This window comes from Nonomuraea sp. NPDC050540 (assembly GCF_044457485.1).
Classification (GTDB): domain Bacteria; phylum Actinomycetota; class Actinomycetes; order Streptosporangiales; family Streptosporangiaceae; genus Nonomuraea.
Window position 1 is genome coordinate 508,047 of record NZ_JBITHA010000002.1, and the last position, 225,763, is coordinate 733,809.

Here is a 225,763-nt window from a genome sequence, read left to right on the forward strand (position 1 = left end):
GCGCCGTCTCGGCCCGGCGGGCCAGCCGCCCGGTCTCGCCGTCGGCGCGGCTCAGCTCCTTGCCGGTGCGCTGGGCGTGCTCGGCCAGGCGGCCCGCCTCCTCGCGCGTCTGGTCCAGCCGTTCCGCGTCGCGCATCTCCGGGCTCTGCTGCAGCGCCGTACGGCGGGCGTCGAGCAGGTTCTTCTCCGTGGCCAGCTCGCTGAGCAGGTCGTCGACCGACTCCAGTTCGGCCTCCGCCTTCGACTGGCGCAGCTCCGCCTCGGCCAGGTCGCGGCCGAGCTTGTCGTAGCGGCTCTGCGTGAGCCTGGGCCCGGCGGCCTTCCGCTTGGTGGCCGTGGCCGCGTAGGCGCGGTAGTGGTCCAGGAAGCCGGCCGCGGCCTTGCGCGCCTCGTCCAGGCCGCGCAGCGCGTCGCGTTCCTCGTCCAGGCCGCGGAAGGCGTCGGCGACCGTGGCCAGCAACGTGGAGCTGAGCGGGGGCAGCGCCTCGGTGAGGGCCCTGGACAGCAGCTTCTCGTCCGGGCGCTTCGACAGCTGCGGCTGGCGGAGCTGGATCAGCAGGTTGACCAGCGCCTCGTAGCGGTGCTCGCCCAGCCAGAACAGCGCCTCGTCCACCGCGCGCCGGTAGTCGGCCGCCCGGTCGTAGACCATGCCGTGGCCGTCCACGGCCTCACGCAGGTTCTCCCTGGTCAGCGCCACGCCGGTGGGTGAGATCAGGCTCAGTCCCGCCCCGACGCGCTGCGGGGTGACGAAGAACCAGTGCCTGACCACGCCCCGGTCCCTGACCGCCTTCAGCCCGCAGCCGATCGTGCGGAACTCCTGGCTGCCGTCGGCGGCGCGGCGGCCGAACTCCAGCCACGTGTAGCCGAGCCGCTCCGGATGCGGATGCTTGCCGCCGAGCAGCAGGTTCCACTCCATGCGCTTCTGCCGGTCGCCGTCCGGCTCGACGCGGTGCGAGGTCAGTTCGCCGTCCAGCAGGAAGGGCAGGGTGAGCGCGAGCACCTTCGACTTGCCGGTGCCGTTGTTGCCGCGCAGCAGCAGGCGGCCGTCGTGGAAATGGAACTCCTCGACGTCGTAGTAGAACATGTCGACCAGGCCCGCGCGCAGCGGCTTCCAGCGCTCCGCGCCGGGGGTGGGCAGCATCAGGTTCCTTTGACCGTAGGCGGATCGAGCGCGTAGCGGGAGATGGCCGGCAGGCCGGTGACCCGGCTGCCCTCGACGTGCGCCAGGCGCAGGGCGGTGAGCTTGCCGAGCGCCACCGCCAGCAGGCCGTCCTCCGCGCCCGGATCGGTGACGCCCTTGCGCCAGAAGGAGGTGTGCTCGGCGGCCGCCCGCCGGACGAACGCCCTGAGCTCCTCGGTCGAGGCGCTGCCCAGCGCGGCCAGTCGCTCGGCGACCAGCAAGGTGACGTGGCCGTCCGTGCGCTGCTCGGGCAGGCGTACGTCGGTGAGCTCGTCGTCGGGGTCGACCATGGCGATGCCCTCCGCCCTGACCTCGGCGACCAGGCCCGTGGCCTGCTCGATCCTGCGGATGACGGCGTGCCGCTGCGAGGTCAGGTACGCCAGCTCGTCCGCCCCCAGATCCCTGAAGTAAAGGACGGGATCGTCCAGCAGCCACCTGGTCAGGCGGCGGCGTATCGCCTGGTTGCGCAGGTCGTCGGTGTCGGCGTACGGCTCGGCGGTCAGTTCGGCCAGCCGTTCCTCGAAGGACTCGGCGGTGATCGTGGACGGCCCGCGCAGACCGGTGAGCAGACCGGCGAGTACCTTGCGCCGCACGTCGTAGAGCACGTCGCCGGTCTCGGCCAGGTACGCCTCCTCATCACCCGAGACCCGGTCGAGAACTCCCCAGCCGAGCAGCGTACGGACCACCGCCACCAGGTCCCCGCGCTCGGCCCTGCTGCCGAGCGTGAAGGCGTGCTCGGCGCCCGCGTCCAGCACCTCCTCGGCCAGCCGGCCCAGCGTGGTCTGCGCGTCGGCCCGTTCGAGCACCGACAGGGCCAGGCAGAGCACCACGTACCGTCGCCGCCCGAACGGCTCCCCCGCCCGGCCGAGCGCGGGACGGGTGGCGTCCAGGGTGTCGGGCACCGCCTTGAACAACCGGGCGGACTCCGCGTCCACGACGAGCCGCCAGCCGGTCTCCCTGGTCAGCCAGTCGCGCAGCTCGGCGGCGTGCCGCCGGACCAGCACCAGTTTCTCGGGGTCGCGCAGCAGCGGGCTCATCAGCAGGGCGCGCAGCGCCGCCTGGCACTGGGCCAGCTCCTCCTCGGGGGTCACGCGACCACCGTAATCTCGATCACGTGCTCGGGGCCGGTCAGGACCCCGTCCTCGGTCTCGATCGCGACCATCCCGCCGTCCGGCACCAGCGTGAGCCGCACCTCCATCGAGCCGTCGCCGGTCGTGGTCTTCACCTCCGTGTCGTGCGGCCCGCGGGCCGACAGCGCGTCCCCGAGCAGCCCCAGGAACAGCCGGAAGGCCATCGGGTCCAGCACGCCCAGCCGCGAGAGCAGTACCGGCCCGTCCGTGCGCAGCCGCTCGCGCGCCCGCGACGTCTGCGCCGCCTCCCGCTCGGCCCGCTCCAGCAGAACCCGGCGGGCCTGCGAGCGGTCGGCCACCTTGTTGGGCCTGCCGCGCCGTTCGTAGGATCCGGTACGGCGAAGCTGCGGAGAGATCCGGATCGGCGGCGCCTGCGCCCACGGGGTGGAGGCGGGAACGTCGGCGATGTCCTGCGGCGGGATCGTCAGATGCCGGGCCGGGGCCAGCCCGAACGCGGCGCGCCAGAGCCGGTGCATCGCGGCCTCGTCCGGCGCGTCGGCGAACCACCTGGCCAGCGTCCTGAAGTCGGCCGAGCGGTCCGATCGGCCTGAGCGCCGCTCGTTGAGCAGGCCGACGGTGTCGATGAGCTGCTTGATCGCGGTGACCGCCGACTGCCGCAGCAGCCGGGCCTGTGACGGGTGGCCGGTGTCGCGCGAGACGAACCAGTCGCGCAGGCCACGCCATCTGTTCTCCCAGCCGGCCAGCACCTTGGCGTACTCGGCCGAGGCGTCGGCGCCGTCCGGCACCGCGTCGGCGGCCTCGCGCCGCGCGGCCGTCTCCAGCAGCCCGTGCTGGCCCAGTTCCTCCAGTTCGAGCAGCAGGCGGGCGATGCGGGCCCCGGAGTTGGCCAGCTCGGCGATGAAGCGGTTGATGTAGTCGATCAACCGCTCCTTGTAGGCGATGAAGCCGTCCACGTCGCCGTCGGCGAAGTCGATCGCGCGCCGCAGCGACGCCATGAACGCCCGCGCGTTGTCGGCCAGCGACGCGAACCGCTCGGCCAGCGAGATCAGGATCAGGTGGACGCCGGCCGGATCGGGGTCGTCCTGCCCGCTCAGCGTGACCAGGGCCTGGAGCTGGTCGGCGATGTCGCCGAGCGCCACCGCCTGGAGTTGTCCCCGCCGGCCGATCGCCTCCTCGTAGAAGGCGATGGCCTGCTCGGCGGCCTGGCCGGCGGCGGTCAGCTGGAACAGCAGCCGCTTGCGGTGGAAGTCCTCGACCGACGAGACCCTGCCGGTGTCGGCGTCGGAGCGCAGGTTGCCCCAGTCGACCAGCCGCTTGAGCGCCTGGGCGAGCTGGTCGTCGCTGTCGCGCCGTAGCTCCGCCGCGACCTCCTCCGGCCGCAGGTGGACCACGAACCGCTCCTTCGCCCGCGCGAACGCCACCAGGATCTCCCGGTAGAACGCGGCGTTGGGCGCGCTCAGGTGAGCGAACGCCTGCGGTTGCTGAGGAGCGGGAGCCATATGTCTAGTGTGAACAATTCCGATCGGGTGTCACCCTGATTGACCCGCACCGTATCCATCATGCGATCAACCGCGCTCCGTGCTATGGACCGGCAGAACGAAGCGCCGCCGGCGGACGGCGCTCACGTGCTCACATGCGGTGGAGTTCCCGGGCGGCGATGCGGGCCAGGAGTTCCACCTGCGTGGTGCTCAGCGCCGCGGAAGAGGTCGCCCGGATCATGCGGGGCGCCAGGTGCGGCTTGAGGAGGGTGAGACCCTCGGCCGTGAGCAGGCCGCCTCTCGGCATCATCCCGCAGTGCACCGCGACCATCGGGGTGATCGTGACCGGGATGCCGGTTTCCTTGGTGAGGAGCTCGGCGAACGCGTTGCCTGTCTCCACCAGGCCCTTGGCGACCTTGGTGCCGAACTTCTCGCCGAAGAACAGCCGGCCACCGTAGGAGGCGATCTCGGTGTCCGGGCTCCACGACTCGTTGTCGATGATCCAGACACCGCCGGGGCCGATGACCAGATGATCGATGGAAGCCTGGCCGCGGATCGCGCGGCCGTCCAGCACGCGGTAACCCTGCTTGGCCAGCGCGCGGCGCAGTGTCCTACCGGTGATCGCCTCACCGCGCCTGCGTCCTCGCCAGACCGCGGTGGCGCGGAACTGCGCCCAGTACCAGTACCAATCGGCCCCCGCCACGATGCCGGCCAGGCCCAGCGCGTAGAGCGCGGGGAAAGGCAGGTCGAAGCGGATCGCCAGAGCCAGGCCGGCCGCGAAGCCCACGGCGGCCTTGATCGCACGGTTGCGACGGCGGTTTCTGGTGTCCTCCCTCCAGAACTTCTCGTAGTACCACTGGGGCGACGACCCCGTGAACTTCGGGTCCTGCTGCACATAGATCGAGCCACCAGGCACGGCAAACTCCCCGAGTTGCTAGGAAATACTTGGATCTGCCACGCCGGAGATCCCTCGCCACGTCACGTGATACCCAATATCAAACAAAGGCCACCCTAAGGTGAGGGAAATAGCACCGCGAATCACGCACAAGACGCTCAACCGACCAGTCGGTATGCTGGGGTTCGTGACGGGGAAGGATGAGCCGGTGCGCCGGCGGCTGCTCAGCGAGGCGACGAGGCTGTTCGCCGAGCGCGGGTTCGAGGGCACCTCGGTGCAGGAGATCGTGGCCGCCGCCGGAGTGACCAAGGGCGCCATGTACCACTACTTCGACTCCAAGGATGACCTGCTGCATGAGATCTACGCGCGGGTCCTGCGGATGCAGATGGAACGGCTGACGCAGATCGCCGACGAGCACCGCCCGGTCAGGGAACGGCTGCGCGACGCCGCCGCGGACGTGGTCGAGACCACCACGGCCAACCTCGACGATTCCAAGATCTTCTTCCGGTCGATGCACCTGCTGGCCCCGGAGACGCAGAAGAGCGTGCGGGCCGAGCGCCGACGCTACCACGAGCGTTTCCGCGATCTCGTCACCGAGGGGCAGCGCGAAGGGGTCTTCCGCGAGGATATCCAGGCCGAGATCGTCGTCGACTTCTTCTTCGGCTCGGTGCACCACCTGGGCAGCTGGTACCACACCGACGGGCCGCTGTCGGGGGCCGAAGTGGGCCGCCAGTTCGCCGAACTCCTCCTGACCTCGCTCAAGCCGTGACCCCCTACCCATGGACAACCGCCGGATTTTGCGCATCATCTAAGTCTTTGTGAAGACGGATCCCGAACACCTCGGCGGCTACTGGATAGCCGGGCGCCTGGGCAGCGGCGGCCAGGGTGTGGTCTACGAGGCCTACGACGACGACGGCGAGCGGTACGCGCTCAAGGCACTGCGCACCGCGCCGGACCAGCGTGAGGTCGAGGCGGCCCGGCGGGTCCGGCCCTTCTGCGTGTCCCGTGTGCTGGAGGCCGGGGTGGACGGGGGCACGCCGTACGTGGTGAGCGAGTTCGTGGCCGGGCCGAGCCTGCGGGTGAAGGTCGGCGAGTCCGGCCCGTACCAGGGCGCGGACCTGCACCGCCTGGCCACCGGGGCGGCCACCGCGCTCACCGCGATCCACGAGGCCGGGGTGGTGCACCGGGATCTCACCCCGGACAACGTCCTGCTCGGCTCCGACGGACCCAAGGTGATCGACTTCGGCCTGCCCCCTTCCACCGGCACGGCCCATGAGACCGCGGACCAGACGCCCGAGTCCGACGTGCACGCGTGGGGACGCCTCACGCTGTTCGCCGCCACCGGTGAGGAGACCGGCCCCGTGGCGGCGCTGGAACCGCCGCTGCGCGACCTGGTGGCCCAGGCGCTCGACGAGGACCCCGACCGGCGGCCGTCCGCCCGCGACCTGCTGCTGAAGCTGCTGGACAGCTCGGGGGACCCGCTGGCCGAGGGCGCCGGGACCGCCCGCGGCCTGCGCACCGACGCGCCCGAGCCGTCGCTGGGAGAACTGGCGGAGCAGGTGTACGCCGGACTGAGCCGGGCGGAACAGGACGCCGCGCCCGCCGTCTTCCTCCAGCTGACCGGCCGGACCCCCGACGGCCACGACATCAGCCGCCCCGCCCGCCTCACCGGTCCGCTCGACCGGCCCGCCGCCGCCCTGGTCATCCAGAGGTACACCGACGCCGCCCTCCTCCACACCGGACCGTCACCCGATGGCCAAGGTGGGAAGCCAGGTGACGGCACCGTGGCGTTGGCGCACGTGGCGTTGTCGCGGGCGTGGCCGCGGCTGCGCGAGTGGCTGGAGGATGAGCGGGGTGGGCTGGACGTCCAGCGGTCCCTGTCCGAGGCGGCCGAGGCCTGGCAGCGGAAGGGGCGGCGGGCGGCGGACCTGCCGCGGGGCGAGCGGCTGAACACCGTCCTGGGCTGGGCCGCCGGTGGGCGGCGGATGGTGGCGCTGAGCCGTACGGAACAGGAGTTCGTCACGGCCGGGACGCGGCTGGCCGGGGTCAGGGCGCGGCGGCGGGGGGTCGTGGCGGGCGTGCTCGCGGTCCTGCTCGCGGCGGCGCTGGCCGCGGCGGGTGTGGCCTTCTGGCAGGCCGGTACGGCGACGCGGGCGCTCGCCGAGACGACGGCCAAGGCGCTGGCCGGGACGGCGGGAGCGCTGCGGACCACCGACCCGATCACGGCGCGGCAGCTGAGCGCGGCGGCGTGGCGGCTGGCGCCCGTGGCGGAGGCGCGCTCGGCGCTGATGGCGGCGGCGACGGACCCCGTGCGTGACGTGTTCGCCGACCCGGACGCCGGTGCCGACTCCGTGTACGCCTTCGACCAGCCGGGGCGCTGGCTCGTGGCGGTGCGCGGGGGCACGGCGCGGGTGTGGGATCCGATGGCCAAGACGTTGCTGATGGAGATCAGGGGCGCGGGGCGTTCGGCGCGGCTGGCGGCGCTGAACCCGGCGGGCACCACCCTGGCCGTCGCCACGACGGGTGATGTGCGGGTGTTCGACACACGTTCCGGCATCCTGCTGCGCTCGTTGCCGGTGAAGGCGGCGCTGGCGCTGTCGTATCAGGGAGAGATGCTTTCCACGACCGACAAGTCGGGCTTGGGGGTGTTGTGGCGGGCGGACGGCGGCCAGGTGACGGCGCGGCCGATGAGCAAGCTGAGCACGGACGGCCGGCGGGTGCTGGCCACCTCGGTCGCCAGCGACGTGGTCGCGCCCAGGCCCCCGGAGATCTGGGAGGGCGGCGGCAGACTCGACCTGCCATGGCTGGCCGCGCTCCCGGACGCGGTCACGGCCGGGGCGCTCGGCCCCGACGGCACCACGGTCGTCCTGTCGGGACCCTCGGGCACCCGCGTCCACGACCTGGCCAGCGGCCGGACGCTGGCGAGCACCGGCCCCGCCGCCTCGTCCCTGTCCTACTCCCCCGACGGCCGGCTGCTCGCCCAGGGCGGCCAGGAGGGCGTCACCGTCTGGCAGACCGGAACCTGGCAGCGCATGCTGCACGTCCGCGACACCCGCGACGCGCCGCAGGGACGTGAGGCCACGAACCGGGCGCTGGTGATCGGGCGGTCCGGGGTGCGGTACGCCGGTCCGGGCGGCCGGGTGCGGACCTACACGGTCCCGGCCACCGCGCAGCCGCCCTTCGGCCCGGGCACGCGGTCTCTGAGCAGGGACGGCCGGATCCTGGCCGTGGCCGACGGAACCGCGATCACGCTCTGGGACTCGGGCAGGCTCACCGCCACCCTGCCGAGCACCGCCACCCTGATGACCTTCAGCTGGGACGGCAGGCGCCTGGCCGTGGCCACCCCCGGCCGGCCGGCCGTGGACATCTGGGACCTGGCCGAGAGCAGCAGGATCAGCACGCTGACCTCCTCCCCGGTCTCCGGCCTGGCCTTCTCCCCCGACGGCAGGACGCTGGCGGTGGCCTCGAAGGACTGGATCGAACTGCACGCCGCCGGGCAGGTGCGCCGCGTGGCGGGGGTCACCGGGCCAGGACTCGCCTGGCGGCCCGACGGGCTGCTGCTGGTCGCCTACGACGACGAGCGCGTCTACACCGTGGACCCGCTGACCGCCGCGCCGTCGGTCCCCAACGCCAACGGCAAGGCCGCCGGGGTGGTCGCCTTCAGCGCCGACGGCAGGATGGCGGCGACCGGCAACACGCTCGGCCACGTCACGCTCTGGGACACCGGCCTGCGCGCCCCGCTCGGCCCGCCGCTGGCGACCGGGAAGCGGGTGCGCGCGCTGATGTTCTCGCGGGACGGCGCCGTGCTGGCCGCCGCCGGGCAGGACGGGCTGACGCTCTGGGACGTACGGACCGGCGCCAGGCTCGGCCAGCCGGTGGAGGTCGCCGAGCCCGTCCTGGCCCAGGGCGCCGACGTCCTGGCGGTCGGCGCCGACGGCCAGAGCCGGACGATCGCCGTGGACCCGGAACGGGCGCTGCGCGGCATCTGCGCCCAGGACGGCGAGCTGTCGCCGGCCGCCTGGGCGCGGTATCTGCCGGGCCTGTCACCCAGGAAGATCTGCTAGCTCCGCCAGCGCCGCGCGATGGTCGCCGGGCGTGCCGAGCGCGATCTCGGCGGCCTTCGCGCGCTTCAGGTAGAGGTGGAGGGGATGCTCCCAGGTCATGCCGATCCCGCCGTGCAGTTGCACCGCCTCCTCAGCCACGTGGACGGCCACGCCCGCGTTCCACGCCTGGGCCACGGCGACCGCCAGGCCGGAGCCGTCGGCGGCGGCGTTGCGCGCGGCGGCCCTGGCACGGACCACGTCCAGCCAGAGGTCGGCCAGCCGGTGCTTGATCGCCTGGAACGAGCCGACCGGCCGGGCGAACTGGTGGCGTTCGCGGACGTAGGCCAGCGTGGTCTCCAGGCACCACTCGGCCACCCCGAGCTGTTCCGAGGCCAGCAGACCGGCCCCGAACCGCAGCACCTCCGCCACGTCACACGCCCCGAGGCGCACGGCGGCGGCCCCGGAGAAGGTGACGGTGGCGACGGGCCTGGTCAGGTCGAGGGAGGGGCGCGTGGCGACCTCCGCGTGCCCGGCCTCGACCAGGTAGAGCGCGTCACCGGCCGGGACCAGCAACACGTCGGCCGCCTCGGCGCCCGCCACGTCGGCGACCGTGCCGGTGAGCGTCTCGCCGGACACCTCCACGGTGCCGGCGGCCCGGCGGTGGGGGGACGCGGTGAAGGGGACGGCGAGCGCGGCCGTCAGGTCGCCGGAGGCCAGCTCACCGAGCAGGCCGGTGGCCCCCGCGTCCAGCGCGGCCTTGGTGGCCAGGACCGAGCTGGTGAAGAACGGCACCGGCGCCACCGCCCTGCCCAACTCCTCAAGGACGACTGCCACCTCGACGGCCGAGGCGCCGGCGCCGCCGTAGGACTCGGGGACGAGCAGGCCCGCGACACCGATCTCGCGCGAGAGCGTCTTCCACAGGTCGAGGTCGTAGGGCGCGGGGGACTCCACGCGCTTGAGCACCGCCGAGGGCGGGCAGCGGTCGGTCAGCAGCGCGCGGACGGCGGCCCGCAGTTCCTCCTCGACCTCCGTGTACAGCAGAGTGGTCACCGCGGCAGGTCCTTCCAGGGCACGTCCTTGTCGATGCGGGGCTCCGAGGGCAGGCCGAGCACGCGCTCGGAGACGATGTTGCGCAGGATCTCCGAGGTGCCGCCCTCGATGGAGTTGCCCTTGGCGCGCAGGTAGCGGTAGCCGGGGCCGCGGCCGAGCATGTCGACGTCCTCGGAGCGGCGGAACGACCAGTCGTCGTAGCCGAGGTCGCGGCGCAGCTCCAGGTCCAGGCCGGTGAGCTCCTGGTTGAGCTTGGCGAAGGAGAGCTTCATGCCGGAGCCTTCCGGGCCCGGCTGGCCGGCGGCCAGTTGTTCGCGCAGCCGTACCGCGGAGAGGCGGGTCACCTCGGACTCGACCCAGAGTTCGAGCAGGCGCTGGTGGAGTTCGGGGGTGCGCAGGTCGGGGCGGGAGCGCCAGGTGTCGGAGACGACGCCGATCATGCCGCCGCCCCGGCGGCCCGGGGTGCCGCCGATGGCGACGCGTTCGTTCATGAGCGTGGTCTGGGCGACCCGCCAGCCGTCGCCGACCTCGCCGAGCCGCAGGTCGTCGGACAGGCGCACGCCGGTGAGGAAGACCTCATTGAACTCGGCCTCGCCGGTGATCTGGCGCAGCGGGCGCACCTCGACGCCGGGCGCGCTCATGTCGCAGACGAAGTAGGTCATGCCGCGGTGCTTGGGCACGTCCGGGTCGGTGCGGGTGACGAGGATGGCCCAGCGGGCGTGGTGGGCTCCTGAGGTCCATACCTTCTGGCCGTCGACGACCCATTCGTCGCCGTCGCGCACCGCTCGGGTGGCGAGGGTGGCCAGGTCGGATCCGGCGCCGGGCTCGGAGAAGAGCTGGCACCAGATCTCCTCGCCGGTGTAGAGGGGGCGCAGGAAACGTTCCCTCTGCTCCTGGGTGCCGAAGGCGAGGATCGTCGGCGCGGCCATGCCGAGGCCGATGGCCTGAAGGCCGATGTTGGGCTGCGGGGTGTGGGCGAGCTCCTTCTCCACGACCTGCTGCAGGTCGCGGGGCGCGCCGAGGCCGCCGAGCCCCTCGGGGAAGTGCACCCACGCCAGCCCCGCGTCGAAGCGGGCCCGCAGGAAGCCCACCTGGTCGGCGGGGTCGGCCGAGGCGAGCAGGCCGGCGATCCTGTCCCTTACATCCACTTCTTCAGCTCCCGGTAGGCAAGAGAACGTTTGTGCACCTCGTCGGGCCCGTCGGCGAACCTGAGCGAGCGGGCGCCCGCCCACAGGCCGGCCAGCGGGAAGTCCTGGGAGACGCCGCCCGCGCCGTGGACCTGGATGGCCTTGTCGAGGATCCACTCGACGGTGATCGGCGTGGAGATCTTGATGGCCTGGATCTCGGTGTGGGCGCCGCGGTTGCCGACGGTGTCCATGAGCCAGGCGGTCTTCAGCACCAGCAGCCGCAACTGCTCGATCTTGATGCGGGACTCGGCGATCCAGTCCTGGACCACGCCCTGCTGGGCGACGGGCTTGCCGAAGGTGGTGCGGGCCAGCGCCCGCTTGCACATCATCGCGACCGCCCGCTCGGCCATGCCGATCAGGCGCATGCAGTGGTGGATGCGGCCGGGGCCGAGCCGGGCCTGGGCGACCGCGAAACCGCCGCCCTCCTCGCCGATGAGGTTCTCGGCGGGCACCCGGACGTCCTCGAAGACCATCTCGGCGTGGCCGCCGTGGTCGGCGTCGGTGTAGCCGAAGACGTGCATGCCGCGCTTGATGCGCAGGCCGGGGGCGTCGCGCGGGACCAGGATCATGCTCTGCTGGCGGTGTGAGGGCGCCTCGGGGTCCGTCTTGCCCATGACGATGAAGATCTTGCAGTTGGGGTTCATGGCGCCGGAGATGAACCACTTGCGGCCGTTGATGACGTACTCGCCGCCGTCGCGGGTGATCGAGGTCGCGATGTTGGTGGCGTCGGAGGAGGCCACGTCGGGCTCGGTCATCGCGAACGCGGAGCGGATCTCGCCGTCCAGCAGGGGCCGCAGCCACTCCTTGCGCTGCCACTCGCTGCCGAACATGGAGAGGACCTCCATGTTGCCGGTGTCGGGCGCGGCGCAGTTGGTGGCCACCGGCGCGATGGCCGGTGACCTGCCCATGATCTCCGCCAGCGGGGCGTACTGGAGGTTCGTCAGCCCCGCGCCGTGGTCCCCGGGCAGGAACAGGTTCCACAACCCGCGTTTCCTGGCCTCGTCCTTGAGGTCGGCCAGGAGCGGGGGCGCGCTCCAGCCGCTCTCGGCGGCCTGTTCCTCGAAGGCGGCCTCGGCCGGATAGACACATTCGTCCATGAAGCGGAGCAGGCGCTCGCGCAGGTCCTCGGTGACGCTGTCGAAGGCGAAGTCCATAGCGCGACCTTACCGACCGGTCGGTATGACCGTCCACAGTGGTCTCCCACATTTCCCCGCAGGTGGCCATAAACCCAGGTCAACCCGGCCTCTAAGCTGAACCGCATGACCGCCCGCATGCCCGCTCCCGCCGTGCTCGAGAACGACGTCGTCCGGCTCGAACCGCTCACCCTCGACCACGTCCCCGACCTGTTCGCCGCCGGAGGCGACGACGACGAGGTCTGGCGCTGGATGCCCGCGCCCACCCCGCGCACCAAGGAGGAGCTGGCCCGGATCGTCAAGGGCGTCACCGCCAACCACGTCGCCTTCGCCGTGATCCACCGGGGCCGCGCCATCGGCCAGACGACCTACGCGGACGTGCCCGGGTTCGACGAGAGCATCGAGATCGGCTGGACCTGGTACGGCCGCGCCGCCTGGCGTACCGGGGTCAACACCAACTGCAAGATCCTCCTGATCGACCACGCCTTCTCCCTCGGCTACAACCGGGTGATGTTCAAGACCGACGACCTCAACGAACGCTCCAAGGCGGCGGTCGCCCGCATCGGCGGGGTCCACGAGGGAACCCTGCGCCGGCACCGCAGACGTCCCGACGGCACCTGGCGCGATTCCGCCTATTTCGGCATCCTCGAAGAGGAGTGGCCCGAGCACCGGGCTCGCCTGAACCGTTAGCCGAAGGGCGGCGTCTAACCCCTCATGGATGATCGGCTGGGGGGCTACTGGCTGGGCATCCGGCTCGGTGGGCGCACCGTTGAGGCCTACGACGAGTCGGGGCTGCGCCGTGCCCTGACCCAGTGCGTCCCGCCGGAGGACACCGAGCCGCTGCGGCGCGTGAGGAGCCTGCACGTCGCCGCCGTCGTCGAGGTCGCCGCCACCTACCTGACCAGCGAGTACGTCGAGGGACACAGCCTGCGCCAGGCCGTCGAGACCCGGGGGCCCTACTCCGCCGACGACCTCTACCGCCTGGCCGCCGCCACCGCCACCGCGCTGGCCGCCATCCACGAGGCCGGCGCCGTCCACGGCGCGCTCGACCCCGGCGCGGTCCTGCTCACCGACGCGGGCCCCCGCCTGGTCGGCCTCGGCACCGGAGACGCGTGCGGGCCCGCCGACGACGTGCGCGCCTGGGGCCGGCTGCTCGCCTTCGCCGCGGGCGGCCTGGCCGAGCTGGACCTCGCGCTGGCCGACCTGGTCACCGCCGCCCTCCACGCCGACCCCGAGCGCCGCCCCGGCGCCCGCCAGCTGCTCATGTCGCTGCTGGACCAGCCGCAGTCGCAGCAGGGCCGATTACTCCCGCCCGAGCCGGTGCACGACCCACCGCTCGGAACCCGCGCCGAGCAGCTCTACGCCGCGCTCAGCCGGGCCGAGCAGGAGCTCGTCCCCGAGGTACTGCTCCGCCTGGTGGGCATGGACGAGCGCGGCGACGACACCCGCGTGACCGTCCCGCGGGCCGAGCTCGTGGCCGGGCGCACACCGGAGCAGGCCGCCGCGATCGAGCGCGTGCTCGAGGTGTACGGCGAGGCCGGGCTGCTGACCCGCGACGAGGAGAGCGTGACCATGGGCTGCGGGGCGCTCCTGCGGGCGTGGCCGAGGCTGCACGAATGGCTCGACGCCGAGCGCGACGGGCTGGCCGTACACCGGGAGCTGGCTCGGGCGGCGCGGCGGTGGGAGAGCGGCGGGCGGCGCGAGGCCGACCTGTTCCACGACGGCACGCTCGACCGGGCGCTGGCCTGGGCGGCGACCGGGCGGCGGCACGTCACGCTGGGCGGCGACGAACAGGCCTTCCTCGACGCGGGGCTGACGTCGGGACGGCGCAGGGGCCGCCGCCGCTGGATCGTGGCGGCGGCGGTGGCGGTCGCGGTGCTCGCGGTCGCGATCTGGCAGTACGGCACCGCCCAGGGCCAGGTCGACGAGGCGATGGCCAGGGTCGCGGCCACCCGCGCGGAGACGATCAGGCCGAGCGACCCGGTGCTGGCCCGCAAGCTGAGCTTCACCTCCTGGGCCCTGGCGCCGGTGCCGGAGGCCGAGCGGCAGCTCGCCAAGTCCGACACCGACCCGGTGAGCGGTTCCTTCACCGACCCGACGGCGACCGAGCGGTCGCTGCACACGCTGAGCGCCGACGGCAGGAAGCTGGCCGCCCTGACCGACGGCGTGCTGCGGATCTTCGACACCCTCACCGGTGAGCAGATCGCCACCACGCCCGGCCCGCCGGAGAAGATCCGGGCCATCGCCTGGTCGTCGCTGGAACGCGACCTGGCGCTCGTCGGCATCGAGCGCACCTACTTCTGGGACACGACCTTCAGGGAGGGGACCTTCAGGGAGGGGACGTCGGGCGGTGGTGTCAAGGTGAAGTTCGCCCGGGGGCTCAGCCAGCCGGGCCGGCACGCGGCGTGGTTCAGCCCCGGAGGCGCCTTCCTGTTCGCCGAGGGCAGCGAGTACGGCGAGCGGTGGGCCTGGAACCTCGGCCTGGACGAGGAGGCGTTCGCCGGCCGGTTCGTGGTGGTGGGGCCGGACGACCGGCGGGTGCTGGAGTTCGACGGCCGCCGCTCGGTGATCGACGACCTGCACACGGGCCGGGTCACCCCCGCGCCGTGGCTGGAGCGGATGCCGCCCGACTACACCGCCTTCGGCCCCGACGGCTCGCGGGTGGCCATCGCCGGCGAGGACGGGGTGCAGCTCTACGACCTGACCGGGGTGCCGACGCTGTCCACGCCGCTGCAGCCCGCCTCGGGCACGCTGCGTTTCAGCCCCGACGGCAAGTACCTGGCCGGGACCGACAGCGACCGGGTGCGGGTCTGGCGGGTGGCGAGCGGCACGCTCACGGTGGACCGGCAGGTGCCGCTGGCCGGTGGGGACCGGCCGGTGCAGGCGGTCTTCGATCAGTCGAGCGCCGGCATCTGGGTGCTGGCCGGGCGCGGGACGGTGCTGTCGATCGCCGCCGACGGCGGGCGCCGGGCCGCCCCGGTGGCCGCGGCCAGGTCGGCCGAGGCGATCTGCGCCGACTCGGGCGGGCTCAGCCGGGAGGAGTGGGCCAGGCACCTGCCGGAACTGCCCTTCCGCGACCTGTGCCCGCCGCCGCGCACCGCCCCTCGCTGACGGTCACCGTCCCGTCATGCCGCGCACCACCTCTTCGATGCCTTTGCGCAGGTCCTCGTAACAGGGGATCTCGCCGGCCCCGGCCAGCGCGTCGAACACCAGGCCCTCGGCGTAGGCGATGAGCTGGCGGCCGTGCCGTACCGGATCGGGCGAGCCCAGGGCGGCGGCGATGGCGGTGGCGGGCGCGCGGAACTGGTTGCCGGCCGCGTCGTAGATCGTGCGCAGTTCCGGGCGGCGGGTGGCCTCCAGGGCGAGTTCGTAGCGGGCCAGCGTGCGGCGGCTGTCCTGGAGTTGCTTGTGGAGGGCGGCGGCGAGCAGGTCGATCGGGTCGCCGCCGGGCTCGATCACCGACTCGAACGTTCTGCGCTCCAGGACGGTGAGGCGGTTGAGGGTTAGCTCCAGGAGGGCGGCTCGGGTGCGGGCCAGGTTGGAGGTGGAGCCCGGCGGCAGGCCCGCGGCCTCGTCCACGGCGCGGTGGGTCAGGCCGCGCATGCCCCGCTCGGACAGCAATGCGATCGCGGTGTCCGCGATGAGCTCGGAACGGTTCACGACATCGGATACTACACTTGTAGTTGAAACTACGCCTGTAGTACCGTCACGGACTACAGGCGTAGTGAGGAGTGGGCGATGGCGACGGCAGTGGTGATCGGCGGCGGCGTGGGCGGGCTTACCGCGGGCCTGGCGCTCCGGCTCAAGGGCTGGGACGTGACGGTCCTGGAACGGGCCCCCGCGCTGGAGAACGTGGGATCGGGGCTGGCCGTCTCCCCCAACGGGCTGCGCGCCCTGGACACCGTCGGGCTCGGGGACCCGGTACGCGAGCTGGCCCGCGTCCAGGGCGCCGCCGGGATTCGCAAGACGGACGGGCGCTGGCTGTCGCGGACCTCGCAGGAACACGCGCGGATCCGCTACGGCGACGGCGTCGTGCTCATGCTGCGGCGGGTCCTGGTGGACCTGCTGGCCGACGGACTCGGCCCGGCGAACATCCGCCTGAACACCGAGGTCACCGGCCTGGACCCCGAGGGCGGCACGGTGGAGACCGGGCGGGAGACGTTGCGGGCCGACCTGGTCGTCGCGGCCGACGGCATCCGCTCCGGGACCAGGCGGCAGCTCTTCCCCGGGCACCCGGAGCCCGTCTACTCGGGGGTCACCGCCTGGCGCGGGCTGCTGCCGCGGCCCGAGGGCGTGACGGTCCACAGCGCGGAGAGCTGGGGCCGCGGCCTGGTGTTCGGGACCCATCAGCTGGCCGGCGACCTCGTGTACTTCTACGCCACCGACCTCGCCGCGCCGGGCGGGCGGGCCGACGACGAGCGCGCCGAGCTGCTGCGGCGCTTCGGGAGCTGGCACCAGCCGATCCCCGCGATGCTGGAGGCGGTGAAGCCGGGCGCGATCCTGCGCAACGACGTGTACTACCAGCGGACCCCGCTGCCCCGCCTGCACCAGGGCCGGGTGGCGCTGCTCGGCGACGCGGCCCACCCGATGACGCCCAACCTCGGGCAGGGCGCCTGCCAGGCGCTCGAGGACGCGGTCGTGCTCGCGCACCACGCGGGCGGGGACCTGGCCGGCTACACCGAGGCGCGGCTGGGCCGTACAGCGGAGATCGTCCGCAGGTCCATGACGATCTGCAGGGCGACGAAGATCCGCAACCCGGTGGCGATCGGGCTGCGGGACCTCGGCATGAGGGCGGCCGGCCGGTTCAGCTCAGATCTGATGTTGCGGGCAATGGACTCGGTTCTGGACTGGCGGCCACCGGCGCCGGCCGGTCCTTCGAGTGGTCGGGCGTCAACCGGCCGAGCGTGATCGTGCCGCCGACGGTCAGCGCCGCGGCGATGATCGCGGGCACGGCGGTCGACGGGCTGGTCGGCAGCGGCTCACCGAGCAGGATCGCGCCGGCCAGCACCGAGGTGATCGGGTCGATCACCTGCACACCGGCGTAGGCGATGCCGAAATATCCCACCGCGTAAGACTTCTGCAGCAGCACCACCGCGCAGATCAGCAGCACCGGCACCGCCAGCGTGAACCAGTGCAGCAGCCTGCTCAGGTCGCCCTCAAGCCCGCCGCCGACCACGCGTACGAACGTGGACACACTGGCCGTGACCGCGCCCGCCCCCACCGAGAGCAGCAGCGCCTTGTTCGCCCCCTCGACCCGCCGCGCCGCCACCTGCGTGATGAGCACGATGACGCCGATCACCGCCAGGAACGCGAGCGCCGCCGGCGTCCCCAGCCGCGGCGTCACGTGCTGCTGCGGGACGAGCAGCATCAGCCACAGCAACCCCACCGCGACCGCGACAGACCCAAAGATCTCCGCCTTGTACGGCTTGCGCCCATACATGAACGCCGCCAGCGGCACCGCGAACACCAGCGTGGCCACGCTGATCGGCTGCACCACGACGAGCGGCGCGAAGCTCAGCGCCACCGCGTGCAGGCTGGCGCCGGTGAACCCGATGACGCCCCCGATCCACCAGCGCGGGCGTTTGACGAGCTTGAGCGTCGCCCCCTGAGCCACCGCCTCGTACTGCTGCAGCGCCGCGCCGAGCGCGTATCCCAATGCCCCTGCCAGAGCAATCGCCAGACCGACCCACGTCATGGGCGCCCGCAGAGGGGCAAGGAACCTTTCAAGAGCATTCACCCAGCTTATGGCTCGGTGTCCGCTCTCGGATCAGTCTTTAGGAGGAAGGGCATACACAGAAGAGATGCCCTTCCGGGTCCTGGAGCACCACCCATCGGATGCCTTCCTCGGTCACACCCGGCTGAAACCCGGGCTTCGTGGCTCCGAGCTCCACGTACTCGGCGACCGCCTTCTCCACGTCCGGAACCCGGAAGTCGAAGTGGAACTGCTTGTCGGGACTCGGCCAAGTGACCGGCTTGCGATCCGGCACCCGGCCGAAGTAGATGGACACCGTACCGTTGCCGACGGCGGCGTACTCGTCTTCGGAGTACTGGATCTCGTAGCCGGTGATCCGGTGGTAGAACTCGGCGAGCCGCTTGGGCTCGGCGCAGTCGAGGGTGAACGCGAGAAGTTCGGCCTTGGTTGTCATGGGGCTACTCTGCCGGCCGTACCTGCCATCTTCTGTCAGGTACGCGGAAGTGCCTTGAGCAGGAAAAAGTGCGGTCTTCCGCGAAATTTCGGGCGGGTCCACGATCGGAGGCGTGACGATCATCGACAGGCCCGACTACCGGCCCTTCCCCGACCCCGCCAAGCCGCGTTCCCTCACCTGGCCCGTCATGGACCCGGTCCGCGCCGACGGCCACTACGTCAAGGACATCGTGCTCAACTTCGAGCACCTGGCCGACGGCGAGGGCATCCCCCTGCACCGGCACACCGGGGAGGAGGTGCTCATCATCGACGAGGGCGAGGCCGAGGCCTTCCTCGGCGACGAGACCCGCCTCGTGGGGCCCGGCGCCGTCATCTTCGTCCCGCCGGGGACGCCGCACGGCTTCCGCAACGCCTCCGGCGCGGTGGTACGGCTGCACGCCCTCTTCCGCGAGCACGTGGTCGGCACCCAGATCGACGGCCGCCCCGCATCCCTGGACGACTTCCGCCTGATCACGGACGCGTGGGCGAATTCCAGATGAAGCGCCGGGGCGCCGCCCGCTAGGGTGGGCCGTGTGTACCAACGACTGATCTGCTCCCCGCCGCCCGCCCTCTAGCGGGCGGCTGACCTCCTTCCCCGGATACCCCAAGGCTGGGCCCCGGTGGTGAGCGCTGCCCGCGCGCGGGCCTCATCCACCTCATCCGGAAAGATCAGTCATGACCCCGATTTCCGCGCGCCGCGGCGCGGTGTACGCCGCCATCGCCGCAGCCGCCTGGGGCACCGGCGGCGCCGCCGGCTCGCTCCTGTTCACCACCCTGGACCCGGTGTCCGTCTCGTTCTGGCGCTACCTCCTGGGCGCCGCCTTCCTCCTCCTCCCTCTCCTCCTCCGCCCCACCCGAACCCACTCCGTGCCCGCCGGCCACACCAGCACAGCGGACCACACCGCGCGAACCCGAGGCCGCACGCTCCCCACGCTCTTCGGCGCCACAGCGGCGAGCAGCGACAACGCCGGAGACCGGCACACCGCCACGGCGGCCAACGGGCGCACCGACGCCGCAGGGCACACCGGACAGCCCCGAAGCCGCACGCTCTTCGGCGCCGCAGCGGCGAGCAGGGACGACGGCGGAATCCGGCGCCCCATTACGGCGGGCAACGGGCGGGTCGCCGGGCCCGTGAGTAGCGCGGGTTCCGTGGGTCCTGTGGGTCCTGTGGGTCCTGTGAGTTCCGGGGGTTCCGTGGGCGACAGGGGGACGGCCAAGGCGTTGGTGAGGGTGTGGCGGGTCGGGGTGGGGATGGCGGTGTACCAGGCGGCCTACTTCGCGGCCATCGCCGAGTCCGGCATCGCCCTGGCCACCGTCGTGACGATGGGCGCCACCCCGGTCCTCACCGCCCTGGGCGGAAGGTTCCTGCTGAACGAGCGCCTCAGCCGCGTGGGCCTCGTCGCGCTGGCCGCCGCGCTCGCGGGCCTGGCCCTCCTCACGGGCGGCGGCCCGGCGGACGGGGCCACGGCGGGCGTGGCGTGGTCGCTGCTGTCCGCGCTCGGCTACGCCGCCGTCACCCTCTACTCCCGCCGTCACAACGGCGACCCGGAGACCACCGCCGTGGGCGGGTTCGTGGTGGGCGCCGCGTGCCTGGCGCCGTTCGCGCTGGCGGGGGGCATCCTGCCGGAGTTCACCCTGGCTTCGGCCGCCACCCTGCTGTTCCTGGGCGCGGTCCCGACGGCCCTGGCCTACGCGTTGTTCTTCCGCTCCCTCACGGCGCTCCCGGCCGCGACCGTCTCGATCATCTCGCTCGGCGAGGCCGTCGGAGCGGCGATGATAGGAGTGGTGCTGTTCAGCGAAAGGCTGACGCTTCTGGCCTGGTCAGGATGCGTTCTGCTGCTGGCCGCTGTCGTGGTTCTGACCGTGCACGGGCAAAGGTGAGTTAGGGTCCGGTACGGCGGTGCCTGCCGTACCGGACCCCTTATCGGGGGAATCAGGGGGAACGGTGCCGAGGGAGCGCGCGTTGGAGGAACCGTGGCCTCGATTACCGGAATGATCAGGAATCTCCTGGACCGTCCAGGAGGGGTGAACCTGAGTCCGTACCTGAAGATCGTCAAGACGGCGAACACCCGCGCCGACCGGATCGGCAAGCTCGACGATCTGCCTGAACCGTCCATGGACGATCTGGCCGAGTTCTGCGCCGTCGCCCGCGAGGCCGCCGACCGCACGCTCGGCCTGCGGCCGTACGATGTGCAATTGCTCGGCACGCTCGCGCTCCTCCACGGTCACGTCGCCGAGATGGCGACCGGCGAGGGCAAGACTCTGTCCGGCGCGATGGCGGCGGCCGGGTACGCCCTGCAGGGCAAGCGCGTGCACGTGATGTCGGTCAACGACTACCTGGCCAGGCGCGACGCCGAGTGGATGGCGCCCTTCTACGAGGCCATGGGCGTCAGCGTCGGCTGGATCGGGCAGAACTCCACGCCCGAGGAGCGCCGCGCCGCCTATTCCCGCGACGTCACCTACGGCCCGGTCAGCGAGATCGGCTTCGACGTGCTGCGCGACCGGCTGCGTACCGACGCGGCGGCGATCGTGGTGCCGGAGCCCGAGGTGGCGCTGATCGACGAGGCCGACTCGGTGCTCGTGGACGAGGCCCGGGTGCCGCTCGTGATGGCGGGGGCGGCCGACGAGGGCAACGCCGTACCGGAGATGGCGGCGCTCGTGCGCACGCTGGTGCGCGGCTACCACTACGAGATCGACGAGGGCGCGCGTAACGTCTACCTGACGCCGAAGGGCGCCGACAGCGTGGAGAACATCCTCGACGTCGAGCTCTACGACGAGAACGAGCCGGGCACGCTCATCGAGCTGAACCTGGCCCTGCACGCCCACGCGCTGCTGGCCAAGGACGTCGACTACATCGTGCGCGACGGCAAGGTCCAGCTGATCAACCCCTCGCGCGGCCGGGTGGCGCTGCTGCAGCGCTGGCCGGACGGCCTTCAGGCGGCCGTGGAGGCCAAGGAGGCGCTGCCGCCCAGCGAGAAGGGGGAGATCCTCGACTCGCTCACCATCCAGGGCCTGATCAAGCGTTATCCCAAGATTTCCGGTATGACCGGCACGGCGGTCGCGGTCAGCGAGCAGCTCGGCGAGTTCTACGGCCTAAAGGTCGCCGTCATCCCGCCCAACACCCCCGCCATCCGCGAGGACGAGCCCGACCGGATCTACCCGACCGTGCCCGACAAGGACGCGGCGCTGGTCGAGGAGATCCAGGAGGCGCACGCCACCGGCCGCCCGATCCTCATCGGCACCCTGGACGTGGCCGAGTCGGAGAACCTCGCCAAGCTCCTGCAGCGCCGTAACCTGGAGCCCGTCGTCCTCAACGCCAAGAACGACGCGGAAGAGGCGGCGATCATCGCCAGGGCCGGCGAGCGCGGCGCCATCACGGTCTCCACCCAGATGGCCGGCCGCGGCACCGACATCCGCCTGGGCGACGGCGTGGCCGAGCTCGGCGGCCTGTACCTGATCGGCTCCGGCCGACACGCCAGCAGCCGCCTGGACGACCAGTTGCGCGGCCGGGCCGGCCGCCAGGGCGACCCGGGCGGCTCGGTCTTCTTCGTCAGCATGCAGGACGACCTGATCACCCAGTTCGTCCCGGACGAGCGCCCGCCCGCCGCCGACCCCGACGGCCTGGTCCGCCACCGCCGCGGCGCCTACCTGGTCGGCCACGCCCAGCGGGTGGCCGAGGGCGTCAACCTGGAGATCCACCGCAACACCTGGCGCTACACCCGCCTGCTGGAGCACCAGCGCGAGCTGATCCTGGAGTGGCGCGACAAGGTCCTCCACACCGACTCCGCCGCGAAGGCGCTGGCCGAGGCCGACGCCGAGCGCTGGGACTCGCTGCCGGAGGACACCCGCGAGGAGACCGCGCGCCAGATCGTCCTGCACGCGATCGACACCTGCTGGACCGAGCACCTGGCCTTCCTCACCGACCTGCGCGAGGGCATCCACCTGCGGGCGCTCGGCCGGATGAGCCCGATCGACGAGTTCCACAGGGAGGCGGTCGCCGAGTACAAGTCGCTGCAGGCCGAGATCGAGCGGCGCTCGCTGGAGTCGTTCGAGTCGCCGGAGCCCGACCTGAAGCGCCCCTCCGCCACCTGGACCTACCTGGTGCAGGACAACCCGTTCGGCACCGAGTGGGACCGCATTCTCAAGCGCGTCACCTCCGCCGCCCGCCGCGGCTAGGCACGGCGGAAACCTACAAGACCAGTCCGGCGGCGGGCGGGAAGGATGAGGTCATGACCGTTGACCTGACCTCCGCCGCCGACTTCATGGCCACGCACGCGCGTGTCCTTGACCGGCTGCGCTTCGACGCCCTTCTCGGCTCCGGTGACCACGCCGGGCTGCTGCCCGCGGTGAACGCCTATCGCAACCCGGACGGCGGCTACGGCTGGGGCCTGGAGCCCGACCTGCGTTCCCCGGAGAGCCAGCCGGGCGCCGCCCTGCACGCCTTCGAGGTGTTCGCCGAGCTCGCCCCGGCCGTCGCCGTCCAGGCGGAACAGCTGTGCGACTGGCTGGAGACGGTGACGCTGCCCGACGGCGGCCTGCCGTTCTCGCTGCCCCTGACCGTGCGGGCGGGCACCGCCCCGTGGTGGGGCGGCGGCGACGCAACGACCTCCTCGCTGCAGATCACCGCCGTGAGCGCGGCGGCGGCCCTGCGCGTCCCGTCGGTGGCGGGGCATCCGTGGCTGGCCCGCGCCATCCGCTACTGCCTGGACGCCGTCCGCGCGCTGGACACCCGCCCCCACGCCTACGTGCTGTCCTTCGCCATCCACTTCCTGGACGCCGTCCACCACCGCGAGCCCGAGGCCGCCGCCCTCCTGGACGGCCTGGCCAAGCTCATCCCGGACAGCGGCGAGATCCCCGTGGAGGGCGGCACGGCCGACGAGAAGCTCACCCCGCTCGACCTGGCCCCGCACCCCGATCGCCCGGCGCGTGCCCTGTTCACGCCGGCCCAGATCGAGGCCGACCTCGACCGGCTGGCCGCCGCGCAGAAGGCGGACGGCGGCTGGACCGTCGAGTACGCGAAGATCTCGCCCGCCGGCGCCCTGGAGTGGCGCGGCGTCGCCACCTTCAACGCCGTCGACGTTTTGCGGCGCAACGGCCGCCTCTGAGACCCTGGCCCGATGACCGAACGCCCTGTCGTCGTGCCCCACGATCCCGCCTGGCAGGGAACGGCGGCGCGACTGTGCGCCGACCTCCGGCGCGTGCTCGGGCCGGTGGCGACGCACGTGGAGCACATCGGCAGCACCTCGATCCCCGGCATGGCGGCCAAGCCGCTGTTCGATCTCCAGGTCAGCGTTCTCGATCTGGACGAGGCCGAGCGGGTCTTCGGCGGGCCCCTGGAGGCGCTGGGGTTCACGATGTCGCCGTACCGGCGCGACCACGTGCCGGCGGGGCTGGAGGACGACCCCGCCAGGTGGGCCAAGCGGCTCTGGACCCGGCGGGGGCGCCCCGGGGACGAGGTCAACCTGCACGTGCGGGTGCTCGGCGCGCCCAACGACCGCCTGGCGCTGCTGTTCCGCGACTGGTTCCGGGCGCATCCGCGGGCCGTACCCGCTTACGCGGACTTCAAGCGGCGGCTGGCCGGGGCGGTGCGTGAGACGGGTGAGTACGCCGACGTCAAGGACCCGGTCGTGGACCTGGTCATCGTGGTCGCCGAGGGATGGGCGGACGAGACCGGCTGGACGGCCCACCCTTAGGGCTTGCGGGCCACGCCGCCCAGCAGGAGTTCCTCCCAGGTCTCCAGCGGCCCGGGACTGCCCTCCGGACGCCAGTGGGGAAGGTGGACGAGGCCGGGGCCGACCATGTCCAGCCCGTCGTAGAAGCGGTTGATCGACTCGGCGGTGCGGAAGCGGCCGGTCCCCATCGTGGCGTGCAGCATCGCCTCCAGCGCCTTCGCCTTGGGGTTATGGGAGGTCATCATGTTGGACGCGGCCAGGTAGCTGCCGCGCGGCAGCGCTTCCATGTACTGCCTGACCAGCCCGTGCGGGTCGTCCTCGTCGGGGAACAGGTGCAGCACGCTCATCATGAGCAGGCCCACCGGCCGGGAGAAGTCGATCAGGTCGAGCAGGTCGGGGTCGCCGAGGACGGCGTCCACGTCCATGGCGTCCGCGGTGATGGCCGTGGCGCGCAGGTTGGTGCGCAGGATCGAGCGCGCGTGCGGCTCCACCATCGGGTCGAGGTCCACGTAGACGACGCGGGCCTCGGGGTTGGCGAACTGGGCGACCTCGTGGGTGTTCTCGATCGTCGGCAGGCCCGCGCCCAGGTCGATGAGCTGGGTGACGCCGGCCTCACGCACCAGATGGTCGGTGACCCGGCCGACGAAGGCGCGGTTGCACCAGACGAGGCTGACCACCTCGGGGACCGCGGCGGTCAGGCGTTCTGCCACGGCCCGGTCCACGGTGAAGTTCTCGGTGCCGCCCAGCAGCGCGTCGTATACACGAGCCACGCTCGGCCGGGTGGCATCGACCCCGGGGGGAATCCATTCGTTGATCATGGGCGGCTCCGCCGAAGTTCCGTTGCCGCGGATCGTATCCAGACTCCGGCCGGTATGTCAGCGCCTCTGCGGGGTAGCGCCCGAGCATGACGGACACTTCTCGGGGCGAGCCGCACAACGAACGCGAGTCCCACAAAGAACGGGTAGATCGCGAGCTGACCGAGTTGCTGCAGGGCCTGCGCGTCGCGGTCACCGGGGTCCAGGTGCTCTTCGCCTTCCTGCTGACCGTTCCCTTCCAGCAGGGCTTCGGCAAGGTCGACACCGTGGGCCTATGGCTGTTCTTCATCGCGCTCATGGGCGCCGCGCTGGCGTCGGTGTGCTTCATCACGCCCGCCGCGCAGCACCGGGTGTTCTTCCGCACCGGGCTCAAGGAGCGCATGATCAAACGGGCCAACTCGCTGGGCATCGCGGGAGCGGCGTTTCTGCTGGTCGCCATGACCGCGGCCGTGGCCATGGTGGCCGAAGTGGTGCTGAACGCCTGGCCGGCCACCTTGTTCGGCGGCGCGGTGGCGCTCACGGCCGGGTGGTTCTGGCTCCTCCAGCCCATCACGGACATCTATCGCACCAAGGGCACGTTAGAGGAGAAGTCCTGAGGGCAGCAGCAGGTCCATGGCTACATTGCTCTGGATTATCGCCGTCATCCTCGTCGTCGCCGGGATCTACGTCATCCTGGCCCGGCGGGACATCCTGTGGGGCATCGTCCTCATCGTGCTGGGATTCCTCGTGGGTCCCGGCGGAGTCAGCATCTTCAATGTGTGAGGAAGGCGGGCCGGACAGAACCGGCCCGCCTTCTCTCACCTCACAACCGTTTCAGCCGCTTCCCAGGTCCTCAGGTAGGCCTCGGCCCCCTGAGCCATGTCCTGGACGAACGCGTCGCCGGCCAGCGACCTGATGTCCTCGATCCAGTCGGGCACCAGGCCGTAGTTGGCGACGCCGTCCACGTTGTAGTCCCAGGTCCGCTGTCCTGTGCTCTGCCGGTCGAAGCTGGCCGAGCCGTCGTGGGAGTGGAAGGGGTACGCCACCGCGCTGCCGGCCCGGGGAGCCGGCAGTTTGCCCAGCCCGTTGGCGTCGAGGCCGTACCCGAACCCGGGGCGGCCCGCCGCGTCGCGCAGAGGCTTGGTCTCGCGCCAGGCGTCGGCGAACCCCTCGGCCCCGTGGCCGTATGAGGTGACCATGCCGCCGAGCCGGTAGATCCGCTGGTAGTTGAGCGCGTCGGTCCAGCTGTGCGAGGAGATCACGCCGTCGTAGCCGGCCTGCTCCAGGAGGGTGAGCGTCCGGTCGGCGGCCTTGACGCTCATGTGGTCGACCTCGATGAGCATGCCGCGGCTCATCATGCCCTTGACCATGTGCTCGCCGAGCGAGGTGAGCCCGCGTCTGTTGCAGTGCGGCCCCGGCGGGTAGACGGGCAGGCTGACGCCGGGCGGCAGCCAGCGGGCCAGTTCGGGCGGGAGCACCGCGGGCGAGATCGTGTTGTCGCGCTGCGGTCCCGTGCACGCCTCGGTCTGCCAGAAGCGGCCCGACGACAGGAAGTTGCCCAGGTTGACGATGGCGCCCTGGGTGCCGGAGTCGAAGCGGACGCCGCACAGGGCGTTGTCGTACTTGTGGCAGACGAACATGGAGCGGACGCCGAGCTGATACATCTCATCCAGGCCCCGGTCGATCTGGGCCTTGGTGCAGTGGGGGATGCCGAGCGTCTGCCGGCAGCCGAACGGCTCGGAGGTCTCGATGCCGAGCACCACGGCCAGCTTCCCGGCGGCGATGACCGAGCGGGCCTCGGCGGGGCTCCTGACCACGCGGAACCAGCCCTGGCCGGGGCCGCCGCTCTGCTGGTCGATGTAGTCCTGCATCTCGAACGTACGGCGGGCCTCCAGGCGGATGGAGCCCATCTCGTCACAGGGGTTGGTCTTCAGCGGGTAGATCTCGCAGAGCTGGCGGTTGGCCACGAGGTCGTTGACCATGATCCGCAGCCCGCCGCGCCAGGCGCGCTCGATCCAGGTGTAGTAGGCCTGCTGGTGGGTCAGGGAGTCGTGGGCCGGCCAGCTCCTGAACGTGGGCCAGCCGACCGGGTCGTGGGTGCCGGTCGGCTGACCGGTGCGGGTGAAGTTCTCGAACCAGGCGGCTTCGCCGTTCGGGAAGTGGTCGAGGCAGTCGACCAGAGCCCTGGCGATGCCGCCCGGGTCGAACGGCTTGCCGCAGAGCAGCTTGCCGCCGAACGCTTCGTAGGACATCAGGTGACTGTGCGCGTCGATGAAGCCGCTCACGGGCTGCTCGCTGCGGGATAACGCGGGGGCGGGTAACGCGAGCAGGGCGATGGCGACCAGGACGGCGAGTATGCGGCTGATCACGCCCTCAGCGTGGGCTCCTTACAGACGCCAGTCAAGACCCAATATGAGTCCTACTCGCTATTTTGGGTCCGCCGGATCCAGATAGACCTCACCGCCCCTTTCGGTGAACTCCACCGCCTTCTCCGCCATGCCCACCTGGATGGCCGCGGAGTCCGTCAACCCATGCTCCTCCGCATATTTCCGGACATCATGGGTGATCTTCATCGAACAGAACTTCGGCCCGCACATACTGCAGAAATGCGCGGTCTTGGCGGGCTCGGCCGGAAGCGTCGCGTCGTGGAACGCCCGCGCCGTCACCGGGTCCAGCGACAGGTTGAACTGGTCCTCCCAGCGGAACTCGAAGCGGGCGTCCGACAGCGCGTCGTCCCACTCCTGCGCCCGGGGGTGCCCCTTGGCGAGGTCGGCGGCATGGGCCGCGATCTTGTAGGTAATGACGCCGGTCTTGACATCGTCCTTGTCCGGCAGGCCCAGATGCTCCTTGGGGGTGACGTAGCAGAGCATGGCGGTGCCGTACCAGCCGATCATCGCGGCGCCGATGCCCGAGGTGATGTGGTCGTAGCCCGGCGCGACGTCGGTCACCAGCGGGCCCAGCGTGTAGAACGGGGCGTCGTCGCAGATCTCGCGCTGCAGGTCCACGTTCTCCTTGATCTTGTGCATGGGCACGTGGCCCGGCCCCTCGATCATGACCTGCACGGAGCGCGCACGGGCGATCTTCGTCAGCTCGCCCAGCGTGCGCAGCTCCGCGAACTGCGCCTCGTCGTTGGCGTCGGCGATCGAGCCGGGCCGCAGGCCGTCCCCGAGCGAGAAGGCCACGTCGTAGCCCGCCAGCAGCTCGCACATCTCCTCGAAGTTCTCATACAGGAAGCTCTCCCGGTGGTGGGCCAGGCACCACGCCGCCATGATCGAGCCGCCGCGCGAGACGATGCCGGTCTTGCGCCGCGCGGTCAGCGGCACGTACGCCAGCCGTACCCCGGCGTGCACGGTCATGTAGTCGACACCCTGCTCGCACTGCTCGACCAGCGTGTCCCGGTAGACCTCCCACGACAGGTCGGCCGCCACGCCGCCGACCTTCTCCAGCGCCTGGTAGATCGGGACGGTCCCGATCGGCACCGGCGCGTTCCTGATGATCCACTCGCGGGTGGTGTGGATGTTGCGGCCGGTGGACAGATCCATCACGGTGTCGGCGCCCCACCGGGTGGCCCAGGTCATCTTCTCCACCTCCTCGGAGATCGAGGAGGCGACCGCGGAGTTGCCGATGTTGGCGTTGATCTTCACGTGGAAGTTGCGGCCGATGACCATCGGCTCGCTCTCCGGATGGTTGACGTTGGCCGGGATGATCGCCCGGCCGGCCGCCACCTCCTTGCGCACGAACTCGCCGCTCACCCCCTCCCTGACCGCGACGAACTCCATCTCCTTGGTGACCACGCCCCGCCGCGCGTAGGCGAGCTGGGTCACGGGCGCCCCGGTGGCCCGCAGCGGCTTGTGCCCGTCGCCGGGGAAGACCTCGGTGTTCGCGCGAGCCCAGGCCTCCTGCTCCTTGAAGCCGTCGTCGATGGGCCGCACCTGGCGTCCGCCGTAGCGGGCGACGTCGCCGCGTTCGAGCACCCACACCTCCCGCAGCCGCGGCAGGCCCCGCGTGATGTCGGGGTTGTCCGGCCCGGAGGTGTCGTACAGCTCCACCGACGTCCCGTTCGACAGATGCACCCGCCGCATGGGCACCCGCAGATCACCGAGATGGATCTTGGAAAAGCGCGCGTCACTCATCGCGCAAACTCCCTTCGCCGGCATTACCCGGATCAGGTTCTGGCGGTCGGCGGCTGCTCCAGCCGTCCTCTCAGCCCGTTGCACCGGGCTCCCGCGTTCGGACCGCGCCACCGTACCCCGGCGACCCGGGGTACGCACAAGACCCTTACAGCGGCGGCTCGTCGATACGGCGACGCTCCTCGTAGACCGTCGTCGTACGGCGAGCGTGCGGGTCCTCGTGAATCGGCTCCTCGATCACCCTGCGGGTAACGTGCATCCGGTACAGGCCGAACAGCAACCCGGCCAGACCACCGATCATGAGGACGACGCCGATCACATTGATGTCAAGACCGGCGAGGTCGAACTCGACCGCCCAGGTCAGGATCGCGCCGAGCATGATGAGGATGATGCCTCCGGCGATTGTCATAACGCACCTCCAGAGGAAACACCTATCCCCATGTCGAAGAACAAACCTGTCGTCGTGATCGGGCTCATGGGCTCGGGCAAGACGACCGTCGGGAAACTGCTGGCCCGCGAGCTGGGCGTGCCGCTCAGCGACAGCGACCCGTACCTGCGCGGGCGCTACGGCGCCAGCGCCGCCGAGATCGCGAAGGCGGAGGGCGCGGACGTGCTGCACCGGAGGGAGGCCGAGCACGTGCTCCACGCGCTGACCGAGCCGCCCCAGGTGATCGCGGCGGCGGCCAGCACCGTGGAGGATCCGCGGGTGCGCGAGGCGCTGCGCGCGGCCTTCGTGGTCTGGCTGGACGCCCCCGACGAGATCCTGGCCCAGCGGATGCGCTCGTCCGACCACCGCCCGGAATTCTCGCCCTCCGCCATGCGGGCGCGGCGCGAGCCGTACTTCCTGCAGCTCGCCGACCTGCGGCTCGACGTCTCCACGGCCACCCCGGAAAACACGGCGACAACCATTTACGAGGCTCTATAAATTAGGGAAATGTTCGCGAACAAACCCACCCTCGCCGGTGACCGGGTCACCCTCGTACCCGTCGGGCCCGAACACGTCGAGGGCCTGATCGAGCTCTGCGACGACCCCGAGGTCGCCCGGCTCACGGGCTCCCATGCCCGCGACGGGATCTCCCCCAAGGCGGCCCTGGAGTGGTACACCACCCGGCGCGACCACGAGGACCGGCTCGACCTGGCCATCATGGCCGCGGACGGGTACGTCGGCGAGATCGTGCTCAACGAGCTCGACAAGGACAACCTGTCGTGCAACCTGCGCATCGCCCTGGTCGGCGCGCGGGCGTTCGGCAAGGGCTACGGCACAGAAGCCATCCGCCTGGTGCTCGGCCACGCGTTCGCCACAACCCCTCTGCACCGCATCGAGCTGGGCGTATACGATTTCAACGACCGCGCCAAGCACGTCTACGAGAAGTCCGGCTTCGTGCGGGAGGGCGTGCTGCGTGACGCGCTGCTGTGGGAGGGACAGTGGTACGACTCGGTGACGATGTCCGTGCTGCGTACGGAGTGGAAACCCCTGTCATAATGATCATGACGCACGGGTCCCTCGAGGCGCGCGAGGGACCTGTGGCGTTGCGGCCGGCAACCAATTCCGCGTTGTGCGCATCTAAGGGGCAGTGACGATGCGCTTGGTGCCCGGTGACCCCGAACGGCTTGGCGGCTACTGGCTGGCCGGCCGGCTCGGCGCGGGCGGCCAGGGCGTCGTCTACGACGCCTACGACGCCGAGGGCCGTCGCTTCGCGGTGAAGGTCCTGCACGGCGGGCTGAGCGGGCAACTGGCCAAGGAGGCCGCGGCGGCCGGCAGGGTGGCCTCCTTCTGCACCGCCCGCGTGGTCGAGGCCAGGCTGGACGCCGAGCGGCCGTACATCGTCAGCGAGTTCGTCGAGGGCCCCAACCTGCGCCAGGCGCTCGAACGCCACGGCCCCTACTCCGGCGACTCCCTGCTCAGGCTGGCCGTCGCGCTGGCCACCGCGCTGGCGGCCGTCCACAGCTCGGGCGTCGTGCACCGCGACCTCAAGCCGGAGAACGTGCTGCTCGGGCCGGACGGGCCCCGGGTGATCGACTTCGGCGTCGCGCGCACCACCGACGGGGCCAGCACGAGCTTCATCGGCGGCACCCCCACCTACATGGCCCCCGAGGTCTTCACCGGCCGCCGCGCCGGGCCGCCCGCCGACGTGTTCGCCTGGGGCGGCGTGGTGCTGTTCGCCGCCACGGGCGAGGACCCGTTCCAGGCCGAGAGCCTCGGGGGCGTCATGCACCGGGTGCTCACGGTCGACCCCGACCCCGGCGACCTGGCCGAGCCGCTGCGCTCGCTGGTCGCCCGCGCGCTGGCCAAGGACCCCGCCGGGCGCCCCACCGCCCCCGAACTGCTCCTCGGGCTGCTGGGCAGCGCGGAGCCGAGCGCGGGCGCGGAGCTGGCGGCCGAGGTCAGGCCGCCGGACGGCCTCAGCGGTGAGCGGCCGCTCGGCGAGGTCGCCGAGGAGGTCTACGCCGCGCTCACCCCCGAACAGCAGCGCGCCGTGCCCGGTCTCCTGCTGCGGATGCTCGACGGCGAGACGCTCCGCCGCATCCCGCGCGACGAGGCCGAGGACCTCGGCGTGCTGACCCACTTCGCGGAAGCCGGCCTCCTGGTACGGCGCAGCCTCAAGGTCGCCCCCGAGGACACCGAGACCGGCAAGCTCGTGGCCGTCTCCGACGACCTGGTGGCCCCGGCCAGCGCCGCGCTCTACCACGCCTGGCCCAGGCTGCGCTCCTGGGTGGCCGACGACCGCGACGGCCTGGCCGTGCACGGCAGGCTGCGCGGCGCCGCGCTCCACTGGCAGGCCCACCGCCGCCGCGCCGCCGACCTCTACCACGGCAGCGCCCTGGACACCGCGCTCGGCTGGGCCGCCACCACGCGCCGCCACCTGGACCTCAACGCCCTCGAACGCGACTTCCTCGACCGCAGCGCCGCCCAGGCCAGGCGGCGCGGGCGCCGGCGCGGGCTGGCCCTGGCCGCGATGGCGGCGCTGCTGGCGGTCGCCGTCTCGGCGTCGGTGCTGGCCGTACGGCAGAGCCAGGACCTGAGCAAGCAGCTCGCGCAGGCCAACGCGCGGGCGGTGGCGGCGCGGGCAGAGGCGATGCGCGCGACGGACCCGCAGGCGGCGATGCGGCTGAGTGTGGCGGCCTGGAGCCTGTCGCCGGTCTTCGAGGCCAGGACCGCGCTGCAGCATTCGCTGGCCCAGCCGGAGGTGAGCGTGTTCACCGACCCGGAGATCGTGCCGTCGGCCGCCTACCACCTGGCCTTCGACGGGAAGAGCCTGCTCAAGCGGGCCGGCGACCAGGTCGTCACCTGGGACATCGCCACCGGCAGGGCCACCGGCCGGGCCAGGGTGCCGGGCGGGCAGGTCGAGGCGATCAGCGACGACGGCGCCAGGGCGGCCGTGTCCGACGGCTCTACGGTGCGCACGGTCGAGCTGGCCACGGGCAAGCAGGTCGGCGCCGCCCGCCCGCAGGGCGACGCGGTGGAACTGCTGGCCGAAGGGCGGTTGCTGGCCCTGTCCGCCGGAGGCAGGACCGAGCTCTACCCCGCCGACGGCGCGCCGCTGCCGCTCGACCTGACGGGCCGGACCTACGCCGTCTCCCGCGACGGCCGTTGGGCCGCGCTGGGCTCCGCCGACGACGGCGGCCGGGCCGAGCTGTGGGACCTGCGCTCCCGCAAGCGCACCACCACCGTGCAGGTGGACGTGCCGGTCGCCAAGAGCGGGGCCGAGCTGCCCCTGGCCTTCAGCCCGGACGGCTCCCGCCTGGCCGTCACCGGCGCCACGGGGATCACGCTCGTGGACACCGCCACCGGCGGGCGCCGCCTGCTGCCGAGCAGGGGCGGCTCGCTGCTGCCCGCCGTCTTCAGCCCGGACGGCAGGTTCCTGGCCGAGCGGCTGGAGGACCAGGCCCAGCTGTGGCGGGTGGCGGACGCCGGCATTCTCGGCCAGTACCCCGTCAGGCAGGCGGAGGCCGCCCTCGCCTTCTCCGGTGACGGCCGCGCGCTGCGCTACGTGAAGGGCTCGGGCTCGGTGGTCTCCATCGACGTCTCCAGCGCCGTCGAGCTGACGCCCGACGAGGAGGCGGTCAGCATGGGGATGGCCCGGCTCTCGCCCGGCGGCCGGGTGACCGCGCTGCAGGTCTCCGGCGCGATCAAGCTCACCGACGCGCTCAAGAAGCAGCCGATCGGCCGCATCGAGGGCACCGGCGACCTCGCCTTCGACGACGGCGGCACCCTGCTGGCCGTCGCCGCCGACCCGGTCGTGATCTGGGACGTGGCCGCCGGCCGCCGCGTCAACGCCATCGACACCGGCCACGAGCCCTCCGCCGTACGGCTGTCGCCCGACGGCGGCACGCTCGCGGTCGTGCGCGGGCCGGACATCGACCTGTGGAGCGTGCGCGACGGCCGCAAGACCCGCACACTGCCCGGCGTGGGCAGCACCGCGCTGGCCTTCAGCCCCGACGGCAAGACCCTGGCCTCGGGCGCCGACCTGGTCGAGCTGAGCAGCGGCCGGGTCACCCGCGACCCCGCCGGAGTGCGCAGCCTGGCGCCCGACGCCGTCGCCTTCAGCCCCGACGGCCGCACGCTCGGCTACGTGCTCGGCGAGGACGGCCGCATGCTCCTGTGGGACTTCTCGACCCGCAAGGGCAGAACGGCGCCCGTCTCCTCCGGCGCCCTGCACCTGCGCTTCTCCCCCGACGGCCGGCTGCTGGCCGTCGGGGGCGAGCGGGTGGAGATCTGGGAGGCGGACTCGCTGCGCGAGGTCGGCCAGGCGCCGGTGGACGCCTACCCCGCCGACATGGCCTTCAGCGACGACGGGCGGCGGCTGTTCGTCGTGCAGCCGGGCGGCGAGGTGCAGCAGTCGCCGATCGACCCGCTGCTCGCGGCCGAACAGGTGTGCGCGCGGGCGGGAGGCGCGCTCAGCGAGACCGAGTGGGCGAAGCTCATCCCCGAGGCCTCCTACCGCAGCAGCTGCTGACCCGGCGACAAGTACGCCACCAGAGGACGGAAAGAGCGGAGGCTCATGCTGACCGCATGAGCACCGTACAGATCCCCACGTTCACGCCCCGCCGCGGTGGCGGGCAGGAGCCTGAGCCCAATCTGACCTCGATGTACGTCATCCACCGGGCCATGCTCGCCGACCTGCGGCGGCTCACCGAGCTGCTCGCCCGGCCCGGGTCGCCGGGCGTCGCGCGGGTCGCGGTCCTGCGCGAGTACGTCTCCAGCCTGCTCGTCGAGATCGACCACCACCACGCCAACGAGGACGACCTGCTGTGGCCGATCATCGAGAGCACCGCCGGGCGGGCCGTGGACCTGAACCCGTTCACCGACGACCACCAGATGCTGGAGCCGCTGCTGAACCGCTGCCGCAGGGCCGTGCACGGCGATCCGGCCACGCTGGGGATCGAGCTGGCGGAACTGCTCGCGCTGCTCGACGAGCACATCGCCGAGGAGGAGTCCGACCTGTTCCCGATCATCTCCCGGTTCGTGCCGCACCGGGCGTACGCGTGGGTGGAGAAGCAGGTGGCCAAGCGGGCCACGTTCAAGGAGCTGACCTTCACCGTGCCGTGGCTGGCCCGCTACGCCACCAAACCGGAGATGGACGGGCTGCTGGCCGACGCGGGCGCGCCGTTCCGCGTGTTGCTGGCGCTCACCCGGGGCCGCTACGCGCGGCGCGAGCGGCTGCTGTTCGGCTGACCGCCGAGGCGGGCGCGGGCGGCGGCGACCCAGGGGGCCACGCCCGCCCGCTCCGCCGCCTCCAGAGCGTGCCGGTAGTGCCGGTCCGCGGGACGGCCCAGGTGGGCGGCCACGTCACCGAGGACCTGAGCCGTGGGCCAGACGGCCAGGTAGCCGGTGCCGCCCACGGGCTGGGCCGCCACGGGCAACAGGTCGGCGTAGGCCGACTCCATGCGCGGCCGGTCGTCGAGCGCGATGCCGAGCAGCGCGCGGACGGCGGTGAGGAAGTGCCAGAAGTAGTCGCGCCTGATCGGCTTCAGCGGACCGGACAGCCTGGCCCGCGCCTCGTCCGCGCGGCCCGCGTGGCACAGGGCCAGGGCGTGGAGTTCGGTGATCTGGTCCCGCCAGGGTTCGTAGCCGACCCACGGCTCGATCTCGGGCAGCAGCGGGGAGACGTCGCCGCGCATCAGGTGCATGCCGTACAGGGCCAGCAGGAGCACGCCTGCCTCGTGCTGCCACATGCCGAGGCGGCCGGCCTGCTTGGCGGCGGCGCGGTAGCGGCGTTCCGCCTCGGTGTAGTCCTCGGCCAGGACCGCGCGCAGGCCGCGGTAGAAGCCGGCCACGGCCTCGGGCAGCGCGAGGCCGTGGCGGGTGGCCTTCGCGGCGTGGTGGTCGGCGGCGGCGAAGTCGGCGCGGCCGGTGGCGCTCTGCATGAGCATCAGGTGCGCCAGCACCTCCAGGGTGCCGTCGGCCTCGGCCATGGTGAGCAGTTCCCGCCCGATCTCCTCGCGCTCCGCCAGGCCGTCGTAGCGGAAGCTCTCGTGGTGGCGGCCGTTCAGCGCCAGGGTCAGCAGGCCGGGGTCGTCCAGGCGGCGGGCCATGGCGACGGCCTCCCGGGAGGCCAGGTAGCCGCGTTCTGTGGGTTCGCCCTCCAGCTCGAAGGCGAGCGTGGTCAGCAACTGGCAGCGGGCCCTGCCGTCGCCGGGAGGCAGCGACTCCAGCGCCGACTCGACCGCGGCGAGCAGGTCGGTGTCGAGCCCGCCGTACTCCCTGCTGCTCCAGAACATCGGCACGTCGAAGGAGACGATCACCCGCGCCAGCAGTTCGGCGTCGCCGAGCGGCAGCGCCTCGCGCACCGCCCTGGTGCGGTGGGTACGCGCCTCGACCAGCCGCCCGTCGTTGGCCAGGGCGGAGACCTTCGCCAGCATGAGCTCCAGGCGCTCGTGGGCGGTGCCGTCGAAGCCGTCGAGCGCGTGCTGCCACAGCTCGGCCGCCTGCGCGAAGGCGAAGCGCCGCTCGGCCTGCCGCGCCGCGAGCCTGGCATAGTGAACGGCTTTCGCCCGCTCCGCGGCGGCGAGGTAGTGGTGGGCCAGGGCGGCCACGTCGTCCGGCTCGTGTTGCTCGATCGCGCGGGCGACGTGGCCGTGCAGCCGCGCCCGGCGGATGCGTGACAGGTCGTCGTAGAGCGTGTCGCGGATGAGCACGTGGGCGAAGCGCACCCGGCCCGCCTCCGGCTCGGTCAGCAGCCCGGTGACCAGGCCGGACTCGATGGCCTCCAGCACCGCCTCCTCGTCGCCGCCGCTGACGGCGGTGAGGACGGCGACGCCGCTCTCCCTGCCGATGACCGCGCCGTGCCGCAGGATGGTCCGCGCCTGCGCGGGCAGGCGGGCCAGGCGGCGGCGCAGCACGTCCCGCACGCCCGCGGGGACGGTGACCGCGCCTTCGGAGTCGAGCAGCCGCGCGGTCTCCCTGACGAAGAACGGGTTGCCGCCGGTGCGTTCGGCGATCTCGTCGACCGCCTCGGGCGGGGCCGGGCGGGCGCAGGTGATCCGGACCAGTTCGGCCACCTCGGCCCGCGACAACCCGCCCAGCTCGACGCGCAGCGGTCCGTGGGCGGCGATCGCGGCCAGGGCGTCGGCCAGGCGTTCGCTGGGCTCGGTGTGGCGGTAGGAGCCGATCACCAGGAGGCGGGCGGCGGTGTTCTCGGCGATGACGTGGGTGAGGAGGGCGAGCGTCTCGGCGTCGGCGCGGTGCAGGTCGTCCAGGACGATCAGGAGCGGCCGCCTGGCCGCCGCCGCGCCCGCGAAGGCGGCGACCGCGCGGTGCAGCCGGAAACGCGCGGTGGCCGCGTCGCCCCGGACCGCGGCGTCGCGCAGCAAGGGAGCCAGCGCCTCGGGGTCGTCGGGCGGAACCCTGGCGGCCAGTTCCCGCAGCAGCTCGGCCCAGGCCCAGCCGGGCGGCGCGCCCTCGTGCTCGGGGCAGCGTCCCCAGCCGGCCGCCCATCCCCGCGCCACGAGCCGGGTCCTGACCTGCTCGATGAAGGCGGTCTTGCCCGCGCCGGGCTCCCCGCTGACCAGCACGACCCCCGCGGGCAGCGCGAGCACCCCGGCCAGTTCCCCGCGCCTGCCCACGTACGGCCGCACCGACACGACCGGCCGCTCGGGCGGCGCGGCGGGGGCGGGCCGGTCGCTGAGATGGGCGGCCTGGGCGAGGATGTCCTCCTCCAGCCGCCTCAGCTCGGGCCCGGGATCGACGCCGAGCTCCTCCACCAGGTGGGCGCGGGCCCGCCGCAGCGCCGCCAGCGCCTCTCCCTGCCGCCCGCATCGGTACAGGGCCCGCGCCAGCAGCGCCCACGCCCCTTCGCGCAGGGGGTACGCGCCGACGAGCCCCTCCAGATCTGGTACGGCCCGCGCCGCCCCGCCCTGCCCGATCAGCTCCCCCGCGTGCCGTTCGACGGCCGAGGCCCGCAGCTCGTCCAGCCTGGCCGCCTCGGCGTCGGCCCACGCCAGACCGGCGAACTCCTGGTAGGCGGGCCCGCGCCACAGCGCGAGCGCCTCGGCCAGCGCCGTTGCGTCGGCCGACGGGTCGCGCACGAGGCTCTCGAACCGCCAGGCGTCCACGGCGTCGGCGGGCAGCCGTACCGCGTAGCCGGGCGGAACGGTCACCAGCACCCCGCCGGTGGAGCGCGGCGAGCGGCCGGGTTCGAGCGCCCGGCGCAGGTTGGAGATGTAGCTCTGGACGGCGGCCAGCGCCTTGGGCGGCGCCTCGTCGGCGTAGAGGTCGTCGATGAGCCGGTCCACGGGCACCACCTGGCCGCCGGCGGCCAGCAGCCGGGCCAGGACCGAGCGCTGCCGCGGCCGTCCCAGCACCAAGGGCTCATCGTCGACGTGGACGGTGAGCGGGCCGAGCACCTGGAAGGTCAGCACAACACCGCCACCGTACCCAGAATCGCGGAAGCGGACATGCCGCGATTGCCCCTACGGTAGGGGCCATGGATCCCGTCCTCAGCCTCCGGGCGCTCAACCGGGCCGCGATGGAGCGGCAACTGCTGCTGCGCCGTACGGACCTGTCGGTGGTCGAGGTGGTCGAGCACCTGTTCGGCCTCCAGGCGCAGACCCCGCACACCTGGTACGCCGGGCTGTGGAACCGGATCGAGGGGTTCGACCCGCTGGCCGCATCCGCGCTGCTGGACAACCGTGAGCTGGTCAGGATCGCGTTGCAGCGCTCGACCATCCACCTCGTCTCGGCCCGCGACTGCCTGGCGCTGCGGCCCCTGCTGGACCCGGTGGCCGAGCGGGGCACGCGCTCGACCTTCGTGAGGCGGCTGTCGGGCGTCGACCTCGACGAGCTGGCGGTGGCCGGCCGCGCGCTGGTGGAGGAGCGGGCGCAGACCTTCGCCGAGCTGGGCAAGGCGCTGGCGGAGCGCTGGCCGGGCAACGACCCGCACGCGCTGAGCCAGGTCGTGCGGTGGCTGGTGCCGTTGGTGCAGGTGCCGCCGCGCGGCCTGTGGGGGCGTAGCGGGCCGATCGCGCACACCTCCGCCGAGTCGTGGCTGGGGAGCTCCGAGCCGCCGATGTCCGCCGAGGAGATGGTGCGGCGGTATCTGCGGGCGTTCGGGCCGGCGTCGGTGAAGGACGTGCAGACCTGGTCGGGGCTGACCCGGCTGGCCGAGGTGGTCAAGGGTATGGACCTGGTGCGCTACAGGGCCGAAGACGATCGCCTCCTGTACGACCTGCCGGACATGACCCTGCCATCGCCCGAAATTTCGGTGCCTGTGCGGTTGATGTATGACTTCGACAATGCCTTCATCGGATACGCCGACCGGACGAGGTTCATCACCCCGCGGGCCCTTGAGGTGGGCGGCGCGTTCGTCAAGGCCAACGTCCAGTGGCGGCTCATCCTCGTGAACGGGTTCACCGCCGGAGACTGGACGGTGAGCACCGAGAAGGGCACCTCCACGCTCACGATCCACCAGTGGAAGCCGTTCGCCCCCGCCGACCTGCGGGAGGCCGAGGAGGAAGGGGCGAGGATGCTGGAGTTCCTCGCCCCCGGCGACCGGCACGAGGTAGCCGCCGTGCTGGGCGCCTCACGCTCCTGACTCTTCACGCCATCAGCTCTTCACCGCGCCGCCCAGTCCCGAGACGAGCCTGCGCTGGACCACCACGAAGAAGATCAGCACCGGGATCGTCATCAGCGTCGAGGCGGCCATGATCCCGCCCCAGTCGTTCTCGTCGGGCTTGAAGAAGACGAGCAGCGCCGAGGGCAGGGTCTGGTTCTCCTTGGCGGAGATGATGAAGGTCCTGGCGAAGATGAAGTCGTTCCACGCGGTGATGAAGGAGAACACGCTGGTCGCCACGAGTCCCGGCGCGACCAGCGGGAACAGGATGCGCCAGAGCACCGTGGCCCGGCCCGCCCCGTCGATCATGGCCGCCTCCTCCAGCGCCTCCGGCACCGCCGCCACGAACCCGCGCATCATCCAGATCGCGAACGGCAGCGAGAACGCCAGCTGCACCAGCACCAGCGCGCCCAGCGTGTTGAGCAGCTGAAGGTCGCGCACCACGAAGAACAGCGGAATCGTCAGCGCCTCCACCGGCACCATCTGCGCTATCAGGAACATGATCAGCACGGTGGTCCTGAAGCGGAAGTTGAAGCGCGTCACCGCCACCGCCGCGAGGAAGGCGATCAGGGCCGACAGCACCACCACCGCCAGCGCCACCAGCGCGCTGTTGAGGAGATAGCGGGCGAAGCCCTCGCCGGTCAGGACCCGGGCGAAGTTCTCCAGGGTCGGGTGGGCCGTCCACGGGCGTACGTCCAGCGACTGGATCTCACCGGCCGGCTTCAGCGCCGACAGCGCCATCCAGTAGAGCGGGAAGGCCGTGAGCAGCGCGACCACCAGCGCCACCGCGTTGGCGATCCAGCGGCCCCTCACAGCTTCTCCCCCGTCCGGTAGAGCGCGCGGATGTAGACCAGCGTCACCGCCAGCAGGATCAGCGCCATCACCACCCCGATCGCGGCCCCGAGGCCGTACTCCGACGAGCCGAAGGCCGTCTGGTAGGCGTAGACGTTGAGCACGGTGTTCTGGCCCGCGATCCCGCCTCCGTTGGTCATGACGTAGATCTGCGTGAAGATCTTGAAGTCCCAGATGATCGACTGGATCACCACGATCGTCACCAGCGGCCTGAGCATCGGCATCGTCACGCGCCAGAACGTGCCCACCGCTGAGGCGCCGTCCAGGGCCGCGGCCTCCAGGACCTCGCCGGGGATCGCCTTCATCCCGGCGTACAGGGTCACCATCACGAACGGGAACGAGTGCCACACGACCGTGGCCCCGACCACTCCGAACGTCACCCACTTGTCGTAGAACCAGTTGTAGCCGTCGAGCCCGAGCACCTGGTTGACCAGCCCCAGGTCCGCGTCGAACAGGAACATCCACACGGTCGAGCCGGTGATCGCCGGGGCCGCCCACGCGCCGAGCGCCGCCAGCGACAGCGTGGTGCGCGCCCACGGCGCGGCCTTGTCCATGACGATCGCGAGCGCGGCGCCGACGACGAGCGTCGCCAGCACCAGCGCCGCCGCGAAGACCACCGTCTGGACGAGCACACTCCAGAAGCGCTCGTCCGACAGAAGCCTCGCGTAGTTCCCGAACCCCAGGAACCGGGTCGGCTCCCCGCCGCTGACCTGGGCCTGCCGGTAGTCGAAGACCGACAGCAGGCCCAGCATGTAGAGCGGGTAGCCGAACATCGGCCCGAGCACGGCCGCCGTGGGCAGCAGGTACACCCACGGCCTGGCTCGTGAGACGCGCGTCACCCGAAGGCGGCCTTCACCGCGGCGGCGGCCTCGGTGGTCGCCTCCTCGACGGTCGCCTGCTTGGTGGCGACCTTCTGCAGCATCGTCGGGATGACCTTGCCGTTGTCGATCTTCACCCAGGCCGGGTCGATCGGCACGAACTTGGTGCCCTTGGCCACCGTGTCGAGGAACGGCTTCAGGAACGGGTCCTTGGCCGCCAGCTCCTCCCGTACGCCGGTCAGCGTGGGCAGGTTGCCCATGGCCTCGTACATCTTGGCCTGGTACGCCTTGCCGCCGAGCAGCTTGACGAAGTCGTTGGCCAGCGTGCGGTGCTTGGCGTTCTTCATCACGCCCAGGTTGTTGCCGCCGGCGAAGGCCGGGGCGATCGAGCCGGGGGCCGCGCCGGGCAGCGGGATGACCTTGTACTTGCCCGCCGCGGCGCCCGCGTCCACGGCGGAGCGGCTGAAGTTGCCCAGGATGCCCATGGCGGCCTTGCCGCTGGCGAACAGCTCGACGGTCTTGCCGCCGGTCAGCGAGGCGCAGGCCTGGGCGGGGCAGATGTCGTCGGACAGCAGGTCGGTGTAGGCCTTGACGCCCTTGCGGGACTCGGGGCTGTCGAGCGTGGTGATGTCACCGCCGGCGTCCCAGACGAAGGGCAGGGCGCCGAAGGTGTACTCGCCGCCCACGGCTATGCCGTACAGGTCGGGCTTCTTGGCCCGGATCGTGCGCGCGGTCTCGGTGAGCTCCGCGATGGTCGTCGGCGGCTTGAGCTTCAGCTCGTCGAAGACGTCGGTGCGGTAGTAGAGGGCGCGGATGCCGATGAACCACGGCAGGCCGTACGCCTTGCCGTCGACCGTCGCGGACTTCACCAGGTCGGCGCCCAGGTCCTCGCCGGTCAGGTCGAGTTCGGCGAAGCCGCCGGCGGCGGCGTACTCGGCCAGGTCGGTGTTGCCGTACTCGGCCACGTCGGGGGCGCTGGCCGGGTCGTTGAAGGCGCCCTTGAACTTCTCGTGGCGCGCGGGGGTGGTCGGGACCCAGCTGACCTGGACCTTGACGTCGGCGTGCGACGCGGTGAACTCCTTGATCGCCTCCTGGATGACCTTGTCCTTCGGAGCGCGGTTGGGCTCGTCGTAGAGCCACACGTTCAGCGTTCCGGTCTTCTCGTCGCCGCCGCCCGTGGTCGGGGCGGTGGAGGGCGCGCAGGCCGCGAGCGCCAAGAGGGCCGCGGCACAGTAAAGAAACTTCACTATTGCCTCCTTGGCGCCGACACTAGGAAGCTCTCCCTGAGTCGAAAAGACTTGTCACGACTTGTTGTGCAATGCACAACGAGGTGCTGCAGAATGTGACATCAACGCATGCTTCGCCGTAATTTGGCGATCGTGCCCGACCGCAACCAGTCCGCCTCCCTGCGCCGCGCGCTCCTGGTCCTCGACCACGTGCGCGCCCACAGCGGACTGACGCTCACCCAGCTCGCCGAGGCGGTCGGCCTGTCCAAGAGCACCGTGCTACGGCTGGCCACGCCGCTCATCGAGGCCCGGCTCCTGGAACGCGACAGGAAGACCGGGGCCTACCGGCTCGGCCACGGCACGCTCCAGCTAGGCCAGGCCTACCTGGCCACCCTCGACCTGCGCGCGGTCGCCGCCGAGGAGTCGCACCGCCTGGTCGCCGAGGTGCGCGAGACCGTCCACCTGGTCGTCTACGACCCGCCCCACGTCGTCTACATCGACAAGGTCGAGAACCAGGCCACCGTCCGCATGGCCTCGCGCATCGGCAGCCGCGGACCGCTGCACTCCACGGCCGTCGGCAAGGCCATCCTCGCCTGGCAGCCAGACTCGGCCATCCCCGACGACCTGCCCGCGATGACCAAGCACACGATCACCGACCACGAACGGCTGCGCCGCGAGCTCACCCGCGTCAGGCAGCGCGGCTACGCCGTCGACGACCGCGAGAACGAACCCGAGGTGCGCTGCGTCGGCGCGCCCATCTTCAACCACACCGACACGGTCAGCGCCGCCATCTCGGTCTCCGGCCTCACCTCGCGCATCACCGCCGCGCGGGTACGGGAACTGGGCCCGATGGTGGCGGAGGCCGCCGCCCGCATCTCGAGAAAGCTGGGGTCCACACGATGACCGACCTGGTGACGTTCGGCGAGACCATGGCCCTGTTCGCCGCCAGGCGGACCGGCCCGCTGCGTTTCGCCCGCGACTTCGACCTCGGCCTGGGCGGCGCCGAGTCGAACGTGGCCATCGGCGTCAGCCGGCTCGGCCACGACGTCACCTGGGTCGGCCGGGTCGGCGACGACGAGTTCGGCGAGCTGATCGCCTCGACCCTGCGCGCCGAGCGCGTGGACGCCCGCGCGATCCCCGACCCGGACGCGCCCACCGGCCTGATGATCAAGGGCAGGCGCACCGCCGACCACATCGACGTGCGCTACTACCGCAAGGACAGCGCCGGCTCCCGCCTGTCCCCCGCCGACCTCGACCCCGCGCTCATCGCGGGCGCCCGCGTCCTGCACGTCTCCGCCATCACCCCCGCCCTCTCCCCCTCGGCCAGGGCGGCGGTGCGGCACGCCATCGACGCGGCCCGCTCGGCCGGCGTCCTCGTCTCGCTCGACGTCAACTACCGCAGGGCGTTGTGGACGCGCGAGGAGGCCGGCGCGTGGCTGCGCTCGGTGATCGCCGACGTGGACGTGGTGTTCGCGACCGAGGACGAGGCGCGGCTGATCGCCGACACCCACGATCCCGCCGATCCCGTCGCGCTGGCCAAGGCTCTGGGGCCGCGCCACGTGCTGCTCAAGTTCGGGGCGCGGGGGGCGATGGAACTGTCCGACGACCAGGTACGGCACGCGGAGCCGTACAAGGTGACCGAGGTCGACCCCGTGGGGGCGGGCGACGCCTTCGCGGCCGGCTGGCTGGCGGACTGGCTGGCCGGGGCCGACCCGGACCGGCGTCTGCGCACCGCCTGCGCCGCGGGCGCCTTCGCGGTGACCTCGCAGGGCGACTGGGAGTCGCTGCCCCGCCGCGCCGACCTCGACCTCCTCCGGCCGACGTCGGAGGGCGTCAGCCGCTGAGCGGGAAAGAAACCGGTCACTACTACTCATCATCGGATTTCCTGGCTAGAGTGCTCCCCACGACCTCGCATACCCCCCGGAGGTTCCGTGAAATACTCTGCCGTTCTCGTGTTCGCCCTGGTAGCGACGCTGGCCGCGTGCAGCGGCGCACCGGCCCAACGACCCGCCGCCCAGGCGGCCAAAACCGTGACCATCGCGATCTCCTCCGACGAGGGCACCCTCACCCCCTTCACCAACGAGAGCGGCTACCCGGGCGACAACCTGGTCAAGCTCATCTTCGACACCTTGCTGGTCCAGAAGGGCGAGGGCCTGGCGCCCTCGCTGGCCACCGCGGTCGAGACCACCGACAACAAGGTGTTCAGGCTGCCGTTGCGCACCGGCGTCACCTGGCAGGACGGCCGGCCGTTCACCGCCGCCGACGTGGTGTTCAGCGTGGAGTTCTACCGCAAGAACCTCTCCGGCGACTCCGCGATCGACGTGCGCCCGATCCGCGAGGTCAAAGCGGACGGCGACGCGGTCACGATGACGCTCGACGCCGCCGACCCCGAGTTCCCCCTGCGCATCCTGTCCGACATGGCCGTGCTCCCCGAGCACCTGTGGGAGTCGGTGACCAAGGTCAACGAGGCGGGCACCGACAAGGCGATCGGCACCGGCCCCTTCCGCCTGACCTCCTACGACAAGGAACGCGGCTACACGCTCACCGCCAACCCCGGCTACTTCGGCGGCAAGCCCAAGGTCGACACCGTCAAGGTCAACGTGATCCCGCAGGAGACCACCCAGTTCGCCGCCCTGCGCACCGGCGAGGTCGCCCTGTCGGTCAGGAACGTGCCACCGCAGCAGCGCGCCGCTCTGCAGAGCCAGCCGAACATCGGCATCGCCGAGGGCACCGAGTTCGCCTCCACGATGCTGCAGTTCAACACCACCCGCCCGCCCTTCGACCGGGCCGAGGTACGGCGGGCCCTCGCCAAGGCCGTCGACGTGCGCGACCTCGTCAAGACCGCGCTCCTCGGCCAGGGCACACCGGGCAATCCCGGCTTCGTCCACCCCGAGTCCCCGGTCGGCGGCCCGGCCCTGCCCCCGCTGTTCGACGTCGAGGCCGCCAAGCGCGAGCTCGACGCCCTGGGCGCGAAGCCGGGCCCCGGCGGCGTCAGAACCCTGGACGGCAAGCCCATGAGCTACGAGCTGCTCGTCCAGAGCACCTCCACCGACCGGCTGCGCAGCGCCGAGCTGATCCGCGACATGCTCAAGAACGTCGGCGTCGAGATCAAGGTGACCTCGCTCGACCCGGACTCGCTCGACACCAAGGTCTGGCCCGACTACGACGTCAAGAAGGGCCGCAACTACGACCTGACCATGTGGGGCTGGTCGGCGCCGGTCATGCAGACCAGCAGCCAGATCGTCTCGCTCTTCGACAGCGACCCGGAGGACGGCAACCTCAACATCGGCGGCTTCTCCGACGCCGGGGTCGACCAGGCCATCGACGAGCTGAAGGCCACGACCACGCCGGAGAAGCGGGCCGCCGCAGCGGCCGGGCTCCAGGGGAAGATCGCCGAGCAGCTCCCCTTCCTCACCCTCTACTACCGCAACGGCGCCTACGCCTACCGCAAGGACGCCTACGGCGGCTGGACCTGGCAGAACGGCCTCGGTGTCCTGCACAGCGGCTCGTTCGTCGGATGAGGCGGCTCCTGGAGTACGGCGCGGTCGTGGTGATCGCGCTGCTGCTCAACTTCCTGCTGCCGAGGGCGCTGCCGGGCGGGCCGATGAAGCTCTTCGGCAGCCCCGAGGCGCTGTCCAGGCTGACCGAGGCGGAACGCGCCCAGATCGCCCAGGAGTACGGCTTCGGCCGCCCGCTGCCCGAGCAGTTCGCCGACTACCTGACCGGCGTCTTCACCCTGGACCTCGGCACGTCCCTCTCGGACGGCCGGCCGGTGACCGAGGCCATCGGCGAGGCCCTGCCCTGGACGCTGCTGCTGGTCGGCACCAGCATCGTCATCACCTGCGTCCTGGGCGTCGCGCTCGGCGTGCTCGGCGCGCTGCGCAGGCGCAGAGGCGGCGGCGCCGGGCTGCTCGGCACCGCCATCGTGCTCGACTCGCTGCCGGCGTTCTGGCTCGGCATGCTGCTCATCGTCGTGTTCGGAGTGCGGCTGAACGTGCTGCCCACCTACGGCGCCGGCACCCTGGCGCACCTGGTGCTGCCGGTGACCACGCTGGTGGTGACCGGCCTCGGCTACTTCTTCCTCTACACCCGCTCCTCGATGCTGACCGTGCTGACCAGCGAACCGGTCCAGCACGCCCACGCGCGCGGTGTGCCGTACGGCAGGCTGGTCCGCAGGCACGCGCTGCGGCCGGCGCTGCTGCCCGTGCACACCATCGTGCTCATGGAGATCGGCTTCCTGGCCGGCGGCTCGATCGTCATCGAGACCGTCTTCGCCTACCCCGGGCTCGGGCGGCTCACGTTCGGCGCGATCTCTGCCCGCGACTACCCGCTGATGCAGGGCGCCTTCCTCGTGCTGACGCTCATGGTGGTGGCGATGAACGCGATCGCCGACGCCACCTACCCGCTGCTCGACCCGCGGGCCCGGTCATGAGGGCGCTCGGCGGGCAGGGGCGCGCCGGCCTCGCGCTGCTGGCCGCCATCACCGCCGCCGCCGTCTACGGCCTGCTCCTGCCCGATTCCGCGGGCACCGCCCGTATCGGCGAGCCGTACGCCCCGCCCGGCCCCGGGCTGCCGCTGGGCGCCGACGACCTCGGCCGCAGCCTCCTCGACCAGTTGCTCGTCGGCGCGGCCACCTCGCTCGGCCTCGGCTTCCTGGTGGCGCTCGTGGTCACCGCGCTGGCCGCGGTCATCGGCGGCGCCGCCGCCATCGGGCCCAGATGGCTGTCCTCGCTGATCATGCGCTCGATCGACGTGATGCTCATCCTGCCGGAGCTGATCCTGTTCATCCTGGCCGCCGCCTTCCTCGGGCAGTCGTTCGGGATCAGGGTGGCCATCCTGGTCGTGCTCATGTGGCCGGTTCCGGCCCGGGTGCTGCGTGCCGGGATGCTGACCGCATGGTCGCGCGGCCACCTGGAGGTCGCGCGGGCGATGGGCGCGCCACGCTGGTGGCTGCTGCTGCGGCACGGCTCCTACCTGATCGGGCCGCTGCTCATCCCGGTGTTCGTCCGCGCCGCCATGCGGGCGATCCTCTACGACGCCACGCTGTCCTTCCTCGGCCTCGGCGACCCCACCGCGCCGAGCTGGGGCACCACCCTGTACTGGGTGCAGGTCAACGGCGTCTTCCTGTCCGAGGCGTGGGTGTGGTGGGCGCTGCCGCCAGGCCTGGCCATCACGCTGAGCGTGCTGGCGCTGGCGCTGATCGGCACCGCGGTCGAAGAACGGCTCAACCCGGCGTTGAAGGAGGTGCCCGCCTGATGCTCTCCATCACCGGGATGTCGGTCCACTACGACGGGCTGCCCGCGGTCGACCGGGTCAGCCTGGACGTCGGCGACGGCGAGATCGTGGCGCTCGTGGGTGAGAGCGGCTGCGGCAAGACCTCGCTGGCCAGGGCGCTGCTCGGGCTGCTGCCCGGCTCGGCGGAGGTGACCGGCTCCGCGATGCTCGGGGAGGACGACCTCGCCCGCCGTACCGACTGGGCGGGGGTGCGCGGGCGGAGGATCGCGATCGTGCCCCAGGGCGCGATGACCGGGCTCAGCCCGGTCCACAAGGTCGGCGCGCAGATCGAGGAGATGCTCGCCCTGCACGGGGGCCGCGCGCGGCCGGGCGAGCTGCTCGACCGCGTCGGGCTCGGCGCCGAACATCTCACCTGCCACCCGCACGAGCTGTCCGGCGGGCAGCGGCAGCGGGTGGCGATCGCGCTGGCGCTGGCCGGCGAGCCGTCGCTGCTGGTCGCCGACGAGCCCACCACCGGGCTCGACGCGATCGTGCAACGCCAGGTGCTCGCGCTGCTGTCCTCGCTCGGCATCGGCATGCTGATCGTCTCGCACGACTTGGCCGCGCTGGCCCCGCACGCCGACCGGGTGGCGGTCATGTACGCGGGCCGCCTGGCCGAGGTCCGTCCCAAGGGCGCGCCGCCACGCCACCCCTACACGCTCGGCCTGCTGACGGCCACCCCCGCCACCGACCGCTCGATCCCCTGGGGCAGCGTGCCCGGTTCCGCGCCCCCGCTCGGCCAGGCTCAGGCGGGCTGCCGGTTCGCGCCGCGCTGCCCGCTCGCGCTCGACGCCTGCCACGACGTGGACCCGCCGCTCGTGGACGGCCTCGCCTGCCACCACCCCGGCGCGCCCGTCTATCCCGTCGTGCCGCGTTCCACCCCCTCAGCCGGTACGGCCGCCGCCACCCTCACCGGCATCCGCCACGTCTACCGGCGCCGCGGCGTCCAGGCGCTCAAGGGCGTGGACCTGGAGGTGCGGGCCGGCGAGATCGTCGGCCTGGTCGGAGAGAGCGGCTCGGGCAAGTCCACGCTGGCCAGGATCGCCCTCGGCCTGATCAAGCCCACGGCGGGCCGGGTGTGGGTGGACGGCGAGGAGCTGACCGGCCGGCGCGGCAAGGCGCTGCGGCTCCTGCAGCGGCGCATCGGCTTCGTGCACCAGGACCCCTACGACTCCCTGCACCCGGGCATGCGGGTGGGCGCCCTGGTCGCCGAGCCCCTCGTGGTCTCGGGCACGCCGGGCGACCGGGAGGAGAAGGTGCTGGCCGCGCTGGAGGCGTCCGGGCTGCCGTGCGATCGGGAGTTCCTGCGCCGCTTCCCCGGCCAGCTCTCCGGCGGCCAGCGCCAGCGCGTCTCCATCGCCCGCGCGCTGGCCGGCGAGCCCGTGCTGCTCATCGCCGACGAGGCCACCTCGATGCTCGACGTCTCGACCAGGGCCGGGATCGCGACGACGCTGCGCTCCCTGGCCTCGGGACGCGGCCTCGCCGTCGTCTTCGTCACGCACGACCTGGGCGAGGCCGTCCAGGCGTGCGACAGGATCGTCGTGCTGCGCTCCGGCGAGATCGTCGAGCACGGCCCGGCGGCGGACCTGGCCGCCGCACCCACCCACCCCTACACGCAGGAGCTGCTGAATTGACGTCCTCCCCGGCCTGGATGGCACCTTCCCACCCATGTGACCACCGCCGACGAACCCGGGAGACCACCGTGTCCGACCGTTCCGGCTCGCCTCCCCGACCCGGGGGACGGGATCTCCAGACGGTGGGTGTGCGGTGAGAGACGTGTTCGCCCGCCTGGCCTCCTTCGGGGACAGGTACCGGCTGGAGACCGGGCTGACCGGAGCCGGCTGGCTGGCCTGCGACCGCCTCCTCGATCCCGGCTCCGACGAACTCGGGCAGGTCCTGGAGGCCGAGCGGACGGCCAGCGGGCAGGTGTCGGAGCACGCGACAGCGCTGACCGTCATGGCCGTCTACTCCGGCACCGTCACCGCCTCCGCGCTACTGGCCTGGGCCCTGGAGGACGTGCTGGTGGACATGCGCCCGCCGAACGTGGCGATCCGCCTGTCGCCGCACCACGGCTTCGAGGCGGTGGCGCTGCGCGAGCCGGAGGTGCGCCCGGGATCGCTGGACACACTCGTCTCATGGGTGCTGAACGAGCACCTGCTGCCCTTGGCCCAGGCCATGCGGACACGGACCAGGGCCGGGCTGCGCCAGCTCAACGGCGGCGTGGCGCACGGCTGCGCCGCCGCCTTCTGCATCGCCAGCCGCCTCGGGGCCGACGTGGACGTCCTGCACGCCGCCTACCGGCGTTTCCTCGCCGCGGCGCCGGTGCTGGACCCCCTCGGCGAGGTGGTACGGCTGCGCGAGGGCGAACGCGAAGGCCTGTTCTACCTCCGCCGCACCTGCTGTCTCTACTACACCTCGGCCGAGGCGGTGAAATGCTCAAGCTGCTGTCTGGACAGCGTCGAGGACCGGCTGGCCGCCTACCGCAGGGTCCTGGCGGCCGGGGTCGTGCCCCACTGAACTCGGTAGCATGAGCGCATGAAGCGCGGCCTGGGAGAACTCGAGTCCACGATCATGGACAGGATGTGGGCCTACCACAAGCCCGCATCGGTGCGTGACGTGCTCGAAGACCTCCGCAAGGACAGGGAGATCGCCTACACCACGGTGATGACGGTGATGGACAAGCTTCACACCAAGGGCCTGCTCAAGCGCAAGCCGGTCGGCCGCGCCTACGTGTACGAGCCGGTCGCCTCCAAGGAGGCCTACACCGCCGAGCTGATGCGCGACTCCCTGGCCGCGAGCGGCAACCAGGCGGCGACGCTGGTGCACTTCCTGGAGCGGCTGACCCCCGAGGAGGCCACCGCGCTGGAGGCGGCGCTGCAGGTCTTCCCGCCCGGAGGCCGCAAGCAGTGATCGTCCCGCTCTTCCTCGCTCTCTACGCGGTCGTGGCCGCCGTGCTGCTGCCGCGCCTGCTCGGCCGGGCGTCGTGGACGTCCAGGGCGCCCCGGCTGGCGATCGGCATGTGGCAGGCGGCCGGCTTCTCCGCCGTCGCCGCCGCGCTGCTGGCCGCGATCTCCCTCGCGGTGCCCACCGACCTGATCGGCCACGGCCTGGCCCGCTTCTTCGAGGCCTGCACGGAACTGCCCGACCTCTCGCTGACCGGGGTGCGCGCCGGGCTGGCCGGCGCCGCCCTCATCGTGGCCAGGCTCGCCTACTCGGTGGCCGACGTGGTGCTGCGCACCCGCCGCGAACGCCGCCGCCATGCCGAGATGCTCACCCTGCTCGGCCGGCCCGACGGCGACCTCGGCGCGGTCGTGGTCGAGCACGCCGAGCGCGTCGCCTACTGCCTGCCCGGCCGCCGCGCCCAGACCGTCATCACCACCGGCGCCCTGGAGTCGCTGACCTCCGACCAGGTGGCCGCCGTCCTCGCCCACGAGCACGCCCACCTGCGCGGGCGCCACCATCTCGTGCTGGCCGGGGCCGAGATCCTCACCCGGGCCTTCCCTCGGGTGCCGCTGTTCGAGCGAGCGCGGGCGGAGCTGGCCAGGCTGGTCGAGCTGCTGGCCGACGACATGGCGGCCAGGCGGCACCACCGCATCCACATCGCCGCCGCGCTGGTGGGCCTGGCGACCGGCCGCGTGCCCGCCTTCGCGCTGGCCGCCGGCGGCGAGACGGCCCTGACCAGAGTGCGCCGCATGCTCCACCCGCACGAGCCGCTCGAACGCCGTGAGCGCCTGTCCGGGCTGCTGACGGTCGCCGGGCTGCTGGCGGGCCCCGCCGCGCTGGTGGCCGTGCCCGGCCTGACCTCCTTCCTGGCCCACCACTGCCACGGGCTGTTCAGCTGAGTCCCACGTAGTTCTCGGCCAGCGTGGTCGCGGCGGCCATCGATGAGGTCACGTAGTCCAGGTAGGACAGCTGCAGGCGGCGGGCGTAGGCGTCCTCGTCGTCGAAGGTGTGCAGCAGCGTCGTCATCCACCAGGAGAAGTGCTGCGCCCGCCACACGCGCCGCAGGCACGCCGCCGAGTAGCCGTCGAGCAGCCCGGCGGAGCCGGTGGCGAAGTAGGCGGCCAGCGCCTCGGTGAGGGCGTTGACGTCGGCCACGGCCAGGTTGAGTCCCTTGGCGCCGGTGGGCGGGACGATGTGGGCGGAGTCGCCGGCCAGGTACAGCCGGCCGTACTGCATGGGCTCGGCGACGAAGCCGCGCATGGGCGTGACGCCCTTCTCGATGATCTCGCCCGTCTCCAGCGTGAAGCCGGGGACCGTCTCCAGGCGGGCCTTCAGCTCGGCCCAGACGCGCTCGTCCGGCCAGTCTGCGAGATCCGCGTCGGGCGGCACCTGGAGGTAGAAGCGGCTGACCTCGGGCGAGCGCATGCTGTGCAGGGCGAAGCCGCGCTCGTTCCTGGCGTAGATCAGCTCTTCGGCCGACGGGCGTACCCGGGCCAGCACGCCGAGCCAGGCGAAGGGGTACTCGCGCTCGAACACCGTCAGCACGCCCTCCGGGATCGACGGCCTGGACACCCCGTGGAAGCCGTCGCAGCCGGCGATCACCTCGCAGTCGAGCCGGTCGCCGCCGAACGTCACGTACGGCGCGCCCGTCAGGTCGTGGAGTTCCACGTCGTCCACCTCGAAGCGCAGGTCGCCGCCCGCTTCGAGCCTGGCCGCGATCAGGTCCTTGACCACCTCCTGCTGGCCGTAGACGGTGATGCGCCGGCCGGGGACCAGCTTCTCGAAGGGGATGCGGTGGGCGGCGCCGCCGTACCTCAGCTCGATGCCCTCGTGCGGCAGGCCCTCGCGCAGCAGGCGCTCGCCCACCCCGGCCGCGACCAGCGTGTCGACCGTGCCCTGCTCCAGGACCCCGGCACGGACGCGGCGCTCGACGTACTCGCGCGAGCGGCGCTCCAGCACCACCGAGGAGATGCCGCGCAGGTGGAGCAGATGGGACAACAACAGCCCGGCGGGGCCCGCGCCGATGATCCCTACTTGAGTACGCATGAGGCACATCATCTCCGGCGGGGCGCGTATTTTGACAAGGACAGGGCGGCTGGGCGGTGCTTTCGTGAGGTCCGGCCGACCTCCTGGAGTCCCGACATGTACACACCCGTCCACGAGCTCGTCGCCGCTCACGCCCTGGCGGGGCCGGACCGGGTCGCGGTCGCCTGTGACGGCGCCGCGCTCACCTACGGCGAGCTGAACAGCCGGGCGCAGCGCCTGGCCAGGCGGCTGATCGCGCGGGGCGTGCGGCCGGAGACGCCGGTCGGGGTGCTGCTGGACCGGTCGGCGGAGTTCGTGCTGGCCGCGCTGGCGGTGCTCAAGGCGGCGGGCGCGTACGTGCCCTGCGGGCTGATGTCCACGGATCTGGCGATCACCGCGCGGACGCTGGACGGGGACGGGGACGGGACGCCGGGACCGCTGCCGACCGTCCGGCCCGGCAACCTGGCCTGCGTGCTGGCGCCGCGGGTGTCGGTCCCGCACGCGGGGATCACGCGGCTCGTGCACGATCCGGCGTACGTCAGCCTGAACGCCGGGGAGAGCGTCCTGCACGCCTCGCCGGTCACCCGCGACACGGCCGCCTTCGAGATCTGGGGCGCGCTGGCCAACGGCGCCCGGCTGGTCGTCGCGCCGCCGGGGCGTACGTCGCCGGACGAGCTGGGCGCGCTGCTGCGCGAGGAGCGGGTGACCACGGCGTTCCTGTCCACGTGGTCGTTCCACCGGATGGTCGAGGAGCGCCTGCCCGACCTGGCAGGGCTGCGCCAAGTGCTGACCCGCGGCGGCGTGCTCTCGCCCGCGCACGCGCGAGCGTTCGTGCGCGCCCACCCGCGATCGGCCCTGATCAACCTGTACGGCGCCGCCGAGATGACCGCCTTCGTCACCAGCCACCTGGTCTCGCAGGGCGCCGCCGCGACCATCCTGATCGGCCGGCCGATCGACGGCACCCGCGTCCGCGTACTCGACGAGGACCTGAACCCGGCCACGACCGGCCACCTGTACGCCGGCGGCCCCGGCCTGGCCCGCGGCTACCACGGCGACCCGGCCCTGACCGCCACCCGCTTCGTCCCCGACCCCCGCGGCGGCGGCGAGCGCCTCTTCGCCACCGGCGCCCTGGTCAGAGTGCTGTCCGGCGGCGCGATCGAACTTCTCGGCCACGCCGGAAGGTCTCCGCACGGCACCGGTGATCCCGGTGGGCGAAGTCACCGCGCGCGACGACCGCCACGGGCTCTAAGCTTTGGCGCGTGACCCCCGGACAAAAGGTGATCGACGGTCGTTTCGAGCTGCTTGACCGGCTCGGCAGCGGCGGCATGGGCACGGTCTGGCGTGCCCGCGACCTGGCGCTCCATCGAGAAGTCGCGCTCAAGGAGGTCCGTCCGCACGGCCCGCTGGACGACGACCCCGGCCGCGCCCGGATGATGCGCGACAGGATCCTGCTGGAAGCACGCGCGCTGGCCAGGCTCCACCACCCGAACGTGGTCACCATCCACCACATCGTGGACACCCCGGAGACGCCGCACCCGTGGATCGTCATGGAGCTGGTGCCCGGCCGCTCGCTCCAGGACCGCATCGCCAAGGAGCTCATGCCGCCGGCCGAGGCCGCCATGCTGGGCCGCGGGATCCTGGCCGCGCTGCGCGCCGCGCACTCCGCCGGCATCCTGCACCGCGACGTCAAGCCCGCCAACGTGCTGCTGCGCACCGACGGCAGCCCGGTCCTGACCGACTTCGGCATCGCCGCCCTGTACGACTCGCCCGGCCTGACGGCCACGGGTGAGCTGGTGGGCTCGCCCGAATACATCGCGCCGGAGCGGCTGCGCGGGCAGGAGGGCAACCCGGCCTCCGACCTGTGGTCGCTCGGCATGCTGCTGTACGTGGCCGTCGAGGGCACCCACCCGATGCGCCGCGACACCCCGCTGGCGACACTCGCCGCCGTCCTGGACGGCCGGGTCCCGCCGCCGCGCCGGTCCGGCCCGCTGACCCCGGTGCTCACCGCCCTGCTCAACCCGGATCCGGCCACGCGCCCCGACCCGGCCCGCCTCGACGCGATGCTCGCCGACGCCGCCATGGCCCCGCCCATGTACACGACGCCGCCGCCCGCCTACGCCCCGCCCCAGCACGCCCCGCCCCAGCAGCACGTCCCGCCCCAGCCCGGCTACCCGCCGCCGCAGCAGCCCGTCTACGGCCTGCCCACCGGCCCGAACGTGCACGGGTGGGCCACCCAGTCCACCCGGCGCCGGCGCGGCTCGGGACCGCTCGTGGCCGGAGCGGTCGTCCTGGCGGCGCTCGCGGTGGCGGGCGTCATCCTGGTCCCCCAGTGGCTGGCCCCCGGCCCGTCGGACGATCCCACCCGGCCGAACACCGCGGCGAGCGGCAGACCGTCCGCCTCCGCCAAGGTCGGCGACGACGACGATCCCCCGGTCACCGAGGCGCCCGTCCCCGACACCAGCCCCCTGCTCACCCCCGGCCGCATCCGGCAGGTGATCGCCGCCATGGAGAAGGCCTCGGGCAGCAAGGTGTTCAGCGACTTCTCGGTGCACGAGCAGTTCGCCTCGGCCAAGGCGCCGGTCCGCGGGAAGAAGTCCCTCTACGACACCTGGGACTACCGCGACGGCGAGGTCAACAAGGGCTCGGGCGGCACCATGTCCAGCCTCGACAAGACCGTCCAGCTCAGCTCGCTCAACTGGGAGGCGCTGCCGTCCCTGTTCAAGACGGCGGAGAAGCGGCTCGGCATCGACAAGCCGACCTCCCGTTACGTGATCGTCCAGCCGGGCTGGCCGTTCAACGGCCCGCCCAAGCCGGCGATCCTCGTCTACCTCAGCGACGACTACGGGGGCGCGTACCTGGCCGCCGACGCCAAGGGCAAGATCATTCGGATGTACAAGCGGGATTGATCCGCCGGGTCGTCAGCCTTCGAAGCGGACCGTCGCGCCCCGGTCGGTGATCGACAGGACGCGGACGTTCAGGCTGTTGATGCCCCCGCTGGCGCCTTCGCCGAGGGTCGTGGCGACGCCGGGTCCTTCCACCCGCACCATGTCCTGGTTGAACGCGTACACCTTGGAGACCCACACCCGGGACAGGCGGTAGCGGGCTGCCACGCGGAAGCTCACCGGCTTCGTGATCGTGATCTTGCACTTTCCGTCGTAGCAGGCGCGCAGGTTCGGCTTCGCCGCGGCGCTCGCCGGGGTGGCGAACGACGCCGCGGCCATCACGGCGGCGAGGGTCAGAGCGGTGATGGTCGTCCGGTGCATGGAAGCCCCTTTCATCGGTTCGGCGAGCCCAGGATGCACCCTGCGCGCCGGGACGGGTCCCCGGTGTGACGAAACCGCCCGGGGACCGGTCCCGAACGCGCGATGCTAAGACCACACCACGCCGGCGCGGGCCGCGGGCGGCACGATTCCGGCGTTCGGAGGGACAGGCGTGGACTCCACGGTCGACTGGTTCTCATCACCGCACGAGGTGATGCGGCAGCTACCCGGCTACCGGATCGTCCGGATCATCTCGCAGACCGCGATGAGCTCGGTCTACCTGGCCGAGGACCTCACGCTCCCGCGCCGCGTGGTGCTGAAGGTGATGAACCCGCACCTGGCCAGGAAGGACCCGAGCTTCCGCGTGCGGTTCACGCGCGAGGTGGCCACCGCGGCCCGCCTGGACCATCCGCACATCGTCCCCGTGTACGCGAGCGGCGACATCAACGGCGCGGTCTACGTCGTGCTCAGGCACGTCAACGGCGGCGATCTCGGCGAGCTGATCCGCACCGGCGGCCGGCTCGACCTCGCGCGCGCGAGGCACATCGTCGGCCAGGTCGCCTCGGCGCTGGACGCCGCCCACCAGGTCGGCCTGATCCACCGCGACATCAAACCGGGCAACATCCTCATCGACACCGCCGACCACGTGTACCTGTGCGACTTCGGCATCGCGAAGATGGAGTCGGCCACCACCCTCACGACCGAGGGGCAGTTCCTCGGCACGATGGACTACGCGGCGCCGGAGCAGTTCAGGTCCGGCCCGATCGACCGGCGCACCGACGTCTACGCCCTGGGCGCGGTGCTGTACCAATGCCTGACCGGCGAGAAGCCGTTCCCGCACCGCGAGCCGTCGGCGGTGCTGTGGGCGCACCTGCACGAGACACCGCCGAAGGTCACCGACCACCGTCCCGACCTCGGCCCCGGCATCGACGGCGTGGTCCAGAAGGCCATGGCCAAGGAGCCGCGCGCCCGCTACGACACCTGCGGCGCCCTGGCCACGGCTCTGGCCGGCCCCGACGCTCCCCGTCCCGTCCGCGCACGCCCGCGCGGGATGGTCTGGGCGGCGCTCGCTCTCGCCGTCGTGGTCGTCACGGTGATCACGCTGATCGCCCGCCCGTGGTCCGACGATCCCGCGGCGCTCGCCCGCGTGCCCGCCGCGCTGCGCGGGACGTGCGAGCGGGCCGGCGACGGCGCGGGCCTGCCGCTGTCGGCCGCGTCGCTGTCGTGCCGGGCGTCGGGGCGGACCGTGCAGATCGGGTTGTACGCCTCCGACTCCGCCCTGGGCCAGGCCTACGACCAGACCCTGCGGCAGGCGGGCGTACCCCGTGCGCAGGGCGACTGCTCGAAGGCGTCGGGCGCCGAGCACCGCTACCCCGGCATCGGCGCTCCCCGTGGCCGGCTGCTGTGTTTCGAGCGGAACGCGGTGACCTGGCTGGTGTGGACCGACGACAAGCACAGGACCATGGCCAGGATGGAGAGCCGCGCCGCCGACGAGCTCAAACTCCAGCAGACCTGGAGCACCTGGACGGAAGCACCGGCCTTCCCCGCTCCGCCGGAGAAGGAGGTCATGCGCCTGATCGGGCAGACGGACTGCGAGCGGGCGATGGCCGGGACGCTCGACCAGTTCCGCGACGTCGTCACCGGCGTGGACTGCGCCTCGGACGAGAAGGGCGCCGACGACGTCTCCTACTACCGCTTCGCCAGCCTGGACGGCCTGCGCCGCAGCCACACCGGCCAGGTCGGCAGGACCAAGGCGCCGGACGCCTTCTGCCCGGACGAGAAGCCCGCGAAGTTCCTGAGCAACTCCACCTACGACAACAAGAGCGCCCACCTCGGCGAGATCCTCTGCTACAAGGACGAGACGCCCACGGTCGAGTGGACCGTCGAGCCGCTGCTCCTGATGGGCAGGGCCACCGGCAAGGACGCGCAGGCCCTCATCACCTGGTGGGAGGAGTCGCGCTCCCCCACCATCGACACGGTGATCGCGGCGGTCAACACGCAGGCCGAGCCGCCCTTCCCGACCGAGCGGGAGAAGAGCCTGCTCGACCGCGTTCCTGCCGCCTCCCGCGTCAACTGCCTGCGGCCGGCGGCTGAGCAGATCAAGAGCAACGTGCCCGGCGCCCAGGTGACGGCGGTGGCGTGCGGCCCCACCTCGGGCGCGGGCGTCGTCTTCTACTACCAGTTCCCCGACGCCGCCTCGATGCGGCGGAACTACCAGGCGATCGCCCCGGCCAAAGGCTCGTGCGACATCGAGTCGCGCACCTTCGTCGGCGAGAACGCGTACTCGGTCGGCGGCAAGACAGCGGGGCGGCTGCTGTGCGGCGAGAGCAGGGCGGGACGGCCCTACCTCTCGTGGACCAACGAGAAGCTGAAGATCCAGGGGTTCGCCTTCAACACCCTCGAACGCGCCGTGCTGCTGAACTGGTGGAAAGAGGACGCCGGACCGATCTCCTGAGCGAAGGCGCTGACTCCAGGCCCATCGCTCGGTAAAGTGCGCAGTGTTCCGTCCCCTCTGAAGGGAACCACGGTGCGCCTGGGCAGGTCGGTCGGCCGTCGGTATCGGCTCACCAACGGTCCCATCCGCAGCAGGACCAGCGAGGTCTGGCTGGCCCGCGACGAGCAGCTCGGGCGGGACGTCGTACTCAAGCGGATGCTGAGCGGGCACGACAGCGTGCGCGGGTTCAGCAGGCTGCGGGCCGAGGCGCGGGCGCTGGCGCGCTTCAACCACCCGCGCATCGTCACGCTCTTCGACGCGGTCCAGGTCGGGCGGGGGCGGCGGGCCACGTCCTGGCTGGTCATGGAGCACGTGTCGGGCGGAAGCCTGAACGGGCGGCAGGCCGTGGCGCCGGAGGTCGCCGCGAGCGTCGGCGCGCAGGTCGCCGACGCGCTGGTGTGCCTGCACGCCGAGGGCATCGTCCACGGCGACATCAAGCCGGGCAACGTCGTGGTGACCGGCGACGGCACGGTCAAGCTCGCCGACTTCGGCGCCGCCTACCGCGTCGGCGGGAACGAGACGATCACCCCGAACAGCGCCATCAGCTACACGCCCGACTACGCCGCCCCCGAGGTCGTTCTCGGGCGGCTGGAGCGGGGCTCGGACGTGTTCTCCCTCGGCGCGATGCTCCACGCGCTCGTCACCGGCTCGCCGCCGGAGCGCGGCCCGAGCGGGCGCGTCCTGCTGACGGCCGATCTCGGGGTGCTGGACGAGGTGCTGCGCGCGATGCTCGCCAAGGAGCCCGGCCTGCGTCCTGACGCCGCGGAGGTGCTGCGCCGGCTCACGGAGATCGCGGGCGGGGCCGTCCTCGATCCCGGCGTGAACGGCGCCGCCGGCTTCCCTTCCGACCAGCGCGCCGACAGCGTCATCCTGGGCACGGTCAGAAAGCACCCGTACCTGACCGGCGCGGCCGCCGCCCTGGTCGCGGCCCTGGCGGGGATCGCGTCCTTCCTGCTGCCGCCGTCGGAGAGAGACGGCAGCGCGCAGGCGATCGGGCCCGCGTCCCTGATCGGCGACCCACGCACGGTCGATCCGTGCGCGCTGACCGAACCCGTCGCGCTGGGCCGCTTCGGCGCCACCGAACTCGACCGGGCCTACGGCAACTTCGACCGATGCGACGTGCTGGTGCGCCCGGACGACGACAGCGTCGTGGACGTCAGGGTCGACTTCAACCACGACCCGGACGCCGAGCCGCCGCCTCCGGCCAGAACCGTGGGACGGATCGGCATCGTGGAACAACCCCCCGAGCGCGACTCGTGCCTGCGGACCCTGCTGCTGGCCGGGGAGAACGACACCAACATCACCGTCACCGCCAAACGCGACGATCCGGGTAAGGCGCCGCTGTGCGCCATCGCCGACGTCGCCACCGGCAACGCCGTCACCGTGCTGAACAACGGGCCGCTGCCCCGCCGTACCCTTCCGGCGCGATCGCTGGCGCACCAGGACGCCTGCGCGCTGCTGCCCGCCGCCGCGCTGGAGGTCATCCCCGGCATCGACGCCAACGAGCCGGACGTCGGGTTCGGCAGCTGGCAGTGCGGATGGGCGAGCACGACCAGCAAGCTCTGGCTCGACGTCCGCTTCGACCAGGGACCACCCCCGAACAGCGCCAACGGCTCCGCCACCATCGTGAACGGCTACCGCACGATCCTGCGCCCCGAGGCGGAGGGCGACGAATCGTGCCTGGCCCAGCTGATCTACCGCACGTACCACGACGACGACGGCCGGGCGGCGGAAACCGTCAACCTGCTCGTCACCGGATCACGTCCGGCCGACCAGCTCTGCCAGTTCGCCCGGCGGCTCACCGCGTCCGCCGCCGCCCGGCTGCCGCACCCGGCCTGAACGCGGCCCGGGACCGGTCCCGAAGCGGGCGGTGGATCCTGACATCCAGTGCCCGTGATGCCCGAAGGAGACGAGCGATGCATTTCCCCGACAGCCTTGCCCGTGGCGTCGCGCCCGTTCGTCCCGGCACGCTGCACGCCCGTACCGTCACCGGCGGCGTCAAGGCCGCACCGCAGAGCGGCGCGGTCGTCAGGTTCGGCAGAGCCGGCAAGCCGGAGGTCGACCTGGGCGTCGGCGAGGACGACCTGCACGTGAGCCGCCGGCACGGCGAGCTCACCTACCGCAGGCGGCAGTGGTGGCTGCGCAACACCGGCCAGCAGCTCGTCCGGCTGCCGCGCGGGCGGTTCCTGCACGCCACGACCGATCCCATCCCGCTGGCCACCGGCTACACGCCGCTGTTCGTGAAGGGGTGCGGCCATCGCGAGCACCTGGTCGAGCTCTACGTGAGCGGCCACGACGACGAGGGCCTGATCCCCCGCGGCCGGGCCGACACGCTGCCGCCCAAGATCTGGCCGCTCGACGACGTCGAACGCCTCCTGCTCGTCATCCTCGGCCGCCGGTACCTGCTCTACGAGGAGAACCCGCGTCCCCTGACGTACCGGCAGGCGGCCGACTACCTGGCCGACATACGCCGGGAGGAGGCCTGGGGCGAGCGCAAGATCGAGGCTAGGGTCGAGACCGTACGGCGTCGCCTGGACGCGAGCGGATTCCCCTTCCCGCTGATCCACGACATGGCGACGGGACGCCCCTGTGACAACAACCTCCTGCACAACCTGCTGAGAGGCCTGGTCGACTCCACGACCCTGGTCCCGACCGACCTCGAACTGGTGGAGGACGCCCCCCACGCCTGACCCGGTGCGCCTTCGCCACCTGTTCAAGCGGCGCGCGTCTCGAGGCCAACGTCCAGGTCATCACTCTGGTCTTCGCCGACCTCGAGATCACCGCGTCACGGTCGCCAGGAAGTCGCGGGCCAGGCGGCTGAACTCCTCCGGCCGGTCATAGGTGACGATGTGCCCGGCTCCGGGCATCGTGACCAGGCGGCTGCCCGGGGCCGCCGCGGCGGCCGCCGCCATCTCGGCGTGGCCGACGAGCGGGTCCCGGTCGCCGCGTACCCAGAGGGTGGGCGTGGTCAGTCCCGGCAGGTCGGGCAGGTAGTTCACGCGCATGGCGAGGGGGCCGTAGGCGCGTACCATCCAGTCGTCCAGCGCGGGCTCGCCGTACTCGGCCTTGGCCGCCGCCTCCTCGGTGGCCAGGGCGAGGATGGTGTCGAAGTCGCGGGTGCCGGCCCCGGCCGTGAGGTTGGCGATCATCGACTCGCGTACCGTCCGGGGGCGGCGGGCCAGGTAGCGGCTGCTCAGTCGCATCACGCCGGGTGTGCGGGTGACCAGCCAGGTGAGGAACTGGGCCTTCCGCCTGGCCCCGAGCCCGCCGGGTGCGATGGCGATCAGGGCGTCGACCCGGTCCGGGTGCTTCAGCGCGTACCCGATCGCGATTCCGGCGCCCAGCGAGATCCCGATGACGGAGACCCTCGGCAGGTTGAGCACGTCGAGCAGGTCGTCGAGGAAGCGGGTGTAGAACGCCTCGTCCAGGACGCCCCGCCACGGACGGCTGCCGCCGTGGCGGGGCAGGTCGATGAGGTACACCCGGTGGTCGGGCGCCAGGTCCGGGACGACGTGCCGCCACACTCCCTGCGCGGTGTCCAGCATCCCGCCGTGCAGCAGCAGCAAGGGCGGGCCCGACCCGCCGGCCCGGTACAGGCGCACGGGGCCGCCGAGGACGGTCAGGTCGGTGTAGGTGTCGAAAACGCCGGTCATGCGGGCTCCTCCAGCCGGCCGAGTTGGTCGTCGAGCCGGGCCAGCAGGGACAGCTGCGCCGCCCGCGCGGCCGCCGGATCGGCGGGCAGGCCGCTCGCCAGCCCGCGCCCGGCCATGTCGGAGAACAGGCCGACGGCCTCCGACAGCTCCCCGGCGGTCATGGCGCCGAAGACGCCGGGCGCGTGGAGCAGGCCCAGCGTGAAGATGGCGAGGACGCGGACGATGCTCTCCGTGGAGAGCGCCGGATCGATGACCCCGGCCCGCTGCAGCTGACCGACGTACTCGCCCAGCCATTGGAACCGGTCGAGATAGCGTTCGTCGCCCACACCGCGCACATGCTCGCCCAGCACCGCCTCGTCCCCCAGGTAGAGCGCGGCCATCAGGGGGTTCGCGAGCGTCGCCTCCACCGCGAACCGGTAGACGGCCGGGAGGTCGACCAGGCCGGGCGCGCTCAGCACCCGCTGATGCACCTGGGCGGTCAGCTCGCGCATGTCGCGGTTCAGTACGGCGGCGAGGATCGCGGCCTTGTCGGCGAACTCCAGGTAGACGGCCCCCTTGCCGATCCCGGCGCGGGCGGCGAGACCGGCGACGGTGGTGTCGGGCCAGCCCTGGTCGAGGATGAGCTGGCGGGCGGCGGCGAGGATGCGCCCCCGCCGGTCCGGAACGAGTGGGCGCGGCATAGTGACCAGAATTGCATGATTGGTCACTACCTCGCAAGGCCGGCCCGGTCCACGGTCCCCGCCGCCAGCCACACGTCGGCGAAGACCGCACCCTTCTCGACGACCACCTTCCCGTTTCTCAGGGAAGCAGGCTCCAGCGCGGGCCGTCGGCGGTGTCCTCCACGCGTACCCCGCCCTCGGCGAGCGCACCGCGCACCGCGTCAGCGGCCTCGAAGGCGCCCTCACACCGGAACTTCTCCCGAACGGCCAGCAGCGGCGGCACGATCCTCGCCACCGCCTGCCGGCCGGTGTGCGCGGCGAGCGAGGCGATCAGCCGCCGCAGCACGTCCCTGGCCTGCAGCGGCCCGCCGTCGTCCTGTTCGGTGTCGGCCGACCAGCCGGCGATGTCCTCCTCCAGCCGCAGCACCGTCCGGGTCGCCGCCGAGACGTCGTCCGCGCTCAACGCCGAGGCGAACGACTCCTCACAAGCCTCGACAATCTCCCCCAGAGTCCGCTGAGCGGCGGCCACCTCCGGAGCCGCCGGCCCGGCGAACCGTCCCTCCCCGCGCAGCAGTTCCCGCAGCTCGGCCAGCGTGGCCGTCGCGCCGGCCGGCAGCACGCTCTGCCCGCCCCGGGTCCGCACCGTGACTCCGCCCCTGCCGGCCACGCGTACCCGCTCATCCACGAGATCGACGACCAGCGCCGTATGCTCGTCGATCCCCAGAATCCCCGTACCGGCGGGAAGCTCACGCTCCATCCGCGACAACCGCCGCTCCCCCAGATAGCAGAAGCGCGTGTCGTGCGTGCCGCCCTCGGCGTTGTCGTAGTGCGGGATGACGACGGCGTTCAGCCCGGCGGGCCCCAGAAGATCAAGCCCTTCCCGCCAGTACGGCTCCGCCCCCACCTTGTAGATCTCATACACCGGCACGGTCACCACCCCGGCCGTGCACGCGGCGGCGGAGGCGAACACCGTGACCCCCTGCCTGGCCCGCACCCGCGCGACCAGATCCGCCGTCGCAGAGCCACCCGCCCACCGGTCCAGCGCGTACGTCGGGCTACCGGGACCGCAGAACACCCAGTCCGCACCCGCGACGACACCGTTGACCTCGACATCCAGGCCGACGCTCCGGGCGAAGTACTGGCAGGCCCGCGCGGAGATCTCCGCGGCGTTCTCCTGAAAGGCATAGGGCGTGTCGAGCAGCACGGCCCGGGGCTTCGGCCCCAGTCCGCCGATCGCGGCGCGATGGACCTCGACCATGGTCGGGCTGGTCTCACCCGAGCCCATCAGCAGCAATACTCCGTGCATCGCGTCCCTCCTCATGTGCCGCGCTTCCAGCGACGCACGGGCGAGCCCCTGCAGCAAGTCCACACCTGCTGATTGGACGCTCCTGCATACTTGTCGCAGATGGTCGGACGACGGGGAGCAACGTGACTGTCTCGGTTGAGGTGCTGATGCTGCTGGCCGACCGCCAGGGCGCGTGGTCATACCGGCGAGCCGCCGCCACCCCCATGCCCGGCGAGGCCCCCGACGAGACCGCCCGGCGGCTCAGCGGCATCCGGGCCGACGACCCCGCCCACGTCGTGCACTCGACCAGCTGGCGCCACCTGCCGGAGCTGGACCAGATCGTGCTCACCTACGCGGTATGCCCCGACCCCGAACCGGACAGCGCCCGCACCCCCCTGAACGACCTGACCATAGCCCGAGGCTCCGCCCCCGCCACCCCGAGCCCGGACCAGATCGAGAACGCGCACGTGGCCGCCCACGCCATCCAGCACCTCGCCTTCCTGCGCACCACCGACCCCGTGGTCGAACGCACGCTGGCGCAGTGGCCGACGATCGCCATGGCCCTGGCCTTCCCCGCCGGAGAACTCGACGACGTCCGCGCGTAGCCCGTCAGGCCCGGACGCTTACCGATCGGGAGCTCCGCCCGGCGCGGGCCGGTTACAGGCTGATCGCCTCCGGCCCGAACAAGGTCTTGATGTCGGCGGCGAACGACGCCTCCGGGTTGACGGAGAACTCCGGCAGCGACAGCAGCACTGTCTTGCCCGACAGGCGTTCCAGATGGATTCTGACCGGCACCTTGCCTTGATGCGCCTTCAGCACGTGCCGCAGTTCCTCGACATGGTGCTGGTTCAGCCGCTCCTCACGCAGTTGCAGCGTGACGGGGTGCCCGCTGTCGCTGGCGATCCCGGAGATGTCGAGCGGGGTCAGGTCGTTGGCGAAGATGCTGATCGCGCCGTCGCGGTTGTTGATCTGACCGCCCACCGACACGACGACGTCGCCGCGCAGCTCCGGCGCGTACAGCTCGTAGTTCTTGGGGAAGAACAGGCACTCGACGGCGGCGTCCATGTCCTCGACCGTGACGATCGCCCACAGGTTCCCGGCCTTGTTGACCCGCTTCTCCACCTTGGTGATCAGACCGCACACGCGCACGTCACCGCGGTCTTCCCGGCCGCTTTCCAGCAGTTCGGCGATGGTGGTGTCGCGGTTGCGCGACAGCAGCCGTTCCGTGCCGGCCAGGGGGTGATCGGAGACGTACAGGCCGAGCATCTCGCGTTCGAAGTCGAGCTTGGTCTTCTTGTCCCATTCCATGTCGGGCACCGCGATGGAGAACGAACTCTCCTCGTCGCCGCTTTCCGCGAAGGAGCCGAACAGCGAGTCCTGGCCGTGGGCCTCGTTCTTCTTGATGTCGATGACGGAGTCGACGGCCTGTTCGTGCACCAGCAGCAGGCCCTTGCGGGGATGGTCGAGGGAGTCGAAGGCCCCGGCCTTGATCAGGGATTCGACGACGCGCTTGTTGCACACGACCAGCGGCACCTTGTCGAGGAAGTCGTTGAAGTCGCCGTAGGTGGCCTTCTTGCGGCCCTTGACGATGCCCTCGACGACGTTCTCCCCCACGTTACGGACGGCGCCCAGACCGAAGCGGACCTTGTCCTCGCCGACGGCGACGAAGTCCTGCATGGAGTCGTTGACGTCGGGGGCCAGCACCTGGATGCCCATCTTGCGGCACTCGGCCAGATAGACCGCCGCCTTGTCCTTGTCGTCACCGACCGAGGTGAGCAGCGCGGCCATGTACTCGGCCGGGTAGTTCGCCTTGAGATAGGCGGTCCAGTACGCGACCAGGCCGTACCCGGCGGTGTGGGACTTGTTGAAGGCGTAGCCGGAGAACGGGAGCATGACGTCCCACAGCGCTTGGATCGCGTCGTCGGAGAAGTTGTTGTCGCGCATGCCGGACTGGAAGTTGACGAACTCCGCGTCCAGGATCTCCTTCTTCTTCTTGCCCATGGCGCGGCGCAGCAGGTCGGCGCCGCCGAGGGTGTAGCCGGCCAGTTCCCGGGCGATGGCCATGATCTGCTCTTGGTAGACCAGCAGATGGAAGGTCGTACCGAGGATCGGCTCCAGCGCTTCCTTGAGCTCGGGGTGGATCGGCTCGATGTCCTGGCGGCCGTTCTTGCGGTGGGCGTAGTTGGTGTGGGCGTTGGCCGCCATCGGGCCCGGCCGGTAGAGCGCGAGCACCGCGGCGATGTCCTCGAACCGGGTCGGCTCCATCAACTTCAGAAGCTGGCGCATGGGGCCGCCGTCGAGCTGGAAGACGCCGAGGGTGTCGCCTCGCGCCATCAGCTTGTAGGTGGTCGCGTCGTCCAGCGGCATGCTCAGCGTGTCGAGCTTCACACCCCGGTTCTGTTCGATGATCTTGATGGCGTGATCGATGATGCCCAGGTTCCGGAGACCCAGGAAGTCCATCTTGATCAGGCCCATTTCCTCGCACGAGGGATAGTCGAACCCGGTGATGACCACCTTGTCCTTGTCCCGCATGTGCATCGGAATGAGCTCCAGCAGCGGCGCCGACGACAGGATGACCGCCGCGGCGTGCACGCCCGTGCCCCGGATCAGGCCCTCGATGCCCAAGCCGGTGTCGACGACCTTCTTCACGTCCGGATCGGTCTCGTACAGCGCGCGAATCTCCGTGCCCTCGGCGTAACGAGGGTGCTCCTCGTCGAACAGCTTGGCCAGCGGAACACCCTTGCCCATGACGTCCGGCGGCATCGCCTTGGTGATCTTGTCGCCGACCGCGAACGGATAGCCCAGGATGCGTGAGGCGTCCTTGACCGCGGCCTTCGCCTTGATGGTGCCGAAGGTGTTGACCTGCGCGGTCATCTCCGTGCCGTACTTGTCGGTGACGTAGCGCACCATCCGGTCGCGCTGGCGGTCGTCGAAGTCCAGGTCGATGTCGGGCGGGCTGATGCGCTCGGGGTTGAGGAAGCGCTCGAACAGCAGGCCGTGCTCCAGCGGGCACAGTTCGGTGATGCGGGTGGCGTAGGCCACGATCGAGCCGGTGGCGCTACCACGCCCCGGGCCCACGGCGATGCCGTTGTCGCGGGCGTACTTGCAGATGTCGGCGACGACGAGGAAGTAGCTGGAGAACCCCAGCGGGCCGATGATCTTCATCTCGGTCTCGTAGCGCTCCATCACCTCCGCGGGGATCGGGGAGCCGTAGCGCATCTCCAGGCCGCGCTCGACGTCCTTGCGCAGCCACGACTCCTGGGTCTCGCCCTCGGGCACGTCCGGGAACTGCGGCATCCGGTCGACGTAGGTGAACACGTCGCCGTAGTCGCCGACCATCTCGGCGACCAGCAGCGTGTTGTCGCAGCCTTCCGGCAGCTCGGAGAACAGGCTGCGCATCTCGGACGCGGACTTCAGGTAGTAGCCGGAGCCGTTGAACCGGAAGCGGTTAGGGTCGTCCTTGTTCTTGCCCACGCCCACGCACAGGAGGCTGTCGTGGGCGTCGGCCTGGTCCTCGGTGACGTAGTGGCTGTCGTTGGTCACCAGCAGCGGGATGCTGAGCTGTTTGGCCAGCCGCAGCAGGTCCTCGCGGACGTCCCGTTCGATGTCGATGCCGTGGTCCATCAGCTCCAGGAAGTAGTTCTCCTTGCCGAACATGTCCTGGTAGTCCGCGGCGACCTTGACCGCTTCCTCGTACTGGCCGAGCCTGATCCGGGTCTGCACGGCGCCGGAGGGACAGCCGGTGGTGGCGATGATGCCCTCGGCGTGGTTCGAGATCAGCTCACGGTCCATGCGAGGCTTGGAGTAGTAGCCCTCGAAGGACGCCAGCGACGACAGCCGGAACAGGTTCCGCAGGCCCTGGGCGTCCTTGGCCCACATGGTCATGTGGGTGAACCGGCCACCGCCGGAGACGTCCTTGCCACCCTCGGCGTCGGCGACACCGGTCTCGGCCCTCGCCCCCCAGAACACCGGCTTCTTCACGAACCGGTTCTCCGGCGCCACGTACGCCTCGATGCCGATGATCGGCTTGACCGGGCCGCCCTTGGCTGACTGATAGAACTCGTACGCGCCGAACATGTTGCCGTGATCCGACATCGCGATCGCCGGCATCTCCAGCCGAGCAGCCTCGGCGACCAGCGGCTTGACCTTCGCCGCGCCATCCAGCATCGAATACTCAGTGTGTACGTGAAGATGCACGAACGAGTCGCTCACCTGGTCCCCTTGCCTTGCGCTCCGCCCACTACCCGCACGAGCCTATTCCGTCTTCTGAGGCTGCTGGGGCATTGCACGCAACCGGTAAATACCTGTTGCGTAACCACGGCACCGATGCGCCGGCACAGCCTCGCGGCCTGGCACCAGGGTTTCACAGAAACCAAGAAGCCCCAGTTCAGCACAGTGAACTGGGGCTTCGGTCGGTGCGCCGCCAGGGACTCGAACCCCGGACCCGCTGATTAAGAGTCAGCTGCTCTAACCAACTGAGCTAGCGGCGCTTGCGACACAGGTAACTGTAGCAGCCACCAAGACCACCACGCACATCACCCAAGCCGCCCCGCCAACCTTCCATAAGAGGTGATCATCAGGTCCCAGAACCGGTCGACATCCAGGTGGGTGGCCACCCGCGTGTTGGGAGTGGGCGAGTCGAAGTCGGTGACGGTCATGCCGGTGGTGTAGTGGCCGGCGGTCTCCACGCGTACCTCGGCGGGGGTCAGCGTGAGGAGGGTGGGGTCGATGACGTGGGCCACGGCGACCGCGTCGTGGAGGGCGGGCCCGGTCTCGGCGGTGACCGGGGCGTAGGACCGGACGCTGGGGAGGATGAGCGAGGACAGGCGGCCCAGGTCGCGCATCCGGTCGAGTACCCGGGTGGTGACGCGGGCGGTCAGGGTGACGTCCAAGCCCACCTGGGTGACGGTCCAGCCGGCGTTGAAGGCGATGGTGGCGGCCTCGGGGTCGGTGAGGATGTTGAACTCGGCGGCGGGGTTGTGGTTGCCGCGGGTGTACGAACCGCCCATGACCACGAAGTCCCGGACCCAGTCCACGATTCCGGGTTCTCTGCGGACGGCCAGGGCGATGTTGGTCAGCGGGCCGGTGGCCACGAGGGTGATCTCGCCGGGGTTGTCGCGGAGGGCGGAGATGATGAAGTCGACGGCGTGGCCGCCGGCGACGGCGCGAACCGCCGGAGGGAGTACGGCGTCGCCCAGCCCACCGGCGCCGTGCACGTGAGCGGCGTCCATGGGACCCCGGACCAGGGCGCCGGAGCAGCCGGGGACCACGGGGACGTCGCCGAGGTCCAGGAACTCGCGCAGGGCGAGGGCGTTGGCGGTGGTCAGGTCCAGGCCGACGTTGCCGCCCACGGTGGTGATGCCGCGGAGGTCGAGGGCGGATCCGGCCGCCAGGGCGAGCGCGAGGGCGTCGTCGATGCCGGGGTCGCAGTCAATCAGCATGGAAACTGTCACAAAAACCCAGCGTATGGGTGTTTGTCAGCAAAAATCGCCACACAGGGCTCAAGACGTGAATCGGGGCCGGAGCAGCTTCCCCCAAAGCTACCCCGGCCCCGATATATGGCGGTCCAGGCCGGTACCTTCCCCCGAAGCACCGGCGGTCCCGCACTGCAGACGACGGTCCCCCTCCGCGTCCGCATCGGTAAAGGTCTGCAAGTCAGTCGCAGGACTCTTGACCTGCTTCGACACTACAGAGGCGAATGCAACGGACGCGTCATATAGGGGTCGAATGTCTCCCCAAAAGGGCTAGGGAAGCTCCAAACGGACCTCAGTACCTTCAGACAACGACCGGCTCACCGTGCAGTACTTCTCGTGCACCCGATGGGCCACCGCGCGGTACACCTCGTCGGCCTTCTCCGACGGCACCTCCACGTCGTAGGTGACGGTCACCGGCCCGAGCAGATTGGGCTGCACCTTCTCCGACTCGACGGTCATCGCCAGCCGGATGAGCTGCTGCCCCCGCTGAGCCGTGAGCGGTTCGACGGTGACGATGTTGCATCCGCCCACCGCCGCCAGCAGGAGCTCCACGGGGCTGAAGACGCCGTCCTCGTCGCCGCCGCCGATCCGCACCTCGGCCCCGCGGGCGTTGGTCGCCCGGAACCCGCCGTCATCTGTCCGCTCAACACGCACGTTTGCCATGCCTCAGACCCTACTCACGCGTACCTGAAGCCAGGGCACCGGCAAAGCGCTTAGGTCCGCCATACGCCCGTTATGAAAATGTGTCCTCCCGAGGAAGGAGCCCCACATGACGTTCCCTGGATCCGCACGCACGGAGACGGTACTGAACACCTCCGTCAATGTGGACATCCGCACGGCATTGCCCCAGCGTGAGCTGGTTCCCATGTTGGACAACGCTTTCGCCTGGCTGCGCTGGGTGGACCGGACGTTCGACCCCTTCGACGAGGAGAGCCAGATCGCCCGGCTCAACGCGGGCAGGACGATCGAGCAGGTGCCGGAGTTGATCGAGGTTCTGCACCGGTGTGACGAGATGGCCGAGGCGACGGACGGGTGGTTCGACTCGCGGATCGGCGGGGTCCTGGACGTCTCGGGCTACATCAAGGGCTGGGCGGTCGAACGGCTCTCGCGGGCGCTGGCCGGCGCCGGTGCGGTGGACCACCGGATCACCGCGGGCAGGGACATCCGGGTACGCGGATCCTCACTGCCGGGGCGGCCGTGGCGTGTGGGCATCCGCGACCCGCGCACCAACGCGGTGCGCCGCATGGTCTTCGCCAACGACCTGGCCATCTCCACCTCGGGTCAGACCCGCGTGGTCGATCCCCGCACGGGTGAGGCCCAGCACGCGCTCGGCTCGGTGACGGTGATCGGCCCGGATCTGAGTACGGCCGACGCGTTCGCCACCGCCATGTACGCGATGGGCCCGGTCCGCGCCCGCCGCTTCGCCGTCGATCTCGCGGCGGCCGAGCCGTACGAGGTGATGATCGTCACGCGCGGCGGGCGCTCGGTGAGCACGCCCGGCTTCGCCCTGTACGGCACGCCGACGGAACTCGCCGGCTAAGCCTCCGGATGCTGGGTGAGGTAATCGATATAGACAGGTTTGAGCGCCTCTCCCAGGTCCCCTTCACCCGCGGCGAGGGCGTCGCTGAGCAAGGCCGAGACGCGGCTGAGGTCGTTGGCGGTCTCCCCGTCGTGACCGCTGGCCGCCTCGGCCGCCGGGATCACCTTGAGCAGGTTCCAGAGAAACCCCAGGTCTCCATGGCGTACCGCGTAGCGCACCGCACGCTCGTGCAGTTCGCTGGCCGGCAACGACTCCAGTTCCTTCGCGTCCATCTCGCTCCCTTCCCCCCCTTGCACCGCTCTTCCCCATCCTGGGCCTGCATAACGCCAACAGTCCGGCGAGTGACTACATGGAGTGACGGGTGGGCACATAGCGTGCATGATCACTGTTCTGATCATCGTCCTGGCCGCCGCGATCTCGCCGATCGTCGCCCACGCGCTCGGCCGGTTCGTCCGGGTGCCGAACGTGGTGCTGGAGATCCTTCTCGGCGTCCTGTGCGGCCCGGTGGTGCTCGGCTGGATCACGACCGACGGCGTCATCGAGACGATCTCGCAGTTCGGGCTCTCCATGCTGATGTTCATGGCCGGCTACGAGATCGAGTTCGCCCGGATCAAGGGCCGGCCGATCAGGCTGGCGATCTACGGCTGGTTCACCTCGCTGGCGCTCGGGCTGCTCGTGGCGGTGGCGACCAACGGCTTCACGCTGGCCGCCCAGGTGATCGGGCTCGCCCTGTGCACGACCGCGCTCGGCACGATCCTGCCGATGGTGCGGGACGCGGGCGCGCTGCCCACGCCCTTCGGCAGCCGGGTGCTGGGGATCGGGGCGCTCGGGGAGTTCGGCCCGATCGTGGCCATGGCCTTCGTCTTCTCCGAGGACGAGCGCTGGCACACGATCGCGCTCATCGCGCTGTTCACCGTCATCGCGATCATCGCGGCGGCGATGGCCGCCCGGCCGCGGCACCCGCTGCTGGCGCGGCTGGTCGCCGGCACGATGGGCAGCAGCGGCCAGCTCGCGGTGCGCATCGTCATGTTCGTGCTGATCGCGATGATCGCCGCCGCGTCGGCGTTCGGCCTGGACGTGCTGCTCGGCGCGTTCGCGGCGGGCATCGTGGTACGGCTGGCGGTCGCCTCGGGCCCGGAGGCAGAGGAACACATGATCTCCTCCAAACTCGACGCGATCGGCTTCGGCTTCCTCATCCCGTTCTTCTTCGTGGTCAGCGGCGCCAACCTGGACCTGAAGGCGTTGTTCACCGACCCGCGCAGCCTGCTGCTGATCCCGATCTTCCTTCTCGCGTTCCTGCTGGTACGCGGGCTGCCCACGTACCTGCTGCATCGGCGCGACCCCGACCTGCGGCCCGGCGAGCACAAGGCGCTGGCGCTGTTCGCCGCGGCCGGTCTGCCCCTGATCGTGGTGATCACCAACACCGGCGTGCAGCAGGGCGCGATCAGCTCGGCGCACGCCGCCGCGATGGTCACCGCCGGCGTGTTCAGCGTCATGATCTATCCCCTGGTGGCGCTGCGCCTCTACCGAACGGCCCTCAAGGAGTGCGAGGATCTATCAGCGTGATATTCATCTTGAGAACCCTGGCGGCCGCGGTCGCCCTGTGGGTCGCCACACAACTGCTCCCCGGCATCACGGTCAGCACCGACACCACGGCGAAGTACTGGGGCACGCTCGTCGTGGTCGCCCTCATCTTCGGCCTGATCAACGCGATCGTGAAGCCCATCGTCAAGATGCTGGGCTGCGCGGTGATCGTGCTGACGCTGGGGCTCTTCCTCCTGGTGATCAACGCGGCGATGCTGCTGCTCACCAGCTGGATCGCCGGGCAGCTCGACGTTCCGTTCCATGTGGACGGCTTCGTCACCGCGCTCATCGGCTCGGTCATCATCAGCGTCGTGAGCTGGCTGCTCAGCCTGGTCATCCCCGACGGCGACTGATCACACCCATGGAACTCCTCGGCGCCGGCCTGACCTGCTCGCGGGTCGCGGCCGTGGCCACCGGCCAGGCCCGGGTGACGATCGGCTCCACCGATCGCGCTCGGGCCGCGTGGGCCACCGCCCAGGCGCTGACCGGCCCGGTCTACGGCCAGAGCACGGGCGTCGGCGCGAACAAGGACGTCGAGGTGGCCGCGTCCGGGCTCGACCTGCTGCGCAGTCACGCCGGTGGCGCCGGCCCCCTGATCGAGGCGGAACGGGCCAGGGGGATGCTGGCCGTACGCCTGAACCAGCTGCTCGCGGGCGGCTCCGGGATCGACCCGGCGGTGCTGCCTGTCCTCGCCGAGGCGATCAACGCGGGCGTCACTCCCCCGGTACGCGCCTACGGTTCCATCGGCACCGGCGACCTGACGGCGCTGGCGAGCACCGCCCTGTGCCTGCTGGGCGAGCAGGCGTGGCACGGCGGCGACGGTCCCCGCTTCGCGCTGGCGAGCTCGGACGGGCTGCCGTTCATCAGTTCGGGCGCGCTGACGCTGGCCGACGCGGCGCTGGCCTGTCATCGGCTGCGCGGGCTGCTGGACGCCGCGGTCGACGTGGCCGCCTTCTCCTTCACCGCGGTCGGAGCCTCGGCGGAGCCGCTGGCGGCAGCCGTACAGGAAGCACGACCGCATCAGGGGCAGGCGGTGGTGGCCGCGCGGCTGCGCGGCCTGCTCAACGGCGAACTCGCCACCCGCGTGCAGGACCCGTACGGCTACCGCGCCTTCGCCCAGGTGCACGGCGGCGCGCTCGACGCGCTGGAACGGGCCGCCACGACCGTCGAGGTGGACCTCAACGCCGCCGCCGAGAACCCGCTCATCGACCGCTCGCTGGCCTGGCACAACGGCAACTTCCACTCGGCGCCCGTGGCGCTGGCCCTGGACACGCTGCGCGCCGCGCTGGTGCAGACGGCGCAGCTGAGCACCGCCCGGCTGGCCACGCTGATGGAACCGGGCTACACCGGCGCCCTGCCCTTTCTCGCCGGCCGTCCTGGCGCCTCCGGCCTGATGATCCTGGAGTACGTGGCCCAGGACGCGCTGGCCGAGCTGCGCCACCTGGCGACGCCGGTCACCACCGGCACCGCGGTGATCTCCCGCGGCACCGAGGACCACGCCGGTTTCGCCACCCAGGCGGCCCGCTACGCGCTGCGCTGCGTGGAGCCGCTGGAGATCGTGCTGGCCTGCGAGCGGGTGGCCGCCGTACGGGCCCGCCGCGGCGCCGAGCCGGACCGCCCGCTGGACGGCGACCTCGACGCGGCCCGCCTACTCCTCCGGCCGGGCGGAACGACGCCGTAGCCACCGGCGCGGCACGAACAACACCAGCAGCGCCGCGACGACGTGCGCGGCGATGAAGGCGTACGCCTCGTACTTGGTGGCCGGGTGGCCGATCCGCACGGTGATGTGGTCGGCCCAGCCCCACACCTCGGGGATGGCGTCGAGACGGCGGTTCATGGAGACCGCCACGAGGTCCTCAAGACCCGACACGTGCAGGATCGACATCGCCAGGCCGGTGCGCAGCACACCCTCCCGCGAGCCACCGCCGAGCCGGTAGGCCAGCAGCAGCGCCACGATCAGGAACGGCACGAAGACCACGACGTGCAGGTAGAGGTCCTCGAAGGTGCCGGACTTGTCCTCGATGTCCATGGCGGCCATGAAGGTCTTCGGCACGAAGTACAGCAGGAAGGCCAGGAACACGGCCGGGATGGCCAGCAGGTGCAGCCTGAGCCGCCGCGCCCACTCGACGTCCAGCCAGGCGATCGCCACGATGGCGGCCAGCTGCGGCGTGAGCTTGACGAGGAAACCCCACAGCGAGGTGATCTCCTGCTCGTACGGCAGGACGAAGCGGACGACTCCCGCCAGCGCCACCGCAAGGGCGCCCGCGAGCAGCGTCACCCGGTTGGCTCTGATCACGATGCGACTCCAAGGATCGGGGTGCCGTGGCCGGGGCAGCGGCCGAGCTCGCCACCGCCGTCCGGGACCACGGCGACGAGCACCGGACGGCGCCTGCCCAGCGCGGAGACGGCCAGGCCGCCGCCCTCCGGCCGGGCGTGGAAGCGCCGCCACAGCAGATGGACCCGGCCGCAGCGGGCGCGGGCCGCGTAGTAGCCGAGGTGCGGGTCGTGCACCAGCGCGCCCTCGGCGGCGCCGGCGAGCGTCACCCGCTCCAGCACGTTCACCTCGACGCCCGCCAGCTCGGGCAGGAACGACGCCACCGCCGCCCGCTCGCCGACCACGACCGCGCGGCCGGCGTCGGCGGCGAGCTTGAGCGCGGGCGCGTTGAGCTCACGCCGCCTGCGCTCGTGCACGACCGTGGCATCCGGCTCCAGCAGCACACCGTACGGCGGGCCGCCCAGCCCCAGCGTGCGCCGATCCAGCAGGGCACGGCGCACCTCCAGCACCGGAACCCGCCCGCGCGCCCCGCCGAGAGCCACCGCCAGCGCCGCCCGCAGGCCGCCCGCCGGGCCGATCCACAGGCTCGGCTCGGCCCCGGGATCGTACGGCTCGGCGAACGGGCACAGCCGGTGCAGCTGATCGGCCAGCTCCCCGGTGGGCGTGGGCAGGGGCTCGTCGAGCGCCCGGCCCGCGCGTACCCACTGGTCGCGGTAGAAGGGCACGCGGGAGAAGGCCAGCCGGACCGTGCGCCGGTAGGACCTCTCCCACGCTGTGGCGGAGAACCTAACGGACATCGACCTTGACCAGCGCGTCCAGGTCCGGGGGCGTGTGGTCGACGACGTAGCCGAGCTTGGCCCGGCACTCGGTGTAGGGGAAGACGTGGTCGCCGGGGAAGGCGACCACCACGATCTCGGCGCTGTCCGGCAGCGCCTCCAGGCCGTCGATCCCGAGCAGGACGCCTTCCGACGGCGCCCGCAGCACCCGTACCGAGGCGGGCCCCCGGCGGGTGGGCGTGAGGTCGGGCCGCTCGCCGACGGCCAGGCGGACCGTGGCCTCGACCGTGTCCACGCCGTACATCAGGCCGAGGGCCTCGCCCAGCCCGTTGCCGCCGATGCGCGCGCCCATCTCGATCAGCGTGACCACGCCGTCCTCCACGAACAGGTCCACGTTGAGCGGGCCGTCGCGGTAGCCGACCTCGGCGCAGACGAGCTCCAGTTGCCGGGTGACCTCCTTGTCGAGGACGCCGTCGCCCGGCTCCATGTCGTGCCCGACCGCCACCACCTCGGGAGGTTCCGTGACGCGCCGGCTCAGGCCGAGCAGGGAGATCCTGCCGTCCTGGAGCATGGCCTCGCCGCAGAGGTCCTGGCCGGTCAGGAGCTGTTCGATGATGATGCGGCCGGTCGGGGAGACGGCCCGCGCGTGCTCGACCGCCTGGGCGAGGTCCTCCTGCTCGCGCACGATCGTGATGCCGCGCGAGCTGCCGGAGTCGACCGGTTTGACGATGACCGGCAGCGCCGGCCGTACCTCGGGATCGGTGGAGTAGCGCGGGCCCGGCAGGCCGAGGCGCAGGCACGTCTCGCGGAAGGCGGCCTTGTCCGTCGAGACCCGCAGGGTCTCCTCGGTGAGCGCGCAGGGCAGGCCGAGCAGGCGGGCCAGCTCGACCAGAGACGGGAGATTGATGTCGCTGCCGGGGGCGAGCAGACCGGCCAGGCCGCCGCGCTCGCGCAGCGCGGCCGCGACCGCCGGGACGTCGCGGGTGCTGAGGTGCAGGAACTCGTCGGCCTCCGCCGCACCGGGTGCGTCGGCCCGCATGTCCACGCAGATCGTGGACAGGCCCAGCCGCCGGGCGGCCCGGAAGGCACTGACCGTGCCGTCCGAGCCGCCGAGGATCACCAGGTGCTTCACCTCGGGGTGTTCCAGTGGGTGCCGCGGTTCTCGATGAACCAGTCGACCGTCTTGGCCATGCCCTCCTGCAGCGTGACCAGCGAGGCGGGGTCGATGCCGACCGGGCGCAGCGTCTCCGGGTCCGCGGTGACGGCGGTCTCCGGGGTCTCACCGGGACGCATCGGCAGGTCCACGATCGGCGCGCGCTCGTAGCCGCGCTCCTCACAGATGTCGATGATCATCTCGGCGACGGAGCGGATGCTCGTCGACTCGGTCGGGCCGACCTCGACCACGTGGCCGAGCGGCGGCTCGACCGCGGCGGTCTCCAGCGCGGCGACCAGTCCCCTGGCCACGTCGCCGACCCACACCATGTCGGAGATCTGGGTGCCGCCGCCGTACAACTCGACCGGCATGCCGGACAGGGCGCGGCAGATCACGGCGGGGGTGATCTTGCGTACCTTTCCGGCGGCGAACGGCGGTGCCGCCATCTGCCGGGGTCCGTAGGCGTTGACCACTCTGACCAGGTTGACCCTGGTGCCGCGGTGGGCGTTGAACATGCGCGCGAAGCGCTCGACGGCGGTCTTGGAGATCGAGTAGCTGTTGTCCATCCAGTGGTTGCCCACGCAGATGTAGACACCGGGGAGGTCGTACTGGGCGACCGCTTCGAGGAAGTTGAGACCGCCCATGAGGTTGGTCTCCGCTGCGGGCCGCGGATTGGTGATCGTCTCCTGGGTGCCGAGGACGGCGGCCAGGTGGATGATCGCATCGGCGTGGGCGGCCAGTTCGGTCATGGCCGTGGCGTCCCTGATGTCGCCGAGCATGACCTCGAACGGACTGGAGCCGCGATCCTGATGGTCGAAGACGATCGGAGTATGACCTCTGGCGGCTAACTCCTCACAGACGTAACGGCCGATGAAGCCATTACCACCCGTCACCCCAACTTTCATGGCATTCCCCTGATCAAACGCCGCGCTGGTTTGTGCGCGGGCACTAGGTACACGCGGCCAGGTGTGGCGCGCGGCCATGATCAAATCAGACATATACTCCTAACTATGACTCTCAGTCATTTCGTTGCAATTTCGTAATTTTTCGGGTGAATCAGGGACCTAAGTGAAGATTGAACTGTCTTACCCGGATATTGACCCAGAGCCTGCGGGCTGGGAAGATCTCCGGATTCGTCAGGGGTTAACGGCTATATGGTCCTATGACGTGATCCGTAGCTCCTTCGCCGCCTCGTGGGCCCGGCCGCTGCTGGGCGTCTTCCGCGACGGCGACCGCGTCGCCGGCGCCATCGGAGCGGTCCGCCGCGGCCTGTGGCCGAGCCGGGCTTCCCGCCCGCCGTTCTTTCTCGACGTGCGATTACCGGCCCACTCCAACGCTCCCACCTGGTGCCTGCCCGAGGGCGCCGACGGCCGCGAGCTCATCAGGAGCTTCGAGCGGGCCGCCGCCGCCGAGCTCGGCTGGGGCCTGGCCGGAGTGGTCTACCGCATGGTCACCGAGCCCGCGCTGCCGCTGGTCGCCCGGCGCGGCGCCATCGTCAGGCAGTCCCCCGGCACCACGGAGATGCACCTGGGCTGGTCCTCCGCGGACGGGTGGATCGGCACACTCAGCCGTAACCGCCGCTCCACGCTGCGGCGACAGATCAAGCGCATCGCCCAGGACGGCGAGCTGCGCGTGCGCGAGGGCAGCGCCCGCCGCGACCTCGACCCGGCCGAACTGGCCGCGCTCGACGAACGCCACGCCGCCCGGCTGAGCTCCTCCCTCGATCCGCGCCTGCCGCTGTCGCCCGCGTACTTCGCCGCGCTGCTGGGCCGCGAGGACGTGTGGACACTCAGCTACCACCACGGCGAGAAGCTGCTGGCCTTCGCCATGGTCTACGACCACCCGGTCGCCCCCATGTACGGCCCGTGGGCCGCGCTGCCGCCGGAGCAGGGCGGCCGCAAGGACCTCTACTTCGACAGCTACGCCCGGATCGTCGCCCACGCGACGGCCGCGGGCGCCAAACGCCTGTTCGCCGGCAGGGGCTTCGTTGACGTGAAGCGCTCGCTGGGGTTCGAATACCTCCCCATGAAGGTCGTGGCGGTACCCCGGTGGGCGATCGGATGAGCCTGGAGTTCCTGGATCCCCGGCACGACCCGGAGCCCGCCGACTGGGAGGAATTACGCCTCGCCGCCGGCCAGTGGGTGACCTGGCGCTACGACCTGCTGCGCGCCTACGCCTGGGGCGCCCAGGCGCCCGTGGTGCTGGCGGTCCTGCGACAGGACGGCAAGGCGGTCGGCGCCGCCTCGGCCTCGCTGCGCACCCCCCGGCTGCGGCGCGGCGTCTACGCCGGCGTACGCGGCCCGGCGGGCGTCCTGGACGTTCACGCGCCGGGCAACCGCTCCCAGAAGGGCTGGTGGTTCCGCGACGAACCGGACCCCGGCCTGCTGCGCGCCTACGCGCGCGGGCTGCGACGGGAGCTGGGACCCGGCTGGCGGAGCATGGTCTGGCGCGAGGTCTCGGCCGACGAGCGCGCCCTGCTCCCCGGGCCGCTCAAGGTGAACCTGCCCACCGCTCCCCTGGCCAAGCTCGCCCTCCCCTGGTCCGGCCTGGACGACTGGTACGCCCAGCTCGACCCCCGCCGCCGCGACTCCCTGCGCAGGCGGGCCAGGACGTTCTCCGCGGAACTGACCGTCAGGATCGGTCCCGCCGCCGAGCTGGTCGGCGCGGAGGAGGCGGCCCGGCTGCGCGCCGAGAACGACCTCAAGCACCGCAGCGGGTTCCTGCCCGCCGCACCGCTGCCCCTGCCCTACCTGGAGGCGCTGATCGCCGGCGGGGAGAGCGTCGCCCTCACCTACCGGCACGAACGGCGTCTGCTCGGCCTGTCCCTGATCCTCGACCACCCGGCCTGGCCCATCTGCCTGAGCTGGGGCGCGCTCCCACCGGAGAGCGGCGGGCGCAAGCACCTGTACTTCGACGGCTACGTCCGCATGGTCGAGTGGGCGATCGGTTCCGGTAAGCGCGGCCTGGTGCTCGGCAAGGGGCAGGCCGAGGTCAAGAGCGGGCTCGGCGCGGAGCTGGTGCCCTCGTCGGCGGTGGCGGTGCCGTTGTGAGATGCCTGCAGTGCGGTGATCCGCATCCCTCCGATCTGGGCCGGCAGCGGTACTCGTGCCGGGCGTGCGGCGCCGTCTACCGGGCCGTTCCTTCGGCGCCCCGGCCGGTGGCGGGCGATCCGCTCGTGCCGTACCTGCCCGCGCGCATGATCCGCTGGATCCGCGACCACGACGACCGCTCGCCGCTCGACCGGGAGACGCTGGCGCGCTGGTACAAGGAGTTCGACGCGCTGATCGCCAAGGCCAGGACCGACGAGGCGGTCCGCGCTCACGTCGAGGAGATCAGCGAGATCCCGCTGGACGATCTGCCCGCCAAGCCGCCCGCCTTCTCCAAGGTGTGCGCGGCCCTGCACGCCACCTGCTACGACCTGGCCCTCGCCCAAGGCCGCCTCGGCCCCTCGGCCGCCGAGCGCCTGGCCCACGTCCGCGCCTGGCTGGCGGGCCCCGGCCGCCCGGCGACCTGGACCGCGGCGCGCCCCTCCGAACCCCCCGCCCGCGAACACGTCGAAGCCCTCCTGCCGCTGCCGGACACGTTCGAGGCCGCGCAGGTCAGGACCTTCTTCACCGCGCTGTTCGGCATGGAGAGGGGGCCGTCGCTAACCGGCGTGCTCGACCGCTTCGGCCCAGAACAGGTGGAATCGGCCCTGCGCGCCTACCTGCGCGACGGCAGCCGCCCGCTGCGTGAGCGCGTCCTCGCCGACCTGGACGCCGGATGACCGCCACCGCCACCCACCGCATCGGGCTGGCGCGGCTGACGACGCTGATCGCCGGCCGCGCGACCTTCCGCGTGATGCTGTACGGCTCCGCCGCCCTGCTCGCCCTGGCCTGGAGCCGCGCGGACTTCGGCGCCTACGCCGCGGTCATGGGCGCCGTCGGCTGGCTGTGCATGGTCGTCCAGTCGGGCACCGAGAAGGCCGCGCTCAAGCTGATCCCGCGCGCCCGCCGTACCCGCGACCAGCTCGCCGGCATGCTCCGCGCCCTGGTGGCGTACGTGCCGCTGCCGGCCACCGCCGCCGCGGTCGTCGCGCTCGCCCTGGCCCCACGCCACCCGGTCACGCTCTATCTGCTCGGCATCGCGTACTACGTGGCGCTCGGCTGCGGCATGCTCGGCGTCGCCCTGCACCGCGCGCTCGGCCGCTACGCCCGCGACACCGTCCACTTCGCCGTGCTCGGCCTGGGCATGGGCGCGATGGCGGCGCTGGCCTTCTTCGCCGGGGTCGGCCCGACCGGCTACCTGACCGGGCTGCTGGCCCTGGTCACCGCGCTCAACCTCTCGCTGCTGCCCGGCCTGCCCCGCGCCGGACGCCCGCGCCCCGGGCTGCGCCGCGTGCTGGCGGGCACGATCGTGCTGATGGGCGCGGCCGACGTCATGAACAACGCCATGATCGGCACGCTGTTCATCGAGCTCTCGCTCAGCGCCCACGCCGACCAGAGCGGCGAGCTCTACTTCGTCACCCTCGCCTGGGGCTTCGCCCTCTCGGTGCTCTACACGCTGCAGCGGATCTACCAGCCGCAGCTGTCGCTCAGGGTGGCGGGCGGCGGCGCGGCGGGGGCGCGGGTGCTGGGACGGCGCATGGCCGGGCTGGCCGCCGTGGCCGGGGTGCTCTGGCTGGCGCTGGCCGGGGTCGCCCTGGTCCAGCACATCCACGGCCCGATCGCGCTCGGCGTGCTCGCGCTCACCCTGCTTCCCGTGCAGGCGCTGGCCAGCGGCGCCACGTTCGTCGTCGAGCACACCGACCCCCGGGCCAACGCCAAGGCCGTGGTGGCCGCGCTGGCCGCGGTCGCCGCGCTGGGCGCGGTGGCCATTCCCCTGGCCGGGGCGGCCGGGGCCGTGTACGCGCTGGGGGCGAACCCGCTCGTCCTCGGCCTGGCGCTGAGGAGATCGCAGTGACGACGGGCCTGACGGTGCTGGTGCCGTGCTTCAACGAGGGCGCCCAGGTGGACGTGGCCTACCGCGAGCTCGTCGCCGAACTGTCCCCGATCGAGGACCTGGAGATCCTCTTCGTGGACGACGGCAGCTCCGACGACTCACTGGCCCGGATGCGGGCCCTGGCCGAGGCCGATCCCCGGGTACGCTACCTGTCCTTCACCCGCAACTTCGGCATCGACGCGGTCATGGCGGCCGGGTTCTCCTACGCCGCCCAGCCGTGGACGGTGCAGTGCGACGCCGACTTGCAGGTGCCGCCCTCGCAGATCTGGACGCTGCTCGCCAAGGCCGCCGAGGGGTACGACGTGGTCTTCGGCCACCGGGTCAACCGGCACGACCCGCTCGTGCGCAAGCTCGGCTCGCTCGGGCTGCACTGGTCGGCCCGCGCCGTGTTCAAGATCGGCATGCCGCGGGGCGCCTCCACCTTCCGGCTCGTCCGCACGCCGGTGGCCAGGACGATCAGCGACCTGCGCCTGCCGTGGTTCATGCCGGCCGTACCCCTGGTGGGGGCGCGGTACGCGGCGGTGAGCGTCACGCACCGCGAGCGCAGCGCGGGACGGTCGAAGCTGCGTCTCGGCCGGCTGGCCGGGCACGCGTTCGAGCTGTTCTTCGGGTTCTCGTGGCGGCCGCTCAATCTGCTCTACCTGCTGGCGGCGCTCGGGCTCGTGGTCGCGGCGCTGGGCCTCACCGGGGCGCACCTCGCGCTGTCGGCGGTGACGCTGGCCGGGCTGGCGGTGGTCGGCCGCTACGTGCACCGGATCGCGCCGCGGCGTCCGCTCTTCTATGTGCGTGAGGCGAACGTGCCGTTGCGTGACGGGGACACTCTCACGGGCGGGGCGCCCTGCCCGCCGCCGCCGCTCGTCCCGCGCGACGCGGTGTAGACGGGTCGGGCTCAGGCGACGTCTCTGATCGAGCCGCGCTCGCGCAGCGTGGGCTGCTGGACGACCCGGCGGCGCTTCGGCCCGCCGTCGACCGCCGCGACCGCCAGGCGGACGGCGGCTCTGACGATGCCGGCGATGGTCCAGTCGACGGTGGTGAGGCCGGGTGTGAGCAGGCCGGACATCGGATGGTCGTCGTAGCCCATCACCGACACGTCGTCCGGGATCGACAGGCCCAGCTCGGCGGCCGCGGCGTAGACGCCGTAGGCGATGGAGTCGGAGAAGCAGAAGACGGCGCTCGGCCGGTCCTCCTCCAGGATGCGGCGGGCCGCGGCGGTGGCGCCGGCCAGCTCGTAGGGGGCGGTGGTGACTTCCAGGTCGAGCCCCAGCCGCTCGGCCTCGGCGCTGACGTGGACGTCGGCCGGCCGGTCGGGGGTGCTGGGGCGGGTCGGGGTGAGGACGGACACCCGTCGGTGGCCCAGTCCCTGGAGATGCTCCAGCGCCAGCGTCACGCCGCGCCGGTTGTCGAAGACGACCTCGCCCGCCGTGCCCGCCAGCGAGTCGCCGATCGAGACCACGGGCAGCGACTCGCACAGCTCGGGCCAGAAGGCCGCGGCGGGGTCGACCGGCTGCACGATGAGCCCGTCGACGCGCTGGTCGCGCAGTTGCTGGGCGAGCGCGCGCTCGCGGTCCGGGTCGCCGACCGCGTCGAGGATCAGCGCGTAGCGGTCCTTCTCCCGCAGGCCCCTGCTGATGCCGACGGCCAGCGACTGCTGCCACAGGTCTTCGAGGGAGCCGCAGAGCACACCGATCATGCCGGTACGGCCGCTGGCGAGGGCACGGGCGATGGGGTCGGCCTCGTAGCCGAGTTCGGCGGCGGCGGCCCGCACGCGCTCCATGGTCTCCTCGGAGACCTGCATGCCGCGCAGCGCATAGGAGACGGCGGCCGGTGACAGGCCTGTGGCCTGCGCCACTTCCTTGATGGTCGCTCTCTTGCGGGGCATCAAGCCAGCCTATTGCGTGTGACCGACAGAAGGGCGCAGCGTTGACAGGACGGTAGGTGAAGCGGTTCACTGAACCGTATCAGTGAACCGCTTCACGCTTGCGTCTTCCGAGGCGGCGACGTTTACCTATATTATCAGTAGGAAATACAGGGAGGTGTGGCCGTGAGCATCGATGTGCATCAGCACCTGTGGACGCGTTCTTTCGTGGAGGCGCTGCGTGCGCGTACGGCCGCGCCGTACCTCGACGGGTGGACGCTCTTCCTGGACGGCGAGCCGCCGTACGAGGTGAACCCGGCCGACCACGACCCCGCCACCCGCGAGACCTGCGAGCTCGCGCTCGTGTCGCTGTCCAGCCCGCTCGGCATCGAGTCGCTGCCGCCCGAGGAGTCCTGGCCGCTCATCGAGGCCTATCACGACGGCGCGCTGGCGCTGCCCGAGCGCTTCGGCGCCTGGGCCGCCACCTGCCACAGCGAGCCCGATCCCGCCCGTCTGGCCAAGGACCTCGACCGCGGCTTCGCCGGGCTGCAGATCCCGGCCACCGCCGAGCCCCTCGACGAGCTGCTCGACGTGCTCGTGGAGCGGGACCTGCCCCTGCTGGTCCATCCCGGCCCCGCCGCGGGCGGTCCGGGCCGCCCTTCCTGGTGGCCGGCCGTCGTGCCGTACGTCCAGCAGATGCACGCGGCCTGGTACCACTTCCACGCCGTGGTGCGCCCGCGCCACCCGAAGCTGCGCGTCTGCTTCACCCTGCTCGCGGGCCTGGCGCCGCTGCACTCCGAACGCCTCATCGCCAGAGGCGGCCAGAACCGCGGCCTGGTCGACCCCGGCTTCTACGTGGAGACCTCGAGTTACGGCCCGCGCGCGATCGACGCGATCGTGCGCGAGCTCGGCGTCGACGTCGTCGTCAACGGCTCCGACGCCCCCTACGCCAAGGCCCCCGACCCGGGCCTCGGCAACGCGGCGGCGCACGCCATCCGCGTGACCAACCCCCGTCGTCTACTCGGCAGAAAGGAGAACCGCACATGAGCAGGCGAACAGCTGAGCTCCTCAGCGAGGCACCCCAGACACAGGACGGGGACATCTGCGCCGGCCTTCCCGAGCGCGCCCTCGACCGGCGCGAACTGCGCGAACTGGTCAACGGCCTCGCCGCCAACCCCGACGGATGGCAGGAACTCGTCGACTTCCCGCAGGACGGCGGCCGCCACTACGCCTCGCTCTACCGCGACGCCTACGTGGACGTGTGGCTCCTGTGCTGGCGGCCCGAGGACGACACCGGCTGGCACGACCACGACATCAGCTCCGGCGCCGTGCACGTGGTGCGGGGCGCGCTGCTGGAGTGCAACCCGCGCATCGGCGGCGAACACCTGGAGACGGTGGTGGGCGAGGGCCAGTCGTTCTCGTTCGGCCCCGACCACATCCACCGTCTCAACGGCGCCACCTCGCACAGCGTCTCGATCCACGCCTACTCGCCGCCGCTGTGGCGGCTCGGCCAGTACTCGATCGACGACGGCGGCGTGATGCGCCGCACGTCGGTGAGCTACGCCGACGAACTGCGCCCGCTCGACTCCGCCGCCGAGGTGGCCTGACCCCGGCTCAGCCGCGCCCGCTGATGACGGCCCGGCCCATGGCCGGGTCGTCGCAGAACGCGCCGTCGATGCCCAGCGACACCAGCCGGGACAGGAAGCCCATCACGTCGCCGGTCGCCCGCGCGTAGACGGGGCTGGCCGGGTTGCCGAGACGGTGGTCCAGGGGGAGCTGGGAGTTCTCGTTGCGGATCGTCCAGATGTGCACGTCCAGGCGGGCCCGGTGCGCGTCCTTCACCAGCGTGGTCGGCGGCTGCAGACGGCCGTCGGCGCCCACCGGGAGAATGCGGCGCGTGTCCACGCCGACGCCGTTGGCGTAGGCGGCCACCTCGCGCAGGCCCTCCGGCTTCACCATGTCGTCGTAGGTGCGCGGGTCGCCTGAGGCCGTCCAGTCGTACGGCTTGCCGCCGAAGGTGATGAGCTGGATCAGCGGCAGCCGGGTCTTGGAGCGCATCTCGCGCAGGTTGGCGGTCTCGAAGGACTGGATGAACGCCTTGCGCACCCGGTAGCGGCCGAGGATCTCCAGGAGGGGCTCCTCCAGGGACAGGCCGACGGAGTCGAAGTAGGTCGGGTGCTTGGTCTCGGGGTAGACGCCCACGCGGTGGCGCTGGGCGAGCTGGACGACCTCTTCGAACGTGGGGATCTCGGCCAGGCCGTCGAAGGCGGTGTTGTCGGGCCGCAGGTCCGGGATGCGTTCCTTGGCGCGCAGGGTCTTGAGCTCGGCCAGCGTGAAGTCCTCGGTGAACCAGCCGGTCACCGGGCGGCCGTCGATGGTCTTGGTGGTGCGGCGGCCGGCGAACTCGGGGTGGCCGGCGACGTCGGTGGTGCCGGAGATCTCGTTCTCGTGCCTGGCGACGAGCACGTGGTCCTTGGTGGACACGAGGTCGGGCTCGATGTAGTCGGCGCCCATCGCGATCGCGGCCTCGTAGGACAGGAGGGTGTGTTCGGGGCGGTGGGCGCTGGCGCCCCGGTGCCCGATGACGACCGGCTCCTTGGGCGAGTGAGCCGCGACGGGCTCCGATGAGATCAGCACGACGGCGACCGTAACACCGGCCAGCACCTTGCCCCATAATCTTCGCTGCGTCATGCCGCGCAGAGTAGACCCGCTCAGTGACGCGCGAGAACACAGCAGGTGGAACACGGCTCAACATCCGGCAGCGTGATCCACAGGCAGCAGGTCTTGCGGAAGTAGCCGTCGCCCGAGGGGGTGAGCAGGCCGTCCACGGGCTTGCCGATCTCGCGCAGCAACGTCATGTAGTCGCCCTTGACGACCTGGGTGAGCGGGTGCGCGACGGCCTCCGCGGTGGAGCCCCACAGCGTGCGCTCGCCGACTCTGGCCATGCGGCTGAGCACCTTGACCAGCGGCGCCTGGGATTCGGCCAGCGCGCCCGCGATCGCCTCCGCGCCGCTCTCCCACGTGATCCGCGAGGCCCCGATGGTCACGCCGGCCTCGGACACCTTGAAATACGTGTCCCGAAATTTCATGACCGGCACGCGCCCGTCCAGCGCCCACCCCAGCGCCATCGGAAACATGTGCCAATACCCGTAGGTCTTCCACAACAGCGCCGCGCCGACGTGGCGCGGCGCGTTCCAGCGCCCCGCCGTCTGCTCCACAAGCTCCCCCATCAGCGTGTACGGCTCCCGCACCAGCTCGGAGACGGCGGTCCAGCTCCCGTCGGGTTCGATCTCCAGCCCGGGATCCACCCCGAGCACGCCGTCACGACTCGCGGCGACCCGCTGGAGCACCTCCGTCAGCACCGAACCCTCCACGCCTTATAGGTTAGCCTTACCTAAAGTAGCAGGCCGTCCCGCGAGCCATCCCACGATGAGCTGGACCACCAGGATCGCCATGCCCACGCTCAGCGGAGCCGTCCAGCCGCCCGAACTCTGCCGCAGCGCCCCGAACAGCACCGGACCCACCGCGGCCAGCACGTACCCGGCCGACTGCGCGACCGCCGACAACGCCGTCACGGCCGTCGGATCGGGCGCCCGCAGCGTGATCAGCAGCAAGGCCAGCCCGAACGCCGCCCCCTGCCCCACGCCCAGCACGATCATCCACAACCAGGGCACGGTGACCGGCGCCACCAGTAGCCCCAGGTACCCGGCCATGGTGAGCAGCACGGCGGCGGCCACGTACCCCGACTGCGAGCGCCGCCGACCCGCCAGCACCGGCACCGCGAACGTCGCGCCCACCTGCACGAGCGTCGTCATGCTGAGCAGGTATCCGGACTGGTCGGCCGGGAGCCCGGCCTCCAGGAAGACGGTCGGCAGCCAGGCCAGGATCACGTAGAAGGTGAGCGACTGCAGGCCCATGAGGCCGGTGACGTACCAGGTGATCCGGCTGCGGACGACCGCGCGGAAGGGGCGGGGGCCGTTCTGGGCGGGGGCCTGCTTGCCCAGCGCCTGCGGCAGCCAGAGCAGCGCACCGGCCAGCGCGGGCAACGCGATCATGGCGGAGACGCCGCGCCAGCCGTACCCTGTGGATCTCTCCAGAGGGATCATGAGCGCGGAGGCGGTCGCCGCGCCCGCGCTCGCGGCGGAGCTGTAGATGCCGGTGAAGAGGTTGACGCGACCGGGGAAGTGCTGTTTGACGATGCCGGGCATGACGACGTTCATGACCGCGATGGCGGTGGCGGCGATCGCGGCGCCCGCGTACAGGGCGGGCGCGCCGTCGAGGGTGCGCAGGGCCACGCCGAGCGCGAGCACGAGCAGCCCGGCCAGCAGCGTGCGGTCGAGGCCGATCCGGCGGGCCAGCACCGGCGCGAGCGGCCCGAAGACGCCCAGGCAGACGATCATGACGGTGGTGATCGCGCCGCCGCCCGCGGGGGTGAGGCCGACGTCGGTCATGATCTCGTCCAGCAGCGGCGAGACACCCGCGATGGCCGGGCGCAGGTTCAGCGCGGCGAGCACGAATCCGGCGACGAGCAGTGCGAACCTGAACGACATAGGGGATCTACTCTCGCATAACCTCCTGACAACGTTGTCTAGGGGTGCCGCTTGAGCAATGATCGCATCGTGAGACCGACGATGAAGGACGTCGCCTCGGCCGCCGGAGTCGCGCTGAAGACTGTATCGCGGGTGGTCAACGGCGAACCCGGAGTGAACCCGGCCACCGCCGAGCGGGTGCGGGCGGCCATCGACGCGCTCGGCTACAGCCGCAACGAGAGCGCCAGAGTCCTGCGCCAGGGCCGCACCTCCACGGTCGGCCTGGTCATCGAGGACATCTCCGACCCCTTCTACTCGGGTCTCGGCCGCGCCGTCGAGCAGGTCGCGATCGCCCACGGCTGCCTGCTGCTCAGCGGGTCCTCAGGCGAGAACCCGGAACGCGAGCGGGAACTGGTCCGCACGTTCTGCGCGCGCCGCGTGGACGGGCTGATCGTGGTCCCGGCCGGTGACGACCATTCGTACCTGCGGCCCGAGCTCGACGCCGGTACGCCCGCGGTCTTCGTGGACCGGCCGCCCGGCCCCGAGATCGACGTGGACACCGTGCTGTGCGACAACGCGGGCGGCGCCCGGCTGGCCGTCGCGCACCTGCGGAAGGCGGGGCACCGGCGGATCGCCTTCCTCGGCGACAGCCCGTCCATCTTCACCGCGGCCGAGCGGCTGAAGGGCTACCGCGCGGCGCTGGGCGAGCTGTCCGATCCGGCGCTGGTCTCGATGCGCGCCCCCGACCTGGCCGGCACCGGCGCCGACCTGGAGCGCATGCTCAGCCTGCCCGACCCGCCGACCGCGCTGTTCACCGGCAACGGCCGGCTGACCGTGACCACGCTCAGGGCGCTGCGCGGGCGGCCGCTCGCGCTGGTCGGCTTCGACGACTTCGAACTGGCCGACCTGCTCACGCCGGGCGTCACCGTGGTCGCCCAGGATCCGGCCGGGCTCGGCCGGGTGGCCTCCGAGCTGCTGTTCCGCCGCCTGGCCGGTGATCGCGGCCCCGCGCAGCACCTCCAGCTACCGGTACGCCTCATCGCCCGTGGATCGGGCGAGCAGTCCCCCTCAGCTGCCTGAACAGGGCCAGCGCCACCACGACCCCGGCCGCGCCGCCGATGACCATGGCCGTCGGCGGGCCGGTCAGCTCGCCCACGCCGCCCACGATCGCCGCCCCCGCCGCCTGCCCGGTCATCAGCCCCGCCGACTGCAGGCCGAACGCCTGCCCGCGCACGTGCTCGGGCACCGCCTCCAGGAAGCGCCGCTGCAGCCCGAGCTGGTAGGCCAGCCCGGCCGCCGCGCACGCCGTCAGCACCGCCGCCCACACCACTCCCGGTTCCAGGGCGAAGAACAACCAGGGCACGCCGAGCAGCACCGCGAGCGGCAGCGACAGCCGTTCACGCAGGGACGGCGCGGCGAAGCGGCCCACGGTGAACTCCCCCACCGCCATGCCCACCGCCGCCGCGGCGAGCACCACGCCCGCCTGCCCCTGCCCGCCCATGTACGGCACGATCATCGCCTCCGGCCCGGCCAGGCACACCACCGGCAGCCATCCGGCCAGCAGCAGCCCGCGTACCCGCCGGTCGGCGAGCAGTTCCCTGTTCACCCGCAGCGTGGCGCGCACCGCGCCCCGCTCCCCGTCCTGCCGGGCCTCCCGGTACGGCAGGCCGACCCGCAGCACCAGCGCGGCCGCCAGCGAAAGGACGGCGGTCACCGCCAGCGCCCCGTGCGCCCCGGTCCACGCCAGGAACGCCCCGCCCAGCGCCAGCCCGCCGACCTGGGCCCCGGCGGAGGTCACCCCCATCAGCGACCTGGCCAGCACGAACGCGTCACCCGGCAGCACGTCGGGCAGCATCGCGTTGCGCGCCGCACCGAACACCGGCGAGAACAGCCCGGTCACCAGCACCAGCGCGAGCATCGCCCACACCGGCAGCCCGGCGAAGGCCAGCAGGAGGCAGACCACCATCCTGACCAGCTCGCCGGCGATCATCAGCGCCCGCGGCGGCAGCCGGTCGGCCAGCGACAGCAGGAACATGCCGCCGAAGATGTAGGGCAGCCAGCCCGCCATGTAGGCCGCCGCCGACAGGCCCGGCGACCCGCTCTGGGCGTAGACGAGCACTGACAGCGCCAGCATCTTGATCGAGTCACCGGCGATCAGCAACGCGAAGCTGCCGAACAGCACCCGGAACTCGCGCACGGCGAAGACCTCGCCGAAGGTGGCGCCGCGCTCACTCGTCTGGGACAACACAACTCCTTGCTAATCATTGCGAAAAGGCGGAAGGCGGCTCCGGAGGGAGGTTCGGAGCCGCCGGTCGTCACGATGCTGGGCCGTGGTGTCCCGCAGCGGCCAAACTTTCGGATATAACCGAAAGGTGTTCAGGGTCGAAGTCACCCCGCAGGACGTGGTGGCCAGCAGGTTCGCGATCTCGCCACTGGTCGAGACCATGCACGCGCAGTGGATGCTCGACGGCCGCACCGAGGCGGGGGTCCACGTCAACTGGACGCGGCGCTGGCGCGAGCACTACCGGGAGCTGGAAAGGCGGCACCCGGCGCTGCGCGCGGCGGCGGTGATCTCCGGCAACAGGGGCTCGGACAACGTGGACTTCCTGGCCCCGCCGCCGACCGGCGTGAACGTGCCGTTCGAGCGGGAACTGGCGGCCATGCGGGCCACCCCGGTCGCCCAGGCGCACGCGGAGATCGACCGGGCGCTGGCCGGACGGCGCTCGGCGCACCGGCCCGCGGTTCCCCGGCCCGTCCGCGAGATGCTCCTCGGCCCGGACGTGGTCACGCTGCTGGCCGACGCCTACGAGGCGCTGTGGGCGGAGATCGTCTCCAAGAGCTGGCCGTTCTTCCACGCGGTGCTGGAGCGGGACGTCGTGCAGCGGGCGGGGCGGCTGGCCACCTACGGCTGGGCGGCGGCGCTGGACGACCTCAGCTCGCGGGTGCGCTGGGACCCCGCCGGGCACATCGAGGTACGGCTGCGCGACACCGTCGGCGGGGATCACCGGCTGGGCGGCAAGGGGCTGCTCTTCCTGCCGTCGGTGTTCACGACGGGGCTGGGGTTGTATCTGGAGGAGGCGTGGCCGTACGCGCTGACCTATCCCGCGCGGGGGATCATGGCGGGCACGGCCGTCTCGCCGGGCGGGCTGGCCGGGCTCGTCGGGCGCACCCGCGCCCGCATCCTGACCGAGCTGGCCGCGCCGGCGACGACGACGCACCTGGCGGCGTTGTTCGGGCACAGCGCGGGCACGACGGGCGGGCACCTGGCGGCGCTGCGCCGGGCCGGGCTGGTGTCAGGCACGCGAACCGGACGCAAGGTCCTTTACACTCGCACCGCGCTCGGCGACGCCCTGGTGCAGGGACAGGTATAGTCGAGATCATCCGTTCAGCACAAGTGTTCAAGGGAGCACGCGCATGAATCCCGAAACCGAAGCGCGTTTCCCGCACCAGCTGATGTACACCGCGGCCAAGCAGTACTACCTGGAGGATGCCACCCAGGCCGAGATCGCCGCCAGCCTGGGCGTGAGCAGGGCCACCGTCAGCCGTTTACTGACCGAGGCCCGCAAGCAGGGCATCGTCGAGATCCGCGTGCACCGGCCGGAGACGCTGGAGGACGGGCGCCTGGCCGCCGAGCTGGCCGGCTTCCTGGGCATCCGGCGTGTCTACCTGGTGCCCAAGGTGAGCGGGCCGAAGCTCGGGCCATGGCTGGCGCCGGGCCTGGCCCGCGCGCTGGCCGACACGGAGCTGGAGCCGGGCGACGTGGTGCTCGTCTCATCGGGCAGCACCGTCTACGAGTGCGCCCGCGAGGGGCTGGGCAGGTTCCCCGGCGTCACGGTCGCGCCGGCCGTCGGCGGGCAGGAGGAGCCGCAGCCGTGGTTCCAGACCAACGAGACCACCCGCATCCTGGCCGAGGGCCTCGGTGGAGTGCCCAGCTACCTGTACGCGCCCGCGCTGCCGGGACCGGAGCTGTTCTACTCGCTGCAGCACGAGCCGTCCGTGCGCCGGGTCATGGACCTGTGGGCGCGGGCCAAGTGCGCCATCATGGGCGTCGGCTCGGCGCCGCTGATGCGCCAGGTCGTGCCCGCGTTCGTCCCGCGTGAGGCGCCCGGCCTGAACCAGGCCGTCGGCGACGTGTGCTCGCGCTTCTACGACCGCGACGGCGAGCCCGTCGGCTACTCCGGCAGCGAGCGGCTGGTGGCCACGAGCGCCGAGGAACTGCGGCGCATCCCCCACTCGATCGCGGTGGCCGTCGGCGCCGAGAAGGCGGCCGCGATCGTGGCCGCGGCCAAGGGCGGCTACTTCAACCGGCTGGTCACCGACGCGACGACCGCGGAGAGCATCCTTACCATCTCGTAGAAATTTTGCTCTGGACATCTGTTCTGTGGTCGGGCTAGCGTGATGCGCACCACAGGACGGAGGTCGCCGTGAAGACAACCCTGACCGCCGCATTGGCGGTGGCGTTGCTCGCCGGGTGCGGGAGTGCCACAACCACCGGGGGCACGGGCTCCACGGAAGGCGCGAAGGTCGCCTTCCTCATGCCCGACCTGGCCTCGACCAGGTACGAGCAGGCCGACGCCCCGCTGTTCAAGGCCAAGATGAAGCAGCTCTGCCCGAGCTGCGAGGTGATCTACCAGAACGCCGACTCCGACGCCTCCAAGCAGCAGCAACAGGCCAACTCGGCCATGGCCCAAGGGGTCAAGGCCATCGTGCTGGACCCGGTCGACTCGGCCGCCGCGGCCTCCATCGTGAAGACCGCGCAGTCGCAGCAGATCGCGGTCATCGCCTACGACCGGCCCATCCCGGCCACCCCCGCCGACTACTACATCTCCTTCGACAACGAGAAGATCGGCTCGATGATCGCGCAGTCGCTCGTCGACCACCTCAAGAAGGAGAACGCGAAGGGCGGGCTGCTCCAGGTCAACGGCTCCCCCACGGACGCCGCCGCGGGCCTGATCAAGAAGGGCATCCACAGCGCGGTCGACCCGAGCGGCTTCAAGCTACTGGCCGAGTACGACACCCCCGACTGGCAGCCGGAGAAGGCCCAGCAGTGGGTCGCCGGCCAGATCAGCCAGTTCCGCGACGACATCGCCGGCGTGGTGGCCGCCAACGACGGCACCGGCGGCGGCGCGATCGCCGCGTTCAAGGCGGCCGGAGTGAAGGTGCCGCCGATCACCGGCAACGACGCCGAGCTCGCCGCCGCCCAGCGCATCATCGCCGGCGACCAGTACAACACGATCTCCAAGCCGATCAAGATCGTCGCCGAGGCGTCGGCCGTGGTGGCGTGGGAGTTCATGCAGGGCAAGAAGCCCGCGGGCAAGGCCACGCTCTACAACACGCCGTCGGAGCTGTTCGTCCCGACCGTGGTCACCAAGGAGAACATCAAGGAAGTGCTCTTCGACAGCGGGCTGATGAAGGCGGCCGACGCCTGCAAGGGCGAGTACGCGGCGGGCTGCGCCGAGCTGGGCATCAAGTAACCATGCCCCCGATCCTCTCCCTGCGCGGGATCACCAAGACCTTCGGCGCGGTCGCCGCGCTCACCGACGTCGACCTGGACGTGCGCGCCGGCCAGGTCGTCGCGGTGGTCGGCGACAACGGCGCGGGCAAGTCCACCCTGGTCAAGGTCCTGTCGGGCGTCCACCCGCAGGACGGCGGGACGATCACCTTCGACGGCGGGCAGACCGCGATCCCCACCCCCGCCGCGGCCCAGCGGCTCGGCATCGCCACCGTCTTCCAGGACCTGGCGCTCTGCGAGAACCTCAACGTGATCGAGAACCTCTTCCTCGGCCAGGAGATCCGCCCGTTCCGGCTGGACGACGTGGCCATGGAGACCCGCTCGCACGACCTGCTCAAGCAGTTGTCGGCGAAGATCCCCAACCTGCGCGCCCCGGTCGCCGGGCTCTCCGGCGGCCAGCGCCAGACCGTGGCCATCGCCCGCTCGCTGCTCGGCGAGCCGAAGGTCATCATCCTGGACGAGCCGACCGCCGCGCTGGGCGTGGCCCAGACCGCCGAGGTGCTCAACCTCGTCGAGCGGCTCAGGGAGAACGACCTGGGCGTCATCATGATCAGCCACAACATGGCCGACGTGAAGGCGGTGGCCGACAAGGTCGCGGTGCTGAGGCTCGGGCGCAACAACGGCGTGTTCGACGCCGCCGAGGTGTCGGCCGAGGAGATCGTCGCCGCCATCACCGGAGCGAGCGACAACGTGGTGAGCAGAAGGGCGGCGCGCTCATGACCACAACCCTGCAGAGGCAGCGGCTCAAGGGCACCGTGGAGAGCGTACGCGGCGGCGACCTGGGCGTGATCCCGGTCGTCGTCGGGCTGGTGGTGATCTGGACGGTCTTCCAGATCCTCAACCCGGTCTTCCTGTCCAGCCGCAACCTGGTCGACCTGGCCATGGACTCGGCCCCGGTCGGGATCATGGCGCTGGGCATCGTGTGCGTCCTGCTGGTCGGGCAGATCGACCTGTCCGTCGGCTCGGTCAGCGGCCTGTCCGGCGCGGTGCTGGCGGTGCTCTTCGTCGACCGCGGCCTGCCGGTCGTGGTCGCGGTCCTGGCCGCGATGGCGCTGGGCGCGCTCATCGGCTACCTGTACGCCCAGCTGTTCAACCGCTTCGGCGTCCCGAGCTTCGTCATCACGCTCGCCGGGCTGCTGGCCTTCCTCGGGCTGCAGCTGTGGGTGCTGCGCGGCAAGGGCGCGATCAACCTGCCCTTCGAGTCGGGACTGGTGAACTTCGCCCAGCTCAGCTTCGTGCCGCCGTGGCTGGCCTACGTGCTCGTGGCCGTGGCCGCCGGATGGCTGTTCGTCTCGGGCTTCCTGCACGCCCGCGCCAGGCGCGACGCCGGGCTGCCCGCCCGCGGCCTGACCGGGCTGCTGGTGCGCAGCGGGGCGCTGCTGATCGGCCTCGGCGGCGTGGTCTGGTACCTCAACCAGGCCCGCGGCGTCGGCTGGATGTTCGTCCTGTTCGTGGCGATGGTGCTGGTCATGCACTACCTGCTCGCCCGGACGAAGTGGGGCAAGTCCGTCTACGCCGTCGGCGGCAACGTCGAGGCGGCCCGGCGCGCGGCGATCAACGTGAAGGCCACCTACACCTCGGTGTTCGTGCTGTGCAGCACGTTCGCCGCGATCGGCGGCATCCTCATGGCGTCCAGGCTCGCCGCCGCCAACCAGAGCAGCGGCACCGGTGACGTCAACCTCAACGCGATCGCCGCCGCGGTGATCGGCGGCACCAGCCTGTTCGGCGGGCGCGGCACCGCCTTCGGCGCGCTGCTCGGCATCGTCGTCATCCAGTCCATCTCCAGCGGCCTGACCCTGCTGAACCTCGACTCCTCGATCCGCTTCATGGTCACCGGGGCCGTCCTCCTGCTCGCCGTGATCGTGGACTCGGTGGCGCGCAGGTCGCGTACCTCCCACGGCAGGGCGTGATGGCGGCCATCTGCGTCGACGCCGGGACCACGGTGATCAAGGCGGTCGGCTACACCGCCGACGGGACCGAGTCCGCCGTGGCCCGCCGTTCCGTGGCCGTCTCCCGGCCCGCCCCCGGCCACGCCGAGCAGGACATGGACGCGGTCTGGACGGCGGTCGCCGCCGTGGTCGCCGAGGTGGCGGCCGAGGTCGGCCCGGTGGACTTCCTGGCGCTCACCGCCCAGGGCGACGGACTCTGGCCGGTCGGCCGGGACGGCGCGCCCACGGGCCCGGCCATCCTGTGGAACGACGCCAGGGCCGCCGGGATCGTCCGCGAATGGAACCGCACCGGAGTCTCCGAGCGGGCCTTCCGCGTCAACGGCTCCGCCCCCGCCTCCGGGCTGCCGAGCGCGATCCTCGCCTGGCTCTCCGCCCACGACCCGGACCGCCTGGCCCGCTCCTCGTCGGTCCTCAACTGCGGCGGCTGGCTGTTCGCCAAGCTCACCGGACACCTCGCCACCGACTACTCCGCCTTCACCGACCTGCTCGCCGGCCGCTACTCCGTCGAACTCCTCACGCTGTTCGGCGTCGAGCACGCCGAACGGCTGCTGCCCGAGCTGCGCCTGACCGACCGGGCCGAGCCGCTCACCCGCGCCGCCGCCGAGCGGGTCGGCCTGCCCGAGGGCACTCCGGTCGTCCTCGCGCCGTACGACATCGCCGCCACCGCGCTCGGCGCGGGCGCGGTGGCCGACGGGCAGGCCTGCGCGATCCTGGGCACCACCCTGTGCACCGAGATCGTCGTGGACCGTCCCGCGCTGGACGGCGAGCCGTCCGGCATCACCGTCGCGCTCGGCTCCTCCTACCTGCGGGCGATGCCCACGTTCGCCGGCACCGAGGTGATCCACTGGGCCTGCCGCCTGCTGGGCCTCAGCGGTCCTGCCGAACTGGCCGACCTCGCCGCCCGCGGCACGCCCGGCGCGGACGGGCTGGCGTTCCTGCCCTACCTCTCCCCCGCCGGCGAGCGCTCACCCTTCGTCGACCCGCAGGCCCGGGGCTCCTTCCTCGGGCTGTCGCTGGAACACGGCCGCGAACACGTCGCCAGAGCCGTGCTCGAAGGACTGGCCCTGGTCATCGCCGACTGCTTGGCCGCCGCCGGCGGTTCACCGCACGAGCTGCGGGTCTGCGGGGGCGGGGCTGCCAGCGCGCTGTGGGTGCGGCTGATCGCGGACATGACCGGGCTGCCCGTGCACCGCTCCGCCGACGCGGAGGCGGGCGCGCGGGGCGCCTTCCTGGTGGGGCTGGTCGCCACGGGTGCCGCGCCGTCGACGGCGGAGGCCGCCACCCAGCATGTACGGCCCGGCCGCCCCGTTCACCCATCCGGGTCAATCATGAAATTTCAGGACTTCATGGCCTTGCGGGAGACCGCCTCGGCCACCTGGCCGTTGCTGGCGGAGTTGCGGAGCCGTACATGAGTGTCTGGGTCGGGATCGATCTCGGGACGCAGAGCGTGCGCGCCATGGCGGTCACCGGTGACGGCGAGGTGCTCGGCACGGCCGCGCGCCCGCTCACCAGCCGCCGCGACGGTGACCGGCACGAACAGGACCCCGAGCAGTGGTGGGGACAGCTGGCCGCCGCCTGCGCCGAGGCGCTCGCGGGAGTGGAGCCCGCGGAGGTGGCCGGGGTGGCCGTGGACGCCACCTCTGGAACGATCCTGCTCACCACCGCGGACGGCCGACCGGTCACACCGGCGCTCATGTACGACGACCGGCGCGCGGACGCTGAGCTCGACCGGGTCAACGACGTGGGCGGGCAGGTGTGGGCGCGGCTGGGGTACCAGCGGATGCAGGCCAACTGGGCGCTGCCCAAGCTGCTGTGGCTGCTGCGCTCGGCCGGGCCCGGCGTCCGGCTGGCCCATCAGAGCGACTTCGTCACCCGCCGCCTGGCGGGAGAGCCGGTGGCCACCGACCTGAGCAACGCGCTGAAGACCGGCGTCGACCTCATCGCCGAAGACTGGCCGACGGCGGTCATGGACGCGCTCGGGGTGCCGCCGGACGCGCTGCCCCCGGTGGTGCGGCCCGGGGCGCGGATCGGGAGCGTGTGCGCGCGGGCCGCCCGGGAGACCGGCCTGCCCGAAGGCACCCCGATCCTGGCCGGTACCACCGACGGCTGCGCGGCCCAGCTCGGCGCGGGAGCCATCCGGGTTGGCTCCTGGAACTCGGTGCTCGGCACCACGCTCGTGCTCAAGGGCGTCACCCGCGACCTGATCCACGACCCGCTCGGCGTCGTCTACTCCCACCGGGCCCCGGACGGCTCCTGGCTGCCCGGCGGCGCCTCCAGCACCGGCACCGGCGTCCTGTCCACGGCGCTGCCCGGCCGCGACCTCACCGCCCTGAGCCACGAGGCCGCCACTCGCGACCAAGCGGCCCGCGAACAGGCCGCTCGTGAACGAGCCGCCCGCGGGAGCGCGGACCGGGAGCGCGCGGGCAGCAGGAGCGGGAACCAGGGGCGTGCGGGGCGGTCGGTTCCGCCCGTGATCTACCCGCTGGTCTCGCCCGGCGAGCGCTTCCCCTTCGCCGCCGCGGACGCCCGCTCCTTCACCCTCGGCGCCCCCGCCGACGACGTCGAGACCTACATGGCGATCCTGCGCGGCGCGGCCTACGTCGAACGGCTCTGCTTCGACTACCTCGACCTGCTCGGCGCCCCCGTGGACGGCGAGATCATCCTGACCGGCGGCGCCACCAGGAGCGCCTACGGCAACCAGTTGCGCGCCGACGTGCTCGGCCGCCCGGTGACCCTGCGCGAGAACGCCGAGCCCGCCCTCGGCATGGCCGCCCTGGCCGCCTCCGCCGATCTGGCCAGGACCAGGGAGGTCGTCGAGCCGCGGACCCGCGACGCGGAGCCGTACCTGCGATTCGTGGAGGAGCTGCGCGCCCGGGGCTGGCTCGACGAGCGGGTGGCCCGCCACGCGACGGAGAGGACACGAGCATGACCCTGCTGCTGGCCAGGCACGGCGAGACCATCTGGCACGACGGCAACCGCTATGCGGGGCTCAGCGACGTCGCGCTGACCCCGCGCGGCGAGGAGCAGGCGCGTGAGCTGGCCGCCTGGGCGAAGGGCGCGGACCTGAGCGCCGTGTGGACGTCCACGCTCAGCCGCGCGAGGATCACCGCGGCGGCGAGCGCGACGGCCGCAGGGGTGCCGCTCCACGTGGACGAACGGCTGCGCGAACTCGACTTCGGTCAGGGCGACGGCCTGACCGCGGCCGAGATGCGCGAGCGCTTCCCCGAGGCCCGCGCGGCCTTCGAGGCCGACCCCGCCGCCCACCCGCTGCCCGGCGGGGAGGATCCGGCCGCGGCGGCCGGGCGTTTTCTCGCCTGTCTGCGGGAGATTCCGCCCGGCCGGGTGCTGGTCGTCGCCCACACCACCGCGATCCGGCTGGCGCTGTGCGCGCTGGTCGGCCTGCCGCTGGGCGCCTACAGAAGGGCCTTTCCCAAGCTGGACAACTGCGCGATCACGGAGATCGACCTCAAGGGCGCGATCCTCCGCTACAACGCCCCTACTTCCTGGAGCCGCACGTGACTGTCCGTGTGCTCGCCGCCGGCGACCACTTCGTACTCAACCGCCTGCTCGTGGCGGCCATGCGCCGCGAGGTGCCCTCGGGACTGGCGGTCGGGGAGCTGACGCTGCCCTGGCCGGTGGTGCCGTTCGGCCCCGTGGGCGAGGTGCGGGAGGCCTCCGACGTCGAGGACTCGCTGATCGAGGCGCTGCGCGGGGTCGAGGTCTGCGTCACGCAGATGGCGCCGCTCACCGAACGGGTGCTGGCCGAGGCCAAGGAGCTCAGGCTGTTCTGCGTCACCCGCGGCGGGCCGGTCAACGCCAACCTGGCCGCGGCCACGAAGGCGGGGGTCGCGGTGACGTTCGCGCCCGGCCGCAACGCGGTGGCCACCGCCGAGCACACGGTGGCGCTGCTGCTCGCGGCCACCCGCCGCATCCCGCAGACGCACTCCGACCTGGCCGCGGGCGTCTGGCGCGGCGACTACTACGTCTACGACAACGTCGGCCCCGAGCTGGAGGGCAGCACGGTCGGCCTGGTCGGCTACGGCGCGATCGGCAGCCGCGTGGCCCGCATGCTGCGCGGGTTCGGGGCCGAGGTGCTGGTGCACGACCCGTACGTGGAGCTGGAGGAGTCGGTGGAGCTGCCCGAGCTGCTGGCCCGCTCGCGGTTCCTGTCGCTGCACGCCCGCGCCACCCCGGAGACCGACGCGATGATCGGCGCCGCCGAGCTGGCCGCCCTGCCGCGCGGCTCGGTCGTGGTCAACTCCGCCCGCGGCTCCCTGCTGGACTACGACGCGCTGTGCGACGCGCTGGAGTCCGGCCACCTGTTCGGCGCGGCGCTGGACGTCTTCCCCGAGGAGCCCATCCCGGCCGGCTCGCGCCTGCTCACCACGCCGAACCTGGTGATGACCCCGCACCTGGCCGGCGGCAGCAAGCAGACGGCGGCCAACGCCGCGCGCATCGCCGCCGAGGAGGTCGGCCGCTACACGCGCGGCGAGCCGCTGGCCCACCTGGCCAACCCGGAGCTGCTCAGCCCTTGAGCGCGCCCGCCATCAGCCCGCGCATGAAGAAGCGGCCGAGCAGGACATAGATGATCATCGTCGGGATCGAGGCCAGGATCGCCGCCGCCATCTGCTGGCTGTACGGCGTGGCCTGCGCCCCGGCGATGTTGTTGAGCATGACGGTCGTCGGCCAGCTCCTGGGCCCCGTGATGAACACGGCGAACAGGAAGTCGTTCCACAGCGAGGTGAACTGCCAGATGATCACCACGGCGATGGCCGGGCCCGAGACGGGCAGCACGACCGACCAGTAGGTGCGCAGCATGCCCGCGCCGTCCACCCGGGAGGCCTCGATGAGCTCGTCCGGGATGGTGACGTAGTAGTTGCGGAAGATCAGCGTGCAGATCGGGATGCCGTAGACCACGTGGGCCAGGATCAGCCCCGGCAGGCCGCCGTAGAAGACGCCCTGGACGCCGAAGAGGTCGTTGAGGCCCACCAGCAGCTCGACCAGCGGGATCATCACGCCCTGGTAGGGGATGAACATGCCGAACAGGAACAGCGTGAACAACAGGTCCGCGCCGGGGAAGCGCCACTTGGACAGCACGTAGCCGTTCATGGAGCCCAGCGCGCACGACAGCAGCGAGCCGGGCACCGCGAGGAGCACGCTGTTCCAGATGCCGGGGGCCAGCTTCTCCCACGCCACCCGCCAGGGCTCCAGCGTCCAGGTCTGGGGCAGGGCCCACGCCTGTGACGGGTCCGCCTCGGTGAGCGGCTTGAAGCTGGTCGCCAGCAGGACGTAGATCGGGATGAGGAAGACGACCACGAAGGCGAGCAGAAGGGTCAGGCGCACGGCCTTCATGAACGCCTGTCCTTCCGTACGGTCCAGATGAGGTAGGGGATCACGAAGATCGCGACGCTGAGCACGATGTACGTGGCGATGGTGGCGCCCTTGGCCGGGTCCTGGGAGTCGAAGACCGCCACCCACATGAAGACCGCGGGCACGTCGGTGATGATCTGCTTGCCGGACACCGCCACGATCAGGTCGAAGACCTTGAGCGAGATGTGCCCGAGGATGATCAGCGCCGACAGCGTGACCGGCCGCAGCAGCGGCAGCACGATGTGCCGGTAGACGCCCCACTCGGTGCAGCCGTCCACCCGGGCGGCCTCGCGCAGTTCCTCGGGCACGCCGCGGAAGCCCGCCAGGAAGAGTGCCATGACATATCCGGACATCTGCCAGATGGCGGGGATGGCCATCGCGGCCATCCCCCAGTCCGGATCACGGAACCACGCCCACTGCGGCAACCCGATCGTGTCGAACAACCGGTTCAGGCCGACCGCCCGCTCCCCGGTGCCCGAGTTCATGAGCCACCGCCACACGATGCCGGTCGCCACGAACGAGATCGCCATCGGGAACAGGTAGATCGCCCGGAACGTGCCCTCGCCCCTGATGCCCTTCTCCATGAGGAAGGCCAGGAACCAGCCGAGCAGCAGCGCGCCCAGCACGAACACGACCGTGAACAGGATCGCGTGGTTGACCGAGAGGTGCCACCTCTCCAGGTCCCAGATGTCGATGAAGTTCTTCAGCCCGACGAAGTTCCCCTCGGCCACCTCGCTGTGCTTGTCCGTCATGGCCAGCTGGACGTTCCAGCCGAGCATGCCGTACACGAAGACGCCGATCGCCACGATGGACGGCGCCACGAGGAGGAGCCCAGGCAGCCAGGTGCGTGCCCGTCTCACAACCAGTCCTTTCCAAAGGGGGTACGGCCCGGCCGTACCCCCTCTGATGTCACTGCGCGTTGGCCGTGGCCGCGTCGGCCAGACCCTTCTGCAGCGCTGCCACGTCCTGCTTGCCCAGGTAGAGACCGACCTGCTCGTTGATCGCCGTGAGCCACGGCTGGCTGACCGCCACGCCGTGCTGGACGGAGCCGGCCAGCTTGTTGCCCGACCAGTCCTTCAGCGCGTCACCGAGGTAGTCGGTGTAGAGGGCGGCGTCGGCGTCCTTGCGTGCCGGGATGGAGCCCTTCTTCGGATTGAAGGCGTCCTGGCCCTCCTTGCTGGCCGCCACCTTCAGCCACGCGAGCGCGCCCTCACGGTTCTTGGCGCCCTTGGGCAGGGTGAAGCTGTCCGACAACCACAGGTAGGTGCCCTCGGTGCCGGGCGCGGGCGCCCAGTCGAAGTCGGTCTTCGACGTCTTGCCGAGGCCGCCGTCCGGCGGGTTGTGGAAGTAGCCGTAGGCCCAGTCGCCCATGATGTTGAAGGCCGCCTGGCCGTCGGCCACCTGCTTGGCGGCGGGCTGCCAGTCGTCCTGCGGGTCACCGGCGAACGACATGATCGTCTTGAAGTTCTCCAGCGCCTTGGTCACCTCGGGGGCGGCCCAGTTGGCGCCCGGCTTGAAGAGCGCGTTGTAGCCGTCGGTGCCCAGCGAGCCGAGCATGACGTTCTCCAGCAGGTGGGTGACCGTCCACTCCGAACCGATCGAGAGCGGGATCTTGCCCTTGGCCTTGACCTTGCCCAGCGCGGCGATGAAGTCCTCGATCGTCTTCGGCGCGCCCGCGACCCCGGCCTCCTTCAGGACCGCCGGGTTGAACCACAGCACGTTGGAGCGGTGGATGTTCACCGGCACCGAGTAGATCTTGCCGTCCACGCTGATCTGCTCGACCAGCTGGGCCGGGTAGACGTCCTTGAGCTTCAGCTCGTCATACAGCGAGGTGAGGTCCTCCAACTGCCCGGCCTTGATGTAGCCCTGCAACTCGGCGCCCGCGTGACCCTGGAAGGAGTCCGGCGGCTCGCCGCCCTGCAGCTTGGTCTGGAGCAGCGCCTTCGCCTTGTCCCCCGAACCGCCCGCGACCGCGGCGTCCAGGAACTTCAGGTTCGGGTTCTGGGTTTCAAATATCTTCCGCATCGCGGCCAGACCGTCGGCCTCACCGGGCCCGGTCCACCAGGAGAAGACCTCGACGTCGCTCGACGCAGCCTTCGTAGCGCCATCGGTGGCCTGGCCTGCGGGTGTGTTCCCACCGCCACAGGCGGTCACTCCGAGCAGGCCAGCCATCGTGATCGCGACGGCTGCCAACCACCGTCGTCGCATCGCACACCGTCCCTTCGAGACCCCCGAACGAACTCAGGTTGACAACGTTGTCAGTAGGGCCATCAACCCACTTCGCCCGCGGCGACGTCAAGGCATGCGCGATAACAGCTCAGAGACGTTCGAACCCGCCGCCCGGTCCGGTCACGACCGTGACGCCGAAGTCGTGCTTGGTGCCGGGCAGATCCGCGGCGTCCGACATGGCCGCCACCACCAGCGCGCCGCTCAGCACCGCCAGCCCGACCAGCGCGATCAGATCGCAGCCGTCATCGGGCTTCCAGGTGGCCAGAACCACGTCGGACTCGGTCAGCTTCACCCGCTCGTCCAGCTCCGCCATCCGCGCCAGCAGCTCCGCCTGGCCCATCCGGCGTCCGCCGGACAGCACCAGCGCGTCCTGCAGCCGGGCGTCGATCGTCGGTAAGGGCGCCGGCTCCAGATTCAGCAGGTCCTCGAAGTCGATCGTGTCGACCACGGAGCCGAAGGCGATCACCTGCCGGACCCGCGATTCCTCCACCGCCCGCAGCGACAGCGGCGCCAGGTCCGGCGTGGTGATCAGCGTCCGCGCGTCGCACTCGGAAAGCCGCTCGGCCAGTTCCGCCCCCGACAGGCGCGGGTCGAGCGGCGCGGCGACGCCGCCGGCCGCGAGCACCGTGTGCACGGCCAGCGTCTGCGCGCAGGCCGTGCTCACATGGACGCCCACGACCTGCTCACGCCTGGCGCCCCGGCGTACCATCCCGGACGCCGCCCTGGTCACCTCGGTGACCAGCCTGCGGTAGCTGTACACGAGGCCGCCGTGGAGATCCACGAGCGCCGGCCGGTCCCCTCGTTCGTAGGCCCGGCCGAACACCTCGTTGGTCACGGTGCCCGCAGACGAGACGATCGGCTTCATGCTTAGGACGGTACGGCGGGCATGCGTACCGCAGCATCCACCGATGTATGTATACCGATGTGCATTCACCGGGTTCCTCGACAGTTCGTCAACCGAATCCGTTGCGGGGCGGGCTCGAGCCCTGCGCGGCTCGAGCCCGCTGTCGCGTGCCCCAGACCAAAACCCCCACCCCTCCGAGGAGGCCCTGATCCGTGATGGGCACGCGACGCTCCCGGCGGACCGGCCGGGCGCGCCTCCGGTGTGGGCACCCCGGAGCACCGGGGTTCGGAGGTTGGCGCCAGTCGGCCGATCACATGGCAAACGCTAGGCCGACCGCGAGCGCGGCACATGCACTGAGATGGCCATTCGAGGGTGTATCCGCCGGTGCCGAAAGATGTGTAGAGAGGTTGCGCTCAGCGCTGCTCGATGACCCAGGCGGCGATCTGTGTACGGGTGCAGAACCCCAGCTTGGCCAGGATGTTCGCCACGTGCCGCGCCGCCGTCGCCGGGCTGATGACCAGCTCGTCGGCGATCCCCTTGTTGCTCAGCCCCCGTGAGACCAGCTCGGCCACTTCCAGCTCCCTGGCCGTCAGCTTGCTGTCCTGGCCCATCGGCACCACCGGCACGTCGGAACGCTCGGGCAGGGTGCCGTCGAGCGCGCACCGCACCGCGTCGTCCGCGCTCATCGCCGCGCCCTCCGCCCACAGCTGCGCCACCATCGCCTCCCCCAGGCTGCGGCGCGCGGGCGCGAGGATCTCCTCCTCCCGCGCCTCGGGACGGCGCTCGCGCAGCGCCACCGACGCCGACATCAACAGCACCGCGCGCCGTTCGTCACCCTCGGCCACGAGCAGCCCTGCCCACGCCTCCAGCCTGCGGGCGATGCCCGTACGCAGGCCGGCGTCCCGGCTGAGCTCCAGCGCCTCGGTCAGCCGCGCCCGCGCCTCGCGCAGGTCGCCCTGCTCAAGCGCCACCCTGCCGAGCCCGGCCAGGCAGCTGATGGTCTGCTGGCGGGCGTCGACGTGGCGTACCAGGCGCAGGCCGCTCTCGTAGTGGCGCTTGGCGGTCGCGCTGTCGCCCACCCGGCGCGCCACCTGGGCCAGCCCGATGTGGCCGTTGGACAGGCCCCAGTGGTTGTCGAGCCGCTCGCACAGCGCCAGCACCTCCTCGAAGGCGCGCCGCGCCTCGTGCAGCCGGCCGTCGTGCAGGGCCAGACCCGCCCTGGCGCCCTGGGCGATCGAGGCCAGGATCGCGTCGCCGCTCTTGGCCGCCACTTCCAGCGCCTGCCGCAGCGGCTCCTGCTCGCCGGAGGTCTGCGCGCGCAGGATCATGCCGACGGCCTCGCCGTAGCTGTCGCCGGCGGACCTGCACATCCCGAGGCCGGTACGCGCGCACCGCGCGGCAGTGGCGAGGTCGCCGCTCTGTACGGCCAGCTCCCCGCGCAGCACGGTCGCCTGCCCGAGGAGCCCGAGGTCGCCGGTCTCGGTCGCCAGGAGGCGGTCCAGAGGCCCGGCCAGGCCGAGATTGCGGCCGCTCGCCACCAGCATGTAGCGCATGTCGGTGAGCATCCTGAGCGCGACCTCCTGGCGGCCGATCGCGATCGACCAGTCCAGCGCCGCGCCGATCTCGGTCTTGAGGCCGTCGAAGAGGTTGCCGAAGCGCTCCATCACCGCCCAGGACGTCCGCGCCCCCGGCGCCACCGCCTGCTTGAACTCCACCGCCAGCCGGGCCATCGCCGCCAGGTGCGCCCGGCGCAGGTCCATCTCCTCGTCGGTCTGGGACAACTGCTCGACCGCGTACTCCCTGACGGTCTCCAGCAGCCGGTACCGGGCCTCGCCGGCGATCTCGCCGTCCACCACGACCAGCGACTTGTCCACCAGGTCGCACAGCCGGGCGAGCACGTCCTCCTCCGGCAGCCCCTCGCCCTGGCAGACCCACTCGGCCACGTCGAGGGTCCAGCAGGAACGGAAGACCGCCAGGCGGCGCAGCAGCAGGCGCTCCTGCTCCGACAGCAGCCGGTAGCTCCAGTCGACCGCCGCCCGCAGCGTGCGCTGGCGCGCCGGGGCCGTGCGGGCGCCGGCCGACAGCAGGCGGAAGCGGTCGTCGAGCCGCTCGACCAGCTGCCGCAGCGACAGCGCCCTGACCATGGCCGCGGCCAGCTCGATCGCCAGCGGCAGCCCGTCCAGCGCGCGGCACAGCCGTACCACCTGCGGCAGCACCTCGTCGCTCAGCTCGAAGCCGGGACGGACCGCGGCCGCCCTGGCGTGGAAGAGCCGCACCGCCTCCGAGCGCCGCGGATCGCCGGTCAGCGACAGCGGCGGCACCCGCCAGACCGTCTCGCCGGGCACCCGCAGCGGCTCCCTGCTGGTGGCCAGCACGGTCACCCCCGGGCAGGCGCCGACCAGGTCGCGCGAGAGCTCGGCGCACTCGCCCACCAGTTGCTCGCAGTTGTCGAGCACCACCAGCACGCGGCGCTCGCCGATCCGCTCGGGCAGCGGCGTGCCCGAGTCGGCGGCCAGCCCCAGAGCGGCCGCCACGTGGTCGGCCACGCTCGCGTCGGCGCCCAGGTCGGACAGGTCGACCAGCCGGGCGCCGCCGGAGAAGCGCGGCGCGAGCCGGGCCGCCAGCCGGATCGCCAGACGCGTCTTGCCGATGCCCCCCGCTCCGCACAGCGTCACGACGCGCGCCACGTCGAGGAGCTGGGCCAGCTCGTCGACATCCGACTCGCGGCCGACGAACAGGTTGGGCTCGGCGGGGAGGTTCCACGCGGTAATCATCACTCTGAGTGTGACACCGACTACTCGTTCATACCATGCTCGATCGCCCAGGTGGCCACCTGGGTCCTGGAGGTGAAGCCGAGCTTCGCCAGGATGTTGCTGACGTGCCTGGCCACCGTGGCAGGGCTGATCACCAGTTCCTCGGCCAGTTTCCTGTTGGACAGGCCCCGGGCGATGAGGCCGGCGATCTCGCGTTCGCGCTCGGTCAGGGTGCCGTCGGGCGCCACCGGGACCGGGATGCCCAGGCGGGGGCGTACGGGGGGCTCGCCGCGCACGGCGTACTCGATGGCCTGGTGCCAGGGCAGCGTGCGGCCCTCCGCCCACAGCTGAGCCACCATCGTCTCCCCCAGCGCGCGCCTTGCGGGCGCGAGGAGCTCCTGGATCCGCGCGCCGCTCATGCTGAGCAGCAGCGCGCCGCCCATCCGCTCGCGCAGCGCCGAGGCCGCCGCCATCAGACGTACGGCCCGCACGTGCTCGCCCTCGCGCAGCGCCAGGTCGGCGAAGCCGTCGACCAGCTCGACCGCGACCGCCCGCTGGCCCAGGCCCGAGCTGAGCGCCAGGCTCTCGGCCAGCCGGCGCCGCGCGGTGTCGAAGTCGCCCAGCTCCGTGGCGATCCGGCCGAGCCCGGTCAGGCAGCGGATGCGCTCGCCCCGGTGGTCGATCGGGTCGAGCAGCTCCTGCGCGTACTGGTAGTGGTGGGCAGCCGCCTCCAGGTCGCCGCGGGAGTGGGCGATCTGGGCCAGGCCGATCACCGCCAGCGCCATCCCCCAGTCGTTGGCGTCGCGGTGGCTGTCGATCATCTGCTCGTACAGCCTGGCCGACTCCCTCAGTTGCCCGGCGACCTGCGCGTGCAGCGCCCTGATGTAGGTCACGAGCGAGCGCACGTACTCGTCGCCGGCCTTGCCCGCCAGCTCGGCGGCCCGTTCGAGGGTGATCTCCTCGTCGCCCGCGCCCACCGCGCACAGCATGATGATCGCGAGCGACTCGCTGATCAGATGTCCGCTCGCCCGGCCCAGGCGCACAGCCTCGCGGCCGTGGCGCACCACGCCGACCGCGTCGCCGCCGAAGAAGCAGACCACCGACCTGATCGCCAGCGCGTGCGCCACCTGGCCGGGCATGACCGTGGCGGAGTCCTGCAGCAGCTCGTCGATGTGCCTGGCCGCCTCGTCGAACCGGCCGCCCGCGATGATCACCCACTGCAGGTCCGTGCACATGCGCAGGCCCCGCTCCACCTGGCCGGTACGGCGGGCGTACCCCAGTCCCGCGTACAGGTTGGGCTGCATGGCGTCGATGATCAGCGCCCGGCGGGTGATCTCCGGCCAGTGGCGCCGGTCGCAGGTCGCGATCAGGTCGCCCAGCCGTTTCGAGACCAGGAACACGCACTCCAGGTGCCGCTGCCTCAGCTCCTCCTCGTCGCCCGACTCCTGCAGCCGCTGCCTGCCGTAGTCGCGTACCGTGTCGAGCATGCGGTAGCGGATCTCGCCGCCCGCCTCCCCGTCGGCCAGCACCAGCGACTTGTCGACCAGCTCGGCCATCGTCGCCAGCACCTCGTCGGCGGCCAGTCCCGGGCACGGGCAGGTCAGCTCGGCCAGCTCCAGCGTCCAGCCGCCGCGGAAGGCGGTCAGGCGCTGCAGGAGCAGCTGGGCCGGAGCGCTCAGCATCCGGTAGCTCCACTCGACCGTGGCGAGCAGCGTGCGCTGACGGGCGGGCGCCGAGCGCGAACCGCTGGTCAGCAGCTTGAACCGGTCGGACAGCCGCGACCTGATCTGCTCCACCGACAGCACCCTGGTCATCGCCGCCGCCAGCTCGATCGCCAGCGGGATGCCCTCCAGCTCCGCGCAGAGCGCGCTGACCGCGGCGTCGTCCTGGGCCGTCCAGGTCAGCCCGCCGCCGGCCACCGACCGGTCGACGAACAGCCGCACCGCGTCGCTGCCGCCGCCGGCCACCGGCAGCAGCGACAGCGGCGGCACCCGCCAGACGGTCTCGCCCAGCACCCGCAGGGGCTCGCGGCTCGTGGCCATCACCCGCAGGTCGGGGCAGGCGCCGAGCAGGTAGGTGCACAGCTCGGCGCAGTCCTCGATGAGGTGCTCGCAGTTGTCGAGCACGAGCAGCTGCTTGCCGCCGCCGACCGCCGTGGCCACCGCCTGCGCGGGGTCGCCGTCGGGCGACACCTGCACGCCCAGCACCGCGGCCACGCGCTGCGCCAGCAGGTCACCGCAGTCGAGGTCGGCCAGCTCCACCAGCCAGACGCCGTCGCTGAACACCTCGACCGCCTCGTGCGCCACACTCAGGCACAACCGCGTCTTGCCGATGCCGCCGGTGCCGCACAAGGTCACGACACGCACCGCCATCAGCAGGCGCAACAGCTCATCCAGGTCGGACTCCCTGCCGATGAACGCGTTGGGAACCGTCGGAAGGTTCGTGGGCACCGTCGTTACTCCTCGCGGGGGGCGGGCAACAGCACTACCGACAGTGTTACACCCGTCACACAGAATTTGGGGCCAGCCAGACCAGGCTTATCTGACCGCGGGCCAGATCGGATTGTCAGTGCCCTGCCGCACACTTCATACATGGCCGACGACGCGCTGGAAATCGGCGAGATCACCATCTCCGACTGGCACGCCCACACCGACAAGATGGCCGAGGCCGGATTCCTCACCATCGCCAGGCGGCTGCCCTCGCTCATCGGGCAGGCCATGCGGCTGGCGTGGCGGGCCAGCCCGCGCGACACCGTCGCCACCGTCTCGCTCAACCTGCTCGGCGGGGTGTTCACCGCCTTCGGGCTGCTGGCCACGACCGGGGTGCTGACGGCGCTGTTCAGCGACGGCCCGACGCCCGACCGGGTGGTGGCCGCGTTGCCGAGCCTGGCCCTGGTGGCGGGGGCGGCGGCGATGCGCACCGCCGTACAGGCGGGGGCCGGGTGGGCGCAGTCGCGGCTCGACCCGCAGGTGAGCCGGCTGACCGAGGAGCGCCTCTACGGCCTGACCAGCCGGGTCGAGCTCGCCGCCTACGACGACCCCGACTTCCACGACGCGCTGCAGCGGGCCAGGCTGCGCGGGGTGGCCATGGCCGACTCGGTGGTCACCTCGGCCATCGACGTGGTCACCGCCCTGGTGGGGCTGCTGGCGGTGGCCGGCGTGCTGGGTGTGCTGCATCCGGTGCTGCTGCCGTTGCTGCTGCTGGCCGTACTGCCCGACGCGTGGGCGGCGGTGCGCAGCGCCCGCATGCGCTACACCACCCTCTACACCCTCATCCCGGCCAACCGCCGCAAATGGATCATCGCCGAGCTGCTGGCGAACCGGCAGCCCGCCGCGGAGGTCCGCTCGTTCACGATGCGCGGCTTCCTTCTGCGCATGTACGACGCGGTCGCCCGCGCCGAGCAGGAGGTTCTGCTGCGCCTGGCCAGGCGCCAGACGCTCACCCGGGTCGTGGGCGAGTCGCTGGGCGGCCTCGGCAGCGGCCTGGTCTACGTGGCGCTCGGCGTCCTGCTGGCGCTCGGCTCCATCCCGCTGGCCGTGGCCGGCACCGCGGTCCTGGCCATCCGCCAGGGCCAGTCGTCGCTGGGCAACCTCATGTACGCCACCAACCGCCTCTACGAGGAGGGCCTCTACTTCACCGACTTCCTCGACTTCTGCGACGACGCCGAGCGCCGCCTGTCCAAGCCGCGCCCGGCGGAGGCTCCGTCGTCCTTCGCCCGCATCTCCGCCCAGGACGTCACCTTCGCCTACCCGGGCTCCGACAACCCGGCGCTGCGCGGCGTCTCCATCGAGGTCAACGAGGGCGAGGTCATCGCGTTCGTGGGTGAGAACGGCTCGGGCAAGACCACGCTCGCCAAGATCCTGTCCGGCCTCTACGAACCCGACTCGGGCAGCGTGACCTGGGACGACGTCGACCTGCGCGACGTCGAGCCCGAGGCGCTCCGGTTGCGCACCGCCGTCATCGCCCAGGACCACACCCGCTGGCCCCTGACCGCCCGCTACAACATCACCATGGGCACCGACAAGGGCGAGGAGGCGCTGGACGCCGCCGCCCGGGTGGCCGGGGCCGACGCGGTCATCGCCGACCTCCCGCACGGCTACCGCACCCTGCTCGACCGCCGCTTCAAGGACGGCCAGGAGCTGTCCGGCGGCCAGTGGCAGCGCATCGCCGTGGCCCGCGGCTTCCATCGCGACGCCCCGCTGCTGATCTGCGACGAGCCCACCGCCGCCCTCGACGCCCGCGCCGAGCACGCCCTGTTCGAACGCATCCGCGACCACGCCGACGGCCGCACGGTCCTGCTGATCACCCACCGGCTGGCCAGCGTCCGCTACGCCGACCGCATCTACGTCCTCGACCACGGCAAGGTCGTCGAGGCCGGCACCCACGCCGCCCTGATGTCACTGAACGGCCTGTACGCCGACCTCTACACCCTGCAGTCGTCGGCCTACCGCGACTAGACGGCGGCGTCGAGGCGGCCCTTCAGCTCCGGGTCGAGGCTCAGCGTGGTGGCGCCGATGGCCTCCTCCAGCTGGGCGAGCCGGGTCGCGCCCACGATCGGCACGTGCCCGCCGGCCAGCACCCAGGCCAGCACGACCTGGTTCGGGGTGGCGCCCAGCTCGGCGGCCACCTCGCGCAGGACCGCCAGGCGGCGGGTGGTGCCGGGGTGGTCGTAGGACTCCGGCAGCGGCCGGTCGGCCCGCCCGGTGTAGGAGCCGGACATGAGCGTGTTGTAGGCCCACAGCGAGATCCCGGTGTCGGCCACGTGCTCCAGTGTCTCCTCGGTCACCAGCACGTGCGCGCTCTCGGCCTGCCGGGTCAGCGGGCGCGGCCGCAGGTAGGTGTGGCGCAGCTGCAGGTGGGTGTACGGGATCCAGCCGCGCCCCGCCGACAGGTTCCTGGCCCGCTCCAGCCGCCAGGCGCGCATGTTGCTGGCCCCGAGAGCGCGGATCTTGCCCTCCGCGGCCAGCGCGTTGAACGCCCCCAAAGACTCCTCAAGCGGGACGGAAGCATCATCAATGTGCGACCAATACACATCGATGTAGTCGGTCCGCAATCTCGTGAGGCTGCCTTCGGCGGCCTTCGCGATCGCCGACGCCGACAGCCCTTCCATCGAGTCGAGCGTGCGGTCACCGGCGACCGTCGGCCGGGCGCCGGCCTTGGTGCTCAGCACCACCCGGTCCCGGTTGCCCCGGGCGGCCAGCCACGCCCCGATGGCCGTCTCGCTCTCGTCCCCGGTGCACCCATCGATCCAGAAGGGGTAGTTGTTGGCCGTGTCGATCATCGTGCCGCCGGCCTCGGCGAACCGGTCGAGCAGGGCGAAGGTGTCGTCCATGGTGACGGCGGTGCCGAAGCCGATCGTGCCCAGTGCGAATCTCATGGCGACGACTGTGGGCCCTGGAGCGCGCTCCAGGTCAAGTTTGACCTGGAGCGCGCTCCAGGTGGGACGATGGGTCGCGTGAGCGTCTACACACCCTCGGAGGTCGTCGAGGAGACCGGCTTCAGCCTCGACACCCTGCGTTACTACGAGAAGATCGGGCTGCTGTCCGGCATCGAACGCAACTCCGCAGGCCAGCGCCGCTTCACCCAGCAGGACCTCGGCTGGCTGAACCTGATCCGCTGCCTGCGCGACACCGGCATGCCCATCGCCGGGATGCTGCGCTTCGCCGACCTGGTCCGCCAGGGCGAGCACACCGTCGCCGAGCGCATCGAGCTCCTCGAAGAGCACGACCGGCGGGTCAAGGAGCAGATCGCCAACCTCGCCGAGCGGCAGAAGTACATCCACCACAAGATTTCCTACTACCGCAGCGTCCTCTAGCCCTGGCTTGGGTTTCCGGCTGTTAGACCGAGGAGCATGGCCGGACCCAGGGCGAGACGGATCAACATCCCCCTGCGCCGAGTGGCGCTGATCTGCTCGGCGATGCTGTTCGCGCTGCTGGCCAACGTCACCTATCTGCAGGCGTTCGAGGCGTACAGCCTGAACGCCGATCCGCGCAACCAGCGCACGATCATCGCCAGGTTCGACCACGCCCGGGGCGACATCTCCACCTATGACGGTTCGGTGATCGCCTACAGCGAGCGCGCGTACGGCGGGCCGTACCTCTATCGGCGGGTTTATCCAGAAGGGGAGCTCTACGCGCCCGCGACCGGCCATCTCTCCCTCTACCGCGAGACCGGCGTCGAGCACGCGGAGGACGGCGTCCTGTCGGGGTCCGACGCCAAGGTCAAGGTACGCGCGCTGGTGAAGGACGGGAGCGCGGCGGGGGCCGACGTCCGGCTGACGATCGTGGACCGGGTGCAGCGGGCCGCCTACGACGCGCTGAAGGCGACCGGGCGGCCCGGCGCCGCCGTGGCGATCAACCCGGTGACCGGGGCGATTCTGGCGATGGCCTCCTATCCGTCCTACGACCCGAACGCCTTCGCCGGGTTCGACGCCCGCGGGCTCGCCGAGACCGACCGGCGCCTGCGCGCCGACCCCGGCAGGCCGCTGCTGAACCGCGCGCTCGGCCAGAACTACCCGCCCGGCTCGACGTTCAAGGTCGTGACCGCGGCGGCGGCGCTGGCCTCCGGCGCGTACACGCCGTCCTCGCAGGTGGACGCGCCCGTCCAGCTGCAGCTTCCCGGCACGACCACCTCCCTGGGCAACTCCGGCGGGACGTCGTGCGGCGACGGACATCCGCCGCTGGGCTACGCCTTCCAGGTGTCCTGCAACACCGCGTTCGCCAACATCGGCCTCGACCTGGGGTCGGACACGCTGCGGGAAGGCGCGCAGGCGTTCGGGTTCGACACCGACGAGCTGACCGTGCCGCTCCCGGTGGCGGAGAGCGGCTACCCGAAGGGCATGGACCAGGCGCAGACCGCCCTGTCGGCGATCGGCCAGTACGAGGACCGGGCGACGCCGCTGATGATCGCCATGATGTCGGCGGCGGTCGCCAACCGGGGCACGCTCATGCGCCCATACCTGGTGGAGGAGGCCCGCCTGCCCGACGGCTCGGTCATCAACCGCGCCTGGCCCACCGAGTACCGCACCACGATGCCCGAGACGGTGGCGGCCGACCTCACCGCGATGATGGTCGCCGTCACCCAGCCCGGCGGTACGGGCGCCGCCGCGGCGATCCCCGGCGTGGCGGTGGCGGCCAAGACCGGGACCGCCGAGCACGCCCAGGGGGCGGCGGCGCACGCCGTCATCACCGCCTTCGCCCCGGCCGACGCGCCGGAGGTGGCGGTGGGCGTGGTCGTGGAGAACGGCGGTTCCGGTGGCGAGACGGCCGCGCCGATCGCCCAGGCCGTCCTCCGCTCGGCCCTCCCCTAGGACACCCGCGACACCCGGATCAGGGAAGGTGGTCGGCCAGGTAGCGGCGGACCAGTTGCTTGCATTCGGCGATCAGCTCGGGGTCGCCGTCCGGGTGCATGCGGAACGCCAGCTTGAGCACCGCGTCCGTGGCCTCCACCGCCACCAGCAGCGCCCGGTCCAGCCCCGACCCCGCGGGCGCGTGGAGCAGGTCGACGGTCAGCGCCCGCAGCCGGTCGGCCACGATGACGTTGTTCTCCAGCGCCGCGTCCAGCGTCCGGTTGGTGCCTTCGACCGCGGGCCCGCCGGGCGTCGGCAGCACCTCCCCGAAGTCCACCACGGCGAACCCGGGCGTCGTGCGCTTCATCGCGACGAACTCGTCGATGGCCAGGTCGACGAGGTCGGTCCAGTGCTCAAGGTCGGCCCCGGCGATCCGCTCGGTCACGCGCTGGAGGAACGCCTCCAGGTTGCGCATGGCCAGGGCGCGGACCAGCCCTTGCTTGTCGGGAAAGAATTGATAGAACGTGCCGATCGGGACCTCAGCTCGGCGCGCGACCTCCTTGGTGGTCAGCGCGTCGTACCCCACTTGGTCGAGCAGCAGCGCGCACTCGTCGAGCATCCGCTCAACCCTCTCCACGCTGCGGCGCTGGGCGGGGCGGCGGCGCAAGGTACTCGTCATGCTCTCCATCCTGGCGCATTACCAGCAAGTACAGTCTTGCTCTTTCGGCCCGGCAATTACATGAGTGATACTCACCTCTTATGAGCACCTTCTTGTGGGGTACGGCTACCGCCGCCTACCAGATCGAGGGCGCCGTCGCGGAGGACGGCCGGGGCCCCTCGATCTGGGACACCTTCACCCACGAGCCCGGCCGCGTGCGCGACGGCCACACCGGCGACGTGGCCTGCGACCATTACCACCGCACCGCCGAGGACATCGCGCTCATGTCCGGTCTCGGCGTCAACGCCTACCGCTTCTCCATCTCCTGGCCCAGGGTTCAGCCCGGCGGCCTTACCAACGAGAAGGGCCTGGGCTTCTACGACCGCCTCGTGGACGACCTGCTGGCCGAGGGCATCACGCCGGTGCCCACCCTGTTCCACTGGGACCTGCCGCAGGAGCTCCAGGACGAGGGCGGCTGGATGAATCGCGATATTTCCGGAAAATTCGCCGATTACGCGGCCATTGTGGCCCACCGCCTGGCCGACCGGGTCGAGACGTGGATCACCCTCAACGAGCCCTTCGTCCACATGGCCTTCGGCTACGCCCTCGGCGTGCACGCCCCCGGCCAGAGCCTGCTGCTCGACGCCCTGCCCACCGCCCACCACCAGCTCCTGGCCCACGGCCTGGCCACCCAGGCGCTCCGCGCGGCCGGCGCCCGCGAGATCCTCATCTCCAACAACTGCACCCCGGTCTGGCCCGCCTCCGGCAGCCCCGAGGACCTCGCCGCCGCCGAGGCCTACGACACGCTGCACAACCGGCTGTTCAACGATCCCATCCTCACCGGGGCCTACCCGGACCTGTCGGCCTTCGGCAAGGACGCCCCGCAGGACGGCCTGGACGTGATCTCCACCCCCATCGACGGCCTCGGCGTCAACTACTACAACCCCACCCGCATCGCCGCGCCGCGGCAGGACGCCTTCCCCTTCGACGACGCCGGCGTCACCGGCTACCCCACCACCGCCTTCGGCTGGCCCGTCGTCCCCGACGGCCTGCACGAGCTGCTGACCGGCCTCAAGCGCCGGTACGGCCGGCGGCTCCCGCCCGTCTACGTCACCGAGAACGGCTGCTCCCAGCCCGACAGCGTCTCCCCCGACGGCACCGTCGACGACCCGGAGCGCATCGCCTTCCTCGACGGCCACCTCGCCGCGCTCCAGCGGGCCAGGCGGGACGGCGTGGACGTGCGCGGCTACTTCGTCTGGTCGCTGCTGGACAACTTCGAGTGGGCGGAGGGCTACCACCAGCGTTTCGGGCTGGTCCACGTGGACTTCGAGACGCTGCGCCGTACGCCCAAGAGCTCCTACCACTGGCTGAAGGACTACTTGGGCCACCAGTAGGAGCGGGGCAGCAGGCGGGCGACGCGCAGCGAGCCGGCCGCGTACCGGCAGATCAGCTCCTTGACCCACGCGCCCGGGCGGCCGGGCAGGATCAGCTCGATCGGCGAGTCGTCGCGGCGCACGACCTGGATGACGCCGTCGCGGCGGCCGAGGCTGACGCACTGGATCATGTAGCGGAAACGGAAGGGGCGGGCCGCGCGGCCGCGGGCGCGGGCGTTGACGGCGTCGGCGGCGTGCGCGGCGATCGGCATCCCGACCGCGCACGACATGCGCGAGAGCCCGGCCCTCGGCACGTCCACGGCGGCGGCGTCGCCGACCACGTAGACGTCGGGGTGGGAGACCGAGCGCAGCGTGGCGTCGACCAGCGTCCTGCCGCGCTCGTCCACCGCCAGCCCGGCCTTGGCGGCAAGTTCCGGCACGGCGAACGAGCCCGCCCACACCACGACGTCGGCCTCGATCGGGCCGTGGGCCGTGCTGAGCCCATCGGGGGTCACCGCCTCGACCCGCGTGTCCGCGTGGACGCTCACCCCCAGCCTGGTCAGCACCTTGGCGACGTGCGCGCGGCCGCGGCGCGACAGTCCGGCGGCCGGGTGGGCGCCGGTGACGAGCTTGACCTGCCAGCGCGGATACGACTCGGCCAGCTCCGTGGCCAGTTCGATCCCGGTCAGCCCGCCGCCCACCACGGCCAGGTGGCCGCCGCCCTGGCGCAGCCGTTCTCCCAGCTCGGCCGCGTTCTCGGCGGCGTAGGCGTGCTCGGCCACGCCCGGGACGCTCGTGTCGGTGAAGCTGCCCAGCGCGTACACGAGCGTGTCGTAGCGGAACTCGCGCCCGTCTCCCAGCGTGAGGGTCCTGTCCTCGGCGTCGATGCCGGTGACCCGGCCCTCGACGGTCCTGATGCCGGTCCCCCGGGTCAGCTCGGCCAGCGGCGTGCTCACCGACGGGCGCCCCGCCGCCCGCTCGTGCAGCCTGATCCGCTCGGTGAAGCTGTCGTCGGCGCTGATCAGGGTGATCCGGTGGCTCCTGTCGAGGCGGAGCGCCGCCGTCATGCCCGCGTAACCGGCTCCGATGACCACGATGTCCATGTCCGTCTCCTGTCCTTCGCTTCTGCAAGGGAGACAGGACGGCTGAGGGAGATGTCTGAGTGAACTACCTCACATGGCCCAGCTTGTCCGGATTTCTCACCACATCGACCTCGGTGATCCGTCCGTCGGAGACGGTGAAGGACATGACGGTGTCCACGATGTCTCCCTCGTTCACGATCACGACGCCCGGCCCGCCGTTGACGTCGCGGAAGTGCGCCGCCATGCCGGTGAACCAGCGCTCGACCAGCCCCATCACGACCCTGGCCACCTTCTCCGCGCCGACGACCGGCACCAGCGCCGCGCCCACCACGCCGCCGCCGTCGGCGCGCCAGACCACGTCCGGGTCGAGGACGGCCACGAGCGCCCGGAGGTCGCCGGTGGTGGCCGCCGCGGCGAAGGCCCGCACCGCCGCCGAATGCTCGGCGCGGTCGAGCGAGCGCCGCGGCGCGTAGTCACGCACGCGCAGCCGCCCTCGCGCCGCCAGCTGCCGGACCGCGCCGGGACTCCTGCCCAGGATGTCGGCGATCTCCTCGTACGGCATCGCGAACACGTCATGCAGCACCAGCGACGTCCGCTCGGCCGGGCTCAGCCGTTCCTGGACGGCCAGCAGCGCCATGCCCACGGACTCGTCCATGGTCGCCCTGTCCTCCGGCCCCGGCTCCTCGACCACCGGCTCGGGCAGCCACGGCCCGATGTAGGACTCGCGCTTGGCGCGGGCGGAGCCGAGCTGGTCGTAGCAGATCCGGCTCACGACGGTGGTCAGGTAGGCCCGGGGACCGGTGACGGCGGCCTGGTCGGCCTGCCGCCAGCGCAGCCAGGCCTCCTGCACGGCGTCGTCGGCGTCGGCGACGCTGCCCAGCAGCCGGTAGGCCACGGCCCACAGGTGGCTGCGGTGCTCCTCGAAGTCCATCAGAAGACGGAGACGTGGACGTGGTCGTAGTGGTTGGCGGTCACGCTGCCGCGGTCGGACATGGGATCCCAGCCGCCGCCCGAACGGATGTCGTAGTAGCGCTGTTTCCAGATGATGTACATCACGCCGAGGCGGGAGCCGTTCTTGATCAGGAACTCGGCCAGGGCGTCACCCCGGTCGGCGTCGGCGCCGGAGGCGTAGCCGCGCGAGACCATGAAGTCGCAGGCCCGGCCCTTTCCGTGCTCGCCGGGGTCGCCGGGGCGCAGGCAGCCCACGCCGTAGGGCATGGGGAAGTTCTGCATGACCTCGATCTTCACGCTGGTCATGCGCTGGGTGAGGCCCGCGCCGCCGGTCGGGGTCTGGAAACCGTACTTGGCCAGGAGCTTCTCGACGTCGCGCCGCTTGTCGCGCATCTCCTTGATCTTCTTCTCGAGCTCCTTGATCTTGGCGTCCGCCGCCTTCTTGGCGGTGCCGGCGCTCTTGATCAGCTGCTCGATGCGCTGGACCCGGCTGGTGCGCTCGTCGGACATGTACTGCATGTTCGCGGCCTGGCCGAGCAGCATGGCGGGGTCGGCGATGGCCAGGAGCTGGGTCCCGTCGAGCGGACCGCCCATGTAGGTGCTCTGGGCGATGTTGGCGACCTCGCTGCGCGCCGCGCCGAGCTGGCCCCTGAGCTTGTCGGCGTTCTCGGTGGCCTTCTTGGCCTGGATGCGCGCGTCCTCCAGGAACTCGATCTGGCCGCGGAAGAGCTTGTTGAGCTGGGCGGCCTGTTTCGTCAGCTTGCGCAGCTGCGCGGGGCTGCCGGGATCGGCGGTGGCGGCCTGCGGAAGAGGCGCTGCGAGCAGGCCGACGAGCACGGTGGCGATGGCGGCGAAACGCCTGACTCCCACGCTCGTCCCTCCCCTCCTCGACGTGGTGACTATAGAAGATGATCTTGGTCGTTGCCACCGGAACCGACGAACCCATGCACCATTGGCGAAGTATCTACCACTTTGTGAGGTAGCCCCGAACTTTGGGTCTTGCCGAGGACACCCCGCGGAGCGAAATTGCGAGCGAATCGTCTCTGCGAAGGGGCAGACCGTGTCACGTTCTTTAACGCTCCTCACAGCCGTCCTCATCGGCTTAGGCAGCTCCCTGGTCTCCGTCGAGGCCCAGGCGTCGGTCGTGAATCCACTGCCGCCCAGCGATCGTATCGAGCTCTACCAGCTCGACAGCCCGCTCGGCACCGGCGAGAAACTCAGGGAGGCAGGCTTCGACGTCGTACAACAGCAGGTCAACGGCGGTAAGGAGCACATCGAGCTGACCGCCGACCAGGCGGGGCTCGCGGGGCTCGCCAAGCTCGGCCACAAGCCGGAGCCCGTGCGCAACCAGCAGGGCCAGACACAGCTGGAGGCGGCCAAGGCCCAGGCCACCGGCGGCTACACCGTCTGGAAGTCCTACACGGAGCCGGGCGGCATCGCCGACCAGCTCAGGGCCATCGCCAACGCCAACAAAGACGTGGTCAAGCTGATGTCCATCGGCAAGACCATCCAGGGCAAGGACATCCTCGCCGCCAAGGTCACCTCACTGGCCCGCATCCTGCCGGACGGCGCCAAGCCCGCGGTCTTCTACTCCTCCACGCAGCACGCGCGCGAGTGGATCTCGACCGAGGTCAACATGCGGCTGCTCAAGCACGTGGTCGCCAACAAGGCGTCACTGCGCGGCCTGCTGGGCACCACCGAGCTCTGGTTCCTGCCGGTGGCCAACCCCGACGGCTACGACTTCACCTTCACCGAGGGCAACCGCCTCTGGCGTAAGAACCTGCGCGACGTGAACGGCGACGGGACCATCACCCGGGGCGACGGCGTCGACCCGAACCGGAACTTCCCCACGAACTTCCACTACGACGAGGAGGGCTCCTCCTCGATCCCGAGCAGCGACACCTACCGGGGCGCCGGCCCGGCCAGCGAGCCGGAGACCAAGGCGTTCGACGGCCTGATGAAGCGCATCCGGTTCGCGTTCAACGTCAACTACCACTCCTTCGGCCCGCTGCTGCTCTACCCGCTGGGTGTGCAGATCGCCACGGAGACCGCCGACAACCCGATCTACGAGGCGCTGTCGGGCGACGACGCCAACCCGGCGATCCCCGGCTTCGACCCCGACCTCGGCGCGGAGCTGTACATCACCAACGGCGACACCAACGACCGCGCGCACTCCGAGTACGGCACGCTGTCCTGGACCCCCGAGCTGAACGAGGGCTGCGAAGGCTGCGGCTTCGTCTTCCCCGATGACGAGGCGCTGGTCCAGGCGGAGTTCGAGAAGAACATCCCCTTCGCGCTCGACGTGGCCAAGTCCGCGCGCAACCCGGTCGAACCCGTCAGCCACCTGGGCAACACGACACCGGACTTCGTCCTGGACGCCTTCGAGACCAGCAACGGCCGCGACCAGGTCGTCCAGGTCAACGCCAAGCGCAAGCTGGGTCCGGTCTGGCTGCGGTACCAGGTCAACGGGGGGCGCACCAAGAGCGTCCTGACCGGCGAATGGCGCGGCGGCGAGCGCTACGGCGACGGCTACAACCGCTACTACCACTGGATGCGCGGCAAGATCACCGGCACCCGGCCGGGCGACACGGTGAAGGTCTGGTTCAGCTCGATCGCCAAGAAGAGCGACTCCTTCACCTACAAGGTCAACAGCGACATCGGGGGCAAGGTTCTCGTCCTGGCCGCCGAGGACGTCACCGGCATCAGCCCCGTCCAGGGCGTCACCGAGGCGAAGTACGCCGACGAGTACGTCAAGTCGCTCGACGAGGCCGGCTACAGCTCCGACGTCTACGACGTGGACAAGGCCGGACGCAAGGCCCCGCACCCGCTCGGCACGCTGAGCCACTACAAGGCGATCGTCTGGGAGACCGGCGACGACATCATCCCGAGAAGCGTCGGCCAGGCCCCCGGCACCACGTCCAAGCTGGGCGTGGACACCGAACTCGCGGTGCGCGACTACCTCAACGAGGGCGGCAAGCTGCTGCACGCCGGCAAGTACCCGTCCTACGCGGCCAACAACAACGGCGCCTACTTCTTCCAGCCCAACCAGCCCACGCAGCCCGAGTGCACGACTCCGTCCGACCCGCCGTGCATCCCGATCTTCAACGACTTCCAGCAGTACTGGCTCGGCGCCTACGTCTTCTTCGACGACGCCGGCACCGACCACGGCACCGGCAACCCCTTCGCCCTCCAGGGCAAGGGCGGCAGGTTCGAGGGCTTCAACGGCACGCTCGAACCCACCCACACCAACTCCTACGTGGCCACCTCGGCGATCCTGCCCGCCGCGCAGTTCCCGCTGTTCGCCAGCTCCGCCCAGATCAAGTGGGTACGGCCCGGCGGCCCCTTCGACCCGCACACCGGCGCCTGGGACGTCTACAGCGGCATCGCCGACGTCTCCTGGAAGCGCCTGACCAAGACCGTCAACCTGACCGGCAAGAGCAGCGGCGACCTGTCGTTCTGGACCTCCTACGACACCGAGGGCGCCTGGGACTTCCTGACCGTCGAGGCCCGCACCGCCGGGCAGGACGACTGGACCACCCTGCCCGACGCCAACGGCCACACCACCCAGGACACCGGGGAGAGCTGCAAGACCGAGAACTCCGGCGGCTGGCGCGACATCCACCCCTTCACCCAGCGCTACCAGGGCGTCAACTGCGAGCCCACCGGCACCTCAGGCGCCTGGCACGCCGCCTCGGGCAACTCGGGCGGCTGGCAGCAGTGGAAGATCGACCTGACCCCGTACGCGGGCAAGCAGGTCGAGCTGTCGATCTCCTACATCAGCGACTGGGCCACCCAGGGCGCCGGCGTCTTCCTCGACGACTTCACGGTGACCCTGGACGGCGCGAGCGCCGAGCAGACCTCGTTCGAGTCGGACCTGGGCGGCTGGACCGCGGCCGACCCGCCGGCGGGGTCGGCGCCTTCGGTCAACAACTGGTTCCGCACCGACCAGCTCTTCGAGGAGGGTGGCGGCATCGTCACCCGTGACACGGTCTACCTCGGGTTCGGCGCGGAGAGCCTGACCACGCAGGCCATCCGGACCGATCTGGTGAGGAGGGCGATGAAGCACCTGATCGGCTAGCCACCTCTAGGGCGGCTGCCGAGCGGAGTCACACCGGGCACCAGCACGAGCCCACCCGACCCGCTCCGGCAGCCGCCCACCCCCGAACCCGCATCCCCTCCCATGCCGCGACCGGTCCCCGGCGGCGCCGTCCAGGAGCGCGCCCCGCCCCTTCCCGCGCCAGGCCCCCCTCCCGGACCGTGACCCGCGCCCCGAGGCCCATAGGCTTCCCGGGTGGCGCGACGGGCACCGAGGTTCCTGGTGCCCTTGCCGTTCTGGACAGAACATGGTTCGGTTTCCCTGGACACCACTCTTCGCCAGAGGAAGACTGAACCAAGCAAGCATTCGGTCGGTAGGAGGCTCACGACATGCGCCAGCACGACACGCTCTTCATCGGGGGCGAATGGGTGGCCCCCGCGGGCACCGGTGTGATCGACGTCATCTCCCCGCACACCGAGGAGGTCGTGGGCCGGGTACCCGACGGCACCCCGGCCGACATGGACCGCGCGGTGGCCGCCGCCCGCGAGGCCTTCGACCACGGCCCCTGGCCCCGCATGACCTTCGCGGAACGCGCCGCGGTCATCGGCAGGCTGGCCGACATCTACGCCGCCAAGCAGGGCGAGATGGCCGCGCTCATCACCGAGGAGATGGGCTCACCGATTACCTTCTCCAACCTCGCCCAGACGCCGCAGCCGCTCGGCATGCTGCAGTTCTACGCCGAGTACGGCAGGACGTTCGAGCAAGAGGAGGAGCGTCCCGGCCTGTTCGGCCCCACCACCGTGCGGCGCGAGCCCGTCGGCGTGGTGGCCGCGATCGTGCCGTGGAACGTCCCGCAGTTCGTCTCGATGACCAAAATCGCACCGGCGCTGCTTGCCGGGTGCACGATCGTGCTCAAGCCCGCGCCGGAGACACCGCTCGACTCCTACATGTTCGCGGACATGGTCACCGAGGCCGGCGTCCCGGCGGGCGTGCTCAACATCGTCCCCGCGGGCCGCGAGGCCGGCGAGCACCTCGTCTCCCACCCGGACGTCGACAAGGTCGCCTTCACCGGCTCCACCGCCGCCGGCCGGCGCATCGCCGCCATCTGCGGCGAGCAGCTCAAGCGGGTCAGCCTCGAACTGGGCGGCAAGTCCGCCGCCATCATCCTCGACGACGCCGACCTGCCCGCCAGCATGGGCATGCTCGCCATCGCCTCGCTCATGAACAACGGCCAGGCCTGCGTGGCCCAGACGCGCATCCTCGCCTCCCGCAACAGGTACGACGAGGTCGTCGAGGCCGTCGCCGCCATGGTCAGTTCCCAGCCCGTGGGCGACCCGGCCGACCCGGCGACCGGCATCGGCCCCCTGGTCGCCAAGCGGCAGCAGGAGCGGGTGGAGGGATACATCAAGATCGGCATGGACGAGGGCGCCAAGGTCGTCGTCGGCGGCCTGTCCCGTCCGATGGACCGCGGCTGGTACGTGGCCCCCACCGTCTTCGCCGGAGCCACCAACGACATGCGGATCGCCCGCGAGGAGATCTTCGGCCCCGTGCTCGCCGTCATCCCCTACGAGGACGAGGCGGACGCGCTGCGCATCGCTAACGACAGCGAGTACGGCCTGTGCGGCACCGTCTGGACCGCGGACGCCGACCACGGCATGGACATCGCCCGCCAGGTCCGCACCGGCACCTACGGCGTCAACTGCCTCATGCTGGAGGCCAACGTCCCGTTCGGCGGCTACAAGGCCAGCGGCCTCGGCCGCGAACTCGGGCCCGAGGGCCTGAGCGCCTACCTGGAGTACAAGACCATCGCCCGCCTGGGCTGACCACCACCCAAAGGCGAAACCCGAACCCCCGACAAGCCGAACCTCTGCGCCAGGTCACACTCCGAGGCGGGTGAACCCAGGACTGACCTGGGGAAGCAGGGAAGTACGAAAGGGGCCCGTGACTCCACGGGCCCCTTCGCACGTCTAGATGGCACCCAGCGCGCCCCCGCAACGCTGGGCGACCGCCTGACTACATGAAGTATGTCCTACGGTCTCCACCAGGGGCGGTTTCCTTCCCCAAGGACTTTCTCCCGGCGGTTTTCTTCCATCCGCCCTAGGTAGACGCCTATTACTCAGGAAAGGTTCGAATCAATCCACTTTCCGATCCGGAGAACCAGATCCGGCCTGGCCGCCGACTCGGCGTGGCCGTACCCCGGCTCGATCCACAGCTCTTTGGGCTCCCGGGCGCCGTCGTAGAGCTGACGGGCGTGCTCCAGGGGGAAGAAGGTGTCCGCGTCCCCATGCACGATCAGCAAGGGGGTGGGCGAGATCAGGGCGGCGGCCTCGTGCGGCGGCATCGGCACCGGGTCCCACTGCCCGCGCGCGATCCGGGTCCGCTTGACCACGCGCGCGGCGATCCGGCCGATCGGCTTCTCGATCGCCCAGTGGACCTGGCGCATCGGCTTGGTGCCCCGGTAGTACCACCGCGCGGGGCCGCTCACCGCGACCACCGCGTCGATCCCCCCGTGCAACCCCGCATGCCGTACGGCGACCGCCGCCCCCATGGAGAAGCCCACCACGGCGACCTCGCGGTACCCGATGACCCGCGCGTGCCGTACCGCGGCCTCCACGTCGTGGACCTCAAGGTCGCCCACGGTGCTCTCGCCGCCCGAGTGCCCGTGCCCGCGGAAGTCGAAGGACACCACCCCGCCGAACCGGCTGAGCACGTGGGTGATCCGCCGCGTGTCCGCGCACCGCCACGACCCGGTGAACCCGTGGGCCAGCACGATCCCGACCTCGGCATCGCCGGAGGCGGAGGGCGTGTGGACCCCTTCCAGGCGGACGCCGTCCGAGGTCCTGAGCATGACGGGAAAATTCTTCGCAAGCGGCATGAATCCGAGCTTAGGCACCCAGTTCAGCGGCGCTCATCACCACCCTGATCCTGGAGTCCTGGGCGGCCGCGAGCGCCCGAGGATCGTCGGAGATCATCAGCCGCGCGGAGCTGGTCACGACCCGCTCCCAGAGGCCGTCGCCGTCGGGCGCCAGCGGCGAGACGGCCGCTCCCGCAGCCATCACCGCGTCCGCCGCCACCAGCAGGTCGGATCCGACCGGCAGGCAGATCAGCACCGTGTCGCCCGCCCGCACACCTCGCCGCCGGAGCAGCGCGGCCGCCGTGGCCAGCCGCTCATCGTGCTGTTCTTCGGTGAGCGTCTGCCCCGTCCCGGGGTCGATCATGACGATGCGCTGGTCCATGCGACCACGGTAGGGACGCCGGGATCCGCGCACATGGGGCGGATTATGCAGATGATTATGCAGAAGGAACACCATGGTCGGCGGCCCACACGGCGATCTGCGCGCGCGAGGTGTAGCCGAGCTTGTCCATGATGTTGGCGATGTGCCGGGCCACCGTGGCCGGGCTGATCACCAGTTCCTCGGCGATGGCCTTGTTGGACAGGCCGCGGGTGAGCATGCCGGCGATCTCCTGCTCGCGGGTGGTCAACAGCGAGCCGCGTACCGGCTCCACCTGGACCGGGCCCGCGGCCGGTTCCGGCCTGCGCCCCTCCAGCACCTGCGTCGCCACCTCGAACGGCGGCCGCGAGCGCCCCATCGACCACAACGACGTCGTACGGCCCTCGCCCAGCTTGGCACGGGCGGCCGACAGCAGTTCGTCGACCTTGACCGAGCCGGTCCGCTGGCCCATCGACTCGCGCAGGGCGGCCACCGCGGACGAGGCCAGCACCGCGCTCTCCAGGTCGCCCTCGGCCCGTGCCAGCGCGGACAGCGACACCAGGCAGCGGTTCATGGCCTGGCGCAGGCCGCACTCGCGGGCCGTGGCGACCGCCTCGGCCAGCCGTTCGCGGGCGGCGGCCAGGTCGCCGAGCTGCGCGCAGACGCGGCCGCTCCTGGCGAGGTTCTGGGCGAGGTCGCCGCGGTTGCCGAGCTCGCGCAGCCAGGAGATGGCCGCGTCGTAGTGCTCGGCCGCCGCCTCCAGGTCGCCGCGGGTCTCGGCGGCCAGCCCCAGGTGGGAGGCGGCCATGGCGAGGATCCACGGATGGCCGTGCGCGCTCGCCACGGTGTAGGCCTCCTCCGCGCCGCGCTGGGCCTCGCGCTGGCGGCCGCGCTGCAGCGAGTAGATGGACCCCTCGATGAGCGCCCCGGCCTCGTTGAACCGGTCGCCGTTGTCCCTGGCCACCGCCAGCGCGCCGTCGATGTGGGCGGTCGCCTCGTCGCCCCTGCCCATGCGCAGCAGCGCTCCGCCGGCCACCGTGTGGGCCGTGGCCAGGACGAACGGGTCCCCCGCCATGCCGGCCAGGCCCTCGCGGGCGGCGGCCAGGCCGCTGTCGAGGTCGTCGCGGGTCAGCAGCCCGTACGCCATGTAGCCCTTCGCCAGCCCGATCTGCTCCGGCGCCACCAGGCTGAGGTCCTGCCGCAGCAGCCGCTCGACCCAGCCGACGACCTCGGCGGCGCTGCCGCCCAGCGACAGCAGGCCGCTGCTGCGCATGCACAGCCGCAGCCCCACGGTGACGTTGCCGGAGCGTAGCGCCCACTCCAGAGCGGCCCGCTGGTCGGCGAGCCGGTCGCGGCTGCCGGTGTGGGCGGCCAGCCGTTCGCGCCAGGTGACGCCGGGCGTGAGGAACTCCGCGTCGAAGGCCCGCTCCTGAAGCTTGCACAGCACTCTCAGGTGCAGGTCGCGCACCATCCGCTCCTCGTCGGAGTCGGCCAGCCGCTCGGCGGCGAACTGCCGGATGGTGTCGAGCAGCCGGAAGCGCCCGCGGTCCTCGTCGCAGACCACCAGCGACTTGTCGACCAGCGCGCCCAGCAGCGTGACCATGCGCGACTCCGACAGCGGCGGCTCGGCGCACACCCGCTCGACCAGGTCGAGGTCGAAGCCGCCGGCCAGCACCGACAGCCGGCGCAGCAGCGTCTTCTCCGCCTCCGACAGCAGGTCGTGGCTCCACTCGACCGCCGCGGCCAGCGTCCGCTGCCGGGCGGGAGCCGTACGGTCGCCGGAGGTGAGCAGCGCGAACCGGTCGTCGATCCGGTCGGCGATCTGGCCGGGGCTCAGCATGCGGGTGCGGGCGGCGGCCAGTTCGATGGCCAGCGGGAGCCCGTCGAGCGCGCGGCAGAGCCTGGCCACGTCGGGCAGGCTCTCCTCGCCGAGCTGGGTTCCGGCGGCCCGCGCCCGGTTGAGGAACAACTGCACCGACTCGGCCGCCGACGGGTCGGCGCCGGGCAGGTCGAGCGGCGGCACGTGCCAGATCAATTCGCCGGAGATGCGCAGCGCCTCCCGGCTCGTGGCCAGCACCCGTATACCCGGGCAGCCCGCCATCAGCGCCGCCGCCGCGTGCGCGGTGGCCTCGACGAGGTGCTCGCAGTTGTCCAGCAGGACCAGGCAGCTCGACCCGGCCAGCCGGGTGACGACGGCGTCGGTGAGGTCGCGGCCGCGCTCGCTCTCCAGCCCGAACACCTCGGCGATCTCCTGCATGACCAGCTCAGGCCGGGAGATCTTGGCGAGTTCGACCGCCCACACGCCGTCGGCGAAGTCGTCGAGCAGCCGGTGGGCCACGCGTAACGCCAGCCGCGTCTTGCCGATGCCCCCGACTCCGCACAAGGTCACCGCGCGCGTCTCGTCGAACATCGCGCACAGGTCGCCGATGTCGCGTTCACGGCCGACGAACCGGTTGGGCTCGGCCGGCAGGTTGTGCCGCGGGGCATCCGCCATGACTTCACAGTGGCGCACTTGGCGCGCTCTGTCACCGTTTTCTCACAGCGCGAGTGAGCTCGTGACCGCCCGGTCGTCGACCACCCGCAGCAGCGGATCGCCCAGCAGCCGCCTGGCCAGCTCGTACGGCGCCACGACCAGCGTGGCCGCGTGCTCGCTGGCCAGCACCCTGCAGCCGATCAGCGTCGGCTCGTGCGCCACGACCACGTGCGCGCCGCACATGAGCGCGAGGTCCAGCGCGCGCAGCGCCTTGAACACGTCGGTGACGGCCACCAGCACCACGTCGTCCTTGTCGATGAGCAGCCGGGCGGCGAGCCTGCGCAGGTCGCCGGCGAGCTCCTCGTGGCTCAGCACCCGCCGGCCGTCGAGGGTCAGCGCCGGTCCTGCCAGCGGGCCGAAGTCCACGCGCTGCTCGCCGATCAGCGAGGAGAACCGGTCGGGTCCCTGGCCCGGCTCGAAGGTGAACACCTTCTCCGCCCGTGTCTCGCGCGTCCGGTGGACGACGGCCAGCCGCGCGACGCCGCCAGGATTGAGCAGCGCCACCCCGCCCGACCAGGCGACGGCGTGCACCGCGCACGGCAGCGCCGCGCCCGGAGGCAGGTCGACCAGCACGTGGTCCCCGTACCTCAAGCCGTGACGGCGCAACCCGGCCGCCGCGTGAGTGACTCGGCGGACGAGAGTGGCATAGGTCATGACCTCGCCGGTCCGTACGTCGGTGACCGCGGGACGGTCGCCGCCGGCCGGAGCCGCGTTCATGACCAACTCTGTCCAGGTCATGCCGTCAATGTAGGGAGCAACGCCCGCCCCGGCATCATCATGAATGTGCAAGCGGCTATGTATCTCTACGCCGGCGCCGTGGACGAGACGGCCGATCGCATCCTCGATGCCGCTTTCGCGTGGATCGTGGAGCACGGCCCGCGCCGGACCACCGCGGTCTACCGGTTCCGGACGGAGACGATCCTGCCGCGCCCGACGCCGGAGGCGGGGCCGTACCTTAAGGTGGCGAGGGAACATCTGACCGGGCATCTGCGCGGCCCGGAATCAGAAGCGGTCGCCGAAGTGTTCATAAGGGTGACCCTGTCGTTCCTGCTCACCCCGGACAGCGTCGTACCCCTGAGCAGCGATGAGGAGGCCAGGGCGTTCGCCGCCCGGCACCTCGTGCCGCTCCTGCCATGAGCGGGATCAACTAGACTTAATAGGCCGCGGTTCGCGCGGTCTGCCTCCACGAACACAGAGCGAGACGTCATCATGCCTTTGAACAGCCGCGACGACCTGCGGAACATCGCGATCATCGCGCACGTCGACCATGGCAAGACCACGCTGGTCGACGCCATGCTCTGGCAGTCCGGGGCCTTCCGCGCCAACCAGGACGTCGACGACCGCGTCATGGACTCCAACGACCTAGAGCGCGAGAAGGGCATCACCATTCTCGCGAAGAACACCGCCGTCAAGCACGGCGACATGACCATCAACATCATCGACACCCCCGGCCACGCCGACTTCGGCGGCGAGGTCGAGCGCGGGTTGTCGATGGTCGACGGCGTCGTGCTGCTGGTGGACGCCTCCGAGGGCCCGCTGCCCCAGACGCGCTTCGTGCTGCGCAAGGCGCTGTCGGCGAAGATGCCGGTCATCCTGTGCATCAACAAGGTCGACCGCCCCGACTCCCGCATCGCGGAGGTCGTCGACGAGGTTTACGCCCTGTTCATGGACCTCGACGCGACCGACGACCAGATCGATTTCCCGATCGTCTACGCCTCGGCCAAGGCCGGGCGCGCCGCGCTGGCACGGCCCGACGACGGCGGAATGCCCGACTCCGAGGACCTTGAGCCGCTGTTCGACATCATCAAGTCGACGATCCCGGCGCCGACCTACGACCCGAGCGCCCCGCTGCAGGCGCACGTCACCAACCTCGACGCCTCCTCCTACCTGGGCCGGATCGCGCTGTGCCGTATCCACCAGGGCAAGATTCGCAAGGGCCAGCAGGTCGCGTGGTGCCGCACCGATGGCACGATCCAGCGCGTCAAGATCACCGAGCTGCTCATGACCGACGCTCTGGAGCGCAAGCCCGCCGAGGAGGCCGGTCCCGGCGACATCATCGCGATCGCGGGCATTCCCGAGATCATGATCGGTGAGACGCTGGCCGACCCCGAGGACCCGCGCCCGCTGCCGCTCATCACCGTCGACGAGCCGGCCATCTCGATGACCATCGGCACCAACACCTCGCCGCTGGTCGGCAAGGCCAAGGGCTCCAAGGTCACCGCCCGCATGGTCAAGGACCGCCTCGACAAGGAGCTCGTCGGCAACGTCTCGCTGCGCATCCTGCCCACCGAGCGTCCCGACGCGTGGGAGGTCCAGGGCCGCGGCGAGCTGGCGCTGGCCATCCTGGTCGAGCAGATGCGCCGCGAGGGCTACGAGCTGACCGTCGGCAAGCCGCAGGTCGTCACCAAGGAGGTCGACGGCAAGGTCCACGAGCCGGTCGAGCGCCTCACGGTCGACTGCCCCGAGGAGTACCTCGGCGCCGTCACCCAGCTCCTCGCCGTCCGCAAGGGCCGCATGGAGCACATGACCAACCACGGCACCGGCTGGATCCGCATGGAGTTCGTTGTCCCGGCGCGCGGCCTGATCGGCTTCCGCACCGAGTTCCTGACCGAGACGCGCGGCACCGGCCTGGTGCACCACGTCTTCGAGGCCTACGAGCCGTGGTTCGGCGAGCTGCGCACCCGTAACAACGGCTCGCTGGTGGCCGACCGCTCCGGTCCGGTGACCGCGTTCGCCATGCTGAACCTCCAGGAGCGCGGCACGCTCTTCGTCAGCCCCACCACCGAGGTGTACGAGGGCATGATCGTCGGCGAGAACTCGCGCTCCGACGACATGGACGTCAACATCACCAAGGAGAAGAAGCTCACCAACATGCGCTCCTCCACGGCCGACGTCACCGAGACGCTGACGCCGCCGCGGGTGCTGTCGCTTGAGCAGGCGCTGGAGTTCATCCGGGACGACGAGTGCGTGGAGATCACGCCGGAGACGGTCCGCATCCGCAAGGTCGTGCTGGACGCCTCCACCCGCGCCCGCACCGTGGCGCGGGCCAAGCGCAACAACTGACACACCACGTCGAAGGGGTACGGCAGGCGTCTGCCGTACCCCTTCGACGTGTTATTTCAGCAGCAGCCGCCGCTGCTCCCCCACCGGGGGCCGGGCCCAGGTCACCTCACCGTCGTCGATGAGCCCCTGGACCACCTCCCGCATGGCGTCACCGGCGGCGTGGCGTCCGGCCGCCTTGGCCAGATCGATCATCAACGTGTTCTCGTCCTCGCCCGGGGCGATCACCGACACGTAGCCGAGTTCGGCGTCGCCGTACCAGCTGCCGAGGTTCTCGGTGACCTCGCGCACGGCGGCGAGGACCTCTGTGGAGGCCGTCCCGCGCAGGTGCAGGACTCCGGGCTGCGCGACCTCGACGCAGACCTTCATGAGTCCCTCGACCGCGCCTTCCGGGTCGCGCAGCGCGTTGTGGCTCAGGGCCGCGAAGCGCGCGGCCAGCACGTAGAGCGAGATCGCCCGCGGCGGGTCCGCGAGCGTCAGAATCCCGTGTTCCCCGTGGATGGTGAGCTTGCCGCCCCCTTCTTCATACGCGCGCAGACCGGTCATGAAGGCGGTCTCCGCCTGGGCGCTCAGTTGTAGCTGCCAGCCCCACTTCCGCTCGACCGGGAAGCGGCCGTCGTCGGCCTGTCCCTTCTGCTTGTCGCGGCGAAGCCGCCGGGTGATCCACACGATTTCGCAGTCCCCTCTCTGCTCATCGGGCACAAAGGGGGCAGATTAGCCCGATCTCCCAGTTCGCGGACCGGTGTAATCACACCGTTACCTAGGTCCGTGGAACATCAGCGGTCTCACATGAATCATCCAAGGTGTGGGCTTGATCCGGAGGATCGTCGCGTACGGGCTCGCCGCCCTTTCGGCTGCGGCGATCATCTGGTGCACCCTCACGGCGATGCCCGTGGATCGGCCGCTGTCACGGGGACAGCCCGACGGGTCGAGGCCGCTGCCCTCCGGCGCCGCGGACGAGCGCAGGGCCACCACCGACGTCACCATCGCCAGGGCCACCGCCGCCGACCTTCGCCAGGTGCCACCGGCCCGCATCGACGAGCGCCAGCATCAGGTCAGGGTGACGATCACCCACACGTTCCGCATGGACGAGGACGACCCGCTCGCCGGCTGGATCAGGGGCAGCGTGCCCCCGGACCTGCGGGCGATCACCGACAAGGGACTCGGCGCGCTCAAGGTGGGCGGCGGCTGGCTCGCGCCCACCGTCAGGTACCCGGCCGAGCTCACCACCTCCGGCGGCAAGTCCACCGCCGAGTTCCGTGTGATCGTGCTGCGCCAGCTGGCCAGGGGCGAGGAGCTGACGCTGGAGTTCCAGGCGCCCGGCGTCCAGCCCTCACTGATCAACCAGCGCACGATCACGCTCTTCCCCACCGAGTGGAGCGTGCTGCGCACCTCGGGTCTCGAACCGGAGCGAGAGGAGGCCGAACGGCTGCAGTTCACGGTGAACTACCAGGTCACCGTCACCCTCGTCCACGACTCCTACGGCTTCGTCGACCACGAGGAGGACGAGGCCTTCTCCTGGGGCAGCGAGCTGGCGATCGTCACCGCGCTCCTGCTGATCGCCTTCCTGCTGCGCTCGCTCGGCCGCCCGTGGTGGCAGCGGCTCCACAACCGGGAGCTGTTCATCGGCCTGGTGCTGGCCACGCCCGTGCTGGCCAGCCCGTTCTACGCCACTGGCTTGCAGGGCATCGCGTACGTGGTGATGTTCGGCGTGCTGCCCGCGATCGCGGTGCGCCACGCCGGCCGCATGGTGCCCACGCCCGCGCCCTGGACCAGCCGCGACGCGCTCGCGGTGACCGCGCTCGGCGTGCTCGTGGCCTTCGCCATGTTCCTGTGGTCGACCCGCCACATCCAGCTCCACCCGCCCCAGCTGATCACCGGCGTCGCCGTCGCCGCGCTGGCCGCGGCGGGCGCCGCGATCGCCTTCAGCGCCGACCTCGGCATCCGTTTCGTGGTGGTACGGCTGGCCGCCGTGGCCGCCGGGATCGCCATCGGCACCCTGGCGCTCGCCCTGTGGTTCAAGGCGCTGTTCTACGACGTCTACCCGCCCGACAGCGTCCACCTGGTGCTGGGCCTGTTCTGGTCGCTGATCCCGATCGGCGCCGTCGCCGTCGTCACCAGGACCTGGTCGCGCGGCGCCGTCGTGGCCGCGGTGATCCTCAGCCTGCTCATGCAGGGCTGGCCCACCGAATGGCTCGACGACGGCTCCTGGAGCACGCCCGTCGACCACCCCGAGCCCATGCTCGGCACGCTGGAGCTCACGCCTCTGATCCGCGGCGTGCTCGGGCTGCTCCTGCTCGGCTTCGTCCTGCTGATCCTGCGGCTGCGCCGCCTGGGCGGCGAGCTGAGTGCCGTGCACCACCGTGCCGCCGTGGCCAGCGTGACCGTCTGCCTGATGGTGCTCCACCTGTCACCCAGGGGCACCGGGAGCCTGCCCGACCTCGACGTCACCGTGCCTCTGCTCTCGGTCACCTCGGTCTTCGCGTGGATCTCCGCGTGGTGGCTGCTCGGGCCCGTGCCGGACGGGCTGGACGAGCCGCGTACCCCCGAGGATCACCGCGCGATGGTGCGCCGCGCCCTGCACAAGCGGCTGCTGCTCGTCTCCGAGCAGGAGCTCTACCGTGTCGGCCGCGGCAGGATCGGCGCCGGCGAGCTGTCGATGGGCGACTTCGAACAGCAGCGCGACGAGCTCGAAACCGCCCTGGACGGGCACGGCCGCCACCCCGAGACCGCCTTCGCCACCAGCGCCGCCTGCACGCCCTGGCACAACGGCGTGCACGCCTTCGTGATCTGCCTGCTGCTGAGCCTGCCGTTCCTGTTCATGTACGGCCTGCCCGCCGGCCCCGACCTGGCCAGCTACCTCTTCGACGCCCGCTACCTGCTGACCCTGCCCGCGTTCGGCTTCCTGTTCGGCTACTTCTACCCGCGCGTCAGGGGCACGCAGCCGATGACGAAGGTGCTGCACCTGATGGCCGCCGCCCTGGTCACGGAGCTGTCGGCGTACCTGCCCGCCTTCGCCGAGCCGGACGTCTCCGCCTTCGACAAGCTTCAGTTACTGGCGATCGTGGTCGGGCAGGTCGCGCTGGTCTACATCGGCCTCGGGCTCTTCTGGGAGTGGCGGCTCATGCACCTGGCCGGGGAGCCGTGGGGCCGGGTCAGAAACGTCCGCAGCCTGCGCAGCCTGGCCACGCCGCTGGTCGCGGTCCTGATCGCCGTGGTGACCACCGCCGCCACCTCGGCCGCCAGCCAGTCCGTCGACCGGATCCTGCGCGGCGACCAGGTGCAGACCGGCGGCCCCTAGAGTTTCGGTTCCGGGCCCGGCCGGTGCAGCACGACGAAGGCGTCCTGGCGGAACCGGATCTGATACCCGGCCGCCACCAGCGCGTCGAGCCGATCGGTCTGCTCCGCCGCGTTCTTGAACGGGAACACGCGCCGCCCGGTCTCGACCACCACCCAGGGCGCCCACCGGGGCGTACGGTCGAGCAGCAGCACCCGCGCCCGGCCGGTCAGCAACGGCCCCAGATTGTTGGCCACCTCCACCAGCGCCCCGTCGGGCACCGTGGCCACGGCGCCGGCGGCGGCCAGCTCCCGCGCATCGCGCCGGTACGAGCCGGGATCGGCGAGCCGCGCCAGCGAGAAGAACGGCACGGCGGCCAGTGCGAACACCACGATCCCGGCCACCCAGACCTTCCGCAGCCGCCCGAACCGCCGCACCGTGTCGACCCCGGCCGCGAAGATCACCACGACCAGGAACGCGTTGTAGTGGTACTCGGGCACCCACCAGTTGGGGAACGAGCTGGCCAGCATCCGCTCCGCCAGCAACGGCACCGCCATCAGCACCAGCGGCGAGCCCAGCGCCGCCAGCGCCGAGACCCCCAGCAGGAGCAGCAGGGTCACCAGCTTGACCGGCGGCGTCCCCAGCAGCCCGAAGGCCGTGAGCGGGTCGGTGACGATCGTCCGCACCGCGCTGGACACCCCGTCGCCGAGCGCCCCGTAGGCCCAGTAGTAGTCGGGCCGCCCGCCGAAGGCCGGGATGAGCACCTGCGAGGCCAGCCCCGTGAACGCCACCCCGCCCAGCACGAACCCGCCACCGAGCACCCGCCAGCCGGCCCGCGTCAGCAGCACCAGCCCGAACCCGGCGACCAGCAGCCCCATGTCCTCCTTGACGCACAACAGCCCGAGCGCGGCCACCACGACGGCGACCTTGCGCCCGGCCTGCCAGCGTTCGAGCATGACCGCGGTGAGCAGCGGCACGAACGCCACCTCGTGGAAGTCGAAGGCCACCGCCTCGGCCACCGGCCACGACAGCGTGTAGGCGATCGCCACCCCGTAGGCGGCTCCCGTCCCGAGCGCCCGCCGGGCGAACACCCAGAGCGGCACGGCCGCCGCCGCCAGCAGCACCGACTGCGCGATCAGCAGCGTCTCCGGCCCGTCGTGCAGCCAGTAGAGCGGCGCCAGCAGGGCGAGGATCGGCGACCAGTGGTCCCCCAGCACGGAGAAGCCCGCCCCGAAGTCGTTGTGCACGCCCTTGACGATGGCGATCGGCAGCCGGAACTCGGAGTAGGACCGCACCGCCTGGTCGAAGATCACCAGATCGTAGGTGCCGGCCTTGAGGGCATGGACCCGGACGAACGACAGCACCGAGTAGACCATCGCCGCGACCCCGGCGATCCCCCAGATCCACAGCCACTCCCGCCGGGAGGCCCCGGGAACGTCGCCGAACACGCTGCAACGGTACCGGTGCCGGACCCCCGCCCGGGACGCCCGTCACGGGCGGGACGGCTCAGAACCCTTGGCCGCGAGGCGGCCCCGACCCCTCGACGGCGAGGTACCTCGTGACGGCGGGACGGCTCAGGGCTCTAGCGGCGCGGTAGCTCAGAGCCCCGCACGTGCGTCGACAGCCACTCCACCAACGGCGCGAACTCCCGCCAGGCCGTGCGGACCCGGGACTCGACCTCCGGCGTGTGGACCCACGGCTCCGGCTCCGCGCGCACGCCGGCGTAGATGGAGCGGTGGCGCAGCAGGTCGAGGCGCGGATGGTCCTCGGGCACGCCGCGCGGGCGGGTCTTCAGGCGGTCGCCGCGGATCTCGTAGCCCCGGGCCCGCAGGTCCGCGACGATCCGGGTCAGGGGCTTGCCGGACAGGTCGGCGGAGACGGCCTCGCGGTAGCGGGCGACCTGGTCGGCGGCCTGGGTGTAGATGCCGCCCGCCAGGAACAGCCCGGCGGCGCTGACCTCGACATAGAGGCCGATGCCCGGCTGGGTGTCGATGAAGGCGCCCTGGTGGGTCTTGTACGGGGACTTGTCCTTGGCGAAGCGCACGTCGCGATAGGGACGGAACAGCTGGGCCGCCCCGAACTCCGGGCCCAGCGCGTCGGTCAGGGCGAGCATCGGCGCCCTGACCGCGTCTTCGTAGAGGTGCTTGTGGCGGGTGAAGTACGCCTTGGAGTTGTCCGCCTCAAGGCCCTCGAAAAAGATGAACGCCTCGTCGGGGAAGCCGGTGAAACCCATGCCGACCAGGGTGCCAGACCTGACCGACAGTCAGCGGCGGCGGCGGGCCGTACCGAAGATGGATCTGCTGATCTCGCGCCCGAGCGAGCTGGCGGCGGAACGGGCGAACGACTTGAAGACGGACGAACCCAGCACGCTTTCCAGCAGCGTGGGTTCGGCGGCGCGCGGAGGCTCCACCGGCCGCTCAACCTCAGAGGGGGCTGCGGGTGGGGGGACCACTTTCGCGGCCAGGATCTCGTAGGCCGAGTCGCGGTCGATGGCCTGCTCGTACTTGGGACGCAGCGGTGAGGCGGCGATCACGCCCTGCACCACGGCCGCGTCGGCGGGCGCCATGCGCGAGCGCGGCGCCCGCATCCGGGTCCAGGCCACCGGGGTCGGGATGCCCTTCTCCGACAGCACGGTCACGACCGCCTCGCCGATCCCGAGCTGCGTGAGCACCTCCTCCAGGTCGTAGGAGGAGTTGGGGAAGGTGGACACGGTCGCCTTCAGCGCCTTGGCGTCCTGCGGGGTGAAGGCCCGCAGCGCGTGCTGGACCCGGGCTCCGAGCTGCGCGAGCACGTCGGCCGGCACGTCCTTGGGCGTCTGCGTGACGAAGAACACGCCGATCCCCTTGGAACGGATCAGTCGCACGGTCTGCGTGATCGAGCGCAGGAACGCCTTGGAGGCGTCGCTGAACAGCAGGTGCGCCTCGTCGAAGAAGAAGACCAGACGCGGCTTGTCCGGGTCGCCCACCTCGGGCATGCCGCTGAACAGGTCGGCCAGCAGCCACATCAGGAAGGTCGAGAACATCGCCGGACGATCCTGTACGGCCGGCAGCTCCAGGATCGACACCATTCCCCGCCCGTCCGGCATCACCCGCAGCAGGTCGGCGGTGTCGAACTCGGGCTCGCCGAAGAACTGGTCGGCCCCTTCGGCGGCGAAGTTCACCAGCGCCCGCAGGATCACCCCGGCGGTCTGCTTGGACAGCCCGCCCACGCCCTTGAGCGCGTCGGGGTTGTCGAGCAGGAACTGGATGACCGCCCGCAGGTCCTTGAGGTCGAGCAGCGGCAGCCCGGCCTGGTCGGCGAAGTGGAAGATGAGACCGAGCGAGGACTCCTGGGTGTCGTTGAGCCCGAGCACCTTCGACAGCAGCGTGGGCCCGAAGGCCGTCATGGTGGCGCGCAGCGGGATGCCCTCGCCGATGCCGCCGAGCGCGTAGAACTCGGTGGGGCAGGCCTGCGGCGACCAGATCTGGCCGATGCCGGCGGTGCGTTCCATGAGCTTGTCGGACGGGTCGCCGGGCTGGGCCATGCCGGACAGGTCGCCCTTGATGTCGGCCAGGAACACCGGTACGCCGGCGGCCGACAGCTGCTCGGCGATGACCTGCAGCGTCTTGGTCTTGCCCGTGCCGGTGGCGCCGGCGACCAGGCCGTGGCGGTTGAGCATGCGCAGCGGCAGGCGTACCTGGGCGTCGGGGCGGCCGGCGCCGTCCACGACCAGGGCGCCGAGGTCGATGGTGGGCTCGTCGAAGGTGTAGCCCCTGATGATGTCGTCGATCATCGTTCGGTGTACTTCCTGCCTGGTGCCGGCGGCTTGCCGTACAGCTCGGACACGGTGACGAACGCGTAGCCCTTACCCGCGAACACGTCGAGGATCTTGGGCATGGCGTCGACCGTGGTGCGGTGGATGTCGTGCATGAGGATGATCGATCCGGGTTTCGCCTGGGCGGCGCGCCTGGCCACGATCGAGGCGCTGCGGTCGCGCCAGTCGAGCGTGTCGACGTTCCAGAGGATCTGGGCCAGTCCCTCGCGCCGGGTCTCGGCGGCCACCGAGGCGTCGGTCGACCCGTACGGCGGCCGCATGAGCGTCATCCGCACCCCGGTCTCCCGCTCGACCACGTCCTGGGTGTGCTTGAGCTGATAGCGCAGCCCGGACTCCGACAGCGTGGTGAGCTGCTCGTGGCTCCAGGAGTGGTTGCCGAGCTCGTGCCCGTCGTCGACCATGCGGCGCAGGTTGCCCTGCCTGTCGGCGGCGACCATCTGGCCGACGACGAAGAAGGTCGCCTTGGCGGCGTGCCTGCGCAGCATGCCGAGCAGCCGGGCGGTGTGGTCGCCAGGCCCGTCGTCGAAGGTCAGCGCGACGCACTTGGCTCTCTTGCAGTCGATCCGGCGTCTGCCCGGCCAGTCGAGCTGCATGGAGGTCAGCTGCCTGGCCAGGACGCCCGGGTCGACGGGGTCAGGGTCCGGCGGCCGCATCGGCAGCACCGACGTGACCCCGGCCATCGGTTGCACGTGCGCGCACCCTGCCGTCAGCAACAGCGCCAACGGCCACCCCCACCAGCGCATATTCCCCCCGGAATCGCGACGGGGGCGCTATGGGTAATCGCCGGCCGAGTCCCCCCGCAATTCCTTGGCCAGGTCTTCCCACCAGGCTGGGACATCGGCCTGTAGTTCCGCATAGCGACGCGCCACTCTTATGGCACATCCAACCGGATCCGTACCCAAATGCCGACGTTTCACCGCTCCTTCCTGCCAGCGGTAAAAACCATCTCTGAATCGCACGACCAAGCCGATCCATACGGACAGGGTCGCGTCGTCGCCCACGTCATATGCCGTGGTCACACCGAGACTTTGCAGTTCCCCGCGGAGCTTCTCAGTGGCAGCACGGGCCTCACTCACGCATACCTCCTGTTGACCCACCGCCCCTCGGAGTAATCATGGAACTCCGGGCCGTCATCCGGAAGGTGTTCGCCGTTATTGGTCGTGAACGACTCGCGGCTCGGCCACGACCATGATCATTCTGACTTCCTCCGTGCCGTCGTTGGCATAGCGGTGGGGCCGGTCGGCGGTGAACAGGGCGGCGTCGTCCGTGCCCACGCGGTGGCTCTTGCCGTACACGGTGAGGGTCAGCTCGCCCCGCAGGACGGTGATCATCTCGCGGGTGCCGGGCGGGTGGGCGTCGCCGTCGTGGTGCTCGCCGGGGGCGAGCCGCCAGTCCCACAGTTCCAGGATCATCGGCTCGTCGGCGCCGACCAGCAGCATGGCCCGCGAGGCGCCCATCTCGAAGTTGACCACGTCGGACTTGTCGATGATGCGCACGACCGGAACGTCGGACACCTCGACCAGCCGCGCCACGGTGACGCCGAGCGCGGAGGCGATCCGGGTGAGCGTGGAGACGCTGGGATTGGTTCTGGCCTGTTCGACCTGGACCAGCATGCCTCTGCTCACGCCAGAGCGGGCGGCCAGCGCGTCGAGCGTCAGGCCCCGGTGGGCCCGCTGCGCCCGCACGTTGTTCGCGATGGCCGCGGTGATCGTCTCCGGATCTTCCATGCGGTGCAGTCTAGTGAACAGATTGTCTAGTCTGTCGCACTCTGTGTACTGTACTAATAGTTCAACCGAGTGAACTGGAGAGTGTGACGTGACTGCGGTGATCCTCGCGACCGTCTGCGCGGTGGTGTACGGCACGGCCGACTTCTGCGGCGGGCTGGCCACGCGACGATCGCGCGTGCTGTCGGTGGTGGCGCTCTCCCAGGTCGCCGGCCTGGTCCTCATCCTCGCCCTGCTCCCGCTGCTGCCCGGACTGTTCGACCAGAAGGCGCTGTGGTGGGGCATGGGCGCGGGGATCGCGGGCGCGGCCGGGCTGGTGCTGTTCTACCGCGCGCTGGCCACCGGGACGATGTCGGTGGTCGCGCCGACCACGGCGGTCACCTCCGCCACCCTGCCGGTGATCTTCGGTTTGGTGACCGGCGAGCGGCCGGCGCCGCAGGCCCTGATCGGCATCGTCCTGGCGCTGGCCGCGGTGATGCTGGTCAGCCAGGACCCGACCGCGAGCAGGCGCGGCTCGCTCGGATCGGTGCTGATCGCACTGGCCGCCGGCGCCGGCTTCGGCGGCTTCTTCATCCTGCTCGACCTGTCCCCCGACGGCACCGGGCTGTGGCCGCTGGTCGGCGCCAGAATCTCCTCGGTGACGCTCGTCGTGCTGCTGGCCGTCGTCGCCCGGCGCTCGCTCAGGCCCACCGGCGGCTCGCTGCGCATCATCGCACTGGCCGGCCTGCTCGACATGGCGGCCAACGTGCTCTTCCTGCTGGCCAAGCAGGAGGGCATGCTCAGCCTGGTCGCGGTGCTGGTCTCGCTCTACCCGGCCAGCACGCTCCTGCTGGCCAGATACGTGCTGGGCGAGCGGCTGCACACCATCCAGGTGGCCGGTGTCGCCTGCGCGCTCGGGGCGGTCGCGCTCATAGCCGTTGCGTAGCCCACCGGCCGCTTGCTACGTTTCGGCCGTGCACCCTGCGCGGGCACAGGCCAATCACGAGTCGCTACGGCACATAGGGATGCCCTACGACTCCGATGAGGGCTTCCTCCGCCTCGTCCTGCCCCGCGTGCGCGCCGCCCTCCACGAGGGCCGCCGGGTGCTCGCGGTCACCTGCTCTCGCAAGCTGCAGCTCCTGGCCGACGCGCTGGGCCGCGACGCCGGCCGGATCGACAGCAGGATCGCCGCCTCCTGGTACGCGCATCCGCAGCGGACGCTGGCCGCCTACCACGAGTACGCCAGAGACCTCCCGACACTGATCGTCGGCGAGCCCTGCTGGCAGGGCAGGACCGAGCGGGAGATCCGCGAGTGGATCCGCTACGAATCGGTGCTCAACGCTGCGCTCGGCGCCGCGCCCGCGATCGTCGTCTGCCTCTACGACGTGCGCACCGCGCCCACCGCCGCGCTCGACTACCGCGCCGTCACCCACCCGTATCTGGCCGGAGTGAACGGCGAAGCCGTCAGCGAGGCCTTCGTCGAGCCCCACGACCTGATCCTCGACGGCGACCGCCACCCGCTGCCCGACCCCACGGGCCAGGTCACCTCGGTCGGGTTCACCGCCCACGAGCTCAAACGCTTCAGGCAGGCCGTGGCCGACTACGCCAAGGCGGCGGGGATGGAGCGCAACCTGGTCGCCTCGCTCGTGCTCAGCGTCTCGGAGATCGCGGCCAACTGCGTCGAGCACGGCGCGGGCCACGGCATGATCAGGATGTGGGTGACCGGCAGGGAGCTCGTCTGCGAGATCGCCGACCCGGGCGGCGTCCTGGACGACCCGCTACCCGGCTATATACCACCTGAGCCCGAATCCCCTCGGGGATACGGGCTCTGGATCAGTCGTCAGCTCTGCGATCTGGTGGAGATGCGGGACGATGCCGGAACGCTCCGGGTCCGCCTCCACCTGGGCTTAGGCGGCCCGCTGGGCGGGTAGGCGCACGGCGCCTTCCTCGACCGCGTACGCCTCCAGCATGGTGCGCAGCTGCTTGCGGCCGCGGTGCAGCCGGGACATCACGGTGCCGATGGGGGTGCCCATCCGGTCGGCGATCTCCTTGTAGGCGAAGCCTTCGACGTCGGCCAGGTAGACGGCGACGCGGAAGTCCTCGGGCAGTGCGCGCAGCGCGTTCATCACGGAGCTGTCGGGCAGGCGCTCCAGGGCCTCGGTCTCGGCGGACTTCAGGCCGGTGGAGCTGTGCGACTCCGCCGCGTGCAGCTGCCAGTCCTCGACCTCCTCGGCGGCCGAGAGCTTGGGCGAACGCTGCTTCTTGCGGTAGTCGTTGATGAAGTTGTTGGTGAGGATGCGGTGCAGCCACGCCTTGAGGTTGGTGCCCTCGCGGAACTGGTGGTAGGACGTGTACGCCTTGGCCACGGTCTCCTGGACGAGGTCCTCCGCGTCGGCGGTGTTGCGCGTGAGGCGCATCGCGGAGGCGAACAGCTGCGAGGTCACGGGCACGACATCGCGCTCGAACCAATCCTGACGCTGCTCTTCGGTCATCGTGATCAAATCATTCCCCCTTGCTATCCCCCGTCTCGGCACGAGCCGCCAGACAGCAGCTCCATGCTCGCAAAACCCCCGTAAGGGCCGCGTTAACCGGTTCTGCCTGGTCAGGGAGGTGAACAGTCCTACTGCTCGCGGCGTGCGTAGTCACGTCCACGGCCGGACTAGTCTCATTATCGTAACACTATCCACCCATTTCCGCAGATAAAGTGGCCAGAGTCACATGAGATAGCGTATGGACCATGGACTCCGTCGACCGCCACGACTCCGGCGCCCGGCATTGGGTTGCCGAGGCCGTCCGGCGGGTCGAAGCCGATACCAACCGCAGCAGTGACACCCATCTCCACGTCTTTCCGCTGCCCGCGCGCTGGGGCGTAAACCTCTATATGAAAGACGAGTCGGTGCACCCTACGGGTTCACTCAAACACCGGCTCGCTCGTTCTTTGTTCCTGTACGGCCTCGCCAACGGCTGGATCGGCCCCGGGACCACCATCGTGGAGGCCTCCAGCGGCTCCACCGCGGTCAGCGAGGCCTACTTCGCCCGCCTGATCGGCCTGCCGTTCATCGCCGTGATGCCCGCGACCACCTCCCCGGAGAAGATCGCCCTCATCGAGTTCTACGGCGGCAAGTGCCACCTGGTCGACCAGCCGTCGGCGATCTACGAGGAGTCGCGCCGCCTGGCCGCCGAGACGGGCGGCCACTTCATGGACCAGTTCACCTACGCCGAGCGGGCCACCGACTGGCGCGGCAACAACAACATCGCCGAGTCGATCTTCGGCCAGCTCGCCCTGGAGCCGCATCCCGAGCCTGCCTGGATCGTGGTCGGCGCGGGCACCGGCGGCACCTCGGCCACGATCGGCCGCTACATCCGCTACCGCCGCCACCACACCCGCCTGGCCGTCGCCGACCCGGAGGGCTCGGCCTTCTACCCGGCCTGGGCCGAGCGCGACTGGACGACCACCGCGAGCGGCTCGCGCATCGAGGGCATCGGCCGGCCGAGGGTGGAGCCGTCGTTCCAGCCGGGCGTGATCGACCGCATGATCCACGTGCCCGACGCCCGCTCGGTCGCCGGGATGCGGTGGGTCCGGGAGGTCACCGGCCGTCCGGTCGGCGCCTCCACCGGCACCAACATCGCCGCCTGCGTCGATCTCGTCAAGGAGATGCGCGCCGAGGGCGACCAGGGCAGCGTGGTGACGCTGATCTGCGACGGCGCCGAGCGCTACGCCGGCACCTACGGCGACGACGCCTGGCTGGAGGCCCAGGGCCTGGACATCCAGCCGCATCTGTCCGACCTGCGCGCCTTCCTCGGCGTCTAGACGCCCTTCGCGGGGTCCACGGAGAAGAACTTCGCCAGGTCGTCCAGAATCGCGTGCGCGCCCTGGATGCCGACGGCGCTCATCCACGTGAGGTCGGCGACGTCGTGCTTGGTGCCCTTGAGCTTGTTCCACAGCGGGTTGGTGACGAACTTCTGCTTGGGCGCGTCGGCCGTCGGGTCGGCGTAGGTGGAGACGAAGATGTGGTCGGCGTCCAGTTCGGCGATGCGCTCCTGGCTGATCGGGACCATGATCTGGTTCGGGTCCTTCGGCTGGTCGGTGGGACGCGGGAAGCCCACGTCCTTCAGCACGACGCCGGAGTAGGAGTTCTCGACGTAGAGGCGGACCGTGGGCTCGCCGGCGAAGCGGACCACGGCGACGGTGGGCAGCTTGCCCTCCTTCTCCTTGATCCCCGCGCCGATCTTGCCCGCCCGCTCCTCGAACTTCTTGAGCGTCTCCTCGGCCAGCGACTCCTTGCCCAGGGCCTGACCCATGAGGACGAGGTTCTGCTTCCAGATCGCGCCGGTGGTCTCGCTGAAGACGGTCGGGGCGATCTTGGCGAGCTTGTCGTACAGGTCCTTGTGCCGGACCTTCGCCGAGACGATCAGGTCGGGCTTGAGCGCCATGATCTTCTCAAGGCTGGGCTGCTCCAGCGTGCCGACCGAGGTGGCCTCCTTGCCGTACTCGGCCGCCACGGTGCCCAGGTAGTCGGGCAGCTTGTCCTCGATCGCCCGGTAGTTCGTGTAGCCGACGACCGGCGTCTGCAAGGTGAGGACCGCGTCGACGAAGCTCTGGTCGAGCGCGACCACGCGCTTCGGCTGCGTGGGGATCTTCGTCTCGCCCATGGCGTGCTTGATGACGCGGAAGGGCGCCTGCGCGCTCTCGGCGGCCTTGGGGGCCGCGGCCTGGCCACCGCACGCCGCCAGCCCCATCGCGAGTACGGCTACCGCGACCGCACGGAACGCTTTCATGTTGTCCCTCTCCCCATTAGGCAACCCTAAATTAGGTTAGCCCTGCCTAAGCTGGCATACTTCACCAGGATCGGGCAAATGAGTAGGAGGAAGGCATGGTGGCAACCACCGCCGTGAAGCTTCCCCAGCTCCGTCACCGCCGCCTGACCTGGCTGATCGGGCTCACGGGAGTACTCGTGCTCGCGATCGTCCTGAGCATTACCATCGGCGCCAAGGCGGTGCCGCTCACCGAGGCCTGGCACGCGCTGACCTCGCCCACCGGCACCGAGAGCGACATCATCATCCGCTCGCTGCGCCTGCCCCGCACCGCCCTCGGCATCCTGGCCGGGATCGCGCTCGGCGTCGCCGGGGCGCTCATGCAGGGCCACACCCGCAACCCGCTCGCCGACCCCGGACTGCTCGGCGTCACCCAGGGCGCCGCCTTCGCCATGGTCGCCTCGATCATCTTCCTCGGCGCCACCAGCCTGCTCGGCTTCATCTGGTTCGGCCTGGCCGGCGCGCTCGTCGCCAGCGTCGGCGTCTTCGCCCTCGGCATGGTCGGCGGGCGCGGTGGTCCCACCCCGGTCACGCTGGCCCTGGCCGGCACCGCCGTCAGCGCCTTCCTCTACGCGCTCACCTCGGCGATGGTCCTGCTCGACGAGCAGGCCATGGACGTCTTCCGCTTCTGGCAGTCCGGCTCCATCGCCGCCCGGGGCACCGAGGTGATCTGGCAGGTGGCGCCGTTCGTCGCAGCCGGGCTGCTGCTGGCCCTGTTCAACGCCTCCGGCCTCAACGCCCTGTCACTCGGCGAGGACGTGGCCCGCAGCCTCGGCCAGAACATCGCCCTCACCCGGGCCGTCGGCGTCGCCTCGGTCACGCTGCTGACCGGCGCCGCCGTCGCCGCGTGCGGCTCGCTGTCGTTCATCGGCCTGATCGTGCCGCACCTGGCCCGCCGCGTGTCTGGGACCGACCATCGGTGGCTGCTGCCGTACTCCGGGCTGATCGGCGCCGCGCTCCTGCTGCTCGGCGACGTGATCGGCCGCGTCGTGGCACCGCCCGGCGAGCTTGAGGTCGGCGTGGTGCTCGCGCTGCTCGGCGCGCCCTTCTTCGTGGCGCTGGTCCGGCGCAGGAAGCAGGTGCGGCTGTGACCTCCTACGCGCTGAGACTCGCGGGCCTGTCCTGGCAGGTACGGCTGCGCGGCGTCGCCGTCACGTTCGGCGGCCTGGTCCTCCTGGTGCTGCTGATGGCGCTGAACATGCGCATCGGCGACCTGCCCATGACCGTGCAGGAGGTGTTCAGGGACACCTTCGACGCCTCCAGCCCCGCCCACTTCGTCATCATGGAACTGCGCCTGCCCAGGGCGCTGACCGGCGCGCTGGTCGGCGCGGCGCTGGCCCTGTCCGGCGCGATCATCCAGTCGATCGCCCGCAACCCGCTGGCCAGCCCCGAGATCCTCGGCGTCACCACCGGCGCCTCGGTCACCGTGGTCGCCGGAGTGGTGGTCAGCGGCGGCGTCCACGGCGGGGTCAGCGGGCTGCTGTCCAGCGTGGGCATGCCGGCGCTCGCCCTGCTGGGCGGCCTGATCGGCGCCGTGATCGTCTACGGCCTGGCCTGGCGGCGCGGCCTCGACGGCTACCGCCTCGTCCTGGTCGGCATCGGCGTGGCCGCGGTCTTCACCAACGTCAAGTACTGGCTGATGACCATCGGCGACGTCAACGACACCGCCCAGGCGATGGTGTGGATCAGCGGCTCGCTCAACGGCCGCGGCTGGGAGCACGTGATCCCGGTCGCGCTGGCGCTGGCCGTACTGATCCCGCTGACCCTGCTCGGCACCCGCTCGCTCAACGCCCTGCGCTTCTCCGACGACACCGTCACCGCGCTCGGCGTGCGCATGAACCTGTCCAGGGCCCTGATGATCCTGGCCGCGGTGCTGCTGGCGGCCGTGGCCACCGCCTCGGCCGGCCCCGTGGCCTTCGTCGCGCTGGCCTCGCCGCAGATCGCGCTGCGGCTGATCCGCTCGGCCCAGCCGCCGCTGCTGTCGTCGGCGATCGTCGGCGCCGTGCTCACCGCCGGCGCCGACCTGCTCGCGCGCACTGCCTTCTCCCCCATCGAGCTGCCGGTCGGTGTCGTCACGGCCGTGCTCGGCGCACCGTATCTGATCTACCTTCTGATCCGCATCCGTAAGGGGCGCACATGAGACTGCAGGCCGTAGACGTCAAGCTCGGGTACGGCGACCGCGTCATCGTGGACGGGCTCGACCTCGGAGTCGAGGCCGGAACCGTGACCACGATCATCGGCCCCAACGGTTGCGGCAAGTCCACGCTGCTGCGCGCTCTCGGCCGCCTGCTCAAACCGTCGGGCGGCGAGGTGCTGCTGGACGGCAAGAAGATCTCCACGATCGCCACCAAAGAGGTGGCGCGGATCCTCACCGTGCTGCCCCAGTCGCCCTCGGCCCCCGAAGGGCTCACCGTCGCCGACCTCGTGGCCAGGGGACGGCACCCGCACCAGACCTGGTACCGCCAATGGTCGTCCGACGACGAGAAGGCGGTGGGCGTCGCACTGAACATGACCGGCCTTTCCGACCTCGCCGAGCGGCCTCTGGACGAGCTGTCCGGCGGGCAGCGGCAGCGGGCGTGGATCTCCATGGCGCTGGCCCAGGGCACCGACCTGCTGTTGCTGGACGAGCCGACGACCTTCCTCGACCTGGCCCACCAGGTGGAGGTGCTGGAGCTGGTGCGCGATCTGCACGCGCAGGCGGGCCGTACCATCGTGATGGTCCTGCACGACCTCAACCTGGCCGCCCGCTACGCCGACCGGCTGGTGGCGATGCGCGACGGCAGCGTGGTGGCGGCCGGCACGCCGCACGAGGTGCTGACCGAGGAGCTCATCCGGGAGGTCTTCGACCTGGATTCCAAGGTCATCACCGACCCTGTGGCCGGTACCCCGCTGGTCGTGCCCATCGGCTCACACCGCTGACGTTTATCGGGCGAGTTCGCGCTGGACGTCCGGGTCGTCCGGATCGAGCCGCGCCGCCCTCGCCAGATCCGCCCGCGCCTCCCGTTCCCGTCCCGCCGCGCGCAGCGCCAGCGCCCGGTTGAACAGCAGCTCCGCGCGTTCTCCCAGCTCCAGCGCGCGGGTCAGGTCCGCGACCGCCGCCTCGTGCGCGCCCTCCTCGAACGACAGCCCGCCGCGCCCCGCCCACGCCGCCGCCAGCCCGCCGTCCAGCGCCAGCGCGTCGTCGTAGGCCGCCCTGGCCGCCGCCCGCCGGCCCGCCGCCTGCTCGACCTGCCCCAGCACACACAGCAGGTACGGCTCCCGCGGCGTCAGCCGCAACCCCGCCTCCACGTCGGCCCGCGCCCCACCCTGATCGCCCAGGGCGGCACGCAGCCCCGCCCGGTTGACGTAGCCGGGCGCGAAACCCGGGTCGAGCTCCAGCGCGTAGTCGAGATCGGCCAGCGCTCCGGCCAGGTGGCCGCGCGCGTAGCGGACCTCGGCGCGGTTGTAGTAGGGCTCGGGGAAGGGCGGGCTGACCCGCATCGCGCTCTCGTAGTCGGCGACCGCCTCGTCGAGACGCCCCAGCTTGTGGAGGAGAGTCCCGCGGTCGAGGTAGTAGTCGGGGTAGCCGGGGTCGGCGGCGATCGCGGCGGCGTAGTCGGCCAGCGCCTCTTCGGTACGGCCCAGGACGCCGAGGAGCTGGCCGCGGTTGGCCCGCAGCACCAGCCGGTGGATCGGGTGCGTGTCCGGGGGCAGGTCGCGGTCGGCCAGCTCGATGGCCTGCTCGACCAGGGCCAGGGCGGCGGTCGGGTGGCCTCGCCGTACCTCGATGAGGGCCTTGCCGTTGAGGTCGAAGCCGAGGTGGAAGGCGCGCTCACGGCGGTCGGGCAGCAGTGAGGTGATGGTGATCGCCTCGTTGATCCAGGCCAGGGCCTCCTCGGGGTCGCGCAGGGCGGGATCGTGGTGGCGGACGAACAGCATCGCGATCGAGCAGGCCACGGTGGCGCGGTGGCCGGGCTCGGTGGCGACGCGCCTGGCCCGCTCGTACAGTTTCCGGGCGGCGGGCTCGCGGCCGATCGCCTCCAGCGCGGCGGTGGTGCGGTGCAGCAGCGTCCACCAGCGTTCGGGGTCGTCGTCGTGGGTGAGCAGCTCCAGCTCGGCCAGCCCTGCCTCGGCCATGGCGTGGTGGAAGCCCTCGTCACGGAACCGGTCGTAGTCGGTGGCGAACGGCCCGCCGCCTGGCCGGCCCTCCACCTCGGTGATCACCAGCTCGGGTACGCGCCGCCGCAGCACCTCCACCAGCTGGACGTCGGTCGGGTCGGCCGCGGCCAGGTTCGCCACGGCGACGGCCAGCGGCCCGGTCCTGGCCAGGTGGTCACGGACGAACTCGGCCAGCCCGTTGGCGATCCGCAGCGTACGTCCCGCGCCCGGGATCAGGATGCGCTGCTCGCGGGGCAGGTCGTCGGCCAGGGACCCCCTGCCGCCCGGCACCCGCGGCACTCGCGGCGCGAGGTGCGGCGCCGCGGCCCTGATCTCGATGTCGTGGGCGGCCACCAGCTCGGGCCCGTACGCGAGCGCCGCGGGCACGAGGGCGTCCAGGAGCGCCGCACCGAACGTGTAGGGGCCGCGGGGACGCCGGTCGGCGTCGATGGTCGGAAGGTTCACCAGGTCCTTTCCAAGCCGAAGGGCGGCCCGCATCTCCCAGGAGAAGGAGACGGACCGCCCTTTTGAGATCAGTTCTTGTGCCGCGGCGCGTCGACGCCTGCAGGCTTGACTGTTCCCGGCTTGTGGACCACGACCTTTTTCATTCTTGCCCTTCCACTCCGCACACACCTCATGACGCGGACGTTCCGAATACGACCGCGATCTCTAGGTGACCGACTCATGTGAACACAGGGCCGAGTCGGAGATCAAGACCTGCGGGGTAAGGGTCATTACCCACCAAATAAGGAGACGCTCCACGGAACCCCATGGAGCGTCCGAAAACCCACCAAAAGCCTCAGTCGTCACCCAAGATCGCGTCGACGAAGACCTCCGGATCGAACGGCGCCAGGTCGTCCGCCCCCTCGCCCAGGCCCACCAGCTTGACCGGCACACCCAGCTCGCGCTGCACCGAGATCACGATGCCGCCCTTGGCCGTGCCGTCGAGCTTGGTCAGCGCGATACCCGTGATGTTGACCACCTCGGCGAACACCTGGGCCTGCCGCATGCCGTTCTGGCCGGTCGTGGCATCGAGCACGAGCAGGACCTCGTCGACTGTGGCCTTCTTCTCGATGACGCGCTTGACCTTGCCCAACTCGTCCATGAGGCCGGTCTTGGTGTGCAGGCGGCCCGCGGTGTCGACGATCACGACGTCCGCCTTCTCCGCCATGCCCTTGGCCGTCGCGTCGAAGGCGACCGACGCCGGGTCGCCGCCCTCGGGACCGCGCACGACCTCGGCGCCCACCCGGTCGCCCCAGGTCTGCAACTGGTCGGCCGCGGCGGCGCGGAAGGTGTCGGCGGCGCCGAGCACGACCTTCTTGCCGTCGCCCACCAGCGAGCGGGCCAGCTTGCCGGTCGTGGTGGTCTTGCCGGTGCCGTTGACGCCGACCACGAGCACCACCGCGGGCCGTTCGCCGTGCTTGGCGATGTGCAGCGTACGGTCCAGGCCGGGGTTGACCTGCGTCAGCAACTGCTCGCGCAGCAGCCCGCGCACCTCGTGCGGCGTCCGGCTGCCGAGCACCTTGACCTTGGTCTTCAGCTCCTCGACCATCACCTGCGTCGGCGCGACGCCGACGTCGGCGGTGATCAGGCTCTCCTCGATCTCGTCCCACACCTCGTCGTCGAGACGGTCGCGGGACAGCAGCTCCAGCAGGCCGCGGCCGAACGCGCTCTGCGAGCGGGCCAGCCGCGAGCGCAGCCGCACCATCCGGCCGGCCGACGGCGGCGGCACCTCGACCTCGGGCTTGACCGCGACCACGGGAGCGGGCGGCGGAACGGTGGTGGTGGCGCCCTCGGACTCCTCACCACCCCCGGCGGGCCGCTTCTCCTTCTCGTCGGGAAGCGGGATCGTCGCCGGCGGCTCGACCGGCGGGGCGCCCTTGCCACCCGGCCTGAACAGCAGGAAGAGGCCGCCGGCCGCCAGCAGGGCGACGACGACCACGATCACGATGATGCCCAGGTAACCATCCACAACAAGTCAGTTTTCCAGATCAGCCCGCATGCTCGCGCCCGGGGAGCGTGCCCGTCAGGCCGGTTCGCGCTCCCGCAGGCGCTGGCTGACGACCTGGGTGACGCCGTCACCGCGCATGGACACGCCGTACAGGGCGTCGGCGATCTCCATCGTGCGCTTGTTGTGCGTGATGACGATCAGCTGCGAACTCTGCCGCAATTCCTCGAAAAGCGTCAGCAGCCGCTGCGTGTTGGTGTCGTCGAGCGCCGCCTCGACCTCGTCCATCACATAGAACGGCGACGGCCGCGCCTTGAAGATGGAGATCAGGAACGCCACCGCCGTCAGCGACCGCTCACCGCCCGACAGCAGCGACAGCCGCTTGACCTTCTTGCCCGGCGGCCTGGCCTCGACCTCGATGCCGGTCGTCAGCATGTCGGCGGGGTCGGTCAGCACGAGCCGCCCGTCGCCGCCCGGGAACACCCGGGTGAAGATCTGCTCGAACTCGCGGGCGACGTCCTCGTAGGCGGAGGAGAACATCGCCTCGACCCGGTTGTCGACCTCCTGGACGACCGTCATCAGCTCACGCCTGGTCTTCCTGAGGTCTTCGAGCTGGCTGTTGAGGAAGGCGTGGCGCTCCTCCAGCGCGGCGAACTCCTCCAGCGCCAGCGGGTTGACCTTGCCGAGCTGGTTCATCTGCTTCTCGGCGATCCGGGCGCGCTTCTCCTGCTCCTCCCGGACGTACGGCACGGGCGGGTCCCCGGGGACCGGAACGGCGGGGCCGTACTCGGAGATCAGCGACTCGGCCTCCACGCCGAACTCGTCGAGCGCCCGCTGCTCCATCTGCTCCAGCCGGAGCCGCTGCTCGGTACGGGCCACCTCGCTGCCGTGCACCCGGTTGACCAGCTTGTCGAGTTCCTGCGACAGCTCGCGTACGCGCAGGCGTACCTGCTTCAGCTCAGCGTCGATCGCCACCCTGGCCAGGTCCGCCTCGTCGCGTTCGCGCGAGGCCCGCTCGATCGAGCCGGCCAGCGCCCCGAGCACCCGCTTGGCGCCCTTGGCCACGGCCTCGGCCACGACGGCCTGCCTGCGGCGCCTGGACCGCTGCGCGGCGGCCTGGGCCCGCTCCTGACGCTCGCGCTCGGCGGCCCGCATCAGGCCGTCGGCCCTGCCCTCGATGCCCTTGACCCGCTCTTCCGCGGTGCGGACCTGCAGGCGGGTCTCCATCTCGCGCTGCCTGGCCAGGTTGGTGGCCTCGGCCAGCTCGTCGCGGGTGTCGGTGGTGGGCTCGGACTCCAGCTCGCCCGCGTACTCCGCCTCGGCCAGCCGGATCTCCAGCTCTGCCACCTCTTCCAGCGCCTCGGCGCGCGCCTCCTCGGCGGCGGCGACGCTCTTGGCCAGGCGGGCGGCCTCGGCGGCGGCTGCCTCCGCGGCGGCCTCCAGCTGGGCCAGGCGCTTGGCGGCGGCGGCGTTGCGCTGGTCGGCCTCGCGCTGCCTGCCCCTGACCTGGTCGAGCGTGCCCTGGGCGGCGCTGAGGCCGGACTGGGCGGTGCTGACGGCGGTCTGGGCCTCGGTGACGCGGGCCTGGGCGGCTTCGAGCTGAGCCTGGGCCTCGTGCTCCGCCTCGACGGCGGCCTCGAATCCGGCGGCGCCGCGCTCGGCGGTGGCCTGGGCGGCGTCGAGGTCGGCGGTGGCCTGGTCGAGGGCGGAACGCATCTGCAGGACGGACGAACCGCCCACCGCGCCGCCGCCCGCCAGGTGGACACCCACCAGGTCGCCCTGCCTGGTCACGGCCCTGAGCTCGGGCCGCCGCTCGACCAGGTCCTTCGCCCCGGCCAGGTCGTCGACCACGACGACGCCGGTCAGCACGTGGTCGACGGCGGCTCTGAGATGGTCGGGAACAGTCACCAGATCGGCGGCCCAGACACCCCGCGCGTCGAGGGCGGGCCGGGACCCGGCGCGGCCCTCGCCCGCGATCAGGATGGTCGCGTGACCGCCGTCTCCGGCGCGCAGGAGCTCGAAGGCCTCCACCGCCGTGTCGAGCGACTTCACCGCGATCGCCTCGGCCACCGGGCCCAGGACGGCGGCGACGGCGAGTTCGGCGCCGGGCGCCACGGTCAGCTCGGTGGCCAGCGGGCCCAGGACTCCCGCCAGGTCGGCCTCCAGCAACGCGGCGCCGCCGTCGGCGCCCTTGCTCAGGCCGAGTTCGAGGGCTTCGCGCCGGGCCTGGAGACCGGCCACCGCGCGCTGGGCCTGCTGGTCGGCGGTGCGGGCCGTACCCACGGCGGACTTCGCGGCCTGCACGGCCGCACGCGGGACGTCGAGCCCCGACCTGGACTCCTCCACGGCGGCGCGGGCCTCGTCGGCGACCGCCCTGGCCTCCTCGACCAGCGCCTGCGCGGTGTCCAGCTCCTCGGCGAGCGCCGGGTCGACGGCGGGTTCGGCGCGCTGCTGCTCCTCAAGCTCCATCCGGCCGGCGCGCTCGCGCTCGGCGGCGTCGAAGACGCCCTGCGCCAGGCGGCCGATCTCCTCGTCGGCTGCGCGGGCGCGACTGCGCGCCGAGTCGACCTTGCCGCGCAGCCTGGCCAGGCCCTCGCGGCGGTCGGCCTGGGCGCGGGCGGCCATGGCCAGCCGCTGCTCCTCGCCGCTCAGCTCCGCTTCGGCCTCGGCCCGGCGCTGGACGGCCTCCTCCAGCAGCTCCTGGGCGTGCTCCAGCTCGGCGTTGAGTATGAGCTCCTGCTCGCGTGCCTCCGCGGCCTCGCGTTCGAGCTCCTCGGGGTCGCGGCCGCGCCGTTCGATGGCGGCGGCGTCGACGGCGTGGCGGTGACGTTCCGCGGCGAGCTGCTCCAGCCCCGAGGTGCGCTCGCGCAGGGAGGACAGCCGGAAGAAGGTCTCCTGCGCGGCCGACAGCCGCGGCTGGGCCTGCGCCTCGGCCTCCTCCAGGGCGGCCTCGCGCTCCTGTCCCTGCGCCAGTTCGGTCTCGACCTGGGTACGGCGGGCCTGGATCGCCGCCTCGTCGGCCGCCTCCCTGCGCAGCGTGTCGCGCAGGATACCGACGTCGTCGGCCAGCAGCCGAAGCCGGGCGTCACGCAGGTCGGCCTGGATGACGGCGGCCTTGCGGGCGATCTCGGCCTGGCGGCCCAGCGGCTTGAGCTGGCGGCGCAGCTCGGTGGCGAGGTCCTGGGCCCGGGTGAGGTTGGCCTGCATCGCGTCGAGCTTGCGCAGCGCCTTTTCCTTGCGCTTGCGGTGCTTGAGCACGCCCGCGGCCTCTTCGATGAAGGCGCGGCGGTCTTCGGGGCCCGCGTGGAGCACGGCGTCGAGCTGGCCCTGGCCGACGATGACGTGCATCTCCCTGCCGATGCCCGAGTCGGACAGCAGCTCCTGAATGTCGAGCAGGCGGCAGGTGTCGCCGTTGATGGCGTACTCGGACTGGCCGCTCCTGAACATCAGGCGGCTGATCGTCACCTCGGTGTAGTCGATCGGCAGCGCGCCGTCGGAGTTGTCGATCGTCAGCGTGACCTCGGCACGGCCGAGCGGCGGCCGGCTGGAGGTGCCGGCGAAGATCACGTCCTCCATCTTGCCGCCGCGCAGCGACTTGGCGCTGTGCTCGCCCATGACCCAGGCGAGGGCGTCGACGACGTTGGACTTGCCGGACCCGTTGGGGCCGACGACACAGGTGATCCCCGGTTCGAAACGCAGAGCGGTGGCCGAGGCGAACGACTTGAATCCACGCAGGGTGAGGGTCTTCAGGTACACCCGATGACCCCCTCCCGTCGACTGCGTTCCGGAAAGCCTACTGGTCTCTGCCCTTGAGCTCGTGCTAAGAACCAGTCTGCGATACGGCAAGGCGGGTGAGGGCGGTTATCCGCGCGTGTCTGCGCACTCGCGGACCACCAACGTGAACATCATGAGAAATGTGGACAAATAGCAAGGGACGCCTCTCCGAGACGTCCCTGGATGTAGCGCTCCGACCACTCAGGTGAGTGCCGGCTCGCGCTCCTGCAAACGGCCCCGTGCCTCGTCACGGGTCTGCGCCGCAAGAGCGTCGTTCTGGGCCTGGAGCCGGATGAGTTCTGCCTCCAGATCCCGAATACGCTGTTGCAGGCGGCGCATCTCCGAGACCATCCGAGGGTCAGGACCGCCGACGTGGCCTAGTAGAGCCTTCGCCATGGTTAAGGGTCCTCCACGCTGAGTGACCAGACTGGTTCGCGCACTTCTATTCCGCGGGAGGGGTGCGCGTGGTACCTAACAAGAGTCGCACCGGCAGTGTGGGCGGTCAAGTCGAACGCACCGCAGAGACGCACCGATGGGCACTCCCGACATACAAATATACCCTATTTGGGGGGTTTAACGAAAGGGTCTACCTCTCCATAAACCCAACCAAACTACCTCGGGGTTCGCTCCACCGTTCCACTACTCCCGTCACCTTGCCCGGCGTGTCGCAACCTCGGAGCAGCTCAAGCAGCTTGACGCAGGACTCCCTGGACCCCTCCGCGACGACCTCCACCCGGCCGTCGTCCATGTTGCGCGCCCACCCGGCCAGGCCCAGCTCAAGCGCCCGCGCACGGGTCCACCAGCGGAAGCCGACACCCTGGACACGACCCCTTACCCAGGCCGTCAGCCGCGTGTCATCGCCCATTCATCCGGTCACTCTCTGTAGATTTACTACCACTTCTCCGGCATTTCGGTCGGCAGCCACCTCGGCGAACGCGGTCACCGCCGCCGTACGCCGCGTACGCTGCCACACCAGGCCGAGCACCGAGTCCGGCAGGCCCGTGACCGGCACGAACGTGACGTCGTCGCGCCCCAGATAGGCCGCCGTCGGGGTGCAGAACAACATGCTCCCGCGGTTCAGCGCGACCTCGGTCAGGCCCTCCTGGCTCGTGGAGACCGCCCCGGCCGACGGGATGGGCAGGCCGCCGGGCGTCGTCACCGGGGCCGTCAGTTCCCTCCAGCAGCGCGGCGCCGGGCCCTCCACCCCGACCAGCGGCACTCCTGCCAGCTCTTCCGCGTCGATGGACACACGCCCTGCCAGCGGATGCGCCGGTGACAGGGCCAGCTTCAACGGCACCCGGTTCAGCGCGACGCTCGTCTCCAGATCGGGCTCGGCGACCGGAAGCAACGTGAACGTGAGATCCACCACACCCTCGCGCACCTTGCCGAACGGATTGGACAGCGGGACCTCGACCAGCTCTACCGCGCACTCGGGGAAGCGGTGCTCGAAGGCGCGCACCGCCCCGGTGACGACCTCGCCCGGCGCGCTGAGGAATCCGACGCGCAGCACGCCGTACACACTCCTCGCGGCCGATCTGGCGCGGTTCACCGCGCCGTGCAGCCCCTCGTAGGCGGGGCGCACGTCGGCGAGGAAGCGCTCGCCCAGCGGGGTCAGCCGGACCCGGCGGCTCGTCCGCTCGAAGAGCCGGGCGCCGATCGAATCCTCCAGCGAGCGGACGATCTGGCTGACCCGGCCGGGAGACAGGTACAGCCGCTCGGCGGCCTTGGCGAAATGGAGCTCCTCGCTCACCACCACGAACGTCTCCAGCTGTCTGAACTCCATAGCACCCCTTAGTCCAGCTAAACCAAGGATTCGATCTTCGGCATTGTTCCCGCGGACGCCCGTTCACAGGCTTGGACCATGACGACGATTGACACATCCCGGGCATATTGGCCCGCCATCCTCGCCACGGCCGTGGGCATTTTCATCGTGGTGACCAGCGAGATGATGCCCATCGGGCTGCTGACGCCGATCAGCGGCGCGATGGGGGTTTCCACCGGCGTCGCCGGGCTGACCATGTCGGCGCCCGGCCTGGTCGCCGCGGTGGCCGCCCCCGTGCTGGCCATGAGCGTACGCGGGCTCGACCGGCGCGCGCTGCTGGCCGGGCTCATGGCGCTGCTGGTGCTGTCGAACCTGGTGGCGGCGCTCGCGCCCAATTTCACGGTGATGATGGCGGCCCGGGTGGTGACCGGCGTGAGCATCGGCGGCTACTGGGCCTTCGCCGCGAGCCTCGCCGTACGGCTGGTGCCGCCGGGCTCCGTGGGCCGGGCCACCGCCATGATCGCGGGCGGCGTCTCCGTGGCCTCCGTGCTCGGTGTCCCCACGGGCACGCTGATCGCCTCCCTGGCCGACTGGCGCTGGGCGTTCGGTGTGATGGCGATGCTCGCCCTGGCCGTCACCGCGGCGCTCCTGGTCCTGCTTCCATCGCTGCCCGCCGAGAGCACGGTGAGCCTGGGCGGCGTCTGGCGCGACCCCGGCATGCGGGCCGTGCTGATCGTCATCGGAGTGCTCGTGATCGGCCACTTCGGCGCGTACACCTATGTCCGGCCCTTCCTGGAGCAGAGCGGCGCCGACATCAGCCTCACCCTGCTCGCCTACGGCCTGGCCGGCGTGGCCGGCAACTTCGCCGCGGGCGCGCTCGCCGCGAGGCGGCCCAAGCAGGTGATCATCACGCTGGCCCTGCTCGTCGCCGTGGCCACCGCGGCACTGCCCCTGACGAGCGACCCGCTTCTGCTGGTCGTGCTGTGGGGCATGGCCTACGGCGGCGTCTCCGTCACCAGCCAGCTCTGGATGATCAAGGCGGGCGGCGGCGAGTCCGGCATGGCCTGGGTGTCGTCGGTGTTCAACGCCACCATCGCCGCCGGCGCGCTGGTCGGCGGGCGGATCGTGGACAGCGTGTCGCTGTCGGCCGTGCTGTGGTTCGCGGCGGTGATGGCCGTGCTCAGCGCGGCTTACGCTGGCACGTCGGGCAGGAGTAGGACGAGCGGTTCATGAACGGGTCACGCCTGATCGGGGTGCCGCACCGCGAACACGGCAGGTCGCGCCTGCCGTAGGCCTCCAAGGAGCGCTCGAAGTAGCCGCTCTCGCCGTTGACGTTGACGTAGAGGCTGTCGAAGGACGTGCCGCCCTGCGCCAGGGCGGAGCTCATGACCGCGCGCACCCCGGCGAGCAGCTCGGTGACCTTGGGCTGGGTGAGGGTCCTGGTCGAGCGGGCCCAGTGGAGCTTGGCCAGCCACAGCGCCTCGTCGGCGTAGATGTTGCCGACGCCGCTGATCAGCGACTGGTCGAGCAGCGCCCGCTTGACCTCGGTGTTCTTCGCCTTCAGCTTGCGGGCGAAGACCTCGTCGGCGAAGGAGTCCTCGAACGGGTCGGGCGCGATGTGCGCGATCGGCTCGGGGACCCCGCCGGCCATCGGCGTGACCATGACGTGGCCGAACGTGCGCTGGTCGACGAAGCGCAGGTCGGGGCCGCCGTCGGCGAAGCGCAGCCGTACGCGCAGATGCTTCTCCAGCGGCGAGTCCGGCCGCACCACGAGGAGCTGGCCGCTCATCCCCAGGTGGGCCATGAGCGCGTCGCCGGGGCCGAGCGGCAGCCACAGGTACTTGCCGCGACGCTCGGCCGAGACGATCGTGCGGCCCTTCAGCCGCGAGGCGAACTCGTCGGCCCCGGGCAGATGCCGCCGGACGGCGCGAGGATGCAGCACCTCGGCCTCGGCGATCTCCCGCCCGGTGACCCATTCCGCGAGGCCGCGGCGGACGACCTCAACCTCGGGCAGTTCGGGCATCTCTAACCGGCCGGCTGGCTCTCGCGCTGCTCGCGACGCGCCCTGATGCGGGTCCAGGCCGCCTCGGCCGCCTGCTGCTCGGCCTCCTTCTTGCTGCGGCCGGTGCCCGAACCGTAGGACTCGCCGCCCACGCGCACCACCGCGGTGAACGACTTGGCGTGGTCGGGGCCGCTCTCCTCGACGTGGTACTCGGGCACGCCGAGCGCCTCGGAGGCGGTCAGCTCCTGCAACGAGGTCTTCCAGTCGAGGCCGGCGCCCAGCGAGGCCGAGCGCACGATCAGCGGATCGAACAGCACGTGCACGACGCGGAAGGCCTCTTCCAGGCCCTTGTCCACGTAGATCGCGCCGATCAGCGCCTCCAGCGTGTCGGCCAGGATGGACGACTTGTCGCGCCCGCCCGTGCCCTCCTCGCCCCTGCCGAGGCGGAGGAAGCGGCCCAGGCCCAGGGACCTGGCCACGTCGGCCAGCGCGCGCATGTTGACCACCGCGGCCCGCAGCTTGGCCAGCTGGCCCTCGGGCAGATCGGGGTGGTTGCGGTAGAGCGTATCGGTGACGACCAGGCCCAGCACCGAGTCGCCCAGGAACTCCAGGCGCTCGTTGGTGGGCAGGCCGCCGTTCTCGTACGCGTAGGAGCGGTGCGTCAGCGCCCGCTCAAGGATGTCGGAAGCGAGTCGCGCGGAAAGGACTCGTTCCAGTTCGTCTCTGGCGACCTCCACGGCCACCGGCTTAGGACCTGCGCCCACGTGTTTCCTCCTCGGACACCTTCACATGGCGCGATGGCTGTGGAAGATGCCCGAAAACGTGGTGGGCGTCGGGGATGGTGTCCCGGCGTCCACCACGGCCGCGGGCGAACCGCCACCGCACGCATCTCAGACGTTAACGCCGACCGGGGCACAATTGCACCCGGTCGGCATCACGTCAACTCTGCGAATCAGGCAGACGGCTCGACGACCTGACGGCGGTTGTACGTACCGCAGCTCGGGCAGGCGATGTGCGGCTGCTTCGGCGAACGGCACTGCGGGCAGCTCACCAGCGCGACAGCAGTCGTCTTCCACTGGGAGCGACGGGCGCGGGTGTTGCTCCGCGACATCTTTCGCTTCGGGACGGCCACGTCACTTCTCCTGATCGTTATCGTTCTCGGTAACCAGACCTTGCAACGACGCCCAGCGGACGTCGATCTTCTCGTGCCGGTGGTCCGGGCCGGCGTCAGCCAGCCTGGCCCCGCACTCCACGCAGAGCCCCTGGCAGTCGTCACCGCACATGGGGCTCAACGGCAGTGCGAGCACCGCCGCGTCGCGGAACGTCGGCTCGAGGTCGAGCAGCTCACCGTCGAGCAGCGAATCCTCCTCCGAGGCGTCCTCGTCGGAGTAGAAGAACAGCTCCTGCAGCGCCACCTCGATGCCCGAGGAGATCGGGTCGAGACAGCGGGCGCATTCCCCGGCCAGCGGGGCCCGCGCCGTGCCACTGACGAGCACGCCTTCCATCACTGCTTCGAACCGGAGATCCAGCTCGACTTCGGCGTCCTTGGGGACACCGATCATGTCGACGCCGAGATCCGCCGGTGCCGGGAGCGAGAGCCGGCGCTCCAGCATCGAGCCCGGTCGCTTGCCCAGGTCGTGGGTGGAGATCACCCATGGGGAGCGGGGGTCGAGGTGCTGAGTCATCCTTGCTCTCGCTAGGCATGGCGAAACGATCGCCGTCGTACAAGGCCGAATAGAAAGAATACCAGGCCCTGGTCAGCCCCTGAGCCGCTCGATGAGCAGCTTGTGCACCAGATCCGGGACCAGGCCGGACACGTCCCCGCCGTAGCGGGCGATCTCCTTGACCCTGCTGGACGAGAGAAAAGAGTACTCGGGGTTGGTCGGCATGAACAGCGTCTCGACCCCGGACAGGCGATAGTTGAGCTGCGCCATCTGCAGCTCGTAGTCGAAGTCGCTGACCACCCGGATGCCCTTGACGATCGCCGGGATGTCGTTCTCCTTGCAGAAGTCGACCAGCAGGCCGTGGAACTTCCGCACCTTGACGTTCGGATACTCCTTGGTCACGGTCTGCAGGACGTCGATCCGCTCGTCGACCGTGAACAGGCTGCTCTTCTCGAGGTTGATGAGCACCGCGACGGTCACCTCGTCGTAGAGCCGGGCGGACCGGCCGATGATGTCGAGATGACCGTTGGTGATGGGGTCGAACGACCCCGGGCAGACAACGCGCCGCAAGATGCCCTCCCAGGCTTACGGGTCCCTGGCGGCGCGACCGTACCAAACGGACGCTTCACCATATCGACGGACCCTCTCCTCAACGTAGCCTTCCGGCCATACCAGGGCATTTCCCCTGCTCTCGCGTTCAACCGCGATCAGGGCGTCCTCCGCGAGCCAGCCGTTGTCCCTGAGCCGGGCCAGAACCTCCAGAACATCGTCATCCGCCACCGCATAGGGCGGATCCGCGAACACCACGTCATAAGGCTCCTCCCCCGGCTTGGCCAGCACCCGCTCCACCCGGTCGTGCACCACCTGAGCGCCGTCCAGCCCGAGCGCCGCGACGTTCGCCCTGATCGTCCGGGCCGCCTTCGCGTCCGACTCCACCAGCAGCGCATGGACGGCCCCACGCGACAAAGCCTCCAGCCCGACCGCCCCGGAACCCGCGAACAGATCCATCACCCGCGCCCCGTCCAGCCAGTGAAGTGAACCGAGGGTAGAGAAGATCCCTTCCCTTGCCCTGTCGCTGGTAGGTCGCGTCCCGCGCCCCGGCGGAACCGCCAGCCGACGCCCACCCGCGCTCCCCGCGATGATCCGAGTCATGAGGGCCATTGTCCCCCATGTCACCGCAGGTCAAGAGTGGACAAGTGTCGGCCTCGACTGCGCAAGGGTCGTTCCCTTGGGGCGGGTGGGGCCGCATGATGATGACTGCGGCCTTCGAGGTGACCCAAATGGAGGCCGACCGGCGTGATCGTGAGCCCTTCCGCACGCCGGATCCCTCGGCACCTGACCCGAGGGTGGGCCCAGCCGGGGACGGCATTCGGGGGGAGGCCGTCCCCGCCGCTGGGCCTAGTTCGCTGTCAGGGGCTCTTTCTCTCTCGCTCATTCGTCGGGCTTTCACGCCCTTTCGCCGTTACGGCAAGCCGGGTTACCGCCACCCGCCGTCGTGCGTTTCCGCCGATCGTGGGGATCGCTTCTCACGTCGCACGTGGTCCCCGCCGCAACGGCGACACGTGCACCGGCCACCGTGCCCCACCCCGGCCACCCGCCAAAGGCGCCGAGCACCACCGCCCCACACCCCACCGCGCGGCGCCACAAACCCTCGATGGCGTCCCGGCCGCGCGCCCGGAACCCGCCGCAGGCGCCTCCACGGCCTCCTCCGGCCGTGCCGGCGGCTCGGCTGCCCTTCTGGGCGTGACGCCGCCTGCCAGGCCTTCCTGACGCCACGTGCCTACCCTCCCGAACCGCCCCACAGCGCGCGGTGGCCGGGGTTGGAGGATGGAGTGGTCAGGTCTTTTCGAGGTAGGTGGCCTTTTCGTCGGCCAGGAGGCGGGCTATTTCGGCTCGTAGGCCCTCGTGGGAGGTCAGGGCGGGGTCCTTTTCCAGGAAGGCGGCCGCCTCGGCCCGGGCGGTTTCGATGACGTCCTCGTCGCGGAGCAACTGCAGCATCTTCAGCGACGAGCGCTTGCCGGACTGAGCCGCGCCCAGCACGTCGCCCTCGCGGCGTTGTTCCAGGTCGACGCGGGACAGTTCGAAGCCGTCCAGGGTCGAGGCGACCGCGTCCAGGCGGGCCCTGGCCGGGGTGCCCTCGGGGAACTCGGAGACCAGGAGGCACAGGCCGGGCAGGCCGCCTCTGCCGACCCGGCCGCGGAGCTGGTGGAGCTGGGAGACGCCGAACCGGTCGGCGTCCATGATGATCATGACGGAGGAGTTGGGCACGTCCACGCCCACCTCGATGACCGTCGTGGCCACCAGCACGTCGACCTCGCCCCGGGTGAAGGCGCGCATGACCGCGTCCTTCTCCTCCGGCGGCAGTTTGCCGTGCAGCACCTCCAGGCGCAGGCCGTGCAGCGGGCCCTCGGCCAGCATCTCGGCCACCTCCAGCACCGCCAGCGGCGGCCGCCGTTCCTCGTCGGACGACGTCACCGACTCCAGGTCGCCCTCGTCGCCCTCAAGGTCGCCGATGCGCGGGCAGACGATGTACGCCTGGCGGCCCAGGCCGACCTCCTCCCGCACGCGCTGCCACGTGCGTTCCAGGAAGTGGGGCTTCTCGGCCGCCGGAACCACGTGGGTGGTGATCGGGGCACGGCCCGACGGGAGCTGCGACAGCGTGGAGACCTCCAGGTCGCCGAAGACGGTCATGGCGACCGTGCGCGGGATCGGGGTGGCGGTCATCACCAGAACGTGGGGCCGGCCGCCGCCGGCCTTCTCGCGCAGGGCGTCGCGCTGCTCGACGCCGAAGCGGTGCTGCTCGTCGACGACGACCAGACCCAGGTCGGCGAACTGCACGTGCTCCTGGAGCAGGGCGTGCGTGCCGACGACGATGCCGGCCGTACCGGAAGCCGCGTCGAGGAGGGCCGCGCGGCGGGCCGCCGCGCCCATGGAGCCGGTGAGCAGGGTCACCGCGGTGCCGCCGAACATGCCGCCGGTGGCGAGGTCGCCGAGCATCGCGGTGATGGAGCGGTGGTGTTGCTGGGCCAGTACTTCGGTGGGGGCGAGCAGGACGGCCTGGCCGCCCGCGTCGACGACCTGGAGCATCGCGCGCAGCGCCACCACGGTCTTGCCCGCGCCGACCTCACCCTGGAGCAGGCGGTGCATCGGGTGGGGCAGGGCGAGGTCGGCGGCGACCTCCTCGCCCACCGCGGCCTGGCCCTCGGTCAGGGAGAACGGCAGGCGGGCGTCGAAGTCGTCGAGCATGCCCCCGGAGCTGCGCGGACGCGGCTTGGCCGGCCACGCGGTCGCGGCCTGCCTGCGCTGCAGCAGCACGGCCTGGAGCACGAACGCCTCGTCGAACTTCAGCCGGTCGCGCGCCCGGTGCACCTCGCCGAAGTCCTTCGGCCGGTGGATGGCCACCAGCGCGTCGCCGAGGTCGGCCAGACCGTGGCGGGCGCGCAGGTCGGCGGGCAGCGGGTCGTCGAGCGGGCCGAGCGTGTCGAGCACGATGCCGATCGCGCGCCTGATCGCCCAGGGGGTGAGGTCCTTGCCCGCCGGGTAGATCGGCACCGGCGCGGTGGAGAACTCCTCCGCGCTGGTCTCGCTCTCGTCGAACAGCTCGAACTCGGGGTGCGTCAGCTGCCAGCGCGGGGTGGCGCGGGAGCCGAACGCCCCGACCCTTCCGGCGAACATGCCGCGTCTGCCCGGCTTCAGGCGGGACTCGGCCACGTGGGAGCCCTTGCCGAAGAACGACAGGTAGATCTTCTTGCCGGTGCCGTCGACGACCTCGACCTCCAGCCAGGTGCCGCCGCGGTTGCGCATGGGCTTGCGCATGGCGCGGGTGACCTCGCCGACCACGGTGACGTGCTCGTCGACCTCCAGCATGTCGAGCGAGGTGAGCTCGCCGCGCTCGGCGTAGCGGCGCGGATAGTGGCGCAGCAGGTCGCCCACGGTCTCCAGGCCGAGCACGCTGTGCAGGAGCTTGGCGGTTTTCGGGTCGAGCGCCTTGGCCAGCGGCTCGTCGAATCGGCTTCTCCTGCCTCCTTCGTCGGAGGAGGCGGACGAAGCCATGGCGCTGTGTTCGCTCACGGTCCTATGTTCTACCGCGTGTGACCGACAGGAATCATTCCACGCCGATGAGCAATGGGTAGCCGCCCTGGCCGCCGGGGTAGACGACCAGGTCGGCGTCGGGGCGGGAGATGGACAGGTGCCGCTCCACGTGCGGCGCCAGCCGTACCGGAGCGTCCTTGCCCGTGACGAGGGTCACGAGCTCGCCGCCGCCCGCCAGCATCCGGTCCACGACGAGCGTGGCGACCTCGTCGAGCGCGGCGCCGATGTGCACGACGTCGCCGTCGATCAGGCCGAGCACGTCGCCGGGACGGCACAGCCCCGCGCTGGTGACGGCCTCGCGGTCGGCGACGGTGATGTGGCCGTGGCGGGTGTGTCCCGCGGCGTCGGTCATCGCGACCACGTCGTCGTCGAAGCGGCGCAACGGGTCGTGGACGGCCAGCGCCGCCAGCCCCTGCACGGTGGCCTTGGTGGGCAGCACGCTGACCGTGACGCCGTCCTCGCGGGCGATCTCCGCCGCGGCGGCGGCCACGTCGCCCACGCTCTCGTCGTTCGGCAGCACCGTGACCTCGCCGCCCGCCTCGCGGATCGCGGCCAGCATCTCGGGCAGGGAGGGGCTGGTGCCGGGCTCGCGGCGTACCACGACGGCCCCGCACTCCTCGAACAGCGCCGCGATCCCGTCACCCGCCGCGACCGCCACCACGCCTCTGCCTGCGCCGCCTCTGTGCGTACGCTCGGCGAGGTAGGTCACCCTGATCCGGTGCGGTCGTCCCGCCTTCAGCGCCGCCTCGATCGCCGGACCGGCCTCCTCGACGTGCACGTGGACGTTCCACAGCCCGTCGCCGCCGACCACGACCAGCGAGTCGCCCATCGCGTCGAGCTCGGCGCGCAGCCCGGCCACCGCCTCGTCCTCGGCGTCGAGCAGGTACATCACCTCGTAGCCCGCGCCCACCTCGGCCATCGGCGTCACGCGCCCGGTCGGGGCGGGCACCTCGAAGCGCCGCGTGTGGGTGCCGGTGATCACCGCCTCCAGCGACTCCAGGATGATCGCCAGCCCGGCCCCGCCCGCGTCCACCACGCCGCTGCGCGCCAGCACGTCGAGCTGCTCGGGGGTGCGTCTGAGCGCCGCCCGCGCCTGCCCCGCCGCCCGCCTGGCGACCTCTTCGAGGTCACCGTCCAGATCGTGTACGGCTACCGCCACGGCCGACAGCACGCTGAGCACGGTCCCCTCGACGGGCCTGGCCACCGCCTGCCTGGCCAGCTCGGCCGCCCTGACCAGCGCCGTCCGCAGGTCGGAGCCGCCCTTCAGCACCTCGGCCAGCCCGCGCAGCGCCTGGCTGACGATGACGCCCGAGTTGCCGCGGGCGCCGACCATCGCTCCATAGGAGAGGGTCTGCCAGACCACGGCCCCGTCCACGTCGTCGGGCAGCGACTCGACCGCCTCGGCCGCCGACAGCATGGTCAGGTACAGGTTGGTCCCCGTGTCACCGTCCGCGACGGGGAAGACGTTGAGCGCGTCGATCTCCGCTCTGGCCCGGCCCAGCGAGTCCGCCGCCAGCCGTGACCAACGCCGCACCGCGGGCGGCTCCAAGACCTGCATGTGGGCGATCCGACCTCCCTGAATGCGCTACCGTTAATGGAGGAGAATATCCCCGTTCGCCGGGGCGTCCAGTGCTGAGTTCGCGCCCACTGGTGCGGATCAGATATTCTCGTGTGGCTAGCCGGTTGTCCCGGCATGCCCTCCGCCCGGAATGCATCAGCGGACAGGGCTACATCGACTGTTTTAAGGAGCGATACCGTGGCTTCCGTCTGCGATGTCTGCCGCAAGGGGCCGACCTTCGGCAACAACGTGTCCCACTCGCACCGCCGCACCCGTCGTCGTTGGAACCCCAACATCCAGACGGTTCGCGCGGTCATCGGCGGCACGCCGAAGAAGCTGAACGTGTGCACCTCGTGCATCAAGGCGGGCAAGGTCACCCGCTAACACAACTTTTCTCGCAGAAGCCCGGCGCACCCCTAGAGTGCCGGGCTTCTGCGATGTCCGGCCGTCAGCGCGCCGGAGCGGACCGCGCGCGCCACTCCCATGCGTGGTCGACCGGGCCGATGCCGCCGCCCAGCGGGAAGCCGCGTGCGATGGCGCCGGTCACGTACTCCTTCGCCTTGGCCACCGCGACCGGCATCTCCTCGCCCTGGGCCAGGTGGGAGGCGATGGCGGAGGCCAGCGTGCAGCCGGTGCCGTGGGTGTGGCGGTTGTCGTGGCGTTCGGCGCGGAAACGGTATTCGGCGGTGCCGTCGGTCAGGAGGTCAACGGGATCGCCCGGCAGGTGGCCGCCCTTGATGAGCGCCCAGGTGGGCCCCAGCTCCAGGATCGCGTCGGCGGCGCGGCGCAGGCCGTCCTCGTCCTCGACCTTCACCGACGTGAGCTGCTCGACCTCCCAGAGGTTGGGCGTGACCAAGGTGGCCACCGGCAGCAGCCGCGTCTTGAGCGACTCCACCGCCTCGGGCACGAGCAGCGTGTCGCCGTGCTTGGAAACCCCCACCGGATCCACCACCGTGGGCGCGTCGTAGGCGCCGAGCACCTCGGCGACCAGCTCGACCAGCGCGGGCGAGGCCAGCATGCCGGTCTTGACGGCCTGCGCGCCGATGTCGCCCAGCACGGAGTCGAGCTGCGCGCGCACGGCCTCCGGCGGCAGCTCCCAGTAACCCTGGACGCCCAGGGAGTTCTGCGCCGTGACCGCGGCGATGACGCTCATGCCGTGCACGCCGTGGGCGAGCATGGTCTTCAGATCGGCCTGGATGCCCGCACCGCCGCCGGAGTCGGATCCGGCGACGGTCAGGACGCGTGGAGGGGTCACAACCGTCATGTCCCCCATCCAATCATTCAGCTGAGCGAGCACTCCCCGCCGACCAGCCCGCAACTCTCCGGCGCCTTGCCCCTGCCGATCGCGGTGAACGTCACGCTCGCCGTCGCGCCGGTCGCCAGCGACTGGGAGACGTCGATGATCAGCAGCTGGCCGTCCTGGGTCCAGCCGGCGCCGTCCACGTCCGTGACCCGGCCGGAGACCGGCAACGACACGGTGAGGCCGCCCATCGTCTCGGTGGAGGCGTTGACCACGTCGACGCTCGCCCTGTAGGTGGTGAGGCCCTGCTTCGTGACGTCGAACCGCATGTTCACCGAACTGCCGCCCGGCGCCTGCCTGAGGCCCGAGGACTGCGTGTTCTGCGGGTTCGGCACCCCGGCGTCCGTCGGGAAGGTGCCCGAGCTCGGCTCCGCCGTACTCGTCGGCTCCGAGGTCGGCTCCTCGGTCGCCGTCGACTGCGGCGTCGGCTCGGCGTCCTCGGTGGGCTGCGTGGTCTTCTTCTGCTTCGTCTTGGTCGGGGTGGGCTTGGGAGTCGGGGTACGGCGGGGCGCACGCGCGCTGAACGTCGGCGACGGCCGCTTCGACTCCGAAGGCGTCGCCTCCTCGGGCTCTTCCGTCAGCTGCTCCTCATCCGGTTCCCCCTCGCCGGGACCCGGATCGCTGACCGACGGAACGGGCTGGCCGTCGTTCCCCGACTGCTGAACGGCCGCGCAACTCCCCTGCTTGCATTCGCCGGAGGCGCCCATCATCTTGACGCCGGCCACCGTACCGCCGAGCACCACGGCCACGGCCGCCACCGACAACAGCGCCACCCGCGCCCTGCCACCGGACGGCGGCCCGCCGGGCAGGTCGTCGCCGCGGGGCGGCGGCTTGCGGCGGCCGCGCTTGCTCTTGCCCTGGGGCTCTTCGGGCATGTCACCCTCGGACGACCAGCCGGAACCCATGAAACCGTCATTGCTCTCGGCCCAGGCGGGCATCGGCGATACGACGGTCGGGGAACCGGCCACCTTGATGTCGCCGGGTTCGGGCGGCAGGCCGCCGGTGTCCCAGGGTTGGGCGGCGGTGTGCTGCGCTGCGGTGTCGTCCTGAGCCGCGAACGGATCCGGCGGTTGTGCCGCGAACGGGTCCGAGGCGGGACGGCCTTGACCCGGGAAGGGAGCGGAGGCGTCCTGCCCCGCGAAGTGCGGTTGCCCCCCGACCGGAGGCTGACCCCCGACCGGAGACTGACCCCCGACCGGAGACTGACCCGCGAACGGAGGCTGGCCCGCGTGCGGGGGCTGGGCCGCGAAAGGATCCGACGGGAAGGCCGCCGTGTTCCCATCGCTCCCAGGCTGCTCCCCGAAGCGCTGAGTCTCGTCGTGCGGCCGCTCAAAGCCCCCGCCACCTACCGACCGATTGAAAGGTCCAGAGGCGGAGGGCTGAGGCGGCGGAGCGAAGGCCCCCGTGGTCTCGAACGGCTCAGGGGTACGCCCGGCGGGCCCTTGCCCGGGAGCCGCGCCCTGGAAGCCGTCGAAGGCGTCGGGACGGGTAAAGGCCCCGGTGGTCTCAAAGGGATCCGTCCCAGAGGCCCCGATCACGGGACCACCCCCGGAACGCCCCGCCATCGGCTCCGCGCCAGGGTGACCCGCCATGGGCTCCGCACCAGGACGACCCGCCATCGGCTCTGTACTGGGACGGCCCGCCATCGGGTCGCCGGCTGGACGGCCTGGCATGGGCTCTGGGCCGGGACGTCCAGCCGTGGAGTCACCGGCGGGATAGCCGGGTGTCGAGCCCATGCCGGGATGACCTGATGCGGCACCCATGCCCGCGCCTCCGGGGATGGGACCCGTGTGAGCGGGTCCGTCCATCGGGCCTGGGCCGGGACGGCCCGCCATCGGGTCCATGCCTGGGCGACCCGCCGTGGGGTCTGCGCCAGGGCGGCCCATGGTGGGGTGGCCGGGCTCTGGGGTCTGGCTGGGGTGGCCCGGGGCGGGGTCGCCTGTGGGGTGGCCGGGGCGGGTGCCCGGCTGTGGGGACCATTGGCCCGTGACCTCTAGTTGGTCCGGGGGCGCGGGCCAGCCCGGCTCCTGGTCGTTGATGGCGAAGAAGGAGCTGGTGGCCGAAGGATCCGGGGCTGCTGACCAGGCGGCGGCTGGATCGGTGGTGGACCTGAGGTCCTCCTCCTGTGAGTCGTCCGGCCTGCTCATCCCCCAATCACTGCCGTCATCGGATCCACCTGTGCCGTGGCGGCCCATGGCTGCCCTTTCTGCCGGTTACAGTGGCCGCCAATCTTCATAACACCTTTACTACGCCTTTGTCACAGCTTTCACGGGAGTCACTACTCATTCCCTGAAAATTTTACGTAAAACGGGACAAGTCATCCCTGGAAGTGGTCCCAACCCCGTGGTCCATCGTCACGCCCCGTAACCGTGACGCCTTCGCCGGCCTCGATCCGGCCCACGATTCGCCACTCGGGCGGCAGCCGTACCTCCGAGGGGAACACCGCCACCAGCGCGTGATCCTCACCCCCGGCCAGCACCCAGTCGAGCGGGTCGGCCCCGAGCTCCTTGGCGGCGGCAAGCACCGGCTCGTCCACCGCGAACGCGGCCGGATCCAGCACGATCCGCACGCTGCTCGCCTTCGCGATGTGCCCCAGGTCCTGGAGGAGGCCGTCGCTGACGTCCATCATCGCGCTCGCCCCGAGCCGCGCCGCCTCAGGTCCGCTCCGGTACGGCGGGCGGGGCCGCCGATGCCCCTCCACTGCCTCCAGCAACAGCCCTTCCACCCCCACAGCTCCAGTCCCCGCCTCAGGCACGGCCTCCCCGGCCACGACCGCATGGGAAGCGGTGCCACGCGGCCCCGAGCCGGCAGACCAAGCACCGGAGCGCTCCGCACCCCCAACACCGGGGACGGAGGAGCCAGGGCCCATGGACGCGGAGGTCAGGGGCGTGGGGCCGGAAGGCGGGCCCATGGGGGCGGGCGGGGGGCGGTCCGGGTCCGGGGTAGGGCGGAGCGGGTCGGTGGGGTCCGGGGCGGGGGGTGATGTGTTGGCAGATCCGGAGGTGGCAGGGGGTGGGGTTGTGGACTCGGGAGTTGGGGCGGGAGTCGCAGGGGGTGGGGTCGCGGGGGCGGGGGTGGGTGAGGGTGGAAGGTGGCCGGATTCCAGGAGGGCCAGGCCGGCGGCGGCGTGGCCCAGGCGGCCGGATATGGCGACCAGCTGGCCCGGCTTCGCGCCGGAGCGGGTTACCGGGGCTTGGCCGGACAAGGTGCCGAGGGCGGTTACGCCTATGACCACTGTGTCGGAGCGGGCCAGGTCGCCGCCGACCACCGAGGCGCCGACCAGGGCGCACTCGTCCCGGAAGCCCAGCGTGAGTTCGTCCACCCAGGACAGGGGGAGGTCGGCGGGCATGCCCAGGGCGACGACCATGGAGGTGGGGGTGGCGCCCATGGCGGCTATGTCGGCGAGGTTCTGGGCGGCGGCCTTGCGGCCGACGTCGTAGCCGGAGGACCAGTCGCGGCGGAAGTGGCGGCCCTCCACCAGAAGGTCCGTCGAGACGACGACCCGGCCGTCGGGCGCGGTGACGACGGCCGCGTCGTCTCCGGGGCCGAGCAGTACGCCGGGCCCCTGGGGCAACTGTCCGGAGATTCGGGATATAACCCTAAACTCACCGAAATTTCCGACTCTAATGGTGCACCTCCTGTGCAAACACGGTATGTGGAGGCCTGCTTCACCTGCCCGCCAGGGTGCCTACGTATGCTGAAACACACACAGGACACGCCGGGTCACGCAGGTGCGAACCCGGGCGACCGGCCACACTCCCGCACACCGGCCGGGAAAGGGTACGGTGGCCCTTCGGCGCTGATCCAATTCGCCCTGGAGGACGTCATGGTGCAGGCCTACATCCTTATTCAGACCGAAGTGGGCAAGGCCGCGACCGTGGCCCGCGAGATCGCCGGCATCCCCGGCGTCACGCAGGCCGAGGACGTGACCGGCCCCTACGACGTGATCGTGCGCGCGGAGGCCCGCAACGTCGATGAGCTCGGCAAACTGGTCGTGGCCCAGATTCAGGCGGTGGAGGGAATCACCCGTACTCTTACGTGCCCGATCGTGCACATCTAGAGCCAGAGAGCCTTTCCCTCATGCGCGCCGCCGCCGTCCTCCTCGTCCTGCTGGCTGCCGCCGGATGCGGCGGCGCCGTACAGGTGGAACCGCCCGCGCCACAGGGTGCGGCGGCCACGGCGTGCGCCGAGCTCGGCCCGCTGCTGCCCCAGACGCTGGGGGGCGCGGAGCGCACCACCTCCAGCCCCGAGTCGCCCTACGTCGCCGTCTGGGGCGAGGGCGAGATCGCGGTGCGCTGCGGCGTCGGACGGCCGGCCAGGATGGCGCCGACCGACCAGTTGCAGGAGATCGACGGGGTCGGCTGGTTCGCCGACCCGGACCGGAGCACGTTGTTCACCGCGATCACCGACGTGGCCTATGTCGAGACCACGATCGCGGCCGGGCACGTCGCTCCGGAGATCCTCGCGCGGCTGTCCGGGGCGATCGGCCAGGTCACCTCAGCGAAGACCGGGTGAACGGCGCAGCGCCAGCCGCACCAGCCGGTCCACCAGCGCCGGGTAGTCGAGCCCGGAGGCGGCCCAGAGTTGCGGCGCCACCGACAGCGAGGTGAAGCCGGGCATCGTGTTGATCTCGTTGAAGATCAGCTTGCCCTCGGCCGTGTAGAAGAAGTCGACCCGCGCCAGGCCCTCGCACTCCAGCGTCTCGAAGGCGCGCACCGCCATGGCGCGCAGTTCCTCGGCCACCTCGGCGGGGATGTCGGCGGGCACGGTCAGCGACATCTGGTCGGGGTAGTACTTGGCCTCGAAGTCGAAGAACGCCTGCCCGCCCTCGACCTGTACCTCGCCGGGCCGCGAGGCGGCGGGGGGATCGTCGTCCAGCGACTCCAGCACCGCGCACTCGATCTCGCGGCCGACGATCGCGGCCTCGATGAGCACCTTGGGGTCGTGCGCGCGGGCGGCCTCGACGGCCGCCTCCAGCGAGGCGTGGTCGTGCGCCTTGGAGATGCCCTGGGAGGAACCGGCGCGGGCCGGCTTGACGAACACCGGCCAGCCGAGCTCCTCGGCCTCCTTGAGCACCCGGTCGCGGTCGAGGCGCCAGTCGCGGTCGCGTACGACCACGTAGCGGCCGACGGGCAGCCCGGCGGCGGCCATGACCGTCTTCATGTACGCCTTGTCCATGCCGACCGCGCTGGCCAGCACACCGGAGCCGACATAGCGGACCCCGGCCATCTCCAGCAGTCCCTGGATGGTGCCGTCCTCGGCGAACGGGCCGTGCATCACCGGGAAGACCACGTCGACGGAGCCCAGTTCCACGGGGATGCTGCCGGGGTCGTAGGCCACCAGCGAACCGCCGTCGGCGGGCAGGGCGAGCGCGGCCCCCGAGGTGTCGACCACGGGCAGCTCACCCGCCTCGATGGCGAAGCGCTGGCTGCCTGTGGCGAGCACCCACCTGCCGTCCTGGGCGATCCCGATCGGGATCACTTCGTACTTGGTCCTGTCGATCGCGTCCAGAACACTGCCGGCCCCCATGAGGGAGACGGCGTGCTCGGAATTGCGACCTCCGAATACGACGGCGACGCGTGGCTTGCTCATGGTGTCCGAATCTACCGGAGACAGCCGCTCAGACGCCGTAACGCTCGGGTTTGGGCGAGCGCGACATCAGCAACATCCCCGCCTCCCCGGGCGACATGCCGTCGTGCACGACACCCACGACGACCTCGGTGATCGGCATTTCGACGTCGTGCTTGCGCGCCAGTTCCAGCACCGACTCGCAGGACTTGACTCCTTCCGCGGTCTGGCGCGTCGCGGCGATCACCTCTTCGAGGGTCATGCCGCGGCCCAGGTTCTCGCCGAACGTGCGGTTGCGCGACAGCGGCGAGGTGCAGGTGGCCACCAGGTCGCCCATGCCGGCCAGGCCGGAGAAGGTGTGGGGGTCGGCGCCGAGCGCCGCGCCGAGCCGGGAGATCTCGGCCAGCCCACGGGTGATCATCATGGCGGCCACGTTGTCGCCCATGCCCATGCCCACGGCGACGCCGACGGCCAGCGCGATCACGTTCTTGACCGCGCCGCCCAGCTCCACGCCGACGACGTCGAGATTGGTGTACGGGCGAAACCACGGCGGCAGGTGGCAGGCGTCCTGCAGCCGCTTGGCCACGGCCTCGTCCGTGCAGGCCACGACGGTCGCGGCGGGCTGGCGCTGGGCGATCTCCTTGGCCAGGTTGGGCCCGGAGACGACCGCCACGCGCTCCTCCGGCACGCCAGCGACCTCGCGGATCACCTCGCTCATCCGCTTGGTGGTGCCGAGCTCGATGCCCTTCATCAGGCTGACCAGCACCGCGCCGTCGGGGATGTGCTCGCGCCAGGTGTCCAGGTTCCCGCGCAGTGTCTGCGACGGTACGGCCAGCACCACGAAGTCGGCCCCGTCCAGCGCCTCGGCCGCCGAGTCCGTGGCACGCAGCGAACCGGGCAGGGCGATGCCGGGCAGATAGTCGGGGTTCTCCCCCGTCGAGTTGATCGCCGAGACGAGTTCGGGCCTGCGCCCCCAGAGCACCGTCTCGTTGCCCGCCTCGGCCAGGATCATGGCGAACGTGGTCCCCCACGATCCGGTGCCGAACACAGCGGTCTTGGTCATGCGTTCACCGCCCGGCGGGATCGAAGGGAGTTTCCGGAGCCTTCTCGCCGCGCAGCTCGGCGAGCTGAACGGTGATCGCCGCCATGATGTCGGCGGTGGCCTCGCGCAGCACGTCGGCGTGCGCCGGCCGGCCCGCGTACTTGGACAGGTCGACCGGCGGCCCCACCGAGACCCGGAAGGTCTTGCGCGGGAACAGCCGGGGCCGCTTCTCCCCATAGGGCAGCAGTTCCTGGGCTCCCCAGTGCGCCACCGGGACGACCTTGGCGCCGCTCTCCAGGGCCAGGCGCGCGGCGCCGGTCTTGCCCGCCATCGGCCACAGGCCGGGGTCGCGCGTGACGGTGCCCTCCGGGTAGAAGAGCACGGCCGCGCCGTCGCGCAGCCGTTCCGCCGAGTAGCTGAGCGACTTGGCCGCGTCGCTGCTGCCCCGCTGGACCGGGATGGCCAGGAGCCCGCGCACGGCCGCCCCGAGTCCCGGCACCTTGAACAGCCCGGCCTTGGCCAGGATGACCGGCCAGCGGCCGTTGTTGTAGAGGAAGTGGGCGAGCAGCACCGGGTCGGCCCACGACAGGTGGTTGGTGGCGATGATCATGCCGCCGGTCCGCGGGACGCGCTCGCCGTGCCGCCAGTCCTTCTTGACCAGGAGCCACGACAACGGCTTCACGATCACCACCGCGAGGGTTTCCCAGAAGCGCGATGGTCGCACGGGGCGGCTCATGGTCTCCTCCAACAGGTACGGAATGCGTCTCAAGTCTCCCGGTTGGCCGCACGGGATGTCGAGGCACGAGACTTAAGCCTATGAGCATCCGCTGGTCACTGGTCATCCCGGTGAAGACGCTGGTCGCGGCGAAGACCCGGCTGGCCGCCGCCACGGGTCCCCACCGCACCCGGCTCGCCGTCGCGGTCGCCTGCGACACCGTCTCGGCGGCGCTCTCCTGCCCGCTCGTGGCGCGGGTAGTCGTGGTGACGGCCGATCCCGCCGCCGCCGGTCCGCTCGGCGCCCTCGGCGCCGAGGTGGTGCACGATCCCGACCGCGGCCTCAACACCGCCCTGCGCACGGGGGCCGCCCATGCCGTACGGCTGGCGCCGCACGAGCCCGTGGGCGCCCTCCAGGCCGACCTGCCCACGCTGCGGCCGCCGGAGCTGGCCGCGGTGCTGACGGCGGCGGCCGACCACGACCAGGCGTTCGTGCCCGACGCCCTCGACGTCGGCACCACCTTCTACGGCGTACGGCCCGGCGTCCCGTTCACCCCGCGCTTCGGCGGCGAGTCGCGGGCCAAGCACCTGGCCGGTGGCGCCAAGGAGCTGGAGCTCACGGGCATCGACTCGGTCCGCCGCGACGTGGACACCCCTGACGACCTGCGCGCGGCCATCGAACTCGGCCTGGGCCGCCACACGGCCGCCGTGGTGCGTCTGATGAAGGTGCCACCCCCTTTCTGAGGTTACGGCGAGCCGCCCCACCGCAACCCGCCGTCGTGCGCGGGCGCCGATCGTGGGTGTCGCTTCTCACGTCGGACGTGGTCCCCACCGCAACGGCCCCTCTTGACCGGCCAAGTGCTCCAATCCCCCGAAGCCGGCCGGCTTCGAGCGCGTAACCCCGGCGAGAGGCGAGGGTCAGGGAGCCGGGGTCAGGTCGAGGTGGCGGATCGCGCGGGACAGGACCACGGGCAGGTGTGCGGCGGCGACCAGCAGCACGCCGGTCACGAACACCGCTCGCCCGCCGGCCCACTCCCCCAGCGCCCCGCCGAGCAGCCCGCCGATCGGCACCGCGCTCCACATGAGGAAGCGCATGCTGGCGTTGACCCGCCCGAGCAGGTGCTCGGGCGTGGTGCGCTGGCGGTAGCTGACCTGGGTGATGTTGAAGACCACGCCGATCGCCCCGGCCAGCAGGGTGAACACCGGGAACAACGCCAGCCGCCACCCGCCCTCCACCAGCGTCAGGGGCAGGTTGAGCACCATGACCATGGCCGCCGTCCCGGCCAGGGTGCGTCCGGCACCGAAGCGCGCGGTGACGCGGGTGGAGAAGGCCGCCCCCGCCAGCCCGCCGACGGCGCCCACGGACAGCATCAGGCCGTAGAGCCCGGCGCCGACGCCCAGCTCCTTGATCAGGTAGAGCGGCTGGCCGACGAACCAGACGCCGTTGCCGAGCTGTGCCAGCGCGCCGAGCAGGGCGATGACGCGCAGGACCGGCTCGGCGACCACGTACGTGACGCCTTCGGCGACCTCCTGCCGCAGCCGCCGCCCCGCCTGCTTGGGCGCGGGCGTCTCCCGGACGCGTACGCGCGACAGCAGTACCCCCGAGGCGAGATAGCTGACGGCGTCGGCCAGCAGCGCGAACGGCGCGGTCAGCCAGTGCACGAGCAGGCCGCCGAGGCCGGGTCCAGCCAGCATGGAGATCCTGCTGGTGGCCTCCAGGACGCTGTTGCCGCGTTCGAGCCCGTCCTTGCCGACGACGGCGGGCAGGAAGCTCATGTGCGCGACGTCGAAGAAGACCGTGCAGAAGCCGATGACCAGCGCGACCAGGTAGAGCTGCGCCAGCGAGAACACCCCGAGCCACGCGGCGACCGGAACGCTCAGCAGCGCGAAGCCGCGGATCAGGTCGGTCCACACCAGGATGGGACGGCGGCGCAGCCGGTCCACCCAGACCCCGGCGGGCAGCCCGACCAGCAGGAAGGCGATCATCTCCGCGGCGGTGAGCAGCCCGAGCTGGAACGGCCCGGCGTCCAGGGTGAGCACGGCGGCCAGCGGGAGGGCGACGAAGGTGACCTGCGTGCCGGCCTGTGTCACGGCGTTCGCGACCGCGAATCGCGAGAAGTCGGCATTCCCCCGAAGGCGCATGGGTCTCGATCTTCCGGGGCTCGCCCGCGCGGGTCAAACGATTTACGCTGGTCGCGTGCAGGCGACAGTGCGTACCTACGACCCGGCCACCCGTTCGGGAACGGTCTTTCTCGACGACGGCACGGTCCTCGGCTTCCCGACCCGCGCCTTCGACGCTGGACCGCTCCTGCTGCTGCGCTCCGGCCAGCGCGTGAACCTGGCCGTGGCCGACGGCGAGGTCACGTTCATCACGCTCTCGACTTTCCCGATGCCCTGAAACGCGAGGGCCCGGACCCCGCTCAGAAGCGGGACCCGGGCCATCACGCAGAAGTGACTACTTCTTCTTCGACGCCTTCTTGCCGCCGGCGTTCACCAGCTCCTTGAAGTCGGAGCCGGGACGGAACTTAGGCGCCCAGCTCTCGGCCACCTTGATCTCCGCACCGGTCGACGGGTTCCTGGCCGTGCGCGCAGGCTTGTGAACCATCTCGAACGCGCCGAAGCCCGTGATCGAGACCTTGTCTCCGCTCGCCACAGCCTTCTGGACGGCGTCGATAATCGCGTTCACGGCCTCGGTGGCCGTCTTCTTGTCGCCCACCCGGTCAGCGATGGCGTCGACGAGTTCCCGCTTGTTCATCTATCCCCCTGTTACGGCTCGGGGTTCCAGCACACTCGCCTCACGTAGAAACCCCTTACGCGCTCGAAATTAAGGGGCTTTCCGGGGGAACTCAATCACCGGACGTGTTTTCTTGACCGCGTGGCGTGTCGTCGAGCCCCTCGACGAAGGCCTCCAGACGGCTGGCGGCGCGCTCCGGATCGCGCTTGGCCAGGTCGCAGATCGCCAGATATCTGCGGGCGACACGCTCTTTCTCGTCGGCGGGGAGCATGCGGACGCGGCGGTGCGCCTCGCGCAACCGCCGCGCCAGTTCGTCGTCTTCCAGGTCGTCGTCTAGACGGTCGTCGGCAGCCATGGCTGCCGACCATTCTCGTACGTGGCGATGTCATCGGCGTGACGCAGGGTCAGCCCGATGTCGTCCAGGCCCTCCAGCAGCCGCCAGCCCGTGTAGTCGTCGATCTCGAAACTCCACGCGTCCTGGCCGAGGCGGACCTCGCGTTCCACCAGGTCGACGGTGATCTGGGTGGTCGGGTCCGCCTCGACGGCCGCCTGCAGTTCCTCGACGACCTTGGCCTCCAGGATGACGGGGAGCAGGCCCATCTTGGTGGAGTTGTTGCGGAAGATGTCGCCGAAGCGGGCGGCGATCACCACGCGGAAGCCGTACTGCTGGATGGCCCAGACGGCGTGCTCGCGCGAGGAGCCCGTGCCGAAGTCGGGACCGGCGAGCAGGATCGAGGCGCCGTCGTAGACGGGGTTGTTCAGGACGAAGGAGGGGTCCTCGCGCCAGGCGGAGAACAGGCCCTTCTCGAAGCCGGTGCGGCTGACCTGCTTGAGCCAGACGGCCGGGATGATCTGGTCGGTGTCGACGTTGCTGCGGCGCAGCGGCACCGCCGTACCGGTGTGGGTGGTGAAGGCGTCCATGTGAGTGGTCCTCTGCGGTCAGGCCGTGACGGCCAGGTCGGCGGGCGCGGTCAGGCGGCCGGTTACGGCGGTCGCGGCGGCGACCTGCGGCGACACCAGGTGGGTGCGACCGCCCTTGCCCTGACGGCCCTCGAAGTTGCGGTTGGAGGTCGAGGCGCTGCGCTCGCCCGGCTGGAGCGTGTCGGGGTTCATGCCCAGGCACATCGAGCAGCCGGCCTGCCGCCACTCGGCCCCGGCGGCCTCGAAGACCTTGTCCAGGCCCTCCTTCTCCGCCTCCAGCTTGACCAGCATCGAACCGGGCACGATCAGCGTGCGCGTCCGCACCTGCCGCCCGCGCAGGATCTCGGCGGCGGCGCGCAGGTCCTCGATGCGGCCGTTGGTGCACGAGCCGACGAAGACGGTGTCGACCTCGATCTCGCTCAGCGGCGTGCCCGCGGTCAGGCCCATGTACTCCAGCGCCCGCTCGGCGGCCGCCCGCTCGGTCGCGTCCGCCATCTCCGCCGGATCCGGTACGGCCGCGCCCAGCGGCAGCCCCTGCCCGGGATTGGTGCCCCAGGTGACGAACGGCGTCAGCACCGAGGCGTCGATCTCCACGACCTTGTCGAACTCCGCGTCGTCGTCGGTCCTCAGCGTCTTCCAGTACTCGACGGCGGTGTCCCAGTCCGCCCCGGTGGGCGCGTGTTTACGGCCCTTGAGGTAGGCGAACGTGGTCTCGTCCGGAGCGATCATGCCCGCGCGGGCGCCGGCCTCGATCGACATGTTGCAGACGGTCATCCGGCCCTCCATCGAGAGCTTGCGGACGGCCTCGCCCCGGTACTCCACGATGTAGCCCTGGCCGCCGCCGGTGCCGATCTTGGCGATGATGGCCAGGATCAGGTCCTTGGCCGTGACGCCCACGGGCAGCTCGCCGGAGACCTCGATCGCCATCGTCTTGGGCCGGTAGGCGGGCAGCGTCTGGGTGGCCAGCACGTGCTCGACCTCGGAGGTGCCGATGCCGAAGGCGATGCCGCCGAACGCGCCGTGGGTGGAGGTGTGAGAATCGCCACACACGATCGTCATGCCCGGCTGGGTCAGGCCGAACTGGGGGCCGATGATGTGCACCACGCCCTGCCCGGCGTCGCCCATCGGGTGCAGCCGGACGCCGAACTCGGCGGCGTTCTTGCGCAGGGTCTCGACCTGCGTCTTGGAGACCGGGTCACTGATGGGGCCCAGCACGGTCGGCACGTTGTGGTCTTCGGTGGCGATGGTGAGATCGGGCCGGCGCACCTCGCGTCCGGCCATGCGGAGGCCGTCGAACGCCTGCGGGCTGGTCACCTCGTGGATGAGGTGAAGGTCGATGAAGAGCAGGTCGGGTTCGCCTTCCGCGCGCCGTACGACGTGTTGCTCCCAGACCTTCTCCGCCAGTGTGCGGCCCATTGATCTCCTCCTTGAGACTCCGCGCCGACTTGCTTTCTCATATGTCGAGACGGCAGTATCGGTGTATGGACAACTCTAGCGGAGTCGGCGTACTGGACAAGGCCGTTCTCGTGCTCAATGCCCTGGAGGCCGGACCGGCCTCGCTCGCGCAGCTCGTTCAGGCCACCGGTCTGGCCAGGCCGACGGCGCACCGCCTGGCCGTGGCACTGGAGCACCACCGCATCGTGACGCGCGACACGCAGGGCAGATTCGTCCTTGGACCGCGTTTGTCGGAGTTGTCCACAGCGGCGGGCGAGGACCGGCTGCTGGCCGTCGCGGCGCCGGTGCTGACCCAGTTGCGTGATTTGACCGGCGAGAGCGCCCAGCTTTACCGGCGCCAGGGTGACGAGCGCGTGTGCGTGGCCGCCGCCGAGCGGGCCAGCGGGCTGCGCGACACCGTGCCGGTCGGGTCGGCGCTGCCGATGACGGCCGGGTCCGCCGCGCAGATTCTGCTCGCCTGGGAGGAGCCCGACCGGCTGCACCGGGGGCTGCGCGGAGCCAAGTTCACCGCCGCCACCCTGGCCAGCGTGCGCCGGCGCGGATGGGCCCACAGCGTGGGCGAACGCGAGCAGGGCGTGGCCAGCGTCTCGGCCCCCATCAGGGGCAGCGGCGGCAAGGTGATCGCCGCCGTCTCGGTCTCCGGCCCGATCGAACGCCTCACCCGCGCGCCGGGCCGGCTGCACGCCGTCCCGGTGATGGCGGCGGCCGAGCGGATCACCGAGTCGATGCGCCGTTCCTCCTGAGGTGCCATGATCAGCTAAACCGTGTATTTGGGGAGCCGAGCGCGTCCCGGGCGCACTAGCCTGAGTGGGTGACAGATCGCATCGAGGTAGCCGCCACTGAGCTGCGACCCCTGCTCGAAGAGTTCATCGTCTGGGCGCGCACCAACGCCCCCGACAGCTCCCCCGAACTGGTGGGACCCGCCGCTCTTTGGCACCGCATCACCTTCTCCTCCAACGTCGGCACCTGGACGCGTGCCAACGTGCGGGGGGTCATGCTCGAACAGATGCCCAAGGTGGTGGACGACCCCGATGCCGCCGCCGACGGCATGGTCCCGGCGCTCGACGCCTACCTCACGTTCCTGTCGAAGTCCGGCCGCCTGAGCGAGCGCTCGGACGCGCTGGCCGACCTCCTCGGCGAACTCGCCGACGTCGAGGAGGACTTCATCGATCTGATGGAGGACCTCATCGGCGACGAAGAGGGCGACGACGCCGACGAGGACGACGAGGAGGAAGGCGGCGACCTCGGGGACTTCGAGCCGTTCGCCGACCGCCTCGCCGAGCTCGACACGATCCGGCTCAGCCCCGACTCCGAGCTGGCCGAGGCGGTGCGGGCCGTACCGCTGATCGCCAAGGCCCGTGACCTGTCGGTCTGGGTCGGCACCGGGCGCCGGGTCGGCGACGAGGCGCTGCTGTCCGACGACGAGGTGATCGAGGCCCTCGACGTGGTCGGGCTGCCGAAGCCACAGGCCGGCGAGGACGTCCCGCAGCTGTGGAACATCTGGAACCTCGCGGTCGACCTGGAGTTCATCGAGCCGGCCGGCGACGACACCGTCAGCGTCGACGACGACACCGCGAGCTGGCCCTTCGACGACGACGAGGACGTACTCGACGCGTGGATGCTGGGCCTGCACTCGGTCGACTACGGCGACCCCGAGCTCGACGACGACGATCTCACCATGGCCCTGGCCGGCCTCACCCGCGGGCTCCTGATCAGGCTGCTGCTGGCCGGCGGCGCCCGCGAGCTCGACGGCCTCAGGCGCGAACTGGAGGAGGCCGCCGCCGAGATCGACGAGCTCGGCTCCGAGGCCTGGGCCGCGGCCGCCCGCCACTACGGCGGCGACCCGCTCGCCCCCGTGCTCGACTGGCTGGTCGGCTACGGCATGGTGGCCGTCTCCGCCGAGGTCACGCTGACCCCGCTCGGCGTGGAAGGCGTCGTGCACCTGGCCGACGACGCCGACATCGAGGTGGACGCACGGCCCGCCATCGAGTCCATGAGCGCCCTCGACCTGCTCACACTGAGCGCCGAGCTGCCGGAGGAGGAGGCCGACGCCGAGTTCGCCGCGTGGATGGAGCTGCGCGAGCCGGGCCGGGCCGCCGAGGAACTCCTGGAGGCCGCGGCGCAGGACGACAACGACGCCCTGGTCCGCGTACAGGCCGCCAGCGTCGTCGGCACGCTGGGCGAGGCCGCCGTCCCGGCCTGGCAGGAGGCGCTGAACCATCCGGCGCTGCGCCCCTACGCCGCCACCCACCTCAGCCAGCTTGAGATCCCGGACGCCCCCGAGCCCACCCAGGACGACACCCACTGGCTCATCCTGGACATGTGGACCATCTCCGCGGGTCTGGGCCGCGCCGAGTTCGTGAGCAGCCTGCGGGACATCGGGCCCGAGCTCCTGAACAACCTCCTGGAGGTCATCTGGAAGATCCCCCACGCGCACGTGGAGGAGCTTCTCGACCTGATCTCCCAGGTCCACCCGGACAAGCAGGTCGCCAAGGCGGCCAAGCGCGCCCTGTTCAAGGCCCGCTCCACCGCCTGACCCCGGCCGCCCTCCGCCCCGGACGACTCAGCGGGCGGAGGGCGACTTCAGACTCACGCGGGCGACCGCGGGCAGCTGGTCCGTCTCCAGGGCCTGGCGCATGTGCGGGATCGCCACACCGGCCAGATGCTCCTTGATCTCGTCGATCGGGGCGCGCTCGTCGGCGACCAGGCGCAGCCGTACCTCTGGACGGCGGGGTGAGCCCGCCAGGTCGGCGCTGGCGCTGAGCACGGCGGGGCTCTGCGCGGCCTCCGCCGCGACGGCCTCGGTCACGCCGCTCGCGGAGATCTCCGTGACGCCCGCGGGTCCGTCGTCGAGGCGCAGCGACGACAACCTCGACCGCCTCGCCTGTACGGCCAGCCACCGCAACCCCAGCACGACCAGCACGATCCCCCCGAGCGCCACCAGCCACCAGGCCCACGAGAAGGCGAAGAACTCCCTGACCGGCCCGTTCACCAGCGGCTCCGCGGCCGGCGCCCAGTCCTGCGGCATCAGCGCGAGGCTCCTGGCCGCCGCCGCGCCCCCGAGTACGGCCAGCAGCAGCCCGACCAGGGCCAGGCCGAGACGGTTGCCCCGGCGGGTGGTGCGGTTCACGGTCGCTCCTTCAGCCGGACGGACACCTTGTAGGGCTGGACCGGCGCGAGCCCCGCGATCCTCGCCAGCACGGCCTCGCGCACCTGCTCGCCGGTGGCGGCGTCGTTCCAGCCGCTGGTGGTCGCCGTGACCGCGACCGTGCGCCCGCGCAGCGCGGCGACGGCCGAGCGCACGCCCGGCACCTCCCCCGCGGCGTGGGCAAGGGCGTCGGAGAAGCTCTGCGGCCGGACCCCGATGACGAGCTGCGGGTCACTGGTGTGCAACGGGACCATCCTCGGCCGGCCGGGCACGAACGCCAGCACCAGCAGCGCCAGCCCGATCAGCGTCACCACGATGCCGCCGATCAGCACGGCCGGGCTCTGCCACAACGTGGTGGAACCCCACTCCAGCAGATCCCGGGCCGGCAGCCAGCCGAGCGGACGGCCGAAGAGCCAGGAGATCACCTCGGCGGCCACGACCGCGCCCAGCGCGACCAGCAGCACCGCCACGATCACCGCCGGAACCGTGCGCTGGGGCCGGAACTCCTTGAGCGCCGCCCGGTCCCCCGGCGCGGCGCTCACGACGCCGCCCCCTCGGCGTCCGGCGTCAGGTGCGTGACGATGACGTCGATCTCGGTCGCGCGCAGCCCGGTCACGCGGGCCAGTTCGCCGGTCAGCTCCTCGCGGATGTGGCGGGCGGTCGAGCGCAGCGGCGCCGGGTAGCCGACGGTGACGAAGAGCCGGACCCTGACCTGGTCGCCGTCCACCCGGGCGGCCGTGGTGCGCGTCCAGGGCAGCCCGTCGTGCTCGGTGACCGCGCGTACCCCGGGCATCGTCCCGGCCAGCTCGCAGGTGATGCGGGTGGCCGCCCGGTCGGTGATCGTGGTGCGCCCGCGCGACTCCGGCGGCACCCGCTGGGCGGGCAGCAGCACGTCGGCGGGCGCCGTGGCCTCGACCGCGGTGGTCTCGGTGGCGGTCATTTGCGTCTCACGGTGAGATGGGCGACGTTCACCTCGCCGCCCTCGGCGAGGCGGCCGACGAGGAAGCCGAGCGCGCCGAGCAGCAGTACGAGCAGGAACGCCCCGATACCGCCGAAGGCCCCGGCGAGGCCGAGCACCATGCCTACGGCCATGCCGATGATGGACAGCGGGTGGTTCGTCATGGGGTCTCCTCCAGGTCGTCGATGCGGATGTTGACCGGGCGGCCGCCTGCCAGGCCCGCCACCTCGCGGCGGACCGTCGCGGCGAGCTGGGGCAGCGGATGCCCGTCGCGGGCGACGATCGAGATCTCGACGCCGTCGTCGCGCACGGCCACCCCTACCAGGCGCTCACCCGGCAAATAGGTGGACACCGTCCCGAACGGGCCGCCCGACAGGGCGGCCACCCCCGGGACGCCGCGTGCCTTCTCGGCGATCGCCCGCGCGTCGGTCATTGGACCCGGGGCTCCTTCCTGGGCGCCTCCTCGGACTTCTGGCCCGGCATGTGCACGTCGTCGACCTTGATGTTGACCTCGGTGACCTCCAGGCCGCACATGCGCTCGACCGCCGAGACGACGTTCTTGCGCACCGCTCCGGCCAGGTCGGGGATGGCGGTGCCGTACTCGACCACGAGGTCCAGGTCGACGGCGGCCTGGCGTTCGCCGACCTCGACGGAGACGCCCTGCGTGACGCTCTTGTCGGCGCCGACGATTCCCCGCACCGTCCCCATGGCGCGCGCGGCGCCCGCGCCCATGTCGTACACGCCGCCGACCTCGCGGGCGGCGAGCCCCGCTATCTTGGCCACGACGCCGTCGTCGATGGTCGTGGTGCCATTCTCACTGTCGAGCGCGCCGCTGGCGGAGCCGTTCTGGGTCCGTGCCCGCGGTACGGCCGGCGTCTCCTTGACCGTGGCTTCCGACACGATCGTCACCCCCGAGAATTGAAGTGTCACAGCATGTAGTGCCTGCTATGCACCCTAAATTTCCGACATACCGGGAAAAATGCGTCATGAGCTGTATTTATTGACAAGTCCTGACTTGCGCGGGATGAGCCACGGACCAACGTGGGCCGAGCCCCGGCACGTCGGCGATAGCCTTGTCTGGTGCGTATAGCGAGGTTCTCCACAGGCGAAGGCGTCTCGTTCGGCGTGGTCGAGGGCGGCCCTGGCGAGGAGGTCGTCTCCGCAGTCGCCGGGCACCCCTTCAACCAGGTGCAGTTCACCGGCGAGCGTTTCCCGCTGGCCCAGGTGAAGCTGCTGTCCCCGATGCTGCCGAGCAAGGTGATCGCCATCGGCCGCAACTACGCCGAACACGCCGCCGAGCTGGGCAACGAGGTCCCGGAAGAACCGCTCATCTTCCTCAAGCCGTCGACCTCGGTCATCGGCCACGGCGAGCCCATCGCCTACCCGACGTCGCTGTCCGACCGCGTCGACTACGAGGGTGAGCTGGCCGTGGTCATCGGCCGCCTGTGCCGCGAGGTCCCGGTCGAGCGGGTCAAGGACGTCATCTTCGGCTACACCTGCGCCAACGACGTCACCGCCCGCGACCTGCAGAAGAAGGACGTGCAGTTCACCCGGGCCAAGGGCTTCGACACCTTCTGCCCGCTGGGGCCGTGGATACAGACCGACCTCGACCCGGGCGACCTCGCGCTGACCACGACGGTCAACGGCGAGGTGCGCCAGAGCGGCCGCACGAACCAGCTCATCAACGACATTCCCGCGCTGGTGGCCTACGTCAGCGCCGTCATGACGCTGATCCCCGGCGACGTGATCCTGACCGGCACCCCCGCGGGCGTGGGCCCGCTGGAGGTCGGCGACGAGGTCAGCGTCGGCATCGAGGGCATCGGCACACTCACGAACAAGGTGGTTTCCCGTGACTGACCTGCGGGTGCGCTTCGCGCCCTCACCGACCGGCATGTTCCACGTGGGCGGCGCCCGCACCGCGCTGTTCAACTGGGCGCTGGCCGAGCAGTCGGGCGGCCAGTTCGTGCTGCGCATCGAGGACACCGACGCCTCGCGCAACAGGCCGGAGTGGACCGAGGGCATCATCTCCGCGCTCGACTGGATCGGCGTCAACGGCACCAACCCGGCCTTCGAGGGCCCGTACTTCCAGTCGGCCTTCGAACCGCAGCACCGCGAGGCCGTGGCCAAGCTGCTCGCCGACGGCCGCGCCTACCACTGCGACTGCACCCGCGAGGACCTGGTGGCCCGCACCGGCTCCGAGCACAAGGGCTACGACGGCCACTGCCGCGAGCGGGGCCTGACCGCGGGCGCGACGCGCTTCCGCACCCCCGACGAGGGCGTCACGGTGGTGGACGACGTCATCCGCGGCCGCGTGGAGTTCCCCAACGACGCGCAGGAGGACTTCGTCATCGCCCGCACCGACGGCTCGCCGCTCTACGTGCTGGCCAACGCGGTCGACGACATCACCCAGGACATCACCCACGTCATCCGCGGCGAGGAGCACCTGGGCAACGCGGCCAAGCAGGTCATGCTCTGGCCCGCGCTGGGCAAGCGGCCGCCGGTCTGGGCGCACCTGCCGGTGATCGTCAACGAGCAGCGCAAGAAGCTGTCCAAGCGCCGCGACAAGGTGGCCCTGGAGTCCTACCGCGAGGAGGGCTACCTGGCCGAGGCGATGGTCAACTACCTCATGCTGCTGGGCTGGGGTCCTGGCGACGACCGCGAGATCATGCCGTGGTCGGAGATGATGCCGCTGTTCAAGCTGGACAACGTCAACTCCGCCAGCGCGTTCTTCGACGAGAAGAAGCTGCGGGCCTTCAACGGCGAGTACATCCGCGCGCTTCCGCTGGAGACCTTCGAGGAGCGCTGCGCCGCCTACCTCGACCCGAGCTGGGACCGCGAGACGTTCAGCAAGGTCGCGCCGCTGGCCCAGACGCGCATCGCCGTGCTGTCGGAGATCCGGCAGAACGTCGACTTCCTCTTCCTGCCCGAGCCCGCCTTCGACGAGGCCTCCTGGGACAAGGCGATGAAGAACTCCCCCGTGGAGATCCTCACCGGCTACCTGGAGCGCCTGGCGGACGTCAGCTGGGACCCCGAGTCGCTCAAGGTCGCGCTGGAGGAGGTCGGCGCCCAGCACGGGCTGAAGCTCGGCAAGGCGCAGGCGCCGGTCCGCGTGGCCGTCACGGGCCGGACCGTGGGCCTGCCGCTGTTCGAGTCGATCGAGGTCCTCGGCCGCGAGCGCTCCCAGGACCGCCTGCGCGCCGCCCTGGCCAAGCTCCAGGCGTGAGTACGGCGCCGCCGAGGCTCACCAGAGCCCCGGCGGCCATCGACACCCACACCCCCGTGACTCCGAGCCACGAGCTCAGCGTGTAGGCGAGAAGCAGCTGCACCGCGAAGCCCGCCAGCGTGGCGGCCAGCAGGCGGCCGCCCCTCCCGCTCGCCTGCAGAACCCCGCCGGCGGCGATCAGCCCGCCGAACGGCACCAGGTAGAGCGTCATCCAGCGCAGAAACTCCACCGCCGGTCCGGGATCGGCGGTGAACCAGCCGGCGACCGGCGCGGCCGCCAGGTTGAGCACCGCCGCCACGGCCACACCGGCGCCCAGGCCGAGCACCAGCGGCCGCCCGACCGGCTCGGAGCGGGCCGTCCTGATCATCGTGGCCTGGCGCAGCGCGTAGAAGACCATGACGCCGGCCAGCATGATCTTCGAGCCGATGCCGTATCCGGCCTGCGCGGCCACGCCGAACCCGGCGACCACGTCCACCAGGACCATGCCGACCAGCGCGCGGGCCAGGAAGTCGCCCGACATGGGCAGCCCGGTGCGCACGAGCTCCCACGCGGGAGCGCGGCCCGGGGCGTCGGCCGGAGCCTGCCGTACCAGGGAGAGCAGGGCGAGGCCGAGTGTGGCCAGGCGGGCCAGGACGGTGGCCAGCGCGGCGCCCTGGACGCCCATGCCGAGGCCGTAGATGAGCAGCGGGTCGAGGACGACGACCAGGGCGTTGCAGATCAGCGCGTTGCGCATCGGGACCCGCGTGTTGCCCTTGCCCTTGAGCACGCCGTCCACCAGGCATTGGGCGAAGAAGACGGGCAGGCCGGCCAGGGAGATCAGGTAGTAGCCGGCGGTCAGCGCGGCGGTGGGGGCGTCGGCGGACAGGAGGGCGGCCAGGGGTTCGCGCAGCAGTACGCCGGGGACGGCCACGGCCAGGCTGAACGCGGCCCAGAGCAGCCAGCCGGTCCTGACCAGGGGCGCGAGCGGCGCGCGGCCGTCGCGGCGGCCGACGAGCACGGTGAGGCCGGTCTGGACGGCCAGGAACAACCCGAGCGCCAGAAACTCGGTGGTCGTGGCCACGGTGACCGCCGCGACCGCGCTCTCGCCCAGGCCGGAGACCCAGAGCAGGTCGATCACGCTCACCGCGACGACCGCGGTGAGCAACTCCACGTAGATGGGGAACGCCAGCCTGATCATGCGCTACCTCGATTCGCTATATATCGTTTAGATGTATAGCGATACGATGCGCCCATGGCAAGCGGCGGTGACCTGACCCTGACGATCCTGGGGTTCCTCGACGAGCGGCCGATGCACGGCTACGAGCTCAAGGCCAGGCTCAACGCGCTCAGCGGCCACCTGCGCCCGGTCAGCGACGGCGCGCTCTACCCGGCCATCGCCAGACTGGAGGCCAAGGGCCTGGTCGAACGGCACGAGGAGCAGGGCACGGCGGCGGCGCGGCGACTCGTGCTGACGCTGACGGACAAGGGCAGGGAAGAACTACTGCGCCGGCTGCGCGAGCCCACCGACATCGAGATCAGCGACCAGACGCGGTTCTTCGCGCTGCTGACGTTCCTGTCGGCGCTGCCGGACGCGGCGGAGCGGGCGCGGGTGCTGCGGCGCAGGCTCGACTTCCTGGAGACCCCGGCCAGCTTCTTCTACGACGGCGAGCGGCCGGTGCGCGCCGAGGACGAGACCGATCCCTACCGGCGAGGGATGCTCCTGGTCGCGCGGGCCACGGGCGCCGCCGAGCGGGAGTGGCTCAGGAACGAACTGGGGGCGGAAAAAGAGTGAGGAGGTACGGCAGGCCCCGCCGTACCCCCTCAGAAGGGACTTTCTACACCAATCCGCGACGTTCAAGCAGCGGGCGGATGCTGGGCTCGCGGCCGCGGAAGTTGCGGAAGGCGGTCAGCGCGTCGAGGCTGCCGCCCTTCGACAGCAGCTCGCGGCGGAAGTGGTCGCCGTTCTCGCGCTTCAGGCCGCCGTTCTCCTTGAACCACTCCACGCTCTCGGCGTCGAGCACCTCGCTCCAGATGTAGGAGTAGTAGCCGGCGCTGTAGCCACCGGAGAAGATGTGCGCGAAGTAGTTGGTGCGGTAGCGCGGGAGCACCTGCGGGAAGGCGATCCCCGCCGATTCCAGGGCCGCGGCCTCGAACACCCGCGCGTCCTCGACCGTCTCGCCCGCGGCCAGCTTGTGCCAGGCCCAGTCGAGCAGCGTCGCGGCCAGGTACTCCACGGTCTGGAAGCCCTGGTTGAACTTCTCCGTCGCCCGCATCTTCTCCACGAGCTCGGCGGGCATCGGCTCGCCCGTCTCGTGGTGCTTGGCGTAGTTGGCGAGGATCTCCGGCCAGGTCGCCCACATCTCGTTGACCTGCGACGGGTACTCCACGAAGTCGCGCGGCACGTTGGTGCCCGACACCCTCGGGTAGCGCACCGCGGAGAACAAGCCGTGCAGCGCGTGCCCGAACTCGTGGAAGGCCGTGTTGACCTCGTCGAACGTCAGCAGCGTCGGCCCGTCGGCCGGCTTGGTGACGTTCAGGTTGTTCATGACGACGGGCAGCTCGCCGAACAGGTAGGACTGGTCGACCAGGTTGTTCATCCACGCGCCGCCGCGCTTGGTCGGGCGGGCGTACGGGTCGAGCAGGAACAGGCCGAGCTGCGAGCCGTCCTCGTTGCCGACCTCCCAGACCGAGACGTCCTCGTGGTAGCCCTTCAGGTCGGTCCGCTCGGTGAAGCGCAGCCCGTACAGGCGGCCGGCCGCGTGGAAGATGCCGTCGCGGAAGACCCGGTCGAGCTCGAAGTAGGGCCGCATCGCGTCGGCGTCGAAGTCGTACTTCGCCTCGCGCACCTTCTCGGTGTAGAACGACCAGTCCCACGGCTCGATCGCGAACCCGGCCTGCTCGGCCAGCGCCTCCGCTTCCTTCTTCGCATTGCGTACGGCGGGGCCGACGAGCTGGCCGAGCATCTCCTCGACCGCCTCGGCCGTCTTGGCCGTCTGGTCGGCGACGCTGTAGGAGGCGTGGCTCGGGAAGCCGAGCAGCTTCGCGCGCTCGGCGCGCAGGGTGGCCATCCGGACGGCCAGGTCCAGGTTCGCCGGCGCCCGCTCCACCGACAGCGTGTACAGCTTGCGGCGGGTCTCCCGGTTCGTCAGCTGCGCCAGGCCGGGCTGGTTGGTGAAGTTGAGCAGCGGCAGGACGTACTTGCCGTCCTTCTCCAGCGCCTTCAGCCGCACCTCGTCGAAGCCGTCCAGCTCGACGGCGTCCTCGACGACCAGCGCCGACTCCTTGCTCGCCCTGAGCAGGTTCTGCGAGAAGTCGGTGGACAGGGTGGAGAGCTCCTCGTTGAGCCGCTTGAGCCGCTCCTGGTCGCCCTCGGACAGGTCGGCGCCGGCCCTGATGAAGTCCTCGCGGTACTTCTCCAGCAGCCACGACTCCTCCGGGTCGGAGGTGTTGACCTGCTTGATGCGCGCCCACAGCGCGCGGTCGAGCCGGATCTCGTCGCTGTGCTTGGTCAGCTTCGGCGAGATCTCCTTCTCGATGGCCATGATGCCGTCGGTGGAATCGGAGGAGACGATGCTGAAGAAGACCATGCCCGTGCGGCCGAGGACACGGCCGGAGCGCTCCAGCGCCGCGATCGTGTTGTCGAACGTGGGCGCCTCTTCGCTGTTCGCGATCGCCGCGACCTCGGCCAGGTGCTCGCTCATGCCGCGCTCGAACGCGGGGAGGTAGTGCTCCTCCCGGATAGCCCCGAAGTCAGGCAGCTGATAGGGCAGGCTGCTGGGTGAAAAGAACGGGTTCTCTGCCAACGTTCGAGCTCCTCGTGCGGTGGTTTTGTCCTCCTTCAGCTTGGCATGTCACGGGGGCTGCCGGGTGCCGCCGACGCCCGGTTCGGCAATCGTTTTGGTGGTGACCGCCAAGCTGGGCTATTCTTTCGGACGTCGCCAAGGCGAGCTCCGAAGGGGTTCGTTTCGGTGGGGTATGGTGTAATTGGCAGCACGACTGATTCTGGTTCAGTTAGTCTAGGTTCGAGTCCTGGTACCCCAGCTTTGACGGATGTCCTCTCACCGGGGCATCCGTTTTCTGCTTATGGAAGAGTTTCGCATTCGCCCGGGTTCCTTCCCCCGCTTCGCGCTGGCCTTCGCCGGACCGCTGCTGCTCTTCTTCCTCGTCTGCCTGCTGCTGGGCGCCATCCTCACCGGGTCCACCGCCGGTGGCGTGCTGCTGGGGCTGCTCGCCACCTTGGCGCCGGCGGGGGTTCTCGTGGTGAAGCACCGCAGGCTGGTCTCGGGGACCGTCGTGCGGTTCTCCGAGGCGGGCGTGGAGCTGAACGACGCGCGTGGCTTCTTCGTACGCCTGCTGTGGGCCGACATCACCCGGGTGGGCGCGGTGGAGACGCGCAGTGCCGATCCGCGCCGTATCGGGCGGGTGGGGGGACTTCGGGTGCGCGCCCAGCCGTTGCGGGCCACCGGCCTCATCGGCTGGGGAACCCGGCGTACACCTGAGCGACTGCCGGGGTGGATGCGTGCCCGGCTGGCCGCCGTTCCCGTCGATCCGGCGACCGGGCGGCCCGAGGTCGCCATCCCGCTGGGAGAGCTCGATCCGCTGTGGGAGCGGGGGCCGATGGGGGCCTGGATCCGGCGGTACCGGCCCGATCTCATGGGCTCTTAAGCGGTTTGGAGTGCTCCTCGGGGTGCGGTAGAGTTACCTGCGTCGCCGGGGAGACCGGCGAAATCACTTGTGGTCAGGGTCCCGTCGTCTAGTGGCCCAGGACGCCGCCCTCTCAAGGCGGTAGCGCCGGTTCGAATCCGGTCGGGACTACCACTGTCACAAGTTCACGAAGGTCCCGTCGTCTAGTGGCCCAGGACGCCGCCCTCTCAAGGCGGTAGCGCCGGTTCGAATCCGGTCGGGACTACGCCTTCCTCTTGAGATTCTTCCGTTTCTTTTTCTGTTACGGCAAGCGTCCCTACCGCCACCCGCCGTCGTACGCTCAGGCCGATCGTGGGGGTCGCTTCTCACGTCGGACGTGGTCCCCACCGCAACGGCCCACGTGAACCGGTTCCCATGCCCCACCCCGGCCACCGCCCCCCGGCGCCGCCCACCACCGCGACACACCCCGCCGTCTCGGCGCCCGGAAACCCCCGCACAACCACCCGCCGCCTCTCACCGTCCCGCCTTCTCCGCGCCCCGGCGACCTGCGCAGCCACCCGCCGCCTCTCACCGTCCCGTCTTCTCCGCGCCCCGGCGACCTGCGCAGCCACCCGCCGCCTCTCACCGTCCCGTCTTCTCCGCGCCCCGGCGACCTGCGCAGCCACCCGCCCCCTTTCGCCGTCCCGGCGTCTCGGGAAACCGCGCAGCCACCCGCCGCCTCGCCGCTCCGGCGAGCCCGCCCTTCTTCGCCGTCCCGGCGTCTCGGGGCCGTGGCGGGCTCACCGCGTCTCCCGCTTTCTCGGTGCTCCGGCAACCCGCACAACCACGCGCCGCCGCCCGCCGCCTCGGCCGCGGGCCCAAGGGGGCCGGAGAGGCAGCCTCCCCGGCTGGGTTGGTGGGTGGGTGGTTCCTGGCTTGGGTGTTCGGGCGCGGGTGGTTAGTTCTTGGGGCCGGCGCTTTGGATTACCTCGAATGACCAGACTTGTGAGCCCGACGCCGCGGGGCCGCCCTGGCCGTGGCCATGACCCTGGCCCTGGGCCTTGGCGGCTTCCGCTGCCTGGGCGTGGCCACGTTGGAAGGCGGGGCCCTGCTGCCAGGCCACGAAGTCCTCCTCGCTGCGCCAGCGCGTGTACACGAGGTACTGGTCGGTCCCCTCGAGCGGCCGCAGCAGCTCGAACCATTCGAACCCGTCGGCCGAGTCGACCATCCCGGCGCGGTTGGCGAACCTCTTCTCCAGGTCCTCGCGCATCTCGGCGGGAACGGTCAGAGCGTTGATCTTCACGACAGCCATGGGCCCAGCCTATGCGGGCGGGGCTCCGCTCTCTTCTAGGGCTTGCGGGCCAGTCCGCAGAACTCGTCCACGGCCGGACCCGGCGTGCCGCCCGGACGCCAGCCGGGGCAGGAGACGACGCCGGGCTCCAGCAGTTCCAGGCCCTCGAAGAAGCCGGCGATCTGGTCCGGATGGCGCAGGTGGTACGGGACGGAGCCGCTCTGGTTCCAGATGGCGATGGCCGCCTCGAACTCGGGGCCCTTGATGACGTTGGTGCCGTCGGCGATGGCCACGTAGCTGCCCGAGGGCAGCGCGTCGACCAGCGTGCCCACGATGGCCTTGGCCTGGTCGTAGTCGGGCAGGTGGCCGAGGATGTTGAGGAGCATCAACGCCACCGGGCGCGACAGGTCGAGCGTGGTCTCGCTCGCCCCGGCCAGGATCGCCGCGGGCTCGCGCAGGTCGGCCTCGATGTACTGGGTGAGCCCTTCCTCGCTGCCGACGAGCAGCGCGCGGGCATGGGCCAGGACGATCGGGTCGTTGTCCACGTAGACGACGCGGGCCTCCGGGGCCACGCGCTGGGCGACCTCGTGCGTGTTGTTGACCGTGGGCAGGCCGGTGCCGATGTCCAGGAACTGCCGGATCCCGGCCTCGCCCGCCAGGAACGTCACGGCACGGGTCAGGAAGCCCCGCGACTCCTGGGCGATCGGCACGATCTCCGGGAACACGCGCGCGAACTGGTCGCCGATCTCACGATCGATCTCGTAGTTGTCCTTGCCCCCGAGCCAGTAGTTCCAGATTCTCGGCGAATGGGACACAGTTTTATCGATCACAGGACAAACCTAAATCACGCTTCGAGGAAATTCAGGGGGTTGGCGGCGAGTCTGCCCCCGAACCCGGCGCGGACGAAGCCCCCGGCGACGCTGTCCGGCTTGCGGGTCCCCTGCTCGGTCATGCGGGCGGTGAACTCCTCGACGAGGTCCAGGCGCGGGTAGAGCCGCAGGACCTCCTGCTTGACCGGCTCGGGGATCTCGTCGGTCTGGCGGCCGGAGATGTCCATGGCGGTGGAGAGCTCCAGGAGGTGGCCTTCCGGGTCGTCGTTCACGTCCACCTCGGCCCACATGTGGCGCACGATCACCTCGGCCGCCCGCTTCCTGCGCTCGGCCGGCCAGCCGGCGCCGGCGCCGAACACCCAGGCCACGTGTCCTCCCGCCGCCTCGAAGGCGACCGTGTGGCTGTCGAACTCCTTCGTCAGCCCCAGATCGTGCAGCATCGCCGAGACGTAGAGCAGTTCGGCGTCGAAGGGGACGGCGTTCTCCTGGCCGTAGGCCGCGGCGAACAAATAGGCGCGGACGGAGTGGTTGAGCAGCGAAGGCGTGTGGAACTCGGTCGCGACCTCAAGCGCGAGACGGCAGGCGGCGGTGTCCGGGATCAGGATGTCTGCGTAGTTCACGAAGACAGCATGGCATCGAGCGGCTAACGATCGCGCACCCGGCTTGACCTCTTGATCGCCGGTTCGAGAGCATGTCTCGCTCCCGTGAAGACACCCTCGGAAGGACACCGGCGTGCGCCGCCTCGCGATCCCTCTTGCCCTCATGCTCGCCACCACCGGGCTCGGGGCTCCCGCGCAGGCCGCCGACAAGGTGAAGCGCACCGCGCAGTGCCAGGGCGACTGGATCCCGGGTACGCCCACCGCCGAAGACGTGATGAACGGGGAGATCTCGCTGGTCGGGCAGCCGGCGTACAAGCTGGGCAAGAAGATCAACTGGGGCGCGAGCCCGTACCGGAACAGGTCGTGGGAGTTCGTCTTCCACTCGCTGCGCTGGGTCGGCACGCTCGTGGTCGGTTACGAGAACACCGGTGAGGCACGGTACCTGGAGCGCGCCAAGGAGATCACCAAGGACTGGGTGGCGAGCAACAAGCGCGGGGCGAGCCGTACCAAGCCCTACGTCTGGAAGGACCACCCCACATCGCTGCGCACGCAGGCGCTCGTCTGCCTGAGCATGCACGTCAAGGACGGCTGGCTCACCGGCAGCCTGAAGGAGCACGCGAAGCTGCTGTCGGACGCCCGGCTGTACAAGAAGGGGCACAACCACGGCATCGACCAGGACATCGCGCTCATGGCGATCGGCTGCCGGCTGGGACGGCGCGACTGGGCGTCGCTGGCGATCAAGCGGCTGACCGGCACGGTCAAGCTCGACGTGGACTCCCAGGGCGCGCTCATGGAGCAGGCGCCGCGCTACGCCGTCTACGTGTACGGCCGGCTCCAGGTCGCCATGACCAACATGCGCGACTGCGACCGCAAGGTGCCCGGCGAGATCGCCAAGCGGACCGAGGCGCTGAAGTCGTTCGTCGCCCACTCCACCGAGCCCAGCGGCTACATGGTGCCGATCGGCGACGGCAGCGCCGAGACCGAGCCGAAGATGGAGACCGGCACGCCCAAGGAGAAGGTCAAGGTCTACCGGGCGGGTTACGCCTACGGGCGGACCGACTGGACCAAGGAGGCGGCGTACTACTCGCTGCGGTTCGGGCCGGGGACCAAGTTCCACGGGCACGAGGACCACATGGGCGTCACCTACTACGCCGACGGGCGCGACATCCTGGTCGACGCGGGGTTCCACTCCTACGAGAAGAGCGCCTACCGCTACTGGACCCTCTCTCCCGAGGCGCACAACGTGCCCATGGTCGAGGGCGCGCGGTTCCGGCCGCGTACCGCCACGAAGCTCACCAAGGCGACGTACGGCTCCGGCCGCCAGACTTTCCGGGTCGCCGACAAGGCGTACGGCGTCGGGCGTACCAGAAGTGTGTTCGTCCATCACGGCGAGGACGTGATGGCGGTGCGCGACAGTGCGGGCGGCGGGAAGAAGGTGCGCAACCTGTGGCGCTTCGACCCGTCGCTCACGGTCGTCTCCAACGCGGGCGGCAAGGTCGTGCTGGGTGACGGGAAGTACCGGGTCACGCTGGTGCAGCTGGCGGGGTGCAAGCCGGTCGGCGGGCAGAAGGTGGAGCGGGGCGGCAAGCGGGGCTGGGTCTCGCCGACGTACCTGTCGAGGAAGCCGGCCAGCGTGGTCGTCTCGCCGGCGGCCAAGGAGCTGGTGACAGTGGTGGTGCCGGGCACCGACGAGCCGAAGGTGTCCTGCTCGGGCGGCAAGGTGAAGGTGAACGGCGTGTCCGTGGTCTTCTGAACACGAGGGCGACGGAAAGTTTCAAGTAAACCCGGAGTGATGTCAATTATCGACATCTGTCAGGGATAGTCGTATCTTGCGGCCATGAGGGCTACTCGAACCCCCCGATTAGTGCTGCTCGTGACGAGCATGATCGCCATGCTCACCCTCGTCCTGCCCACCACGACCGCCCGCGCGAGCGCGCAGGCCGCCCCGCTCGGCGACGCCTTCGCCCAGGCCGCGCAGACCTACAAGGTGCCCCGCGACCTGCTGGCCACCATCGCCTACGCCGAGACCCACTTCGACGGGCACGCCGGCGCGCCGAGCGCCAGCGGCGGCTACGGCGTCATGCACCTGGTCAGCAACCCCACCGCCAAGGTCCTGGAGAAGGCCGCCGAACTCACCGGCCTGTCCACGCGGGCGCTCAAGCGCGACGCCGCGGCCAACATCAAGGGCGGCGCGGCCGTGCTGCGCGCCTACGCCGACGAGCTCGGGCTGGCCGCCGACGCGGCGCTCGGCGCGTGGTACCCGGTCGTCGCCAAGTACGGCAACGCCGCCGACCCGGCCACCGCCCGCCTGTACGCCGACACCGTCTACGACTTCCTCGGCAAAGGCCTGACCGGCACCGCGGGCGCGGAGCAGATCAGCGTTCCCGCCCAGATGGTCACCGCCGAGCGCGGCGCGTACGAACAGGCCCAGGACCTCACCGCGATGGCCGCCCTCAGCCCCGACTACCCGCCGGCCGCGTGGGTCGCCGCGAACTCCGGCAACTACACCGCCTCCAGCCGCGAGTCCAGCTACAACATCGACCGGGTGATCATCCACGTCACGCAGGGCTCGTACGCCGGCACCATCTCCTGGTTCCAGAACCCGAGCGCCAACGTCTCCGCCCACTACGTGATCCGCTCCTCCGACGGCGCGGTCACCCAGATGGTCCGTGACAAGGACGTCGCCTGGCACGCCGGCAACTGGAGCTACAACACGCGTTCCATCGGCATCGAGCACGAGGGCTTCGTCGACAACCCCTCGTGGTTCACCGACGCCATGTACCGCAGCTCGGCGGCGCTGACCGCGTACCTGTGCAACAAGTACGGCATCCCGAAGACGCGCACCGGCATCATCGGGCACAACGAGGTCCCCGGCGCCACCCACACCGACCCCGGCCGGCACTGGGACTGGAACAAGTACATGCAGTACGTCACCGGAGGCGGCGGCACCACCTGGTCCACCATCGTGGACAACACGACCGCCGACCGGTTCAGCTCCAGCGCCAACTGGGGCACCTCGACGTACTCCGCCCAGCGATACGGGCCCGACTACCGCTACGCCGAGCCTGTCGCCGCCAGCGACCCGGCCTGGTACAAGGCCAACATTCCCACCGCGGGCACATACAAGGTCGAGGTCTGGTACCCGGCGCTGCCCGGCTACAACAGCTCGGCCCCGTACATCGTGGCCGCCTCCGGCGGCAACCAGACGGTCTATGTCGACCAGCGTTCCGGCGGGGGCGGGTGGCGGAGCCTCGGCACGTTCTCGCTCAACGCCGGTGACTACAACGTGGTCGGGGTGAGCCGCTGGACCTCCGGCGTCGGCCTCGTGATCGCCGACGCCGTCCGGATCAGCAAATAACGGCTTTGGGGGTACGGCGGCGCCGTACCCCCAAAAATCCTTAACACGCGGCCCTTTACGGCCTGCTACAACTCGCGGCCCGCGCGCAGCAGACCATAGGTGACGGCCTGCTCAAGGGCCTGCCAGGAGGCGTCGATGATGTTCTCGTCCACGCCGACCGTGGCCCACTCGCCCGTGGCGTCGCTGGTGGTGATGAGGACGCGGGTGATGGCGTCGGTGCCGTGGGTGCCCTCGAGTATGCGGACCTTGAAGTCGATCAGCTCGACCGCGGCCAGCTCGGGGTAGAGCTTCTCCAGGCCCAGGCGGACCGCCTTGTCGAGGGCGTTGACGGGGCCGTTGCCCTCGCCGGTGGCCACGATGCGCTCACCCTTGGCGTGCAGTTTGACGGTGGCCTCGCTGACCAGTTCACCGCCCTTGGTGCGCTCGACGATCACGCGCCAGGACTCGACCTCGAAGTGGCGCCTGCGCTCGCCGTGCAGGGTGTCGCGCAGCAGCAGCTCGAACGAGGCGTCGGCGGCCTCGAACGTGTAGCCCTGGGACTCCAGCTCCTTGACCCGGTCGACCAGTTCCTTGGACGTCTCGGCGGACAGCTGGTAGCCCAGCTCGCGGCCCTTCAGCTCGACGCTGGCCCGTCCGGCCATGTCGGAGACCAGCATGCGCATGTCGTTGCCGACGGCGGCGGGGTCGATGTGCTGGTAGAGGTTCGGGTCCACCTTGATGGCGCTGGCGTGCAGGCCGGCCTTGTGCGCGAAGGCGGACATGCCCACGTAGGGGGCGTGCGAGTTCGGGGTGACGTTGGTGACCTCGGTGATCGCGTGGGCGATCCGGGTCATGTCCTGGAGCGCGGCCGGCGGCACCAGGTCGAAGCCCCGCTTGAGCTGGAGGTTCGCCACGACCGTGAACAGGTTCGCGTTGCCGGAGCGCTCGCCGTAACCATTGGCGCAGCCCTGCACGTGGGTCGCGCCCGCCTTCACCGCGGCCAGCGTGTTCGCGACCGCGCAGCCGGTGTCGTCGTGGCAGTGGATGCCGACGCGGGCGCTGGTCTGGACGGCCGCGTTCACCACCTCGGCTAGCTCGTCGGGGAGCATGCCCCCGTTGGTGTCACACAGGGCCACGACGTCGGCCCCCGCCTCGGCCGCGGTCCTGAGGACCTCGAGAGCGTAGGCTGGATTCGACTTGTACCCGTCGAAGAAATGCTCGGCGTCGAGGAAGACCCGCTGGCCCTCCGCTTTCAGATGAGAGATGGTGTCGCGGATCATCGCGAGGTTCTCACTGAGGGTGGTGCGGAGGGCCAGCTCCACGTGCCGGTCGTGGCTCTTGGCGACAAGAGTCACGACCGGCGCGCCGGATTCGCGCAGTGCGGCGACCAAAGGGTCATCGGCTGCCTTCATGCCTGCCCGGCGGGTCGCGCCGAACGCGGCAAGCTGCGCGTGCTTCAGGTCGAGCTCTGTTTGAGCCCGCCTGAAGAACTCTGTGTCCTTGGGGTTGGCGCCAGGCCAGCCCCCCTCGATGAAACCGACGCCCAGGCTGTCCAAGTGGCGCGCGATCGACAGCTTGTCGGCCACCGTGAGGTTGAGGCCTTCTTGCTGTGCGCCGTCGCGCAGCGTGGTGTCGTACACGTGGAAGCGGTCGTCGGCCATCTGATGGGTCTCCCGTGGAAATGAAAAAGACCCCTCACGGACGTGAGAGGTCTGCGCGCTGGCGGTGTCCTTTGTCAGCCAGCGCGCCTGCCGATAATGAGCAGACCGTAGAACATGGTGATGCCGAGTGTGCCACATGGATTCACCATCTGGCACGCTGGTCTCACGTTCTGGGACATTCTTTGTACGGCGAAGCTCAGACGGTGATGCCGTCGCCGCCCGTGATGAGCTTCTCCAGGGCTTTGGGGTCGAAGGCGACGTCACCCAGCATCTGGCCGTTGAACAGCACCGTCGGAGTCCCGTCGAGGCGGACGCCGTCGTTCTGGCTGAGGTGCTGCTTGGCGAAGGCCTGCTTGGCCACGCACTCGTCCACCGAGGCGCCCGCCTTGCGCGCGGCGCCCACCAGCTCGTCCGGCGTGAACCCGCTGGCAGTGCCGTGCGGGGCGGGTTGGATGGCGTAGAGCTGGTCGCGGAAGGCCAGCCAGTTGGCCGCGGGCACACAACGGGCGGCGGCGGCCGCGCGGACGCTGTTGGAGCGCATCGGCTCGTCCCGGAAGATCGTCACCGGATGGAAGACCACCTTCACGCTGCCCGCCTTGGCCAGGCGCTGGAGCGTGGGGTCCACGGCGGCGTGGAGCTGCTTGCAGATGGGGCAGTCGAAGTCCTCGTACAGATCGAGGACCGGCGCGGTCACCCCCGGCCTGGCGAGGACCATCGAGCCGTCCGGCTGGCGGGTGAGCTGGTAGGCGCCCTGTTTGCCACCCGGCTCCGCGAAGGCCAGGACGGCGACTACGGCAAGCACGACACACGCGGCAACACATGCCGCCACCAGCCTCTTGTTCATCGCAGGCGACCCTATCATTTGCGACATATTGCCCAGTTATTCGAACAAACTTGCGAGCTCTTTTCCGGGGCATTACCTTGGGTCGCGCACCAATCACATCGCGTTCACCTCTCGGGAGGGGATGAGGGAACCATGGCCAAGCTTCTGGAGCGTCCCGCAGTCGCGTCGCCCCCGCCACTCCCAGCGAAGTATCGGGCGGCGTGCCAGTTGTTCCCCGATGACCGGGTCGAGCTCATCCACGGCCGGATCGTGGTGAACGACGTGCCCACATGGAAGCACAACAAGATCGTCTCTCGCCTGCTCAAGCAGATCGTCGCCAAGGCCGACGTCCACGACGACTACGCGATCAAACCCAAGGAATACGCGATCGCCGGAGTCCAGGCCTTCCTCCGCATCGACCCCATACAAGCGACCGCCGGCCTCCACAGCGGACCGGCACCCGACGGCTACACCATTGTCGTGAATGTCGCCCTGGGCAACCCGCTTGAGATGCCCGCCCCCTGGAACCTCACCCTCGACACAGCCCAACTCAACGTGGCCGAGAGCTCCGGCTGATCGACAATGTCGCCATGAAGAACTTCGTGCTCGACCAGCCGATCGCCCAATACATCCACGAACACACCACCCGCCCCGATCCGCTCCTCGAGCAACTGGCCATCGAGACCCGCGCGGCCACCGGCGACCAGGCCAGCATGCAGATCTCCGCTTCCCAGGGCCGCCTGCTCACCATGATCACCCAGCTCGTCGACCCGTCGGTGGCGGTCGAGGTGGGCACGTTCACCGGCTACTCGTCGCTCTGCCTCGCCCGCGGCCTGTCCGGCGGGCACCTCTACTGCTACGACGTGAGCGAGGAGTGGACCGCGATCGCCAAACGCTACTGGGAGGACGCGGGCGTCACCGACCGCATCACCCTGACCCTCGGCCCCGCCACAGAAACCCTGCCGACCCTCCAGCGCTCCGTCGACCTGGCCTTCATCGACGCCGACAAGCCCGGCTACCCCGCCTACTACGAACTGCTCATGGAACGCCTGCGCCCCGGCGGACTGATCATGGTGGACAACACCCTGTGGACCGGCTACGTGGCCGACCCGTCGAGAAACGACGAGACCACGGTGACGATCCGCGAGTTCAACGACATGGTGATGCAGGATCCCCGCGTGACCACGACCATCCTCCCGATCTCCGACGGCCTCACCTTGATCCGCAAGAACTGACCAACACGCTGTCCTGCCACCGCCTGCCCAGCGGGGGCTCCTTCGGCCGACGCTCCACGCGGATGGCGGCCGGCACTGGCGCACGGGTGCGGGGCGAAAGAGGTGCTGCCCCACGGGTGCGGGCCAGCACGGGTGTCAGCTGATCTTGTGGATCCAGCTGTGGGGGTCGGGGCGGGTGCCGTACTGGATGCCGACGAGTTCGTCGCGGATGCGCATCGTGACCGGGCCCGGGGTGCCGTCGCCCACGGTCCAGGCGCGGTCGGCGCCCTTGACCGAGCCGACCGGCGTCACCACGGCGGCGGTGCCGCAGGCGAAGACCTCGGTCAGTTCGCCCGACTCGCAGCCGGCCTGCCACTCCTCGATCGACAGACGGCCCTCTTCGGCCTTCAGGCCGAGGTCGCCGGCGAGCTTGAGGATGGACTCGCGGGTGATGCCGGGCAGGAGCGTGCCGGTGAGGGCGGGGGTGAGGAGGCGATCGCCGTACACGAAGAAGAGGTTCATGCCGCCCATCTCCTCCACGTAGCGGTGCTCGTGGGAGTCGAGCCAGACGACCTGGTCGCAGCCCTGGGCGACGGCCTCGCGCTGGGCGACGAAGGCTCCGGCGTAGTTGCCGCCGCACTTGGCGGCGCCGGTGCCGCCGGGGGCGGCGCGGGTGTACTCGGTCGAGAGCCACACGGAGACGGGCTTGACGCCGCCGCTGAAGTACGAGGCGGCGGGCGAGGCGATGACCATGAAGCGGTAGTTCTCGGACGGGTAGTTGACGCCGAGGCCGACCTGGGTGGCGATGATGAACGGGCGCAGGTAGAGGCTGTGGCCCTCGGTCGTGGGGACCCAGTCGCGGTCGGCCTGGACGAGGAGTTCGAGCGCCTCCACGAAGGTGTCTTCCGGCAGTTCCGGCATGGCCATGCGCGCGCAGGAGTGGTTGAAGCGGGCGGCGTTGGCGTAGGGGCGGAAGGTGACGATCGAGCCGTTCGCGTGCCGGTAGGCCTTGAGACCCTCGAAGAGTTCCTGCGCGTAGTGGAAGACGGAGGTCGCGGGGTCGAGCGTGAGCGGTCCATACGGCGTGAGGCGGGCGTCGTGCCAGCCGGTGCCCTCCGTGTAGTCGATCGAGACCATGTGATCGGTGAAGGCCTTCCCGAACCCGGGGCTCGCCAGTACCGCCTCGCGCTCTGCCGCGGTGCGAGCGTGGTCGGATAGCTGCACGTCGAAGCTGAGCTTCTGAGAGGTGGTCATGACGGAGATCCTTCTCTTTCTCTGAGGACTACCCTGCATCCATTCTGCGCCGGATCGGGTAGAGGGAACTTACTGCATCTAAAAGGACGACCGTTAGGGCGCAACGAAAACGCCCGGAGGCTCTCGCGAGCCACCGGGCGTGGGTGGTCAGGCGGCCGCGAGTGCGCTGGGGCGCCTGGGCCGCTTGTCAGGTCGGTACCGGGTGTTCACGAGCTGCGGGTTCGCGCGCTGCCTGCCGTACCTCCGCAGACTTCTTGTCAGACCCCGAGGGTGGGGGATCTCACGTTCTGCGGTACGGCGGGCCGCTCGTGGGCCGGTGGCCTGCGGCGTCAGGCGCCGCCGGATACTCGGGCGGCGAGGTCGTCGCCGATTTCCCGGGTGGTGCGGGCGGCGGCGTGCGAGAGGCGCTCGACGATGTCGTCGGCGACGGCCTGCTCGACGCGGGCGGCCTCGGCGGTCAGACCGAGGTGGTCCAGGAGCATGGCGACCGAGAGGATGGTGGCGGTCGGGTCGGCCTTGCTCTGCCCGGCGATGTCGGGGGCGCTGCCGTGCACCGGCTCGAACATGCTCGGCGCGGCGCCTTCGGGGTTGATGTTGCCGCTGGCCGCGAGGCCGATGCCACCGGCCACCGCGGCGCCGAGGTCGGTGATGATGTCGCCGAACAGGTTGTCGGTGACGATCACGTCGAAGCGCTCGGGCTGGTTGACGAAGAACATCGTGGCCGCGTCGATGTGCACGTAGTCGGTGGCGACCTCGGGGTACTCCTCGGCCACGCGGTCGAAGGTGCGCTGCCACAGGTCACCGGCGAAGGTGAGCACGTTGGTCTTGTGGACCAGCGTGAGCTTCTTGCGCGGGCGGCTCTGCGCCTTGGCGAAGGCGTAGCGGACGACGCGTTCGACGCCGTAGGCGGTGTTGATGGACTCCTGCGTCGCCACCTCGTACGGCGTGCCCTTGCGCATGGCCCCGCCGGTGCCGGCGTAGAGCGACTCGGTGCCTTCGCGGACGACGACGATATCGACGTTCTCGGCCGGTGTGTCGGCCAGCGGCGTCGCGACGCCGGGCAGCAGCTTGACCGGGCGCAGGTTGACGTAGTGGTCGAAGTCGAAGCGGATGCGCAGGAGCAGGTCGCGCTCCAGCAGGCCGGGCGGCACCTTGCGGGGGTCGCCGACGGCGCCGAGCAGGATCGCGTCGTAGCCGCGCAGCTCCTGCAGCACGGAGTCGGGTAGGACCTCGCCGGTCCTGGCGTAGCGGTCCGCGCCGAGGTCGTACTCGGTGATGTCGAACTTGGGACCGACCGCCTCGAGAACCTTGAGGCCCTCGGTCACGACCTCGGTACCGATGCCGTCTCCGGGGATGACGGCCAGGCGAATGCTACGCGACTCCATGGGCGGTACCTTACCGGGTCGTCTCGCCTGACGAGCAACCCATCTCATTTCCCGGACACTCCATTTTGCCCGATTTGCACGCTTTTGACTGTTTCGTTAGAGTCCCACCAGCCTAATCCGCACACCGCAGTGCGGAGCCGGGGACCCACCTCCCCCATTGGGGCGAATCGGCGCTTACCACGCCGTAGGGCGACTTCCAGGCCCGAGCCCGACAGCTAACCCGGTAGGCCTTGTGGAAGGACATTCCCCTGTCTCGCATCATCGCGACCGCTGTGCTCATCACCGTCTCCGGTGTCACCGCAGCCACCCTCGCATCCCCCGCCATCGCATCCCCCGCCTCCCCCGCTTCTCCCGCCTCCCCCGTCACCACCGTCGACCCCTACGACGTCACGCTGACCAGCCAGGGCCTCAAGGAAATCCAGGAGCGGCGGACGCCCAAGCCCAGCTGGCAGAAGGCCCTGGCCTACGCCATGGACAAGCGCGGCACCCCGTATGTCTGGGGCGGCACCACCAAACGCGGCTACGACTGCTCCGGCCTCATGCTCCGCGCCTACGAAAGCGCGGGCATCGAACTACCCCGCACCGCCGCCCAGCAGTACTCGGCGTTCTCCAGAAAGATCAGCTGGAAGAACCTGAAGCCCGGCGACCTGGTCTTCTTCTCGGGACTGGGGCACGTGGGCATGATCTCCCGGCCTGGGCACATGGTGCATTCGCCGCGTACCGGTGATGTGGTCAAGGAGGAAAAACTGAGCGCCTGGCGCCGCCGCGCCTTCGTGGGCGCCGTGCGTCCGGATCCGGCGGGCGTCAAACTCACCAACCAGCTCGAAAAGATCCGCCAAGCCCCCGCGCCCGTCATGCCCACCGCCACGCTGTGACGCGCCCGTTCTCCTGATCTTCTCCTGATCACCTGATAGCGCTGATCCCGCCGGCCCGTCGCGGCGAGCTGTCGCGGTTTCTCCCGTGCGTGGCTTCACTCACGCGCGGGAGAAACCACGGCCTCGGTCGCGCGGGCAATGTCGCGACTTTCTCACGCCGCGCGCGGGCTCTCGCGCGGGCCCTTTCGCGACTTTCTCACGCCGCGCGCGGGCTCTCGCGCGGGCCCTTTCGCGGTTTCTCCCGCGAGCGGCCCTGTCGCACGCGAGCTTCTGTCGCGTGGGGTTCTGCCACTGCAGGTTCTTCTCCTACGGCAAGCCACCCACCCCCACCCGCCGCACGTGGACCTCTCTGTCCAGGGAGACGGTCGTCCAGCGGGGGTGGCTGACCGCCGTAACGAGCGCACGCACAGGCGGCATCCCCCATACCCTCGCTGATCTCAGCCCATACGGGTGGAGAAGATCAGGTCCCAGGCGCGGCCCCTCGCATGGGCGACGGCGCCCAGCAACACCCCGCTGTCACCCAGAGCGCTGGCCACGATCGTGGGCCGGAGGGGCCCCAGTTCGCCGATTCGGCGTTGGATGGCGTCGCCCAGCAGGTCGAGGTTGTGTCCTACGCCGCCGGAGAGCACGATCACCTCCGGGTCCAGGACGGCGGCCACCGCCACGAGCAGCCCGCCGATCCGCCGGCCCTCCGCTGCCACGACCGACAGCGCCGCCGGATCGCCCCGTTCCGCGGCGGCGAAGATCTCCTTGGCCGTTCCCAGGGACAGCCCGGCGGCCCGCGCCGCCCGCACCACCCCCGGAGCCGCGGCCACGGTCTCGGTTGCCCCGTGCTCCCGCACGCTCGCATCCCCCTGATCCGCGCCGACCGCCTGCACGACACCGGGGAACGCTTCTCTGGCGCCCTGGACCGACGCCCCGGCAACAGATCCGGCACTCGATACCCCGGACGGCAGATCCGGGTCGGGCGTGCGCTGGGTGTCGGGCGTGCCCTGCGTGTCGGGGTTGGGTCCGCCGTCATGGCCAAGCCGCGCCTCCGAACCCGGCCGCGCCTCGGAGCCGGCCCAGGCGTCAGAGCCAGGCCGGGTGCCGGGGCCAGACCGCATGCCGGAGCCGGGTCGGGCCTCGGAGTTCTGCCGGGTGTCGGCGCTGGGCCGGGTGTTGGGGTTGGTGTCGGCGCTGGGTCGGGTGTTGGGGTTGGTGTCGGGGCTGGGCCGGGTGTCGGGGCTGGGGCTGGGGCTGGCGTTGGTCGTTGGGGGGTTGGGGCTTGGGCTGGTCGTTGGGGGGTTGGGGGTGGAGGGCTCGGGGGCGGGGGTGGGGAGGTCGTCGGTGGCGGGGAGGTAGGAGACCTCGCCTGCCGCGCCCCTGGCGCCCACGTACAGTTCGCCGTTGACGACTATGCCCATGCCCACGCCGGTGCCGATGGAGACCAGGGCGAAGTTGGACTTGCCCTGGCCCTCGCCGTACGCGTGTTCACCGACGGCGGCGAGGTTGATGTCGTTCTCGATGACCAGGTCGACGTTGAGGGCGGCGCGCAGGCGGTCGGCCAGGTCGGGGCCCGGGAGGTTGGGGGCGAAGTCCAGGCGGCCGGCGTTCTGGTCGTAGACGCCTGGGGAGCCTACGACGGCGCAGACGATCGCGGACCAGTCGAGTTCGGCTTCGCGGGCGGCCGCGCGGGCCAGGCGGGCGACGAGTTCGGCCAGTTCGGCCGATGTGCGCGCGGTGTTCCGGCCGTCGGTACGGCCGGCGAAAGTACCCCGGAGATCGGCCACCGCCACCCGGATCCAGTCGCGGCCGATGTCGATGCCTGCGACGTGGGCGGAGGCGGCGTTCACGTCGTAGAGGGAGGTCACGGGGCCGGGGCGGCCGGAAACCTCGCCTACCAGGTGGACCAGTCCGTCCTCTTCCAGTCCTGCGAGGGCGGCGGAGACGGTGGGCTTGGACAGGCCGGTGACCTTGGCGAGGTCGGCTCTGGACGCGGGGCCCTCCCGGTGGAGTTGGTCCAGTAGGCGCCGCTCGTTCATGACCCGCAGCAACCGCGGGTTTCCCAGCTCGCTTCGCACCGCGACCTCCCCTTCACGGCAGACTCTAGCCAACGCACCAGATAGTAAATTACCTTTCTTACCAACCACCTTCCAACCATCCCGATCCACCCCGGGCGAGGGGCGACCCAAGACAAGGGACAACTCCCACGCGACACGAGAAGGCCACATGCGGGGACGGCCCAGGCACGGAGGAGCCCGAGCAAGGAAGGACAGCGCACGGCGAAAGAGGTCGGGCCACGCCAACAGGTCAGCACGCCGAGCGAACCAGGGGCCGCGCTGAGCCGACAAGAGCGGCGCAGCACGAGAAGGACGGACCTGGCAAGAACGAGCGCGGCCGCCGGAGGAGGACAAGTCCGGCGCGGAGAAGGCAGGTCCGGCGCAGGAGGCGGGCCGGTGGAGAAGGGCTGGTTGGAAGGTAGGTGGACCCGGGGGTCTGGCTGCACTCGAGAGGAACGATGTGCGATGCACCGAGGAGTGATGGTCGCAGCCGCGATGCTGCTGCTGGCGGGATGTGGCAGCGGCGGCGCGGGTACGACGGCGAGCACCCAACCATCCCAAGCCGAACAGACAGGACAGACGGCTAAGAAGATCGCCCTCTTCCTGCCCGAATCCAAGACGACCAGATACGAGGCCTTCGACCGGCCCCTGTTCGAGGCCAAGGTCAAGGCGCTCTGCTCGACCTGCGAGATCCTCTACAGCAACGCCGACCAGGACGCCGCCAAACAGCAACAGCAGGTCGAGGCGGCCATCACCCAGGGCGCGAACGTTCTGGTCCTGGACGCCGTGGACGCCGCCGCCGTGGCGCCGCTGGTCAATCAGGCCAAGCAGAAGCAGATCCCGGTCATCGCCTATGACCGGCTGATCTCGGGGATCGACTACGCGTACTACGTGTCGTTCAACAACGTGCGGGTGGGCGAGATGCAGGGGCAGGCGCTGCTGGACGCGCTCAACGCCAAGGGCACGGCGGCGAAGGGCGAGATCGTGATGATCCACGGCTCCCCCACCGACCCGAGCTCGGCCGACTACAAGAAGGGCGCCAAGAACGTCCTGGACGGCAAGGTCAAGGTGGGCAGGGAGTTCGACACGCCGGACTGGAGCCCGGACAAGGCGCAGCAGCAGATGGAGCAGGCGATCACGGCGCTGGGCCGCGACAAGATCGTGGGTGTGCTGAGCGCGAACGACGGCATGGCGGGCGGGGCGATCGCGGCGATGAAGCGCGCCGGGTACGCGGCGCTGCCGCCGATCACCGGCCAGGACGCCGAACTCGCCGCCATCCAGCGCATTCTCACCGGCGAACAGCACATGACCATTTATCTGAACATCAGGGCTGAGGCGGAGAAGTCCGCCGAGCTGGCCGTCGCCCTGGCCAACGGCGAGACCCCGCAGGCCCCGGCCAAGGTCAACAACGGCACCGCCGACATCCCGGCCTTCCTCCTCGACCCCATCCCGGTCACCGCCGACAAGATCAAGGACACGATCGTGAAGGACAAGTTCTACACGGTCGAGCAGATCTGTACCGCCGAGGTCAAGGCGGCCTGCGAGAAGAACGGCATCCAGTAGATGATCTCCGCATCGGGGATAACCAAGCGGTACGGCGCGGTCCAGGCCCTCGACGGGGCGAGCCTGGACCTGCGTCCCGGCGAGGTGGTCGCGCTCATGGGCGACAACGGCGCGGGCAAGTCGACCCTGGTCAAGACCATCTCGGGGGTGGTCGTCCCGGACGCGGGCACGATCGCCGTGGACGGCGCGCCGGTCAGGATCGGCGGCCCGCGCGACGCCCAGGCCCTCGGCATCGCCACCGTCTACCAGGACCTCGCCCTGTGCGAGAACCTCGACGTCGTCGGCAACCTCTTCCTCGGCGCCGAGGACCGCTTCCTGCGCCACATCCGGATGGAGCGCGCCACCCGCGACCTGCTCGGCCAGCTCGACGTGCGCATCCGCGACATCCGGGTGCCGGTCGCGATGCTCTCCGGCGGCCAGCGGCAGTCGGTGGCCATCGCGCGGGCCCTGCTCGGCTCCCCGCGCCTGGTCATCCTGGACGAGCCGACCGCCGCGCTCGGCGTGGAGCAGACCGCGCAGGTGCTCGCCCTCATCGGACGGCTGCGCGAGCGCGGGCTCGCGGTGCTGGTCGTCTCACACAACCTGGCCGACGTGCGCGCGGTGAGCGACCGGGTGGCCGTCCTGCGCCTGGGCCGCAACGCGGGAGTCTTCGGTACGGCCACCGCCGCCCAGGAGGAGATCGTCGCCGCCATCACAGGAGCGGGAGCATGAACCCGGACACGACGCTGCGCACGCCGTACCCCATGAAGGTGTTGAAGCGCGGCGACATCGGCGCGTGGCCGGTCGTCGGCGCGCTCGTCGCGATCGCGATCATCTTCAGCACGCTCAACGACCGGTTCCTCTCGGCGCAGAACCTCACCACGCTGGCCCTGCAGATGGCCGCGACCGGCACGATCGCGCTCGGCATCATCATGGTGCTGCTGCTGGGCGAGATCGACCTGTCGGCCGGGTCGGTCAGCGGCCTGTGCGCGACGGTCATGACGATCGTCAACGTGAAGCAGGGCTGGCATCCGCTGGCCTCGATCGGGCTCGCGCTGGTGGCGGGGGCGGCGATCGGGTTGCTGCACGGGCTGATGCTGACCCGGCTGCGGATGCCGTCGTTCGTGGTCACGCTGGCCGGGCTGATGGGCTGGCAGGGGTTGCTGCTCTACTTGCTGCGGGAGGGCGGCACGATCAACCTGCCGTTCACCGGCTTCATCTCCAAGCTGAGCGACACCTGGCTGCCGGGCTGGCTGTCGTGGCCGGTGGTGGCGGGGCTGGTGCTCGGCTCCGGCGGCGTGAGCCTGCTGAACCGGGTCCACCGGTCGCGGGCCGGGCTGCCGGTCACGCCTGCGTGGTGGCTGGGGGCGCGCTCGGCGGGGCTGGCGGTGCTGCTCGGTGCGGGCGTGCTGATCATGTCGGCCGACCGGGGCGTGCCGTTGCTGCTGGTCATCTTCGGCACGCTGGTGGTGGGCTTCGACCTCATGCTGCGGCACACCGCCTTCGGCCGGCACGTCTACGCGGTCGGCGGCAACGCCGAGGCGGCCAGGCGCGCGGGCATCAACGTGACCAGGATCCGGATCCTGGCGTTCATGCTGGGCTCGACGCTCGCCGCGGCCGGCGGGATCCTGGCGGCCAGCCGCCTGTCCGCGGTCAACCAGCAGTCGGGCGGCAGCGACGTCCTGCTCATGGCGATCGCCGCGGCGGTCATCGGCGGCACCTCGCTGTTCGGCGGGCGTGGCCGGGCCTACGCCGCGCTGCTCGGGGTGCTGGTCATCCAGTCGATCACCAGCGGTATGTTCCTGCTCAGCGTGGACTCCTCGGTCCGCCTCATGGTCACGGCCGCGGTGCTCGCACTGGCCGTCGCCATCGACTCCCTCGCCAGAAAGGGTCCTGTCAGGTGAGCCAGGTGCTGGGCATCGACGTCGGCGGCACGAAGATCGCGGTGGGGGTCTCCGGCGCCGACGGGCCCGAGGTCTCCGCGCGTGAGCGCCTGGACACCGGTCCCGACGCGCTCGCGCGGGCGCTCGCCGCCGCCCGCCGCCTCGACCGGCATCCGGCCGCGGTCGGCTTCTCGACCACGGGGGTGATCCGCGACGGTGTGGTACGGCTGTCGCCGAACGTCCCCGGCTGGGACGGCCTGGAACTGCCCAGGCTGCTGGCCGAGGAGTTCGGCGACATCCCCGTGGCCATCGACAACGACGTCAACGCGGCGGCCGCCGCCGAACTGCGCTGGGGCGCGCTGCGCGGCGTGTCCACCGGCATCTACCTGAACCTCGGCACCGGCCTGGCCGCGGCCCTGATCGTCGGCGGCGCCGTGGTGCCGGGGGCGCACGGCGCGGCGGGCGAGATCGGCTACCTGCAGGTGGAGCCGGGTGAACCGGCGTTCGCCGACGGTCATGTGCCGCTGGAGGAGCGGGTGTCGGGCAGCGGCCTGGCCAGACGCGCCTCGGCCCTGCTCGGCCGTCCGGTCACCACCGCCCACCTCCTCACCCACTATTCCCAGGCCGGTTCCGAGGACGTCGTGCGGGATCTGGTGACGCAGGCGTTGCGGCTGCTGGCGGTCAGCGTGGCCAACCTGTGCGTGATGGTCGATCCCGAGCGCCTCGTGGTGGGCGGCGGGATGATGGGGGCGGCTGACGTGATCATGCCGGGGTTGGTGGCCGAGGTGCGGCGGGCCGTACCGTTCGCGCCGGAGGTACGGCAGGCGCGCTTCAGCGACGACGCCCCGTTGCTGGGAGCCCTCGCACTGGCCCACGCAGCGATCTAGCCTGGCGGCATGGCGACGTTCTACCGCCTGAACTTCTAGCGGGAGGGGACGCCGCCGTTGTCGCGCCGGTCCAGGGCGAACTGGACGGCTTCGGCCGCCTCTTCCTCGTGCTCGTCGGCGTGGTTCCAGGGATACATCTCGTACATGATGCGACTCATCTCATAACGCGGGCGTACTTCGAGAAGGAGGCCGGACCCCGGTCACGGGTCGGACCGAGCCTGGTCCAACCGGTCCGGGTCACGGATCCGGTGAGAGAGAAGGGTCTTAACGGCCGACGCAACGCCACACACCGCGGCGAATGGTCGACCTGCCCTAGCAGGCTCCGCCGCGGCAGGTAATAAGTACGAGAACCTGGCGCATTGCCGCCAGCGTACCTCGGGATCTCGTTGGATGTCCTAGCATCTCGCATGCTGAGACAAGAAATGCGGCCGTCGTGGAATGTTCCACGACGGCCGCTTGTCGCTACGGGCTTAGTCCTCCAGGTCCACCGAGCGGCCGCTGTCGGCGCCGATCTCGGCGACGATCTGGTCCACGACGTCGGCCGGGATGGCCGAGTCGACGGTCAGCGCGATGAGCGCCTTGCCGCCCTTGGTGTCGCGGGCCACCTGCATCGAGGCGATGTTGATGCCCTGCTCGCCGAGCAGGCGGCCGACCACGCCGACGATGCCGGGGCGGTCGGTGTAGGTGAAGAACGACAGGTGCGCGGTCGGCTCGATCTCCATCTCGTAGCCGTTGACCTCGACGATCTTCGTGACCTGGCGGGGGCCGGAGAGCGTACCCGACACCGAGACCTGGCGGCCGTCCGCCAGGACGCCGCGGACGGTGACGACGTTGCGCCAGTCGGGGCTGTCGGAGCTGGTGACCAGCTCGACGTGGATGCCGCGGTCCTTGGCCAGCAGCGGCGCGTTGACGTAGGTGACCTGCTCCTCGATGACGTCGGCGAAGACGCCCTTGAGCGCCGCCAGCTCGACCACGCGCACGTCATGGGAGGCGATCTCGCCGCGCACCTCGATGTCGAGCTTGGTGGCGACCTCGCCGGCGAGCGCGGTGAAGACGCGGCCCAGCTTCTCGGCCAGCGGCAGGCCCGGCTTGACGTCCTCGGCGACCGCGCCGCCCTGGACGTTGACCGCGTCCGGCACGAACTCGCCGGCCAGCGCCAGCTTCACGCTCCGCGCGACCTGGGTGCCGGCCTTCTCCTGGGCCTCGTGCGTGGAGGCGCCGAGGTGCGGGGTGGCGACGACCTGGTCGAGCTCGAACAGCGGGCTGTCGGTGCAGGGCTCCTTCGCGAACACGTCGAGACCGGCGCCGGCGACCCGGCCCTCCTTGATCGCGGAGTAGAGCGCGCCCTCGTCCACGATGCCGCCGCGGGCGACGTTGATGATCCGTACGCTCGGCTTGACCTCGTGCAGTTCCTTGTCGCCGATGAGACCGAGGGTCTCCTTCGACTTGGGCAGGTGCACGGTGATGAAGTCGGCCTGCTTGATGGCCTCCTCCAGGCTGACCAGCCGCACGCCCATCTGCGCGGCGCGGGCCGGCGGCAGGTAGGGGTCGTAGGCGATCAGCTCGACGCCGAACGGCTGCAGGCGCTGGGCCACGAGCTGGCCGATCTTGCCCAGGCCGAGGATGGCCACGATCTTCTCGTCCAGCTCGACACCGGTGTACTTGGACCGCTTCCACTCGCCGTTCTTCAGCGCCGAGTGGGCCTGGGCGGTGTTGCGGGCGGAGGCAAGGATGAGCGCGATCGTCTGCTCGGCGGCGCTGGTGATGTTGGAGGTCGGCGCGTTGACGACCATGACACCGGCCTTGGTGGCCGCATCGACGTCAACGTTGTCGAGGCCGACACCGGCGCGGGCGACCACGCGCAGCTTAGGCGCCGCGGCGATGGCCTCGGCGTCCACCTGGGTGGCGGACCTCACGATGATCGCGTCCACATCGGCGAGGGCGGGCAGGAGCTGGGAGCGGTCGGCGCCGTCGGTGTGACGGACCTCGAAGTCCGCGGCGAGCACGGCGAGGCCTGCTTCGGACAGCTCCTCGGCGACCAGGACGACGGGCTTGTTCACAGTGGATCCTTAGGGCATGCGGCGGGCTGTGGAGGGGCACTGCGGCGGGCCCCTCGGGATCCCTCAGAGTGTATCCGCGCTTGTGAACGCGTTCACGAGGGTCTTGGGATCTGAGACGTACAGCACGCTGATACCGCAGCTGGGACGGGGGATACGAGGGTGACGAGTACCCCACTCCGGGGAAACTCATCCATCCCGCGGCCATCTTTGTCTTGATCGGGAGATTTATTCGCTATTAGCCTGATAAGCCGTGGCCAACTACCTATGGTTCGTCATATGAGCATCGGGAACCCCGCTCTCGCCGACGTGCTCGCCCAGCATGGCAGTCCCCATCGCCTGCTCGGCGCCCTCAGTGATGGTGGAGTCCTCGTTGCCGTGCGGCCAGACCGATCAGTCGTGCTCGGCACGACACAGGCAGGTGACCGAGTACTGCTCGGGTACACCAGCCCGATGACCTACGCCCGGCATCGAGGCAGCCATTCCCTCTCGGCGTGCGACGCCGACACCATCCTGGACATCCAGCGGGTCACCGGGGTGCGCGAGATCGTGATCGACGCTGCCGGGCCCGCCGCGGCAGCCGTACCGATCGACGATCTGCAGCGCTTCCTCAGATCCACCAGGACGGGACCCACACCGGTGCTGTCGGCCGCCGCCCCGGCGGCCTACGCGACGGGTGCGATGGCGACGGTCTCGCGCGGCTCGGACATGTTCCGGCCCGCGCACAAGACCGCCATGATGCCGGAGGCGCCCGCCCAGCCGTGGATCCCGGCGCCGCGCCCGCACCTGTCCGGGCCGATGCAGCAGGTGGATCCCGGCTACCGGCGCTGCACCCACCCCATCCTGCCCGCGCTGCGCCAGGCGATCGCCCAGCTTCTGGCCGACTACCCGCTCGTGCACCACGTGTGGATCTCCGAGGCCCGCACCGCGTCGGGCGCGACGGGGATCATGCTGCACGTGAAGGTGCACATGTCGGCGGCCGAGGACGTGGTGCGCGACCTCCACAGGGGCGCTCGGGCCAGGCTGCCGCAGTTCGCCGCCAGCGGGGCGCCGATCCTGATGGCCCGCGTGGCCGACGCGCGCAGCGAGCAGCGCATGGTGGAGATCGGCGCGCACGTGGTCTGCGCGGACGTCACCGACTGAGCGCGTTCTCCCGGGACCGGGCGGGCGCCGGTTCCGGGCGTTGGGCCTTACCGAGCAAGGGCTCGGTAGGTTTGAATGTGAGGCATGATCGCAACAGCGGCGAACGCCCCCACGGTCCCGCGCGGCGTGCGGCTGGGCTACGGTGTGGGCTCCTTCTGCACGGCGACCTTCGCCGCCGTCCCCGGTCTGCTGCTGCTGTACTACATGACCAACTTCCTGGCGGTGCCCGCCTGGCTGGCCGGAGCGATCGTGGCCGCGCCCAAGGTCTGGGACCTGGTCATCAACCCGCTGGTCGGCCGCTGGTCGGATCGCACCCGATCGCGCCTCGGGCCGCGCCGTCCGTGGATGCTGGCCGGCGCGCTCACGCTGCCGCTGGCCTTCGTCGCCGTCTTCGCCGGTCCGCCGCTGCGCGGCCTGCCCGCCGCCCTCTACGTGGGCGCCTGCTTCCTGCTCGCCGCCACCGCGTACGCGCTGTTCGAGGTCCCGTACAAGGCGATGCCCGCCGAGATGACCGAGGACTACCACGAGCGCACCTCGCTGCTGCAGTGGCGCATGGTCTTCATCGGCGCCGCCACCGCCATCAGCGGCATCCTCGCCCCCTCGATCGTCAACAGCCAGGGCGAGAACGGCACGCTCGGCAGCTACCGCCTCATGGCGGTGACGATCGCGGTGATCATGTTCGCCGCGATGCTCGGCTCCTTCTTCGGTACGGCCCGCGCCCCCATGACCGGCGCCCCGGAACCCGACGGCGGCCGCCTGTGGGAGCAGTTCAAGGCGGTCCGGCGCAACCGGGCCTTCATCTGGCTGCTGGCCCTGAGTTCCACCCAGATGCTGGCCGTCAGCATGATGCTGGCCGCCGCCCCGTACTTCGCCGCGTACACGGTCGGCAACCCCAAGGCGACCACCACGCTCTTCGCGGTGCTGGTCGGGCCGATGCTGCTGACGATGCCGCTCTGGGTCTGGCTGTCGAAGCGCTTCGACAAGCGCGGCGCGATGGTGCTGGCCGCGATGATCTACGCGGGCGGGACGGCGCTGGCCGCGGCCACGCCCGTGCTGGGGCCGGTCTTCGCGCATCTGACGTTGCTCATGGTCGGTGCGGGCATCGCGGGGGTCCAGCTGCTGCAGTTCTCGATGCTGGCCGACGTGGTCGCGGTGGACGCCGCGGTCACCGGCAAACGGCGCGCGGGGGTGTTCACCGGGCTGTGGACGGCCATCGAGAGCGGCATCGCCTCCTTCGGCGCGTTGTTCTTCGGGACGGTGCTGTCGATCGGCGGCTTCATCGAGTCGGATCCGAGCCGCCCGGTCAGGCAACCTGACACTGCGGTTACCGCAGTTTTGCTCGGCCAGACCGTGGTGCCCTCGGTAATCATCCTGTTGTCTGTTTTCATGACATTGAAGTACCGCCTGCCGAGGGACGTCCCATGGACCGATCAAGCCTCTACCACCAGGCCCGCTATGCCCTGAGGCATCCGGACCGGATCTTCCCCCATCTGCGGCGGCTGAGCCGCGACACCTGGCTACGCCTGCGCACCGACGACCACGTGGCCTACTACCGGGCGGTCATGAAGTCCGACACCGCCCGCAGCGCCGAGGCGGCCGTGGGCTCCAAGACGCACGAGCGCTGGATGAGGCTGGGCCAGATGCAGTTCGACTACCTGGTCCGCCACGGCCTGAGCCCCGAGCACCGCATGCTGGAGATCGGCTGCGGCAACCTGCGGGCCGGCCGCCTGTTCATCGACTACCTGGATCCCGGCAACTACTACGGCCTCGACATCTCCCCCGACATCCTCGTCGCCGCCCAGGAGACCCTGGTGACGCACGGGCTGCAGGCCCGCCTGCCGCACCTGACACCGGTACGCGACCTGCGCCTGGGATTCCTGCCCGACGCGCACTTCGACGTCGTGCACGCCCACAGCGTCTTCTCGCACTCGCCGCTGAAGGTCATCGAGGAGTGCCTCCGGCACGTGGGGCGGGTGATGAAGCCCGGGGGATGGTTCGACTTCACCTTCGACCGCACCGAGGGCAGGGAGCACCAGGTGCTGCGGGAGGACTTCTACTACCGCACCGAGACCCTCGTCGCCCTGGCCGACCGCCACGACCTGGACGCCGTCTTCATGGCCGACTGGGAGAACCTCCGGCACAAGCAGTCGAAGATCCGGGTGACCCGCAGAGGCTAGTCCTCGCCGGTCTCCTTGGGCGGTGGCGGCTGCCATCCGGAGACCTTGAGGGTGAGCGCGTGGACTTCACGGTCGAGCCCCCCAAGCTTGTCCAGCCGCCGATCCACCTGGTCGAACCGCACGTTCATCTCATGCCGCAGCCCACCGACCTCGGCATTCATCTCCTTACGCTGCCCACCGATCTCAGCGTGCATCTCCTTACGCAGCCCACCGATCTCAGCGTGCATCTCCTTACGCAAGCCGCCGATCTCGGCATGCATCTCGTTGCGCGCACCCGCGAACTCCGCCACCATCTCGTTGCGCAGCCCGCCGAACTCGGCGCGCATCTCATTCCGGAGGCCGCCGATCTCGGCTCTTGTCTCGCCCGCCAAGCCGCTGATCTCGGCCCTGATGGTACGCAAACACAGGCCGATCATGGTGGCCAGAGCCGCCCCCATGAGGCCGATCATGGTCCAGATCTGCGCCATGGTCATCATGCTAGAACCCCCTCCGCCAGGTGTCACCGGTTGGTGACCGACTGTGACAGCCGGGCAGAGGGGGCCGAGGGACCGAACGGGGTTCTGGGGATAACTCAGGCGATGCGGCGCGACAGTGTGAGCCGGGTGCGGGTGGCCGCCCCGGCGATCATCGCCGCCACCACGGGCAGGACGATCACCGTGACGGCCAGCAGGGTCCACGGGATGGCGATCTGACTCAGGCTCATCGACTTCGGTTCCTCGCCGAAGGACCTGTTGGAGAGCTCGGACCAGGCCAAGGCGATGCCCGTGACCGTCCCCGCCCCGAGGCCCACCACGGTGCCGAGCAGCGTGATGTAGGCGGCCTGTGTGGCCACGACCAGCCGCCTGGTGACGGACGGGGCGCCCACCGCCGACATGGTGTCCAGGTCGCGGCGCATGTCGGCCGCCGCCAGCCCGGTGGCGGCGAAGGTGCCGCCGAGGGCCAGGACCAGCGCCGCCACGGCCATGGCCCAGAACAAAGCCTCGAAGTCGTTGCGGTAGCCGGTCTCCACCCGGGCGTCGGCGCCCCAGGTCAACGACTCCAGCTCCTTCTTGAACGCCGTCGGGTCGGCGGGTGTGTAGGCGGCGTACAGGCTGCGGGGGCTGACCTGATAACCGGCCTTGGTCAGGGCGGAGGGCGGGACCAGCGCTCCGTTGAGCATCTGGCCGAGCGGACGCACCGTGACCGCGGGCACCGACAGGTTCGGCGCCGCCTCGCCGCTCTCTCCGAGGAAGTCGAGCTCCACCCGGCCGTCCTTCACCGCTTCGGGGTGGAAGACGATCGCCTTCCCCTCCGCCAGAGCCGCCTCGGCCTTGGCGTCTCTGCGGCCCAGGGCGAGGGCGAGCAGGTCCGCGTCACCGACAGGTACGTCGTGCAGGATGAAAGCGTCGGGACACTCCTTGCAGACCTTCACAGGATCAGAAAGCCCGAGCCTGCCGATCCTGCCTTTCTTCGTGCGTACGGCGTAGCCGGGGACGAACGTCGTCCCCGAATACCTTTTCTCCACCGACGCCCGGAGCTCCGCCCAGCCCCGGTCGTCCGCGGTGACCGCCGAGACGGAGACCGTGCCCACGGGCATCCTGGCGTCGTAACTGTCGCGTGACTGCTCGTCCAGGCTGGTGAAGGCGATGCCCACCGCCACCAGCGTGGTGGTCACGCCCATGACCGCGGCGGCGGCGGAAGCCGTACGGACGCGATGGCGGGTGGCGTCGCGGACGGACAGGCGCAGCGAGAGCGGCAGCCGCGCGGCCAGGCCGGCGCTGCGGCGGACCAGCCAGGGCATGAGGGCGACCAGCCCGAGCTGCACCAGTACGGCCGCGGCCAGGACCATCGTGTAGAACGACCGGAGCGCGAAGTACGTGGCGACCAGACCGGCGAGCACGAGGACCAGCCCGAGCACGGGCTTGCCGGCGCGCTCGCGCGGCATGACGTCCTCGCGCCCCGCGAGCACGTCGGCGGGGGACTGCCGGGCGGCCTGGACGGCCGGCACGAGGGCGGCGATGACGCCGCTGGCCAGTCCGAGCAGGGCGATGCCCGCCACGTACAGCCATGGGATGTCGATCGGGCCCACGGTCGACACGAAGGGCATGATCGACGGTCCCGCCACGCCCGCGGCGAGGCCGAGCACGAGGCCGGCGACGGTCGCGCTCCCGCCCAGGAGGAGGCCGTCGGCCAGGACGATCGTACGCAGATGGCCGGGCGAGGCTCCTTGGGCGGCATACACGGCCAGTTCCCTGCGCCGGCGCCGCAGGGAGACCGCGAAGGCGGGCCCGGCCAGCAGTACGGTCTCCAGCACGATCATGACGACGCCCGCGCCGAGGGTGATGACGTTGATCACGGTGCGGTCGTCCGGCCCGCTGAACGTGCGCTCGAAGGACGTGCCGCTCGGCGGGTCGGTGATGACGGCGCGCGAGTGCACGGCCAGGCCGGCCTGATTGAGCTTTTCCACGGCGGGCCAGAGCACCGGGGCGTCGGCGTCGAGGAGGAAGCCGGTCCCCTGGCCGTCGCGCTTGTCGAACAGGATGGTGCCGCGCGGGGCCACGAGCTCGGTCCTGTGGGGCTCGAACGGGTGCGTGACCACGCCGACCACCTTCACCGGCCGGTACCGCCTGCTCACCTGGAGGGTGTCACCGAGCCGCATCCCTCTGCCGGCGAGCGCGGACGAGACGGCGACCTCGCCGGGCGCCGCGGGGAAGCGGCCCGCGGCCAGTTCGCGCATGCCGCGGGTCATGGGGTCGCGCAGGTCGATCTCGAGCGCGGACACGTTCATGTGGGTCACGCCCGTGCGGACGTCGACCGAGCCGTTGTCGTAGGTGATCAGGCGGCCCCGCACCATCGCCGCGAGCTGTTCGATCCTCCATTCGCCGAGCTCGGCGTCCGCGTCGTCGTCGGCGAAGGAGGCGAGGTCTCCGGAGACGTGCTGAACGACCGGCCCGCGGGTGTGCTGCGTGATGATCTGGGCGTCGGCCGACCCGAGTCGCGTGGCCAGGCCCTCGCGGAAGCTCACCTGACTCGTGTCGATGCCGATCAGCAGGGCGGTGAAGACGAAGACCGGCAGCGCGATCATCACCATGACCAGCGCGCTGCGCCCCTTGGCGCCCAGGCTGTCTCTTCGTGAGATGCGCAGCGCGGCGCGGAAGGCGCTCATCGGGCGCTCTCCAGCGGGACCGCGGTCGAGTCCGCGATCTCGCCGTCGCGCAGGAAGACCACTCTGTCGGCCCAGCCGGCGTACCGGGGCTCGTGGGTGACCAGGAGGACGGCCGCCCCGGCGTCGCAGCGCCCGCGGAGCAGTTGGAGGATCTCGTCGCCGGTGGCGGTGTCGAGGGCGCCGGTCGGCTCGTCGGCCAGCAGCAGGCGGCGCTCTCCGACCAGGGCGCGGGCGATGGCCACGCGCTGGCGCTGGCCGCCGGACAACTCCTGGGGGAAGCGCTCGGCGATGTGGTCGAGCGCCACCTCGGCCAGCACGGCCAGGGCCTCCTCTCGGGCCTGCCGGGTGCGCACGCCGTCGAGCTCGCGCGGCAGCATCACGTTCTCGGCCGCGGTGAGGGCGGGGATGAGGTTGAGGTCCTGGAAGACATATCCGACGCTACGCCGCCGCAGCGCGGCCACGTCCCTCACCCCGGCCAGGTCGTGTCCCTCGATCACGACGCGGCCCGAGGTGGGCCGGTCGAGCCCGCCGGCGAGGTTGAGCAGAGTCGACTTGCCGGAGCCCGACGGGCCCATCACCGCGACCAGCTCGCCGGGCGAGACGTCGAGATTCACCCCGTTGAGCGCGTGCACCCCCTCGTGCACGCGGGCCACGTCCTGCAGACTCACCACGGTCATGCCTTCTTCTCCTTGAGAACGGCCTCGCAGTGGTCCAGCCAGCGCTGTTCCGCCTCGGCCTTGAAGATCGTCGAATCGAGGACGAGCCGCTGTGCGAGCCCGCCGGTGTGGGCCCGTTTGGCCCTGGTCAGCTCCTGCAGCGCGCGCATCGTGGCGGCGCGCTGGGTGAAGATGACGCCGGCCACGTCCGTGTCCTGGGCGGCGACGGCCATGGCCAGTTTGATCACGAGCTCGTCCCGAGGCCGGTCGGACTGGGCGACGGGGGTGCTGAACCATCGCTCCAGGTCCTCCCGACCGGCCTCGGTGATCGTGTAGACGGATCGCCCCTGGTCGTCGGCGCCGCCGGGCTCGACCAGTCCGTCACGTTCCATGCGCGAGAGCGTCGTGTAGACCTGGCCGATGTTCAGGGGCCAGGTCGCCCCCGTCGACGCCTCGAACTCCTGCTTGAGCTGGTAGCCGTAACGCGGCCCAGCGCTCAGGAGTGCCAGCATTCCGTGTCTGATCGACATGGATACTGAGTATGCATACTCAGTATGCGTATCGCAAGAGATCCGCGTATTCTGGACAGGGAACGCTCCTCAGGCCGATACTCAGGGAATGAGCTCGACGCATCCCCCGTTCCGCGCATCCGACGGGGAACGTGATCGCGCGATCAACGAGCTCCGTGACCGCGCAGTCGAGGGACGCATCTCTCACGACACTTTCGTCGGCAGGGTGGATCAGGCGTTGCGCGCGCAGAACCGCTACGAGCTCGACGAACTGGTCGCCGACCTGCCGCGCAGAGCCACCCTGCGGCAGCGGCTCACCGACATGGTCTCGGCCGTGTCCGACCTCACGACCCGCGTGCAGGCCGCGTGGCGGCGTCCGCGGCTGCCCCGGCTGGCGCTGCCGGACGATGAGCGGATCCGCTACGTCGTGGGCCGCGGCTCGGCCTGCGACCTCGTGCTCTCGGACCTGACCGTCTCACGCATCCACGCGGAGCTGCGGCGCGAGGACGACGGCGGATGGATGCTGGTCGACCTGGGCTCGCTCAACGGCACCCGGCTGAACGGCTGGCGCCTGGTGGGCCCGGCGAAGGTACGCTCGGGTGACGAGATCTCCTTCGGCGACTGCGGCTTCCTTCTGACCTCGGGTCAACCCTCCGCCTAAAATACGGATATTTGCGGATTACAGGCTTCCCGCGCTGTTCGATGATCCGAGCGAGTCCTCTCAGCTCTTTGGAGATCACATGCGGCGCACCTCCGCCTCCCTCGCCGCGGGCGCGCTCGTCGCGGCCCTCGCGTGGGCTTCCTCACCCGCCACACCGGCCACCGCGCTCGACCCCGCCGCCGGCGTGGCCGACCTGGCCACCGACATCAACAAGATCCTCGCCGACTCCCGCCTCACCGTCGCCCGCGCGGGCGTCGTGGTGAAGAGCGCGGCCAACGGCGAGGAGCTCTACGCCACCGACGCCGGCAAGTTACTCACCCCCGCCTCCAATACGAAGCTGTTCACCGCCGCCGCGGCCGCCGAGACGCTCGGTCTCGACTACCGCTTCACCACCTCCGTACTGTCCTCCGGCCGCAAGGTCGGCTCCGTCCTCACCGGCGACCTCGTCCTGCGCGGCACCGGCGACCCGACCATCCTCGCCGAGGACTACGACCGCCTGGCCGCCGCCGTAGCGGGCAAGGGCATCAAGCTCGTCACCGGCAGGCTCGTCGCCGACGACACCTGGTTCGACGGCCAGCGCCTCGGCAACGACTGGGCCTGGGACGACGAGACCGCATACTACGCCGCGCCGATCTCGGCCCTGACCGCCTCCCCCGACCGCGACTACGACGCCGGCTCCATCGTCGTCTCGGTCGCCGCCGACGGCTCGGCGGTGAAGGTCTCCACGACGCCCGAGACGGACTACTTCAAGATCGTCAACCGGGCCACCGTGGGCGCCGAGACCAACGTGCTGATCGAACGCCAGCACGGCACCAGGACCGTCGTCATCACCGGCACCGTGGCCGGCCCGTACGACGAGTGGGTGGCGGTCGACGACCCCACGGCCTACGTGTCCACGCTGTTCCGCAAGGCGCTGGCCAAGCACGGGGTGAAGGTCCTCGGCCCGACCACCTCCGCCGCCGCGCCCTCCGGCGCCGCCGAGCTGGCGAAGCACGAGTCGATGCCGCTGAACGAGCTGCTGGTGCCGTTCATGAAGCTGAGCAACAACATCCACGCCGAGATCCTCGTCAAGGCGATGGGCCGCAAGGTCGCCGGACAGGGCACCTGGCCGGCCGGGCTCAAGGTCGCCACCGACTTCGCCAAGGCCAACGGCGCCCAGGTCCTCAACATGCGCGACGGCTCCGGCCTGTCCCGCCGCGACGCCTTCACGCCCACGTCGATCACGCAGCTGCTGAGCGCGGTGCGGGCCAAGCCGTGGTTCCCCGCGTACTACGACTCGCTGCCGATCGCGGGCGAGCAGGACCGCTTCGTGGGCGGAACGCTGCGCAGCCGCATGCGCGGCACCCCGGCCGCCGGAAACGTCCACGCCAAGACGGGCTCGCTCACCGGCGTCACCTCCCTGTCCGGCTATGTGACCAGCGCGGACGGGGAGCCGCTGGTGTTCTCGATCATGCTCAACCAGTACCTGTCCGGGGCCCCGAAGGACATCGAAGACAAGATCGCCATCCGCCTGGCCCAGTTCTCCCGCACCAACCCCACGACGTCGGCTGAGCTCCGTTCGTCCAGCCCCTCGCCGTCCGGCGATCTCGAGTGCTCCTGGCTGAAGCCCGCCGTCTGCTGACCCCCCTCCATCCGTTACGGCAAGCCACCCCGCCCCCACCCCCCGCACGGGGCTGGGGGCATTCCAGGGTCACGGCAGGCAGGCCGCGCCTGGCGGGCCGCCGTTACGCCCGCCCTGCCGGCCGGTCGAGGCGGGCCGTTGCGGCGGGGACCACGTCCGACGTGAGAAGCGATCCCCACGATCGGCCTCCGCGCACGGCGGCGGGTGGGGGTGGGGCGGCTTGCCGTAATCCCAATTCGGGGGAGACGCGCGGCCGGGGATCTAGGTTTACCCAGGTGCGGGGGAGTTTTGTTACGAATGGGACACCTGGGACTCCAGGTATAGGATGGTTTTTCGGGACATGCCCGATGTGTGCGCACCAGAATGCGGGTTCGAAGCAGCGTCTAACCCCCCATCGGAGGACAACGTGCGCAGACAGCTCCAGGCACTTGCCTGCCTCGGAAGTCTGGCGGCATTGAGCACTCCCGTCACCGCCGCCCACGCCGCCACCCCCACCACCGGCGCGGAGCTCTGCCAGATCGTCGCGGCCAAGCCGTACATCGACGGCAAGGGCATGGTGCGCGGGGCTGCCGCGCGCAAGGGCTGCGACGACCCCGCCCGCCTGCGGGTACGGATCAAGCAGGCCCGTCCGGGCCCCGACCGCACCGTCAAGAGCGGCTCCAAGGTCATCACCAACGGCAGCATCGTGGCCGGAATCCGTTGCACCACCACCCCCCGCACCTTCTACGTGATCGCCCTCGACTCCACCGGCCAGACCAGCAGGTCCAAGCCCGTGCGGCTGTCGTGCTCCACCACCCCGACCCCGACACCCACCACCCCCGCGCCGTCGCCCACCCCCACGGGCACCCCGGCTCCCACACCCACCCCCACGAACGGCGGCGGCGTCGGTTCGGCCGTGGAGGAAGAGGTCGTCAAGCTCACCAACGCCGCCCGTGCGGCCGGCGGCTGCAAGCCCCTCACGCACGACCCCAAGCTGAACGCCGCGGCCAGGGGCCACTCGGCCGACATGGCCGCGAAGGGCTACTTCTCCCACACCTCCCAGGACGGCCGCTCCCCAGGTGACCGCATCAAGGCCGCCGGGTTCGGCTCGATGAGCGCGTGGGGCGAGAACATCGCCATGGGCCAGCGCACCGCCGCCTCCGTCGTGGACGGCTGGATGAAGAGCCCCGGCCACAAGGCGAACATCATGAACTGCAACTACACCCACATCGGCGCCGGCCAGGACCCCAAGGGCCCGCACTGGACCCAGGTCTTCGCCCGCCGCTGACCCCGCCCCAGCCACGGGAGCGCCGGGCGGCCTCCTCCGTGCGCGAAGCGCCGGAATCCCACCTCGCCCAGGCGTTCCCCTTCATGCGGGCCCGCCCTCCGTCCCTACCGCACAGGGATCGGGGGCGGGCCCGCGCCCTCGCCGCCCCTGCCGCACAGGGGCCGGAGGGCCGTTCAAGCGGTCCGCGCCCCCGGACACCCTGCCGCCACTCCCCCTCAGCGGTACGGCGGGCGGCGCGGACCGCCGGACTTGACCCTCACACCGTGGCAGGCCGTTCACTGACCGGCATGCTCACCTACCTGGGCTCCGGCCCCTACTGCTACAGCAACTCGCTCGCGATGGCACTCGGCGAGCACGCGCCACCCGTGGCCGTCATCGAAACCCTGACCGGCTCCGCGTTCGGAGCACAGCTCATCGGCGGCGACACCCCCTTCTTCGACCCGTACGCCTGGGACCCCGAGATCGGCCTGGACACGGCGATCGACGCGCTCGGCTGGACCTGCGTACGCACCTCCGGCGGCACCCCTGCGGAAGCCCTGGCCCGCCTGCGCGCCACCGGCGGCCCCGCCCTGGCCGGCCCGCTCGACATGGAACTGCTGACCTACTCCCCGGAACCCGGCGGCGACCACTACGTCATGGTGCTCGCCGTGGACGACGACACCGTCCTCCTCCACGACCCGGAGGGCTTCCCGTACGCCACGCTGCCCGTCGAGGACTTCCTCAAGTCCTGGCAGGCCGAGTCCGTCACCTACGAATCCGAGGGCTTCGTCCTGCGCACCGGCTTCACCCGGGTCCGCGAGGTGCCGTTCATGGACGCGCTGCGCGACTCGCTGCCCGGCGCGGCCCGCTGGCTGGCGGGACGCGACGACCTGCCGGTCCCACCGGGCACTCTCGGCGGCGCCGAGGCCGTGCACGCGCTCGCCGGCCTGGTGGAGTCCGGGTTGCCGCCGCAGACCCGTGGGCTGCTGACCGGCTTCGCGATCAGGGTCGGCGTGCGCCGCCTGTCCGACGCGTCGCACTGCCTCGGCCTGCTCGGCCTGCCGGAGTCCGCCGCGGTGGCCCGCGACCAGGCCCGCCTGCTGGGCGCCTTCCAGTATCCGCTCACCACGGGCGACAACCCGGCCGCGGCGACGGCACTGCGCCGCCTCGCCCCGACCTACGCGACCCTGCACGACAAGCTGCGGGCCGGCAGGTAAAACCCAAGGTCAGCCGTCCAGGAGGGCGAGAAGGTCGCGCAGCATGGCGGGCAGTTGCTCCCGCTCCCGGCGCGGGAGCCGCTCGAACACCTCGCGCTGCGCCGCCAGCCCCGCCGTGGCCGCCTGGTCGGCCACCTCCAGCCCGCGCGCCGTCAGCGTGATCACGAGGCCGCGCCGGTCGTCGGGGTCGGGTGAGCGGGCGACCAGGCCGGCCTTCTCCAGCCGGTCGAGCCGCCCGGTCATCCCGCCGGAGGTCAGCATCAGCGACGCCGCCAGCGCCTTGGGCGACAACTGGTACGGCTCGCCCGACCGTCGCAACGTGGCCACCACGTCGAACTCGCCCCTGCTGATCCCGAACCGCGCATGAACCTTCTCCTGCCGGGCCCCCATCCGCTGTGAGATGCGGTAGATCCGCCCGAACACCTCCATGGCCTGGGTGTCCAGGTCGGGCCGCTCTTGGGCCCACTGCTCGATGATGCGGTCGACGTCGTCCACGGTTCCCATATTAGCTTGCATCTAAGTAGCTTAATGCTAAGATACTTAGATATGAGAGACTTTCGGCTTGTCGCCTTCACCGCGGTCGCACCCGCGCTCTGGGGCACCACCTACCTCGTGACCACCGAGTTCCTGCCCGCGAACAGGCCGCTGCTGGCCGCCGCCATCCGCGCCTTGCCCGCCGGGCTGCTGCTGATCGCCACCGTGGCCCTGCTCGCCGGACGGCTGGCGCTGCCGAAACGCGCGTGGTGGTGGCGTTCGGCCTTGCTCGGGTTCCTGAACATCGGCTTGTTCTTCGCCTTGCTCTTCATCGGCGCCTACCGGCTGCCCGGCGGCGTGGCCGCGGTCCTCGGGGCGTTGGGTCCTTTCGTGGTGGCCGCCTTGGCGTACCTGCTGCTGCGTGAACGGCCGGGCGGACGGGCCATGCTCGGCGCGGTCATCGGCGTGGCCGGAGTGGCGCTCCTCGTGCTCCGCTCCACGGTCGCGCTGGACGCGATCGGCCTGGCGGCGGCGGCCGCGGGGATGGGCGTGATGTCCCTGGGCACCGTACTGGGCCGCCGCTGGGGCGCGCCCGAGGGCTTCGCGAACCGCTCCACCGCGCTGCTGGC

At 71.0% G+C, this 225,763-nt stretch carries 204 protein-coding genes, 4 tRNA genes and 2 riboswitches (2 of these 210 only partly in view); of the genes, 100 read left to right on the forward strand and 108 right to left on the reverse strand.

Annotated features, from left to right (window positions below; genetic code table 11):
- From ACIBI5_RS08730 to ACIBI5_RS08745, 4 genes are all read right to left on the reverse strand, one after another.
- A protein-coding gene (locus ACIBI5_RS08730; protein ID WP_397244674.1) for a TIGR02680 family protein crosses the window boundary here: on the reverse strand, positions 1 to 1,141 show its 5' end (the start). The gene continues 2,858 nt to the left of window position 1, outside the view; 1,141 of the gene's 3,999 nt are visible here — the first part of the coding sequence; the start codon lies at positions 1,139 to 1,141; its stop codon lies off the left edge, out of view.
- Positions 1,141 to 2,271, reverse strand: coding sequence for a TIGR02678 family protein (locus ACIBI5_RS08735; RefSeq protein ID WP_397244676.1), 1,131 nt, complete (start codon positions 2,269 to 2,271; stop codon positions 1,141 to 1,143). The genes ACIBI5_RS08730 and ACIBI5_RS08735 overlap by 1 nt, the downstream gene beginning before the upstream one ends.
- Entirely contained in the window at positions 2,268 to 3,770 is a 1,503-nt protein-coding gene (locus ACIBI5_RS08740) for a TIGR02677 family protein (RefSeq protein ID WP_397244678.1), read from the reverse strand. Before ACIBI5_RS08740 ends, ACIBI5_RS08735 begins: the two co-directional genes overlap by 4 nt.
- A gap of 130 nt (positions 3,771 to 3,900) precedes the next feature.
- On the reverse strand, positions 3,901 to 4,665 hold the full coding sequence (locus ACIBI5_RS08745) for a nuclease-related domain-containing protein (protein ID WP_397244680.1): 765 nt from the start codon (positions 4,663 to 4,665) through the stop codon (positions 3,901 to 3,903).
- A 154-nt stretch (positions 4,666 to 4,819) separates the two neighbouring features.
- Here ACIBI5_RS08745 and ACIBI5_RS08750 point away from each other — a divergent pair, with 154 nt between their 5' ends.
- Both ACIBI5_RS08750 and ACIBI5_RS08755 read left to right on the forward strand, forming a co-directional pair.
- Positions 4,820 to 5,413, forward strand: coding sequence for a TetR/AcrR family transcriptional regulator (locus ACIBI5_RS08750; protein ID WP_397244682.1), 594 nt, complete (start codon positions 4,820 to 4,822; stop codon positions 5,411 to 5,413).
- Between the two features lie 49 nt (positions 5,414 to 5,462).
- Positions 5,463 to 8,708 carry a protein kinase gene (locus tag ACIBI5_RS08755; RefSeq protein ID WP_397244684.1) on the forward strand — a complete coding sequence of 1,082 codons (3,246 nt, stop codon included), beginning with the start codon at positions 5,463 to 5,465 and terminating at the stop codon, positions 8,706 to 8,708.
- Here ACIBI5_RS08755 and ACIBI5_RS08760 read toward each other — a convergent pair.
- Genes ACIBI5_RS08760 through ACIBI5_RS08770 form a run of 3 tightly spaced genes read right to left on the reverse strand, consistent with a single transcriptional unit; the run spans position 8,688 to position 12,078 of the window.
- Positions 8,688 to 9,737 (reverse strand): acyl-CoA dehydrogenase family protein, encoded by a 1,050-nt coding sequence (locus ACIBI5_RS08760; RefSeq protein ID WP_397244686.1) that lies wholly within the window; start codon positions 9,735 to 9,737, stop codon positions 8,688 to 8,690. The two genes, ACIBI5_RS08755 and ACIBI5_RS08760, sit on opposite strands and share 21 nt — an antisense overlap.
- Positions 9,734 to 10,885 (reverse strand): acyl-CoA dehydrogenase family protein, encoded by a 1,152-nt coding sequence (locus ACIBI5_RS08765; RefSeq protein ID WP_397244688.1) that lies wholly within the window; start codon positions 10,883 to 10,885, stop codon positions 9,734 to 9,736. Before ACIBI5_RS08765 ends, ACIBI5_RS08760 begins: the two co-directional genes overlap by 4 nt.
- Complete coding sequence (locus tag ACIBI5_RS08770; RefSeq protein WP_397244691.1) at positions 10,876 to 12,078, reverse strand: acyl-CoA dehydrogenase family protein; 1,203 nt, start codon at positions 12,076 to 12,078, stop codon at positions 10,876 to 10,878. The genes ACIBI5_RS08765 and ACIBI5_RS08770 overlap by 10 nt, the downstream gene beginning before the upstream one ends.
- A gap of 105 nt (positions 12,079 to 12,183) precedes the next feature.
- Here ACIBI5_RS08770 and ACIBI5_RS08775 point away from each other — a divergent pair, with 105 nt between their 5' ends.
- Together ACIBI5_RS08775 and ACIBI5_RS08780 are read left to right on the forward strand one after the other, a co-directional pair.
- The gene (locus ACIBI5_RS08775) at positions 12,184 to 12,747 is read left to right on the forward strand and encodes a GNAT family N-acetyltransferase (protein ID WP_397244693.1); all 564 of its coding nucleotides are present in this window, start codon (positions 12,184 to 12,186) and stop codon (positions 12,745 to 12,747) included.
- Positions 12,748 to 12,771: 24 nt separating this feature from the next.
- Positions 12,772 to 15,168 carry a hypothetical protein gene (locus tag ACIBI5_RS08780; protein ID WP_397244695.1) on the forward strand — a complete coding sequence of 799 codons (2,397 nt, stop codon included), beginning with the start codon at positions 12,772 to 12,774 and terminating at the stop codon, positions 15,166 to 15,168.
- Positions 15,169 to 15,171: 3 nt separating this feature from the next.
- Here ACIBI5_RS08780 and ACIBI5_RS08785 read toward each other — a convergent pair whose 3' ends face one another.
- On the reverse strand, positions 15,172 to 15,717 hold the full coding sequence (locus ACIBI5_RS08785; protein WP_397244697.1) for a TetR/AcrR family transcriptional regulator: 546 nt from the start codon (positions 15,715 to 15,717) through the stop codon (positions 15,172 to 15,174).
- Between the two features lie 78 nt (positions 15,718 to 15,795).
- Here ACIBI5_RS08785 and ACIBI5_RS08790 point away from each other — a divergent pair, with 78 nt between their 5' ends.
- A complete protein-coding gene (locus tag ACIBI5_RS08790; RefSeq protein ID WP_397244699.1) occupies positions 15,796 to 16,965 on the forward strand; it encodes an FAD-dependent monooxygenase in 1,170 nt (389 codons plus the stop codon).
- Here the strand turns inward: ACIBI5_RS08790 and ACIBI5_RS08795 are convergent.
- Both ACIBI5_RS08795 and ACIBI5_RS08800 read right to left on the reverse strand, forming a co-directional pair.
- Positions 16,862 to 17,752, reverse strand: a complete 891-nt coding sequence (locus ACIBI5_RS08795; RefSeq protein WP_397244701.1) for a DMT family transporter — start codon at positions 17,750 to 17,752, stop codon at positions 16,862 to 16,864. The two genes, ACIBI5_RS08790 and ACIBI5_RS08795, sit on opposite strands and share 104 nt — an antisense overlap.
- A 79-nt stretch (positions 17,753 to 17,831) precedes the next feature.
- Entirely contained in the window at positions 17,832 to 18,203 is a 372-nt protein-coding gene (locus ACIBI5_RS08800; RefSeq protein ID WP_397244703.1) for a VOC family protein, read from the reverse strand.
- A gap of 112 nt (positions 18,204 to 18,315) precedes the next feature.
- On the opposite strand from ACIBI5_RS08800, the gene ACIBI5_RS08805 reads away from it, so the two are divergent.
- From ACIBI5_RS08805 to ACIBI5_RS08825, 5 genes are all read left to right on the forward strand, one after another.
- The gene (locus tag ACIBI5_RS08805) at positions 18,316 to 18,741 is read left to right on the forward strand and encodes a cupin domain-containing protein (RefSeq protein ID WP_397244705.1); all 426 of its coding nucleotides are present in this window, start codon (positions 18,316 to 18,318) and stop codon (positions 18,739 to 18,741) included.
- A gap of 175 nt (positions 18,742 to 18,916) precedes the next feature.
- Complete coding sequence (locus ACIBI5_RS08810; RefSeq protein ID WP_397244707.1) at positions 18,917 to 20,122, forward strand: DMT family transporter; 1,206 nt, start codon at positions 18,917 to 18,919, stop codon at positions 20,120 to 20,122.
- A 111-nt stretch (positions 20,123 to 20,233) separates the two neighbouring features.
- Entirely contained in the window at positions 20,234 to 22,417 is a 2,184-nt protein-coding gene (secA2, locus tag ACIBI5_RS08815) for an accessory Sec system translocase SecA2 (RefSeq protein WP_397244709.1), read from the forward strand.
- 53 nt (positions 22,418 to 22,470) lie between these two features.
- Positions 22,471 to 23,346, forward strand: coding sequence for a hypothetical protein (locus ACIBI5_RS08820; protein WP_397244711.1), 876 nt, complete (start codon positions 22,471 to 22,473; stop codon positions 23,344 to 23,346).
- A 12-nt stretch (positions 23,347 to 23,358) separates the two neighbouring features.
- Positions 23,359 to 23,934, forward strand: coding sequence for a GrpB family protein (locus tag ACIBI5_RS08825; protein WP_397244713.1), 576 nt, complete (start codon positions 23,359 to 23,361; stop codon positions 23,932 to 23,934).
- Here the strand turns inward: ACIBI5_RS08825 and ACIBI5_RS08830 are convergent.
- The gene (locus ACIBI5_RS08830; RefSeq protein ID WP_397244715.1) at positions 23,931 to 24,731 is read right to left on the reverse strand and encodes an SAM-dependent methyltransferase; all 801 of its coding nucleotides are present in this window, start codon (positions 24,729 to 24,731) and stop codon (positions 23,931 to 23,933) included. The two genes, ACIBI5_RS08825 and ACIBI5_RS08830, sit on opposite strands and share 4 nt — an antisense overlap.
- 86 nt (positions 24,732 to 24,817) lie before the next feature.
- Between ACIBI5_RS08830 and ACIBI5_RS08835 the strand changes: the two genes are divergently transcribed.
- Both ACIBI5_RS08835 and ACIBI5_RS08840 read left to right on the forward strand, forming a co-directional pair.
- Complete coding sequence (locus ACIBI5_RS08835; protein WP_397244718.1) at positions 24,818 to 25,324, forward strand: DUF6328 family protein; 507 nt, start codon at positions 24,818 to 24,820, stop codon at positions 25,322 to 25,324.
- Positions 25,325 to 25,340: 16 nt separating this feature from the next.
- On the forward strand, positions 25,341 to 25,490 hold the full coding sequence (locus ACIBI5_RS08840) for a GPGG-motif small membrane protein (protein ID WP_181019798.1): 150 nt from the start codon (positions 25,341 to 25,343) through the stop codon (positions 25,488 to 25,490).
- A 35-nt stretch (positions 25,491 to 25,525) separates the two neighbouring features.
- On the opposite strand, the gene ACIBI5_RS08845 is transcribed toward ACIBI5_RS08840, so the two are convergent.
- From ACIBI5_RS08845 to ACIBI5_RS08855, 3 genes are all read right to left on the reverse strand, one after another.
- On the reverse strand, positions 25,526 to 27,076 hold the full coding sequence (locus tag ACIBI5_RS08845) for a Coagulation factor 5/8 type domain-containing protein (RefSeq protein WP_397244721.1): 1,551 nt from the start codon (positions 27,074 to 27,076) through the stop codon (positions 25,526 to 25,528).
- Between the two features lie 57 nt (positions 27,077 to 27,133).
- Complete coding sequence (gene thiC / locus ACIBI5_RS08850) at positions 27,134 to 28,840, reverse strand: phosphomethylpyrimidine synthase ThiC (RefSeq protein WP_397244724.1); 1,707 nt, start codon at positions 28,838 to 28,840, stop codon at positions 27,134 to 27,136.
- Positions 28,833 to 28,945, reverse strand: a riboswitch (TPP riboswitch). It overlaps the preceding gene by 8 nt.
- Before the next feature lie 40 nt (positions 28,946 to 28,985).
- Positions 28,986 to 29,246, reverse strand: coding sequence for a DUF6458 family protein (locus ACIBI5_RS08855; RefSeq protein ID WP_397244726.1), 261 nt, complete (start codon positions 29,244 to 29,246; stop codon positions 28,986 to 28,988).
- A 30-nt stretch (positions 29,247 to 29,276) separates the two neighbouring features.
- Between ACIBI5_RS08855 and ACIBI5_RS08860 the strand changes: the two genes are divergently transcribed.
- From ACIBI5_RS08860 to ACIBI5_RS08875, 4 genes are all read left to right on the forward strand, one after another.
- Positions 29,277 to 29,762 (forward strand): shikimate kinase, encoded by a 486-nt coding sequence (locus tag ACIBI5_RS08860; protein ID WP_397244728.1) that lies wholly within the window; start codon positions 29,277 to 29,279, stop codon positions 29,760 to 29,762.
- A 9-nt stretch (positions 29,763 to 29,771) separates the two neighbouring features.
- Positions 29,772 to 30,320 (forward strand): GNAT family N-acetyltransferase, encoded by a 549-nt coding sequence (locus ACIBI5_RS08865; RefSeq protein WP_397244731.1) that lies wholly within the window; start codon positions 29,772 to 29,774, stop codon positions 30,318 to 30,320.
- A 97-nt stretch (positions 30,321 to 30,417) separates the two neighbouring features.
- Positions 30,418 to 33,795, forward strand: a complete 3,378-nt coding sequence (locus tag ACIBI5_RS08870; protein WP_397244733.1) for a protein kinase — start codon at positions 30,418 to 30,420, stop codon at positions 33,793 to 33,795.
- A gap of 56 nt (positions 33,796 to 33,851) precedes the next feature.
- Positions 33,852 to 34,514: a hemerythrin domain-containing protein gene (locus tag ACIBI5_RS08875; protein WP_397244736.1), complete on the forward strand. Its 663-nt coding sequence runs from the start codon at positions 33,852 to 33,854 to the stop codon at positions 34,512 to 34,514.
- Here ACIBI5_RS08875 and ACIBI5_RS08880 read toward each other — a convergent pair.
- Positions 34,481 to 37,699 (reverse strand): BTAD domain-containing putative transcriptional regulator, encoded by a 3,219-nt coding sequence (locus ACIBI5_RS08880; RefSeq protein WP_397244738.1) that lies wholly within the window; start codon positions 37,697 to 37,699, stop codon positions 34,481 to 34,483. The two genes, ACIBI5_RS08875 and ACIBI5_RS08880, sit on opposite strands and share 34 nt — an antisense overlap.
- Before the next feature lie 65 nt (positions 37,700 to 37,764).
- Between ACIBI5_RS08880 and ACIBI5_RS08885 the strand changes: the two genes are divergently transcribed.
- Positions 37,765 to 38,871 carry a winged helix DNA-binding domain-containing protein gene (locus ACIBI5_RS08885; protein WP_397244740.1) on the forward strand — a complete coding sequence of 369 codons (1,107 nt, stop codon included), beginning with the start codon at positions 37,765 to 37,767 and terminating at the stop codon, positions 38,869 to 38,871.
- A gap of 12 nt (positions 38,872 to 38,883) precedes the next feature.
- On the opposite strand, the gene ACIBI5_RS08890 is transcribed toward ACIBI5_RS08885, so the two are convergent.
- From ACIBI5_RS08890 to ACIBI5_RS08900, 3 genes are read right to left on the reverse strand one after another with little or no spacing between them, the layout of a single operon-like run.
- A complete protein-coding gene (locus tag ACIBI5_RS08890) occupies positions 38,884 to 39,702 on the reverse strand; it encodes a carbohydrate ABC transporter permease (protein WP_379612325.1) in 819 nt (272 codons plus the stop codon).
- Positions 39,699 to 40,580, reverse strand: coding sequence for a carbohydrate ABC transporter permease (locus ACIBI5_RS08895; RefSeq protein ID WP_379612326.1), 882 nt, complete (start codon positions 40,578 to 40,580; stop codon positions 39,699 to 39,701). Before ACIBI5_RS08895 ends, ACIBI5_RS08890 begins: the two co-directional genes overlap by 4 nt.
- Positions 40,577 to 41,806 carry an extracellular solute-binding protein gene (locus ACIBI5_RS08900; RefSeq protein ID WP_379612327.1) on the reverse strand — a complete coding sequence of 410 codons (1,230 nt, stop codon included), beginning with the start codon at positions 41,804 to 41,806 and terminating at the stop codon, positions 40,577 to 40,579. Before ACIBI5_RS08900 ends, ACIBI5_RS08895 begins: the two co-directional genes overlap by 4 nt.
- A gap of 108 nt (positions 41,807 to 41,914) precedes the next feature.
- Here ACIBI5_RS08900 and ACIBI5_RS08905 point away from each other — a divergent pair, with 108 nt between their 5' ends.
- The 9 genes from ACIBI5_RS08905 to ACIBI5_RS08945 all read left to right on the forward strand — a co-directional run bounded on the left by ACIBI5_RS08905 (position 41,915) and on the right by ACIBI5_RS08945 (position 50,901).
- Positions 41,915 to 42,688 (forward strand): IclR family transcriptional regulator, encoded by a 774-nt coding sequence (locus ACIBI5_RS08905; RefSeq protein ID WP_397244743.1) that lies wholly within the window; start codon positions 41,915 to 41,917, stop codon positions 42,686 to 42,688.
- Complete coding sequence (locus tag ACIBI5_RS08910) at positions 42,685 to 43,629, forward strand: sugar kinase (RefSeq protein WP_397244745.1); 945 nt, start codon at positions 42,685 to 42,687, stop codon at positions 43,627 to 43,629. The genes ACIBI5_RS08905 and ACIBI5_RS08910 overlap by 4 nt, the downstream gene beginning before the upstream one ends.
- 87 nt (positions 43,630 to 43,716) lie before the next feature.
- Positions 43,717 to 45,306, forward strand: a complete 1,590-nt coding sequence (locus tag ACIBI5_RS08915) for an ABC transporter substrate-binding protein (RefSeq protein WP_397244747.1) — start codon at positions 43,717 to 43,719, stop codon at positions 45,304 to 45,306.
- On the forward strand, positions 45,303 to 46,217 hold the full coding sequence (locus ACIBI5_RS08920) for an ABC transporter permease (RefSeq protein ID WP_397244749.1): 915 nt from the start codon (positions 45,303 to 45,305) through the stop codon (positions 46,215 to 46,217). The genes ACIBI5_RS08915 and ACIBI5_RS08920 overlap by 4 nt, the downstream gene beginning before the upstream one ends.
- Entirely contained in the window at positions 46,214 to 47,041 is an 828-nt protein-coding gene (locus ACIBI5_RS08925) for an ABC transporter permease (protein ID WP_397244751.1), read from the forward strand. Before ACIBI5_RS08920 ends, ACIBI5_RS08925 begins: the two co-directional genes overlap by 4 nt.
- Positions 47,041 to 48,693, forward strand: a complete 1,653-nt coding sequence (locus ACIBI5_RS08930; RefSeq protein WP_397244753.1) for an oligopeptide/dipeptide ABC transporter ATP-binding protein — start codon at positions 47,041 to 47,043, stop codon at positions 48,691 to 48,693. Before ACIBI5_RS08925 ends, ACIBI5_RS08930 begins: the two co-directional genes overlap by 1 nt.
- 133 nt (positions 48,694 to 48,826) lie before the next feature.
- Entirely contained in the window at positions 48,827 to 49,576 is a 750-nt protein-coding gene (locus ACIBI5_RS08935; RefSeq protein ID WP_397244755.1) for a (2Fe-2S)-binding protein, read from the forward strand.
- 18 nt (positions 49,577 to 49,594) lie between these two features.
- The gene (locus tag ACIBI5_RS08940) at positions 49,595 to 49,969 is read left to right on the forward strand and encodes a BlaI/MecI/CopY family transcriptional regulator (protein ID WP_184960283.1); all 375 of its coding nucleotides are present in this window, start codon (positions 49,595 to 49,597) and stop codon (positions 49,967 to 49,969) included.
- Complete coding sequence (locus ACIBI5_RS08945; protein WP_397244758.1) at positions 49,966 to 50,901, forward strand: M56 family metallopeptidase; 936 nt, start codon at positions 49,966 to 49,968, stop codon at positions 50,899 to 50,901. The genes ACIBI5_RS08940 and ACIBI5_RS08945 overlap by 4 nt, the downstream gene beginning before the upstream one ends.
- On the opposite strand, the gene ACIBI5_RS08950 is transcribed toward ACIBI5_RS08945, so the two are convergent.
- Positions 50,894 to 52,048: a 4-hydroxybenzoate 3-monooxygenase gene (locus tag ACIBI5_RS08950; RefSeq protein WP_397244760.1), complete on the reverse strand. Its 1,155-nt coding sequence runs from the start codon at positions 52,046 to 52,048 to the stop codon at positions 50,894 to 50,896. The two genes, ACIBI5_RS08945 and ACIBI5_RS08950, sit on opposite strands and share 8 nt — an antisense overlap.
- Positions 52,049 to 52,144: 96 nt before the next feature.
- On the opposite strand from ACIBI5_RS08950, the gene ACIBI5_RS08955 reads away from it, so the two are divergent.
- Together ACIBI5_RS08955 and ACIBI5_RS08960 are read left to right on the forward strand one after the other, a co-directional pair.
- Entirely contained in the window at positions 52,145 to 53,290 is a 1,146-nt protein-coding gene (locus ACIBI5_RS08955; RefSeq protein WP_397244762.1) for an AMP-binding protein, read from the forward strand.
- Entirely contained in the window at positions 53,287 to 54,933 is a 1,647-nt protein-coding gene (locus tag ACIBI5_RS08960) for a serine/threonine-protein kinase (RefSeq protein ID WP_397244764.1), read from the forward strand. The genes ACIBI5_RS08955 and ACIBI5_RS08960 overlap by 4 nt, the downstream gene beginning before the upstream one ends.
- A 12-nt stretch (positions 54,934 to 54,945) precedes the next feature.
- On the opposite strand, the gene ACIBI5_RS08965 is transcribed toward ACIBI5_RS08960, so the two are convergent.
- Complete coding sequence (locus ACIBI5_RS08965; protein WP_397244766.1) at positions 54,946 to 55,290, reverse strand: hypothetical protein; 345 nt, start codon at positions 55,288 to 55,290, stop codon at positions 54,946 to 54,948.
- A gap of 169 nt (positions 55,291 to 55,459) precedes the next feature.
- On the opposite strand from ACIBI5_RS08965, the gene ACIBI5_RS08970 reads away from it, so the two are divergent.
- From ACIBI5_RS08970 to ACIBI5_RS08980, 3 genes are all read left to right on the forward strand, one after another.
- The gene (locus tag ACIBI5_RS08970; RefSeq protein WP_397244768.1) at positions 55,460 to 57,742 is read left to right on the forward strand and encodes a serine/threonine protein kinase; all 2,283 of its coding nucleotides are present in this window, start codon (positions 55,460 to 55,462) and stop codon (positions 57,740 to 57,742) included.
- Positions 57,743 to 57,814: 72 nt separating this feature from the next.
- The gene (locus ACIBI5_RS08975) at positions 57,815 to 59,620 is read left to right on the forward strand and encodes a serine/threonine-protein kinase (RefSeq protein ID WP_397244770.1); all 1,806 of its coding nucleotides are present in this window, start codon (positions 57,815 to 57,817) and stop codon (positions 59,618 to 59,620) included.
- A 77-nt stretch (positions 59,621 to 59,697) separates the two neighbouring features.
- A complete protein-coding gene (locus ACIBI5_RS08980) occupies positions 59,698 to 60,471 on the forward strand; it encodes a hypothetical protein (RefSeq protein ID WP_397244772.1) in 774 nt (257 codons plus the stop codon).
- 87 nt (positions 60,472 to 60,558) lie between these two features.
- Here ACIBI5_RS08980 and ACIBI5_RS08985 read toward each other — a convergent pair whose 3' ends face one another.
- The 3 genes from ACIBI5_RS08985 to ACIBI5_RS08995 form a co-directional block, all read right to left on the reverse strand.
- Entirely contained in the window at positions 60,559 to 61,434 is an 876-nt protein-coding gene (locus ACIBI5_RS08985; RefSeq protein WP_397244775.1) for an alpha/beta fold hydrolase, read from the reverse strand.
- Positions 61,431 to 62,114 (reverse strand): TetR/AcrR family transcriptional regulator, encoded by a 684-nt coding sequence (locus ACIBI5_RS08990; RefSeq protein ID WP_397244777.1) that lies wholly within the window; start codon positions 62,112 to 62,114, stop codon positions 61,431 to 61,433. Before ACIBI5_RS08990 ends, ACIBI5_RS08985 begins: the two co-directional genes overlap by 4 nt.
- Before the next feature lie 118 nt (positions 62,115 to 62,232).
- Positions 62,233 to 63,399: a hypothetical protein gene (locus ACIBI5_RS08995; RefSeq protein WP_397244779.1), complete on the reverse strand. Its 1,167-nt coding sequence runs from the start codon at positions 63,397 to 63,399 to the stop codon at positions 62,233 to 62,235.
- 122 nt (positions 63,400 to 63,521) lie between these two features.
- On the opposite strand from ACIBI5_RS08995, the gene ACIBI5_RS09000 reads away from it, so the two are divergent.
- Positions 63,522 to 63,983: a hypothetical protein gene (locus tag ACIBI5_RS09000; RefSeq protein ID WP_397244782.1), complete on the forward strand. Its 462-nt coding sequence runs from the start codon at positions 63,522 to 63,524 to the stop codon at positions 63,981 to 63,983.
- 52 nt (positions 63,984 to 64,035) lie between these two features.
- Here ACIBI5_RS09000 and dnaE read toward each other — a convergent pair whose 3' ends face one another.
- The 4 genes from dnaE to ACIBI5_RS09020 all read right to left on the reverse strand — a co-directional run bounded on the left by dnaE (position 64,036) and on the right by ACIBI5_RS09020 (position 69,515).
- Positions 64,036 to 67,590, reverse strand: a complete 3,555-nt coding sequence (dnaE, locus tag ACIBI5_RS09005; protein WP_397244784.1) for a DNA polymerase III subunit alpha — start codon at positions 67,588 to 67,590, stop codon at positions 64,036 to 64,038.
- A 204-nt stretch (positions 67,591 to 67,794) separates the two neighbouring features.
- Positions 67,795 to 67,868: transfer RNA gene (locus ACIBI5_RS09010), tRNA-Lys, on the reverse strand.
- A 45-nt stretch (positions 67,869 to 67,913) separates the two neighbouring features.
- Complete coding sequence (locus ACIBI5_RS09015) at positions 67,914 to 68,831, reverse strand: nucleoside hydrolase (protein WP_397244786.1); 918 nt, start codon at positions 68,829 to 68,831, stop codon at positions 67,914 to 67,916.
- A gap of 291 nt (positions 68,832 to 69,122) precedes the next feature.
- Positions 69,123 to 69,515, reverse strand: coding sequence for an OsmC family protein (locus ACIBI5_RS09020; protein WP_397244788.1), 393 nt, complete (start codon positions 69,513 to 69,515; stop codon positions 69,123 to 69,125).
- A 106-nt stretch (positions 69,516 to 69,621) separates the two neighbouring features.
- Between ACIBI5_RS09020 and ACIBI5_RS09025 the strand changes: the two genes are divergently transcribed.
- Entirely contained in the window at positions 69,622 to 70,392 is a 771-nt protein-coding gene (locus ACIBI5_RS09025; RefSeq protein WP_397244790.1) for an FAD:protein FMN transferase, read from the forward strand.
- Here ACIBI5_RS09025 and ACIBI5_RS09030 read toward each other — a convergent pair.
- Complete coding sequence (locus ACIBI5_RS09030; RefSeq protein WP_397103374.1) at positions 70,389 to 70,664, reverse strand: hypothetical protein; 276 nt, start codon at positions 70,662 to 70,664, stop codon at positions 70,389 to 70,391. The genes ACIBI5_RS09025 and ACIBI5_RS09030 overlap by 4 nt on opposite strands.
- A gap of 106 nt (positions 70,665 to 70,770) precedes the next feature.
- Between ACIBI5_RS09030 and ACIBI5_RS09035 the strand changes: the two genes are divergently transcribed.
- From ACIBI5_RS09035 to ACIBI5_RS09045, 3 genes are read left to right on the forward strand one after another with little or no spacing between them, the layout of a single operon-like run.
- Positions 70,771 to 71,958: a cation:proton antiporter gene (locus ACIBI5_RS09035; RefSeq protein ID WP_397244792.1), complete on the forward strand. Its 1,188-nt coding sequence runs from the start codon at positions 70,771 to 70,773 to the stop codon at positions 71,956 to 71,958.
- Complete coding sequence (locus ACIBI5_RS09040; protein WP_397244794.1) at positions 71,955 to 72,329, forward strand: phage holin family protein; 375 nt, start codon at positions 71,955 to 71,957, stop codon at positions 72,327 to 72,329. The genes ACIBI5_RS09035 and ACIBI5_RS09040 overlap by 4 nt, the downstream gene beginning before the upstream one ends.
- A gap of 8 nt (positions 72,330 to 72,337) precedes the next feature.
- Positions 72,338 to 73,657 carry an aromatic amino acid ammonia-lyase gene (locus ACIBI5_RS09045; RefSeq protein ID WP_397244796.1) on the forward strand — a complete coding sequence of 440 codons (1,320 nt, stop codon included), beginning with the start codon at positions 72,338 to 72,340 and terminating at the stop codon, positions 73,655 to 73,657.
- On the opposite strand, the gene ACIBI5_RS09050 is transcribed toward ACIBI5_RS09045, so the two are convergent.
- The 4 genes from ACIBI5_RS09050 to ACIBI5_RS09065 are packed head-to-tail and all read right to left on the reverse strand — an operon-like array spanning position 73,625 to position 77,073.
- The gene (locus tag ACIBI5_RS09050) at positions 73,625 to 74,272 is read right to left on the reverse strand and encodes a hypothetical protein (RefSeq protein WP_397244798.1); all 648 of its coding nucleotides are present in this window, start codon (positions 74,270 to 74,272) and stop codon (positions 73,625 to 73,627) included. The two genes, ACIBI5_RS09045 and ACIBI5_RS09050, sit on opposite strands and share 33 nt — an antisense overlap.
- Positions 74,269 to 75,048, reverse strand: coding sequence for a hypothetical protein (locus ACIBI5_RS09055; RefSeq protein ID WP_397244800.1), 780 nt, complete (start codon positions 75,046 to 75,048; stop codon positions 74,269 to 74,271). The genes ACIBI5_RS09050 and ACIBI5_RS09055 overlap by 4 nt, the downstream gene beginning before the upstream one ends.
- Positions 75,038 to 76,159 (reverse strand): ATP-grasp domain-containing protein, encoded by a 1,122-nt coding sequence (locus ACIBI5_RS09060; protein WP_397244802.1) that lies wholly within the window; start codon positions 76,157 to 76,159, stop codon positions 75,038 to 75,040. The genes ACIBI5_RS09055 and ACIBI5_RS09060 overlap by 11 nt, the downstream gene beginning before the upstream one ends.
- Positions 76,156 to 77,073 carry an NAD-dependent epimerase/dehydratase family protein gene (locus ACIBI5_RS09065; protein WP_397244805.1) on the reverse strand — a complete coding sequence of 306 codons (918 nt, stop codon included), beginning with the start codon at positions 77,071 to 77,073 and terminating at the stop codon, positions 76,156 to 76,158. The genes ACIBI5_RS09060 and ACIBI5_RS09065 overlap by 4 nt, the downstream gene beginning before the upstream one ends.
- Positions 77,074 to 77,347: 274 nt before the next feature.
- Here ACIBI5_RS09065 and ACIBI5_RS09070 point away from each other — a divergent pair, with 274 nt between their 5' ends.
- The 5 genes from ACIBI5_RS09070 to ACIBI5_RS09090 are packed head-to-tail and all read left to right on the forward strand — an operon-like array spanning position 77,348 to position 82,038.
- Positions 77,348 to 78,244 carry a GNAT family N-acetyltransferase gene (locus tag ACIBI5_RS09070; RefSeq protein ID WP_397244807.1) on the forward strand — a complete coding sequence of 299 codons (897 nt, stop codon included), beginning with the start codon at positions 77,348 to 77,350 and terminating at the stop codon, positions 78,242 to 78,244.
- Positions 78,241 to 79,230: a hypothetical protein gene (locus tag ACIBI5_RS09075; protein WP_397244809.1), complete on the forward strand. Its 990-nt coding sequence runs from the start codon at positions 78,241 to 78,243 to the stop codon at positions 79,228 to 79,230. The genes ACIBI5_RS09070 and ACIBI5_RS09075 overlap by 4 nt, the downstream gene beginning before the upstream one ends.
- Entirely contained in the window at positions 79,227 to 79,946 is a 720-nt protein-coding gene (locus ACIBI5_RS09080) for a hypothetical protein (RefSeq protein ID WP_397244811.1), read from the forward strand. Before ACIBI5_RS09075 ends, ACIBI5_RS09080 begins: the two co-directional genes overlap by 4 nt.
- Positions 79,943 to 81,121 (forward strand): hypothetical protein, encoded by a 1,179-nt coding sequence (locus ACIBI5_RS09085; protein ID WP_397244813.1) that lies wholly within the window; start codon positions 79,943 to 79,945, stop codon positions 81,119 to 81,121. Before ACIBI5_RS09080 ends, ACIBI5_RS09085 begins: the two co-directional genes overlap by 4 nt.
- Complete coding sequence (locus ACIBI5_RS09090) at positions 81,118 to 82,038, forward strand: glycosyltransferase family 2 protein (RefSeq protein ID WP_397244816.1); 921 nt, start codon at positions 81,118 to 81,120, stop codon at positions 82,036 to 82,038. Before ACIBI5_RS09085 ends, ACIBI5_RS09090 begins: the two co-directional genes overlap by 4 nt.
- Positions 82,039 to 82,049: 11 nt before the next feature.
- Here ACIBI5_RS09090 and ACIBI5_RS09095 read toward each other — a convergent pair whose 3' ends face one another.
- Positions 82,050 to 83,039, reverse strand: a complete 990-nt coding sequence (locus tag ACIBI5_RS09095; protein ID WP_397244818.1) for a LacI family DNA-binding transcriptional regulator — start codon at positions 83,037 to 83,039, stop codon at positions 82,050 to 82,052.
- 162 nt (positions 83,040 to 83,201) lie between these two features.
- Here ACIBI5_RS09095 and ACIBI5_RS09100 point away from each other — a divergent pair, with 162 nt between their 5' ends.
- Together ACIBI5_RS09100 and ACIBI5_RS09105 are read left to right on the forward strand one after the other, a co-directional pair.
- A complete protein-coding gene (locus tag ACIBI5_RS09100) occupies positions 83,202 to 84,062 on the forward strand; it encodes an amidohydrolase family protein (RefSeq protein ID WP_397244821.1) in 861 nt (286 codons plus the stop codon).
- Entirely contained in the window at positions 84,059 to 84,622 is a 564-nt protein-coding gene (locus ACIBI5_RS09105) for a cysteine dioxygenase (protein ID WP_397244823.1), read from the forward strand. The genes ACIBI5_RS09100 and ACIBI5_RS09105 overlap by 4 nt, the downstream gene beginning before the upstream one ends.
- 7 nt (positions 84,623 to 84,629) lie before the next feature.
- On the opposite strand, the gene ACIBI5_RS09110 is transcribed toward ACIBI5_RS09105, so the two are convergent.
- From ACIBI5_RS09110 to ACIBI5_RS09120, 3 genes are read right to left on the reverse strand one after another with little or no spacing between them, the layout of a single operon-like run.
- Entirely contained in the window at positions 84,630 to 85,706 is a 1,077-nt protein-coding gene (locus tag ACIBI5_RS09110) for a glycerophosphodiester phosphodiesterase (RefSeq protein WP_397244825.1), read from the reverse strand.
- A 20-nt stretch (positions 85,707 to 85,726) separates the two neighbouring features.
- On the reverse strand, positions 85,727 to 86,389 hold the full coding sequence (locus tag ACIBI5_RS09115) for a hypothetical protein (RefSeq protein WP_397244827.1): 663 nt from the start codon (positions 86,387 to 86,389) through the stop codon (positions 85,727 to 85,729).
- 3 nt (positions 86,390 to 86,392) lie between these two features.
- Positions 86,393 to 87,565, reverse strand: a complete 1,173-nt coding sequence (locus ACIBI5_RS09120) for an MFS transporter (RefSeq protein ID WP_397244829.1) — start codon at positions 87,563 to 87,565, stop codon at positions 86,393 to 86,395.
- Positions 87,566 to 87,634: 69 nt separating this feature from the next.
- Here ACIBI5_RS09120 and ACIBI5_RS09125 point away from each other — a divergent pair, with 69 nt between their 5' ends.
- Positions 87,635 to 88,624 (forward strand): LacI family DNA-binding transcriptional regulator, encoded by a 990-nt coding sequence (locus ACIBI5_RS09125; protein ID WP_397244831.1) that lies wholly within the window; start codon positions 87,635 to 87,637, stop codon positions 88,622 to 88,624.
- Here the strand turns inward: ACIBI5_RS09125 and ACIBI5_RS09130 are convergent.
- Complete coding sequence (locus tag ACIBI5_RS09130) at positions 88,581 to 89,789, reverse strand: MFS transporter (protein ID WP_397244833.1); 1,209 nt, start codon at positions 89,787 to 89,789, stop codon at positions 88,581 to 88,583. The two genes, ACIBI5_RS09125 and ACIBI5_RS09130, sit on opposite strands and share 44 nt — an antisense overlap.
- A gap of 127 nt (positions 89,790 to 89,916) precedes the next feature.
- Here ACIBI5_RS09130 and ACIBI5_RS09135 point away from each other — a divergent pair, with 127 nt between their 5' ends.
- The 9 genes from ACIBI5_RS09135 (at position 89,917) to ACIBI5_RS09175 (ending at position 99,540) form a co-directional block, all read left to right on the forward strand.
- Positions 89,917 to 90,915: an ArsR/SmtB family transcription factor gene (locus ACIBI5_RS09135; RefSeq protein WP_397244835.1), complete on the forward strand. Its 999-nt coding sequence runs from the start codon at positions 89,917 to 89,919 to the stop codon at positions 90,913 to 90,915.
- Positions 90,916 to 90,958: 43 nt separating this feature from the next.
- Positions 90,959 to 91,900: a sugar-binding transcriptional regulator gene (locus tag ACIBI5_RS09140; protein ID WP_397244837.1), complete on the forward strand. Its 942-nt coding sequence runs from the start codon at positions 90,959 to 90,961 to the stop codon at positions 91,898 to 91,900.
- 68 nt (positions 91,901 to 91,968) lie between these two features.
- Positions 91,969 to 93,018 (forward strand): sugar ABC transporter substrate-binding protein, encoded by a 1,050-nt coding sequence (locus ACIBI5_RS09145; RefSeq protein WP_397244839.1) that lies wholly within the window; start codon positions 91,969 to 91,971, stop codon positions 93,016 to 93,018.
- Positions 93,019 to 93,020: 2 nt separating this feature from the next.
- A complete protein-coding gene (locus ACIBI5_RS09150; protein WP_397244841.1) occupies positions 93,021 to 93,776 on the forward strand; it encodes an ATP-binding cassette domain-containing protein in 756 nt (251 codons plus the stop codon).
- Positions 93,773 to 94,966, forward strand: a complete 1,194-nt coding sequence (locus ACIBI5_RS09155; protein ID WP_397244843.1) for a sugar ABC transporter permease — start codon at positions 93,773 to 93,775, stop codon at positions 94,964 to 94,966. Before ACIBI5_RS09150 ends, ACIBI5_RS09155 begins: the two co-directional genes overlap by 4 nt.
- Positions 94,966 to 96,417, forward strand: coding sequence for an FGGY family carbohydrate kinase (locus ACIBI5_RS09160; protein WP_397244845.1), 1,452 nt, complete (start codon positions 94,966 to 94,968; stop codon positions 96,415 to 96,417). Before ACIBI5_RS09155 ends, ACIBI5_RS09160 begins: the two co-directional genes overlap by 1 nt.
- Positions 96,414 to 97,934 (forward strand): FGGY-family carbohydrate kinase, encoded by a 1,521-nt coding sequence (locus tag ACIBI5_RS09165; RefSeq protein ID WP_397244847.1) that lies wholly within the window; start codon positions 96,414 to 96,416, stop codon positions 97,932 to 97,934. The genes ACIBI5_RS09160 and ACIBI5_RS09165 overlap by 4 nt, the downstream gene beginning before the upstream one ends.
- Complete coding sequence (locus ACIBI5_RS09170) at positions 97,931 to 98,524, forward strand: histidine phosphatase family protein (protein ID WP_397244849.1); 594 nt, start codon at positions 97,931 to 97,933, stop codon at positions 98,522 to 98,524. The genes ACIBI5_RS09165 and ACIBI5_RS09170 overlap by 4 nt, the downstream gene beginning before the upstream one ends.
- The gene (locus ACIBI5_RS09175; protein ID WP_397244851.1) at positions 98,521 to 99,540 is read left to right on the forward strand and encodes a 2-hydroxyacid dehydrogenase; all 1,020 of its coding nucleotides are present in this window, start codon (positions 98,521 to 98,523) and stop codon (positions 99,538 to 99,540) included. Before ACIBI5_RS09170 ends, ACIBI5_RS09175 begins: the two co-directional genes overlap by 4 nt.
- Here ACIBI5_RS09175 and ACIBI5_RS09180 read toward each other — a convergent pair.
- The 6 genes from ACIBI5_RS09180 to ACIBI5_RS09205 form a co-directional block, all read right to left on the reverse strand.
- Positions 99,530 to 100,357 (reverse strand): carbohydrate ABC transporter permease, encoded by an 828-nt coding sequence (locus tag ACIBI5_RS09180; RefSeq protein WP_184960344.1) that lies wholly within the window; start codon positions 100,355 to 100,357, stop codon positions 99,530 to 99,532. The two genes, ACIBI5_RS09175 and ACIBI5_RS09180, sit on opposite strands and share 11 nt — an antisense overlap.
- On the reverse strand, positions 100,354 to 101,235 hold the full coding sequence (locus tag ACIBI5_RS09185; RefSeq protein ID WP_379612433.1) for a carbohydrate ABC transporter permease: 882 nt from the start codon (positions 101,233 to 101,235) through the stop codon (positions 100,354 to 100,356). Before ACIBI5_RS09185 ends, ACIBI5_RS09180 begins: the two co-directional genes overlap by 4 nt.
- A gap of 49 nt (positions 101,236 to 101,284) precedes the next feature.
- Positions 101,285 to 102,400, reverse strand: coding sequence for an ABC transporter substrate-binding protein (locus ACIBI5_RS09190; RefSeq protein WP_397244854.1), 1,116 nt, complete (start codon positions 102,398 to 102,400; stop codon positions 101,285 to 101,287).
- 292 nt (positions 102,401 to 102,692) lie between these two features.
- Positions 102,693 to 103,469, reverse strand: a complete 777-nt coding sequence (locus ACIBI5_RS09195; RefSeq protein ID WP_397244856.1) for an AMP-binding protein — start codon at positions 103,467 to 103,469, stop codon at positions 102,693 to 102,695.
- Between the two features lie 392 nt (positions 103,470 to 103,861).
- Entirely contained in the window at positions 103,862 to 106,222 is a 2,361-nt protein-coding gene (locus tag ACIBI5_RS09200; protein ID WP_397244858.1) for a tetratricopeptide repeat protein, read from the reverse strand.
- Positions 106,223 to 106,242: 20 nt separating this feature from the next.
- A complete protein-coding gene (locus ACIBI5_RS09205; protein WP_397244860.1) occupies positions 106,243 to 108,651 on the reverse strand; it encodes a LuxR C-terminal-related transcriptional regulator in 2,409 nt (802 codons plus the stop codon).
- Positions 108,652 to 108,792: 141 nt separating this feature from the next.
- Between ACIBI5_RS09205 and ACIBI5_RS09210 the strand changes: the two genes are divergently transcribed.
- The gene (locus tag ACIBI5_RS09210) at positions 108,793 to 110,658 is read left to right on the forward strand and encodes an ABC transporter ATP-binding protein (RefSeq protein WP_397244862.1); all 1,866 of its coding nucleotides are present in this window, start codon (positions 108,793 to 108,795) and stop codon (positions 110,656 to 110,658) included.
- Here ACIBI5_RS09210 and ACIBI5_RS09215 read toward each other — a convergent pair.
- Entirely contained in the window at positions 110,655 to 111,578 is a 924-nt protein-coding gene (locus tag ACIBI5_RS09215) for an aldo/keto reductase (RefSeq protein ID WP_397244864.1), read from the reverse strand. The two genes, ACIBI5_RS09210 and ACIBI5_RS09215, sit on opposite strands and share 4 nt — an antisense overlap.
- A 69-nt stretch (positions 111,579 to 111,647) precedes the next feature.
- Between ACIBI5_RS09215 and ACIBI5_RS09220 the strand changes: the two genes are divergently transcribed.
- Positions 111,648 to 112,016, forward strand: coding sequence for a MerR family transcriptional regulator (locus tag ACIBI5_RS09220; RefSeq protein ID WP_379612440.1), 369 nt, complete (start codon positions 111,648 to 111,650; stop codon positions 112,014 to 112,016).
- A 36-nt stretch (positions 112,017 to 112,052) separates the two neighbouring features.
- The gene (locus ACIBI5_RS09225; protein WP_397244866.1) at positions 112,053 to 113,510 is read left to right on the forward strand and encodes a peptidoglycan D,D-transpeptidase FtsI family protein; all 1,458 of its coding nucleotides are present in this window, start codon (positions 112,053 to 112,055) and stop codon (positions 113,508 to 113,510) included.
- A 19-nt stretch (positions 113,511 to 113,529) separates the two neighbouring features.
- Here the strand turns inward: ACIBI5_RS09225 and ACIBI5_RS09230 are convergent, their stop codons facing one another.
- Entirely contained in the window at positions 113,530 to 114,177 is a 648-nt protein-coding gene (locus tag ACIBI5_RS09230) for a TetR family transcriptional regulator (RefSeq protein ID WP_397244868.1), read from the reverse strand.
- 71 nt (positions 114,178 to 114,248) lie between these two features.
- On the opposite strand from ACIBI5_RS09230, the gene ACIBI5_RS09235 reads away from it, so the two are divergent.
- The gene (locus tag ACIBI5_RS09235; RefSeq protein ID WP_397244870.1) at positions 114,249 to 115,541 is read left to right on the forward strand and encodes a GH1 family beta-glucosidase; all 1,293 of its coding nucleotides are present in this window, start codon (positions 114,249 to 114,251) and stop codon (positions 115,539 to 115,541) included.
- Here ACIBI5_RS09235 and ACIBI5_RS09240 read toward each other — a convergent pair.
- From ACIBI5_RS09240 to ACIBI5_RS09250, 3 genes are all read right to left on the reverse strand, one after another.
- Entirely contained in the window at positions 115,523 to 116,623 is a 1,101-nt protein-coding gene (locus ACIBI5_RS09240; protein ID WP_397244872.1) for an NAD(P)/FAD-dependent oxidoreductase, read from the reverse strand. The two genes, ACIBI5_RS09235 and ACIBI5_RS09240, sit on opposite strands and share 19 nt — an antisense overlap.
- A 64-nt stretch (positions 116,624 to 116,687) precedes the next feature.
- On the reverse strand, positions 116,688 to 117,533 hold the full coding sequence (sigJ, locus tag ACIBI5_RS09245; RefSeq protein WP_397244874.1) for an RNA polymerase sigma factor SigJ: 846 nt from the start codon (positions 117,531 to 117,533) through the stop codon (positions 116,688 to 116,690).
- Entirely contained in the window at positions 117,533 to 118,423 is an 891-nt protein-coding gene (locus ACIBI5_RS09250; protein WP_397244876.1) for a coiled-coil domain-containing protein, read from the reverse strand. Before ACIBI5_RS09250 ends, sigJ begins: the two co-directional genes overlap by 1 nt.
- A 190-nt stretch (positions 118,424 to 118,613) precedes the next feature.
- Between ACIBI5_RS09250 and ACIBI5_RS09255 the strand changes: the two genes are divergently transcribed.
- Both ACIBI5_RS09255 and ACIBI5_RS09260 read left to right on the forward strand, forming a co-directional pair.
- On the forward strand, positions 118,614 to 121,631 hold the full coding sequence (locus tag ACIBI5_RS09255; protein WP_397244878.1) for a M14 family zinc carboxypeptidase: 3,018 nt from the start codon (positions 118,614 to 118,616) through the stop codon (positions 121,629 to 121,631).
- 347 nt (positions 121,632 to 121,978) lie between these two features.
- Positions 121,979 to 123,412, forward strand: a complete 1,434-nt coding sequence (locus ACIBI5_RS09260) for an aldehyde dehydrogenase (protein ID WP_397244881.1) — start codon at positions 121,979 to 121,981, stop codon at positions 123,410 to 123,412.
- Positions 123,413 to 123,705: 293 nt separating this feature from the next.
- On the opposite strand, the gene ACIBI5_RS09265 is transcribed toward ACIBI5_RS09260, so the two are convergent.
- Genes ACIBI5_RS09265 through ACIBI5_RS09280 form a run of 4 tightly spaced genes read right to left on the reverse strand, consistent with a single transcriptional unit; the run spans position 123,706 to position 128,072 of the window.
- Entirely contained in the window at positions 123,706 to 124,464 is a 759-nt protein-coding gene (locus ACIBI5_RS09265; protein ID WP_397244883.1) for an alpha/beta hydrolase, read from the reverse strand.
- Positions 124,465 to 124,474: 10 nt separating this feature from the next.
- A complete protein-coding gene (locus ACIBI5_RS09270; protein WP_184960361.1) occupies positions 124,475 to 124,825 on the reverse strand; it encodes an AMP-binding protein in 351 nt (116 codons plus the stop codon).
- Positions 124,826 to 124,880: 55 nt separating this feature from the next.
- Positions 124,881 to 127,295 (reverse strand): LuxR C-terminal-related transcriptional regulator, encoded by a 2,415-nt coding sequence (locus tag ACIBI5_RS09275; RefSeq protein WP_397244885.1) that lies wholly within the window; start codon positions 127,293 to 127,295, stop codon positions 124,881 to 124,883.
- Between the two features lie 42 nt (positions 127,296 to 127,337).
- Positions 127,338 to 128,072 carry an AMP-binding protein gene (locus ACIBI5_RS09280; RefSeq protein ID WP_397244887.1) on the reverse strand — a complete coding sequence of 245 codons (735 nt, stop codon included), beginning with the start codon at positions 128,070 to 128,072 and terminating at the stop codon, positions 127,338 to 127,340.
- A 57-nt stretch (positions 128,073 to 128,129) separates the two neighbouring features.
- Between ACIBI5_RS09280 and ACIBI5_RS09285 the strand changes: the two genes are divergently transcribed.
- Positions 128,130 to 128,471 carry a hypothetical protein gene (locus ACIBI5_RS09285; protein ID WP_397244889.1) on the forward strand — a complete coding sequence of 114 codons (342 nt, stop codon included), beginning with the start codon at positions 128,130 to 128,132 and terminating at the stop codon, positions 128,469 to 128,471.
- Positions 128,472 to 128,543: 72 nt separating this feature from the next.
- Positions 128,544 to 130,397, forward strand: coding sequence for a translational GTPase TypA (gene typA, locus ACIBI5_RS09290; protein WP_397244891.1), 1,854 nt, complete (start codon positions 128,544 to 128,546; stop codon positions 130,395 to 130,397).
- A 51-nt stretch (positions 130,398 to 130,448) separates the two neighbouring features.
- On the opposite strand, the gene ACIBI5_RS09295 is transcribed toward typA, so the two are convergent.
- On the reverse strand, positions 130,449 to 131,063 hold the full coding sequence (locus ACIBI5_RS09295) for a hypothetical protein (RefSeq protein WP_397244893.1): 615 nt from the start codon (positions 131,061 to 131,063) through the stop codon (positions 130,449 to 130,451).
- A gap of 142 nt (positions 131,064 to 131,205) precedes the next feature.
- Between ACIBI5_RS09295 and ACIBI5_RS09300 the strand changes: the two genes are divergently transcribed.
- Positions 131,206 to 133,695: a hypothetical protein gene (locus ACIBI5_RS09300; RefSeq protein WP_397244896.1), complete on the forward strand. Its 2,490-nt coding sequence runs from the start codon at positions 131,206 to 131,208 to the stop codon at positions 133,693 to 133,695.
- Here ACIBI5_RS09300 and ACIBI5_RS09305 read toward each other — a convergent pair.
- The 6 genes from ACIBI5_RS09305 to ACIBI5_RS09330 all read right to left on the reverse strand — a co-directional run bounded on the left by ACIBI5_RS09305 (position 133,692) and on the right by ACIBI5_RS09330 (position 139,212).
- A complete protein-coding gene (locus ACIBI5_RS09305; RefSeq protein WP_397244898.1) occupies positions 133,692 to 135,119 on the reverse strand; it encodes a DUF2079 domain-containing protein in 1,428 nt (475 codons plus the stop codon). The two genes, ACIBI5_RS09300 and ACIBI5_RS09305, sit on opposite strands and share 4 nt — an antisense overlap.
- A 134-nt stretch (positions 135,120 to 135,253) precedes the next feature.
- Positions 135,254 to 135,904: a DUF2461 domain-containing protein gene (locus ACIBI5_RS09310; RefSeq protein ID WP_397244900.1), complete on the reverse strand. Its 651-nt coding sequence runs from the start codon at positions 135,902 to 135,904 to the stop codon at positions 135,254 to 135,256.
- A 30-nt stretch (positions 135,905 to 135,934) separates the two neighbouring features.
- Complete coding sequence (locus tag ACIBI5_RS09315; protein WP_397244902.1) at positions 135,935 to 137,443, reverse strand: helicase HerA-like domain-containing protein; 1,509 nt, start codon at positions 137,441 to 137,443, stop codon at positions 135,935 to 135,937.
- Positions 137,440 to 138,165: a polysaccharide deacetylase family protein gene (locus ACIBI5_RS09320; protein ID WP_397245290.1), complete on the reverse strand. Its 726-nt coding sequence runs from the start codon at positions 138,163 to 138,165 to the stop codon at positions 137,440 to 137,442. Before ACIBI5_RS09320 ends, ACIBI5_RS09315 begins: the two co-directional genes overlap by 4 nt.
- A 90-nt stretch (positions 138,166 to 138,255) precedes the next feature.
- The gene (locus ACIBI5_RS09325) at positions 138,256 to 138,561 is read right to left on the reverse strand and encodes a hypothetical protein (RefSeq protein ID WP_397244904.1); all 306 of its coding nucleotides are present in this window, start codon (positions 138,559 to 138,561) and stop codon (positions 138,256 to 138,258) included.
- Positions 138,562 to 138,636: 75 nt separating this feature from the next.
- Complete coding sequence (locus ACIBI5_RS09330; protein WP_397244906.1) at positions 138,637 to 139,212, reverse strand: helix-turn-helix domain-containing protein; 576 nt, start codon at positions 139,210 to 139,212, stop codon at positions 138,637 to 138,639.
- Between the two features lie 88 nt (positions 139,213 to 139,300).
- Between ACIBI5_RS09330 and ACIBI5_RS09335 the strand changes: the two genes are divergently transcribed.
- A complete protein-coding gene (locus ACIBI5_RS09335) occupies positions 139,301 to 140,134 on the forward strand; it encodes an EamA family transporter (RefSeq protein WP_397244908.1) in 834 nt (277 codons plus the stop codon).
- 28 nt (positions 140,135 to 140,162) lie between these two features.
- A complete protein-coding gene (locus ACIBI5_RS09340; protein WP_397244910.1) occupies positions 140,163 to 141,119 on the forward strand; it encodes an anti-sigma factor RsbA family regulatory protein in 957 nt (318 codons plus the stop codon).
- Here ACIBI5_RS09340 and ACIBI5_RS09345 read toward each other — a convergent pair.
- Positions 141,096 to 141,680: a sigma-70 family RNA polymerase sigma factor gene (locus ACIBI5_RS09345; protein ID WP_397244912.1), complete on the reverse strand. Its 585-nt coding sequence runs from the start codon at positions 141,678 to 141,680 to the stop codon at positions 141,096 to 141,098. The genes ACIBI5_RS09340 and ACIBI5_RS09345 overlap by 24 nt on opposite strands.
- A gap of 245 nt (positions 141,681 to 141,925) precedes the next feature.
- On the opposite strand from ACIBI5_RS09345, the gene ACIBI5_RS09350 reads away from it, so the two are divergent.
- Positions 141,926 to 142,999 carry a PLP-dependent cysteine synthase family protein gene (locus ACIBI5_RS09350; RefSeq protein ID WP_397244913.1) on the forward strand — a complete coding sequence of 358 codons (1,074 nt, stop codon included), beginning with the start codon at positions 141,926 to 141,928 and terminating at the stop codon, positions 142,997 to 142,999.
- Here the strand turns inward: ACIBI5_RS09350 and ACIBI5_RS09355 are convergent.
- Positions 142,996 to 143,967, reverse strand: coding sequence for an ABC transporter substrate-binding protein (locus tag ACIBI5_RS09355; RefSeq protein WP_397244915.1), 972 nt, complete (start codon positions 143,965 to 143,967; stop codon positions 142,996 to 142,998). The two genes, ACIBI5_RS09350 and ACIBI5_RS09355, sit on opposite strands and share 4 nt — an antisense overlap.
- A gap of 95 nt (positions 143,968 to 144,062) precedes the next feature.
- Between ACIBI5_RS09355 and ACIBI5_RS09360 the strand changes: the two genes are divergently transcribed.
- Genes ACIBI5_RS09360 through ACIBI5_RS09370 form a run of 3 tightly spaced genes read left to right on the forward strand, consistent with a single transcriptional unit; the run spans position 144,063 to position 146,922 of the window.
- Positions 144,063 to 145,094, forward strand: coding sequence for a FecCD family ABC transporter permease (locus tag ACIBI5_RS09360; protein WP_397244917.1), 1,032 nt, complete (start codon positions 144,063 to 144,065; stop codon positions 145,092 to 145,094).
- Positions 145,091 to 146,143 carry a FecCD family ABC transporter permease gene (locus ACIBI5_RS09365; RefSeq protein WP_397244919.1) on the forward strand — a complete coding sequence of 351 codons (1,053 nt, stop codon included), beginning with the start codon at positions 145,091 to 145,093 and terminating at the stop codon, positions 146,141 to 146,143. Before ACIBI5_RS09360 ends, ACIBI5_RS09365 begins: the two co-directional genes overlap by 4 nt.
- On the forward strand, positions 146,140 to 146,922 hold the full coding sequence (locus tag ACIBI5_RS09370) for an ABC transporter ATP-binding protein (protein ID WP_379612469.1): 783 nt from the start codon (positions 146,140 to 146,142) through the stop codon (positions 146,920 to 146,922). The genes ACIBI5_RS09365 and ACIBI5_RS09370 overlap by 4 nt, the downstream gene beginning before the upstream one ends.
- 3 nt (positions 146,923 to 146,925) lie before the next feature.
- Here the strand turns inward: ACIBI5_RS09370 and ACIBI5_RS09375 are convergent, their stop codons facing one another.
- The 6 genes from ACIBI5_RS09375 to ACIBI5_RS09400 form a co-directional block, all read right to left on the reverse strand.
- Positions 146,926 to 148,605, reverse strand: coding sequence for a tetratricopeptide repeat protein (locus tag ACIBI5_RS09375; RefSeq protein ID WP_397244921.1), 1,680 nt, complete (start codon positions 148,603 to 148,605; stop codon positions 146,926 to 146,928).
- A 334-nt stretch (positions 148,606 to 148,939) separates the two neighbouring features.
- Positions 148,940 to 150,112, reverse strand: a complete 1,173-nt coding sequence (ftsY, locus tag ACIBI5_RS09380; RefSeq protein ID WP_397244923.1) for a signal recognition particle-docking protein FtsY — start codon at positions 150,110 to 150,112, stop codon at positions 148,940 to 148,942.
- A gap of 54 nt (positions 150,113 to 150,166) precedes the next feature.
- Entirely contained in the window at positions 150,167 to 153,844 is a 3,678-nt protein-coding gene (smc, locus tag ACIBI5_RS09385; RefSeq protein ID WP_397244925.1) for a chromosome segregation protein SMC, read from the reverse strand.
- A gap of 219 nt (positions 153,845 to 154,063) precedes the next feature.
- The gene (locus ACIBI5_RS09390) at positions 154,064 to 154,258 is read right to left on the reverse strand and encodes a hypothetical protein (protein ID WP_221340212.1); all 195 of its coding nucleotides are present in this window, start codon (positions 154,256 to 154,258) and stop codon (positions 154,064 to 154,066) included.
- Positions 154,259 to 154,448: 190 nt separating this feature from the next.
- The gene (locus tag ACIBI5_RS09395; protein ID WP_184960384.1) at positions 154,449 to 154,727 is read right to left on the reverse strand and encodes an acylphosphatase; all 279 of its coding nucleotides are present in this window, start codon (positions 154,725 to 154,727) and stop codon (positions 154,449 to 154,451) included.
- A complete protein-coding gene (locus tag ACIBI5_RS09400) occupies positions 154,728 to 155,645 on the reverse strand; it encodes a LysR family transcriptional regulator (RefSeq protein WP_397244927.1) in 918 nt (305 codons plus the stop codon). It abuts the gene before it with no gap.
- A gap of 78 nt (positions 155,646 to 155,723) precedes the next feature.
- Between ACIBI5_RS09400 and ACIBI5_RS09405 the strand changes: the two genes are divergently transcribed.
- Positions 155,724 to 156,857 (forward strand): MFS transporter, encoded by a 1,134-nt coding sequence (locus tag ACIBI5_RS09405; RefSeq protein WP_397244929.1) that lies wholly within the window; start codon positions 155,724 to 155,726, stop codon positions 156,855 to 156,857.
- Here ACIBI5_RS09405 and mutM read toward each other — a convergent pair.
- From mutM to ACIBI5_RS09445, 8 genes are all read right to left on the reverse strand, one after another.
- Positions 156,805 to 157,647, reverse strand: coding sequence for a bifunctional DNA-formamidopyrimidine glycosylase/DNA-(apurinic or apyrimidinic site) lyase (gene mutM, locus ACIBI5_RS09410; RefSeq protein ID WP_397244931.1), 843 nt, complete (start codon positions 157,645 to 157,647; stop codon positions 156,805 to 156,807). The genes ACIBI5_RS09405 and mutM overlap by 53 nt on opposite strands.
- A gap of 2 nt (positions 157,648 to 157,649) precedes the next feature.
- A complete protein-coding gene (rnc, locus tag ACIBI5_RS09415; RefSeq protein WP_379612526.1) occupies positions 157,650 to 158,369 on the reverse strand; it encodes a ribonuclease III in 720 nt (239 codons plus the stop codon).
- 209 nt (positions 158,370 to 158,578) lie between these two features.
- Positions 158,579 to 158,758, reverse strand: coding sequence for a 50S ribosomal protein L32 (gene rpmF / locus ACIBI5_RS09420; RefSeq protein ID WP_184960388.1), 180 nt, complete (start codon positions 158,756 to 158,758; stop codon positions 158,579 to 158,581).
- 1 nt (position 158,759) lies between these two features.
- Entirely contained in the window at positions 158,760 to 159,311 is a 552-nt protein-coding gene (locus ACIBI5_RS09425) for a YceD family protein (protein WP_397244933.1), read from the reverse strand.
- 72 nt (positions 159,312 to 159,383) lie between these two features.
- Positions 159,384 to 159,860 (reverse strand): pantetheine-phosphate adenylyltransferase, encoded by a 477-nt coding sequence (coaD, locus tag ACIBI5_RS09430; RefSeq protein WP_397244935.1) that lies wholly within the window; start codon positions 159,858 to 159,860, stop codon positions 159,384 to 159,386.
- 15 nt (positions 159,861 to 159,875) lie between these two features.
- The gene (gene rsmD, locus ACIBI5_RS09435) at positions 159,876 to 160,442 is read right to left on the reverse strand and encodes a 16S rRNA (guanine(966)-N(2))-methyltransferase RsmD (protein ID WP_397244937.1); all 567 of its coding nucleotides are present in this window, start codon (positions 160,440 to 160,442) and stop codon (positions 159,876 to 159,878) included.
- 684 nt (positions 160,443 to 161,126) lie between these two features.
- A complete protein-coding gene (gene recG / locus ACIBI5_RS09440; RefSeq protein ID WP_397245292.1) occupies positions 161,127 to 163,343 on the reverse strand; it encodes an ATP-dependent DNA helicase RecG in 2,217 nt (738 codons plus the stop codon).
- A gap of 52 nt (positions 163,344 to 163,395) precedes the next feature.
- Positions 163,396 to 164,940 carry a DAK2 domain-containing protein gene (locus tag ACIBI5_RS09445; RefSeq protein WP_397244939.1) on the reverse strand — a complete coding sequence of 515 codons (1,545 nt, stop codon included), beginning with the start codon at positions 164,938 to 164,940 and terminating at the stop codon, positions 163,396 to 163,398.
- A 198-nt stretch (positions 164,941 to 165,138) separates the two neighbouring features.
- On the opposite strand from ACIBI5_RS09445, the gene rpmB reads away from it, so the two are divergent.
- Entirely contained in the window at positions 165,139 to 165,324 is a 186-nt protein-coding gene (rpmB, locus tag ACIBI5_RS09450; RefSeq protein WP_049556934.1) for a 50S ribosomal protein L28, read from the forward strand.
- 64 nt (positions 165,325 to 165,388) lie between these two features.
- Here rpmB and thiD read toward each other — a convergent pair whose 3' ends face one another.
- The 3 genes from thiD to ACIBI5_RS09465 form a co-directional block, all read right to left on the reverse strand.
- A complete protein-coding gene (gene thiD / locus ACIBI5_RS09455; RefSeq protein WP_397244941.1) occupies positions 165,389 to 166,213 on the reverse strand; it encodes a bifunctional hydroxymethylpyrimidine kinase/phosphomethylpyrimidine kinase in 825 nt (274 codons plus the stop codon).
- An 8-nt stretch (positions 166,214 to 166,221) separates the two neighbouring features.
- Complete coding sequence (locus tag ACIBI5_RS09460; RefSeq protein WP_397244943.1) at positions 166,222 to 167,115, reverse strand: hypothetical protein; 894 nt, start codon at positions 167,113 to 167,115, stop codon at positions 166,222 to 166,224.
- 1,442 nt (positions 167,116 to 168,557) lie between these two features.
- Entirely contained in the window at positions 168,558 to 169,814 is a 1,257-nt protein-coding gene (locus ACIBI5_RS09465; protein WP_397244945.1) for a thiamine-monophosphate kinase, read from the reverse strand.
- Positions 169,815 to 170,066: 252 nt separating this feature from the next.
- Between ACIBI5_RS09465 and ACIBI5_RS09470 the strand changes: the two genes are divergently transcribed.
- Both ACIBI5_RS09470 and ACIBI5_RS09475 read left to right on the forward strand, forming a co-directional pair.
- Positions 170,067 to 170,300 carry an Lrp/AsnC family transcriptional regulator gene (locus ACIBI5_RS09470; protein ID WP_184960545.1) on the forward strand — a complete coding sequence of 78 codons (234 nt, stop codon included), beginning with the start codon at positions 170,067 to 170,069 and terminating at the stop codon, positions 170,298 to 170,300.
- A 20-nt stretch (positions 170,301 to 170,320) separates the two neighbouring features.
- Positions 170,321 to 170,755 (forward strand): DUF3515 domain-containing protein, encoded by a 435-nt coding sequence (locus tag ACIBI5_RS09475; protein WP_397244947.1) that lies wholly within the window; start codon positions 170,321 to 170,323, stop codon positions 170,753 to 170,755.
- Here the strand turns inward: ACIBI5_RS09475 and ACIBI5_RS09480 are convergent.
- From ACIBI5_RS09480 to ACIBI5_RS09490, 3 genes are read right to left on the reverse strand one after another with little or no spacing between them, the layout of a single operon-like run.
- A complete protein-coding gene (locus ACIBI5_RS09480) occupies positions 170,738 to 171,832 on the reverse strand; it encodes a D-alanine--D-alanine ligase family protein (RefSeq protein ID WP_397244949.1) in 1,095 nt (364 codons plus the stop codon). The genes ACIBI5_RS09475 and ACIBI5_RS09480 overlap by 18 nt on opposite strands.
- A gap of 28 nt (positions 171,833 to 171,860) precedes the next feature.
- Complete coding sequence (locus ACIBI5_RS09485) at positions 171,861 to 172,871, reverse strand: NAD(P)H-dependent glycerol-3-phosphate dehydrogenase (RefSeq protein WP_397244951.1); 1,011 nt, start codon at positions 172,869 to 172,871, stop codon at positions 171,861 to 171,863.
- 4 nt (positions 172,872 to 172,875) lie between these two features.
- Positions 172,876 to 173,586, reverse strand: a complete 711-nt coding sequence (locus ACIBI5_RS09490; protein WP_397244953.1) for a lysophospholipid acyltransferase family protein — start codon at positions 173,584 to 173,586, stop codon at positions 172,876 to 172,878.
- Positions 173,587 to 173,666: 80 nt separating this feature from the next.
- Between ACIBI5_RS09490 and cofC the strand changes: the two genes are divergently transcribed.
- Positions 173,667 to 174,308 carry a 2-phospho-L-lactate guanylyltransferase gene (cofC, locus tag ACIBI5_RS09495; protein ID WP_397244955.1) on the forward strand — a complete coding sequence of 214 codons (642 nt, stop codon included), beginning with the start codon at positions 173,667 to 173,669 and terminating at the stop codon, positions 174,306 to 174,308.
- 174 nt (positions 174,309 to 174,482) lie between these two features.
- Here cofC and ACIBI5_RS09500 read toward each other — a convergent pair whose 3' ends face one another.
- Positions 174,483 to 175,706: an MFS transporter gene (locus ACIBI5_RS09500; protein ID WP_397244957.1), complete on the reverse strand. Its 1,224-nt coding sequence runs from the start codon at positions 175,704 to 175,706 to the stop codon at positions 174,483 to 174,485.
- Between the two features lie 55 nt (positions 175,707 to 175,761).
- On the opposite strand from ACIBI5_RS09500, the gene ACIBI5_RS09505 reads away from it, so the two are divergent.
- Positions 175,762 to 175,962, forward strand: a complete 201-nt coding sequence (locus ACIBI5_RS09505) for a hypothetical protein (protein ID WP_397244959.1) — start codon at positions 175,762 to 175,764, stop codon at positions 175,960 to 175,962.
- Between the two features lie 57 nt (positions 175,963 to 176,019).
- On the opposite strand, the gene ACIBI5_RS09510 is transcribed toward ACIBI5_RS09505, so the two are convergent.
- From ACIBI5_RS09510 to leuC, 4 genes are all read right to left on the reverse strand, one after another.
- The gene (locus tag ACIBI5_RS09510) at positions 176,020 to 176,319 is read right to left on the reverse strand and encodes an HU family DNA-binding protein (RefSeq protein ID WP_157250888.1); all 300 of its coding nucleotides are present in this window, start codon (positions 176,317 to 176,319) and stop codon (positions 176,020 to 176,022) included.
- A gap of 91 nt (positions 176,320 to 176,410) precedes the next feature.
- Positions 176,411 to 176,653 (reverse strand): hypothetical protein, encoded by a 243-nt coding sequence (locus ACIBI5_RS09515; protein ID WP_397244961.1) that lies wholly within the window; start codon positions 176,651 to 176,653, stop codon positions 176,411 to 176,413.
- Complete coding sequence (gene leuD, locus ACIBI5_RS09520) at positions 176,632 to 177,219, reverse strand: 3-isopropylmalate dehydratase small subunit (protein WP_397244964.1); 588 nt, start codon at positions 177,217 to 177,219, stop codon at positions 176,632 to 176,634. Before leuD ends, ACIBI5_RS09515 begins: the two co-directional genes overlap by 22 nt.
- Before the next feature lie 18 nt (positions 177,220 to 177,237).
- Entirely contained in the window at positions 177,238 to 178,635 is a 1,398-nt protein-coding gene (leuC, locus tag ACIBI5_RS09525; protein ID WP_397244966.1) for a 3-isopropylmalate dehydratase large subunit, read from the reverse strand.
- A gap of 65 nt (positions 178,636 to 178,700) precedes the next feature.
- Between leuC and ACIBI5_RS09530 the strand changes: the two genes are divergently transcribed.
- Positions 178,701 to 179,417 carry an IclR family transcriptional regulator gene (locus tag ACIBI5_RS09530; RefSeq protein WP_157250884.1) on the forward strand — a complete coding sequence of 239 codons (717 nt, stop codon included), beginning with the start codon at positions 178,701 to 178,703 and terminating at the stop codon, positions 179,415 to 179,417.
- A 68-nt stretch (positions 179,418 to 179,485) separates the two neighbouring features.
- Entirely contained in the window at positions 179,486 to 181,210 is a 1,725-nt protein-coding gene (locus tag ACIBI5_RS09535; protein WP_397244968.1) for a hypothetical protein, read from the forward strand.
- Between the two features lie 27 nt (positions 181,211 to 181,237).
- Here the strand turns inward: ACIBI5_RS09535 and ACIBI5_RS09540 are convergent, their stop codons facing one another.
- From ACIBI5_RS09540 to ACIBI5_RS09565, 6 genes are read right to left on the reverse strand one after another with little or no spacing between them, the layout of a single operon-like run.
- Complete coding sequence (locus ACIBI5_RS09540) at positions 181,238 to 181,804, reverse strand: hypothetical protein (protein ID WP_397244970.1); 567 nt, start codon at positions 181,802 to 181,804, stop codon at positions 181,238 to 181,240.
- Positions 181,801 to 182,364 carry a DUF6286 domain-containing protein gene (locus tag ACIBI5_RS09545; RefSeq protein ID WP_397244972.1) on the reverse strand — a complete coding sequence of 188 codons (564 nt, stop codon included), beginning with the start codon at positions 182,362 to 182,364 and terminating at the stop codon, positions 181,801 to 181,803. The genes ACIBI5_RS09540 and ACIBI5_RS09545 overlap by 4 nt, the downstream gene beginning before the upstream one ends.
- A complete protein-coding gene (locus ACIBI5_RS09550) occupies positions 182,361 to 182,762 on the reverse strand; it encodes a hypothetical protein (protein ID WP_397244974.1) in 402 nt (133 codons plus the stop codon). Before ACIBI5_RS09550 ends, ACIBI5_RS09545 begins: the two co-directional genes overlap by 4 nt.
- The gene (locus ACIBI5_RS09555) at positions 182,759 to 182,944 is read right to left on the reverse strand and encodes a DUF2273 domain-containing protein (protein ID WP_184960409.1); all 186 of its coding nucleotides are present in this window, start codon (positions 182,942 to 182,944) and stop codon (positions 182,759 to 182,761) included. Before ACIBI5_RS09555 ends, ACIBI5_RS09550 begins: the two co-directional genes overlap by 4 nt.
- Positions 182,941 to 183,213, reverse strand: a complete 273-nt coding sequence (locus tag ACIBI5_RS09560) for a hypothetical protein (RefSeq protein WP_397244976.1) — start codon at positions 183,211 to 183,213, stop codon at positions 182,941 to 182,943. The genes ACIBI5_RS09555 and ACIBI5_RS09560 overlap by 4 nt, the downstream gene beginning before the upstream one ends.
- A complete protein-coding gene (locus tag ACIBI5_RS09565) occupies positions 183,210 to 183,680 on the reverse strand; it encodes an Asp23/Gls24 family envelope stress response protein (RefSeq protein WP_397244978.1) in 471 nt (156 codons plus the stop codon). Before ACIBI5_RS09565 ends, ACIBI5_RS09560 begins: the two co-directional genes overlap by 4 nt.
- Positions 183,681 to 183,860: 180 nt before the next feature.
- On the opposite strand from ACIBI5_RS09565, the gene ACIBI5_RS09570 reads away from it, so the two are divergent.
- Positions 183,861 to 184,637 (forward strand): fumarylacetoacetate hydrolase family protein, encoded by a 777-nt coding sequence (locus ACIBI5_RS09570; protein WP_397103199.1) that lies wholly within the window; start codon positions 183,861 to 183,863, stop codon positions 184,635 to 184,637.
- Positions 184,630 to 186,003 (forward strand): glutamate--tRNA ligase, encoded by a 1,374-nt coding sequence (gene gltX / locus ACIBI5_RS09575; protein ID WP_397244980.1) that lies wholly within the window; start codon positions 184,630 to 184,632, stop codon positions 186,001 to 186,003. Before ACIBI5_RS09570 ends, gltX begins: the two co-directional genes overlap by 8 nt.
- Here gltX and ACIBI5_RS09580 read toward each other — a convergent pair.
- Positions 185,897 to 187,180: an MATE family efflux transporter gene (locus tag ACIBI5_RS09580; RefSeq protein ID WP_397244982.1), complete on the reverse strand. Its 1,284-nt coding sequence runs from the start codon at positions 187,178 to 187,180 to the stop codon at positions 185,897 to 185,899. The two genes, gltX and ACIBI5_RS09580, sit on opposite strands and share 107 nt — an antisense overlap.
- Before the next feature lie 54 nt (positions 187,181 to 187,234).
- Here ACIBI5_RS09580 and ACIBI5_RS09585 point away from each other — a divergent pair, with 54 nt between their 5' ends.
- Positions 187,235 to 187,774, forward strand: a complete 540-nt coding sequence (locus ACIBI5_RS09585) for a PadR family transcriptional regulator (protein ID WP_397244984.1) — start codon at positions 187,235 to 187,237, stop codon at positions 187,772 to 187,774.
- A gap of 43 nt (positions 187,775 to 187,817) precedes the next feature.
- Here the strand turns inward: ACIBI5_RS09585 and ACIBI5_RS09590 are convergent, their stop codons facing one another.
- Entirely contained in the window at positions 187,818 to 189,785 is a 1,968-nt protein-coding gene (locus tag ACIBI5_RS09590; RefSeq protein WP_397244986.1) for a M3 family metallopeptidase, read from the reverse strand.
- A gap of 166 nt (positions 189,786 to 189,951) precedes the next feature.
- Here ACIBI5_RS09590 and ACIBI5_RS09595 point away from each other — a divergent pair.
- The 4 genes from ACIBI5_RS09595 (at position 189,952) to ACIBI5_RS09610 (ending at position 190,891) form a co-directional block, all read left to right on the forward strand.
- Positions 189,952 to 190,023: transfer RNA gene (locus ACIBI5_RS09595), tRNA-Gln, on the forward strand.
- 42 nt (positions 190,024 to 190,065) lie between these two features.
- Positions 190,066 to 190,647, forward strand: a complete 582-nt coding sequence (locus ACIBI5_RS09600) for a hypothetical protein (protein WP_397244988.1) — start codon at positions 190,066 to 190,068, stop codon at positions 190,645 to 190,647.
- 77 nt (positions 190,648 to 190,724) lie between these two features.
- A tRNA-Glu gene (locus tag ACIBI5_RS09605) sits at positions 190,725 to 190,800 on the forward strand.
- Between the two features lie 18 nt (positions 190,801 to 190,818).
- A tRNA-Glu gene (locus ACIBI5_RS09610) sits at positions 190,819 to 190,891 on the forward strand.
- 672 nt (positions 190,892 to 191,563) lie between these two features.
- On the opposite strand, the gene ACIBI5_RS09615 is transcribed toward ACIBI5_RS09610, so the two are convergent.
- The 3 genes from ACIBI5_RS09615 to ACIBI5_RS09625 are packed head-to-tail and all read right to left on the reverse strand — an operon-like array spanning position 191,564 to position 193,346.
- Positions 191,564 to 191,917 carry an antibiotic biosynthesis monooxygenase family protein gene (locus ACIBI5_RS09615; RefSeq protein WP_397244990.1) on the reverse strand — a complete coding sequence of 118 codons (354 nt, stop codon included), beginning with the start codon at positions 191,915 to 191,917 and terminating at the stop codon, positions 191,564 to 191,566.
- A gap of 35 nt (positions 191,918 to 191,952) precedes the next feature.
- Positions 191,953 to 192,726, reverse strand: coding sequence for an SAM-dependent methyltransferase (locus tag ACIBI5_RS09620; RefSeq protein WP_397244992.1), 774 nt, complete (start codon positions 192,724 to 192,726; stop codon positions 191,953 to 191,955).
- A gap of 14 nt (positions 192,727 to 192,740) precedes the next feature.
- Positions 192,741 to 193,346 (reverse strand): HD domain-containing protein, encoded by a 606-nt coding sequence (locus ACIBI5_RS09625; protein ID WP_397244994.1) that lies wholly within the window; start codon positions 193,344 to 193,346, stop codon positions 192,741 to 192,743.
- A gap of 112 nt (positions 193,347 to 193,458) precedes the next feature.
- Here ACIBI5_RS09625 and ACIBI5_RS09630 point away from each other — a divergent pair, with 112 nt between their 5' ends.
- On the forward strand, positions 193,459 to 195,078 hold the full coding sequence (locus ACIBI5_RS09630) for a heparinase II/III family protein (protein ID WP_397244996.1): 1,620 nt from the start codon (positions 193,459 to 193,461) through the stop codon (positions 195,076 to 195,078).
- Positions 195,079 to 195,162: 84 nt separating this feature from the next.
- Complete coding sequence (locus ACIBI5_RS09635; RefSeq protein ID WP_397244998.1) at positions 195,163 to 196,683, forward strand: N-acetylmuramoyl-L-alanine amidase; 1,521 nt, start codon at positions 195,163 to 195,165, stop codon at positions 196,681 to 196,683.
- Between the two features lie 65 nt (positions 196,684 to 196,748).
- Here ACIBI5_RS09635 and cimA read toward each other — a convergent pair whose 3' ends face one another.
- Positions 196,749 to 198,323 carry a citramalate synthase gene (cimA, locus tag ACIBI5_RS09640; RefSeq protein ID WP_379612510.1) on the reverse strand — a complete coding sequence of 525 codons (1,575 nt, stop codon included), beginning with the start codon at positions 198,321 to 198,323 and terminating at the stop codon, positions 196,749 to 196,751.
- A 196-nt stretch (positions 198,324 to 198,519) separates the two neighbouring features.
- Positions 198,520 to 199,167 (reverse strand): DsbA family protein, encoded by a 648-nt coding sequence (locus ACIBI5_RS09645; RefSeq protein ID WP_397245000.1) that lies wholly within the window; start codon positions 199,165 to 199,167, stop codon positions 198,520 to 198,522.
- A 132-nt stretch (positions 199,168 to 199,299) separates the two neighbouring features.
- Here ACIBI5_RS09645 and ACIBI5_RS09650 point away from each other — a divergent pair, with 132 nt between their 5' ends.
- Both ACIBI5_RS09650 and ACIBI5_RS09655 read left to right on the forward strand, forming a co-directional pair.
- The gene (locus ACIBI5_RS09650) at positions 199,300 to 199,722 is read left to right on the forward strand and encodes a hypothetical protein (RefSeq protein ID WP_397245002.1); all 423 of its coding nucleotides are present in this window, start codon (positions 199,300 to 199,302) and stop codon (positions 199,720 to 199,722) included.
- 14 nt (positions 199,723 to 199,736) lie between these two features.
- Entirely contained in the window at positions 199,737 to 200,381 is a 645-nt protein-coding gene (locus ACIBI5_RS09655; RefSeq protein WP_397245004.1) for an O-methyltransferase, read from the forward strand.
- Between the two features lie 135 nt (positions 200,382 to 200,516).
- Here the strand turns inward: ACIBI5_RS09655 and ACIBI5_RS09660 are convergent, their stop codons facing one another.
- A complete protein-coding gene (locus ACIBI5_RS09660; RefSeq protein ID WP_397245005.1) occupies positions 200,517 to 201,614 on the reverse strand; it encodes a branched-chain amino acid aminotransferase in 1,098 nt (365 codons plus the stop codon).
- A gap of 329 nt (positions 201,615 to 201,943) precedes the next feature.
- The gene (locus tag ACIBI5_RS09665) at positions 201,944 to 202,999 is read right to left on the reverse strand and encodes a 3-isopropylmalate dehydrogenase (RefSeq protein ID WP_397245007.1); all 1,056 of its coding nucleotides are present in this window, start codon (positions 202,997 to 202,999) and stop codon (positions 201,944 to 201,946) included.
- A gap of 99 nt (positions 203,000 to 203,098) precedes the next feature.
- Positions 203,099 to 203,244: riboswitch (cyclic di-AMP (ydaO/yuaA leader) on the forward strand.
- A gap of 27 nt (positions 203,245 to 203,271) precedes the next feature.
- Here ACIBI5_RS09665 and ACIBI5_RS09670 point away from each other — a divergent pair.
- Positions 203,272 to 203,874, forward strand: a complete 603-nt coding sequence (locus tag ACIBI5_RS09670) for a C40 family peptidase (protein ID WP_397245009.1) — start codon at positions 203,272 to 203,274, stop codon at positions 203,872 to 203,874.
- A gap of 437 nt (positions 203,875 to 204,311) precedes the next feature.
- Here ACIBI5_RS09670 and ACIBI5_RS09675 read toward each other — a convergent pair whose 3' ends face one another.
- Positions 204,312 to 205,937: an ROK family protein gene (locus ACIBI5_RS09675; RefSeq protein WP_397245011.1), complete on the reverse strand. Its 1,626-nt coding sequence runs from the start codon at positions 205,935 to 205,937 to the stop codon at positions 204,312 to 204,314.
- 459 nt (positions 205,938 to 206,396) lie between these two features.
- Here ACIBI5_RS09675 and ACIBI5_RS09680 point away from each other — a divergent pair, with 459 nt between their 5' ends.
- Genes ACIBI5_RS09680 through ACIBI5_RS09695 form a run of 4 tightly spaced genes read left to right on the forward strand, consistent with a single transcriptional unit; the run spans position 206,397 to position 210,228 of the window.
- Positions 206,397 to 207,479: a sugar ABC transporter substrate-binding protein gene (locus tag ACIBI5_RS09680; RefSeq protein WP_397245013.1), complete on the forward strand. Its 1,083-nt coding sequence runs from the start codon at positions 206,397 to 206,399 to the stop codon at positions 207,477 to 207,479.
- Positions 207,480 to 208,190: an ATP-binding cassette domain-containing protein gene (locus tag ACIBI5_RS09685; RefSeq protein WP_397245015.1), complete on the forward strand. Its 711-nt coding sequence runs from the start codon at positions 207,480 to 207,482 to the stop codon at positions 208,188 to 208,190.
- A complete protein-coding gene (locus ACIBI5_RS09690) occupies positions 208,187 to 209,362 on the forward strand; it encodes a sugar ABC transporter permease (RefSeq protein ID WP_397245017.1) in 1,176 nt (391 codons plus the stop codon). The genes ACIBI5_RS09685 and ACIBI5_RS09690 overlap by 4 nt, the downstream gene beginning before the upstream one ends.
- Positions 209,359 to 210,228 (forward strand): ROK family protein, encoded by an 870-nt coding sequence (locus tag ACIBI5_RS09695; RefSeq protein WP_397245020.1) that lies wholly within the window; start codon positions 209,359 to 209,361, stop codon positions 210,226 to 210,228. Before ACIBI5_RS09690 ends, ACIBI5_RS09695 begins: the two co-directional genes overlap by 4 nt.
- A 470-nt stretch (positions 210,229 to 210,698) precedes the next feature.
- Here the strand turns inward: ACIBI5_RS09695 and serA are convergent, their stop codons facing one another.
- Positions 210,699 to 212,288, reverse strand: coding sequence for a phosphoglycerate dehydrogenase (gene serA, locus ACIBI5_RS09700; protein ID WP_397245022.1), 1,590 nt, complete (start codon positions 212,286 to 212,288; stop codon positions 210,699 to 210,701).
- A gap of 276 nt (positions 212,289 to 212,564) precedes the next feature.
- On the opposite strand from serA, the gene ACIBI5_RS09705 reads away from it, so the two are divergent.
- The 3 genes from ACIBI5_RS09705 to ACIBI5_RS09715 all read left to right on the forward strand — a co-directional run bounded on the left by ACIBI5_RS09705 (position 212,565) and on the right by ACIBI5_RS09715 (position 215,605).
- Complete coding sequence (locus ACIBI5_RS09705) at positions 212,565 to 213,428, forward strand: hypothetical protein (protein WP_397245024.1); 864 nt, start codon at positions 212,565 to 212,567, stop codon at positions 213,426 to 213,428.
- 84 nt (positions 213,429 to 213,512) lie between these two features.
- The gene (locus ACIBI5_RS09710; protein ID WP_397245027.1) at positions 213,513 to 214,892 is read left to right on the forward strand and encodes an MFS transporter; all 1,380 of its coding nucleotides are present in this window, start codon (positions 213,513 to 213,515) and stop codon (positions 214,890 to 214,892) included.
- Positions 214,850 to 215,605, forward strand: coding sequence for a class I SAM-dependent methyltransferase (locus ACIBI5_RS09715; RefSeq protein ID WP_397245029.1), 756 nt, complete (start codon positions 214,850 to 214,852; stop codon positions 215,603 to 215,605). Before ACIBI5_RS09710 ends, ACIBI5_RS09715 begins: the two co-directional genes overlap by 43 nt.
- Here ACIBI5_RS09715 and ACIBI5_RS09720 read toward each other — a convergent pair.
- The 4 genes from ACIBI5_RS09720 to ACIBI5_RS09735 all read right to left on the reverse strand — a co-directional run bounded on the left by ACIBI5_RS09720 (position 215,602) and on the right by ACIBI5_RS09735 (position 219,936).
- Positions 215,602 to 216,072: a hypothetical protein gene (locus tag ACIBI5_RS09720; protein ID WP_397245031.1), complete on the reverse strand. Its 471-nt coding sequence runs from the start codon at positions 216,070 to 216,072 to the stop codon at positions 215,602 to 215,604. The two genes, ACIBI5_RS09715 and ACIBI5_RS09720, sit on opposite strands and share 4 nt — an antisense overlap.
- A gap of 104 nt (positions 216,073 to 216,176) precedes the next feature.
- The gene (locus ACIBI5_RS09725) at positions 216,177 to 218,750 is read right to left on the reverse strand and encodes an FtsX-like permease family protein (RefSeq protein WP_397245033.1); all 2,574 of its coding nucleotides are present in this window, start codon (positions 218,748 to 218,750) and stop codon (positions 216,177 to 216,179) included.
- Positions 218,747 to 219,427 carry an ABC transporter ATP-binding protein gene (locus ACIBI5_RS09730; protein WP_397245035.1) on the reverse strand — a complete coding sequence of 227 codons (681 nt, stop codon included), beginning with the start codon at positions 219,425 to 219,427 and terminating at the stop codon, positions 218,747 to 218,749. The genes ACIBI5_RS09725 and ACIBI5_RS09730 overlap by 4 nt, the downstream gene beginning before the upstream one ends.
- Positions 219,424 to 219,936: a PadR family transcriptional regulator gene (locus ACIBI5_RS09735; protein WP_397245038.1), complete on the reverse strand. Its 513-nt coding sequence runs from the start codon at positions 219,934 to 219,936 to the stop codon at positions 219,424 to 219,426. The genes ACIBI5_RS09730 and ACIBI5_RS09735 overlap by 4 nt, the downstream gene beginning before the upstream one ends.
- Before the next feature lie 88 nt (positions 219,937 to 220,024).
- On the opposite strand from ACIBI5_RS09735, the gene ACIBI5_RS09740 reads away from it, so the two are divergent.
- The 4 genes from ACIBI5_RS09740 (at position 220,025) to ACIBI5_RS09755 (ending at position 224,660) form a co-directional block, all read left to right on the forward strand.
- Entirely contained in the window at positions 220,025 to 220,576 is a 552-nt protein-coding gene (locus ACIBI5_RS09740) for an FHA domain-containing protein (RefSeq protein WP_397245040.1), read from the forward strand.
- Between the two features lie 79 nt (positions 220,577 to 220,655).
- Positions 220,656 to 222,197: a D-alanyl-D-alanine carboxypeptidase/D-alanyl-D-alanine-endopeptidase gene (gene dacB, locus ACIBI5_RS09745; protein WP_397245042.1), complete on the forward strand. Its 1,542-nt coding sequence runs from the start codon at positions 220,656 to 220,658 to the stop codon at positions 222,195 to 222,197.
- 454 nt (positions 222,198 to 222,651) lie between these two features.
- Positions 222,652 to 223,464 carry a CAP domain-containing protein gene (locus ACIBI5_RS09750; RefSeq protein WP_397245044.1) on the forward strand — a complete coding sequence of 271 codons (813 nt, stop codon included), beginning with the start codon at positions 222,652 to 222,654 and terminating at the stop codon, positions 223,462 to 223,464.
- A gap of 263 nt (positions 223,465 to 223,727) precedes the next feature.
- Positions 223,728 to 224,660, forward strand: coding sequence for a hypothetical protein (locus tag ACIBI5_RS09755; RefSeq protein WP_397245046.1), 933 nt, complete (start codon positions 223,728 to 223,730; stop codon positions 224,658 to 224,660).
- A gap of 9 nt (positions 224,661 to 224,669) precedes the next feature.
- Here the strand turns inward: ACIBI5_RS09755 and ACIBI5_RS09760 are convergent, their stop codons facing one another.
- Positions 224,670 to 225,164 (reverse strand): MarR family winged helix-turn-helix transcriptional regulator, encoded by a 495-nt coding sequence (locus tag ACIBI5_RS09760; RefSeq protein WP_397245294.1) that lies wholly within the window; start codon positions 225,162 to 225,164, stop codon positions 224,670 to 224,672.
- 42 nt (positions 225,165 to 225,206) lie between these two features.
- Between ACIBI5_RS09760 and ACIBI5_RS09765 the strand changes: the two genes are divergently transcribed.
- Positions 225,207 to 225,763, forward strand: the 5' portion of a protein-coding gene (locus ACIBI5_RS09765) for an EamA family transporter (RefSeq protein ID WP_397245049.1). 388 nt of this gene lie beyond the right edge of the window; the window shows 557 of its 945 coding nt (coding positions 1-557); its start codon is at positions 225,207 to 225,209; its stop codon lies beyond the right edge, outside the window.

Bases quoted from the DNA above. Each gene is read 5' to 3' on its own strand.
- ACIBI5_RS08740 (WP_397244678.1), bottom strand. From the start codon at position 3,770: ATGGCTCCCGCTCCTCAGCAACCGCAGGCGTTCGCTCACCTGAGCGCG.
- ACIBI5_RS08750 (WP_397244682.1), top strand. From the start codon at position 4,820: ATGCTGGGGTTCGTGACGGGGAAGGATGAGCCGGTGCGCCGGCGGCTG.
- ACIBI5_RS08770 (WP_397244691.1), bottom strand. From the start codon at position 12,078: ATGGACTTCGCCTTCGACAGCGTCACCGAGGACCTGCGCGAGCGCCTG.
- ACIBI5_RS08775 (WP_397244693.1), top strand. From the start codon at position 12,184: ATGACCGCCCGCATGCCCGCTCCCGCCGTGCTCGAGAACGACGTCGTC.
- ACIBI5_RS08780 (WP_397244695.1), top strand. From the start codon at position 12,772: ATGGATGATCGGCTGGGGGGCTACTGGCTGGGCATCCGGCTCGGTGGG.
- ACIBI5_RS08790 (WP_397244699.1), top strand. From the start codon at position 15,796: ATGGCGACGGCAGTGGTGATCGGCGGCGGCGTGGGCGGGCTTACCGCG.
- ACIBI5_RS08795 (WP_397244701.1), bottom strand. From the start codon at position 17,752: ATGACGTGGGTCGGTCTGGCGATTGCTCTGGCAGGGGCATTGGGATAC.
- ACIBI5_RS08800 (WP_397244703.1), bottom strand. From the start codon at position 18,203: ATGACAACCAAGGCCGAACTTCTCGCGTTCACCCTCGACTGCGCCGAG.
- ACIBI5_RS08810 (WP_397244707.1), top strand. From the start codon at position 18,917: ATGACCCCGATTTCCGCGCGCCGCGGCGCGGTGTACGCCGCCATCGCC.
- secA2 (WP_397244709.1), top strand. From the start codon at position 20,234: ATGATCAGGAATCTCCTGGACCGTCCAGGAGGGGTGAACCTGAGTCCG.
- ACIBI5_RS08820 (WP_397244711.1), top strand. From the start codon at position 22,471: ATGACCGTTGACCTGACCTCCGCCGCCGACTTCATGGCCACGCACGCG.
- ACIBI5_RS08825 (WP_397244713.1), top strand. From the start codon at position 23,359: ATGACCGAACGCCCTGTCGTCGTGCCCCACGATCCCGCCTGGCAGGGA.
- ACIBI5_RS08830 (WP_397244715.1), bottom strand. From the start codon at position 24,731: ATGATCAACGAATGGATTCCCCCCGGGGTCGATGCCACCCGGCCGAGC.
- ACIBI5_RS08835 (WP_397244718.1), top strand. From the start codon at position 24,818: ATGACGGACACTTCTCGGGGCGAGCCGCACAACGAACGCGAGTCCCAC.
- ACIBI5_RS08840 (WP_181019798.1), top strand. From the start codon at position 25,341: ATGGCTACATTGCTCTGGATTATCGCCGTCATCCTCGTCGTCGCCGGG.
- thiC (WP_397244724.1), bottom strand. From the start codon at position 28,840: ATGAGTGACGCGCGCTTTTCCAAGATCCATCTCGGTGATCTGCGGGTG.
- ACIBI5_RS08855 (WP_397244726.1), bottom strand. From the start codon at position 29,246: ATGACAATCGCCGGAGGCATCATCCTCATCATGCTCGGCGCGATCCTG.
- ACIBI5_RS08860 (WP_397244728.1), top strand. From the start codon at position 29,277: ATGTCGAAGAACAAACCTGTCGTCGTGATCGGGCTCATGGGCTCGGGC.
- ACIBI5_RS08865 (WP_397244731.1), top strand. From the start codon at position 29,772: ATGTTCGCGAACAAACCCACCCTCGCCGGTGACCGGGTCACCCTCGTA.
- ACIBI5_RS08870 (WP_397244733.1), top strand. From the start codon at position 30,418: ATGCGCTTGGTGCCCGGTGACCCCGAACGGCTTGGCGGCTACTGGCTG.
- ACIBI5_RS08875 (WP_397244736.1), top strand. From the start codon at position 33,852: ATGAGCACCGTACAGATCCCCACGTTCACGCCCCGCCGCGGTGGCGGG.
- ACIBI5_RS08885 (WP_397244740.1), top strand. From the start codon at position 37,765: ATGGATCCCGTCCTCAGCCTCCGGGCGCTCAACCGGGCCGCGATGGAG.
- ACIBI5_RS08905 (WP_397244743.1), top strand. From the start codon at position 41,915: ATGCTTCGCCGTAATTTGGCGATCGTGCCCGACCGCAACCAGTCCGCC.
- ACIBI5_RS08910 (WP_397244745.1), top strand. From the start codon at position 42,685: ATGACCGACCTGGTGACGTTCGGCGAGACCATGGCCCTGTTCGCCGCC.
- ACIBI5_RS08920 (WP_397244749.1), top strand. From the start codon at position 45,303: ATGAGGCGGCTCCTGGAGTACGGCGCGGTCGTGGTGATCGCGCTGCTG.
- ACIBI5_RS08925 (WP_397244751.1), top strand. From the start codon at position 46,214: ATGAGGGCGCTCGGCGGGCAGGGGCGCGCCGGCCTCGCGCTGCTGGCC.
- ACIBI5_RS08930 (WP_397244753.1), top strand. From the start codon at position 47,041: ATGCTCTCCATCACCGGGATGTCGGTCCACTACGACGGGCTGCCCGCG.
- ACIBI5_RS08940 (WP_184960283.1), top strand. From the start codon at position 49,595: ATGAAGCGCGGCCTGGGAGAACTCGAGTCCACGATCATGGACAGGATG.
- ACIBI5_RS08950 (WP_397244760.1), bottom strand. From the start codon at position 52,048: ATGCGTACTCAAGTAGGGATCATCGGCGCGGGCCCCGCCGGGCTGTTG.
- ACIBI5_RS08955 (WP_397244762.1), top strand. From the start codon at position 52,145: ATGTACACACCCGTCCACGAGCTCGTCGCCGCTCACGCCCTGGCGGGG.
- ACIBI5_RS08965 (WP_397244766.1), bottom strand. From the start codon at position 55,290: ATGCACCGGACGACCATCACCGCTCTGACCCTCGCCGCCGTGATGGCC.
- ACIBI5_RS08980 (WP_397244772.1), top strand. From the start codon at position 59,698: ATGCATTTCCCCGACAGCCTTGCCCGTGGCGTCGCGCCCGTTCGTCCC.
- ACIBI5_RS08985 (WP_397244775.1), bottom strand. From the start codon at position 61,434: ATGACCGGCGTTTTCGACACCTACACCGACCTGACCGTCCTCGGCGGC.
- ACIBI5_RS08990 (WP_397244777.1), bottom strand. From the start codon at position 62,114: ATGCCGCGCCCACTCGTTCCGGACCGGCGGGGGCGCATCCTCGCCGCC.
- ACIBI5_RS08995 (WP_397244779.1), bottom strand. From the start codon at position 63,399: ATGCACGGAGTATTGCTGCTGATGGGCTCGGGTGAGACCAGCCCGACC.
- ACIBI5_RS09020 (WP_397244788.1), bottom strand. From the start codon at position 69,515: ATGGCAAACGTGCGTGTTGAGCGGACAGATGACGGCGGGTTCCGGGCG.
- ACIBI5_RS09025 (WP_397244790.1), top strand. From the start codon at position 69,622: ATGACGTTCCCTGGATCCGCACGCACGGAGACGGTACTGAACACCTCC.
- ACIBI5_RS09030 (WP_397103374.1), bottom strand. From the start codon at position 70,664: ATGGACGCGAAGGAACTGGAGTCGTTGCCGGCCAGCGAACTGCACGAG.
- ACIBI5_RS09035 (WP_397244792.1), top strand. From the start codon at position 70,771: ATGATCACTGTTCTGATCATCGTCCTGGCCGCCGCGATCTCGCCGATC.
- ACIBI5_RS09045 (WP_397244796.1), top strand. From the start codon at position 72,338: ATGGAACTCCTCGGCGCCGGCCTGACCTGCTCGCGGGTCGCGGCCGTG.
- ACIBI5_RS09055 (WP_397244800.1), bottom strand. From the start codon at position 75,048: ATGTCCGTTAGGTTCTCCGCCACAGCGTGGGAGAGGTCCTACCGGCGC.
- ACIBI5_RS09075 (WP_397244809.1), top strand. From the start codon at position 78,241: ATGAGCCTGGAGTTCCTGGATCCCCGGCACGACCCGGAGCCCGCCGAC.
- ACIBI5_RS09085 (WP_397244813.1), top strand. From the start codon at position 79,943: ATGACCGCCACCGCCACCCACCGCATCGGGCTGGCGCGGCTGACGACG.
- ACIBI5_RS09095 (WP_397244818.1), bottom strand. From the start codon at position 83,039: ATGCCCCGCAAGAGAGCGACCATCAAGGAAGTGGCGCAGGCCACAGGC.
- ACIBI5_RS09105 (WP_397244823.1), top strand. From the start codon at position 84,059: ATGAGCAGGCGAACAGCTGAGCTCCTCAGCGAGGCACCCCAGACACAG.
- ACIBI5_RS09110 (WP_397244825.1), bottom strand. From the start codon at position 85,706: ATGACGCAGCGAAGATTATGGGGCAAGGTGCTGGCCGGTGTTACGGTC.
- ACIBI5_RS09120 (WP_397244829.1), bottom strand. From the start codon at position 87,565: ATGTCGTTCAGGTTCGCACTGCTCGTCGCCGGATTCGTGCTCGCCGCG.
- ACIBI5_RS09140 (WP_397244837.1), top strand. From the start codon at position 90,959: ATGAATCCCGAAACCGAAGCGCGTTTCCCGCACCAGCTGATGTACACC.
- ACIBI5_RS09150 (WP_397244841.1), top strand. From the start codon at position 93,021: ATGCCCCCGATCCTCTCCCTGCGCGGGATCACCAAGACCTTCGGCGCG.
- ACIBI5_RS09155 (WP_397244843.1), top strand. From the start codon at position 93,773: ATGACCACAACCCTGCAGAGGCAGCGGCTCAAGGGCACCGTGGAGAGC.
- ACIBI5_RS09160 (WP_397244845.1), top strand. From the start codon at position 94,966: ATGGCGGCCATCTGCGTCGACGCCGGGACCACGGTGATCAAGGCGGTC.
- ACIBI5_RS09165 (WP_397244847.1), top strand. From the start codon at position 96,414: ATGAGTGTCTGGGTCGGGATCGATCTCGGGACGCAGAGCGTGCGCGCC.
- ACIBI5_RS09170 (WP_397244849.1), top strand. From the start codon at position 97,931: ATGACCCTGCTGCTGGCCAGGCACGGCGAGACCATCTGGCACGACGGC.
- ACIBI5_RS09180 (WP_184960344.1), bottom strand. From the start codon at position 100,357: ATGAAGGCCGTGCGCCTGACCCTTCTGCTCGCCTTCGTGGTCGTCTTC.
- ACIBI5_RS09190 (WP_397244854.1), bottom strand. From the start codon at position 102,400: ATGCGGAAGATATTTGAAACCCAGAACCCGAACCTGAAGTTCCTGGAC.
- ACIBI5_RS09195 (WP_397244856.1), bottom strand. From the start codon at position 103,469: ATGAAGCCGATCGTCTCGTCTGCGGGCACCGTGACCAACGAGGTGTTC.
- ACIBI5_RS09200 (WP_397244858.1), bottom strand. From the start codon at position 106,222: ATGATTACCGCGTGGAACCTCCCCGCCGAGCCCAACCTGTTCGTCGGC.
- ACIBI5_RS09210 (WP_397244862.1), top strand. From the start codon at position 108,793: ATGGCCGACGACGCGCTGGAAATCGGCGAGATCACCATCTCCGACTGG.
- ACIBI5_RS09215 (WP_397244864.1), bottom strand. From the start codon at position 111,578: ATGAGATTCGCACTGGGCACGATCGGCTTCGGCACCGCCGTCACCATG.
- ACIBI5_RS09220 (WP_379612440.1), top strand. From the start codon at position 111,648: ATGGGTCGCGTGAGCGTCTACACACCCTCGGAGGTCGTCGAGGAGACC.
- ACIBI5_RS09225 (WP_397244866.1), top strand. From the start codon at position 112,053: ATGGCCGGACCCAGGGCGAGACGGATCAACATCCCCCTGCGCCGAGTG.
- ACIBI5_RS09230 (WP_397244868.1), bottom strand. From the start codon at position 114,177: ATGGAGAGCATGACGAGTACCTTGCGCCGCCGCCCCGCCCAGCGCCGC.
- ACIBI5_RS09235 (WP_397244870.1), top strand. From the start codon at position 114,249: ATGAGCACCTTCTTGTGGGGTACGGCTACCGCCGCCTACCAGATCGAG.
- ACIBI5_RS09240 (WP_397244872.1), bottom strand. From the start codon at position 116,623: ATGGACATCGTGGTCATCGGAGCCGGTTACGCGGGCATGACGGCGGCG.
- sigJ (WP_397244874.1), bottom strand. From the start codon at position 117,533: ATGGACTTCGAGGAGCACCGCAGCCACCTGTGGGCCGTGGCCTACCGG.
- ACIBI5_RS09260 (WP_397244881.1), top strand. From the start codon at position 121,979: ATGCGCCAGCACGACACGCTCTTCATCGGGGGCGAATGGGTGGCCCCC.
- ACIBI5_RS09265 (WP_397244883.1), bottom strand. From the start codon at position 124,464: ATGCCGCTTGCGAAGAATTTTCCCGTCATGCTCAGGACCTCGGACGGC.
- ACIBI5_RS09270 (WP_184960361.1), bottom strand. From the start codon at position 124,825: ATGGACCAGCGCATCGTCATGATCGACCCCGGGACGGGGCAGACGCTC.
- ACIBI5_RS09275 (WP_397244885.1), bottom strand. From the start codon at position 127,295: ATGGCGGATGCCCCGCGGCACAACCTGCCGGCCGAGCCCAACCGGTTC.
- ACIBI5_RS09280 (WP_397244887.1), bottom strand. From the start codon at position 128,072: ATGACCTGGACAGAGTTGGTCATGAACGCGGCTCCGGCCGGCGGCGAC.
- ACIBI5_RS09285 (WP_397244889.1), top strand. From the start codon at position 128,130: ATGTATCTCTACGCCGGCGCCGTGGACGAGACGGCCGATCGCATCCTC.
- typA (WP_397244891.1), top strand. From the start codon at position 128,544: ATGCCTTTGAACAGCCGCGACGACCTGCGGAACATCGCGATCATCGCG.
- ACIBI5_RS09310 (WP_397244900.1), bottom strand. From the start codon at position 135,904: ATGGGTTTCACCGGCTTCCCCGACGAGGCGTTCATCTTTTTCGAGGGC.
- ACIBI5_RS09315 (WP_397244902.1), bottom strand. From the start codon at position 137,443: ATGATCGACGACATCATCAGGGGCTACACCTTCGACGAGCCCACCATC.
- ACIBI5_RS09320 (WP_397245290.1), bottom strand. From the start codon at position 138,165: ATGGCCGGGGTCACGTCGGTGCTGCCGATGCGGCCGCCGGACCCTGAC.
- ACIBI5_RS09330 (WP_397244906.1), bottom strand. From the start codon at position 139,212: ATGGAAGATCCGGAGACGATCACCGCGGCCATCGCGAACAACGTGCGG.
- ACIBI5_RS09345 (WP_397244912.1), bottom strand. From the start codon at position 141,680: ATGACCGAAGAGCAGCGTCAGGATTGGTTCGAGCGCGATGTCGTGCCC.
- ACIBI5_RS09350 (WP_397244913.1), top strand. From the start codon at position 141,926: ATGGACTCCGTCGACCGCCACGACTCCGGCGCCCGGCATTGGGTTGCC.
- ACIBI5_RS09355 (WP_397244915.1), bottom strand. From the start codon at position 143,967: ATGAAAGCGTTCCGTGCGGTCGCGGTAGCCGTACTCGCGATGGGGCTG.
- ACIBI5_RS09360 (WP_397244917.1), top strand. From the start codon at position 144,063: ATGGTGGCAACCACCGCCGTGAAGCTTCCCCAGCTCCGTCACCGCCGC.
- ACIBI5_RS09370 (WP_379612469.1), top strand. From the start codon at position 146,140: ATGAGACTGCAGGCCGTAGACGTCAAGCTCGGGTACGGCGACCGCGTC.
- ACIBI5_RS09390 (WP_221340212.1), bottom strand. From the start codon at position 154,258: ATGGCGAAGGCTCTACTAGGCCACGTCGGCGGTCCTGACCCTCGGATG.
- ACIBI5_RS09395 (WP_184960384.1), bottom strand. From the start codon at position 154,727: ATGGGCGATGACACGCGGCTGACGGCCTGGGTAAGGGGTCGTGTCCAG.
- ACIBI5_RS09400 (WP_397244927.1), bottom strand. From the start codon at position 155,645: ATGGAGTTCAGACAGCTGGAGACGTTCGTGGTGGTGAGCGAGGAGCTC.
- ACIBI5_RS09405 (WP_397244929.1), top strand. From the start codon at position 155,724: ATGACGACGATTGACACATCCCGGGCATATTGGCCCGCCATCCTCGCC.
- mutM (WP_397244931.1), bottom strand. From the start codon at position 157,647: ATGCCCGAACTGCCCGAGGTTGAGGTCGTCCGCCGCGGCCTCGCGGAA.
- ACIBI5_RS09425 (WP_397244933.1), bottom strand. From the start codon at position 159,311: ATGACTCAGCACCTCGACCCCCGCTCCCCATGGGTGATCTCCACCCAC.
- rsmD (WP_397244937.1), bottom strand. From the start codon at position 160,442: ATGACTCGGATCATCGCGGGGAGCGCGGGTGGGCGTCGGCTGGCGGTT.
- recG (WP_397245292.1), bottom strand. From the start codon at position 163,343: ATGGCTTCGTCCGCCTCCTCCGACGAAGGAGGCAGGAGAAGCCGATTC.
- ACIBI5_RS09445 (WP_397244939.1), bottom strand. From the start codon at position 164,940: ATGCAGGTCTTGGAGCCGCCCGCGGTGCGGCGTTGGTCACGGCTGGCG.
- thiD (WP_397244941.1), bottom strand. From the start codon at position 166,213: ATGGGGGACATGACGGTTGTGACCCCTCCACGCGTCCTGACCGTCGCC.
- ACIBI5_RS09460 (WP_397244943.1), bottom strand. From the start codon at position 167,115: ATGCCCGAAGAGCCCCAGGGCAAGAGCAAGCGCGGCCGCCGCAAGCCG.
- ACIBI5_RS09470 (WP_184960545.1), top strand. From the start codon at position 170,067: ATGGTGCAGGCCTACATCCTTATTCAGACCGAAGTGGGCAAGGCCGCG.
- ACIBI5_RS09475 (WP_397244947.1), top strand. From the start codon at position 170,321: ATGCGCGCCGCCGCCGTCCTCCTCGTCCTGCTGGCTGCCGCCGGATGC.
- ACIBI5_RS09480 (WP_397244949.1), bottom strand. From the start codon at position 171,832: ATGAGCAAGCCACGCGTCGCCGTCGTATTCGGAGGTCGCAATTCCGAG.
- ACIBI5_RS09485 (WP_397244951.1), bottom strand. From the start codon at position 172,871: ATGACCAAGACCGCTGTGTTCGGCACCGGATCGTGGGGGACCACGTTC.
- ACIBI5_RS09490 (WP_397244953.1), bottom strand. From the start codon at position 173,586: ATGAGCCGCCCCGTGCGACCATCGCGCTTCTGGGAAACCCTCGCGGTG.
- cofC (WP_397244955.1), top strand. From the start codon at position 173,667: ATGAGCATCCGCTGGTCACTGGTCATCCCGGTGAAGACGCTGGTCGCG.
- ACIBI5_RS09500 (WP_397244957.1), bottom strand. From the start codon at position 175,706: ATGCGCCTTCGGGGGAATGCCGACTTCTCGCGATTCGCGGTCGCGAAC.
- ACIBI5_RS09510 (WP_157250888.1), bottom strand. From the start codon at position 176,319: ATGAACAAGCGGGAACTCGTCGACGCCATCGCTGACCGGGTGGGCGAC.
- ACIBI5_RS09515 (WP_397244961.1), bottom strand. From the start codon at position 176,653: ATGGCTGCCGACGACCGTCTAGACGACGACCTGGAAGACGACGAACTG.
- leuD (WP_397244964.1), bottom strand. From the start codon at position 177,219: ATGGACGCCTTCACCACCCACACCGGTACGGCGGTGCCGCTGCGCCGC.
- leuC (WP_397244966.1), bottom strand. From the start codon at position 178,635: ATGGGCCGCACACTGGCGGAGAAGGTCTGGGAGCAACACGTCGTACGG.
- ACIBI5_RS09530 (WP_157250884.1), top strand. From the start codon at position 178,701: ATGGACAACTCTAGCGGAGTCGGCGTACTGGACAAGGCCGTTCTCGTG.
- ACIBI5_RS09550 (WP_397244974.1), bottom strand. From the start codon at position 182,762: ATGACCGCCACCGAGACCACCGCGGTCGAGGCCACGGCGCCCGCCGAC.
- ACIBI5_RS09555 (WP_184960409.1), bottom strand. From the start codon at position 182,944: ATGACGAACCACCCGCTGTCCATCATCGGCATGGCCGTAGGCATGGTG.
- ACIBI5_RS09560 (WP_397244976.1), bottom strand. From the start codon at position 183,213: ATGACCGACGCGCGGGCGATCGCCGAGAAGGCACGCGGCGTCCCGGGG.
- ACIBI5_RS09580 (WP_397244982.1), bottom strand. From the start codon at position 187,180: ATGATCAGGCTGGCGTTCCCCATCTACGTGGAGTTGCTCACCGCGGTC.
- ACIBI5_RS09585 (WP_397244984.1), top strand. From the start codon at position 187,235: ATGGCAAGCGGCGGTGACCTGACCCTGACGATCCTGGGGTTCCTCGAC.
- ACIBI5_RS09600 (WP_397244988.1), top strand. From the start codon at position 190,066: ATGGAAGAGTTTCGCATTCGCCCGGGTTCCTTCCCCCGCTTCGCGCTG.
- ACIBI5_RS09615 (WP_397244990.1), bottom strand. From the start codon at position 191,917: ATGGCTGTCGTGAAGATCAACGCTCTGACCGTTCCCGCCGAGATGCGC.
- ACIBI5_RS09635 (WP_397244998.1), top strand. From the start codon at position 195,163: ATGAGGGCTACTCGAACCCCCCGATTAGTGCTGCTCGTGACGAGCATG.
- cimA (WP_379612510.1), bottom strand. From the start codon at position 198,323: ATGGCCGACGACCGCTTCCACGTGTACGACACCACGCTGCGCGACGGC.
- ACIBI5_RS09645 (WP_397245000.1), bottom strand. From the start codon at position 199,167: ATGAACAAGAGGCTGGTGGCGGCATGTGTTGCCGCGTGTGTCGTGCTT.
- ACIBI5_RS09650 (WP_397245002.1), top strand. From the start codon at position 199,300: ATGGCCAAGCTTCTGGAGCGTCCCGCAGTCGCGTCGCCCCCGCCACTC.
- ACIBI5_RS09655 (WP_397245004.1), top strand. From the start codon at position 199,737: ATGAAGAACTTCGTGCTCGACCAGCCGATCGCCCAATACATCCACGAA.
- ACIBI5_RS09660 (WP_397245005.1), bottom strand. From the start codon at position 201,614: ATGACCACCTCTCAGAAGCTCAGCTTCGACGTGCAGCTATCCGACCAC.
- ACIBI5_RS09665 (WP_397245007.1), bottom strand. From the start codon at position 202,999: ATGGAGTCGCGTAGCATTCGCCTGGCCGTCATCCCCGGAGACGGCATC.
- ACIBI5_RS09680 (WP_397245013.1), top strand. From the start codon at position 206,397: ATGGTCGCAGCCGCGATGCTGCTGCTGGCGGGATGTGGCAGCGGCGGC.
- ACIBI5_RS09685 (WP_397245015.1), top strand. From the start codon at position 207,480: ATGATCTCCGCATCGGGGATAACCAAGCGGTACGGCGCGGTCCAGGCC.
- ACIBI5_RS09690 (WP_397245017.1), top strand. From the start codon at position 208,187: ATGAACCCGGACACGACGCTGCGCACGCCGTACCCCATGAAGGTGTTG.
- ACIBI5_RS09705 (WP_397245024.1), top strand. From the start codon at position 212,565: ATGAGCATCGGGAACCCCGCTCTCGCCGACGTGCTCGCCCAGCATGGC.
- ACIBI5_RS09710 (WP_397245027.1), top strand. From the start codon at position 213,513: ATGATCGCAACAGCGGCGAACGCCCCCACGGTCCCGCGCGGCGTGCGG.
- ACIBI5_RS09715 (WP_397245029.1), top strand. From the start codon at position 214,850: ATGGACCGATCAAGCCTCTACCACCAGGCCCGCTATGCCCTGAGGCAT.
- ACIBI5_RS09720 (WP_397245031.1), bottom strand. From the start codon at position 216,072: ATGGCGCAGATCTGGACCATGATCGGCCTCATGGGGGCGGCTCTGGCC.
- ACIBI5_RS09725 (WP_397245033.1), bottom strand. From the start codon at position 218,750: ATGAGCGCCTTCCGCGCCGCGCTGCGCATCTCACGAAGAGACAGCCTG.
- ACIBI5_RS09730 (WP_397245035.1), bottom strand. From the start codon at position 219,427: ATGACCGTGGTGAGTCTGCAGGACGTGGCCCGCGTGCACGAGGGGGTG.
- ACIBI5_RS09735 (WP_397245038.1), bottom strand. From the start codon at position 219,936: ATGTCGATCAGACACGGAATGCTGGCACTCCTGAGCGCTGGGCCGCGT.
- ACIBI5_RS09740 (WP_397245040.1), top strand. From the start codon at position 220,025: ATGAGCTCGACGCATCCCCCGTTCCGCGCATCCGACGGGGAACGTGAT.
- dacB (WP_397245042.1), top strand. From the start codon at position 220,656: ATGCGGCGCACCTCCGCCTCCCTCGCCGCGGGCGCGCTCGTCGCGGCC.
- ACIBI5_RS09760 (WP_397245294.1), bottom strand. From the start codon at position 225,164: ATGGGAACCGTGGACGACGTCGACCGCATCATCGAGCAGTGGGCCCAA.